Below are 230,686 nucleotides of genomic sequence, written 5' to 3'. Positions count from 1 at the left end.
CCCAAATTTATGAGGATTGCTATGGATCGCCGGGAGTTTTTAAAAAGAGTCGCCGCCCTCGGATTGGCCGCAGGCGTCGGCCAAGTTTTCACCTTTCCCCGGGAACTGCTGGCCATGGCCCCGGAAGGCCGACCGGAGCCGTTGATTGTCAAAACCAGTGGAACCAACTACGCCCACCTGGTAGGAGACGCCATTCAAGCGTTGGGTGGGATGAAAAAATTTGTCAATCCCAATGATATGGTGGTTGTCAAACCGAATATGGCCTGGGATCGGCCGCCGGAAATGGGCGCCAACTCCAACCCCATCGTGGTGCGCAAGGTAGTGGAACTCTGCCTGGAATCCGGCGCCAAGCAGGTAAAAGTTTTAGACAACACCTGTCACGACGCCCGGCGGAGCTATGTCAACAGCGGCATCAAGGCCGCAGTGGAGGACATCAAAGATAGCCGCGCAGTGGTCGAATTTGTAGACCAACGCAAATTTGTCGAAATGGATATCCCCAAGGCTCGATCCCTGAAGCGCTGGTCTTTTTATAAAGATATTCTGCAGGCCGACTGTTTTATCAATATCCCTATCGCCAAACACCATTCCGAGGCCCGCCTCACTATGGCCATGAAGAACATGATGGGCGCCATCGGCGGCTGGCGCGGTCGCATCCACGTCGGCCTGCACCAGAATATCGCCGATATGAATCTCATCCTGAGACCTGATTTGCATATCTTGGACGCCACCCGCATTATGACTCAGGGCGGACCATCAGGCGGCAAGGCGGAATATGTCCAGGTGAAAAACCTCCTCTTTGCCGGGGTTGACCCCGTGGCTATCGACGCCTATGGGACTACCCTCTTTGGTATGGAGCCAAAAGACATCGGCTATATCACCAAAGCTTATGAGCTGGGTCTGGGTGAAATGGACCTCAATGCCATTAAGATGGCGACCGTTTAGATGGAAAGCCAACAATCTCAACCGGCTGCCTCAAAGTGGATTACTTTTTAAGACAGGTTCGCTCCCTGGCGGCGTCGGCCCGTTTCTGTCTGATCTAAGATCATGGAAAATAATACGCAATCCTTTGCTCCCGGGGCCAGCCAACCCGCTCCCTGGCGGGGATGGGTGCTGGCCCGCCGTCTCAGCCAAATCTTCTTCTGGCTGTTCTTCTGTTGGCTCTTTCTCCAGGCAACTTACTCCGGGCAGGAAATTCTCCACTGGCCGGTGGACCTCTTTTTTCGGTTCGACCCCCTGATTCTGGCAGCCCACGTTTTGACCCGCAGTCCTTTGATCCGGGGTCTGCTCTGGTCCCTCCTCCTGGTGGGCTTGACCTTCGTATTGGGACGGTTTTTCTGCGGCTGGATCTGCCCCCTCGGAACCACCCTGGACGGCTGCCGACGACTGCTCTACAGTTCCCGTCCCGACACCGGCTATGCCCTGCGGCTGCGGCGGTTTAAGTATTATTTCCTGTTCTTCCTCCTGGCCGGGGCCTTTTTGTCTGTTAATCTGGTGGGGTTATTCGATCCCCTGTCACTCCTCTACCGGACTCTGGCCTTATTCTTCTACCCGGCACTGGCCTATGGCCTGGAAGGATTCTTTGGTCAACTCTATGACTGGGGTACTCCCTTTACGTGGGTAAGCGAACCGGTCTATCAATTTCTCAAAGATACTATCCTGCCTTTCCGCAGCCAGGTTATGCTGCTTCCCCTCTTCACCTTCGCCTGTTTTGCCGCTATAGTGGCCCTGGAGCGGCTGGACCGGCGTTTCTGGTGCCGGGCGCTCTGTCCTTTAGGCGCCTTGTACGGATTGGCGGCCAGGTTTTCCTGGCTACGGCGGCGGCCGTATAAACTCTGCCCCGACTGCGGCGACTGCCAGATGATTTGCAAAATGGGCGCTATTAGCGGCGATGCGGTTCCTGCACACCAGACGGCCGAGTGTCAGTTGTGTATGTCCTGTCTGGAGCAGTGTCAAAAAGGCCGGGTTGCTTTTAAATTCGGGGGGGGAGTGGCCAGGCCGGCTTTGGATCTGGGACGGCGGCAGGTAGTAACTGCGGTGGCCGCCGGTGTTGTGGCCATGCCCCTGCTACGGCTCAGATCTGCGGCGCCGCAACCGGATGAGTATCTCATCCGGCCTCCGGGCGTCGCCTCCGAGATGGAGTTCCTCTCCCGCTGCATCCGCTGCGGCCAGTGTTTTAAGGTCTGTCCCACTGGCGGTCTGCAACCGCTCTGGTGGGAAGCCGGACTGGAAGGCCTTTATACCTCTCGTTTAGTCCCCAGGTTGGGCTACTGCGAATATGCCTGCCATCTATGCTCCCAGGTCTGCCCCACCGGCGCCATTCCTCTTATGCCCCTCGAAGTCAAGCAGGCAAGTCCGATGGGTACCGCCTTCATCAACCCGGCCCGGTGTATTCCCTATACCGAAGGCCGGGACTGCCTGGTCTGTGAAGAACACTGCCCCACCGCCCCCAAGGCCATTACCTTTCACGAGGGCGAGGTCCAAGACCTGAATGGCAAAAGGATGCCGGTCAAATTGCCGCGGGTCAACCCCGACCAATGTATCGGCTGCGGCATCTGTGAGAACAAATGCCCGGTGGGAGGCGACGCCGCCATCCGGGTGAAACGGTCGCTACGGATGGAGATATAATAGTGGCCCTCCGCAAGTCCCTAACACTGCTTATCTTGTCATGAGACCACATTATCGCATACAAATCACTACAATTCGCCGACCGCCGTTTTGCCTTTGGTTTCATACAATTCGCCAGTTTCTTGATAACTCTCCTGATGCAAACTTAGATCAATCTTTGCCGAAACAATAGAGGAGGGATGAGATGTCTGACGCAACCAATAGACCTGATGATGCCGCGCAAGATAAGCATAGTCCACATCGAGATTGGTGGAATCTGATAAATAAAATTGCCTCCATCGTCTCTATCATCTTCATCCCCGTTTTGACTATCTCTCTCAATACCATATTTCAAGAGCGCGAGCGGGAAGTGAATAAACTGCTAGCCATGGAAAAATTTTTCCCGTATCTCAAACAGGATGCCGACCAGCGCCAGCAACAGGTGGCTATCTATATCATGTATAACTTGGGCTATAAAGACATCGCCGTTCGCATCGCCGCTCTCGACGCCTCCGAGGCCTCCATATCTTCTCTGGAACAGATCATTACCATTGAAGGGGACAAAGAGATCAAAGAGATGGCGCTTAAAATGCTCAATAAACTAAAGGCCGCTCCCCAAGAGCAGATCCAAAAGCGCGCCGAGCTGGCTCTGGCAAAAGTGCAGCAATCCGAGCCATTGAAAACCGGGACTGCTGGCATTGTTATCGGCGCCGATAAGACCCTGGATGAGGCCAGGCATGAGGTCAAACGGGCCAAAATCCAGGGATTCGGTGACGTCGCCATCTATCGACGCCAGGGTATGTACCGCACCGTGTTACGTTATCCCTCCCGCGAAGAGGCCGAAAAGGCCCTGCCAAAAATCCGGGAGATAGTGCGCGATTCATCGTATCTGGTCATTCTTGACAAATGGTGTCCTAATGCAAAGGAAACGGAAAATGGCCTCGTATTTGAGTGCCCTAGTGCCGATTAATAAAATTCTTTAATGATCAGACCATAGGCAGACATATCTTTCAGAGGAAAATGTGTCTGTCCATTTTTCTTGACAAAGGTGGCACCTCTTGATAGTTTGGCGCCATTATGGGCCGGCAAGCCAGAATCGTTTTTCCCCAGATCCCGCACCACATCACTCAGCGGGGCAATTACCTTCAGGATGTCTTCTTTGAAGATGCTGATTGGAGGCAATATCTCACCTGGCTCAGTGAGTATGCTCACAGATATGATTCAGAAGTCTGGGCCTACTGTCTCATGGCCAACCACGTTCATCTCATCGTCTGTCCTCATAGTCAAGAGTCTCTGAGCCGAACCCTGGCAGCAACCCACACCCGCTATTCCCAGTGGATCAACCGAAGGATCAAAAGAGGCGGTCACCTCTGGCAGGGGCGGTTCTCCTCGTGTCCCCTCGATGACGATTACCTGATCCGGGTAACCCGTTACATCGAAATGAACCCGGTGCGGGCCGGATTGGTGGCAAAACCGGTGGATTGGCCCTGGTCTAGCGCCAGGGCGCATGTGCAGGGGGTGCAAGACAGGCTGTTGGCCGGGGCCTCCTGGCCCCCGGAAGATCTGAGCTCCCGCTGGTCGGAAATCCTATCAGAACCTGATGATCCGGAGATTTTGGCGGCTATCAAAAGACATAGCCGCACAGGACGACCTTTGGGAAGCGCTTCATTTATCGCTACCCTGGAACAGACCTCGGGGCTTCACTTGCGTACCCACCCGAGAGGCAGGCCCAAAAAAGATCATTTTTCCATTTGACTCCAATGGTGCAAAAATGCCATAATGGATACCTCACGCGGCCTTGATCGCCCGTGTGTAAATAAATCATCCTATTGACAATCGGCGGCGCATGCCAAGCAATCCTCTCAAATTCCTCTGGGCCGATTGGCGCCAACGTCTGCCTTATCGCCGCTATTATGACCGGTAAGACCGGCCCCGTCGTTTGCGGGCCCAGTTTTTCTGCCTCTTAACGCTCCTCAGTGGAGCGGTTTATCTCGCCTGGCTGGCCCAGCAGGCCTATCAAGTCCATGCCCTGCACACCTACCTGTTCCTTTTCACCGAATTGTCGGCCTATACACTGTTGTTTGCTATGTCCCTGGACGTCTGGCAGCGGCGCTACCATCGTCCGGAAGGCATTGAACCGGACGCCCCCTTTTCGGTGGATGTCTTTGTCACCAGTTGCGGTGAATCGCTAGAAATTATTCAGGCGACACTGGCCGCAATCCAAAAACTGAATTATTCTCACTATACGGTCTATGTTCTGGATGATGCCGGCAAAGATGCCGTATTGGACGTATGTCGTTCTTTTGGATTTCACTATTTATCCCGCCCCCGCCAGGGAATTCCTCAACTTGACGCCAAAAGCGGCAACCTCAATTTCGGCCTGAGTCAGAGCCATGGCGATATTATCCTGGTACAGGATGCCGACCAGATCCCTCATCCGGATATTATCTCCCGCCTGATCGGCTTTTTTCGTCTGCCTCGCGTGGCTTATGTCCAGAGCCGACAGGCATTCCTACTGCCCGACGGCGACCCCTTTTACAACCGTGATGATGTCTTCTATGAGACTATTCAATTAAGCAACGATCAGGTCAATGCCGTAATCTCCTGTGGCTCGGGAGTGCTCTACCGGCGACAGGCCCTGAAAGAGATCGGTGGTTTTACGACCTGGAATCTGGTAGAAGATTTTACCACCTCCTACGAACTCGTCAGCCGGGGTTGGCAGGGTATTTATTTTCCTTACGCCCTGTCGCGCGGTCTGGCTCCGGATACCCTGCAAGGGGTCTACCAGCAGCGTTATCAGTGGTGTCTGGACACTATGCGACTCTTTTTTTGGGACAACCCCTTCCGTAAGTCGGGTTTATCTTTCTTGCAAAGGCTGCACTTCTCCCTCACTATGATGGCCTATATCATCAGCGGCCTGATCCTGCCCATCTTTTTTCTGCTTCCCCTCTACTGCTACTTTACCGGTAAGACCTTTTTAGTGGAACAGGAATGGAATTATCTCTCCCTGCGAGGAATCTACCTCCTCTGTACCATTCTGGCTTTTCGCTACCTATTCTTTAAGAATGACTCCTTGAAGCAGTTCAAGATGCTCTGCGGCCTCTTCCCGGTGTATGCCCTGGGTGTGCTTTCGGCAATGTGGTATCCCCCGGGTCATAAGCCAAGGTATAAAGTCAATCATCTTATTCGATTTAAGCCGCTTCAAAACTTTTTCTATATCCTGCCCCATCTGTCTATTATCACCTTGCACCTGTCACTGCCCTTCCTCTCCCTGGCGCTGGGTTGGGCAGCACCCCGATTGATTGCTGCCAATGCTTTTTTTTCTGCTTTTACGATCTGGGTATTGGGAGAAATGATTATCCTGGCGCTCAGCAGGCCGAAATGGACCGCTCCAAACCTTCCCGACTGACTTGTGATTATGAGGCCTAAATGCGCAAAGTCTGGTTGATCGGCGTCTTCGTTTTTTTAGGGCTAATTTTGTGGCAGTTATGGACAACAGAACCTTATTTTTATTATTCCGCGCATGATTTTTTCCGACAGGCCCAGAAAGCCTTACAGCAGGGGGACAATGTTCAAGCCCTGAACTACGCCCTTAAGGCCCACCAACGTGAACCACAGAACTTGGATTTTATCGGTTTCCTGGCCTGGCGCTACCTGGAGGCCAAACGTCCCGAGGAGGCGCTGCCCAGATTTCGCCAGATCCGCGCCGCCAGGCCATCCGACGCCACTACCCTGCAGGGTGAGGCCCTGGCCCTGCAGCTGCTGGGAAAACGGGCCGAAGCCTTAAGTCTGCTGGCGGCCTATCTCTCAGAGCATCCTCAAGATAGGACTTTCCTGCAGATGGCGGCGGAGTTCACCTCTGCCGAAACCGAAGGCCAAGAACAGGCCCTGGAATATTATAAGCGTCTCTATCATCTCACCCCCGGAGATGAGGTCATCCGCCAACGGTTCCTAGATCTGCTTATCGCCTTAGGCCATTTTGATGCAGCCATACCTCTGCAGGAAAAAGTCGTGGCTGATTTTCCCGACAACTTACAGGCCTTGCACCAGCTTGCCCTCCTGCACGCCTGGCGGCATGATTACGATGCAGCTCTTCCTCTCTATCAGAAGCTCTTGGAATTGGAAGCGGATAATCAGGCACTGCGGCTGGAAGCGGCCAAAAATGCCGAAGCGGCCCATGACCTGGATCAGGCCCTGGCTTATTACCTGCGGCTTTACGCTCAGTCCGGCGGTCGGAAGGAATATGCCCTGACGCTGGCCCGCCTCTGGTCTCAGAAAGGCAATCACGCCGAAGCCGCCGCAGTCCTTTCACCCCTTATGGACCAGCAGCCCGGCCTGGAAGAGCAACGCCGTTATGCCTTGGAACTGCTCCTCTCACAGGACTATGCCGAGGCGCTCAAGGTCTATCGCCAGGTCTGGGAGGCCGGGGATACGCATAAAGAGACAATCGTTAATCTGGCCCGGCTCCTTGCCGCCAAACAATACTTCCAGCCCGCCGCCAGGTTTTGGGACGAGGCCGGACGACGCCAATTGTTAGACCCCGAACTTAGGCGAGAGGCGGCCCTCACTTATTCATACGCCCGGAGGTATGGGGATGCTATTGCGGTGTTACAGCCGGTTGATCGGCGGGATGACAAGATGCTCCTCTTTTTGGGCCAGATGCATTTCTATCAACAGCATTGGACTCAGGCGGCCCACTATTATCAGGTTTATTTGGAACGGCACCCCCGGGACGCCGCCGTTCGCCAGCAGTTAGCCCAGGTACTGTCGTTTGCCCCGGAACACCTGGCCGAGGCGGCGGAGCAGTATGAAAATGCCAGCCAATTAACTTCTAATCCCCGCCTGCGGCTCCAAAAAGCCGCCGTCCTCCTGCAGTTGGCCCAAGACTCGAGCTACTCCGCGGACCCGGCCCAGCGGCGGCGGGCGGCGGCCCACTGGGCCGCGGCTGAAGCTGCACTGCAGCAGGTTTCGGCCGATGGTCTAAGTTCAGAACTCCTGCGGGAACAGGGCCGCCTCTTTCTCTGGCTGGGGGCCTTGGAGCCGGCCCTGGACTGCCTGGAGAGATATCTGCTCCAGGCACCACATGACCGGGTGGCGCAATTGGAAAAAGCCCGCACGCTCATCTATCTGCAGCGAGGGAGCGAAGCCGCCGGAATTCTGCGCCGCCTGCCCCCGGAAAAGAAGGTCCGCGACTCAGGTATGGCGAGCTCCGATCCATGGAAAACCACCTCCTCCAAGTTCACCTCTTCCCCAGACTTGCTCCCTTCAAAGGATGGGGAGAGAGCACCGGAAGAAAATTCTTCCGATCAGGAACGCCAAGCGGAGCACTGGGCAGGACAAGTCTCCGAGGTCAAAAGCGGTTCCCGGATTGAGCCTCTGAACCCGAAAGGTAGACCACCTTTCCGGACAACCCGTCCCAGTGCAGCTTCCGAAACAGCCGGTGCGGCAGAGGCGGGTGTAGACGTTCTAAGTCTATCCCTCGAGGCCGCCCTGGCCGACCGGAACTGGCCCGAAGCCCAGCGCCTGGCTTGGCGCCTCTATCTGACCCAACTCCGCAGCCTATCCCTGCCACCCCGAACCTGGACGGCCGCCCGGCGGCGGCTGCGGGAAGAAGGCAGCGGGCAAAATCTTCCCCCGGAAACCAGAGTGTTGATCGCTCGGGCCCTCTGCCATCATCAGAATCTGGAGCAGGAGCAGGAGGTCATCCGCGTTGCCGTAGATTTATGTGTAGACAACCTGTACAATCGCCGCCATACCTTGCCATCCCAACGGCGCACCTATCAGGCCTCGCTCCTGCTGCTGGAATACCTGTTGCCCCGCCTCAGCCATCTTGACGACCTCCGGACCTTGACGGCCCGCCTGCCCGGCATCCGGAGCCAATCGCCGGAATATATCGCCGCCGTAGGATATTTCAACAGCAGCTTGGGACGCCAGGGCGGCAAACTCCAGTATACCCTGCAGGCCCTCAAAGATCGGCAGGAACGCTACCCCGCTTGCGCCCCCGGCGATCTGATCTTTCTTGGCAGTCTGGCTTCCGAGTTGGGTGACCGGCGCACCGCGGTGCAATATTTCGAAGCGGCCCTTAAGCTGCGGCCCCAGGACCAGCGTCTGGCCACTCTGCGCCTGCAGGCCTTGATGGCGGTGAATGACGCCGGCCGTGTCCTGAAGGCCCTGGAAGACCAGCCCCAGAACCCGGCGACGGCCCTGGAGATGGCCAAAACCTATCTGCAACGGTGCCAGTATGAAGGCACCCTAGCTATTCTGAGCGGCATTGCGCCTAATCATCCGATCTGGCCTCAGGCGCAGCTATTCCGCCTCCAAGCCTACCGAGGGCTGAAGGCCTATCCGGAGGCCCTGGCGGCTATTACCGAACTGGAGGCCAATGGGCAGATGTCTGAAGCCGTGCTCATGGCCAAGGGTCAGGTGCTGGAGGCAATGGATGACCGCCGCGGTGCCGAGACCGCTTACCAGGCGGCCATTGCCCAAGCGGCCGATACTGTGGTCTGCCGGACTGCCCAGGCCCGGCTGGCCCGTTTTCGGGGTGACTGGGCTGGCGCCTACCGACACTTTGCCGCAGCCCTGCAAGAACACCCCCAGGATATTGAATTGCTCAACGAACTGGAGCAGGTCCGGGCGCAGATGCGGCCGACCTTGGGATCACGCCATCTACCCGTTGCCTGGCGCGGTCTCAGGCGTCCGGAGGAAGCCAACCGCCCCTGGCAATTCGGCCGTTATGACCGCGAACCCGGCGTCTTAGGGGGCAGCCGGAGCTATCCCAAGTCCCTCCTGCCGGTGGATTTTCCGTATGCCCTGATTCCGGAAGTATCATGGCTGCCGGGTGATCGAAACCGGCTGCGCGGGGTCGATGTCCGTCTGGGGAGCGGCTTCTGGCTCAGCCGGGTTTTGCCGGTGCACCTGGCCCTGGGCTACCGCTACTGCGAACAGAAAACCAGTGGACCGGGACCGGCCAATCTTAATCTGGGTCTGAACCCGGTCTTGAGTCAGCAGAGCGCCAATCGCACCTCCTGGCAGCGGGCCGAGGCCACCCTGACCCTTGGCCCCCTGATTTTGGGAGACAAAGTAAAGCTGAGCGGTGAACTCAGCGGCCGGGGCTACTGGAAACAATTCCGGCAGAGCGTGACGCAACTCGGCAGGCTCCCCATACCCTTTTGGCCGGTCCTGCGCAGTACGGATATCATAGCGAAAGAAGATCGCTATCGCCTCCTGGGCGGACTGTCCGTGGGACTCGCTCCAGGACCGCAGACCGACCTTGGCCTCGGTTATTCCCGCCGGGACATCTTTGACCAGGACCCGGCCATTTATCCCCGCCTCTACCAACAGGTCACCCGCCTGGACACCCTGCCTCTTGTGACCATGCACCAGGTTGATCTATCATTCAGTCATCAACTGTATCCCGGCCTGTGTTGGCAGGCAAACGCCGGGCAGGCCTTTTTCTCCGACCACAATCAGCGGTTCTCATTGTATCAGGGACTGCGCTGGCAGGCGGTCAATGAATCGCAGATGCACCTGGACCTGACCCCCAGCTACTATCTGGCCCTTTATCGGCGGCCCCACGAGTCGTACTTCAGTCCGCACGTCTACCATGCCCTTGGGGTAAGCCTGGATTTTGATCGCCAGATTTTCCGGCTACCCACTTTAGTCCTCCAGACTACCGGCCAGGTGGTGGACAACGACGGCCGTTGGGGACCGGCCCTGGCTACCCTGGCGGGGCTGGAGGCGGAACCGCTATACAACATGTATGTAGGGCTATACTACTTCTATTTTAAGGAATGGGCGACGAACTACTGGCTCCACCATCTGACTCTTGGCCTCAGGTGGAGATTTTAGGCGCAAGATTATTTTAGTGAATACCTTAACTTGTATCGTTTTCAGCTGTATGACCACCTGTCTCTGCCTGATGGGCTGCGCCGAGGTCACCCGACCCATTCCCACGGCCCCCGAGGTCGAGGCCGTGCAACTGGTGGCGCTCACCCGCCACCCCAATTCCACTTACAGCGAAGAACGGGCCATGCGGGTCTTCCTCAGGTTGTTGCCCACGTTGCCTCAGATTCATGGACGCACCTACCCCTTCCTCGGATTCAACTGGTGGCTTACCGAGGCCGATCATCCCGTGGTGGACAATGTCTGGTACCCTTCTCCGGCCCATGACCGGCCTTTGCGCCGAGACGTCGCCACCCTTGACGACCCCCACGACAGCCGACCGCCGCCGCCGGATGCCGGAGCCGCTTTAAAGCAAGGCGATATCATCCTGGCCGTTAATGGTATGCCCATCCCCACCTGGGTAAAACAGTGGGATCGGCTCTGCCGCTTTCTTCGAGACCAGTTCCGTTATACCCTTTCTGGGGAGGTCCTCGTTGACCTGGTCCTGATGGCCCGCTATGGCCGACAAGAGGCTGAAGGCATCTACCGGGGCGGTCCGGTAACCCTCCTCCTCGACCGTCAGGGAGTCCGCAAACAGGTTACCCTTTACCCGGTGCACCTGCCGGCGGAATACGGCTTCCTGATCGTCGCCGGCCGCAGTGGCAGTGAGGTCAATGCCTTTGCCGCTCCGGGTCGTATCATGATCACCCGCAGATTCCTTAATCTCTGCCGCACGGACGACGAGCTGGCCATTGTTTTGGGGCATGAGCTGGCTCACCACGCCCTCGGCCACCTGGCCCGGCAACAGGGGCAGTATGCTGCGGTGGGGTTTGTCGGCGATGTCCTGGGATTTTTCCTGCGGCTTGTCCCCTGGCCGGTCAAAACCCCGTATCGACCGGTGGATGAGGATATCCGGCGAGTCGTTCAGGGAGCCGCATTCAGCGTTTACAACCGCCAGGACGAACGGGAAGCCGATGCCTACGGCCTCTGGTACGCCTTTCAGGCTGGCTATGACGTAGAACAGGGGATTCTTATCTGGGAACGGGTCTCAGCGGCAGCGCAACGCAACGTCTTCGAGAACACTTATTTCCTGGACTCCCATCCGGCCGCGCCGGAGCGTCTGGCCCGACTCAAAAAAATCGCCCTGCTTTTTAAGGAAGGCAAGGCGGCAGAGGTGTTTCTGCAATAAATCATTTGCTTCTTCCCTCTTCCCTGTTCCCTCTCTTAGCCTTGCCAGGCCTGATTGATCGCTAAGACCTTCTCCACCACATTCAAAGGATCGGTGCCCAATACCCGGATCATCGGCTCCTTGCCCCAGTCGCCGCGGTCATAGATCAGATCCGGGGGCGGCTCATCCGGCCTCAAAACTTGTGCCACCCCCCAGGTTAGGGTTCCCCCTTCCCTGGCCTTAATCTCCGGTGGCTCCTGGCGGCGGTCGAAACTGGCGACCGTAAGATGCAGCAGGGGGGCAAGCCTCTCCACGTCTTCAAAAAAACGGATGTTCATGGCCGCCCGAACGGCTGGAAAAACCTGCTGGGCGGTTAGAATAACTGCAGCTATATGTCTGGAGGCTCCAAAGGCCGAGGGCAGCGGGATAAATACCCCTTTAGAGGTCTTGAGAATACGCCCCGGAAAGGCGGCGACGTCCTGGGGACCTCTCGGGAAGATGGTGGAGTAACCCAGATTACTCTGCACTTCGGGGATCAGGCGATCGACCTCAGCCATCCGCAGGCGATCGGCCGCCCCTGCCAGGGTCTGCAGCACCCGATAGCGATCCCGCTCACGGGCAAAAGGGGCTAAGGTATTAATAGGTCCCTTTCCCTGCCCCAACGGCAGACCATAGCGAATAGCTTCGGCGATTAACTCCCTGGCCTGATTCACTGCCTCCGGCAACGCCTGGCCCTGGGCCAACAACGTGGCCAGGGCGGCAGCCAGGGCGCAGCCGGTACCGTGGGTATGGGGCTGCTGCAGTCTCTCCCCCGGCAGGTAATAGCAATTTCTGCCGTCCCAGAGCACATCCACCGGCGTTCCCGGCAGGTGGCCGCCCTTCACCAGCACGGCGCCCGGCCCCAGGCAGCTAAGCTCCCGGACGGCGCTCTCCATGTCCTCCGGAGAAGCAAGCGGCCGGCCGACAAGAGACCCGGCCTCGATCAGGTTGGGAGTCAACAGGGTGGTGAGGGGCAACAGCTCTTCTTTCAGGACCGCGATCCCGGCTTTGTCCAATAACGGCGACCCGTCGCTGGCGGCCAGCACCGGATCAACAACCACGAGCGGGATCTTAGCCTGGCCCAGTCGTTCGGCGACGGCCCTGACGACCCGGGGATTAGCCAGCATACCTACCTTGACCGCATCAATCTTGATATCGGCCAGAAGGGAATCCAGTTGCGCCGCCACTACCTCCGGAGCCACGGGCTGCACTGCCTGAACGCCCATGGTGTTCTGAACTGTAAGGGCGGTAACCACCGTCAAACCGTAGGCCCCCAGCAGCGTGGCAACCTTCAGGTCCTGTTGGATGCCCGCCCCGGCGCTCGGGTCGGAGCCGGCAATAATTAATATTGTTTTCATCACAATGACTTATATGAGGCCACCTTTTCCGGGCCAGGTTTATCCGGTAAAAGGATTGGCCAGAAGGATGGTCTCTTCCCGGTCGGGACCGACGGAGACGATCTGGATAGGGATACCGGTGAGTTCTTCCACCCGCCGGAGATAACGCCGGGCCTCTTCCGGCAATTCTTCAAAGCGCCGTTTGCCGGTCAGGTCTTCCTGCCAACCGGGAAGTTCTTCATAAACAGGCTGGCATTGTTCCAGGGCCGAAAGGGAAGCTGGGACGTTCTGCAGCCGTTTACCGTTCAGGTCATAGGCCACGCAGATTTTAAGAGGATCCAGACCGGTAAGCACGTCCAGTTTGGTAATGGCAAAGCCAGTGAGGCCGTTGAGGCGGACGGAATCGTTGAGCACCACTGCGTCTAGCCAACCGGTACGGCGTTTGCGGCCGGTGGTGGACCCGAACTCGGCGCCCTGCACCTGCATGTGTTCCCCGTCGGCATCCAATGCCTCGGTGATAAACGGCCCACCGCCCACCCGGGTGGTATAGGCCTTGGAGATTCCCAGAACCCGGTTAAGCTTTCCCGGTCCGATGCCGGCGCCGGTGCAGGCCCCTCCGGCCACCGGATTGGAAGAAGTGACAAAGGGATAGGTGCCATGATCGATGTCTAAATGAGTCCCTTGGGCACCTTCGAAGAGGATATTCTGGCCTTTCCGGATAGCCTCAGCCAATAACAGCGAGACATTGCCCACCAAGGGACGCAGGTGCTCCCCCATCTGCCGATAGCGGTCATATACCTCGGCGGCATCGAGCGGGGCGTCTTCCAAGAATCGTTCCAAGAGAAAATTTTTTTCTTTGAGGTTATGTTCCACTTTGGCCTTAAGGGTTTCGGGATCAATTAGGTCCACCACCCGCACACCGCAGCGGCTGATTTTATCTTCGTAGCAGGGTCCTATACCCCGGCCGGTAGTACCGATCTTACCGGCGCCTTTGGCCCGTTCCCGGGCATGATCCAGACGCTGATGATAGGGCATGATGATGTGGGCCTTTTCACTGAGGACCAGATTGTGGGGACCGACCTCCAACCCTTGGGTCTTGAGGCGGTCGATCTCCATGAGCAACACCTCCGGGTCCACCACCACACCGTTGCCGATAAGACATTTTTTTCCCACATGGAGGATTCCTGAAGGAATGAGGTGAAAAATAAATTTCTGGCCCTGCACCACCAGGGTATGACCGGCGTTGTTACCGCCCTGATAGCGCACCACAATATCCGCATGTTCGGTAAGCAGATCAACGATCTTGCCCTTACCCTCATCCCCCCACTGGGTCCCTACTACCACGACATTGGCCACTGCCGACACCTCCTTTATCCAAACCACCTTTATGTAAAATATTTTAAGGCGGTTGTCAACCAAGGCCATACCCGGCAATCGCATCTTCAGTCACCGCGGCCTCTGGTATGGCCCAACCCGCAGCGCCATCGCCTTGGCCTGCAATCAACTCAAAACTTTTGTAGCTGCTATATATACAATATTATTAGTATTATAGCATTCATACTTGTCATTCTGAGTTGCGGAGACGGCGAAAAATTTGAGGGCATGTCTTCTGTTCGTTTCCGGCCTTGGTGTTACTCGACGAACTGCAGTGCCGAATTCGCTTCCGGGGCTGGCAACTCTCCTGAACCGACATCCGCCAGGGTCTTTTGGCTTGGCAGCAGTCGAAGTCCGACAGAATGATAAGTGGTACTACCTGCGAACGGCCTTTCAGGGGTGTACCGGCAAGGTTCTTCAGGCTGTGGGCGTCAAAATACCCGCGCCTGTGCGCCCCAAGGAAAAGAATGTGGTGCCAAAGGACGCTCGCCCTCATGCAACCACCTGACTTTACTATATTTCACAAAGTTGACTGTAGAACTTCAGTATAAGAGAGAAGGCCGGCTAAAAATAGAGGGCGAATTTGCAGAGAAGACGCCGCGAGGGGAAGAAATCGGTATTGCGGAGGGGATCCAGGGCATAATAGAATCGGCGGTCGAAGAGGTTGTTGACTTCGAGAGACCAGCGGCCGCGTTTGTTGGCCAACCATTTTCCCAAACGCAAGTCCACCAGGGTAAAGAAGCTATCGCTCCGTTGCATCACATCCTGATAGAGTGGCCTAACCTCAACGGCCCCATACCAACCGGTGCGGTGCAGGAAGGAGATACGGGCCAAGCCATAGACCTCGGCAAAGTCATCATACCCCGGATAATTGAAGTTGTTCTTCTTATACACCCCACCCAGCGCCAGACCCCAATAAGGGCTCAGGATGCGATTTACCAGCATCGTTGCCTGGTACTTACGCCAGGTAAACCAGGTGCGATACCCCGATTCGTCATAATTGGGATTATCCTGGCGCAAGGCCTGCAGGCGTAGGGTACTAAAGGTCTTGGCATCCCATTGCGCCTCCCAGGCAAAACCGGCCTGTCGAATTAAGTCACCGCCCTCGGCATCAACATACACCGGGAAACTGGCTACATCTGCCGGCGCCAATAGAGGTTGGAAAAACGTATGGGTATCCAGGTGGCGCTCCAGGGCCAGGCGCAGGGTGTGATTGGAGGTAACTTCGTAATTCAGTCCCAGGCGCCCACTCCACAGCGAATTGGAGAGAGGCTCACTATACCAATAGCGGGAATTTTTGGCAAAATCCTTCGATACCCCCAGTTCCATGATCAGGTTAGGCAGCAGCCGCCAGTAATCGAGCAGATAAAGACTCCAGGTCCGTTCAGGCGGACTCTGATTCAAGATCTCTCCGAACCAGGAATAATAGGCACGGTTGTGGAGGTTACCGGAAAAATAATCAAAGCCGGCTATGAAGGTATGATTGCCCAGAGCAATCTGCTGCTGGACCTGGGCGTTGGAGCAGTTCCAATCGGCCACCACATTATAGTTGTCAGGAGGGGAAGGGTAGAAATCCTCGGTGCGCAGATTTAACTTCTGGTGACTGAAGTAGGTCAGCAGGGTGGCACGAGGGCCGAAGCGATGCACGTAACCTGCTTCGCACAGTGGCCAGCGCCAATGGTAGCGGAAATATTTGGAAGGCTGATAGCCGAAGTCATTGAGATCAAATAGGTCTCCCAGGAGAGTCTCCCGGTGTTGCACAAACCCCAAGAGCGTTGCGTTGATGGTGGGTTCCCATTTGACTGCACCCTCAAGGTTGTAGCCTTTGGAATCGTTATTGCGAATTCGATAGCCCTCGTCTTCGCTGTAAAAGGCGTTGCCAAAAAAGGCCAGACCCGGGCGACCACCGTATACCTGGAAAAGATATTCTTGCAGACTGTTTTTATTATTCCAGCAGCCGCCCCCGGCTTGGAGGGTGGTTCGTATATAGGGCATTTCAAACATGCTGGTATAATCATTGTAATTGAGTTGGATAAAAGCATTCTGGTTGGCCGGGGCCAGCAGTCTGAAGAGCAGCCGTTCGACCTCAGCGGGATAGATTTGGTTTTCAGCCTCGTACGAGGTACCTAAAAACTGATGGGCGGAGCTGTTTAAAGGATCTTTCTTGACTGCGGTGACGGCCTTGCTGTAGCCCCAGTGATTAAGCCCCAATTGGTTATAGGCCCGAGCCAGGTTATAGTTCCGCACCGCCAGGTCGCGGTCCAAGGCCAGGCGGGTGCGGAAGATAGCGGCATTATCGTTGAGGGCGATGGATCGATTGATTTCCTGGATGGCCTCTCCTGGACGGTAGAGGTCGCTCAGGGCAATGCCTTTGTAGAGATGCGGGGTGGGATCGCGGGGGTCTAAAGCGGCGGCGTAATCATAGACCTCCAAGGCCTTATCAAAGGCCCGGACTTGATAGAAGGCCTTGCCTAACTCACTCTGATAGGAAGAGACCCGCGGGTCGAGAAGCGTAGCGGTGAGCATCTCGGTGAGGGCCTGCGGGTTTTTCCGATGGCGGAAATAATAGATGCCCAGACCGAGGTGGGGCTCACCGAATCGGGGGTTGGCGGCGATGGCCTGGTGGAAGAATTGACAGGCCCCGGCATAATCCCGGTAGGCCAGACGGATGAAGCCGGCCAGGGACAGGACCTCTCCCTCCCGTGGGGCCAAGCGCAGGGCTTGGGATACTGTCTGCCAGGCCCGGGCCAGGTGGTCAGCACCCAACCAAAGCCGGGCCAGATAAAGATAACCGTCTACCAGACCTGGATCTAAAGCCAACGCCTTCTCAAAATGCAACCTGGCGGCAGTCTGGTCGAAGAACGAGATCTTTACCAACCCCATGGTCAGGTGAGCTAAAGGGGAACCGGGCGCCTGGGCCAGAGCCTGGCAGGCTTCGGCAAGAGCGGCATCTTTACGATTTTGGACGATATGGATCTGGGCAAGGAGCGATCTTGCCAATACGACAGCCGGGGAAGGCGGTAGGTTGGCTACAGCCGCTAACTCCCTCTGCGCTTCCGACGCTTTACCTACCATCAGGGTGAAATATCCCGACATAACCGCCAGAAACGGCGACGGCGGCAGCCCCCGTCGGCCTTGATCAAACAGTTTATAGGCGCCGACAGGGTCTCCCCGGCGATATCGGGCTAGACTTTGGCCGATGAGACACCTCCAGTCCGGGGAGCTCACCTTCTCGAATAATGCCGCAGCCTCCTGAGGCCGGTGGTTCTGTAGATTGATCCAACCCAGCAGAGTCAAGGCCAGCGGTTGCTCCGGAACCTGCTGCAGGACATGCTCGGCCAACTGCTGCGCTTCGGAGAGCCGGCCCTGATCGTAGGCCGCCCAGGCACTGGTCATGAGCTTTGCCCCCGAAGTCAGATTGTCTTGGAGATCTGATAGAGGTAAATCCCGATAGCTGATCAGACCCGGGTAGTAGAGACACCATTGAACTGCATCGCTGGGCTGCACCAAAAGACGCTTGACCGGCGCCTGGCCGGGAAAGGTGATGCCTTCTTCACCGGGAAGCAGGCAGACCTCTCCCTGGGAATTGGTAAGACAGAGGTTTCCCTGGAGCAGGATAACGGAGGTAGCGCCATTAGGCTGGACCCGCAGATTGAATTCGGTGCCGCGAATAGTGGCGGTGACTGCCGGGGTTTCTAATTCAAAACGGAAATTTTCCTTGTTGTTCCGCAGCCACATCTCACCCTGCAAAACCTGGTAAATGCTGCGGGGGACGCTCTCCAGAGCACTGGGAATGGCATCGATTAAGCGGAGCCGGGGGGAGGAAGCGACTCTTTTGAGAACGAGGATAGTATTTTCATTGAGCTTAATCTGGCTCTCATCTACGCACAAGAGTGAGGCCCGGGACGCCGGTCCGGTCATGACTGCGTCCCCCGAAAAAAGGGGCTCCCCAGGTTGGGCGGCGACCCACTCCCCGGCACCACCACGTCGGATGGCAACCTGTCCTTGAAGGTACACCAGCTTCCCTGCCAATGGCGGCGCCGCCCAAGATTGGCCTGCAGCTCCTCCGATAATTGCCAGGATCACACCCACGATGAGCCTGGCGCCAAAGTTGGTCCCGACCACACCAACCCCCGCAGCATGAAACAATTCGCAGACCGCAGACGCCCAGGATGTCAGGCGCACCATATCCCGGGTTTAAACCTTAATTTATAAGAGGCGCATGCAAAAATTTTTCCTTCTCAAGTTATTTTGATCGTTTTTGCTGAACACCTGGAATTCCGATAAACGCAGCATCACTGCAACAGGCCTATACTAGCTGCTTCTTATTTGGTCTTTTCCGAACTCCCCGAGCTACCGGAATCAGTCTGGGTCTTGGTAGTGATTACAGTTGTACCCGTACTCTCTTCCTTTCCAGTTTCGGTGGTTTTTTGGGGCCTTACCGGTGGTTTGGGAATAATAATCTTACCTATGCCGTTCGTCATGATCTCTTCCTCCCTGTTGCCGCCACCCCCCCCATGATACGAAAAACCTCATTGAGCGGGTGGCGGGAAACATGCTTCAGCGATTAACAATGAATCCACTCCCTACACTCCGCTCCTTTCCTAAGAAAAATCTCTCGAAAAACCTTAAAAACCGTTTCGGTCGTTCTCGATCTCCACAGCGATAAGGTTAAGAGTAAAGGTGGCGAAATCCTGCAACCAAAGACTAATTTGAAAGCTTAGTGGGATAGGAAAAACTTAAACAAATCTCCGAACGAGGAAAAAGAACCTACAACAGCTTGAGACAACCACGAGGTGCGAGAAATGCTGAGCAGGAGAGCGCGGCGTCACGACTCTTAATTGGAAGTTGATATTCTCCCAAGAATCACCTTCCATGGCGCCCTGTAAGATAGTTAGAATTTATTGTATACCTTTAATCCTAAAATACAATAGCCGTGCCAACATTAAATTACAAAAACCTAAAGAAAATTTGCATTTATTCTTTCAAATTTAACGGAATAGAAATTTATTTCAAAACCAAAAGGTCCCATCTCCCGATATCTCTGGTAAACTTGGTCAAACGTTTGACTTCCTGCTTTTGAGGTGACGGCATCAGGTGAAACCTAACAGAATAATCCTCATGGTTACGGTGGTGGTTATCGGCGTTGTCCTGATTAGCCGGATCGGCGGTTCTCAGGAATTCCGTCCGGCTCTACCGGGGTGGATTTTTGTATTCCCACGAGATCACGCCGCCCATCCGGAGTTTAAGACCGAGTGGTGGTACTATACCGGCCATTTAACTTCGGAGCAGGGCGAGCCTTTCAGCTATCAACTGACCTTTTTTCGAGTGGGGCTGCGCCCACCCGATCTCCAGGCCCGCTCCGCCTGGGCGTTGCACACCCTCTATTTCGCCCATCTGGCCCTGACGGATATTCACGGCCGTAGGTTTGTTTATCATGAGAAGGTTGATCGGGGGGCTTTGGGATTATCCGGTGCCGCCGTGCCGCACTACCGGGTGTGGATCGAGACCTGGCAGGCAGAGCTTCAAGGTGAAGAACACCATTTGCAGGCGTCAGCCAAAGATCTGACCCTGAACCTGAGGTTAACTCCCGAAAAACCGCCGGTGATACATGGAGAAAATGGTCTCAGCCGAAAAGCCGCGGGTGAAGGGTATGCCAGCCACTATTACTCACTCACCCGTCTAGCCACCAACGGTCGATTAACGTATCAGGGTCATACCTTCGCAGTAAGCGGTCAAAGTTGGATGGATCACGAATTTTCCTCCAGCCAGTTAGCACCTGATCAGGTAGGTTGGGACTGGTTTTCTCTCCAGCTAAAGGACGGTAATGATCTGATGCTCTATGTTTTGCGGCGGCAGGACGGCTCCCTTGATCCGCATTCCTCCGGAACCCTGATCGATCCACGGGGGAATAGCCGCTTATTAAAGCTGGCGGACTTCCAGATTCAACCTTTGGAATTTTGGCATTCTCCCCGTTCCCGCTGCCGCTATCCCTCCCGATGGCGGATTGTTGTGCCGGGATACGGCTATGAACTCGAAGTGCAACCCACCATTTCCGATCAAGAATTACTTACTTCTCAGAGCACCCGCGTAACGTATTGGGAAGGCAGCGTGCAAGTCCGCGGCAATAAGCAGGGCGAGCCATTAGCAGGATGGGGATACGTCGAACTAACAGGCTACGCCGGATCATTGGGGGGAAAATTTTAGCGTTTTCCTTAACCCACAATGCCTGGCTTAGCCGCAGAGGAAATCCTCTTGTATAAAAACAGTGAGCCGTGAGCCGTGAGCCGTGAGCCGTGAGCAGCAAAAACATTATTGTGAGCAGCCGCCACGATTCTGTTTTCATGCTTCGTTGTGTTCGGCAGAACATGTGCACTTGTATAAAAACAGAATGTATTTGTAGGGTGGGCAATGCCCACTACGCCACTACGCCTTTACGCCTCTACGCCTCTGTTTTCATGCTTCGTTGTGTTCGGCAGAACATGTGAACTTATATGAAAAGATGGTGGTACAGTCTTTCCAGCCGGCACGCTGATGCACAGGCCAGGAGGCCTATGCCACCAATCATTCTCTCATATTTCGTTGTGTTACCCAGAACATGAGGACTAGTTTGAATTGCCGCCAACAATTTCACCCCGGCGGTTAGTCGGCAATGCTGCGACCGGTAGTGTTCTGGCGCAGCCAATTGATGATTTTGGCCCGCAATTCGGCGTTGTAGGAAGCAGGCAGTTGTTCAACGGTGAGGCGAAACTGTTTATTGGCCAACGCCGACCACTCGGGTCTGAGAAAATAGACCTTACCCGAAACCAGAGCAAGTTCGGGATTATCAATTAATTTCATCCGTCCCCAAGCACCCATCAGTTCCATGGAGGCCTCGAGATGGCGGGTTCCCGGTTTTACTTCAGCGACAAAACTGGGGGTGGTATCAAGACATTGTCCCTGATATAGGAGGCGGCCATCCACCGCCTGGATAGAAAGATTGTAGGCATCGGATTCCTGGAACATATAGATCGGTGCCCAGGTAGGACCCTGCGGCAAAGTTGCGGCTGCCTCCGGCAGAACCGCATTGATTAGCTCCGGATCAGCGATCAGCAGAACCGCGACGTCGGGAGGTTGAATTTTTTCCGGAGTTTCCCGGTAAAGGTAGAGCCGTTTAGTGCATAAGCTGCTGCAACCTGACAACCACCCAGAGACAGAAACCAGTACCAGTATAGTCAGCAATACTATGTTGTTACGTCCAAACAAGGGTTGCATCATGTTTCTCCTGAACCGGCCTCAATACCAAAAAACAAAGAGGATGTAGCGGCCCGTAAGCCTGAACCACACCCTCTTTATTATGTATGGATAGATTATTACGTTTAGTTAGGAAGCTGATTTAACATTAATTACATTTTCTTCTTAGCTTTTTTGGCTTTTTTAGCCTTTACTGGCTTCCCGTACTTTACCCTGGCACAGACTTTTTCGGCTGCCGCTTCAGCACGAACAGCAGCGGCTTCGGCACGATTAGCCGCAGCTTGAGCTTTGGCTATCGGAGCTTTGGCATCCTGTGCAGCCGCTTCAGCGTTCACGACCGCCGCTGCGGCCCGATCTGCAGAAGCCTTGGACTGCTCCATGTACATTTTGCACTGATCATAGTACTGTTGGCAGCATCCAGAAGCTCCTACCACCAGGGCAAAGACCGCGAGGAGAGCCAAGGCATAGCCTTTTGTCAATAACGCCTTCCTCATCGATTACCCCCTTCTTGGAGAGGAAGATTTGCCGCTGTCGGCTTGGAATTCCCCCCCCTGTAAACTTTTCGAAAATCGTGCACAGGACCTTACTTCCGCATTTTCTTCATCAAGCAAGCTTCTGCTTTTGCAGCAGCGGCTTCAGCGCGATCGGCGGCGGCTTCAGCTTTATCTGCAGCTGCCTTTGAGTCAGCAGCGGCGGCCTCGGCATTGCGGGCTGCCATTTCAGCTTTAGAAGCCGAAGCTTTAGCCTGGTCGGCGTACATCTTTCCTTCGTCCACATACTTCTTGCAGGTGTCGCAACACCCCGCTCCCATGACGAGGACGAACGCCATGAGAATGGCAAAGGCTAAACCTTTCCGTACCAAAGCTTTCCTCATCTCTATCCCCCCTTTTCAGAGTAATTGTGTTTTGGGAACACATTTATACGTATTAAACAACAAGCCAAATAAAATATCAAGAAAAATTTATTGCTTCAGTGTTTTTTTTTCGAAAAAATCGACTCCTCAGGTCAAAAAAACCTTTCTGTTAGTTTTTAGTTTGACCAATATTTCATTTCGCCCCAGTTTTCTCCGGTCTGAATATCAACTACTAAGGGCGTTCGCAGTTGCGCCACCCCTTCCATGGCACGCCGCAGGCAATCAACGGTGGCGGCCTGTTCCTGGTATGGCGCCTCTAATAAAAGTTCATCGTGAATCTGTAATAACAGTCGGCCTGACAATCCTTCATGCACCAGAGCCGCCTCGACGGCCAGCATTGCCTTCTTGATCAGATCGGCCGCCGAACCCTGCAGAGGGGTGTTGAGGGCGCTGCGCTCCGCCTCTTGCCGGAGATTGCGATTGCTGCTGTGCAGATGAGGAATAGGTCGGCGGCGTCCCAGCAGGGTGGTCACCCAACCTTTCTGCCGGGCGGTATCCAGGGCCTGATCAAAATATCGCTTCACCCCGGTATGTCTGGCAAAATAGCGGTTGATAAAATCTTGGGCCAGGCGTTGGCTGACGTTTAACTGTTTGGCCAGTCCGAAGGCGCTCATGCCATAGATAATGCCGAAGTTGATAACCTTGGCCTGCCGCCGCATCTCCCGGCTCACCAGTTCGGGGTGCAACCCGAAGACTTCGGCCGCAGTCTGACGATGGACATCCTCCCCTTCCTGAAAGGCCTGCAGCAAGACCGGGTCTGCAGAAAAATGCGCCAGTAGCCTGAGTTCTATCTGGGAGTAATCCCCACTGATAAAAATGTATCCCGAAGACGGTAGAAAGGCCTGTCTCAGTTGGGCCCCGAGCTCACCCCGGACCGGGATATTCTGTAGATTGGGATCGCGGCTGGAAAGCCGCCCGGTGGCTGCAACCGACTGCACGAAGGTGGTATGTATCCGACCGCTAGCCGGATGTACCTGTTTGCACAGCCCGTCTACATAAGTAGCCTTAAGTTTACCCAGGGTGCGGTAGGCGATTACCTTGGCCGCTATCGGATGGTAGTCGGCCAGGGCGGTCAGCACCTCGTTGTCGGTGGAATAAGCCGTGCGCCCTTTGGTCTTTTTTTGGGTAGGTAGTTGTAAGCGGTCAAAAAGGATGGCCGCCAGTTGCGGGGGCGATTGAATCAGAAACGGTTCGCCAGCCATCTCGTGGATTTCTTCTTCCAGGGAGGCAAGCTCTTTTTCCACCTCACGGCCGAATCTCTGCAGAAAGTCCAGGTCAACCCGGATGCCGCGGGTTTCCATAGCGGCCAGCACTCGCAAGACCGGTAATTCCAGATCTTCATATAACCTGAGGAGTTTTTCCTGCTGTAGTTGTTGGTGCAATCGGGGCCAAAGACGGAAGGCCGCCTGGCCCCGCCCGGCGGCGTAACCGATGGCCAGCTCCAGGGGCAGATCGGATGCTGCCAGTGGTCTTCCGGCCAGCTCACGCGGGCTTAAGAGATTTAGACCTAAGTCCAGCAGAGCGACATTTTCGATGGTCTGGTCAAAACGCACCGGATTCAAGAGATATGAAGCCAATAAGATATCACTAACGCTGCCAACGAGGGGATGGCCATAGCGCTCCCCCCAGATCATGGCAGTCTTCAGGTCGGGGCTGATTTTGGCGATGCCAGGATCAGACCATAAGGGCTCCAGGATTTCCCAGATATCTTTTTCAGTTAATCGATGCTGAAAAGGCAGGTAAGCGCCTTGGTTCTCCTCCCAGGACAGGCCCAGTCCCTTCAGTTGAGCGAGCATAGGGTGTTGGGAGGTGCTGTGACAAAAAAGCGCCAGCCGGCCAACGGCTCGAATCGACGCCACGGCCTCTAACAGCGCTTCCCGGGTATCTAAAAGGACAAAATCTTCAGTATGGTTATCAAGGCTGATCTCTTTGGCCAGTTTACTGAACTCCAGTTCGGCGAACAACCGCCGCAGGGCGGCTCGGTCCGGAGGACCTGGCTGTAAGCGGTCGGGGTCAAACGCTACCGGAGCTTGGTCCTCCAGGCGCAGCAAGTCTCGGCTCAGGCGGACTTGCTCCTGATAATCCCGCAGACGGTTCTGGAGCTTCTTTTCTTTGACCTCATCCAGGTGGGCAAACAGGTTGTCCAAACTGTGAAAGTGGCCGATGAGTTTCAAAGCCGTCTTCGGGCCGATCCCTGGCGCCCCCGGAATATTGTCGCTGGGATCGCCGGTCAAGGCGCGCAGGTCCACTAGGGCGGCAGGCGGTAGACCGAACTTCTCTTGTATAACCTGAGGCGTGAAATACACGTCTTTCATCGGGTCCCAGATCGTAACGCCTTCCTGCGCCAGCGGCAGGAGGTCTTTATCTCCGGAGATGATCTCCACCCGCAGACCGGCGGCCCGAGCTTGCCTTGCCAGAGCGGCAATAAGGTCGTCGGCCTCATACCCCTCCATCTCTAAAGCCGGCAGGTTCAAGGCGGTAATAATCTGACGGATATAGCCGAGCTGCTTAACCAGGTCCTCCGGCATACCTGGCCGGTGCGCTTTATAGGCAGGATAGCGTCGGTGTCGAAACGTAGGGCCTTTGGCGTCGAAGACCAGCGCCAGATAGCTGGGCTGACGCTCCCGCAGAACCTTGAGAAGCATGTTGGTGACGCCGTAAATAGCATTGGTAGGAAAACCTTGCGACGTTGCCAGACTCCGGATGGCATGGAAGGCCCGGTAGAGATAAGAACTGATGTCAATCAGAAGAATTGTCTTATGCACCTTCTCACCCTGACCCTCACATTGTTCAATGCAAGTCACCATGTTTAAAAATCACCACGAAGTATGAAAACCGCACCGTGGCAGCTGCTCATAATAATGCATTTTCTGCTCGCCGCCCACTGTTTCGGCTGCAGCCCGTGGGCTGCGATGTGCCGCCGTATCTACTAGCGGCGATTTTAGTATAACAGATACCTTTTCCGCTGACAGATAAAGTTATCCAGATCATGTTGCCACCCCCGACGAATCTCGACCGGATCGACGCCGTTTTTTATGGCCGCCAATACATTCTGGGAACCGATCATGCCCAGGTTGCGGTCAAGCTGAAACCGAGCTGGATACAGCCGGTGTAAGGCCGCAGCTAATTCTATCCCTAAAAGTGGGCTGTCCAAGGTATCCCGGTCCGTCAGGCGTAGGCGGATACCTTCACACCGCTGCCCCCGACAGCGGTTGGTTCGGGGAATAAATTCCGTCGGCTCAAAGGCAACTCCGGCAATCTGGCGGCCACCGAGATACCGGGTTAGCCTAGCTCCATTAATCCATGGAGCACCGATAATCTCAAAGGGGGTGTCAGTTCCCCGCCCTACGCTGACATTGGCCGACTCTACCAATGCCACCCCGGGGTAGAGAATGGCCTGGGTTAAGGACCTAAGGTTAGGAGAGGGGTTGACCCAGGGAAGACCTGTCTGGTCATACCACATCTGCCGCCCATAATTGGCCATCGGCACCACGTGCAGCTTGACCCCGAGCTTATTTTCCCGGTTGAAGAGCCGGGCCAGCTCTCCCACCGTCAGGCCATAACGTATCGGCAAGGGATGATAGCCGACAAACGACCTCAAACCGGGTGCCAGCACCGGCCCTTGAACAACAGCCGCCGTGATCGGGTTAGGCCGGTCCAGGATATAAAAGTCGAGATCCAGGGCCGCCGCCGCCTCCATGCAGTAGGCCAGTGTGGTAATATAGGTATAGAAACGGACGCCCACATCCTGGACGTCGTAGACCAGGGCGTCCAATCCTTGGAGCATTCCGGGCGTGGGCCGTTTGACCTCACCGTAGAGGCTACGGACCGGAAGACCGGTGGCCGGGTCCTGGCCGGAAGAGACCTTGGCATCCAGGTCGCCGCCCAGGCCATGCTCCGGGCTGAAGATGACCCGGAGCCTGACGCCGGGGGCCTGATGCAACAGCAGGCGCGTCGGACGTCCGGTACCGTCCACGCCGGTGTGGTTGGTTATCAGTCCGATGGTTTTGCCGACCAGGGGAGCAAATCCTTGCGAGGCCAGAACCTCAATGCCGGTCCGAACCCGGTCTGGAAAGTCGCTCTGTCCCCGACCGGTCATGGTACTAGCGCCTTTGCTCCCATAGCTGGCGGCTGGCCGGCCCAGCCGCAGTGCCGCCGCCACCGCCGCAGCTGCATTGGTCCGCAAGGTTTTCACCTGACCGCGGCCGTTCGGGTGCAGACGGTTGGTAAGAATGATCAAGAAGGTCTTTGAGTCAGGATCGATCCAGATGGAGGTTCCGGTAAATCCGGTGTGTCCAAAGGAGCCGGAAGGAAATGAGGCCGTAAAAGCTCTGCTGAAGGGTGAGCGCATGTCCCAACCCAGACCCCGGCGGGAAGCGTTGCCTGGCACAACCTGGGGGGTGATCATGGCGGCCACTGCCGTCCGGCTCAGCAGGCGCCGGCCCTTATACTCGCCGCCGCTCAGGAGCATTTGAGCGAAGACCGCCAGATCATCGGCAGTAGAGAAGAGTCCGGCATGACCGGCGACCCCGCCCATGCGATAGGCCGTCGGATCATGCACCTCACCCCAGCGCAGGTCGGTAGGAGCGATAAGGGCCGCCTGATCGCGGCGGGGGCGGAAAAAGGTATGGTGCAGACCCAGGGGGCGAAAGATCTTTTGGGTACAATACCCGTCCAGGGATAGACCCGAAACCCGGCGGACAATTTCTCCTAAAACAATGAAGTTGGCATCGCTATAGTGATAAGCCGTCCCGGGATGGTTGACCGGCGTATCAGCAGCAATGGCGGCCAGTGCCCCGTCATAGCCCGACCAGGAGAGGCGTGGATTGACGTCGGCCCGCAGTCCGGAAGTATGGGTCAATAGTTGCCGGATAGTAATCGGTCCCTTGCCCTGAGCTGCAAACTGCGGCCAATAACGCGCCGCCGGGGCATTCAGGTAGAGGCGGCCCTGATCCGCCAATTGCATGATGGCCGTAGTGGTAGCCACCACCTTGGTCAGAGAGGCCAGATCAAAGATGACCCCCGGGGTCATAGGCGTCATGTGGGGAACGAGAGTGCGATGTCCGAAGGCCCGGCGATACGCTACCACCCCCCGGTAGCCCACCAGGATGACGGCCCCCGGAGTCGCACCGGTGGCAATCGCCTGGCGGCCGACGGCGTCCAGATTGTCCAGGCACCGATCCTCTCGTACCAGAAGCCCTGGTAAGGGCTCGACGGCAATCTCGGGGGACGGCGCCTCCACCGGCGGCGTCGGCCGGACGCCGGGCGGAACGGGAGGGGCGCTTTTACACCCGGAACAGCAGACCAGGAGGGCAAAGAAGATAATGGAGCTGATATATGGAAAGATTTTTCGATATATTCTCATGAGCATCACACTGGCCGATTGCTGGAAGGATCAGAACCTTTGCATTGCTAAAATCACCTGCTGTGCTTCAATAATATGCTTTTTATAACCCTCTGTGCAACGGGCAAAGGACGGGACAGGCAATGTCCAGGGGGGTCGGGTTTATGGTTTCCGTTCATCACCAGGGGGTGGTGCAAAATTTATATGGAAACAGTGCTCTTAAAAACGGCGGGCGCGGCCCGCCCTATGAGTAAATTGCCCATAAATTATCGATAATGGGATAGGGCGGCCCATGGCCGCCGCTTTGTTTAACATGGTCGCTGAGAAAAAATTTATATAAAAACAGTGGGCGGAAAAAGCATTATTGTAAGCAGCCGCCACGGTTCTGTTTTTATGCTTCGTTGTGATTTTTAACCAAATAAACTTATTATAATAATTAATCAGACGTTAGAAATGCAAACAATAAGACCCTGATTTTATGAATGTGAGAATTTCTCCAACGGGAAAAATCCTTTGCCGGAACGAGAGATTTTGAATAGACTTGAGGCCATGGCTGGAGTTAATCTAGAATTGACTCGTTACCTCATGGTATATTAAGGAGGATTTTATTTGTATATCCTGTTGACCAACGACGATGGCATCCACGCCCCGGGATTGTGGGCCTTGTATCAGTCCCTACGGCGGGAGCATCGGGTAGAAGTGGTGGCTCCGGAGAGCGAGCAGAGCGCCGTGGGACACGCCATCAGTCTGCTCAACCCTTTGCGGGTCAAGAAAGTCAATAAAAACGGTTCATTTTTCGGCTGGTCGGTTTTAGGCACCCCGGCCGACTGCGTCAAAATTGCCGTGGCCGAGGTGCTGCCGGAGAAACCGGATATAGTAGTCTCCGGCATCAACCTCGGGGCGAACGTGGGCATCAATGTCCTTTATTCCGGTACCGTCTCTGCCGCCACCGAGGCGGCAATTATGGGACTCAGGTCTATGGCGGTATCGTTATGCACCTATAGAGAACCTGATTTTACCGCCGCAGCCAGTTTTGCCGCCCGGCTGGCGCCGCAACTGCCGCATCTCAACCTGCCGACAGGGGTCTGCCTGAACGTTAATATCCCGGATTTACCGGAAAATCAGATCAAGGGGGTACTCCTCACCCGACAGGAAAAAGGGGTGCTGATGGAAAAGTATGAAAGGCGGATCGACCCTCGGGAAAATATTTATTTCTGGCTGGCTGGACTCAACAACCACCGGGAATTAGAACCGGGAACGGATTATTGGGCGGTGCATGAGGGTTACATTTCGCTGACGCCGATACACCATGATTTGACAGATTACGACACCCTGAAGGAATTGAACGGCAACAAATGGCTGGAGGAGCTGATGTAACATTGGGGCAGAGCACGCCTTACCTAAGACCCTCTCAGCCTACCCCCTCTCCCTGCCCCCCTAACTTCTTACCAATTGGCGTCAAAGAGGTAGCTGAATGGTTTGAGCAGCATGGGCGGCTCGGCTTTTACCGGATTGGCCAGGATATCTTCACAGCGAGCCATGTACTGTTTGACCCGGGGCATCTTGAGGTAGTCGGGGTATTCTTGTTCAATAATGGCGAAGCGCTCCAGGGCGGCCTGATAGTGTTTGTTCTTAAAATAAAATTCCCCGACATAGTACTCATGATCAGCCAACTCGTTCAGACACTTGTCCATGTAGTCTTCGGCCTTGGAGATCTTTTCGTACTGCGGATAGCGCTCTTTGAGGCGCCGGTATTCCTGGACGGCCTTGACCGTATATGTCGGGTCGCGGTCAATGGTGGAACGCTGCCGGTAGTAGCACATACCCTGCTGATAGATGACATAGGGGATGATCTGGTTGGTGGGGTGCAGTTTTTCGAATTCTTTGTAGTCCAGCAGGGCCTCGTCATATTTTTTGTTGTAGTATTTGGCATCCGCCACCTTCAGGGAGGCGAGAAGGGCCTCGTCGCTGTAGGGGTAGCGGTCTTTTAGTTTTTCAAAGGCATCCACCGCATCCTCATACTTACCTTTTCTGAGCTTCTTCATCCCTTCCTGAACTAACGTTTCCGGCGGTTGCTCCGGTTTCTTTTTGCTAAACCAACCGCATCCGGCTGTTAGACTGAAGAGCATAGCGGTGATAACGCAGGTGCTAAGAAAAGCATAACGCTGCATAAGTCTACGGATGTTCCTCCAGATATTTTTCGGCGGCAAAGGCGGCTACGGCACCATCGCCCACGGCAGTACTGATCTGCCGCAACAGCTTGACCCGAACGTCCCCGGCGGCGAAGATGCCAGGAATGGATGTCGCCATATCCTCATCGGTGCGGATAAAGCCAAAGGCATCCATATCCAGGAGACCACGCCCCAGCCAGCCGGTAAAGGGTTGAATGCCCACAAAGACAAAGACGCCGGTAACCGGTAGGGTAGATACAGTCCCGGTCTTCACATCCTGCACCTTGATGCCGGTGACGTTTTTATCGCCAAAAATTTCTTGTACTACGGTATTCCAGTGGACTTCGATCTTGTCGTTGGCGAAAACCTTTTCCTGGTAGAGTTTTGCCCCCCGGAACTGGTCCCGCCGGTGAAAGAGGTGTACTTTGGCGGCGAAGCGGGTGAGAAAGACCGCGTCCTGCAGGGCGGTGTCGCCGCCGCCGATCACTGCAATGGTTTCGTCCCGGTAGAGGGCGCCGTCGCAGGTGGCGCAGTAGCCGACGCCTTTGCCCATGTATTCGGCTTCTCCGGGCGCCCCCAGACGCCGAGGTTGGGCGCCGCTGGCGATAATGATGGCGCGACCGACTACCTCCTCCCCGTTTTCCAGCATTACAGTATGGTGGGGATTGCCGGGTTTGAGTCCGGTGACCTCGCCGTTCCGGATCTCAGCCCCAAAGCGCTCGGCCTGTTCCCGCATCTGCTGCGATAGTTCATAGCCGGCGACGCCGTTGGGAAAACCCGGATAATTCTCCACGAATTCCGTAGTCATGACCTGACCGCCGGTGATTAGTTTTTCCACGAGCAGGGTCTTAAAGCGTCCCCGACCGGCATAAAGGCCGGCCGTAAGACCCGCCGGCCCGCCGCCGATAATAATGACGTCGTAATCGTATGCAGACATAAGGTGTATTATTGTCAGAATAGCTTAGAGCATTTTTTTGATAGCGTTGTCGATCTGGGTTTTGGAAACGGCGCCGGTGATCTGATCCACCACAGCCCCGCTCTTAAACAGGATCAGAGTGGGGATGGCTCGAATACCATATTTTACCGGGGTCTTCGAATTCTCATCCACGTTCATTTTCGCGACTTTGACCCGGCCATCATAATCTTTCGCCAGTTCCTCCACGATGGGGGCGATGGCGCGGCAAGGACCGCACCAGGCCGCCCAAAAATCCACCAACGCTGGCATTTCGGACTTGAGAATCTCCTCTTCGAAATTTGTATCAGTGACTTGCAACAAATCTGCCATTGCCCCCCCTCCTTAGAAACCGGATTGCTCTTGGGAATTAAAGATACCTTTCCCGACCGATCAAGAAAGATTTTATTATCTAACCTTGAAATAGCTGGTTTGTCAATGGCTTTTTCCCGATGTAATATTTCAGCTACCCGAGAGAATAGATCAAGGAATAACAGAGTAATGATTAATCACCCCGTGTCCCAGGCCGGTCAAGTGGTAGCAGTTGCATCCACTGGCGGGCGGCCCGTTGCTGCCGACACGCCGGACAGAGGCGCCACAATGATTCAATTTCCGGACACTGCTCGGGAAGAAAGGCCATTTCTTGGGGAACAAAGAACCGACCGCATTGCGGGCAAGGCTGCAGTTCCACCCGGGTATGCCAGGTGTAGAGAATCCGCCAGGGCCCCTTATCCTCCATCCGGATGGCCCCGGTCGGGCAAATCTCGGCGCAAGCCCCACAGCCGATGCAAGCCTCGCTGTGCATCTCAAAAGGGGTGCTAACCCGACGATTACCACCCCGTCCGACAAAACTGATGGCACTGGCGCCAATGGCCTCCTGGCAGACCCGCACGCAGAGGCCACACAGCACACAGAGATCCATATCCCCCTCAGTTCGAGAGACCTGAAAACGGGACTCTTTCACTCCCATAGCAGCAGCCAGATTCTTAATCACTCCCGATTGCGGACAGCGGCCGAGGAGAAGTTCCAGCACCAGCCGCCGGGACCCTACCGCCTCTGGGGTTTCAGTGTTCACTATCATCCCTGCCGCCGCGGGATAGACACAGGCGGCAATCAATTTCGAAGGCGGCGGGCTGGTTAGGGTCACCATGCAAAGCCGACAGGCTCCGTAGGGCGCCAGCCCCTCATGATAACAGAGGGTAGGCAGGGCTACGCCCGCGGCGCGCACGGCCTGCAATACTCGAGTGCCCTCCGGGACGGTTACCGGCCGTCCATTCACAGTCAGATTGATCATCGCCCTTAGATGTTAATCACTCAGCTTCTTAAAGGCCCAAAGCCGCTCGTTTATCCTCGATATGGCTGATCATCAATTGGGCAGCCTGGAAAGGATCCGGTTCCACCGCAAAGGTGGCGCCAATCGCCTCTTTAGCGCCGGTAGTCAGCAATTCGGTCACCGCGGTGCTGCCCAGGACCGGCGGTACGGTGCCCAAGACCGTAAAAATCCCCGATGACACCACATAGGAACCGATGCTCACGGCCTTTTCACTCATCCATTCCGGGGCCGCGCCGGCGACCGGCAGATCACTGATATCCACCCCCAAGGCACTGGCCACCGCGGCGCACACAGTCAGGATGCGGCTGATGTCCACACAGGAACCCATATGCAAAACGGGAGGAATTCCCAAACTCTGGCATACGACCTTAAGTCCGTCCCCGGCCTGGGCCGCAGCCTCCGGCAGCATCAGGCCGACTTTGGCGCAGGCGATAGCATTGCAGCCGGTAGTCACTACCAGAACATTGTTTCTGATGAGTTCTTTAACCAGGTTGACATGGCCGAAATCGTGTTGGACTTTGGGATTGTTGCAGCCCACAACTCCGGCAAGGCCTTTGATGGCTCCCGACTTGATCTGCTCTAAGAGCGGCTCCAGGCTGCCACCCAAGGCCGCCAAGATGGCCTCGGTGCTGAAGCCGACCAGACATTCTACCTTTTCGTCCGGAATCACTACCTGGCCAGGTTTGCGCCAGCGATAATTTTCCACCGCGCCGCGGACGATCTCTTTAGCGATGTCATAAGCCTGATCTTCATGAAATTCGATGTGAATGGCTCCAGGAAACTTGGCTTTGGGAGAGGTGGAAATAAACTTGGTATGGAAACAGCCGGTCAGGTTTCCCAGGGCTGGCATAATACATTGTACATCGACGATAATGGCCTCCACGGCTCCGGTGATCACCGCCAATTCCTGTTGCAGAAAATTACCGGCGATGGGGATCCCGTGCCGCATCAGCACCTCGTTGCCGGTACAGCACAGTCCGACCACGTTGATTCCTTTAGCTCCGAGTTTGGCGGCCAGGGCCAGCAATTCCGCATCCCGGGAGGCGGCGACAATCATCTCCGACAGGGTCGGTTCGTGGCCATGAACAATGATATTCACTTCGTCAGCTTTGAGAACCCCCAGGTTGGCCAGAGAGCGGGTGGGTTTGGGAGTGCCAAACAGCACATCCGAGATCTCGGTGGCTATCATCGAACCACCCCAGCCATCGGCGATGGAGGCCCGCAGACCTTGCAGGATCAGATTAACCGGATCATTGTCCACCCCGATATGGGTACGGTGCATGATTTCAACGATTTCGCGGTCTACGCCGCGCGGATCAATCCCCAATTTTTGCCATAAGTCGACCCGTTTCCGGGGGGCCCGGCGGCTGAATCGAATCGGACCTTCCTGTTTGCCGAATTCGGCATAAACCGCCCCGGCTAAATCCAGGGCAATCTCCTCTTTGCTCCGACCCTCAGTGGAAATATTATATTCCGCGGCCAGGGTCTGAAGTTTTTGCTCGTCTCTGATCTCATAGCCGCCGCCTTTGCCCTCTGCGGTCATGAGCAGGGTATGGGCCAGATCGCGGCCATGATCGGAATGGGCGGCGGCGCCCGCGGCGATCATGCGGATCAGATTACGGGCCACTATGATGTCGGCGGTCGCACCGCAAACCCCTCGCTTGGGTCCGGCATCCTCGAAAGGGCTGATGCGGCACGGTCCCATGTTGCAATTGCGGCAACAAACTCCGAGCTCCCCAAAACCGCATTCCGGCAACATAGCCTCATAACGGTCCCAGGCGGTCTCCAAACCCAGTTCTTGCGCCCGTGCCAGCATCTGGTGCACAGTAGGGTCGATACTTTTTTTCAAGATTTTGTCGCTATATGCCATGTTAATCTTCCTCCTCGGTTTAGCTGCCCAGTTGCGGCTGACTCGCGAGAGACCTTAGAAATTGCCTGGCTGCGGCCTGGCTGGCCCGATCAGCTTCCTGTTGGGGATAGCGCAGGCTAAGGGCTTGGGTGGGACAGGCCGCCACACAGGCCGGGCCACCCAGACGATTGACGCAGAGATCGCACTTGAAGGCAGCCCTTCTCTCCTGCCCGGCGACTGTAGTGGTGGCAACATGGATAGCCCCGAAGGGACAGACCATCATGCATAGGCGACAACCAATACAGCGGGCCTGGTCGACCGCAGTATATGTTTCGGTCCGATAGGTGGCGCCGGTGGGACAGACCCGCACACAGGGAGCATCCTGACATTGGCGGCATTGCACCGGCAGCTTCACCCCATCGACCTGAACCACCCGATTGCGGCGGTGAAGCCGTTCCCGAGCCAGGACTGCCCCGATAATGCTACCGGCCCGGGTATGCGCTGCGGCACAGGCCAGCTCGCAGGTATGGCAACCCATACAGCGCTGGGGATCGACCAACAGAAACGGACCTTCAAATTGCTCCATGATAGAATCCTCCTTGCCTGGCAGCCGGAAAATGGCGCTTCTGGTCGAGGTGCCCTTGACTGCCAGGTCTTACCCGTCACAGGGGGATGGCTGCCGGTATCTCTCGGGAAACTCCAATTCCCCCCAGCCTTAAAGGGAAGGGCGATTGAGAATTTCAAAGATTCCTTTAAATTTATTCGGAGATTAAGATAAGAACCTTAGTGGAGTTTGAGTTGATCTCTGGTCACAGGACTGATCATGCTTCTCCATGATATTTGCTTCCCCCTAGATCCAGGTTTTTTAGGTTAAGGATGAGGCGCAGGATTAGGTCAATTCTCGACCTCAATAGCCTGAGGCTACCATTCGTACTACCATCATATCTTTAACCATCTAAGTCGGGCTGTCAAATAGAAATTTTCCGGGTGACGGGGCAACCCTAGCCGATAAGATTACTATTGCTAAAAATGTCACATATATAAGTTGCAGATGAGTTTAAACAATTTTTTTAATCGTAACATTTCAATTGGTGCCGGATTATTTTCACAGAAACACCCCTTTCGTTCCCAAACCCCAGCCGGGGAACGCTCTTACCAGCTCCTGCAAATAATTGGAGTCCTTGGTCGCCGGACGGTCAAATAGAAAACCGCCCCCTGTCAGGAGAATTATTTTCTGGCGGGATTATTTGCTAAGTTCTTCACATAGCATAGCATATGTTCATAATTAGTTAGGAGTCCATCCGACCCTTATAATAAGCATGGCAAATGGAATATGGAGAAAAAAACAGTTGACAAAACGCATTTTTCCCTTTATAAGAGGGAGGCAATGTGAAAAAAATAGTGAAGGCTCGGACCAGGAAAAAAGCCCTTTTAAGAGGAGTCGATAGCTACAAAATAAAGAATAACAACATACACTGAGGAGGAAGATTATGGCGAAGTACGATCCGGTAAAACAGAAGGACTGGCAGATTGCCGAGATCGCCGAAGCGGAGATGATTCCCTTTGACGAGATGTGCGATAAGCTGGAAATTCCCAAAGAAGAGCGCATTCCCTATGGTCAGAAGATCGGCCGCGTCGACTACATGAAGTGCCTGGAGCGTTTGAAAAGCAAACCTGATGGCAAATACATCGAAGTTACCGCCATTACCCCCACTCCTCTGGGGGAAGGCAAATCCACCACCTCCATGGGTCTCATCGAAGGTCTGGGCAAACGTGGCGTCAATGTCGGCGGCTGCATTCGTCAACCTTCCGGCGGCCCCACTATGAACGTCAAGGGCACTGCGGCCGGCGGCGGCATCTCGCTCCTGATTCCCATGACCGAGTTCTCTCTGGGCCTCACCGGCGACATCAACAACATCATGAACGCCCACAACCTGGCCATGGTTGCCGCCACCTCCCGGTTGCAGCACGAATTTAACTATAGCAATGAACAGTTGGCCAAGCGGAACCTGAAGCGTCTGGACATCAATCCGAAAAACTTCGAAATGGGCTGGATTATGGACTATTGCGCCCAGGCTCTGCGCAATATCACCATCGGCCGGGGCGGCAAGATGGATGGCTTCCTGATGGATTCCAAGTTCGGTATCGCCGTTTCCTCGGAAGTCATGGCCATTCTGTCGGTGTTCACCTCTCTGGCGGACCTCAAAGAACGGCTGAACAACGTCGTGGTCTGCTATGACCGGGCTGGCAACCCCATCACCACCCGGGACCTGGAAGTGGGCAATGCCATGACCGCCTGGATGCTGCCTTCCATCAACCCGACCCTGATGCAGACCGTAGAAAAACAGCCCTGCTTCGTACACGCCGGTCCCTTCGCCAACATCGCCGTCGGCCAGTCCTCTATCGTCGCCGACCAGATCGGTCTGAAGCTGTTTGATTACCATATCACCGAGTCCGGTTTCGGTGCTGACATCGGCTTTGAGAAGTTCTGGAACGTCAAGTGCCGGTTCAGCGGTCTTATCCCCAACGTCTCGGTTCTTACCGCCACCGTCCGGGGTCTGAAGCACCACGGTGTCAAAGCTGGCGCCCTGCCGTGCCCGCCGGGTAAACCCGTTCCCAAAGAGTACTTCGAAGCCTCGAAAGAGACCTTGAAGTGGTTGGAAGAGGGTGTGGAAAATGCCGTGCACCACGTCCGCACCATCAAAAAAGCCGGTATTAACCCGGTGGTGTGCATCAACTCCTTCCATTTCGACTCCGACGAGGAACACGCCGTAATTCGTCGGGCCTGCGAGGCCGAAGGCGCTCGGGTGGCCGTGTCCCGGCATTGGCAGTATGGCGGCGAAGGCGCTCTCGAATTTGCCGATGCAGTCATCGATGCCTGCAAAGACACCCCGAAATTCAAGTTCTTGTATCCCAATGAACTGCCGCTGCGGCAGCGCGTTGAACTGATCGCCAAGGAAGTGTACGGCGCTGATGGCGTGGATTTCGCCCCCGAAGCCGTAGCCAAGGCCAAACGCTTTGAGGCCGATCCCAAGTATAACGATTACGCCACCATGATGGTGAAGACCCACCTGTCTCTCACGCATGATCCTACCGTCAAAGGCACCCCCAAGGGTTGGCGGCTGCCCGTCCGTGACTTCCTCATTTACGGCGGCGCCAAGTTCATCTGCCCGGTCTGCGGTGCAATTTCTCTGATGCCCGGCACCGGTTCCGACCCGGCCTACCGCCGCGTCGACGTCGACGTCAAAACCGGTAAGGTTACCGGCCTGTTCTAAATTCAGCAGCTTCTTCTCCAGGCCCTGCTAAAAGTCTGAGAGAAGGTGTTAAACATCACCTGCGGCTCCCTGGAATTTCCGGGGAGCCGATTTTTCTTTGCCGTAAGACTGAGTCCGGAAATGCTGCTGGTTGATACCTCGGTTAGGACTTCCAGCCCCCCGGTCTATCCCCGCACGCCTGGGAAGAAAGGAAATGATAAGGTACGCTAGTACCCCAAATGCTTAGGGCCGGGAAACCCGGCCCTTTGGCGAACAGACATGTTAATAATAACTATCAACCTAATGTAACCTTCTCCTGAGGCCCATGAGGCACAGGCCGGTACCCAAGAGCAGCAGCGTCGCCGGAGCCGGGATCGGCTGCGGCGGCTCAGGTGAGAAACCGGAGCCCTGAATGAACACGCCACTATCTAAATCAGAGTCGCTGGCATCGGCTATGGCCAAGACGATTTCGTGCTGCCCGGTGCCAAGGCCCAGGGCCTTGGCTACCAGGTTCGTGGTAAAGCCATCGTACTGGATATTATAGGTTCCCGATTCATTATCGATGTAATAGCCGGAGTTGGCACCGTTGTTGATGGTATTGATGGTTACCGGATCGTTCGTCCCCGGGACCAGGGCAACGTTCACCCCGTCCACAAAAAAAGCGAAGACATCATTATATTGAGAGCCTACCCACTCGTTGTATTCTTCCGAGGCAAAGACATACCTGAAATACAGGTCGCCAGAGACGGTTTCAAATTTAAAAGACAGGATAGTAGCGTCATAGGTAGTGTAACCGGACAGATCTGACAGCGGACCATATCCGGGCAGACCATTGTCCCCTGAATAGTTGGTAGCATTGTTAGGCCCGACGGCGCCTACGGCATCGCCGCTGGTCAAGAGCACCCCCTTATCGAAGTCCAGCCCCGAGGCCGCTCCACCGCTGAAGAGTCCGGAAGCATTGGCGGCGCCGGTATACGTGGCGCTGCCCGGCACCAGGGTTATGCCCGCCCCGATGAGATTGGACGCCAATGTCTCGGCGTCACCGGTTGGATTGACCACCAAGGCCTGGGCGCCGCCGACGAAGCCGAAAATTATTAAGAAAAATCCCACCAGTGTTGCTATGGTACATTTTAAGCGCATCTTTTTCCCTCCTTTGCTTTTCGGATGTTATTTCTTTCAAAAAAATCTGCTATCAGGGTTGGCAGACTTTACCATTCACCTCCCCTCGGCAATATTGTGCTTGGTAGGTTCAGACCACAGACTTGACGGTTTCTATCAACCGGAATCTCAACTCTTTTATGCCTATGGGGTGACCTGAGAAGGGCATCTGGCCCCCTCTTTTCTTGTTCATATTTCGGCACACATACCATTAAAAATATTTTTAACTTTTTCCCTATGAAAGAAATGCAAACATTATGCCGTTCATACAACTTATTGATAATAATATTAATACCTTCGCTCGACCGCGGGTACTCTGTTTCAATTGATGAACAATATATGGAATATGATAATATATGTTAATAATATCAATATGTTTAATCTGTTTAGATAATTGGACAAATAGATAATATTTTTTACGCGGGCAATGAAGTAGTATAAGAGGGAAGGGTGGTCGCAGACATTCTGGAAGGGTTAGTGGTATCCAGCCGAAGACGTCGTAGCCCCGAAGGGTCAAACCCAAGAGGAGCACCTCAAAATTGGTAGCGCAGACCTCCAGGTCTGTGTCAAGAGGAGCTTCGGCCCCGGTTAGAAAACCTGTGCTGCTGGCAGGTGATTTCCACGGTTTGCGGGTGATTTACCGGTCATGAAAATCAGTTTGAGATGGTTAGAACCGCTTAACCTCTGTTCCTTGGCGGCGGCAGGGTTATCGGGGGCTGACAGTCAGGTGGAGGACCTTACAATTTCTTATAGGCGAAGACGTATTCCTCTTGGTTAATATCAATGAACAGGTCTGCCCCTCGCGACAGGGCATATGCCAACCAGGAAGGTTTGTCGTCGAAACAACACGTCAGCCGGGGGGAGAAATTTCCGGTTTTTCTATCGAACCAGGCCAGCAGCATTACCTCCGAGGCCAGTTCCCGGGCCTTGGCCTCGGCAACTGCGATCGCCTGATCCCGATCCAGATCTGAGCCTAAAATGATGACGTCAACCGGTTCGGGTAGCATCTCCCGGTTCAGTGGCAGGCATTCTGTCATCTAAGCTGTCTCCATTTCGAGTATTATTTTTTATGGTGTCTCCGGTGAATTTTCTTCTCTCCGATCAGTTACCACGTCGCGGCGCCAGAGCCGTTGCTGGACTGTACGGGCCTGCCTCATGGTACAAGGATCGTAGCCGCAAACTGGACACTCGCTGTCATCGCACGGATCGACGTGAACATGGATTTCTGCCTGGCCCTGATAATGTGCGGCAAAGATCTTCTCCATCTCTTTTACTTCCTGGTAGCTCTCCTGTAAACTAAAATCCCTCGGTAAAATAAGATGAAGATCGGCGTAAATCCGCGTCCCGGCACGCCGGGCCCGCAGTTGATGGATATCGATCCAGACGCTCTTGCGGTGTTGTCTCAGCAGCTTAGTGATTTCATCCAGGAGTTCGGCGTCGGACGCATCCATGAGCCCAGCGAAGGCATGGCGTACCAATTTCCAGCCGGTGAAGATGACGTTGATACCGACCAAGCCGGCGGTAGCGCCGTCGATCCAGAGACGACCGGTAAACCAAACCAAAAAAAGCCCCAGGATTACTCCTCCGGAGGTATAAACATCGGTCAGGACATGCTTGCCATCGGCCATCAGGGTTATGGATTGAGTCCGTTTACCGACATAAACTAAAACCACTCCCAAACTCAGGTTAATCAGGGTGGCCGCTACCGTCAGCCACAAGCCGGACCCGAGGTTTGGCAGGACATCCGGAGTCAAAAGCTGATCGGCGGCTTTAAAGAAGATGCCGATGGCCGCCAGGAAAATCAGCGCCCCTTCGAATCCTACCGAGAGATATTCAATCTTGCCATGTCCGTAAGGGTGAGTCGGATCAGGCGGTTTGGCTGCCAGGACTACAGCCACCAGGGCAAAGGCGCTGGCCGCAACGTTGATGATAGACTCGAGGGCGTCAGAGAGAATTGCCGCCGATTGCGTCAGCCAATAGGCAAAAAACTTGGTGAGCATCAGCAGCGACCCAATCAGAAAGGAAGCGCTGATGGCTATGAGGCGAACTCTCTGGGGGGATTGAGCAAACCGTGACATGGCATTTGCCTAGTGGGATGGGGGAGGGCAGGCCTCGGTATGGGGAAGCCAGGTCGCCAGATCTGGTAGCACTGTTTTAGGCATAACGCTTTGGCTTTTCCTACTCCTCAGGTCAGTGCCCGTCAGAGTCGAAACGAAGCTGGAACAAATGATGCCATCCCTGCCGTTTCCTGCATAGCGGCAAACACCGATCGAGCAACCCGACGACCTTCAGGAATGACGCTTACTGTTTTCATAATCGACTTCCCATTGATCTTTTAATAAAACAGCTTACTTTGTCATCCTGAACGGCGTGAAAAATCCTAAGCCTATAAAACATTAAGTTCTTCCCTACGCTCAGAATGACCATAACGCCATCACAAGAGTTTTGCCAGAGCCTCCAAGGTTATGAATTAAGACGATATAATTCCCTTCATATGTTTTTCTTTTTCTATTATACCAATTTTTACAAGTTTTCATGTCGAAAAATCACAACGAAGCATAAAAACAGTCGATTTTCAGCGGATTGCCTTTACCTTTTACCCCTTACCTCTTACCTGTTTTTATATAAGTTCACATGTTCTGCCGAACACAACGAAGCATAAAAACAGAATCGTGGCGGCTGCTCACAATAATGTTTTTGCTGCTCACGGCTCACGGCTCACGGCTCACTGTTTTTATATAAGTTCACATGTTCTGCCGAACACAACGAAGCATGAAAACAGAATCGTGGCGGCTGCTCACAATAATGTTTTTGCTGCTCACGGCTTACGGCTCACGGCTCACGGCTCACTGTTTTTATACAAGATTAAATCAAACCCGGCGTCCGAGAGAGGTAGGGGAAACCTGCGTCCCTGCCCGGATGCTTCCTTCATGCTCTAAGGTGATTTTTTCACTGAGGACTACTGGTGCCGTCTTTGTTTTTTAGGGCGGCCGCAAAGATCAGGCCACAGGCCGGGGTGAAGTGCAAAAGCAGGCGATCAATCGTTGCCCGCACATAAAGGGGAAATTCCGCCGGCGAGGTGGGGGCCAGGGCATAGCCCAGAGCGACGGCGGCCAGATTGCCAGCGCTCAGGAGCGCCAAAAACAGTGTGGGTGTGCGCCCTATCCCCCAACCCGATAAGACGAAACTTGCACAGATAGTCGGCCAGAGGAGGCCGAAATAAGGAATCCAGATGAGGGCCTTGATCAATTGCCAGGTGCCCTGAAATAGCTGCTGCGGGTAGAAGCCGCCCAGATGATCCACCCCTGCCGTCATACCGTGCCGAGCGATAAACCAGTTCCAGGGGAGAGTAAAAAGCCAGCCTCCCAGTCCCATGAGAGCCAGGCTGAACATTTTCCTGGGCCATTGTGGCGGCCGCAGCCAGAGGAGGGTGAGGCCAGCGGCCAGGAGAATGATCAACATTAGGGGCCAGCCCTCGTATTTGCACCAGGACAGGCCACCGCTCATACAGATAATCAGCCCGAGACCGCCGGCTGGCAATTGATCCTGGAGCCAGAGATAGAGCAGTCCTGCCACCGCCAGATGGTAATAGGTCAGTGCCAGATCGGCGTAGGCAAGAAAGAGGTGCGTTACCAGGGTTGCCCCATTAAGCGCCAAGAAAGCCGTGGCTCCTAAAGCCATCGACCGTCGGACCTCCAAGCGCCGCAGTAAACTATAAAACAACAGAAAAATAGCGCCTCCCCAACACGGGAAAACCGCCCTGACCACATAATCCGAGACGCCGCCGAACCAGTAATAGAGATAGGCCATCAGGAGTGGAACGAGATTAGGATAGTAGTTATGCGCTTCGAACCTGGTCAGCTCTATCTTTTGGCCCAGATAAAAGGCCTTGGCCTTCAGTCCCCAGGTCGACAGGGCATCCCACTCCCACAGCGGATAGAGGGTAGCCCGCAGGAAACCGAAGGCCAGAACGCCGATGAGGAGAAGCAACCCAACCTGTTCAAACCGCGAGAAATTCGCCCCCCGCCCCAACGTCAGGATGTTCTTTCCTAAAACATATAGACCCCGACAATCATCTTGGACCCAGCCCCGGCGCCAGGCGCAATAGACTGCCGGTACCGCCAGTACCAGCCAGGGTCCGGCAATCTTACCGACGGAAAAAGGCACCTGAATGAGGGAGAGCAACAGCATCCACCAGGTGAGACCCAAACATCCCAAGCCAAAGGCCAGGCTGAGGCGTTCCAGGGAATTAAAAAGAGAACGGGGCGGCAGGAGCCATACCAACAGGGTGTAGCCGGCGATCTCCAGAGAGCTGAGTCCGATCACCGTACCTAAAACTAGCCTCATAGTTTCAGTCATAAAAACCGCCGATTAATCTCCGGGCGTCTACGGTAAACGCCGCCGTGGCACCGGACTGCGGCAGAGGTTGGAAAACCGGCTCTTTGGGGTTGGATAAGAACCGCCAGTATGGAGACGGATTGCATTCCCGCAGGATGAGGAAATTGGCCTGTGCCCAGTGCAGCCGCTCATACAGGAAGGAAGGTGTAACGGTGGGTTTGAGGCGTACGAGCCGCCGAGGATAGAGATGATAACGGGCCTGAATATCTATCCCGGCCTCATAGCAGTCAACAAAACCATATGCCCCCTCAGGTGGTATGATTTTTTTCAGTTCCTGGAACCACCGGTAAGAATTGTCCTCCTGCCGAATGGCCTCACCTACCCGACCTGTAGCCAACCGACCCGCTAGATCAGCTACTTCCGGGGCGAAATGCCAGGCCAGCCACCCCAATTGGCCGATCCAGAGCCAGACGATGATGGTAAACAGCGATATCCTTTTCCAGGCCACAGCGCCGGCCACCTCAATCCCAGAATCGGAAACGGATGATATAATATAGGGCCGCAATCCCATCTCGCCAGGTGATCTTTTTACCTTCGCTGTAATCCCGGCCGTCGTAGGAGATGGGCACTTCGTAGACCCGGCAGCGTTTGCGGGCAATCTTGGCCGTCAACTCGGGCTCCACCCCGAATCTTTCCGATCTTATCTTGATATCATTGATAATTTCAGCTTTAAAGACCTTGTAGCAGGTTTCCATATCGGTTAGATTGAGGTTGGTCATCATGTTGGATATAGTCGTTACTACCTTGTTGCCCACATAATGCCAGAAGAACAGGACCCGGTGGGGGGCAGCGCCGATCAGGCGACTGCCGAAGACCACATCCGCCAGTCCCTTTTCTATCGGTGCCAGAAGTTCCGGGTAATCGATCGGGTTATATTCTAGATCTGCATCCTGAATGATGACAATATCTCCCGAAACCTTACTGAAACCGGTGCGCAGAGCCGCCCCCTTGCCCTGGTTGCGGTCATGGTAAAAGGCCCGGATGTTATCGGCCTCCACAGCCAGTTGCTGTAAGATGTCGCGCGACCCGTCGGTGGAGGCATCGTCCACGATAATCAGTTCCTTCTCATAGGGGGTAGCCTGAACCCGGCGGACGATCTCTGCCAATGTTGCTTTTTCATTATAGACCGGAATAACGATGCTTAATTTCATTGTTAAATCAAAACCTTTCATATTCAGTGTTCGTTTCGGGCAACGAGATCCCTGAAACGTTTCATCAACCGGTAAATTTCGATTATCTTACCGTGTCTGTCAAGCGTATTAAGGATTTCCTCTTGACAGCCAGATTTACGCTATGGTAATGACTCATAAGTCCATAAGCGCAGCCTCCCGATGACAAATAGGATCACCCTGCCCGAAACCGATGATGGTCTGAATGTTTGAGGCAGGTATGAAGAGGAGGTATGCCAACGAGGTTGCCTGACTCCTGATCTCTTTATTTCATTCAAGTTTTCATGACTTACAATCACCCGAAAGCATGAAAAAACTATCTTTGGATTTTGCCATGTTCCTGTAATCGGAAACAAACCACCTTGTATAAAAACAGTGAGCCGTGAGCCGTGAGCAGCAAAAAAATTATTGTGAGCAGCCGCCACGATTCTGTTTTTATGCTTCGTTGTGTTCTTGAGAACATGTGGACTTATATAAAAACAGAATGTATTTGTAGGGTGGGCAATGCCCACTACGCCACTACGCCTTTACGCCTCTGTTTTTATGCTTCGTTGTGTTCTTGAGAACATGTGGACTTATATCATACAGCCAATCGGCTAATTACAGTATTTCTGAGATTTTCAGCTTTTTTTCCGTGATTGCAAGGGATTTTCATGAGACGCCTGTTTATCTTTTTTATATTGTGTTGTCTGATAACCGCATCTGCTTCCCTGAGCGCCGATGGCTCTTCAGCCAGCGGCCAACCCTTGACTTTAGGGGAGGCCTTTCAATTGGCCTGGAAGGAAAATGCCAACCTCAAGTTAAGCCGTCTGCAGGAGCTGATTGCCGAACAGGAGCGCGTCCGCGCCCGCTCCGGTTTTTTGCCAAAGATCAAAGCCGACGCCTTCCAACAGAAATATGACATGCAACGGAAATATACCTTTCAGGGCAGCCAACCTTTTTACTTTTTAAATCGGAATTATTGGGAAAGCAATATCGTGGCGGAACAGACGCTGTTTGATTTCAGCGCCACCCCATCGCGGTATAAAAAAGCGGTTTTGGGCAAGGAGGCCGCCCGCCTGGATACCGAGACCACCAGAGACGACATCTTCTTCCTGGTGGCGCAGATGTACTTTCAGGTCCTGCGCACCGAAAAATTAAAGATCATTGCCGAGCAAGAGGTCGTGCAGTTGAGTAATCACCTTAAGATTGCCAAGGACCTCTATGAATTCGGCATCGTGACCCATAACGATGTCTTGCAGGCTGAGGTAGCCCTGGCCGATGCCCGACAGAAACTGATTATTGCTAAGAATGCCATAATTAACACGCAATCATCGCTCAATAAGCTCCTCGGTCTGCCCATTCACAACCCTCTCGTCCTGAAAGAGGAGACAGGCATTACCGTTCCGGGAGTAAATCTGGAGGATGCCACCCAGTTGGCCCTGCAAAATCGCAGTGACCTGAAGGCCGCCGACCGCCGGGTGCAACAGGGGGAAAAGGGCATTACCGAAGCCCGGTCCGGACATTTTCCCCGGTTTTACGCCGCTGCCGGGCAGTATTACCAGCAGAATAAATTCTCTCTCCACGATACCCAATGGTATGCCATTCTGGGCTTGAACTGGAATATTTTCTCCGGTTTTGACACCAAGGCCCAGGTAGCTCAGGCCCAGGAGCGCCTGAATCAGTTAATTGTGCAAAAAAATGATCTTGGCGAGCAGGTAAAACTCGAAGTGCAAAACGCCTATCTGGGGCTCAAGGAGACTGCGGAACGTATTGCTGTCACCAAAGGAGCGGTCAAACAGGGTGAGGAAAATCTGCGTTTAAACGAGGAACGCTACAAAGAACAGGTTGGCACTGCCACCGAAGTCATTGATGCCCAGACTCTGCTTACCCAGACCCGAGTCAATTATAATAACGCCGTCTATGATCACCAGGTGCAAAAGGCCCAGATGCTTCGAGCCCTCGGCAGAATTAACGAACTGCCTCCCCAACCCGGCAATCCAACCCAGGAGCCGAAGTAGCGTCTTATCGCACACGTTATCAGCTCAGAAAATAACCTACTGGCTTTTTGGCCCTTGTCAGGCTGGCGATAAATATTTATATTTAAGGGTGACGATACATTTTAAAACAATATCGGCTTATCATGCATCGGGTGAAGGAGGAAGATTATGCCGACCTACGAGTATCGCTGTGAGAAATGCGGTAAAGCATTCTCCCTCATTATGAGCATCAGAGAACGGGAAACCGCCAAAATCGTCTGTCCTTACTGCGGTGCCGATGACGTCACCCAACTATTAAGCGCGTGCATTACCAAAACCTCCCGGAAAAGTTAGTTCTGCCCCACTTTACCCGCTATTGCGGGCGCCACTGCTCGACCCTCACCCCCTGAGAGTCGATCCTAAGAGTAACCGCCCCTTGGCGGGTAACATATGTGTGTACCCCGGGCATTCCAGAAGACGCCAAACCTGCAGTCGCAGTTTCCGGTCCGGTTGCCACCACGATCTTCGGACGGAGGAGGAGCAGGCCGTCTTGCCAAAAATCGTGGTGCAATTCAGAGCCGGGAAGAATCCAGACATCCGTTCCCACCAACCATGACAAGGGGCATTGCTGCCGCCATTGAGTGGTCAGCGGCGGGGCCACCAGGATGTTGTGTCCCTGGTATGCTAAACGCAGCAATACCGGTCCATTCGGTCGCATCTGGTTGTCCTCTCGAAGCTGACTAGTCTGAACCTGAGCCCCACCAATATCAAGAGTCATAGGTCTTAAAGAGAGGTTTTGCACCTCTCGCCGATCATCTCCCAATCTATTTTTCAGCTTCCAAAAATCCGGGATAAGGGGACGGCCACCCCCATACCAGAATTGTTTCACCTGGAAGTCCTTGGCTACCGCTAACAAGGTGCCAGCGTTCTCTTTGGTCACCGTCAGAGCCGCCAGGCAATCCACTGTCCTGATCTGGCGCCAGTGGAGATAAGAAAGCAGCGCTGCATTAAAGCGGGCCGGATAATCCCGAAAGCCCGGTTCCCCGGCATTAATTACCAGCACTACCGCGCCCGGCAGGGTTGCCGCCACCGCTATTTCCCGGTAAGTGTCCAACGCCGTAATTTCCAGGTGGGGCTTCCTGAGATCTGACAGGCTGGTCCAAATCAAGGAGCCGGTCAGTAGCAAGACTCCCAGGGAGGTCCCGATCCATCGCCAAGGCTGCTGCTTAAGTCCCAACAGACTGATCAACGTCAGGAAATAGGCCGCGGTCTGCCAAGGCGTAGGCGAAGGCAGGGGCAGTACCACTCCGGGCCAGGAGGAGGCCCACTCAATCGCCCTTAGGGTTGTCTCCAGGAAGAACCGTCCCAACCACAGCATCCCCGCAGCGCAAGGAAGCGGTAAAAAAGATGTCAGGAGAGCAATAAAACCGAGCGGTAGGACTACTCCTCCGATCAGAGGAATCGCCAGGAGGTTGATCACGATACCATAGGTTGGCGCCTGATGGAAAGAGGCAACAACAATCGGCAGAGTCGCAAGGGTTGCCGCTACCGAGGTTGACAAAGCCCGTCCACTCCACAAGATGATTTTTTTGATGATAGTTGGCGGCTCCTCTCGGTTCACAATCAACTTCTGCCATGGCCACAGCAACTTGGGGGAGAGATAGATTAGACCCCAGACCGAGAGGAAAGAGAGTTGAAAGGAGAGGGAATAGAACTGTAGCGGCGAGGTCATTAAAATAATGAAGGCGGCCAGGGCCAGGATACTATAAAGGTCACGGTGGCGGTCCAACAACAGTAAAATTAAGAAAGCCACGATCATTAAGGCGGATCGCTGGGTGGCCGCCGACCATCCGGCCAGCCAGGCATAGACTAGCACCGGCGGAATAGAGAATGCCACCGACCACTTGATGGCATTGAGGTGCTGTAAGAGCCAGGCGGAGCGCCGCAGCAGCCAGAAAATCAGGCAGAAGCAGAAACCGCTGATTAACCCGAGGTGCAGTCCGGAAACCGAGATAACGTGGCTGGTGCCGGTGCGGCCCAAGGCCTGCCACAGTGGCCGGCTGATTTCACTCTGGTCTCCCAAGAGCAGAGCTTTATATACCGCCCTGGCGGGTTGTGGCTGCTTATCCAGCAATCCTCGGCAATATGCTTGCGCCGCTTCCCGCCAGGAAACTGACCAGGAAACCGAAGCGCGGCTCGCCAGTCGAACCGGCTGCAGATCATTGCAGAGGCTGGCGCTGGTAAAAATCCCCTGCCGGGCCAAGGCTACCCGCCGGCGGCTGGAGCCGGGGTTTAACAGCTCCTCCACCGGTCGGAGCCTGAGGCGCATGGCCACCCGAGCTCCGGGGACCAAGGCCGGTGCCTCGGTCAGACCCTGTACCAAAATTTTCCCTTCGGCAGGCTGCCAAGCGCCGCCAGCCGACCAGGAAGAAGCCTTCAATTCTAACCGATAACCTTCAATGGCTTTGGCAGGTTGACTTTGCATTATGCCAATAATGGTAAGTGGTACGTTCTGTGGCAGGAAACGGACGTGGCAGGGGGGGTGGGCCGGTTCCAAGGCGGCCTGATAAAACCCCTGTCCCAGGAGCCAGAACAAGGCCAGGCCGATTGTTCCACTGACCGACAGGCGGCGCCAGCAGCAGATGACCAGAAGCAGGATCAGGGCGGCAACTAGAGTGGACGTCCAGACCTTGGGCAGGGTTAGACCAAGCGCCGGAGAGGCGATGCCCGCAGTCAGGGCCAGAGTTAAGGATGCCAGGGGGCGAGACCACAGCACCCCTGGCATCATGATTCGTGGCGGATAGGAATCGTTATCTTTGCAGGAGGTTTGAAATCAGGGCCTGGCTCCGGAGAGGTGTCCGCCTTTTGACTTAATGTCTGGAGACGGTCCCGCATATGTAAGATGACCTCAATACCGGCTAGATTAACACCCAGTTCCTGGCGTAGTTGGACAATCACCCGCAACCGTTCAATCTGGGATATGGTATAATAACGTTCGCTGCCACAACGCATCGATGAGATCAACCCCTCCCGCTCATATAGGCGAATTGCCTGGGGATGCACTCCTAAGGTAGTAGCGACGATCTGGAGTGAATAATAACGTTTTTCAGTCTGAAGCATAGGGCGCTCCGGTTAGTCGGAAGATGTCTCTGATGAGCCTAAGCCAAAATCCTTTAACCAATGTCTATTATCCGGCTTCAGCGGCAAGAGAGTCTTTCAAGGATTGAAAAAGCTCCTTGGCTTTGGGGCTCAGTTGCTTCGGGATGGTCACATGAACCTCCACGTATTGATCCCCGGTCCTGGCCCCACCGGTTCCAACTCCTTTGCCTTTCAGCCGGAATCGCTGCCCGTTTTGGGTGCCGGGCGGGATGGTCAGGGAGACCGTTTTATCCAAGGTCGGGACGGTGATCTTGCCCCCCAGGACGGCGTCAAAAAGGGATAGGGTCGTTTTATAATAGATATCGCGTCCCTGGCGGGTGAATTGCGGATGTGGCCGGACAGAAATGATCAGGAAAAGATCGCCTGCCGGACCGCCGTTGAGTCCGGGATTACCTTTGCCAGCCAGCCGCAGCTTGGTTCCCTGGTCGACGCCGGGAGGTATCTTTACCTCAACGGTCTCGGATCCTAGCACCACCCCCCGTCCCCCGCATCGGCGGCAACTCTGCTGACCCGTCCGGCCGGTACCCTGACAGGCGGCACAGTTGATCAGCATACGAACGTTGTCGACCTTCTTCTCCACTACCCCCCGACCGCCACAGGCCGGGCAGACCTGTCCGGCATATTCATAGCCCGATCCCTTGCATCCGGGGCAGATGATCTGCTTCTCCAGGGTGATAGTTTTGTGGGTGCCCCGGACGGCCTCCAAAAAATCGATCTCGAGTGCATAGGCCAGATCCTCCCCTGGCGTCGGTCCGCCATATGCCGCACCCCCGCCGAAGAAGTCCCGAAAGATGTCGCTGAAATCGCGGCCCGTAAAGGCCTCTTCATAACCGCGGGCGGCCTCTGGAGTAGCATAGTAGGCCGCCGCCCCCATCTGGTCATACTGCGTCCGTTTCTCCGGGTTGGCAAGGATGTCATAGGCGGCGGAAATCTCTTTAAACTTCTTTTCCGCTTCCTTATTGTCCGGATTAACGTCTGGGTGGTACTTACGGGCTAATTTACGGTAGGCTTTTTTGATCTCGGCGTCGCTGGCATCCCGCGCCACCCCTAAGATTTCATAGGCATCCCTTTCAAGCACCGGCAATCTCCAACAGGGAAGATATGAACCAGAACCCTTGGAACAGTTCTAATTCATTATGTAGAGTAGGAAAATTAGAACGTCCTGTCAAGTACGGACTGATTTGAATGCCCTCCTAACGCCATTTCTCCTTGCTGCGCCTAAAGGAAGTTCTCGGGTAAGGGCCAAAGCAGCAGTAGCAAAGCATGACGCCAAACCATGGGTGGAACAATAATTGCAATCTAAGAAGTTGGGAAAAGAGAAAAGTTGAATTCAATATAATTAAGCCTCCCCATTTCCGCAGGTGCGACCGCTCGAAAGGGGGGCACGTGAGGTTGTCAGGTTTACACGTAGAACAGTCACGTTAGAAAGGAAAGGTATGGGTCGTTATTACCTGGACGGAAGGAAAGACGTGAACTTTCCGGACGAGTTCGGTCGGAATCTCTGCAACCCGGGAGAGGCTGAAACGCCAGAGTTTCCCGGATGGCAGCCTGGATCACTGCCGCCTTTTTGCGGTTATGTAACACCGCAGTGGTTCGGTCCTTTTTTGCTTTCCCCGTTTCCTCGAAAGGTACGAGGCCGGTGTTAACAGACGTTCAGGCCCTTATTTCATATTTACCTTTGTTGACCAGGGCTTAGAGTTTCGGTTATACCTGGTATTTGAGACAATACAGCCGCAAGTTGGCTGAACCGGCTGGTCAGGTTCAACCTTTGCAAGGCGGAGCCATGCTTTTCTGCAGAGGTAGAGCATTGATTAGTAAACTTATGGTATTCGCAAATTGAAAAAAATTTTTTTTGGGTGGGATTTGTGCTATAGTTCATATTGCAAGACGGTTTGGCTTCAAAAAGCGGAACCTAATCGGCATTAATCGGGGGGAAAGTTTACCCAGACCGTATTTGGGTTACAATGGCCAGGACTACCGCTCAATCTTGGTTCCGAAGAAGAGTGTCGATTGGCAGGAAATTCGCTTGAGAAGTTGCGAGTTTTGCCGCACGATGCAACCTGTCAAATGACTGGTTGGTATTGATGGGTTAATCTTTGTAAAAATAGGAGAAAAATGAGATGGCTGTAACTTTTCCCAAAATCGGCAACCAGGTGATAGCCAAGGTAATTGGAATGCAAAATGATTGCACCATTGGCATGAAGGTTGGCGACGAATTTGAACTGTCGGTGCACCAATGTGGCAATTTCTGTGGTTACTTTTATCACAACCTGTTTAACTGGGTGACAACATTACAATTTGGTGGGACATTCCCGCTCTTTGAGAACCCCGACATCCAGGTTTGGGACTGTCCGAATGCAAAAAACAGGGTACAGGTTGAATTGAAAAGGATTAAAAGATAATCGTTGTTTTTAGGTACGGGGATCGGCGAGTTAGCTTGCCGATCCTGGCAGATATGGTGTTATTGCTTCATACTTATTATCAAAAGTCCTCAAGTTCTCAGGAACACAACGAAATATGAAAGAATGACTGGTAGCTTAGGTCTCCCAACCTGTGCAACAATCATTTTCCAGCGGCGGGAGGAGGCGCGGGCCACTGACCGCTGTAGTTTCTTAGTAATGCGAAGGGCGGGAGGCGCTTCGCTTTCCCGCCCACATTCTGTTTTTGGGGATTTTGGTTGCCAGGAGGAGACCGGCCTTCGTGCCTGCCCCGAAATAATTGCCCTGAGGCAACCACAGGGGCTTGCCTCTATCTGATATGAACCTGATCAGGGCAATGCAAAGAAACAGCCTTGGAGCTCAGAGAGCCCCAGGGCTTTTTGGTCTCTTCGACAGACGGGTTACCAGCCGAAGGTCAGGAAATCATGGATCGAGTTGGAGGCTACCCGGCCAGCGCCAGCGGCCAGGATGACAGTGGCGGCGCCGGTAACGATGTCGCCGCCAGCCCAGACCCGGGGTTTCATGGTCTTGCCGGTTTTGGGGTCTGCCACGATGTTGCCCCACTTATTCAAAGCCAGACCCGGCGTGCTCTTGGTCAGGAGCGGGTTGGCGCTCGAACCGATAGAGATGACCGCAGTATCGATCTCCACCATAAATTCCGAACCTTTTATTTCAATGGGGCGGCGGCGGCCGGAGGCATCGGGTTCGCCCAGTTCCATGCGCCGACATTCCACCCCGGTGAGAAAGCCGTCATCAGTCCCGGTGAACCGCACCGGTGCGGAGAGCAGCATGAATTCCACCCCTTCCTGTTCGGCGTGGTGGATTTCTTCTTTCCGGGCCGGCAGTTCCTCCCGACCACGACGGTAGATGATATACGACTTTTCGGCGCCCATGCGCAGAGCAGTACGGGCGGAGTCCATGGCCACGTTGCCACCGCCGAAGGTGGCCACTCTCTTCCCCCGAACCAACGGGGTGTCATAGTTGGGAAAGTCGTACGCCTTCATCAGGTTGGAGCGGGTCAGATACTCATTGGAGGAATAGACCCCGATATAGTGCTCCCCGGGTACTTTCAAGAACATCGGCAGCCCGGCGCCGACTCCCAGGAATACCACGTCAAACCGTTCCAGCAGCTCATCCACGGTCTCGGAGCGGCCGATGACGGCATTGACCTCAAAATTGACACCCAGTCTCTCCAGGTATCTGCATTCCGAGGCGACAATGGCCTTGGGAAGCCTAAATTCAGGGATGCCGTAGATCAAAACGCCGCCCGGAGCATGCAGGGCCTCGAAAATAGTGACATCGTGGCCTTTCAGGATCAGGTCACCCGCTACCGTGAGACCGGAGGGGCCGGAGCCGACTACGGCCACCTTTTTACCGGTGGGGGCGGCTTTGGGGGGCAGGACATCCCGGCCATGGTTGCGCTGATAGTCGGCGGCAAATTTCTCCAGGTTGCCGATGGCCACCGGCTGATCCTTCTTGCCCAAGACGCATAGTCCTTCACACTGCACTTCTTGCGGACAGACCCGGCCGCAGACAGCCGGCAGGGCGTTCTTTTCCCAGAGCTTGCGGATGGCGCCTTCAAAATCACCTTCTTTGATACACTTGATAAAGGCCGGGATATCGACCTCAACCGGACAGCCTTGGCGACAGCGGGGGTCCTTGCACTGGATGCAGCGCGACGCCTCTTTCATGGCCTGTTCCGGGGTATAGCCGAGGGGAACCTCATCAAAATTATGCCGCCGTACATCTGCGGGCTGCTCCGGCATCTGTTGCCGGGGGATTTTTTCTTTCTTGGGTGCTTCAGGAGCTTTGGTTTCTTCTGCCATGATTCTATCCTCCAATTAACTGAGCTGGCTGCCGATTAATTTAACTGCCGCAAGAACATTTGTGGGCCGATTTAAACATATCGTACGAAAGTTTTTCTTCCGGCAGATAGGACCGCAGCCGGAGATTGAGCTCATCAAAGTCTACCTGGTGGCCGTCAAATTCGGGGCCGTCCACGCAGGCGAACTTCATCTCACCGCCGACCCTGACCCGGCAGCAGCCGCACATACCGGTGCCATCCACCATAATGGGGTTGAGGCTCACCAGCGTCTTGACATTAAATCCCTTGGTGACATTGCAACAGGCGCGCATCATGGGCACCGGGCCGATACAGACGGCCAAACCGATGTCTTTGTTGTTTTCGAGGACTTCCTTTAGTTTGTCGGTGACGAATCCATGGTGGCCATAGGTTCCGTCATCGGTGCAGATCAAGAGTTCATGGGAAGCGGCCCGCATGCGGTCCTCCATGATGAGCAGATCCTTGGACCGTGACCCGATGACTGCGAAGACGTGGTTGCCGATGTTTTTCAGGCCCCGAGTAATGGGGTGCAGAACGGCAATGCCGGTGCCGCCGCCGACGCATACCACTTTTCCTACTTTCTCCAGATGGGTGGCCGCACCCAACGGACCGATGACGTCCCGGTAGGAATCACCCACCTGCAGCGTCTTAAAGAGCGCCGTGCTCTTGCCCACTACCATATAGATGACATTGATCAGACCCTTCTCAGGGTCGGTGTCCGCCATGGTCAGCGGGATGCGCTCCCCCGTCTCGTTGGCGCGCAGGATGACAAACTGCCCCGGCTTGGCCTTGACGGCGATCTTGGGGGCCTTGATCCAGTTGCTGACAATAGTCCCCTGGGCCAATTCCTGACGTTCCACTATTTCAAACATAGATCCTCTCCTCGATTGATAATTATTACCCTTATCCGATAAGCCTCTGGAGGCCCTAAAACCTAAACCTCCCTTAATATCACTTTTAATCTAGGTTTCTATCACGCTATGAGGAAAAGATGCAAGTGATAATTATCACAAAAACTCCGCCGGAAGAAAATTATTGGTTATCGGAGATCAACGGAGAACCGAAGGCAAATGTGCAGGTCTCCCGAAAAATTCGTATGTCATTTTTCATTAATGAGGGCTATAATCTTTACACCTAAAATGTTACCGGAGGTCAACCGCAAATGATTAAATGGCTAACCATAGTCTTGATGGTAATCTTACTGCCCTTATTTTTCGGAAGTGTTCAAGGATGGTCCCAGACGATGCAAGTCCGCCAGGATATGGGAAAGATGTTTCAGGCTATGGATAAAAACCAGGACGGTAAGGTCACTAAAGAAGAGTACAGGTCCGTCTGGCCAGAGAAATATGCAGGTGAGGAGAATTTTCGGTTTTTTGATAAAAATGGCGACGGGGCCCTGACTCAGGATGAATTCTTGCATCCCTCAGGGACCATGGAACAACCGGGGATGCAAACCCGACCGCAAAGAAACCGCTAACCCCGAGCCCCGACGCCGATCATCGAACCTGCACGGAGGTTCAAACCTATAATCGCTCACACGTGGTCAGTGTGACCAGGTCTCTATAGCCGCAGTGCAGGCAGACAATGATTTCGTGAGTGGTCTTATCAAAGCTGCTGCTGAAATAACTGACCGCGGCGCCGTAGCAGAGCTGCCGCTGGCCACAGCGGGGACATGCGGTGTTAATTTTATGGACGTAGCGCATGGCCAGGTTCTCAATCAGGTCAGCAGCGGTTTTGAGGAATTTTTTTACTTCTACCGGGGAGAGGTTGTGCCGAAATGACTCCATGACGCTATTATACCACCAAAACAACCGGCGGCAAGCATACATAGTCAGTCGGGCATACGTACGTGCCGCCGTCTTTTCCCTTTGCATAAAAACAGCGCTTAAAGACGGCGGGCGCGGCCCGCCCTATGAGTTAATTGCCGAGGCACAGGCCAGGAGGCCTATGCCACCAATTATTCTTTCATGTTTCGTTGTGTTCACCAGAACATGCAAAATTGTATGAAGAAGATCCGACGCTCAGAATTACAACCAGGTATTATCTTTTCACTTTTTCGCAGATGAGTTTGCCATAATCCTGGCAGGCCTTCAACCCCTCCTTGGAGGTCAGCTTATCCTCCAACAGGTTGAAAGAGCCGGCATCTAGGTTCATCTTAAAAACGTAGAAATCGTCGATTACCATTAAATGAGGTGAATTATGGGACGCAGTGCCATACATCCCGGGGAACATCTTGCTGAACAACTTGAAGAGTTGGACATGAGCGCGGCTGAATTGGCGCGCCAGCTTAATGTGCCCACAAACCGCATAACCGAAATCCTGAACGGCCAGCGGGCTGTAACCGGGGACACGGCCTTGCGACTATGGCATTTTTTCGGAACCAGTCCGGAATTCAGGCTGAACCTTCAAAAGCTCTATGAGTTGCGGCTTGCGAAACAAAAATCTGGCGAAATAATTAAGAGTTTACCGACGCTTGCCAAGCCGGTAAAGAAACTAAATGAAGATTTGCAACCGGCCTGAGCATGAAGAGTTTTCTGGCCATCTAAGGAACTTTCAAGGATCATCTTAATTCACCCCCCTGGGAATCATCTTAAATCACCCCTTTTGAGCTCCATCGGGACAATCTGAGAAGTTACCAGGACAATTTTTTTCCTGTTTCCCAAGGTTTTTCAGATTGCCGCAACCACATAAATTTTTCTTCACAGACCCACTTCGGCGGGCCGACAAATTTTTCGATCTGATGAGCTGAGAAACCAGAGGACCGCCTCTCCCTTTACCTGATTATAAACCTTCAACTCTCACCCTCACATAGGCGTTTATCCAGTTCCGGTCAGGCGGTATCGGCTCCAAGCCGTAGTTAACAGAAAAAGTCCGGCCAGCAGGATGACGATAGTCGCTCCGGAAGGGAGATCAATCAGGTAGGAAAATCCCAGCCCCCCCAGGGTAGAGCCGATGGCGGTGCCGGTCGAGACCAGGATCATGCTGCGGATTTGGGTCGTCAAGTTGCGAGCCACCGCTGCCGGAATCACCAATAAGGCCGAGACGAGGACAATCCCTACCAGATAAATGGAGGCAATAATCACCAAGGCCAGCGCCGCCAGAAACAGGTAGCGCAGGGCCTTGACCGGAGCCCCGCACACCCAGGCCATTTCTTCATCAAAACTGATGAAGACCAATTCTTTGAAAAAAAACCAGATAAAAAACAGGACAACTGCAGCCACGCCGGCCACCTGGTGGAGTTGGGTCCTACCGACGGACAGGATATTGCCAAACAGCACGCCGAAGACATCCACGTTATATGTCCGGGAAAGGTGCAGGAACACTACCCCGAGAGCCATCGCGGCGGCGAAGAAAATGCCGATGGCGGTATCCTCCTCGATCTTCCCCCGACTCTGGACCCACTCTATGAGAAAGGCCACTAAAATGGCAAAGATCAAGCCGGTCCAGAAGGGATCTACTTGCAACAGGAAGCCCAGGGCAACGCCGCCGAATGCTGAATGGGAAATGCCGGCACCTACAAAGGCCATGCGCCGCAGGACGATGAAGACCGACAACATCCCGCAGACGAGGCTCACCAACAGCCCGGCCAGCAGGGCATTGTGCATAAACCCCAGGCCCAGGATCTCACTCATCGTGCACCCTTACCACCCGGTGGGGGATCTCCCCATGAAACAGATATTCCACGCTGCAGCCAAAGGTCTGCTCCAGCCCCAGACGCCCGATCGGCGGCGGCTGGTGCACATACACGCGTCGGTTGAGACAGATAATATCACCGACGTGTTCCGAGACGACACCGATATCATGGGACACCATAATTACTGTCAGCTCCATCTGCTCCTGTAGACGGTGAATCAGGTCATAGAGTTCATCCTGGGCGCAGGCATCCAGCGAAATAGTGGGTTCGTCCAAAATCAGCAGGCTCGGCTCAACGCTCAAGGCGCGGGCGATGAACACTCGCTGTTGTTCGCCCCCCGATAGCTCGCCGATGGCAGCATTGGCCCGAGACGCCATGCCCACCTGCTCCAATATTGACAGGGCAATCTCCTTATCGCGGCGGGCCGGCCGCCGGCCCAAACCCAACAGACCATAGCGCCCCATCAACACCACGTCCAGCACAGACACCGGAAAGGTGGGATTGCTTAACGGCCGTTGCGGCAGATACCCCACCAGGTGCTTGCTCCGGCGAAGTCTATCCGGCGTTTCACCGAAAACCAGAACCTTTCCGGTAGTTGGTTTGATCAACCCTAAAATAACCTTGATGAACGTACTCTTGCCGGACCCGTTGGGTCCCAACACCCCTACAAAACTGCCGGTCTTGATCTCCAGGGAAATATCTTCCAGGATGAAACGGTGGTTATACCGCACGCTGAGATCACGGATCTGAATGGCAACCTCGGTCATCGAAGCTCACTCCATGGCCTGGGCCATAGTTTCGAGATTGTATTGCATCAACTTGAGATAATTTTCCCCGTACGGGAGACGCCCCCCGATGGGGTCCAGCATTAAAACCTTGACTCCGGTATCCCTGGCAATCGCCTGGGCCAGGCGCGGACTGAACTGGGGTTCGGAAAAAATAACTCTAATACCGTAGCATTTGATGGCCTGTACGATGCCAGCCAAGGCCCGCGGCGTGGGCTCGCGACCCGGAGCCGCCTCCAGCACACCCACTTCCCGCAGTTGGTAACGGCGGGCAAAATAGGAGAACGAAGGATGAAAACCGATATATTCCTTGATGCGAAATGCGGCCGTACGGGTGGCAATGCGTTCATGCAGGGCCGCCAGCTCTGCTACATAATGATTCAGATTCGCTTCGTAAAAGGTTCGATGAGGTGGGTCAACCTGAGCCAGGATGGCGGCAATACGCCGACAGGTGTCCTGCACCAGGATCGGATCGAGCCAGATATGTGGATTACCGACCTCCGCCGCATGTGAGGTTCTCTGAGAATTGCTCTCCCTAACTCCTTGTTTGGCCTTCCCATAATCCCCGGATTGATGGTGTCCGGTCTCGCCAACCTCAAGACCCGCAAGTTGTTTAGGAACCTCCTGTATGAGCTCAATCCCCTGGGCGGCCTCCACCAGGGCTGGTTTATGGTCACCGAGGGCAGCCAAAAATCTGTCGACCCAGGGTTCCAATCCGGCCCCATTGTACACCAGGACCTTGGCCTGCGCCAGATTTGCCAGGACCCCGGGCGAAGGCTCAAAACTATGCGGGCTGGCCCCGGGCGGAATGAATACCTCCACGTCCACCCGATCCCCGCCGATCTGACGGCAAAAATCGGCTAAAGGCACGATGCTGGCAACCACTCGTACCTTTGCCACCTGGCACAGAACCGGGTTAACTGGCAGAAAACCAAGCGTCAGTAACAAACCTATGCAGCCGAACCATACACCTCGTGGTCTCATGCATCCATACCTCTAGATGGCCCTTCGGCCCGGGTCGTCAAAAAGGGAATCCAGTGTCATTCTGCTTTTATTGCAGCGCCCTGCTTCCGGCAACTCATGCGGCAGCGGTTACTGCCTGTTCCCAACCACCTCTTGCAGTACTTTGCTCAGTTCTATAATGCGATACGGCTTGGTGACAACTCCCTTAAACCCATATTCTCGGAAGTTGGCCATGATCGGATCATCGGCATAGCCGCTGGAAACTATAGCTTTTATGCGGGGATCTAGCCGCAGCAGCTCATTAATGGCACCCTTTCCTCCCATGCCGCCGGGGATGGTTAAGTCCAATATCACCGCATCGAAGGCCGCCCCGGATTGCTGGGCCGCGCCAAACTGTTCAATGGCTTCCTGGCCATCCCGGGCGAACACCGCCTGATATCCGAGATAGTGCAACATCTTGCCTAAAATCTCCCGCACCATTTCCTCGTCATCCATCACCAGAATCCTGCCCTCACCTTTGACCACCTGTCCGTTGCCCTCGGTCGGCTTGACAATCTTTTCGGTTACCGCCGGGAGATAGACCTCAAAAGCAGTTCCGAGGCCCAGCGTCGACTCCACGGCGATATGACCTTTATGGGCCTTAATGATTGAATAGACCGTGGCCAGGCCCAGGCCGCTTCCCATCTGCTTGGTGGTGAAGTAAGGGTCGAAGATGCGGGTGAGATACTCTGTGGGTATACCCATTCCTCGATCTTGAACAGTTATTTTAACATATTTTCCGGGATTGAGAGGCAAGTTGGACCCAATTTCGACTATGATATTTTCTCCCAAAATCTTTACTGCTCCCCCCATGGGCATGGCTTGCACGGCATTGATCACCAGATTTTGAAAGACTTGACCGAGTTGGCCAGCATCTGCGTGTACCATCCAGAGGTTTTCGGGCAGGTCATATTCGCATACCACCTGTGATCCGCGACAGGCAAAAGATGCGGTTTCTCTGATAAGATTGGCCACCGAGAGCAGTTCCATTATCGGAGAGCCGCCTTTGGCAAAGGTAAGGAGTTGATGTGCCAGGGCCTTGGCCTGTAAACAGGCCCTCTCGGCGTCGGTCAACCTTTCGCCTTCGTCCCGTTCAAGTTTGGCCAGGCTGATGTTGCCCAGGATGGCGGTGAGGATATTATTGAAGTCGTGGGCGATGCCGCCCGCCAGAGTGGCCAGGGATTCCAATTTGCTGGAGCGTAACCGATCCTCCTGCGCTCTCCGGCGTTCGGTAATATCGAGATGGGTGCCGCAGGCCCGCATTGGCCTCCCCTCGGCATCCCGTTCAATGACCTTGCCTTTATCGAGTATCCAGACCCAAGATCCGGATTTATGCTGCATACGAAACTCGGCTTCATAAAAAGGGGTCTTCCCCTCCCGGTGGGCGTTCAGCACTTCCATAACCACAGGCAGGTCTTCAGGATGGACCAGTTTCTCCCAGGATTTCACCTGGGGTTCGATCTCCTCCAGCCGATAGCCCAGCATCTCTGCCCAGCGTTCGTTGAACGTCACTGCTTCGGTCTGGCAGTTCCAATCCCAGGTTCCCAAGCCGGCGCCTTCGAGAGCCAATTCCAGACTTTCCCGGGCGACCTGCAGCGCCGCCTCCGCCTGTTTACGTGCGGTGATGTCTTCCATGATTGCCACACCACCTAGCACACTGCCCTCTGAAGAAAGTATCGGCTGGAAAATCGCCCTTACCGTTGTTAGCTTGCCGCCGGTCACCGAAAGATAGTTGTCTTCATAATAGCCCACCTCGCCTCTGAGCGAGGCCGCCGCCGCCTGCCGCATCTTGTCATCGCGCAACTGCCGGATCATATTGAAACCGATGAAATACTCCTTGGAGGCGCCGATAATCTCCTCAAACTTTTGATTACACTCAGTAACGGTGCTCGTTCGATCATAGTGCATAATCCCGATAGGGGCCTTTTCAAAGACCAACCGGAACTTTTCTTCACTCTCCCGCAGCGCCTGTTCGGCCGCCTTGCGGAGCGATATATCCCGGCAGACGCAGAATACCAACTTCTGCCCGCCTATCACGGCCCCGTTGGTACTGATTTCGACGTCCAGCAGGGTGCCGTCTTTGCGTCGGTGACGGGTCTCGAAGTGATCGCCGGACGCATCGACGCACCGGATCTGCTCCAACAACTCCTCCCGGCTCCATTGATCGTCCCAATCCCAGATGTAAAGCTGGCGAACCTCTTCGGGGGAATATCCCAACATCTCGGCATAGCGTCGGTTGGCTTCGTAAACCCGGCCGTTTTGGTCCAGGACGACGATCCCATCCCTGGACTCTTCCACCAGCAGGCGCCGCCGGATGGCTTCCTCCTCCAGGGCCTGCTCGGCCTGCATGCGTTCAGTAATGTCCCGAGAGACCTCTACTACTGCCTGAGGCCGTCCATCCGCATGTCGACCTGCCACACTGGCGGTGCACCAGAAATACCTTGTCCGGTCGTCGATGGTGATTACCGGGGCAGACTGCTCATGTATCCGCCCATCCTGGAAAACCTGAGCTACCACACAGGGTTCACAGGGCTCATCCTGTCGGCGATAGCACTGGTAGCACTTTCGCCCCACCAGGTTGGGTCCGAAGAGGCGTTCGGCCACCGCATTGGCCCAGAGGATATTGTAATTCCGGTCTATCATACTCATGTTATCCGTAACCGACTGGACAATACCAGCCAGTCTCTCTTCACTCTCCCGCAGGGCCTGCTCCGCCTCCTTGCTGGCGGTGATATCATCATAGACTCCCAACACCCCCAAGACCTCGCCGTCAACCGTTGCCAGCGGGACTTTACTGGTTCTCAGCCAGATCTTTTCCCCGGTAGGGGTAGTCTGCGGCTCAATGATATCCTTTTTAGGATGGCGAGTTTCCATGACCTGGCGGTCATCTGCCCGGTAGAGTTCCGCCTGCTCCCGCCAGCCCATCACAAAGTCGTCTTTGCCCAGAAGCTGTTGCGGGTAACTGAAACCGGCATCACGCGCGAACAAGGTATTGCAGCCCAGGTAACGGAGATTTTTATCCTTCCAAAAGACTCTGACAGGCGCCGACTCGATAATCAGATGCAGCATATTGCGGGACTGGGCCAACTGCCCGGTAGTCTCCTGCAATTCACGGTAACTTTTGTGTAATTTTTCCTCTGCCCGCCTGCGCTCCGATTCAGCCAGGTCCAGGGTTGAGCCCAAACTCTGTCCGGCGATGGTCACCAGTCCTCCGGTAATAAGGGCAAAGCACAAGGCCAATAAGACCGTTCCCAAAGCATAGTTATGAAAAACCATGGGCAGAAGATCGTTCAACAGGCCCTGCAACAAAACCGCTCCAACCGTTAAGGGGAGGAAAACCCGCAGTAGCCTGGCCCGGATGGATGATCCCAGCAACAGCCGCAGCGGCCAGACTTCAAGACCGGTTCCGACCATTAATCCGAGACCCAGCAGCAGGAAGGCGCATGACACACTCAAGGGCATGGGGATAATGTCAGTGCCATACAGCAGCGGGGTGCCGAAGAGGTAACTCACGACCCCGGTAAAACCTGCAAAGGCCACCAAGGTACCTAAAAAACCACCCAGGCTCCGGCCGATGTTCTGCTCCTGTCGCCCCCAAATGAGTCGCAGGCTGATCCCTGCCAGAAAAAAGATAAGACCGCTGACCGGAGACATGCGGTTCGTAAACACTTCCCCAAACTTTCGGGTGGCGGGAAACAAAACCTCCTCAAAGCTCAGATCTACCCCGATGAAGAGCTCTAGAAAATTTAACAGGCCATAAACCGCGACCAGCACCGCCCCTAGACCAATCCATGACGGCAACACTTTTAAGGTTCGGAGGAATAACAGGACGCCCAAAAGCAGAAAAGAGACCGCAGTGCTCGGGGCCATGGAAATGTAATCTGGAAAAACGCTGGCCCAAAACTGCACCTCAAAAAACCAGCTCACCAAACCGGAGATGGCAAACCCTACCACTCCGGCACTCCAGATCACTGCCCACCATCCGCAAGAACCCGCTGGCAGGGCGTTTCGAGGAATTCTCATCACGTCCTCCTAAGCCCACGATTAGGTATCGTCCTAGTCGTCGGGACAAACCCCGTGATTGCCCTGTTTTGATTGCTTCGGGGTAGGCGCGGAAGCCTGCTCTTACTGAATCTCTATGACCGCGCCAACCCCGCTCTCAATAAAATCAGGTCCCCACAACTGCCGAAACAATTCTCTGGCTTCTTCCCCGGTGCAGTGGCTGGGAGCAACGCGTTTCACTCCCAATGCCTTCAGTTCCGCCCCAATTCGCCGCAGTTCGCTCGGAGACTCCCCTTTAAGATGAAAACCGCCCATCAGTACGTACACCTCTTCCTTGAGCCACTGCTTGACTCGGCTCACTATCTGGGCGACCCCGGGATGGGCACAGCCGGTAACAATGACCAGACCTTTGGGAGTCTGAATGATCAAACTCTGCTCTATGATCCAGGAACCGAGCTCGCCTGTGGTATAAACATGGTCAAAAACCTTCTGCGGCGCCGCAACTTCCCGGAACTCTCCCCCTAAAGCGGTAATAGACTCTTTCACAGACGCCGGGAACGATGCCGGAAGATAGACAACGACCTTGGGATTCTGCTGCAAAAAGGCCTGGAGACCCCCGATATGATCACCATGGACATGGGAAAGAAAAACGGCATCCACTTTTTGCGGATTAAACCCGATCTTCCTCATATTGCCTAACAGGATATTCCCATCCGCTCCGGTGTCAAAAAGAATTACCTTGGACATTCCCTCAATTATACATGAGAATCCCCAAGCGGTATTGAGTTGTTTGGAGTACTGAACGTTATCAAAGACAACCCTGATGCGCAGAAACGGTGACATGGCTTCCCCCCTCATAGAAGAACTCAGCATGACAACAAGTATTATTAGGACCACACAATATATCTTTCGGATGCGAAATAGCATGTGTAAGTTCTCTACCTGTTAATTTAATCACTGCTCAGGTTTAATAGCAAATAAATTACCAAACGAATAAGGGCCTCTTGCAAAAAGTCTGATTTTGTCATCCTGAACGAGGTGAAGGATCTTAACTTCCAAGAAACGTTAGATTCTTCGCTGCGTTCAGAATGACAAGGAAGCAAAAAAGGGAATTTTGCAGGAGTCTCAAAGAAGAATTGGGTTTCAAGTTCCGTAATACTTCAGTTGCTTGAGGCGAATGCAAGTGGGGCGAATACAAGATTCACCCCTATCGGACGAGCCTGCCGGTGTGGCAGTGTCGTAGGGCGGAAAAGCGGAGCGTATCCCGCTCTCTGGAATGGTCCGACAGCAATTTTCATGGATTGCGGGTGACTTGCAGGTTACGAAAATCAGGACCTTCACTTTTTATCCTTCTGCTTGGCGGAGGTGGTAAAGTTGCCGACATCAATCATACCTCACCTCCACCAGATACAGCCCTGCCGCCGGAGCAGTAGGACCGGCCTGACGACGGTCTCTCGCCGCCAGGAGGCGCTTCAGGTCTCCCGGCGAACGTTTGCCCCACCCCACCTCTACCATGGTTCCTACCAGCGCCCGCACCATACCGCGCAGAAAACCGTTGGCGGTGATCTGAAAGATGCGCCAGCCGCCGGGCTTCTCTTCCCAGGAGGCAGCCATTACTTTCCTTGTCGTTGTTTTCACGGAGCCGCCGCTGGCCTGAAAAGCGGCAAAATCCTGCTCCCCCAAAATATAGCCCGCCGCCTGCCGGAGGAGACCCTGGTCGAGAGGTCTGGCCAGCCACCAGCAATAGTTGCAATGCACCGGCGAGCGCACCGGCCGGTTCAAGATGCGGTATTCATAGGTCTTGGCCGTGGCGGAGTAGCGGGCGTGAAAACCTGCGGGCGCGTCGCAAACCTTTAGGATAGCCAGGTCGCGGGGCAGCAGGCTGTTCAGCCCCTCCCGGAAGGCCGACAGCGGCAGGCTGGAGGTGGTGAGAAAATGGGCTACCTGTCCGAGGGCATGTACCCCGGCATCGGTCCGGCCGGAGCTATGCAGACGGATAACCTGGCCGGTGAGCCGGGCCAGGCAGGTTTCCACTACCTCCTGGATAGTCAGGGCGTTTGCCTGGCGCTGCCAGCCATGATAGGCGGTGCCGTCATATTCCAAGGTCAGACAGATAGTGCGAGTAGGCGAGATGGGGCCGGAGACCGGCGCAGTGACGGATGGCGTTGGGAGGGGGAGGCCTTTCAAGGCAGAAACGGCACTACTTCGAGCCCCTGGGTTTCGGGAAACCCGAGCATCAGGTTCATATTATGGACCGCCTGGCCGGAGGCCCCCCGAGTCAGGTTATCGATGGCCGATACGACGATCAAACGGCCGGTCCGCTGATCCAACCGCCAGGCCAGGTCGCAGTAGTTCGAACCCCGCACTGCTGCAGTGTTGGGCAGAATCTCCGGCGGGCAGAGCCGGATAAACGGCGCACCCCGATAAAACTGCTCAAAAACGGCGGCAATCTCCTGTTCCTCGAGAGGACCCTGCAGGACGGTATAGAGGGTAGCCAAAATTCCCCGGTTCATTGGAACCAGATGGGGGGTGAAGGTAATCTTCAGGGGCAATCCAGCCAGCCGGCCCAATTCCTGTTCCATTTCGGGCGTGTGGCGATGTTCGGCTATCTTATAGGCCCGAAAACCTTCGTTGACCTCACAGTAAAGCGTACTTAAACTAACTCCCCGACCGGCGCCGCTGGCCCCGGATTTACAATCAGCAATAATTCCCTGGGACTCAATCAGACCGGCATGCAAGAGGGGGGCTAACCCCAAAATAACACTGGTGGGGTAACAGCCAGGGTTTCCTACCAACCGCGCCCGCTTGATCTCTTCCCGGTACAATTCCGGCAGGCCATAGACCGCTTCGGCTAAAAGCTCGGGAGCGGTATGCTCCTGATACCACTCTTCATAGACCTTCCGATCCCGAAAACGGAAATCGGCACTCAGGTCCACCACCTTACCGCCGGCCTCTAACAGCGAAGGAATGACCGCCATGGCAGTTTTGTGGGGCAGGGCGACGAAGAACAGGTCCGCCGCACCCGCCAGCCTGTCCGGATCAGGCCAAGAAAACGTCAGGTGGCAGACCCCGGCCAGGGCCGGAAAGGCCAGGCTGACCGGTTTGCCGTTGTATTCCCTGGAGGTGACGGCAGTCAAGTCAACACCAGGATGCCGGACTAACAGACGTATCAACTCCAGGCCGGTATATCCCGACCCCCCTATAATAGCAACTCTAACCATGCGCTTTCCTCTGCCCTGCAGACCTACCCCGAAAATAGTACCCGATCACTGCAAAATGTTCCCCCCGGAAGAAAACCTTTTACCGGGATCGGTTCGGATTCTTTACTCTACTACCAACAATGTCGCCGTCAACCGTATATGCCGAGGCAGTCTCGCCCAAATAAAAAGGCCAGGAACATGATCTTCGCCCCTGGCCGATTATTTACAAATTGGTATGTTCTGGTGATCACAACGAAGCATGAAAACAGAACCGTGGCAGCGGCACGCAATAATGCTTTTTCTGCTCACCGCCCACTGCCCACTGCTTTTATATAAATGCCCCCAAACCTGCCCCATGCCGACTACCAGGCTGGAGAATAAGGAGACCTAACGTTTGGAATACTGATATCTGGCCCGAGCCCCACGCTGACCATACTTCTTCCGCTCTTTGATGCGGGCGTCACGGGTCAAAAAACCGGCTTTCTTCAAAATGGGGCGGAAATCACTGTTCAACAACAGCAAGGCCTTGCTGATTCCGTGCTTGATAGCACCAGCCTGGCCGAACATGCCACCCCCCTGAACATTAACGTAGATGTCGAAATCTCCCCCGGCGTTGACCAACTCCAGGGGCTGGCGGATGATCATCCGGGAAATCTCGACCGGGAAATAATGCTCGAATTCCCGATCATTGACCATAATCTTACCGGTTCCGGGCTTCAGATAAATGCGGGCAATGGCGTTTTTCCGCTTGCCCACGGCGTGAATGCTGTTCGACTGGGCCATATCCTCTCTCATCAATTGGTTTTCAGGGCTAAGATTTCCGGTTTCTGTGCCTGATGGGGATGCTCGCCGCCGGTGTAAATTTTCAATTTTTTCAACAATCGCCTTCCCAGGCTGTTCTTCGGCAACATACCCCGTACCGCCTGCCGCAGGACCTCGGTCGGCTTGGCTTGAAACATCAGGCGGGCGGTAGTGGATTTCAAGCCGCCGATATAGCCGCTGTGACGATAATAAATCTTCTTGTCCAGCTTTTTGCCGGTAAACAAGGCCTGCTCGGCGTTAACAACAATAACGAAATCGCCCGTGTCACAATGTGGGGTAAAAATGGGCTTGGTTTTTCCACGCAGAATCATGGCGATCTGCGTTGCCAATCGACCGATGACCTGATCTTTGGCGTCCACTACATACCACTTTTTATCAATGTCCTTTTCACACGCTACAAAGGTTTTCATAACTATCTCCGAAATATTGAAACAGTTATTTATATCTATATATTTTTAGGTTGTCAATAATTTAAGGTGGAAAATCTCACCTGGAACATAATTCTTCGGAGAGTAATTCATTCGCGGCCGCTACTTCCTCAATAGTCCGACCGCTCAGAACGGACTCTGGCCGGGTCAGGAGAAGATCCTGAGAGGCATCGGCTTCGGCGTCGTTCTTTTTCACCAGCAGCCAGCTTTCATCCCGGCCTTTCTTGAAGCGCGTCAAGGAGTAGGCGCCGCGCAGTTTTTTCCCCTCCAGCCAGACGGTAATATGACCGTGCTCCAATGCCTGGGGCAGTGGAATGGCCTCGCCTTTTTTTTCGGTGAGGTTCCGGTAGGTTCCCAGATCCCAGACCAGGACGGTACCGGCGCCGTAGTGTCCCGGAGGAATAACTCCCTCAAACGTGGCATATTCCAGGGGATGGTCCTCGGTGGGAGCCGCCAGCCGTTTGTCCTGGGGATTGGTGGAGGGACCTTTGGGCACCGCCCAGGATTTGAGGACGCCATCGACTTCTAAGCGGAAATCGTAATGCAGCCGACGCGCGGCGTGTTTTTGAATGACAAAGACGGGCGCCGCTTCTCCCGCATCCAGTGTTCCTCCCATCGGCTCCGCCGTAGCAGCAAAATCCCGTTTCCGGCGGTAGGTGTTAAGGGGATCGTCTTGACTCATTTTACCCTGCTCTGCTGCTGACGCCAGGACCGAGTCAACCGGATTCTCCGGTAATCCGGTTCGCCCCAGCACCTGACACTCAACTATCAAGCATGTGCTTGATGATCAGTTAAAACACGCCGCCAGCCCAACACGTCGATATTATTCTGATGAGGGTGAGCTCCGGTAGTTTGACAGATAGCCTGTGCCTCGACTACCGTCCGTAAAAGCCGGTGATCGTCGCGGTGGCCAGGATTTTGCCTTCCAGGGCTTTTTGAAAAGCGGCCAGAGATGGTTTTCCCGGAAGATCCAACTCCTTGACATTTAAGGCATAGAGAGTCGCGACATACGGATGGTCGCCGGTCCCTTTGGGCGGCTGCGGACCGCCGTAGCCGATCTCGCCGAAGGAATTACGGAGCTCCCGGGCGCCGGTTGGCAGGTTCTTCCTCGAGGCCCCTTCCAACAGCCCCTGAGCCTCACAGGGAATATTGATGATCAGCCAATGAACCCAGTTGTTGGCTACCGGATGTGGATCGATGATACTCAGGGCCAGGGATTTGGCGCCCGGAGGGACCTCACTCCAGCTAAAGGGCAGGGAGATATTCTTTCCACCTGCTCCGGGCATGACGTAGGCAACCGGAATTTTACCTTTATCGGCAAAGGCGGTAGAGGTCAGTTCCATGGCGTCTCCTTCTCTAGGAGTCGTTGAGAGGAATAACAAACACCAGATACCGAGCCAAACAGCGAAGATCTTTATATAAAAACAGTGAGCAGCGGGCAGTGCGCGGTGAGCAGAAAAAGCATTATTGTGAGCCGCCGCCGCGGTTCTGTTTTCATGCTTCGTTGTGATCTCCAGAACATGACAATTTGTATGCATCTGTTTTATCCCCGAATCGGAGATCGGCTTTAAGTTGGCACCCTTCGCCTGGTCTCTGGCCAAAACCCGATCTTTAGGATATATTCATGATACTTTTCATCGATAGAAAAATCAACTCGACAACCCTCCAGGAACTCTTTGGGAATAAAAAATAATTCGCCGCGAGGAAGCTATGACCGGCTGGTTGTTCTATTCTGTTCTGGCACTGATATTTTGGGGATTTTGGGGTATTTTTAATAAGATTGCCTCATCCCATCTCCCCTGTTGGGCCATTTTTTGGGTGGAGCTATTCGTTTACCTGATAGTCGGGGTTTTTATCTGGGGGCTTCTGCGCACTCCAGTTGCCTGGACCCTACCGGGACTGGCGGCGGCCATCGCGGCCGGTTTCAGCGGTGGCCTGGCATTGTTTTTTTTCCTCAAGGCCCTATCTCTGGGACCGGCGACCGTTGTCGTACCCCTGACGTCTTTATATCCCTTGATCACTGTAGTTCTCGGAGCAATCCTCTTGCAGGAAAGCCTTACTCTGCGCCATCTGGCAGGAATCATCCTGGCAGCCGGGGCCGTATGGCTGTTGTCCAAGTAATATTTCCAGATCACCGAAACCGGCGTTGCCAGAAAATATGTGAGAGCGCAGAGTAAGGCGCCTCCGATGCGTTGACTTTTCCCTCTAGCTGCGATAACCTAGGATATGTCAGCAGTTGCCTGAATCGAAGTCAGCGTGTAGACGTGAAGAACGAGTTTTAAAAGCTCAAGGAAGATATCTAAACATCCGGTATGCAAATCCCAAAACCATTGGGCTGGACCCAGACCGCACTCCAGCCGGAATCCTTCCGCTTGCTAAAGTGTATTGCTGCAGAAATATGCTACTCTGCGATTATCCTAAAAAGGCCACCGCGCTGGCCGATGGTCACAGCATAGTTGCTAACGCTCCGATTTTTACAGATATGAGTCTGGTGCATGAAAAAACTTTTTAGGTTTTTCGATCGGGACCGTGAGACCCTGCAAAGCGTAGCGCTCATCAATTTTTTTGAGGATGACCAGGTATCTGCCCAGGTAGAATGGAAGACCGGAAAGAACGGGGTTGAGGAATGGATCAGGCTCATCCTCTTTTACTACGCCCGCATCATGTTTGAACTGGCAGAATTGAACGAAAACCGGGTGGCTCGGGAACTCATGGGTTTTATCTCCCGGATTGCAGCACGTCTGTCCCACGCCTCTGGCAGGATGCAGATTCCCTTGGGAAAACTGCGGTATGAACCTAACCCCACCATACCGAGCCGGCGGGTTTACCAGGCCATGGTATTTGCCAAGAAAAATGGCAGCCACCGGTTGGAACTGAAGAGCGTAATCGGCAAGGAAAAGTTCTATCTGCCGGCCAGTTTTTTGGCCCTGCTGCAATGCGGTATCTTGCACATCAATGATGTTTCTCAGGCACAATTGGCTCACGGTCTGGAGCGCCTGCACCAATACTACCGCTATAAAAGAGATTTCTGGGACAGCGTTTCGGTCACCGAAGGCCCCGCCTTTGCCCTGAGCCATGAGGTTTTGACCGAACCAGACCCAGACTTTAATGCAGTATAATTCTAGCCGGCCGGTTGATCTAACTCCGGCACCGGCGATCTCTCTGCAAATCGCTGTAAGAGCCTGCCTTTGATGGTCTCAAATTCTTCCGGACTGATGACGCCGGAGTCGCGCAGACGCAAAAAACCTTCGATTTCTTGCCGTAGTTTCCCCGGTGAACCCAAGCTCTCTTCAACTGCCACGGCCGCCATCGCCTCCAAGTCGAGGTTGGCAGGTCCCTCCAGCGCCAGAGGCGGAGCTCCCAACTGCAAAGGCGCCGGGTAACGTCCTCCCTGATAACGGAAGCTCAACAGTCCATTCAACAGGGTCACTTCGATATCTTTACCGGACTTAGCTGCTTCCTTAACGATATCACTAACTTCAGAACTCTGTGCCGCCAGCCGGGATTTCAGCTTCTGCCAGCAGCGATAGATTCGCCAGGAAAAAAATCCCGCCAGACCCAGAAAAGCGGCAGTGATCCAGGCACTGAAGCCGATGACGCCGGTAATCCAGACCAGACCGACAATCAGGACGAAGGGAATCGCCAGCAGAAAAAAGAGTAAGCTGTAAAAGGTCATCATATTGCCGAAGGAGGCAATCGGTGGGGCTTCTCCTTGGGTCTTGACCCGTTCGAAAAATCTCTTCATGTTTGATTCCTGGTAACCAAGCTCGTCGGTCCCCTTATCTCGAGCCTCTTTCCGAGGAAGAAGAGCGTCCAAGGACCGGATTCCTGCACACCGCAATGCCAAGCAACACTACCAAGAAAACGACCAGCACTGGAAACATCTCCTGGCTGCATGGCATTCCTGCGGGCAGTTGCATTATTGGTAGAATTTACTTTTTTTTCAAACATCCTGCAAGGTAAATTGCATATCCCGTCATCCCCGGAGCCTGATAACCCCATTCGCTAGTCCTGATTGCACCGGATAGACCTCATCACCGATCATGCAGCACAGCTAAAAAAGCTGCGGATGGCCTTATAGGTCATGTACAAATCGGCCTTGGAGGCTACCTCAAAGGGTGAATGCATCGACAACAGCGCCGGACCTAAATCGACAATGTCCATACCGTAGGCGGCCAAAAATTTGGCAATGGTGCCGCCGCCGCCTTCGTCAATCTTGCCGAGCTCCCCGGTCTGCCAGATGACGCCGCTTTCTCGGAATATGCCGCGCAGCCGATTGAGGTATTCGGCATGAGCGTCATTGGCCTGGTACTTGCCTCCGTGGCCGGTGTATTTGGTCAGACAGACGCCGTAGCCTAAACGGGCGGCATTTCGCTTCTCATAGACTTCCGGCCAATCAGGATCAAAAGCCGCTGCCACATCGGCCGAAATGGCCTGAGATTGCATCAGGGCCTGACGGCGGAGGGCGGTGGATTCTCCCTGCCGAGCCAACAACTGCGCCACGATCTCCTCCAACAGGATGCTCTGGGCCGAAGTGTTGCCGGCACTGCCAATCTCCTCTTTATCAACTAACAGCACCAGACAGGCATGAGACGGGGCGGTCAGGTCTAACGCCGCGGCCACCGCGGCAAAGGCACAGGCCCGATCATCCTGGCCATAGCCACCCAATAGGCTGCGATCCCAACCGATGTCGCGCGCCGGCCCCGCAGGCACCACCTCAAGCTCGGCGCTGAACAGATCCTCTTCGGTAAGCCCATAGCGTTGCGAAAGCAGGTGCAACAGGTGTAATTTGGTTCTTTCTTTTATCTCTTTGTCCCCCAAGGGCAGAGACCCTACCAGTAAGTTCAGCTTCTCGCCGATAAAGGCCTCATCAACTTTTTTATCCATCTGCACCTTGCGGGCCAGGTGCGGCAGCAGATCGCAGACCGTAAAAACCGGATCGTCCGGGTCTTCTCCTAAACGCAGGGTTACGGATTCGCCATTTTCCTTCAGAATGACCCCGTGCAGGGCCAGCGGACGAGCCAGCCATTGGTATTTTTTGACGCCACCATAGTAATGGGTTTTTAAATAAACCAGATCAGTTTCTTCGTACAACGGGTTCTGTTTGAGATCAAGACGCGGCGAATCGATGTGGGCCGCCACAATCCTCAAGCCCTGGCTCACCGGCCGCTCCCCCAAAACAGCCAGAGCGATGGTCTTGCCCCGATAATTGAGGAAAAACTTCGACCCGGCCTGGCCGCTTGCCAATTCGATAAACCCGCGTTCCTGGACCTGGCGCTGCACCTCCAAGACGGCCTCGCGCTCGGTCTTGGCCTGGTTTAAAAACCCCTTATACACCTCGGCATAGGCCATCAGGGCCTGACGCTCCACCTCGTCAACATGGTCCCAAACCAGACGGGGCGTCAAGCTCAGCCGGTCCTGGATCTGCTTAAGCGTATCTTTATCCGGTATCTCCATGAGAAAACTCCTTAGCATCTAAAAATCAAGTCCAAGGTCTTTCGATAAGGTCGTGTCGAAGGTCATGTCCGTAGATATTGAACGAGGGGGTACACTCACCTGACTTTTCAGCGGTTCAATCTAAAGACCTCAGCCTATTAATATACCATAAGACTGTTTCAACTTATTGTCCGAAAAAAATGGTTGTCTAAACTGCGAGACCAGGCGCCGTAGTAATAATGGAGATAAGCCTGTCAGGTCGGAGTCACCACAGCCTTATAATCCATCGCCGGTATGCTGCTTTCTCTTCAATTTCACGACCTTTTGATCTACTTTATCTCGCTAGCGGCAGAAAGCTTAACGTTTACTGTCCCTTATTTCTTAAGCGGAACGGCTGCAGCTACTTTTCTTATTGACATCTTGCCTGGTGCGGTACAATATAACAGAGTTGATGTGGCGGTGTAGCTCAGGTGGTCAGAGCATGCGGCTCATATCCGCAGTGTCCGGGGTTCAAATCCCTGCACCGCCACCAGATCAAAACTATCTACCCGTGAAACTCACCCAAAATCTGGCAGCGTGCCGCGGTTGCCGTGATTGCCGATAACAGCGTGCCGATTCATAGCATAGCGTGCTCGATCCTAAAATAGTTGCCCTGCCCAGTAGTTTTTGCTGAAAGCTGATCGGAGAGTGCTATCCGCCTGCCAGAAAGTGAACGAGGGGCGTCTAGTGAAAAAAAAGTTCTGCCTCATAGCCCTAATGATCGGTAGTTTGGTCGTTCCGGCAGTGGCCCGGGCGCAACAGGAGGTTGCACCGCCATCCGAGATACCGCTTGAACTGCAGGCCACTGTGGGCCAACCTATCCAGAATCATGCGACCCCTGCTCCCAAGGCCCTTCCGCCGGAGCAGGTGAAGCGCCCCAAACCCGTTGCGGCAGCCAAAACTACTGCCCTAAAGACCCCGGTTGCCAAAGCGGCGCCGGTCAAACCCAAGGCGGTGAAAGTTCCGGTCGGCAAAAAAGTTAAGACTATCCAAGTCGCAAAATCTGCTGGCAATAAAATCTCAAAGAGTAAGGCCGCGGCGGCCAATCAGCCGGCAGCGGCCAAAACCCAGAAAAAGAAAGCTAAAAACCTTAAAAAGGCCGGTCAGCAGAAATAACTACGATACGAGGCGGTGAGATTGCCCCCGGCGTCAACCCGAAAGGGGCAGCAGCTCGGCTTTGCAGGTGTGGGTTAATCGGTGGGAGATACCAGGCGGCTCGACCGCGGCCGGAAGGGTAAGATGTTGAAAATAAGTACGGCGCCTCACCCGCAGCAACCGGCATCCGTGCAGGAATGCTGCTTGTGGAACGCTTAACCCGAGACGATGGTACTAGCAGAAGATATACCAGGCTTATCGGTTGCCCACTTCGAGTCTTGCCAGGAATGGAGGTTGATTGCTGCTCTCAAAGTCGGGCCTGACATCAGATCCGCCTGCCTTCCCTCCTTGGAAATACGGCAACCTTACCATCATCCCACGTAATCGCCTCCAGGTGGGCAAGATTCCAGGCCCGACAACTCAATATCGCGCTGTTCACATTATTAAACATCCTTGTTCACAATATTCCCAAATTGCCGCTCATTTTATGATATGTTCAAAAATATGTCAACAAGTATTTTAAATATTTAACGTTGACTTGAAGATATGATCGTCTCAAGTCGGGAATAGTCCTTGACGGCGCTTTCTTGACAAGGTAATCTGAGCCCGCGATGCGTTTTTGTCTTGCAGTACCCACATACTGGACCCATCCTGGGGGAGTGGGGAAGGAGGAGGTCATTTATGATCATCCCACTCCGTTGGATGCTCCTGGCACTTTAGCGCGTTTTTTAGATAGCCTTAGAGACCTTTCCGGGCCGCAGATGCAGGTGGTGATCGTCGCCGCGGCCGTCGCCGAGACTCTGGCGGAGGCGGTAGAGGAACGCCTCTGCAGTATATTAGCCAGCCTTCCTCTGTCTTGCCAGCCTTTGCTGTTTTCCTACTCACATCTCAAAAAACTTCATAGTTTCTGCCGCGGTCGCGGTTGCGGAGATTTCTGCGGCCTCCTTTCCCTCTCCGGCTATGCTTCCATTCGCAATCTGACACTGGTATTGGCCAACCTTTTGACTGCCGAGGTGTTGGTCAGTTTGGATGATGATGAGATGCTAGTCCAATCGGATTATTTGGCCCGGATTGAGGAAGACTACACGATGCTGGCGAAGGATTATGAAAAGTTCGGTTTGGGGGGGCTATACGAAAATCCCGATGGCGGCATTCTGGCGGCCGAGCCAACCGACCCCTGGTCCTTCTGGTGGCCCAAGATACGTTGGATGAATCAGGCCTGGAGCGAGCTGGCGGCACCCGATGCCAACCTGCGGTTGACGCCGTTGGCTTTGGGGGGCAACATGGTTTTAGGAGCTCCACTGTATCGGTATCTGCCCTTTGATCCGGCCGTTGTCCGGGGGGAAGACGTGGATTACGTCATAAATGCCCGCATGTTTCAGGTGCCATTTTTCCTGGACCATAAGCTCCGGGTGCTGCATGACCCTCCCGCCAAACCCCACCCGCGCTGGCTCCGACTACGGCAGGATTTAAACCGGTTCTGGTATACCCGCCAAAAACTCCTCTCGCAGGAATCGCCTCCTAGTATGGCCCTGGTTGCACCGGAAGAACTCATGCCCTATCCGGGCAATTTCTTGACCGAAGATTTGGAGCTACGGGCGTATCGGGCTCATACGGCCCTGGCGCTGGAATACCTGGAGGCGGGTGAGGAAGAAGACGCCCGTCAGACGCTGTTGAACCTGGCAGTCATGCAGACGACCCCGCCCGCCAGGAGTGTCTTTCAGACCTATCTGGACGTTGTCCTCCATTGGCGTCGACTTCAGTCATGGCTGGCCGCGCCCGAGGTCAGGGAAGCGGCCCTGGCCGCCATCTGGGGTCAGGTTTGATCAAACCGATGGTTTTTCTTAATCCGCGGGGGCTTGGTCGGGAACCGTCCTTTCCGCCCCTGGGGCTCCTAAAGGCCGAGGCCTTTGAGTTGGCTGAGGTCATCGCCCTGAAACGGGCCGCATCCGTCCCGATACATGTTGTCTTTCCGGTCAAAGAGGCTCAGGAAGCGGCTAACCTCGAAAAATTATGCGTCCTGCTAGAGCCGTTGCACCCCCTCCTCTTTGACCAGGGCTGGCTGGCCTTGGGGGGGGATGAGCCTGGCGCTCTGCTGGAACTTACCCGCCATCGGCCCTGGCTGAAGCTTTTTCAGGCCCGTCAGTTTCCATCTCCGGATCAACCGCCCCAGATCCGGGGCAAGGGTGCAGTTATGCGCGCCCTGCTCTATCATCTGGTACAATCCGGGGAGGTCACCGATGACCGAACAATAATCCAATTCATTGACGCGGATATCGTCCCATCCTATTTCGGTTCCCACTGGCTGGCGGGACCGGTGGGCGCCATTCTTTGGTTCAAGCAGGTGGAAGCGGCCAAGATTGTCTATTTCCGGCCTCAGGGCGGACGATTGAACGCCTTTCTGAGATCGCTATTGGCCACCATCCCCCATTCGGCCATAAAACCGTTGCAAACCCTGGTGTATCTGCTCTCTGGCGAGATGGCCGGGACTTTGAGGTTCTGGACTGCGGTGCCATTCAAGGCCGGCTACGGCGTTGAGGTCATGATCCTCCTGGCGTTGGCTTTGCGACAGGTGCAGCTCCATCCGGACATTCCCGCCCTGGAGCAGGTGGCGCAGGTTTTTGTCGGTCAGATGGACCACCGCCACGCCCCCCTGGTTTCAAGTGGAAGTCTGCCAGGTCTGGACCAGATGGCCGGTAATGTTTTTCTGACGTTATTTGAGGTCCTCCGGCGAAACGGCCTTCTCTCCTGGTCGCAGACGGTTGCCGGCTCGCCGCACCTGACCATCCCTACAATGGGATCGGGACCGGCCGCCTCACCTGAATGGCTGCAGGTCGCCTTAGGAGAGCATACCTTTCCCCCGCTCGGAGACCTCCCGGAGATCGCTGCGGTTTTGAACCCGACAGGCAATAGGGTTTTCCAACGTGGCCCGCAAAATTGCGGGGATGACTCTTGACCACACCTCTAGCCCACATCGCTCCTCCCTGGATTCCCGTCCCCCCATTGACTTACGGCGGCACCGAACTGATGGTGGACCTGCTGGTTAGAGGCCTGCGAAAACGCGGTCTGGAGGTAGTGGTCTTCTGCTCCGGCGACTCAACCCTGCCAGCCCCGAAAGAGGGCATCTATCCCCTTTCCTTCTGGCCCCCGGATAAGTTTTCCGAAAATCTGCACCTAGCCCATGCCTGGCAGTGGTTGCAGCACCACCCGGTAGCGCTTATCCACTCACATCTGGAAAACGCCGCCGGTTTTTGGCAGGTCTGGGAAAAGGCGCCGCCATTGGTAGTAACGCTACACACACCGGTGACGCCCATGAAACGCGATTATCTCCTCCATTTTCCTGCCGTGCATCTGGTTGCGGTAAGTGAGTCCCAGCGTAGGCGCCTGGAGGGCCACCCGCGCCTGCATCTGATTCCGCACGGCCTTGATCTGGCGGCCTACCCGGAACCACAACCCAAAGAAGAGTACCTCCTCTTTCTGGGTCGCATCTACCCGGAGAAAGGCCTACATACCGCCATCCGGGTGGCCCAAACGGTGAACCTGAGGCTGCTGTGCGCCGGTCCGGTCTTCCCACCCGATCAGCCCTATTTTGAGTCGCAGATCGCTCCCCACCTGGACGGCGACCGGGTGATTTATGTCGGCCCTGCTGATTTTGCCAACAAACTGAGACTACTAGGACGGGCTCAGGCCCTACTGCTCCCCCTGGAGGTTGAGGAAGCCTTTGGTCTGGTGATGTTAGAGGCCATGGCCTGCGGCACGCCTGTAGTGGCCTATGGGCGAGGCGCAGCCCCGGAAGTCGTCCGCCATGGCGAAACCGGCTTCATAGCGGCTGATTTTGCCGAGCTCCTGGAGGGTATACGACTAACGGCGGGGTTGAACCCACATGTCTGCCGTCAGCACGTAGCTGATTGCTTCTCCTCGAATGCCATGGTGGAGGCCTATATGTTACTCTACCGTTCGGTGCTCTAAGGAGTAGCCAGCAGCCTCCGGTTAGTGCTCAAGAGGTTGTAGTTTGCTGATTACCGTCCACTGACCACTGATATTTAACCACCTGCAATGCTCCCGGTTGCGAGTTTACTCTTGATGCCTAGTAGCCGATATTCTAAAATTATCCTGAGACTAGGGATGGTGCGATTTGCCGCCTCGCTTTTGGTGGTGCTTCTGACCAACGTACTGAACCGGGTGTTGATCGTTGAGTATCAGACCCCGGCCACGCTCGTCACCTTTATCTTTGCATTCCAGCATCTGGCCACACCCAGCGGATTAATCGCCGGTTACTTTTCGGACAGATACTATCGGCGCGGCGGCAGGAGGGGTCCTTTCATTATCGGCGGTATGGTGTTGAGTGCGTCGATTATGCCGATCTTTCCCTCCTGGGGGATGTTTTTTGCTAGCCAACCGCAACACCCCTTAAGTTTCTGGCTCGGAGCCGGGCTTTTTGCCCTGTTTGGCGTTGGCCTGACGGTGTCTGCTACTGCGGTCAATGCCCTGCTGGTTGATGAGCTCCCCGAAGCCCAGCGTGGAGCTGGCATGACGTTGGTCTGGCTCCTCACCCTGGCTGGATTTATCATCGGCTCGGCTTTTTTTCACTACCTGCTGCCGGGGAGTCAAATCTATCGATTGAAGGCCATTTTCTGGCTCTTCACCATTCTGGCGCTGGCCATAGTGCTAGGGAGTGTCAGGGGAGTCGAGGTTGAGTCCGCTACTGTATCGCCGCCAACAGAAAGGGGCGCCACTGTCGGGATTGTCCTGCAAGGCCTAAGCCGGAGCAGCCAGGCAGTGCTTTTCTTTGTCTTTTTAGCGGCCACCGTCTTTTTTCTGGCAATACAGACCTTCATCCTGACCCCTTTTGGCGGGGAGGTGCTGCTGCTGCCGGTAGGGGAAACGGCTAAATTTGGTATTTATACCTCCTGGGGGGCAATGTTAGGCATGGGGAGTGCCTATTGGATGCAAAAAAAGTGGCCGCGGTGGAGAAACAAGCTCTTTCTGGTTCTCAGTCTCGGGCTCGGCGGGACGGCATGTATTCTCCTGGCGATAAGTTCCTGGTGGCCCGACAGACCGAAGGTAGAAGCTGCATTATGGCTCTTGGGCCTGTCCAAAGGTTTTTTCAACGCGGGCATCTCTTTTTTGACCATGAGCCTGGCCCACCCGGCCTTTAGCGGCGTCTTCATGGGACTGTGGAATCTGGTCTCGGGGCTGGCCCTGGCGGTAGGAGAGACAACCGGAGGATTCTGCCTGGATCAGGCAATGCGATTTACAGGGGATTTAGGGGCGGCCTATGGCCTGGTTTTCCTCGGAGAGGGTTTAGGAATGCTCGGATGCCTCATCATATTGAAACTCTTGAACCGACAACGCTACTGGCGTCAACTGGCCCCTTGGCTGGGAGCCGCCTCAACGACCAAACCGGTTGTATCGGATAACGCAGGATCAGGTTATAATTGAGGAGCATTCAGAAAAATGGCCGGTTGGGTCCTGTTCACTCTATTAGGAATGGCACTACTGGGCTGCGGTGCTGCTCCTCCTCCCGAGCCGGGCGAAGCCCTGACCTACACCCTGGATGCCCAGACGCAGGAGCTATTGGAACAGCTCAACCAGAGCGATGCCGCCAACAGGAAACCACAATTCGGGCGTCGGGTGGTAGGCCTCTTTATTCCAGGGGCCTTCCTTCCCTTTGAACCGTTTGTTCTCGGGTTGGCCACCGAAAGCCCGGCTCCTACCGTGCTCCTGTTAGATGCCCCTTGGGTTCATCGCTATGCCGGAACTCATTGGCTGTATGAGTTGGAGGAAACAGGAGTTTTTACTGCTAAGAAACTTGTTCCGGTGGTGGCAGAAGCCTTTTCGGTAAAACGGTTTGGGGCTTTCGGCGGGGGCGGCAAAGAATTAATGGCGGCGCCTAATTCCATCAAAGGCAACATTCTCTTTTTCCGCCATGATCTCCTGACGCGTCACGGCAAGTCCCCGCCCCGGAATTGGGATGAGTTGGTTGCCATCTGCCGGGACATCTTGCCGCGGGAGAAATCTCTCAAATACGGTCTGATCTTTCACGCCACAAATTTTATCAATGATTTTTATCCGATCTTTTGGGGATTCGGGGGCAGAGTATATGATGAAGAAGGAAATATCGTCTTCTTCCAGCCAAATATGTTAGCTAAAGCGGAGGCGGCTCTGGCCATGATCTGCAGCATGCAGGGAACTCTGGCGCCGGGACCGGCCGCCTTAAAGGATTTTGAAGCCCCCGAAAGTCTACGGCAGGCCTTTTTACGGGGCGAAGCCCTGTTTATGATTAATTGGAACACGCGTCTGCATGATCTCAAAGAGATGCTGAACCGTCCGGAATGGCGGAGGACGGCAGCTATTGCCAACATGGATCAGATCGGAGTAGCACCGATTCCCTCGCAGACCGGGCAGTCAAAACGATTCTCCAATATCGGCTCCTTCGGCTGGGGGGTAAACCGCTTCGCCATCACCAGGTATGGCATTATGGAGGACGCCAAACAATTCATTAATATGGTGGTCAATGACCGGATTCAGGTACTGGCGGCAGAGAACTCGGGACAGATTCCCTCCCTGCAGACTGCCCTGTCTCAGGTCCGGAACCCGGAAGTGCTACGAGTATTTGATACGATCTTTTCATATCCGGGAGTTGTCCTCCAACCTCGTCCCAAAAGTCGGCGTTTTAATAATACGCTGGAGAAATACCTGCTAACGGCGCTGTCCGGCCGGAGTGCGGCCGACGCCGCCATTAAAGCCGCAGCCCAAGAGTTGAAACAGCATATCTCCCTGGATTGATATGTCCGGTGTCGCGTCCTTTGGCAAAACTATTTTGGCCACCAGACTCTTCTGGCGTCAGGCCCTCACCTTCATTCTGGCCCTCTTCTGTCTGCTCTTCATCTTTTTCCTTTCTTTGCATCTGGCTCTGGACTCCATGTGGGACCAGGCCACTCAGAGCGTCCGGGTGGAGATCGAACGCGAGGCCGACACCATCGCCCGTCTCCTCGTTTTCGAATTTTCCCATCTGAAGGAATTACTTGACGTGCAGCCGCAGCAGCAGAGCCCCCTGGACGAGCACGTCAAACGACTGTTATGGGAAAAAGTTACTTTCAACAAGGCCATTCGCGGCATTGAACTCATCCATGGTCCCTCTGATCCTACCGGGCGGCATATCACCTATTCCTACTACCTGTCGGATATCCAGTCGACCGAATGGGAGCAGGGTCCCCAGAAATCCTTAAAAAGCCTTATGGGAACCGAAGGCGAGTTAATCGAGATCATCAACCGCGAGCAGCGGGTCGATAAAAACCGCCTGGAATCAATCAACCGCGGTCCCAAACCGGAAAGTGAGATGCTGCTGCGGTATTTTCCTTTTTATATTCCCCTGCTAGATCAAGGTGCAGTCTTTTGGGGGGTGGCCAAGGTCGGGATTAACACCGATGCCCTGCGGCGCTTCCTGGTTCTACTCGATGAGGAGGATACCCGCCTGCGGTGGACCCTGGCCTGGATTATGGGAGTGAGCGTCGTTCTCAGTTTAACGATCGGTCTGGCGGGATTCTACTGGCTAAGCCAGAAAACCGCGACTCCTCTGACCGGCTACGGCAAGATCAATGCCGCTCTCCAGGACAGCCAGGGCTCGGACATCAGCTCGGTGCTGACGTATCTGGCCAGACAGAAATCATATGATATTGTCGAGTACGAACAGGTGCAATTTCTCTGTCTGCATCTGGGGCACGTCATCCAGGCGCTGGGCGAAAAGTTGATAGCTTCAGAGCGGCAGGCCAGTCTAGGACGTCTGGCTGGCAGAGTTATGGCCGTCCGGGCTACCGACTGGAGCAGATTATTGCAACCGCTGCCCCTGGTCTGGCAAGAAATAGACCTGCACTCTTTAACGACGCAGATCAACGCCCTGTTGACCGCCATCCTGCCGCCCGGGACTCTTCGCCTCCGGGAAGATCAACCTTTATCAAACATGTTCGGCTGCCCCGGCTATCTTGTTCAGGCCATCTTGTCTCTGGCAGATTTTGCCTTGCAGGAAAAAACGGAGCTGGCGGAGCTGAGCTGGCATACCTGGCCCCTAACGGCCGGGGGATTTGGCTTGGTAGTAGGTTTCGGCGGACGACACTATTCCCAGGAGGAAATCTTTCGCCTTCTCCGTCCGCTGCAGACGCAGACTACTCCTCCTCCCCCTTTAGGTCCCTTCCTGGCAGCGGCAGTGGCGCGGCAGCATGGGGGGCGGTTTGATATTCAACCCGGACCTCAGGGCGGTTTGCAACTACGCCTGGAGGTTCCTGACAGCAGGCCCCCCACCGATGAACTTTCCGAAGCCGGATCTGAATAAGGCGTGGGGCCAATTCCGTTTTCTGGGTGCCTTAGGGGCCGCCGCGATCGGCGGTTTGGCATCCCTGGCCAACATCTTTGGCCTTTTTTATCGGTTGCTGACCCTCGGCCTTGTTGGCATGACAAGATACCGGCTGATACGGCGCGAGTTTGCCCGGCAGATTTATCTCATCGGCGGCCGCGGCTGGCCAATCGTGGCCCTTACCGGCATGCTGCTCGGACTGGCTATTATCGTCTATGCCTCGGCCCAACTGGCGAAAATCGGGGGAGAACAATTTGTCGGCAACTTGTTGGTGATCATTGTCATTCGGGAGTTGGGTCCTGTCCTGACCGCCCTGCTTGTCCTCCTGCGCTCCGGTGCCGCGATGATCGTCGAGATCGGCGGCATGGTGCTGGAACGCGAGATCGAGGCCTTGGAACTGATGGGACTGGAGCCGGAAATTGTCATCGGTGGGCCGCGTTTTTGGGGGTTGGTCATTTCTCTGATTACCTTGTATTTTATCTTTGTGGTGTGCGCCGTCTGGGGCGGTTTTCTGTTCAGTCAGATTTTTGCCGACATGTACTGGGGAGTCTTCTGGCTCTCATTCGTTAACGCCCTGGGATGGCCAGACCTGGTTTTGAACTTTGCCAAGGTCGTATTGTTCGGGATGTTTATCGGCGTGGTAGCGATTTATCACGGTCTGCAGACAGCAGATCATTGGGAAAGCATTGTCGCCCAAACCTCCCGGGGCGCAGTGATCAGCCTCCTCTTTCTGGGCCTCATTAACACCGCTTTAAGTGTTTTGTACAATGTTTAATATCGAGCCGAAAACTGTCGAACTCGACTCAGTAGATTGCACCGATCATACCTTTGTGGTAAGTTGCGGTTTCGATCTGCGGCCGCTGCGGGACTCGTTGCAGACCCTGGGACTCTTGTCGCCGCCGCTCCTGCGCCAGCTCCCCAACGGTTCTAGACAGATTATCTGCGGTTACCAGCGGGTTATGGTACTGGCGGAATTGGGCTGGCCGACTTTCCCGGCGTTGGTCTGGCCGGCCGATACGCCGGATGTCCGGTGCCTCCTGGCCTCCCTGCATGACAACTATCTGGGGCGCGGTTTTAATCCCCTGGAGGCCGCCCGGATGATCGACCGACTGCTGCAGCACTTCGATTCCGACACAGTCTGCCGGATCTATCTGCCGCCGTTGGGTCTGCCGCCTTCCCCTAAGCACTTGGGAAAATATCGTTCACTCCTATCTCTGGAGGCCGCCTACCAGGATCTGGTCGCTCAGCGCCGGTTGGTGGTAGAGGCGGCGGCACTGCTGAGCCAGTGGACCGCCTTGGATCGGGCCGCCTTATTGCCCCTGTTGCATGGCCTCGCGTTCAGTCACAGCAGCCAGCTCGAAATAGTAGAATTTTTGACGACCTTGAGCCGTCGCCACGGCAGTTCACCGGCTTTCTGGCTTGAACACCCCGAACTCCAGAGCCTTCTTCAGGATGCCTCTCTTAGTGCACCGGAGAAGATCAACCGCATAATCCATAGATTCCGCCAATGGTGCTTCCCCCGCGCCAGCCGGGCGCAGCAGCAATTCGATGATCATCTCAAGGCCCTCGGCCTCTATCATCACCCCGAAGTACGCCTGATTCCGCCGCCGGCTTTCGAGAGCTCCTCCTTTCGCCTCGAAGTGCGTTTTCAGAATCAAGCGCAGTTGAGACGGCTGCTGCACCATCTTCAGGAACTATCCCAGCGGCAGGAATTGAAAGCAATACTCAGTTTATGAAGGAGAAAGGTTTTTCTATGCACTCCAATGCCCGGCCAAATCGGCTGCTGTATGAAACCAGCCCGTATCTCCGACAACACGCTTATAATCTGGTGGACTGGCATCCTTGGGGGCCGGAGGCGTTAGAGAAGGCCCACCTCGAGGACCGGCCTATCCTCCTGAGTATCGGCTACTCCACCTGTCATTGGTGTCATGTTATGGCCCATGAATGTTTCGAAGACCCCGAGATTGCCAGGCTGATGAACGAATGGTTTATAAACATCAAGGTCGATCGGGAGGAACGGCCGGATCTTGACGACATCTATATGCATGCCGTGCAGATGATAACCGGGCGGGGTGGCTGGCCCCTAACGGTCTTTTTGACTCCCGAGCTCAAACCCTTTTATGGGGGGACCTATTTTCCGCCGATCGACCGGGGTGGACTGCCGGGATTTCCCCGTCTCCTGCAGGCCTTGCACGACTCCTATAAAAATAAGAAATCGAACATACATAACGTAATTGCGACGTTGGAACAGAATATGCGGATTCTGGCCCTGACGCCGGCTTCCGGCCAGGCGCCTAGCCTGGCGGCGCTAGATCAACTGATTGAGCACAACCTAGCCGACTTTGACGAGGGAAACGGCGGTTTTCGTGGTGCACCCAAGTTCCCGCCGTCCCAGGACTTAGGCTTCTGGGCCTGTCACTACCATCGCACCGGACAGCCCAAGGTTTTACAGAGCCTCTCTCTAACATTGCAGAAAATGGCTCGCGGCGGTCTCTACGACCAGCTACGGGGAGGGTTCCACCGTTACAGCGTCGATGACGTCTGGCTCATCCCGCATTTCGAGAAGATGCTTTATGATAATGCGCAGTTGGCTCGGCGTTATCTGGAGGCCTACCAGATCACTGGCGACGTCTTCCTGGCCCAGGTGGCGCAGCAGACCCTGGATTATGTCCTGGCGGAGATGACCGCACCCGAAGGGGTCTTCTATGCCGCCCAGGATGCGGACAGCGAGGGGGTTGAGGGCAGGTTCTTTGTCTGGACGCCGGAGCAGATTGCTGAGGTGGCGGGTGCTCAGCGGGCGCCTCTGATCTGCGCGGCCTTCGGGGTGACTCAAGAGGGAAATTTCGAGCACGGGGCCAGCGTCCTGCACCGGCCCCAGAACGAAGCTCAGTTGGCGGAGCAGTTTTCTCTCAATATGGATGAGATGCGCCACGTCCTAACAGAGGCACGGCGCCGGTTATGGCAGGGGCGGGAACAGCGGGTGCGGCCACACCGGGATGAGAAAATCATCACGGCCTGGAACGCCCTGATGATTTCGGCCCTGGCATACGGTAGCCAGGTCCTGGATAATCGAACCTACCGCGGGGCCGCAATCACCGCGGCGCAGTTTATCCTGGGCCGGGAGGCCCAAGCAGGGAGACTGCTGAGGATCTGGGCAGCGACGGATAGACAGGGGAGCGCCTTTTTAGACGACTTTGCCTTTTTTATCGCCGCCTTGCTGGATCTTTACGAGACCGACTTTTCTCCGGCCTGGCTCGCGGCCGCCGTGCGATTGAGTAAGGAAGTCGAAACCTCTTTCTACGATCGGGAGGCGGGTGGGTATTTTTCCACGCCGGTGGACCACGAAAAGCTTCTGGTGCGGCCGAAAAATTTCTTTGACCTGGCAATCCCGTCGGGCAACTCGGTCATGGTGCACAATCTCATCCGACTGCACCGATTCACCGACAATCCGGATTACTTCCTGCGTGCCCAAGAAACCCTGACCCGGCTACAGACCTTGATGATGGAAAATCCGCGGGGATTGTCGCATCTGGCCGCGGCTACCGAAGATTTTCTGGCTCCAACCCTCGCCATCACCTTGGTGGGAAACCCCACCGAGCCAGCGCTGGCGGAGATGCTCGCGGTGGTATACCGTCATTATCTGCCTCACCGCCGCCTGGTAGTCAAAGACCCCGAGAGCTGTGAGGCGCTCCTGGAAATTGTCCCTGCGGCCCGGCATTATGATCGGATAGACGGCAGGCCGACCGCTTTTGTCTGCCACGGCCAGACCTGTCAGGCGCCGGTGTTCAGCGCCGGCGGATTGGATAATTTGTTGGCTACCAGGACAAAGGATTAAAGTGGAAAAAGGTGTCTTGATGATAAATTGCACAACAAATCAACGAAAGGTTTTTTTCCGGGTTGATTCCGGACAGCAGAAACAATACCTTTAATGTAAAGGTAGTTAAGGAAATCAACCGATCAAGGAGACGTCCCATGGAAAAATATAAAGAACGTAAATGGAGCGGAGAAAAAGGCAAAAAATTCGGCAAGGTAGATGACCCTTATCTCCCCTGGGGCGGCCGCCAGGCGATAGCCATCTGCACTACCTGCAAAGCAATTTATCAGAATAAACGCTGGTTTTTCGATGAAGAGCTCTACCGGCGGCATTTTCAGGAAGAAACTACCAATCGGGTGACCTGCCCGGGCTGCCAAAAGGTGCAGGACCATTACTACGAAGGCGTCCTGACTCTGGAAGGAGCGTTTCTGGCGGAACATAAAGACGAAATCTTGATGTTGCTGAACCGCGAGGCTGAACGGGTGGCCACGAAGAGCCCCCTGGATCGGGTGATTCAGATAATCCCTGAAGATGGCGATCGGCTGATCGTGGAGACCACCACCGAAAAACTGGCCCAGAGGCTGGGGAAAGCGGTTTACCGAGCTTATAAGGGAGACCTGGATTTCCGTTGGTCCCATATGAATAAGTTTGTCCGCGTCTATTGGTCCAGATAGGGCCGAGGGTCTACATTAAATTCTATAAAGGAGAGAAAGCCTACCCCCTCAAGAGGCGATTTTCATGGATTGCAGGTGGCCGATAGGCAATGGCAATGAGTGAGATACGGCGCTCCATAAACCCAATGTCTGAACCTCCGGTAATCCGTCCGGAGCTTCCCGGCCTTTATCTCCATGTTCCTTTTTGTCAGACAAAATGTCCTTATTGCGATTTCTATTCGATTACCGATGATTCGCTGGTATTCGCCTGGCTGCAGGCCCTCGAAAAGGAGATTGATCTTCTCAACCGTAAACCTGTTTGGCGCCGGAGCAGGGCTGGTACCAACATCCTTCCTGCTGTAGGACCAGGACACGATGCCAGAGCCTTCGGTTGCAGCCAGTTCGATACCTTCTATCTGGGGGGCGGCACTCCGAGTTGTCTCGGTCAAGACGAGATAAGCACGGTCTTCGATCTCATCCGGCAGGGCTTCGTTTTTACTAAGGACGCTGAAATTACTCTCGAGGCCAACCCCGATGATGTGACCGCAGACAGACTCCATCTCTGGGGCAGGTTGGGAGTCAACCGCCTCAGCCTGGGAGTGCAGTCGCTCCTGGATGCCGAGCTGCGTTTTCTGAGTCGGCGGCACGACGCCCTCCAAGCCCGCCAGGCGCTGTCTTTGGCCCGGGAGGCGGGGTTCGAGAACCTCGGGGTTGACCTCATGTATGGCTTGCCAGGCCAGACAAAAGACAACTGGCTGGCAACGCTCGACAGCATCCTGGTCTTTCAGCCCGAACATCTCTCCTGCTATCAGTTGACTATTGAGGAAAATACGCCCTTGGCGGCCAAACGGGCTCAAGGACTCATAAAGCCATTGCCGGAAGAGCAACAAAGGGATTTTTTTCTTCTTACTTCGCAGTATCTGGAAGAACAAGGCTATCTACATTACGAAATCTCCAATTTTGCCCGGAATGAACCCTGTATCTCCCGCCATAACAGCAAATACTGGCGGCATACCCCTTACCTTGGACTCGGCCCGGCGGCCCATTCCTTCGACGGCCGTCTGCGTTTCTGGAATTATCGTTCCGTGGCAGAGTATTGCCAGGCGTTGGCAGCGGGGAAGCCCCCCCTGGATGGCAGGGAGGAGTTAACGGTTGAGCAGCGGCGTCTGGAGGCGATTTACCTGGGACTGAGAACCAAAAATGGCGCCCTGCTAACGTTCTTCACCTCTCTTGAGGCGGAAGAAGCGTTGTCAGGACTCTGTCGGGCAGGTCTGGTGCGGGTGTATCAAGGGCGGGTTCTCCCTACCCGCCAGGGTTTTCTGGTGGCCGACAGCCTGGCCTTGCTTTTAAGTTTTTAATTTGAGCATTATCTGGAGGACGTTATGGCAATCTTCACGTGCGAGAAATGCGGCGCTACCGTTGATACCCGTTGCAAACCCAAAAAATGCCAGAAATGCGGCGAGTCCAACTGCCTGGTCAAAACCTCACCACCGCCTGATAAAAGCAAAAAATAAAGACAGGTCCCTCCCTGGTCCTGTCTGCATACAGAGTCATCATGTTTGAAAATCACGACGAAATATGAAAATAGAACCGTGGTAGCTGCTCACAATCATGCATTTTCGGCTCCCCGCCCACGGCTCACTGTTTTCATACAAAAAGTGATGATTAGATTTGCCATCTCCGCAGGCCAGAGACAATCAATCCACTCAGGCCAAATCCCATCAGCCAGACGGTCCCTGGCAGTGGCGTCGGGACTACCTGGGCCTTCATGACCTGGAACAATTCAGTATTGTCCAGATATGATCCCCGGACCAGATCCAGCTCATCGGCGTAGCCAGCAAACAATTCGGAGCCGGCGCCTTCGGCATAAAGCGGAATGATGCTGTTGGTATGACTGCCGGAATTGAAATAAGCCCCTGGCAGGTTACCGGCACCATTATCTACCACTTCATTGAAGACCCCCGGTGTCGGACCCCAGAGGTATCCGCACTCATGGTCGCCAGTGACAATCAGCAGGTTCTCGTCCCAACCACCGTTCGCCAGTACCCAGTCGACAACCACTTGCACTGAGTCGTTAAAATCGCTCTGCTCCTGGATCAGGCGGCCCAATTGGTTGGCATGGTTGGCCCAATCTACCGCACCGCCCTCAATCATAAGGAAGAAACCGTCAGGATCGTTATCCAGCACATTCAGGGCCCCTTTGGTCATGAGCGCCAGGCTCGGCACCGAATCATTCAGTGGCGTGTCATCGTCGGGATCTAACAGAACATTAGGTCCGGGCGCTGGTTTCCGGGACTGTTGCAGGGTTTCATAGACTTCCGCCACACCGACCACGCGCTCTGGGGTGGCTGACGCACTGGCGAGAGCTTCAAAAGCGGTCTCGGATTCGATCAAGGACCAATTGTTGGTGTGACTGCCGGTTCTCAAGTCATTCCAGGTGTCCTCGCCGCCGACATATTTATAGGAATTAGGGGTAAAGAGATAATTGCCATTGTTGTCATACCGGGGATTACCGGCTCCCATGATGACGTTTAACGGACCAGCCAGCATTTCGTTGGCCAGTTCGGTGAAATTGTTGCGGGAAACGTTATGGGCATACATCCCCGCCGGGGTGGCGTGACTGATTTCCACCGAGGTGACGACGCCGGTGGCCTTCCCCTGTTCGGCGGCATACTCGGTAATTGTCTTTAATTTATTGCCATAGACATCCATATTGAGGACATTATCAAAGATCTTGACGCCCGTGGCCATAGCCGTGGCTGCCGAAGCCGAATCCGTATAGCCGGATTTGACGTAGTTGAAGTCGCTCCAGGCCTTGTTGGTATCATAACCTACCGGGCTGATGGGAGTGCCGGGAGGAAGAAAACCGGTCTTGGGCATCTTGCCCATGGAGTAGGTACTCATGCCATACTGCACGCTGAAGTTCTCAAAAACCGCCGCTGAGCCGTTGTAGTAGTCGGTGGCCTTGACCTGATTGTAGCCCCAACCGTCAGAAATCATTAAAATGACATTTTTAGCCGTCTCCGCCTGGGCCGCGCTGCCGGCCAGCAATAAAATCAGGACTGCCAGGAGAGCGGCAAGACGGGGACTTATCTTTCGTAACTTCATGGTCTTCTCCTTCGATAATCAAATGGTTAAATAATTCATGGCACTTGAAGAAATCAGATTATTCAATACTTCCATGCCTCACCTCCTTTACACAAATTGGTACCCCAATCCGAATATGCCGCCGGGATAGGAGAATGCTCTTCATCCCCGGTTGGTGTTTAACTTAAATCAAATTAATTTGAATAATATTCGATTCTTGAAAGAAGAAAGTGAAATATTAGTTAGGAATATTTAGTATTTGGCTAGTTCATGATATGAGAGGAGAAGTTGCTTGGGGCGAATCTTGTATTCGCCCCAAACAACTGAAGTGCTTCGTGCTGCCGGTAAACCATTTTCATGGTTCGTGGGTGGCCGATAGTATTGGCGGGTATTTAATGAAGACTCTTCCGACACCTACGTCTCAACGATTCGGACGAACTGGCGCGGTCCGTATCCCGGAGGACGCCCGCCGGGCATCCGCCGTTGGATGTCGGTGGGGAGGGTGGAATGAGGTCGGTGGTCTCGTTTACCGGAGTTCAAACGATTCGAGCGTGCCTTCCTGCAGCAGGCACACCCTGTCGCTGAACAACCGGACCAGAGGGAGATCGTGGCTGACAAACAGATAGGAGATGTCGTTTGCTTCTCGGATGTCTTCCAGTAAGCGCATGATGCGTGCCTGAGTGATCGCATCGAGCATGCTGGTGGGTTCATCTAAAATTATGACTTCCGGTTGTAGAACCAGCGCTCGTGCTATGGCCAACCGCTGGAGTTCTCCCCCGCTGAGTTGTGCCGGACGGCGAGACAGGACCGCAGTGTCGAGGCCGACACGACGGAGCTGTAAGGCGATGATCTCTTCCGAAACCGGCAGCCCATGTGTGCGGAGGGGTTCGATCAAGCTGTAACGAAGCGTCCGGAGCGGATCGAACACGGTTTCGGGATGCTGGAAGAGTATCTGCACCCGCCGATGGAATCGCATTCGTTGACTTCCGCGCATACCCCGGACATTCGTTCCTCCGAGCATGAGACATCCCCTATCGGGATTTGACAGACCCGCCAAGATAAGGCAGAGAGTGCTCTTGCCTGAGCCACTGTCTCCCACGATACCGAGGGTTTCACCACGTTCCAGACAGAGATTTATACCTCTCAGCACTTGCCTGACACGGTTCCTGGAAAAGCCCATCCGGAAGGCTTTGGCCAATCCGACGGCTTCAAGAAGCATAAAGCCAGCACCTCACGACGCAACCGTCGCGCAGGAAAAGAGGGGGACGCTCAAGACAACGCCCGGTTGCATGGCGGCATTCCCGCTGAAATGGGCATCCCGTTTTTTGCCGGTCAGCGTTCCGTGGAGTCGGAGCGAGGGCAACCTTCATGCCGCGGGAGGGCAGGGCGGCCAGCAATGCCTGTGAATAAGGGTGCAGAGGATTTGAAAAGAAATGTTTCCGAGAGGCTTCTTCTACGACCGTCGAACCGGTCATCACTGCTATACGGTCGGCGAACCGTTCTGCAAACCATAAATCATGCGTCACCATCAGAATCGCCTCGTCCCGGAACTCCGTGAGGACATTCAAAAGCTCGTTCTTCGCCTTGTAATCCAGTCCTTTGGTCGGTTCGTCGACCAACAACAGGTCTGCTTCACGAGCAAGCGCCATGGCCAACAAGGCGCGTTGTTTCATGCCGCCACTGTATCGGTGAGGATAATCGAGCCTCCTAAGATCGACCTCCCGGATACCCATCCGGTGCAGAAAGTCATTTGCCTTTGCATACGCGGAAGACCTGCTCGTCCGGCAGTTTGAGCATATCGATTCGGCCACCTGAAAGCCGATACTGAGAACGGGGTTTAGGGCGTTGCCGGCAGTCTGAGGTACGTAAGCCAATCTATACCTTCTCAGTTCGCGCATCTGCTTGTTTGTAAGCTGCAGGAGGTTCCGACCCCGAAAAAGAATTTCCCCCGAAACCCGGGCGTCTCCCGGCAGCAACCGGAGCAATGTTGTAAGCAGCAGGCTCTTGCCGCTGCCGGTCTCGCCGATCAGTGCAACCTTTTCTTGCTCTCTGACGCAAAAGTCCACGTGATCCAGCACACACCGGTGCATGTCGTTCGATTCGGGAAACTCCACCGTCAGACTCCTAACGGAAAGAATCACATTTTGAGTGTCCGTCTGGTTGCAGATCAGGGACGCAGTGAGCTCAGAGCAAGGGGTTGAATCCCGGCCGTATCTTATCCTTACCCGGAAAGCGCCCGAGCGCGGCACGGCAGGTTCGAAAGCCAACCCCGAAAGCGTGAAGGCGAGCACCGTCAGAGAGATACAAAACACCGGCGGCAGGTACAACCAGTAAAATCCGTTCACCACTGCTCCATGTGAAAAGGCATTATAAAGCATTGTTCCCCAACTGCTTCGGATGGGATCGCCCAGTCCCAGGAAGCTCAGACCGGCCTCGGCCAACATGGCGCCGGATACCGCCAGACATCCCCTAGCCAGAACCAGCTGACGGACATGGGGCAGGACATGCCGGAGCATTATGTGAAAATGGGACACTCCCAAAGCCCGGGTGGCAACGATGAAGGGCATTCCTCTCACTTGCATCACGGACGCACGCACGACCCGTGCCGTACCGGCCCAGCTGAGCACGGCAATAGTCGGTGCAATACTTCGGAAGCCGGGTTTCAAATATGAAGTAACGACGATCATGAGCGGCAAGCCCGGAATCAGCAAGAAAACGTCGCAGAGCACTATCGATACGGCGTCGGTTCGACCGCGAAAATAACCCGATGCGATGCCGACTACGGCACCGAACAGTGTCGCAGGAACAGCTGCTGCCAATCCTACAGCAAGAGAAAACTTCCCACTTTCAAAGAGCAGAATCAACACGTCGCGCCCCAATTCGTCGACACCCAAAGGGTGACTGAAATTCGGAGGCAGGAAGGGCCTTCCTCTCGTATTGAAAAAGATCGGTCCAAGCACGGGACCCGACAGAACGGAAAGTATCACGGATAGAAGGACTACATGACCGAACGTGAAAATGCCGTGTCTACCCATGACTCATTCCATCCCGCACTCTGGGGTCGATAAACGTACAGGCTAGGTCGGCTAATGCATTCGCCGCAATAACTCCGATAGTAAGAAAGAGCAGGCAGCCCGACAACAGGGGATAATCACGCGAAACCACAGCGTCGTATATCAACGTACCCATGCCTTGCCAAGAGAAAACCGTCTCCACCAGCAGCACACCTCCGACCATATGCCCGCATTCCAAAGCCACTGTCGTTATCAACGTGGGCAATACGTTCGGCACGATATGCCGGAAAAGTACTCTGCGTCCCGTAAGCCCCAGGGCAATTGCTGTCAAGACGTAGTTTTCTCCCGCACTTTGCCGCACGACACTCCGCATGACGATATAAGGCGTCGCCGATCCATGCAAGACAAGGGCGGCAATGGGAAGGACTGTGTGTCGAATCAGGTCTCCGATCCGTGTGGCTCCCTCGCTGCCTTCTCCCGCCATTCCGCTCAGCGGAAATAAACCGGCATGGAACGACAGGATCAGCACGAGAATCAAACCCATGCAATATCCCGGCATCGCTTGTAAGAAGAGGAATGTTGCAGTCAGCAGCCGGTCCGTCTTCGAGTTCGTCTCCCACCCCGCCAGAGCCCCCAACGATCCGCCCAACACTGTCGACAGAATCACCGCCGGAACAAGGAGAATCAGCGTCCATTTCATTCGAAACAGGATCACTTCCAACACCGGTTTGCCGTAATACGGGGTGTGACCGAGATCTCCCCGCAACAGTCGCCCCATATGTTTTGCATATTGCACATGAATCGGTCGATCCAGCCCATATTCCGCTCCGGCCGCTTTTAAGGCTTCGGGATCGAGAGAAAGCAAGGAATAGTAATTCCTCGTCCCGAGCAGGCCCACCAGCGGATCGCCTGGCATCATCCGTATGAGAATGAAATGAAGGGTGACAACGGTGATCACCGCCATTGTGTATTTAAGGATGCGGGCAGTCGCGTGCGCGTACATCACGGCTCGGAACTTTGTGAATTTCTCAACCGGATGCCTGACCATGTCTGGGAATTGACGACCCCACCGCTCATCACTGTCCAACCCTCGAACCGATCGGATCGGCAAGGATAGTAAACTTGCCCATGATACAGGGCGAAAGCGGGTAGTTGAGAGGCGTAGTATTCCTGCAACGCCCAAGCCGCCTGACGCATTTGTTCGTCGTCTTTGGCCCTGTAAAAGGCTTCGGTGAGAGCAAGCAACCGAGCATCCCGGCAGGTTCCCATGTTGCCGGGGGAGTCCGCAAGCACTAACGTTCCGCAGCCTGCAATCACATCCAGCGGCAAAAGTCGTCCCACGCAGATGTCGTAATCCCTGAGACCGAAAAGTTTGCTATCTGCTACGGTGAAATCGTAAACGACAGGTGTGGCCTCGATCCCGATTCCCCTCAGATGCCGGGCGACCAGTTTCGCAGTCTGAACGAGATGCGGATACCGTGATCCCCCCTGCACCAGCAGATCCAAGCGCAAAGGTTTTCCGTCCGGCGTTGTGCGCACGCCTTCGGTGGATCGGACCAAGCCCGTTTGATCGAGAAGACCGGCGGCTCGGACGAGGTTCTGTTCGAGCTGCTGCTGCCTCTGTTTGAAATAGCGATAGGCAGGAGGCATAAAGCCACGAACGGGCGGTTGCCCCCGGTTCTCCGCAACCACCCGCAGAATTTCCTCGTAGTTCACGGCGCAAGCCACGGCCTCGCGAAATCTGAGATCATTCATCGGAAACTTGCGATGATTGAAAAACAGGACTGCAGGAACTCCCATATCCGGTGTGGAAAGCAACTCAACGGGCGACCCCTCTATCGCTCTGAGTCGTGACAAGGGAAACGGACTATAGTACTCCATCAGGCCGTCGATGTCCCCTTTGATCATCGAAAGCAAAAGGGAATCGAAGGATTTGAACTGGCGCCAGATCAGCCGTTCCGCTGCGGGCTGTCCCCCGAAATAGTGCGGATTTGCGGTGAGCGTCAGCGACTGGGCCGCAGGGTCGTAGTGCTCGAACCGATAGGGACCGCAGCCGACCAATGCATTCGCTCCCGAATACTCTCGCGGACGGACAACATCTCTCCATACGTGTTCGGGCAGGATGACGGTGCTGGTCGGGAGCCACGATTGCAGCAGGAAAAAACCCACATCTTTCATAAGATGAACGGTGAAGGTATGCGTATCCCATACAGTGACGCGCTCCAGGTATTGTGCCCACTGCGACCATCGCTCATGCTTTTTATAGAATTCGAGAGTGAACGCTGCATCCATGGCGGTGACCGGTAGATCGTCATGCCATCGCACGCCGTGTTTCAAGTGGAACGTAAGGGCTTTGCCGCCTTCCGAAATCTCCCAGCTTTCGGCCAGCATCGGTACGATACGGTAATCGGGCGCGTATTCAACCAGTTTGGAATGGATCAGGGACGCCGGGATATTCACGAAAAGTCCTTCGTCCCAGGGATTGAGAAGTTTCACTTCGGATCTGAAGCTTCCCATCCGCAACGTGCGCAACTCACCGGAATCGGCCGCCGTATCGCCGCAACCGGTCGCGACAAGTGCTGAAGCGATCAGCACAATCCATAACCGCTTCAGTGAATGAGATGCCGGAATTCGCATCCGTTTCTCCACATGAAAATTTTGGGACAGGAAGAGTGAAACGCCGCGGAGCGCAGGCGGAAGGAAACCCTTCCCGAAACTTTGGGTAAGGTTATCCTTCCGCCTTTCCCTCGCAACGTTTCCCCTCGCCCATGTTCAGAAACTGAGTTTCAATCCGCCCGTGAAGTTGATTCCCGGCTCGGGCCGGTAGAAATCATAAGCAGGCCACGTACAATACCGTTCATCCAACAGGTTGTTCGCTTTGAGGAAAATTTCCAAATTCTTCATCGGGTTATACATTAGGAGGAGGTTGATGATCTGATAGGTTTTTGGTTCTCGGCGGTCATAGTTCGAGTTCATCCACTGCCTGCCGTTCGTAATGTATTCGATGCGCCCTCTGATTCCGAAACCGGAATCGTAGTCTGCGCCTAAACTGAAATCCCACGGGTCTACACCTACGATCCCTTTGCCTTCGACATCTTTGGGGTTTTCCCATTCGGCCCAGTTGTAACCGAAGGTTGCCCATAGGGTGAGGGGCTTGATCACGTTGGCCGACAGCTCGACCTCCACGCCAGGCACGTTCTGATCTCCGGTGAAAAGATATTTTTGCGAGGCGGTCTCTCTGACATTCACGTCCTTAAGCTGGGTATAGTAGCCGCTGATCATGTAGTTCAGTCGCCCTCCCAGAAAATGTCCCTTGGAGCCGATTTCATAGTTGATCGATGTGGTGACTCCGTCCTCGTTTGCGTATTGAGGGTCGGGGGTCCGGGTTCCTTTGGATGCCTGAACGAAAAAGCTGATGTTTTCCGTAGCCTGCCAGGTTACTCCCCCTTTGGGAGAAACAGGATTCGACTCCACTTTGAAATTGTCCGAAAACTCACTGTCAACATCGTATCTGATGTGATCGTAGCGTAGTCCCACGTAAGCCCGCACGGACGGCACAATATCCATTTGCATCTTGAAATAGCTGGCAACCTGAATGTAATCGCCGTCGAATCCCAGAGTTTTGTTTACTCTGTTCCGGTGGCCGTCGGTCCGCCACTGATCCGTATCGTAGAAATCCTTTCGGAAATCGAAGCCGACAATGGCCTGAAAATACCGTCCCCAGATTTCGGTATCGTAATCCAGGTGAGAACGGTAACCGAAGTCGTTGCGTTTTTGGTACTGTTCACGTTGTTGGGAACCGGTCCACACAAGATGCGTGTCTTCCCACCACGTGCCCTGCCAATACCTGGCCCATGCCAGATTGGTCCACTTCCATTGCGGTGAAATGATCCAGACATTGTTCAAGGCGAATCGCGCCTCGTCCTTGGTGCGTCCGTCCGAATCATTGGGAGCCAGTTTCCATGCTCCCCCATCCCAATATACCTTGCCGAAGCCGGTCGGGACCTTGGCATCGTAAGAGAAGGCTGTCAGAGACAGGGTCGTATGGTTTGCATTGAGATCGCCATAGGTGATGTTGGAATTGGCGTTCACGAAATAATCGATATCGGTGTTATCGGCGAAGCCGTCCTGACGTTTGAATTCTATTGATGTAAAGTGTTTAAAGTTACTGAGGAATTCATTACTCAGACTGGCTTGCCCACGAGCGTATCCATAACTGCCACCCTCTGCTGTGATGGAAGACTTCTTGCTGTACTTCTTGGTGTAGAATTTGATCACAGCTGCCGTATTGAAATCTCCCGCATCGATGTCGAACGGTCCCTTGATGACTTCAACATAATCGATCATCTCGGGAGTAATGCTGTTCAAGTCGGCCTGTCCGGCAAAAATAGGGCCTGCTCCGCCGGGTTCGTTTAAAGGAACATCATCGAGAAACACGGCAAAGTGATTGGCGCCGGCATGAAGCATTTGTCCCCGTATCGCCACGCGGGCTTGACCGATTCCGCCACCCGTATATTTCATCAAAGTGATGCCGCTGATATGATATAAAATATCCCATGCATCCTTGAGGTTCATTTTTTCAATATCCTGACTGGTGAAAATCTTTATCATCGCCGGTTCTTTTTCCTTTTCCTCCTTGAATTTCAAACTCTCGGTGGTAATAATGACTTGTTCCAATTTGTGTTCAACAGCGAACACGGAATCGGATATCATACAAATAGTCCATACTATTAACATTAACAAACAGCGAAGTGCCATTACTCCCTCCTCCGTAATGTATACTGGAAATTGGCAACCCTGAATTTGGGCAGTGCGAATACCGCCAACCGAAAGCCCCCGTAAGCAGTCTGATGGGTTGGCGCCGCTGGCTACCTCTTTCCGCTTTGAAAAGTACGCCTTGTTGCCTCTTTCGCTCCCCTTTGCTCACCCCCTTTCCCTTGCATCGAAACCGATTTCGATTCCGTGCATTAAGGTCCGCCTTGCTTTCCGTTGTTCCGCCGTGGCTGAGCGTTGTCGTTCACGGTGAGGTCCGCCCAGAGGAGGAAGTGGAAAGAGATACCGGGGACGGTCCATCCTTGTTCGCTCTCCCGCATGTTTTCGGTCAGGAGCGATCTTAATTGGGCGTGCTCTTCTTCCGATTCGAGGTTCAATGCCTCTGCCCAACGATCATGAAGCTTGCCCACATCGGGATAGCTCCAGGACGGGGTGCTGAAGATGCGGACCAGGGGGTAGACGGACTCGGTGCCGAGCATTCCCAGCAGAAGGTGGAGGCTGTCGGTGTCCGGTCCACGATCGATTTGCTTCAGACGCTGTCTGAATTCCGGATCATGGGGGCGCGGTCGTGGGGTCATCGGGTTGATCAGACACAAGGCCCGATTCGCTGATTGAATCATTCGGGACAATGCTTCATGCAGGTCGTAAAAAGCGAGCAGGCAGTTCGCCGCCAGTACGAGGTCATAACGTTTGCCGGAAAAACTTCGGGGCCAGGAACCTTCGATAATTTCAACGTTGGAGAGATTTTCGAGTTTCAAATTGTGTCGCAATACTCCGAGCATTCCGGGCGAGGGATCGATCACGGTGACTCTGGGCACTCTCTTCGCCAGAGGTATCGTGAACACACCGGTTCCGGCGCCAATCTCCAAGACCGAACGGATCGATTCATGCGTCTGTGTGCGCCTCAGAAGATCATCGACCATAGCCAGAACGTGAGGAGACGAAGAAGCTTTTGCATGATAGGTTGGAGCATTCCTGACTCTTCTTTGTTCCATGGTGTTCTCGGACAGATAGTGATACGGGGTTGCTTCGACGCATTCGATCCACAGGGATCGATAGAGAGCGATGGCGTCGTTTTCGTTCATAACGACTTCTCCAATTGTTGCAGTTCATTCTGCTCCGGTTGAGGATTCATGAAAATTGCACCCGCCAGTGCCGCTATCAATAGGGCAAGTCCCACCCAAACGATGAGCGAATCCGGTCGGTAATGACTACAGAGCGCTCCGGCAGCCAACATGCCGAACGGGATAGTCGCGTGCGTTCCCATTCCGTACATGGCGAACACACGCCCGCGCATATGTGGGGGGGTTATGCGCTGAATGAGGGTGGAAATAAGCACACCGGCAGTGCCGATGCAAAAGCCCATGAGCGCAAATGAAAGCATCGAAAGATAAAGGTTGCCACACAGACCGAGGACGACAACGGACGAACCGGAAAGCATATAGGCCCGCGTGATCCAACGGTAATCTCGGAATCGCTCCCTGTGCGACGCTATGAATAGGAAAGCGCTCATCGTTCCCGCGCCCCACCCGGAAAAAATGACGGCAAAGCCTTCTTTGCCGGCACCCAGGATTTCGGCGGAATAGATCGGTATTAGAACCATCAGGGATGGAATACACAAATTGACCGCAGCCACCATCGCAACGATATAAAGAAGCACAGACCCCCCCCTGACCAAAAAGACGAGTCCTATCCATGTTTCGGACCAAATCCGCTTATCCGTCTCGGATTTTCGGTCTGCGCGGGGAATGCGCGTTAGGCCGACACAGACGCCGGACATCAGAAAGGTCGCTGAATCGAAATAAAGAACCTGGTGTGCTCCGAATACCGACATGAGGTAAGCGGCCAACGCCGGGCCCACGAGTTGTCCGGTCTGCACGGAACCCGCCAAGAGTGAATTGGCAGCAGGAAGGTCTTTGTTGGGCACGATCAGGGGAACACCCGAGTTGATTCCGATGCTGAAAAGTTCTGCGAACAAAGCCTTGGCCACTACCAGCAGGTACACCAGCCAAAGTGTGAGAACGCCGAGTCGGTCCAGCAGGGGAATCATCGCAACACATAAGGCGCATGCAATGTCGCAGATGATCATGACGGTTTTTCGGTCAGCACGGTCCAGATAAGCCCCCAGAAACGGCCCCAGAAGTATCAAAGGTCCCACCTGACAGATTCCGACCAGGCTCATCTTCAGAGGCGACCCCGTCGATTCGTAAACCACCCACATGACCGCCACCCAATTGACACCGTTGCCGATTCTCGAAGCGACCTGTCCGAACAGAAGGGTGCCGAAATCCCTGTGGAGAACGAGCTTCAGACCCGATGATTCTTTCTGTGTCATCCGAATATCCGCCCCCGGGTGGAAAGCATCAGTCTCTTCAAACGTACAGCGGGCTTTCCGTTCCGCGGGCTTCGAGGACTCGCCAGCACATGGGGTCCTCCGAATAGATATCGCCGTTGAACAGAAACGCGAAAATTCTGCAACCACCGCAACGTGCGTTGAACTTGCAGGCACCGCACGTTCCTGAAACGGCGCTCCGGGGAAACTCTCGGAACCAGTTGAAGACAGGAGATTTCTCTATTATTTCACGGATACTCTGAAAACGGATATTGCCTCCGTGGAAGGCGTATTGATCGCACGGCGATACCGTTCCGTTCGGCAGGATGACACAGGATTCCCCATTCATGGCGGCGCAGAAAGCCGATCTCTCGTCTTTGCTGAAACCCATCCGTCTCTCGTGACCGTCGAAGAATCCGCATGCATCGCCATCAACTGTAATTCGGTCGTAGTATTTTGAACGAAGCTCGCCAAGGGTGTCGTGGAGCTTTTTTTTCAGTTCCAGACCCAGCAATAGCTCCGGGGCATAGCTCATTCCGCGCCCCGTCGGAGTGAATTCGCTCACAAACAGGGTATTTACTCCCGTGTCCGCAAGCAGCAGCGCCAACTCTTCCAATTCGTCGATAGATCTTTTGCTGGCGGTTGTTCGGATTTCCACCGGGATGTCTTCAGCACTCAGTTTGCGGACCGTTTCCAGAGTGTGAGCAAAATGTTCCCTTCCTCGTATGTAGTCGTTCGTCTCCCGCATTCCTTCCAGGGGAATGTGCATCTGGCTTATGGTAAAAGACTTCAGTCGTTTTATGTCTTCATCCCTGAGCAGCATTGTATTGGTCTCAATAAATAAACAGAAATCAAGTGCTTCCGCCAAATCCATTATTTTCCATACATCCGGCCTGATAAAAGGTTCGCCCCCGGCTATGACGAGTTGGAACACTCCCATTTTGTAAAGATCCCGAAACAAAACGTCATACTCGTTGAGGGTCAGTTCATTTGGGGTGGGAGTTCCGGCGTTAGTAAAGCAATGTTTACATCTCAGATTACAAGCATTCGTGATACTGATATGGACTGTCTCCATGATTCCTGTCTTCCTTTCCTCCACCCGGTCTAAACGACCAAAGAGTTAGGCTCGTTCTCCGCACATGCCCAGTAACAAAGCGGATCTCCGGTATAGATATCGCCTCTGAACATGAATGAAAACAAGCGACACCCGTCACACTTGTTCCTGAAGCAGCAGACTGCGCAGTGGCCTGTCAGCCGATTCCTGTCGAAATCTCTGAATGATTTGATGACGGGGGAGTTTGCAAGAATGTGTGCAAGCGGCTGCAAACGAACGTTGCCGCAATAAAAGGGAAATATTTCACAAACATTCACACAACCGTCCGGCAGGATGGCCAAATTGCGATATTTGACACCCCCCCATGGGGATGATCCGTTGCCCGCAAGATAGTTGTGGATTCCGGCCGCTTGGATGTCCATAGAAGGACCGAATTCCGACCGTATCCGAGCGATGATATTGGCGAACTCGCCCTTTGCATGAGTGTCCAGAAGCAGTTCATGCGCGAATTGCCCGCCTCTTCCCAGGGGGACGAACTCACGGATGGTCACTGAAGATATGCCGAGGAGCACCAACACGCTCACCAGGGAGTACAAATCGTTCAGCGACTTTTTCGTCGCGGTGATCCGTGCCCGCACCGGGATATCGTTTTTGGTCAGTTGTTCGATAACGGACAGGGAACATTTGAAATTCCCGTCGCCGCGAATCGTGTCGTTGACATTTTCCAACCCTTCGAAAGGTATTTGCACGTATACAATGCTGAAATTCTTCAGCCGCCGTATCCTTTCCTCGTCGAGCAATGTGCCGTTGGTTTCAATCACCATCGCGAAATCCATAGCTTCGGCGTCTTCCATTACCTCAAAGAAATCGTTTCGGCAAAAGGGTTCCCCACCCGTAAACAGGACCTGAAAGACCCCAAGTTCTCTTAGTTCCCTCAGTACCTTACGGATTTCATCCATTGTCATCTCGTATCCGGCCACACCGGAATCCGCAAAACAATGCAGACAGTTCAGATTGCATTGATTCGTTATGATGAAGTGTACGGATTGCAGTTGAAACGCCACCGTCATCTCCTCTTGAATTCAGACGCGCTTAAGAATCCCGGTGTCCACCAGTGCTTCCAGCACTTCGGTAACATCTTTTTCCGCATGCTCAATGAGGATACCGTAACGCTCCGCATATAAGGCACTGATGTTTTGGGTCTCATTTCCATCAATAAGGGTCCATACATACCGAGCAGTCTCATTCAATTCCGTGATGATTCCCTTCTTGTATTCGTAAATGAACATGTTGGTGCCGTCATCACGGATTTTGAAATCTTTTCTGTTATCTATGGCGTACCGAAATAATGAATCCGTCATCATGATATAAATCCTTTGAGGATTTCTATGGATATATCCATCTGATTGCTCTGCGCATTCATTTAGTTCACTACCGGGGGAGCGTAATCATTCAATTAGTGGCCACACGCGCTGCCGTGAGCTGGACGAGCCATATATCTTTTAATAGACGGTTTTACATACGGCATGTCCATCCACCTCCTTTACAGAAAAATTGTATTCATTCTATAAGAGGAATAATACGATGCATTAATCCCCCGGTAGTGCATGTTTATCGGATATGACTGTTCCTTGGCCAAGTTTTTCACGGGCAGCGCTCACAAGGGGGTATATCGGATTTTCCCCGTAAAAATCGCCGCAATGGATGACGGCCAAGGCCCGACAGCCGCCTCCGCACGGTTCTTTCATCTCACATGTCGCACAGATTCCTTTGAGGTCTCTCGGATCGAACTTTCGGAAAGTATGAAAAACGGGAGCATTGCTCCATGCTTCCTCAATCTTCAGTTCTCGCACGTTGCCCGCCGAAAACAGATCGAAGTCACATGGTGACAAGGCGCCATTGGGCTTGATGAACAAAAGGTGTCGCCCACAGGAGCACTGCCGTATTTGTTTGTTTCTCATCTCCTCGTAAAGAGGGCTGTTCAAGTAGCCCAGAGGATTGGAATATATTTTCATCTTCGATTCGGCTGATCCAGAACAGCTTCAATCTCATCCGAAGAGAGCTCGTCGTTCATCCGGGAACTCGAATGTCTGAAACAATGTTTGCATGACAGATTGCATTGATTTGTCACTTCAAGGGTTACATTGACGGGAAGAAACAACATGGGCAACCTCTTCCACAATTGATCCGAACTAACGGATCTCTCCCCTTTCGGATTCCGGCGATAATCATCCATTGATCAACATGCCGAAAGCAGCAGTTTGCAAAGACAAGACGGGACAAATGGACAAAAATCAGATGGCGGACCTTGAGCGGACTTGACATCAGGACCTCTATCGGATACAAAAACAAAGAGCTTACACCTTTGAACAGGCGGGGCTCTTTGGAAGGCAGCCGATTCCGTTGGCCGCGGGGAGGCTGCTTTCCATCTCTAACCTAATACGAATGCTCCAATAAATGGTGAGACCGAGTTATTCCTGCTTTGTTCCTCCGTTTTCAAAAAATCGCGAATAAAAAAGGCCACGAAGATCTTCGGAATAATCCGAGAAGAGACCTTCGCGGCCCCAGTTTCCAGCCTTCCCCAAAAATCACCTTCACCCTAACGCTTTCATAGCATACCATTGGGAACAGTACGGGTGAAGTGAGTAAAAAATTGCTTTTTGCAGGCTACTGTATAGCATTGGCATCGGATGATGTCAAGATCTAATTTTGATAATCTAAAATTCCCCTAGCAAAAGGCAAAATGACAACGCAACATTCCTCTAGTAAAGCCTGTTAAAAAGAATCTCCAGAAATAAGGTTCAAAATTGAGCGGCGTGTTTTTTAAAGCAAATTTTGGCAACTCAACGAGTTGGCATCAATCTTTTGATATGAAAAAACCCAGACTTAAATTTTTCATGGCTTATTTTATCAGGTTATCAAAGCCCAAGAATATAGGTTTCCACCAAGAGGTCATGCCAGCTCTTTTGAATGCTTTATTTTGATTGGTTTGGCGTATTAGGCCGCCAACTGCAATTGCTTGGGTCGATGCTCCTTTTCTGACGATTGGTGGTGCCTGGCAATTTCCATGAGTACGGTGGCCAATTGCGCAAAAGTTACGGCAGCCATCACACTCTGCTGCGATTTCAGACGTAAGCGTTCTAAGCCAGCGACATGCTTGAACAGATTGTACGATCTTTCCATATTCTTGCGAAGCTTACAGATTTTGTCGACTTCCTCTAACATATCCGGAAGTTGGCCAAATTGTCCGGAATCAAAAGGTATTTCTCGGCATTGGGGGCAAAGCGGAGCCCGAAAACATTCGTTAGTCTGGGCGTCACAGCCAAACTCGTGCCCGGTGTCGGTGGTTCCCAGATAACGCATGGGGGTTTCACAATATTCGTCCATAAAGACGTGACGCCGATCAGGGTCTACATGCTCTGGGGTCTTGACCTTCTGGCTGGGAACTGATTTATTTCTCTTTTTCCGTCGCTTGCCGCAATCGGCATCGAGTTCATTGTAAATACGGACCTTCTTCTGACCCACGGTGAGCGTTGCTAAGGGCACCGGACAGCACGAACTGGCCAGATCAGTAGAATCAACCCCGCAAATCTGGAATGGATACGGTAGGTTGATCTCTTTAACCAAAAGGTGGGTGATGTAAACCATCAGATTGACCAAGTGGGTTATGGTCAAAGTGCTCCGGAATTGACTCAATTGACTGTGATGCACCATAATTTTCCTGTGCAGGGGGAGATGTAAAAAGGCGCGAACGGATTTGTTTTCTAACCGGTTGACGTGCAAATCGCAATACTTCCGATAGCTCAGGTCAGCATACCGTAAGGCTTTCAAGAGTTCTGCCCGGAATAAGTGAGCCGGGGAGATTTGCCGCATCGACGGCGTATAACCCAGGCATGCCAGGAGGTCGTTGAGTATCCGGTCATCCAGCAGGCTGTCAATCAGGCGGAGTTCCCGATCATTGAGATATCGTTGGGAATACTGCTTGGTAAAGGGCAAGAAGCCACGAGTACGATTTTCGATAAATTTGCCCATCTCCGACAATAGGATAATACCTGCCGGGGGAACCGGCGTGTTGGTTAACTCATGGAGCGACACAGGCATGGCTTGACTTGGCTGGTAATTTTCCATGACATCGCGCAACGCTTCTTCAACCAAGGCTTTCTTCTGTTTCTTGGTAAGGCGTCGCCAGTAAGGAAATTTGATCTTGAGTTGCTTAATCACGATCCGCTTGATATCTTTTTCTTGCATGGAAAGCTCCTGGTATTTATTAAGATCGACCATCTCAATTATACCAGCTTTCCATGCATAACTCTATAATATAATTAATTATATTGTATTTTTCTTAACAGGCTTTACGAGTCTGTTCTAAAATTCAAAACGCAGGCCGGCGCTGACGACATGAGGGGTGTAGTCTCCCCGGCCTACTTCGGCGTTGTAATTGACCTGCAGGGTGAGGTTCTTCTTCAAGCCCACCGCCAGACCGGCCCCCAGCACGGCGAAATCCCGAGAGGGAGAATTGGTCCGGAAGAGGAAGGTATTGCCGGTCTGGGCCAGGCGGGAGTTTAATCCCCGACTGTCATTGGCAAATTCATGTTGATAGAAGGCATAGACCTGGGGAAGCACCACGGCCTTCTTGGTCTTGATGGTGCGGGACAGCCGCATCCCCACCCCGGTCTGAAGCGAATCGGCACTTTGGGAGTCAACGCTTAGATTCAAAGCCCCGGCGCCCGTTTCGGTGAAGCCGTCCACCCAGGCCTGGGAGTAGTATAACGAGGCCGCCGGCGTCATGGTGGCAAACGGCAGTTTGACATCATAGCCGGTTTCGAGAGAAACATTAAGCTGGTTGCCATTGACTGAACTGGTAGCCCGCCGGTTAATGCCGCCGAAGACAAAATCCCGGTTCATACTATAAAGGTTGAGGGTGTAGCCGACATACCCCTGAGCGTAAAATGAACCAGGGGTAAAGGCCCCGTAGGCATAGAAGGGGATGCTGTTGATGTCGGCGTCGCCGCCGGAACCCTTATACGTTGCCCCGGTATGGTAATAGCCCGTTCCCAGGCCCAGGACCAGATCTTCCCGGAACCGGTAGTCGATCCCGGTAGTGAAGCCGAAGATGGAAAAATCATAGCCGATCTGGTCAGTGGTGGTGTCCTGTTTCCCAAAGGAGGAGACAAAATCGGTGAAGAAGCCCCAATTGCCGCTGGATCCGGGCTGCATCCGGGAGCTGCTCATCAGCCCGCTGAGGTCAGCGCTGTTATAGGCCAGCATTAGTCCGGCCAGATTGTTGTATGACAGGTTAAAGGAGCCCGGACGTCCTCCAGCCAGGGTGGGCGAGCCCCCCTGCCGCCAGCGTTGGTAGCTCAGGCGATTGGCTATCGACTGCCCCTGCATCATGGAGCCGGCCAGGCTTAGTGCTGGCAGGGTGCTGGCCTTGTCCGGGGTGATCTGCTGGTAGGCGCTGCCCACGGCATTGTCAGGCAGTTCCGCCAAGTTGGTCAACACGACCCCCAGGTCGCCGGTAGCAGTGTCGGCAATCTGATTGAGCATATTCCCCACATTTAATTGGTTGGGCGTCAGGTGAAAGGCCGGGTCGGCAAAGTTGCGATTCCCGGCAATCAGGTCGATGCTGGTCTGGTTATACCGCACTCTCCAAGTGAGGATTGAATCAATGTCGCTGAAAGTCCCGAACACCCCGCCGGAAGCGTTGACTATTCCCGGAAATACCTGATTCCAGCTCGGGGTGTAGCCTCCCAGCAATACCGGTGTCAGGGTACCATCGACAGTAGCCGTACCAGGGTTGCCAGTAACGTTGATCTGATCATAGCTGGTGGCCGAAGCTATCTCCGTGATATAGGTACCGGCGGCGGTCTGAGTGAAACTGCCAACGATATTCAAGACACCGGGCGAGTTACCGGGACTGACATTACCCTGGTTGGTGACATTACCGGTAATTGTCCCGTAGCCGCTGATTAAGTTAAGGTTATTTAGATCGCCATAGAAATTGCCACCTTGCAGGTTTAAGGTATTGTAACTAAAATCTCCTCCATTCCAGTGGAAACTGCCTCCGGTATATAGGTTTAGGGTTCCGGCGTTATACGTTCCGCCACCTAGGGTACAGGTTCCTGCAAAGATAGAAATAGTATTGCTTGTCCCATCAAACAGACCCGCGAGCTGGTTGAAAACGCCACCGTTCTGGATTACCAGGGCATTACCCGGTCTGACGGTGCCGTTATTGAGATTGAAAATACCTTCGGTGATCAAGGTGGTGTTGCTGAGACCGTCGAGGATGCCACCGTTTTGGGTAAATGAACCGCCGGGAGCTATACGCATGATGCCGCCGGGTCTCAAGGTGCCGTTGTCGGAGAGGGTGCACGTTCCTTCGGTAAGAAAGATAGTGTTGCTAGTGCCGTCGACAATGCCGTCGGTTTGGGAGAAGCTGCCGCCGGGTGCAATGCTGCACGCATTGGTAGGTATCAAGGTGCCTCCGGTCTGATTGAGCGTCCCGCCCGCATTGACATTGATTGCCGGTGCTGTAAGCGTGCCTCCCTGAAGATTATAAGTCCCGGTGCTGCCCGCGGTAGCAGCCAGGGTCAGAGCGTTGCTTATGGTGTGACTGCCGCCGGTCTGATCAAAGGTTCCGACCCCGGCGTTGCCGATAATGCTGTCGGTCGTGTTCAGACTGCCGCCGGTTTGGTTAAAAATTGCCCCTTGATCCACCGTCAGACCCTGGCCGTTGAAGGTAAGGCTGCGGTTGTCAGCCAGGGTAATAGCGTTGCTGGAGTGGTGGGCTAGGCCATCGGCCGCAATAAAGTCGGCATTGAAGGTGACAGTCCCCGCCCCATAGTTCAGCAGACGGCCGCTAAATAAACCGCCGTCGTAGATATAGGCGCTCTGGTTTACCAGGTTGCCCTGCACCTCCCCGCCTTGATGATAGAAGGTGGTATAAGCGAGATTGCCGCCGGTCTGGTTAAAGAGCCCCCCGGCGTTCAGGAAGATGTTGGCTGCGGTCAGGTCTCCACCGGTCAGATTATAGGTCCCCTGACTGCCGGGATTCGCCGCCAGGGTTAGATCCCCGGTCAGGGTATGGATCCCGCCCGACTGGCTGAAAATGCCGGTTCCGTTGATACCCACGTGGGTGTGCTGCCCGAAGAGATTACCATTTTCAAGTAGGTAGGTGCCGATGCCGGTATTTTCATGACCGATATGAATACAACAATTTACCTGGTGGGTGCCGCCCGTCTGGCGGAAGGTGCCGGTACCCTCATAGCCCACAAAGAGGTCTCCCACTGTCAGGTTTCCACCCTGCAGGAGATATTGCCCATTCCCCCCGGCGCTGCGGCCGACCCCTAAATGTTCGGCTACCGTGGTGTCACCGCCATACTGGTTATAGAAACCGACGCCATCCCCTACAAAAAGAGCGCCGGTCGTGAAAGTGGAGCCGGCATACTGATTGAAAGTGCCGGTGCCGGGGTTGCCAACCTCGAATGAATCAGTGACATTCAGGATACCGTTCTGATTCAAATTATAGATGCCAGTGCCGGTGGTATCACTGCCTACATAGCCGCTGCCGGTAATGGTGTGGGTTGCGGCCCCGTGGTTGAAGACGCCGGTCCCCTGATTGCCTACGAAGAGATAGCCGGTGGTCAGTTGCCCGCCATCAAGGTTGTACTCTCCCTGACCGGCTTGTCCCCGACCTATGCCCAGGTGGTTATTTACCGTAACCGTGGTATTGATTCCTGATTGAGTAAAGATGCCGGTGCCGTTGTCCCCCACAAACATATCGCCGTAGATAACCGGATCGGGATTGGGCGGCACGTAGGCGTTGAGCACCTCCAGGGTGCCTCCGGTTATCTGATATTCACCCAGGCTCCCGGCATAAACACCAAGGTTCATGGACCCGTAAACCTGGAGGGTACCGCCGGTCTGCGAAAAAGCTGCTTCGCCGGTCTCGCCGATATCCAGGAATCCACCGGTTGAGGTAGCCGGCACCCCGGTAATGATCAGGTTGCCGTTTTGAAGCTCGTACACGCCATAGCTGGTATCAACGATAGCGGCCAGACCCATCCCCAGGGTGATGGTATGGGTGCCCCCAATCTGTTGGAAGGCCCCGGGCCCGTTTATGCCCACCATGGTATAAGCGGTGTTAAGCTGGCCATTTTCCAGGCTATAAGCGCCGGCGCCGCCAAGCTCTTGCCCCAAGACCAGGGCATTGCCGACGGTGTGGACGGTATCGGCGCCCGTCTGTTGGAAGCCGCCAATGCCAGCGTATCCCAGGTAGGTGTTGAGGGTCGAAAGCGTGCCGCCTTCCAGGCTGTAAATGCCATCACTAAATAACTCCCGGCCCAGGCTTAGATCATTGGTGACGTTATGGCTGCCGCCCGTCTGGTTGAAAATGCCGGAGCCGAAATTCCCCACAATTGTATTATTGGTCTGCAAGATGCCATTTTCGAGATTATAAGTCCCGATGCTGTATTCCGCGGCCCCCAGGATGAGGGTTGTCGGATTGGCTACCGTGTGCGTTCCGCCGCTCTGATTAAAGGTGCCTTCACCGGTGTTGCCAATGATGGTATCGGTGGAGGTGAGGGTGCCACCGGTTTGATTAAAGACGGCGCCTTGATCCACCTCCAGCCCCAGGCCGTTGCAGGTAACATTAAGAACACCGTCCAAAGTCACAGGTACGGCGCCCAGGTGCGCCATGCCATTTCCTGCGGTAAAATCGGCGGCGAAATTGACGGTGCCAAAGTTCAGCAAACGGCCGGAAAAAGTCCCCCCGGTATAGTTATAGGCGCCGCGGTTCTCCAGATCGCCCAGGACATCGCCGCCCTGGTGGTTGAAGGTGGTATAATTCAGGGTGCCGCCGGTCTGATTGAAGGTTCCTCCCGGATTCAGGTTGATGGTCTCAGCGGTCAGAATTCCCGTTTCGGACAGGTTAAAGACGCCGGTACCGGGAGTAGCGGGGCCAACCACTGCCAGATCAAGAGTCCCGACCTGGAGTTGACCGCCACTCAGGTTGTAGGTTCCGATACCGCCTGTTTCGACCCCTATCTGAAGCGTCCCCCCGGTTAGGTCAACCGTGCCGCCATATTGATTGAAGACTCCGGAGCCGGCTACCCCCAAAAACATCGTGCCAATCGCACCGGGTGCCGGAGAAAAGGAGACCGTGCCGCTGGTCAGTTCAAAAGTTCCGATATCGCCGGCGTTTCTGCCGATTCCCAGATAATTACTGATGGTCACGGTGGAACTGCCCGATTGATTGAAGGTCCCGGTACCGCCATCCCCGACATTGATATTGTGGGCGATAAGGTTGCCGCCGCTCAGGTCATATATGCCGTTTACCAGGTTGAGACTATTATTAAAGGTGGCGTTTGAGGTCTCCCCTGATTGGTTAAAGAGGCCAACTCCGGCCGTCCCCACAAAAAGATCTTGAGCGGTAACGCTGCCGCCCTCCAGATTGTAGACGCCATTGCCAGTCGGCCGGTCACCCAGATTGATATAGTTGGCAATTGTGAGGGTTCCAGCCGTCTGAGTGAACATACCGGTACCTTGATACCCGAGATAGAGACTATCGTGGACGGTCAAGGTGCCGCCGTGCAGGTAGTATTGCCCCTGACTGTTGGTTTCCCGACCCACTTCGATATTGCCGAAGACGGTGGTGTCACCGCCATGCTGATTAAATATACTGACTCCAGCCTGGCTGTTGACTCCCAAGATTCCAAAGGCGGCGCCGGAACCGATCGTCAGGGTTGTATCGCTGCTCTGATTAAATTCGCCCACTCCATTCAGGCCGACATCCAGGTTGGTAGCCGCCAGACTGCCGCTGCCCAGATTAAAGATGGCATTGCCTGTAGCTGTTTCGGCCATGGAAATGAAGCCGTTAACGGTGAGGGTACCGCCATTCTTATTGAAGGTACCGGTGCCGCCATAGCCCACATAAAGGTTTGAGGTAGTGAAGGTACCGTTGTTTAAATTATATTCACCGGTACTGCCCGCCTCCCGACCTACCCCCAGATGGTCAATAATAACGACGTCCCCGCCGTTTTGGTGAAAGACACCCCCGCCATTATATCCGACAAAGAGTAGTTGCGAGTTAACCGTGCCGCCTTCCAGGTTATATGTGCCGTTGCTGCCTGCCTGGTAACCCAGGTTCAATTCGTTGGCCACGGTGTGGGCGCCGCCATTTTGGTAAAAATCGCCGGTACCGAAATTCCCCACATACGTATTGGCGGTATCTAGAACGCCGCCAGTCATAGTATAAGTTCCATTACTGCCGACAGGATTACCTATATCTAGGGTCCCCGCCACGGTTAGGGTTCCATCCCTCTGTTCGACTTGACCCTGTACCTTGTCCCCCACAATGACTTCATTTGCCCGCAGTTGCCCAGCCAGACCGGCCTGCTCCAGCAGGAGGGTCATACTCCCCGCAGGTCCGGAGTTGATATAGACCCCGCCCAGAAGGGGGGCTTCGGCAAATATATTATAGTAATTCGCCACCTTCGTACTGTCGTCGCCCACATAGAGTAAAGCGCTGTCCCCTGCATTGGGAGGACCCGGAGGGGTGCTGGGAGACCAATGAGCCGCATTGCCCCAATCCTGGGTGCCGGGACCGCCGATCCAGGAATAACTCACTTGAGCCCAACCGACAGACGGTAGACACCCTAAGAAAACACAGGTGGCCAGCAGGATACTCGGCAACCATTGCCGCCTAACCTTCTCTCTTGAAACCATTGCCTCCCCCTCCCTTTTTCTCAGGTGAGATGCTAATGCATCCCGTCCCGCTTTGACCCCGTAAAGAGTTAATTAAACCTGACGTAATACTCCAGCTATCTGAGAGAATAGATCAAAGAAAGCTGCGCCGTGCCCACCCTCCAGCACCGACAGGCCCATACCTGGCAGATATCTCTTTCCATCAAACAGCTTCCTGCTGGCATAGGCTTTCAGTCTTTAAAAGAGTTTCTTGCCAGATAATCCCCGAGGGATGGGTTCAGACCTAATCGCCGGCACGTTGGGAGCACCCGTAAGCGCCTACCCTAAGGCCTGAGCCACCGATTTTTTACTAAAACTAAGGTAACGTATTCAAAGAACGAGGGTTTCTATCGTGTCTAGAAGTTATTCTGCATGTAGACTATGCTAAAAAGAATTCTGTTGTCAACAGAAATATAGTCTTAGATGGCTTGGTCGACAATTCTTTAAATATCGGTTAGGGTAAAAGAAACTTTCCCTTTCATCGGCTCTTGTTTGATTTCCGATTTAAATCATTATATAATCGCATCCATTGGCCACACGGTAAAATAGCAATACGTAGTTGGAAATATCAGGATAATAAGCCGCTTTGGAGAGAAGAGAGATGTGGACGTTGATTCCTCAGCTTTTCTACGACTTTCTGGCACGTATTGTTCCTGGCGCCATCCTACTTTTAGGTTTGGTACTGGTAATTTTCGGACCTTCGGACACGGCAACATTTCTCACTACGAATCAGGCCGTAAGCCTCTTTTCCCCTTATCATTTACTCCTTGTCATCCTGATCTCATACTTCACCGGGTTGATTGCCGGCCGATTATTTGAGGTTTCTATCGGCTTGATGAATGCCAAAAGGTATGATCTGCTTGAAGAGAGATGTCGAGAAGAATGTCTTGCCGAACATAATAAGTTATTATGCCTACTAAATTATCCTCCTTTAACAATCAATCCCGCCGACCTCCCTCGCGACTTTGTGATTCGAGATCACCTGAGAATAATCCTGCCCACCCAAGTCCCCAGACTCTTAAAAATCCGGGCTGAGCGTCGGCTGTGCCAGGTTCTGATGGTAGGCTTTATTCTCTTATTTATTATGAATCTCTTCTACTACTCTAATTCTCCATCGGAGAGGCGACTTTTAGCGGTTTTTTTTGCCCTAGCATTTTGGGTCTGTTGGATCAATGAACAGCGATTGCATAGGTATCTCTTGACGGGAACGCTGTCGTTATGGTTGATGCAAACCTCGCCCGGGCAGAGTCCATTACCAAAGTCCGATGAGAAGCATTGAATGTTTTGCGAAGGGCTGAGTGATGAATACTATTGAACATTTGCTCAACAATCATAAAAAGGACATTCTTCGCTTAGTTGTAGTACGCGAAGAGGGAGAGGCCTACAAAGGCGTTTTGTGTACAGAAATGGGCGATTTTTATCACTTGGTTGATGAAAGAGAAAAAATCTTGGCTGAAATCGACCACTGGATTGATGCCCTGAGCCAGGGGGAGCCACTGAAAAATGTATCTCAGGGTTTGTACGAGATGCGGCTGGAAGGGAAGACAGCCCTGGCTCGAACTCTCCGCCTGTTATTATATTTCAAGGCCCTTTTTTCAAAAGTGCATGACGGGAAGAATGAAAAGTATCTAGAAGATAAACTTAAAGGATCGGCTCAATATATTGTCGAAGGTTGTGCCGATCTAGCAAAAGCCCTCGATAAACTAACTGAAATTCATCTTGATCTGGAAGGTGAACCTCACGTTAAGGTTTCTATGGGATTGTTGTTGGTCATGTCTTTGGCCCTGTCCCAGATTGAATTTTTCCGCCCGGTTTTCTGGGAAGCCTATAGCGCCGCCCGCGCTCGGGAAGAACTCGACAGCCGCCTGCCTAACATACCAAAATCTGTGGTAGACCTGGTGACCCTTTTTATCCGCTATCAATCGTCTCCGGGGCAATATGCCCGGTTTACCGGAGATGTCAGTTTCACAGATCAATGCCGAAAATATGAAGATAGTTTTGAGTTAGGTAAAAATTCAATATTAAATACTCTCAACCTCATCGGCGTAGTCCACGAGGCCAGGAATCACATGCTCCCAGGGAATGATAAAACCTGGGTCATTAATAATTTGCCGGTAAACGCCGATGTGGATCGGAAATGGGGGGAAGCAACCTGTTTCCTTCTGAGCAGAGATGATATAAAAAAATATTCTTTGGCCTCGCTCTTTAAAATCTACCGAAATAAAGATCATTTGGAAGATGATTTGAGGCTGAGGCATTCACATTTGCGGGGCGATTTGATTGCAGTAATTATCGGGAGGTCTGAATTTAATCTTATCCGACACGCTAAAGCGATTTTCAGTGCCGAGGAAATCTATGAAATAAAAGACTATCCAGGTCCAGACAAACCCTCTATAAAAAGACCAACATATACCTGGGGATTTACTACAGCTTTTAATATAAAACCGGACGACCTAAATAGATTTAAAGATACAGTAGAGAAAATAACAGAAGAAGAAGAAATAAAAAAAGAATCTCGCTATCATAGCATTTCATTTACCTTTGGACGGGATCAAGCCAAAGACTTAAGGGATTTTATCCCAAAATATATTGAAAAGGTAAGAAATGAATCTGATTTTCCTAAATTTTTCGATTTCAGAAAAATTGACGTGCCAAATTGTTTTGATGCCGCAGCTAACAAAGAATTGGTTATTGAGGTTCGTCTGAGGGATGTCATTGCCGCTGAACTTCTATTATTCAATGATTGTAAGGAAGATGACGGACAGCAGAATCCTCTCCCAGAAGAGTCGGCGGCGTCTTTATTCTGTCATCTCTTCAGGCGAGCCAAGGAAGATTTTCAATTAGAAAAGCTGGCACTGCATAAAGGCCAGAAATTTTACTTTCCATTTCCGCTCCTGCGTAGACTTCTCAATACGGTATATCGTTTGCGACCGGAAACTTGTTTGTGCCTCCCTATAACTTATAAGGGTGTAGACGATAGTTTGAGTCAAGAGATTATCTCTATTCCTAAAGATCTCTGCCCAAAATGTAACGAAGACGAAATAAGTTTAATCTCTCATTACGTTCACGCCATGGTATTGAATCAAGGCGTCTCCAGGGGGTTCCTTGGTTGTGAGCTCGGTCTGGGAGAATTGGATGGGAATATTAATGGAAGATGCCGAAATGGACATGATTTAATGACTCCTGAGGCATGGAAAGAGCGGATTAATGAGGCCTGCCAAGAAAATTGCTATGCCTTGTTAGAAGAAAAATACCTCCGGGACTATTATAGCGCCCATACAAATGTTCAACCGTTGCCATTCCTGCGGCCGTCGCCTTTAACCCCTCCCGGAATCGCCGCTACTTCCAAAGAACTTAAGACTTACTTCGAACCGAGAAATGAAGAACCATATTCCCTCGGGATTGATATCGGCGGAACAAATATCAAAATCCATTTTTATACATTTGATTTTATTCATGCCGACGGTCGGTCCGCCTTCAAGGAAGAGAGTGAATCCTTTCGGTTATCCACGGCCATGCCGGTTTCTAATGCGAAAAAAGAGCCTATTGGAGAATGGCTTCGTTCACTCATCGATCAGATGGTTCTTTTTCTTGAAAATAGCGAATTTCTCAAGAGCCACCAACAGAAATCATCCGATAAAAAACCGAGGAAACTCCTTGGAATAGGTATCTCCTGGCCTGGACCGGTGCGTTATAATCTCGTTGCCGGCACGAGTGGTATCCTCAGAAATTTTCCTCCTTTAACCGGTAAGATCGTCGAAAATCAAATCCAGGATATCATGAATCTTGAGGTAGCCGGTAATTTCCAAAAAATATGGCGGGAAAAATGTAGTTCGAAAGGAGATGTTTTCAGATGGCTTGCCGATGTAACCTCAGTAAGACTTATCAACGACGGTGATGCCGATGGCATGGGCGCCGTGGATTATTTCCAAAAAGATCCGGAATTGCAGAAAAATTCAAAAGGAGAAGAAGATAAAAACCAAAAACTGGTGGTTATTAAGATCGGCACTGGCACTGCGGGAGCGGTATTTACCGGTGGTCGAATAGAACCCGGATTGAATGAATGGGGAAAAATCCTCCTGGATATTCATGCTCCGGCCGCGGCTTCTGTTGGTCAGGATTTCCCCCAGGGGGTGGCAAACCCATACCTGTCACAAAACACCATGGCAAATCTTATCACAAAGTATATGCATGAGATCGGCCGATTTTTCCAGGTCGAAAAGCTTAATCCCAAAGAACTTGACCTGATTTTGACTTTAAGTCAGCAAATACCCGATCCCAACAGTAGATGCGGTTTTGATAATTTCACTCGAGAGTTGCGCCAAGAATGTGGCTTAAGGGATCTAGCGGCCCTACCAAACCTTGAATTCGACGCAGAACTTATACGATGGGTTAGGAAACAGACTGAGTCAGAGAGCGTATTAAAAGGTCGGTTTTTTGCTCCGATTGGAAAGTATTATCGCGCCCAAGACAAGAAGGGCATGGAAAGACTTGATGAAGAAATTGAGAAACGTGGAACCTGGCGGATAGCCACGCTTCTAGATCTGCCGGATAATGCAGATGATCCGACAAAATTTGAGAAGCTGAAAGGAGCGGGAAAATTTGTAGAGTCCTTGGCAGAGAAGTTCGGTTATTATTTGGGAGACTTAATCGCATTGTTATACGACCTGTATCAGATGAACGAAGTTGTGCTAGGCGGGGGCATTCTGAGTGGAAAAATTGGCGATCAGGCAATTAAGATCGCCAGAGAGAGAGTCCTGCTCTATGGAATAGGAAACCTCAAGATTGAGAAACCGAATCCGCCAGCAGGAGGAAAAATATTTAACTTAGGCACACTCGGCGCCGCCGTCCATGCTGCCACCGGATTTCTCCAGGACCTTAAGGAACAGGGTTTAATCAAATTGGAACAGGTTCTTATGAGACTGGGCCCAAATGGTACCGCGACCATTGGTTCTAATGAGATTTCTTTCGAACCGAACGGAAAGAATACTATCGAACTATTAGAATATGCCTTGACTCCAAAAGATGTCGAAAATTATTTTAAAAAATATGCTGCTGATCTGGGTTATTATCGATCCGGCCCGGCCAAATACACCCGCTGGTCGATGCAGGTGGTTCGCCGCCGAAAATAGCCTTTTTAAGAAAAAGCCGAAAGGCTATTGCAAAACCGGTTTTTTCTGTCATCCCGAGGAAATCGAAGTTCCTCAAATCCTCAGAATCATAGACTCTTCTAAGTGTTGAGGCTGGGATGTCAGGACTACCCTTCCCGCTTTCTATCTCAATGAGAGAATGATCTTGCCTGATTTCTTGGCGAAAGTGTCGAAACGGAAAAAGAGCATTGACAATTTAGCAATAATTTATTATATTGACAAATATTTGACTTATTGTCATAACCAATCATTGATACTTTGTTCTCAAAATAATCAATAAACTGCTAACTAATTGCCGAATGAGAACTGCTCTAGCGTCCCCTGGTAGGTTCAGGAAATTAACTCCCGGGATTGCATTCTCCTGGCATCAATATTGCTGAAAGCATCCTGATGAAGCTAGAACTGGAAATTGGCGCCGCTAGCCAAAACGGCCGCCGAGCTGAAGTAATCATTAAGTCAGAGGAATTAGCCGTAGTGCATTTAAAGCTTGCCTATCCGGAGCAACGCAACCGGACTGGCCTCTATATGCGGCGGCATCCAGCCTATCCGGGAGAGTTAAACCCTAAAAATGGGTCCACCCTTGGGCCGAATAACCCGTTAAAAGCCCAGGGGGAACCGCCAAAACTGCCGATTCCGCTGCACCTGCAGGCAATGCACAACGCCGGTCTCCTCCCCGATTGGCAGGGACTGGAAAATTTTAACGGCGAGACCTTTCAACAAGAGCCGTACATGCTCGCTGTCCCTATCAGCGATACGGTGGCCAACCTTTTGCGGCCCTGCTTCCATCGGGACGGCCTTCGCACCTACGACGATCTGAAGTCAGTTACCGCATCTGCCATTCGGCTGCAGCGCCTCTTTTTTTTGCAGGGTGAACCCCTAGACCGAAAGACGTATTGGTGTATCTGTTATTTCAGCGCCCAGACTTCTGAGCCTTCATGCCGCTTGGAATTCCGCTGGCTACGCTTTGATGCCTCCCAAGACCTGGTTTTTGATGCCGGCAACGGGGATAATCTCATGGACCGGGGTCTGGTCTGGGCTGCGGCCTTAGTCCCACTGGTGGAAGACTCAAGACCATTATCCGCCGTAAAGATTGCCCGATATGATTATGACCTGCGCCAGGTGGTGGGCCGAGGCGAGGATGAGGCAATTGAATATGTCTATGAGGGCTGGCCTGACCAATGGGATGAACGAGTCGCCCGGCTTATTTCGCAACATGAGGCCGGCAATCGCCCTTTTGCCACCTTTTACCATAGCATTCTAGCCCTGGATCAGGATAATCAGATTATCCTGTGGCAGACGGAAGGGACATTGCCGGACCTGGCTCGGAAGTTGGCCGCTAAAGGGATAAAAACCGCGGGACTGCTGGATTCCGGAGGTAGTTGCGCTCTCTATGATGTCTGGTTGGGGAGCTACCTGAATCATTATTGGTATTTTCGAGAACCTCGCGGCGGCATCCTGGTATTCCAACTGAAAGCTCAGCAGCGTCTTCCCAAAGATGGCCGCGGTTGGCTGAAACGCCGCTTAGATTATGTTTCGAAGGGAGAGAATTTGTGAAATTGGCCATGATTGGAGTCGGCTACGTCGGTCTGGTCACCGGCGCCTGTTTTGCACAGACGGGCCATGAGGTAATCTGCATGGACATCGATTCCAAAAAGATCGAAGGTTTGCGTAAAAATGAAATTGAAATTCCCATTTATGAACCCGGTCTGAAAGACTATGTCAAACTCAACGTTGCGGCCGGCCGGCTCTCTTTTACCACCGACCTGAACCAGGCGGTTTCCCAGAGCCAGGTTATTTTCATCTGCGTGGGCACGCCCAGCCGGGAGGACGGTTCGGCGGACCTGCGGTATGTCTATGAAGTGGCTCGAAGCGTTGGCCAAACCATGCAGGAATACAAAATTGTGGTCGACAAATCCACCGTTCCCGTCGGCACCGCCGCCCGGGTGCGCCAGCTCATTGCCAAGGAGTTGGCCCGACGCGGGACAAACCTGACTTTTGACGTGGTCTCTAACCCCGAATTTCTCCGGGAAGGCTCGGCCATTGACGATTTCATGCGGCCGGACCGCATCGTTGTGGGAGTCGAAAGTCCTGAAGCCGAGCGTATCATGCAAGAGCTCTACAAACCATGGACCGATGGAAAATTTGAGCTCTTTGTCATGGAAGTCCCTTCCGCCGAAATGACCAAATATGCCGCCAACTCCTTCCTGGCCACCAAAATTTCGTTCATTAATGAGATCGCCAATCTGTGCGCCCTTACCGGGGCCAATATAAAAAGCGTCCAGAAAGGTATGGGCTCTGACAAGAGAATCGGCCCCCACTTCCTCTATCCCGGCTTAGGCTACGGCGGCTCCTGTTTCCCGAAAGACGTCAAGGCACTGGTTTACATCGCCCAGACGTTGGCCTACAACTTTAAGATTCTGGAAGCCACCGAAATAGTAAACCAGGCCCAGCGACACCGGTTTATTTTAGAGATAACCCGATACTTCCAGAATAATCTGGAAGGCAAAAAACTGGCCCTCTGGGGTCTGGCCTTTAAACCGGAAACCGATGACATCCGGGAAGCCCCGTCCTTAACCATCATCGAGCGTCTGTTAGAGATGGGGGCGGAACTTTCGGTTCATGACCCGGAAGCCATGAAAGAAGTTCAATTTTACTTCCGGAAGCATGCGAACCGCGACCGAATCACTTATGCAGACCTCCCGGAGGCGGCGCTGCCCAAAGCTGAAGCCTTGATTATCAACACGGAATGGGAGGTATACAAAAATGCGGAGCTGAACCTGATAAAATCCCGGATGAAAAACCCGGTGGTTTTTGACGGCCGTAATATTTACGATCCGGCCAAAATGCGGGAAATGGGGTTTACTTACTTTTTCGTCGGTTGAATTCGAAGGTTACCGTGGACTTTTATGCATACCGATAGAGACCTTCCATGCCCATTGAACTCGACAATTATCTAAAGAACACCTGGGCTGTCCGCAAACAGGTGCAAGATCAGTTGAAACTCACCATCCTGGCGGCCGGTTTGGGAAGGCGGATGGATCCGATTTCGACACATCATCTCCCCAAGCCCATGTTTCCCTTGGGAGGTACCGTGCCCATGGCGGAGATCTGGGTCAGACGCGCCGTCGAGGCCGGTATTACTAATGTCTCCATGAACTTATGCGTTCTGCAAGAAACCATCAGATCACATTTCAAAGACGGTCTGCTGTTCGGCGCCGATATCAACTACATAGAAGAGGACCGGCCCAGCGGTACCTTGGGAGGGGTGTGCAAACAGGCACTCGGGACCGAGGCCAAACAGACTCTGGCCGATGAGATAATGGGCTCCACGGCGGCATTTTCCGGAACCACTGTCATCGCTCCCAGTGGTGATATCGTCACCAATTTTGGGGTTGAACTCCTTGAGCAGATGTATGAAATTCACAAGCGCCAGGGCGCCGCTTTCACCATGTTATTGGCGCCGATTCCCTGGAAGCGACGCAAAGAATTCGGCACCGTCATACTCGGCAAATCTGAGCGTTCCCGCGGGCCGCTATCAGAATCCGGCCCCATCATCGACTTTATTGAAAAAGATCCAGACTCTCCCAGCAACCTCAATAATGCCTCCGTCTATTTCATTGAAATGGAATTATTGGAGAAACTCGATCCTTTTCGTACTGCTGCGGACCCCAACGTCCGGGAACCGTTTTATGATTTTGGCAAGCATGTTTTTCCAGCCATGTTAGGAAAACTTGCCTACTTTAAGCCGCCGAAAGATTATCTGCTGTGGGGTATCCGCTATGATGGCTTATGGTATGATGTTGGTCGCAAGCGGGATTACCTGTCTATCAACAAATCAGTGCTGGATAACAAAATCCATCTTGACCTGCCATACCAGAAATTGCCCTGGGGTTATCTGGGCAGCGGCACCGTCATCAATTTTGCTGAAGTGACCATAATTCCTCCGGTCATTATCGGCAATGAATGTATTATTGAACGTGGCGCCAAACTTGGACCTTATGCGATCATTGGTGATGGCTGGACTATCGAAAAGGATGTGTGCATCAGCAATTCCGTCCTCTGGAAGCGGTATGCCTATTTTACTAAACAGGGCGAAAAGATCTCGGTTCGGGAACGGAAGTTGGTGGATAGGCATGAAGTCCGCCAGGGATCGGTAATCGATGAGTGCATCATCGTTGGTGGAACAATCACCCCGGGACTGTACGATTCCAAGGCGGACAGGTTATTTGAAAAAACGGTCGATGTCTTAGAGAACGGCGAACTCCAATTGGTCTCCATCGACTGGGTCCCGGCGGGTCCTCGTTTGTAGCCCCTGTTACGGCGGCGCGCAGAAATGTTACCGAAAGCGGTTTTCTGACCGCAGGGGATTACATCTCCTCAAGAGGAATGATCTCCATACCGATTTTATCAGTTTATGATCAAGCCTATAGTTCTTGCAGTGCGCCTCACTTGTCTTATCGCCACCTAATAACCTGAGGTTCTCATGAAATTAGCCGTCATCGGGGCAGGATACATAGGTCTAATAACGGCCTCCTGTTTTGCCGAAATGGGGAACGAAGTCATCTGCGTTGATTTCGATGAAAAGAAGATCGACAACCTGGATCACTACCGCCTTTCAGTCTATGAACCAGGTCTGGAGGATCTGATCCGCCGTAATTGCAAGGGCAATCGATTGTTTTTTAGCACCAATCTCTCAAAAGCTGTAGAGGATAGCCTCATCTGTTACCTAACCCTGAGTCCGATATACAGAGAAGGTGAACTATCTGATATTACCTATTACCTCGCCGTTGCCCAGGATATCAGCCGCCATCTGAACGGCTATAAAGTCATCGTCAATAAGTCCAATGTTCCTGTTGGCACGGCGGCCCGGCTGCAAAAAACCATTGCTCAGGAGTTGGCGGTCCGGGGAGTGGAGTACGAATTTGACGTTGTGGTAGATCCGGAGTTTGTTAAACAGGGGACTGCCATCGAAGATTTCATGAAGCCGGACCGCATCGTCATCGGCTGCGATAATGAACGGGTAGCCGAACTGATGAAGGAGTTGTATGCCCCTTTCGTCCGGACCAACCGCCCGATCATCATCATGGACCTTGTTTCAGCAGAGTTGATTAAATACTCTGCAAACGCCTTTCTGGCCACCAAGATTTCTTTTATGAATGAATTAGCTAACATCTGCGCTATCACCGGCGCCGACATCAATCTCATCCGCCTGGGACTCGGCTCTGACTCCCGGATCGGCAATCTCTTTCTGTTTCCTGGACTAGGCTATGGCGGCCTGCGGTTTTCCCAAGGCGTCCGGGAGTTGATCCAGACGGCCAAAACAATAGGCTATACCCCTAGGCTGCTCGAGGCTACTGAGGCCATTAATCAGAACCAGCGCCGACTGTTTATCGATATGATCAGCGCTTATTTTCATGATGATCTCCGAGGACGGGTATTCGGTGTTTGGGGCCTGTCCTTTAAGCCCTGGACGGATGACATCCGGGAGGCACCGGCCTTGACCGTCATCAACGCCCTGATGGAGAAAGGGGCGCGGTTTAAGGCCTATGATCCGCAGGCCCAGAAAGCGGCCCAGGAATTTTTCGGAGTGTCAAATACGGCTATAAGCTATGCCGCCGATATGTACGAAGCCGTGGACGACGCGGCAGCCCTGATCATTAACACCGATTGGACTATGTTTCGTACCCCTGATTTTAACCGCCTCAAGTCGCGCCTCAGAACAGCGGTTATCTTTGATGGACGCAACCTCTATAACTGTCAGAAGCTTACCCAACTTGGCTTTGAATACTTTTATATAGGCAAAAAACAAAGAACCGCCTGAGTCGATTGTCACCTTAGGCTTATAATTGTAAATTAATTGAGTCTCTTGAGGCTCCTGCATAACTGATTTTCTATTTCGTTTCCAAGCCGGAGCCGGGGAACCAGGAAAGATTATTTACTTCGTTTAGATTGCCAAAAACAGGTATCTTGCCCAAACCTCCCCGGAAAATATTTTTAAGGCGCGTGCCTTGGCGTTCTCCCTTACTATCCTGTCCTGGACAATTTAAAGAACTCTGGCCAGATGCCGATGAAATAACTTGAAAGTGAGTATTTTAAGATGAGGGATGAAGCTACGACCCAGGACCGGATGCTCGACGAATTAAACCGGCTGCGTCAAGAAGTAACCCGTTTGCGGGCCGCTTCGGAGGCCGCCGTCCCGCCGCGTGAGACAAGCTACTTACTCCTATTGAAAAATCTGCCGAATGTTTTCTTCAAGGGCTATATGGACTGGTCGGTAGACTTCATCGACAACAAGATCGAGGTCTTGACCGGTTACCCCAAAGCAGAATTTGATTCCCGCAGGATAAAATGGCTCGATATTGTGGTGCCCGAAGATCTGGACCGGATTCAAAAAGAGTTGATAACGGCCTTAAAGACAGACAAGGCTTATATTCGGGAATACCGAATCCGGCACCGGAGCGGCAAGGTTTTATGGATTCAGGAGTCCAGCCAGATCATGTGCCACTCCCAAAGCGGCTTCGAGTTTGTTTACGGCGCCTTCCTCGATATCACCGAACGGAAGGAGGCCGAAGAGGCGGTACGGGAATCAAAGCGGCAATTTCAGGATATCATCGATTTCCTGCCGGATGCAACCCTGGTCATTGACCGGGAAGGGAAGGTTATCGCCTGGAACCGCGCCATCGAGGCCATGACCGGAGTCCAGGCCCAAGATATCCTGGGCAAGGGAAACTACGAATACGCCCTGCCTTTTTATGGGGAGCGTCGGCCCATTCTCATCGATTTTGTCTTTGCCAAGGAAGAGGAGTTCCGATCCCGTTATGCCCAGGTGAGCCGGCGGGGCGAGATTCTCTGTGGCGAGACCTACGTGCCGCAACTAAAGGCCGGTGGGGCTTATCTTATCGCCACCGCCGGGGGTCTCTACGACTCCTCGGACCACCTGACGGGCGCTATCGAGATCATCCGGGACAACACCGAGCGCAAACATATGGAGGAGGCGCTGTACCGGCAGAAGGAATATCTGGCGGCACTGAATGAAACTACGCTAGGCCTTATCAATCGCCTGAACTTGCACGATCTGTTGCAGACCCTCATCTGCCGCGCCGGCCAGTTGCTGGGCACTCCCCACGGCTTCATTCACTTAGTAAATCCTGAAAGAATGATCCTGGAGTGCCGGGTGGGAATGGGAATCTTCGAGAAATTGATCGGGGCCTGCCTGAAGCTCGGACAGGGTCTGTCAGGCCAGGTCTGGCAAACCGGCCAATCCCTGCTCATCGAAAATTACCAGGACTGGGGAGGACGGGCCGATACCCCGGGATTGGATTACCAGTCCATCAGGATGATTATGGGGATCCCACTAAAATCCGGCTCTCAGGTCACCGGGGTCCTGGGTCTGGCCTGCCACCGGGAAACGGACCAGACCTTTAGTGATGAGGAAAAGGCCCTGTTGGAGAGGTTTGGAGAATTGGCCTCCCTGGCCTTGGACAACGCCAAACTCTATGCCGAGGCCAGCGAGGCCCGCACAGCCGCCGAAGCCGCCAACGAGGCCAAGAGTACCTTTCTGGCCACCATGAGCCATGAAATCCGCACTCCCATGAACGGCGTTATCGGCATGACCAATCTGCTGCTTGATACCCCCCTCAATGAGGAACAGCGGGAATTCTGCGAGACCATTCGCGGCAGCGGCGAAGCCCTGCTTACCATTATCAACGACATCCTCGACTTTTCCAAGATCGAAGCCGGTAAAATGGAACTGGAACACCAGCCTTTCGATCTGCGGGAATGCCTGGAAAGCGCCCTGGACCTGATAGTCACGCCGGCGCAACAGAAAGGACTGGAACTCGTTTACCATGTGGATAAACAGGTGCCTGCCACGATAGCTGGCGACGTCACGCGTCTGCGGCAGATTCTGCTCAACCTGCTCAACAACGCCGTTAAATTCACCGAACAGGGGGAAATCTCTCTGACGGTGAGGGGAGAAGACGGTCCTGACGCTGCGGCTCTCCCTCCCGGTAGTATGCTGTTGCGGTTTTCTGTGGCCGATAGCGGCATCGGCATTCCCCCCGACCGCCTGAACCGCATGTTCCAGTCTTTCAGCCAGATAGATGCTTCCACTACCCGAAAGTATGGCGGTACCGGCCTGGGACTGGCTATCAGCAAACGTCTCAGTGAAATGATGGGCGGCCGTTTGTGGGTGGAAAGCAAAGGCGTGCCGGGGAAAGGATCAACCTTCCATCTGCTGATACGTACTGAACCGGTGGCTATGCCGGTAATTACCCGCCACGAACTGCTCCACCGGCAACCCCAGTTGGCTGGGAAGCGTCTGTTGGCGGTAGACGACAACGACACCAATCGTCGTATCCTCGTCCTCCAAAGCCAATCCTGGGGCATGCTGGTGCGGGATAGCCGCAGCCCCCAGGAGGCCCTCGGGTGGATCAAACGCGGCGATCCCTTTGATCTGGCGATTCTGGACATGCAGATGCCTGACATGAATGGGTTGATGCTGGGTCGAGAGATTCGCGCCCATCGCCCCAACCTGCCGTTGGTATTATACTCCTCCCTGGGCTGTCGGGAAGTGGGACCAGACGCCGCCCTTTTCGCCTTTCAACTTACCAAGCCCATAAAACCTTCACAACTATACGACGCCCTGTTGACTATTTTCTCGGCTCAACCCGCGGCGACGCGTAAGCATGACGAAGCGGTCAAGAGTCAGATTGATCCCGATCTGGCAACCCGCCTGCCGCTCAAGATCCTATTGGCCGAAGACAACGCCGTCAACCAGAAGGTAGCCCTGCGACTCCTGGCGCGGCTCGGCTACCGGGCCGACGTAGTGGCCAACGGGTTGGAAGCCCTGGAGGCGGTCCGGCGCCAATCCTATGACGTGGTGCTGATGGACGTGCAGATGCCGGAGATGGATGGATTGGAGGCCTCGCGGCGTATTAAGCTGGGTGAAGCCGGGCGCGCCGCCCCCCGAATCATCGCCTTGACCGCTGACGCCATGCAAGGCGATCGGGAAAAATGCCTGGCGGCCGGCATGGACGACTATCTCACTAAACCGATTAAGGTGGAAGCTTTGGTGGATGCTTTGACCCGAACCCAGCCCCAGCCTGCCCCAGAGGATCAGGAAGCGGTGATCGATCCCAAAATATTTGCCGATTTTCGGGACAGCCTGGGCGCCGATTTTATCGGCGAGGTGCTGGCGGTATTCAAAGAAGACGCCCCCGAATTGCTGCGGAACCTGCGTCAAGCCCTGGCCGACAACGATGCTGAACTCTTTCGCCGCGCGGCTCACAGTCTAAAATCCAATAGCGCCTCCTTCGGGGCCGTAACCCTGGCCGAATTGGCTCGGGAACTCGAAATAATCGGCAAGGAAGGCCGCCTGGACGGGGCGGAAGACTCCGTGGCCCAGGCTGCAATCGAATACGATCGGGTTCAGCAGGCTCTGGAAAAGTTGATCCAGATATGAAACAACACGCTAAACCGCAGCACGGGCCTAAAAACTCCGGCTATATCCTGGTAGTGGATGATAACCGGATGAACCGCCTGATGCTGGCGCGGGGTTTGGAAAAACAGGGCCACCAAGCAGCCTTTGCCGAAAATGGCCGCCAAGCCCTGGCAATGTTAGCCGAACAGGATTTCGATCTGATCCTGCTGGACATCGAAATGCCCGAGATGAACGGCTATCAGGTACTGGATCATCTGGCGGCTAATGTCCGCTGGCGCGATCTGCCGGTTATCATGATCTCGGCGGTGGATGAGATCGACAGCGTCGTCCGCTGCATCGAATTAGGCGCCGAAGACTATCTCACCAAACCCTTCAATCCTGTCCTGCTGAAGGCCCGGGTAGACGCCAGCCTGGAGAAAAAACGGCTGCGGGACGAACAACGGGCCTTGTTCTGCAAGTTCACCAGCGACGAAGTGGCCGAAGAACTGCTTAATTCAGGCTTTTCGCTCGGCGGCCGGCTGGTCGAGGCCACGGTGCTTTTCAGCGACATCCGCTCCTTCACTACTATTGCCGAATCCAAAACGCCGCAAGAGACCATCGAGCTGCTTAATGACTATTTTTCTCTGATGTTCGAAGCCATTGCCAACGAAGGGGGCGTCGTCAACCAGATGATCGGCGACGGCCTGATGTGTATCTTCGGGGCGCCTCTGCCCCTTATCGACCATCATCAACGGGCAGTGCGAGCCGCCCGGCAGATGATTGAACTTATCCGCCGCTTCAATCAAGAACAGGCCAGGTTGAATCGGGTGCAGATCCGCATCGGCATCGGCATCGCCTCTGGGGCGGTCGTGGCCGGCTGCGTCGGCACCCAACATCGGGCCACCTATACCTGCATCGGCGATACGGTCAATCTTGCCGCCCGCCTGGAGACTCACACCAAGACAGTGGGACAGCCCATCTTGATCGAGGAAAACACGTATCTGGGCCTGAACGGCAAAATCGAAGTTGCGCCGCAGGGTGAAGTGCAGCTAAAAGGCAAGACCAGGGCTGTCAAGGTCTTCTCGGTCCCGGTGGCAGACGATCGAACCTGAAAACGACGGTCTTTTACGGTTGGTCAGCATCTTCGGCGAACAGAGGGTGGTTAAGGCGGATTTTCTGAGGCTGAATCCGGCAGACCACAAAGTAATCTTCGTAGGCAAATAACGTAATGTTAGACTGAGGCTCGGCCTCACCTTCCGAAGAGTCGCTGCTCCGGGCGCCCTCCGGCAAGCAATATTCGGCCTATTTTTAGCGCCCGCTAATGGCCGCGATCTCTGGCTGAAGACGGCCGCAGGTTGGAGCCATGTAAAAAATAGCACCCCCCAGTCATCTACCTGCGCATTTCCGTATACTTAAATTAACTCTTGTGGTATAAGATATTATCTCATCATAAATACAGACTAACTTGATCCTCCTCATCAGAGGGCGCTTTGCAGTTAGTGATCAATACTCCCGGTTCTTTCATCACCCAAAAAGACGCCTGTTTTCGCCTGAAACTGCAGGACAGGGTGATGGATGTCTCTCCCCTGAAAGTGGAAAGCATCGTTATTACCAATCAAGCGATGATTTCCTCTCAAGCCATTGTCCTGGCGCTGGAACACAATATCGATATCATTTTTCTGGACGGCTACGGCGACCCCGTGGGCCGGGTCTGGTTTAGCAAAATGGGCAGTACCGCCCTGATCCGACGGCGGCAGTTAGAGGCTATGCCTAACGCCCTAGGGCTTTCACTGGTTCTGGATATGGTCCGGCAGAAGTTGACCAATCAGATTACCTTCTTAAAAAAATTAATGTACGCCCGCCCTGGCCAGGAAGATAATTTTCTCGGTCCCCTTAAAGAAATCGAAAACTGTAAGTCTGATCTGAACCCCAAGGACCAGAATCTGGAAGCGGTGCGTCAGCGTCTCTTGGGTATGGAAGGAACGGCCGCCCGACACTATTTCCAGTGCCTTTCCGGGGTGTTGCCCCAAAAATATCGCTTTCCGGGGCGATCCCGCCGCCCGGCCCTGGACCCATTCAACGCCTGTCTCAACTATTGCTATGGCATGCTCTACCCCATGGTGGAAAAGGCCTGCATCCTGGCAGGACTGGATCCCTTTGTGGGTTTTCTGCACACCGACAACTACAATAAAAAATCCCTGGTCTTTGATCTCATCGAGCCTTTCCGCCTGTTTGCCGAACAGACCGCGGTCTATCTGTTTACCGGCAAGAAGATCAAAGATGCCTATTTCGACTTTCAGGATACCGCCGTATCGTTAAACCAGGAAGGCAAGCCGGTGGTGGTGGCTGCCATGCAGCAGCACCTGGATGAGAGCGTCCGTTACCGGCGGCGCAACGTCAAGCGGCGCTATCTTATCCAGCACGAAGCCCATCGATTGGCCAATATACTCTTGGCCGAAACCGGGGAGCCGCGCCCGGATTGGCTGGAGATAAGAGAGATTTAGGGAAAAGGGAAGAGGGAAGAGGGAAAGCGTCATTATGTAAGTGTGAGGCATGCCTCGCCCACTGGCGGCGGCCTTGAGGGAAAGATGCCGGTGTTGGTCTGGATCCTTTACGATATCAGTGACGATAAAATCCGCAGCCGGGTTTCCAAGGCCTGTAAACAATACGGTCTGGAACGGGTCCAGAAGAGCGCCTTTTTAGGAAAGCTGGAAGCGTCTCGCTTCGATGAACTGGCGGTGAAATGCCAAAGTCTAATTGATGAAGACATTGACAGCGTTTATCTCTTCCCTTTCTGCCAGGAGGATTTCAGGAAGATCAAGGTCCTGGGCCAGGGTTTTGACCCGAAATTGGTGAATGAGGAGTTGTTGGCGAGGTTTTTCTAAAGTTATTATTTGTAGGGGCGAGGCTTGCCTCGCCCGTGATGGGAGGATATGAGCAATGAGCCAACATGCGGGCCGCAGTCCCGGAAGGGATTTAGAACAACACTTCCTTGATATTTGTGGGTTCGCACCGACGCCTGAACAACAAGAGATTTTTAATTTTCTTTCTGCTGGGGATTTTTCACTGAATCCTTTACTGGTCAGGCTGCCGTGTGGATACGGAAAAACAGAAGCTGTAATTGCTCCATATCTGGCGCAAGTTCTACACAATCAATGGTTATTAGCCCCGAGGCTGATTTATGTTCTCCCTACCAGGGCCTTATGTAATCAGATCAGAGATAGAATTCAGAGTTACGCAAATAATATCGAACAAAAATTTGGCAAAAAGATTGTAGTCGGTATCGAACACGGGGTCAGTTCTCTTGATCCCCTTTTTTTTGCGGATATTTGTGTGACCACATTTGATCAATTTTTATATGGGTATGCCCGGGCCAAACGAGTGGGAAGGCATTTTGATTTACCCGCCGGGAGCATTGCCAATTCCATAGTTGTCTTTGATGAGGCGCATTTATATTCCCCATATACCCATTCGCTCATGAGGGCCTTGTTGGAGATTTTGACAATTAGTAGAATACCAACGATTTTGATGACCGCAACTATGCCAAAATCTTTGGAGGCTGGTCTGCTAAAAAATGAAAATATTAGAGATTATGAACGGATTGAATTTAGAGGGAAATGGCCAAATCATATGGGTCACCGAACCGTAAAGTGGCACCAGGAAGAATGGGGTTTCCTTGAAGAGGAGAAGATTTCTTCGGGCCTAAACAAGGTCCTTAACGATAATCAAGGAAAGCGAATTTTAATAGTCGCTAACCGAGTTGATGTAGCGCAGCGGGTGGTGACAGCTTTAAAAGACAGGCGTGACCTCCTCACTCTCATACATTCGCGTTTTACGGTAAGTGATCGCGAAAAAAAAGAAAGAGAGGTCTGCCGGTTTTTTGGCAAGGATAAGAATGAGCAAAAACCAGGTATTATAGTATCTACGCAGGTTTGTGAGGTGGGACTGGATATAAGCTGCGATATTTTGATCACGGAATGTGCGGCTGCGGATGCCCTGGTGCAGCGTATAGGTCGGGTTGCAAGATGGGGCGGTGAGGGGATTGTTTATATAGTAAAGCCACTGGGGCGGGAAGAACTAATCGGGGAAGACTGGAGTATAGCCTATCCTTATGTGGATAAAAAGAATGAAGATGAAAGCGAATTCGCCGGTAGAAAAAAGGGAGAATTTGCTGGCATCGCCTGGGAATATTTGAAAAACGCACCGTCGAATCTGTTTATAGACTGGACGGCCACCGCCGAATTTTGCAATAGGATGGAGTATCACACTGACGATGTGGAAGCACGCAATGCCTTGGGTCAATTGTTTGAGGCGACGCTGTTTGCAGACGAATTGGCCTGGAATCTTTCGGCCAGGGGAGAAATGTATTGTTCTCTGTCGGTAGTAAATGAAGAAGTATTGCTGAAAAATGAGAAAATAATCGATGAGCAAATAGACCGAAAGGCAAAAAAAGGTAAGAAAACAAAGATTGAAAAACAGATTGATTTTGAGAAATTGCGGGGTACTTTGGTTAATATATCGTATCGATACTTGGCATGGATCAAACCAGAAAACCTAAGAAAGTACGATTTTACGGAAGGAAAGATCGGGGAGAAAATTGAAAAGGGGCGGCTGCAGCCTTTTCAAACGTATGTTATTGATCGAAATGATTATTATGATTCGAATATCGGTTTGAGGTTGGTAAAGAAAGAAGAGAGAGAAGAACCTGATAAGAGCGAGGAAGCGGCATCATGTTTGATCTTTTGAATTACAGTGCCCCCGGGGAAATTTATGAAGATCACGTAAAATTCTGCCTGAAGGCCTGGGCTGGTTTTAAAGAAAGGATGATCCCGACGCTGGCTCGCCTCTTTGATACGCAGATCCATGAAGTCAAGGCAACGGTAGAGATGATGATAGTTTGCCACGATGTGGGTAAGTTATCGGCCAGGTGGCAGGATTATATCAAATCACCGAAAGAAAAACGAAGTAAAGGACCGCCGCATGCAACATTGGGGGCGCCGTATGTACTTTATTTTAATGAGAGAAGCAAACATGATCTCTATTATGCCGGGGCTTTGGCAATTTTGATGCACCATACGGATAGCGGTCTGGCGCAAGGCAACCTGGAGCATCCGGCGGAAGATGCCATCAACCGTAGGCTGGTGGAGTACGGTACGGAAAGGATTCGCTGGGCGGCAGGGGCCGAAGAATCCTTTAGAAGATCAGTGGGATTTTCGAGTTTAACCGAAAAGCTTCCAGAGTTAACGGAGGCGATTACACTTGGATCATTAGAAAATATGGCGAAGGATCTGCGCCAATGGGCCCGCTGCCCCAGGGAAATTGACAGACATCGGCGTCGCCTGCAAGCGCTGGCATTGCACCATATATTGAAGGTTTGCGATTGGCGGGCGGCGAGTCAAAGACCGCAGCAAGAACCGGATGAGGATGAAGAGGGTGAGAAAATTGAGAAAAAGTGCAAGCAATCTCTTCTCAGCGTTTTTCTGGACGGGGGCCTGCTGCCATGAATCCCAATAATACTTTTTATACACCGGGCACCGGTCTGCCCGATTTTGAGATGCGGATTGCCCTGGGCCTGTGCGCGGCGGCATTGAATGCGGTGGAGCCGGAAAAGATCAGGCTGGTGGAATTGTATGACCGGTATTGTGTGGAAATCGATGACGATGGGGATGTTACAGCCAAGGTGATGAAGGCTTTGGGGTGGCTTTGTCAGAATAAAATTTCGGACCAATCTTTATTGCTAAGAATACCTGGATTTCGTCCGTTGCATCTTGAAAACCAATCAGTTGGAATCGCTAAATTTGGCAAGAAAATAGCGAATAAAAACAGTAAACCAAAAAATATATTTACAGAGAAAAACGAAATACGAAAGGGAGCGCATGCCTCTGCCTGCGGTCATAATTATTCAAGGAATGATAAAATAACAGGTGCGTTAGTATCTTTTTGCCCACAATTAGGACAGCCACCAAAAAGGGATAATGTAACTCACCAAATTACCTTACCATTATGCCCATTTTGTGTGGTATCAAGCTTAGCAGGAACATTTTTTTTTCAAATTGATGTGGCCATTAATACCTCTGATCGTTCAAAAAAGGAGAGGTTCTTTTTTCTCCCCCATTTTGCAGGAATAATTAAGGGCGGAGAGATGGCCCAATATATCGCCACTGCTAAACATATTTCCAGGAAGATAGAAGATATCCCAGCTCCGGCGGCATTATTAGCGCTTCTATCGTTATATCCGCATCTAATTGAAATTTTAAGAGATAAGGTTGATTCATTCTTTGTGGGGAGATTGGATAGTAGTGGCAATGCACCACGCTATGAATATCAGGTAGAAAAATCAGACCCAAAAGAAATAACTTTTCTTAAAAATGCCTACAACCGCGCCTTAGTTCAAGCCTTACTTCAAGAACGCATTTTTTCCCAGGATAGGAGCAAGCTATTGGGATTGTTGGCCAGGGCTTTTAGGAATATTGATGAAAAATCAGCATTAGATTTTGCACGAACGTATGTCGGGGTTAGGGAAGGAAAAGCTCTGCTCTCACGGAAAACAACCGATTCATTCGCACAGGAGATTTTCAACATGGATAAGTCACTTCTGGAAGGAGAGAATTTTGACGTTATTAAGAAAATTGCTGATATGCTGCAATATTTTGTCCGGGAAAGAAATTTTGGCTACGTTGATAATCTTCGCAAGGCCAGAGATGCGGATGAATTTGCCAAGCTCTTATTAGACGCCCAAAGAGAAGCACAGAGTTCGGTGCTTGACCCCAAGAAACAATATAAACCATATTTGCCTGGGCAAAATACAGTACAGCAGATGCTGCAACTGGTGAATAATGAAAAACAATTTCGATCCGTTCAAACACTCGTGGCGCTTTTGGCATTTACTTATTACAAGAAGGAGGATTAAAGATGGCAGGATATCTCGCGGTGGCGGCAAAACTGGTATTGAACGTGCATGACCTCAATAATGAGGGGAGCGTCGGTCAGGCCTTGGATATTCGGCAGATTAGAATGGTGGATGAGAATGGCAACCCCTTAGAGGAAATGCCGGCGGTGAGCGGGCGGATGATGAAACACTGGCATCTGGAACATATGCGGCGAAAGGCACTAGGATCATCAAACGTTAAACTTTGCAGTGTCTGTGAATCCGGCCAGCCGGATAGGCAAACACAGGCGACAGACGAGCTGCAAGCTATCGAAGAATGCCTTGTTTGCGATGTGCATGGTTTTCTTTCTACCAAAAAAATGACCAATGCCCCGCGACGGAGCTCATGCGCTTCGTTTTCGTGGTTGCTCCCTGCGTTAGGAACAAGACCGGAAAGCAAACAGGTTATTCACTCCCGAGTGGCATCTGGAACCGAAGCTTCCAGCAGCACAGGAGAAACATCTCAGATGATTTTTTACAAAACTTATGCATCAGGAGTGTTTGCTTTTGTTGCAGGTATTGATCTGAATCGCATCGGCTCGACTATAGATAACCGAAAAGTTAATGGTGATATCAAAACCCGTCGCCGAGTTGCAATTCAAGCGTTGCTTCCCATTGTTTTAGGGGCGTTCGGGGCCTCACAATCGCATGCCTTGCCGCACGCCAAGTGCCTGGGATTGTTGGCGGCCTTATCAACCACGGAGAAGCCTGTTCCCAATCTGATCAGCCCCATATACTCAACGGGATTCGAAGAATCCATTGCATTACTTGAGACAATGGGGAATGGTGTGGATTGGTGGAGCTATGGGGATGGTTTAAAGAATGCCAAGAAGACGGTGCAGGAGGTCTTTCAGGAAATATTGGCTAAGATTTAGGAGATAGCGATGATTGCCCTTGAGTTTCGGCTGAAGCTCTCGTCGATGTATTCCATCCGAGTGCCCTATAGCTATCAATGCGCCAGGACATATCCCCTCCCCGCCCCATCAACTATTAAGGGATTATGTGCCAATGCCTTATGGCAAAAAGAGGGGGAAAATCCTGTAAAGCTGTTAAAAGATATTCAAAACAAGGCCTTAGGGGCGACAGCAAGGGCTGAACATCCTATCGCAGTATCTTCCTGTACTGTCCGAGTCATTCCGATGGACGCCAGGTTGAGGCAGTATGCCTTCACGCCATATATCGATTGTCTGATTGCATTTAAAGATGGGGAGGAAGAGCTCGGTAAAAAAATTGCTGAATCTTTGAAAGTTGCTCCTATCTATCTGGGGGATAGCGAATCACTGGCATGTGTGCTGCCCGAATCAGTAGAATTAGTTCCTGAACATAACATTAAGAAAGTTTTCGAAGGGGATGATATTCCTTTAAATTCACTGGTCCGATTCGATCTTATAAAAAACTTCAGAGAAAATAATAAAGGGGTAGTGCTTTATATGCAGGAAGACCCTGTCGCGGTTGACGCGGTTCTGGAAAGATATTTGGCCCCCTTATGCGCCAGAGGAGATGCTTATTATCCCTTGGAAGAGCGTTCATATTGTTCCTCAGGAAATGGTTTTTTTATCAGGGGGAGAAGAATTGCGGCACTTTTTCCGGAACCGCCTGAAAATGACGTCAAGGGGAAGAAAATAAAGAATTTCAAGCGGAAGAAGACATGAACAGGGGACTAAAAAGAATCGAATATATCCCAACTATTGAAATATCTATCAAGACTTCCAGGCCGTTAACTTTTGAGCAGGGCCGTGGATTACGAGGATGCATTGCCAATATATTAAGGGGAAATGTCTTAGTTCATAATCACAACGATAGCGGGCTGATTTATTCTTACCCTAGAATTCAATATAAAGTTATAGATGGTGAGGCAAAAATTATCGGATTAGCGGAAGGAGCGGAATTATTAAAAGAAATGCCAAGTATTGGAATCTTATCGTTAGGTAAACAAGAGATGCTGGTAGATAAGATTGAGCTTCAGGAAAGAATAGAGATTATTGGCATAAGCCATTCAGTCGAAAAGTATCATTTCCTTACGCCTTGGCTGGCTTTAAACGAAAAAAATTATCAGCAATATTTAAGATGTGGAAATAATTACAAAAGAAAACAGCTTTTAGAAAAAGTGATTATTGGCAACATCATTTCCATGGCCAAAGGATTGAATTTTACAGTTCCAGGGCCCTTATATGGAAAACTTGAAAATTATCAAGAAATTGAGACATCCTTGAAAGGGATGCCTATGCTGGGATTCTACTCGATATTTTCAGTCAACTTTCAAATTCCCGAATACTGGGGCATTGGAAAATCTGTTTCCAGAGGATTTGGCACAATAAGCAAGGTAAAATGACCCAAAGGTTAAAGAATTGCCAAGAACCGAGTCAGAGTTGGAAAACATAGCGGAATTAAACTTTGATGAGGCAGGGTATTCCATAACTACCTCAGATATCCTGGAATATCTTTTTTGCCCGCGATTTATTTATTTCCAAAATTATCTTGCCATCTCCCAACACGAAGAAAAGCGCTTCAAAGTCCAAACCGGCCGGACCGTACACGAGGACAAGGCACGCCTTAATCCTAATTATTTGCGAAAAAAGCTCGGGGTGGTGGAAAGAAAAAAATCAGTCTACCTCAGCTCCACACGGGGCATGCGTGGAATAGTGGATGAAATTCTGTTCCTCCAAGATGGGTCCGCAGCGCCGTTGGATTATAAATACGCCGAATATAAGGAACGAACCTTTAAAAACCACCGTTTTCAACTAACTTTTTATGGACTGCTTATCAGGGATAACTATTCTGTCCCGGTAAATAAAGGCTATATTGTCTATACCCGGAGCCGCAATAAGCTGATCGAAGTGGGAATCACCGAATCCATGTATAATGAGTTGCAGGATATTATCGCTGTATTGACGTCTATAGTTGTTCAAGGGAAATATCCCCCGCCCACGAAGGCAAAAGCCAGATGCCTGGATTGTTGCTACCGAAATATTTGTGAAAAGGTGATCTGATCAAAAATCCATCGTGATAATATATGGATAACTTAACTCTGGTACATCAATAATACCTTTTAAGGCAATCTCTTTTGAGGTTTGAGCTGCAAATATCTGCTTACGAGAAATTTTATAACATGTTGTTTTGGCTTTGGAACCGGCAGAAAGCGGCTTTTGGCGATACATCCACTAAAACAAGGATTGAAACTCAAGGTGTCGTCGGCGGCGTTGAATACCCCAACAGCCTTTTGGCGATACATCCACTAAAACAAGGATTGAAACATAAGTGGGAGGGGAATGACAAATGTAATAAAAAAAACTTTTGGCGATACATCCACTAAAACAAGGATTGAAACAGTATTTCCATCGTTTGTCAAACCATTCCTGGTTTTCTTTTGGCGATACATCCACTAAAACAAGGATTGAAACTCCGACTATCACCTTCTTTGAGGCGGATAATGACGCCTTTTGGCGATACATCCACTAAAACAAGGATTGAAACAATTACGGAGATAATCCTCCCGCCGGAGATATTCCACTTTTGGCGATACATCCACTAAAACAAGGATTGAAACAATTGTGTCAGCTTGCCCAGGTAGAGGTAGTCGCCACTTTTGGCGATACATCCACTAAAACAAGGATTGAAACCTCAAAGAAACTGCGGCGGCTTTCGCAGGCGATGACTTTTGGCGATACATCCACTAAAACAAGGATTGAAACAACGCCTGGAGGAAATCTTCGCCTGGGACCGACCGGCTTTTGGCGATACATCCACTAAAACAAGGATTGAAACTCAAGGTGTCGTCGGCGGCGTTGAATACCCCAACAGCTTTTGGCGATACATCCACTAAAACAAGGATTGAAACTCCGACTATCACCTTCTTTGAGGCGGATAATGACGCCTTTTGGCGATACATCCACTAAAACAAGGATTGAAACTATCAAACTTCAGGCCGCTTGTTTTTAAGCCGCAGGCTTTTGGCGATACATCCACTAAAACAAGGATTGAAACTTCGGTCGAGGACGCCATCTCCGCCAAGCGTAAACTTTTGGCGATACATCCACTAAAACAAGGATTGAAACATACCAAATCTCCGTCAGGGGCCATTGCGGCTGCCAACTTTTGGCGATACATCCACTAAAACAAGGATTGAAACTCCTTCAGCCTTATCTCTCTGGGGAATACGAAAAGACTTTTGGCGATACATCCACTAAAACAAGGATTGAAACTGTTGGCGACGAACCCATAGAAGAGACCTGGAAGGGCTTTTGGCGATACATCCACTAAAACAAGGATTGAAACATCAATGGCTGCCGGAGGTTGAGCATATACCTTCGGCTTTTGGCGATACATCCACTAAAACAAGGATTGAAACAAGATTATCCAAGCGTCGCCGGAAAAAACTTTCGTCTTTTGGCGATACATCCACTAAAACAAGGATTGAAACTCTACGGCTATTAATAAGAAAACTTCCCCTAAATCCCTTTTGGCGATACATCCACTAAAACAAGGATTGAAACCTTATAGGGATGACGAACCGGGCTGCGGCGTCTATCTTTTGGCGATACATCCACTAAAACAAGGATTGAAACTGAAGGCGGGCCCGGAGACCGCCAGGGCCGCCCAGCTTTTGGCGATACATCCACTAAAACAAGGATTGAAACTTGCTTACCGACTTGGGGGATAACTCTGGCGGAAGCTTTTGGCGATACATCCACTAAAACAAGGATTGAAACTTTGACTATGGGGGCCGCACAACATCTGCAGTTGATCTTTTGGCGATACATCCACTAAAACAAGGATTGAAACGTTAATAAGTTCCCATGGATAGGGCAGAAACCCTGGCTTTTGGCGATACATCCACTAAAACAAGGATTGAAACAACAAATTATAAAAGGAGGCTCACAAGCCTAAAAACTTTTGGCGATACATCCACTAAAACAAGGATTGAAACCCGAGTTCCACGAAGTGGTGCGAAACTTCCAGACGCCTTTTGGCGATACATCCACTAAAACAAGGATTGAAACTACGGATTACACGAACCTTGAGATTCAAATGGTCCATCTTTTGGCGATACATCCACTAAAACAAGGATTGAAACACAAAGTTATACAGTTCTAAGCTTTTCACGTTCTTCCCTTTTGGCGATACATCCACTAAAACAAGGATTGAAACTCCCAGGGGGGGGAGAAAGGCCCATACCAGCCCGCCTTTTGGCGATACATCCACTAAAACAAGGATTGAAACCTCTTTATACTCCAATATCGGCAACCGGCCTTTCCCTTTTGGCGATACATCCACTAAAACAAGGATTGAAACGCCCCGAGCTAAAAATCAACAGGAGAAAAATTATGAACTTTTGGCGATACATCCACTAAAACAAGGATTGAAACATCTTCATGAATCCGTATTAGGAATCTTAGATCAACTTTTGGCGATACATCCACTAAAACAAGGATTGAAACTTCCCTGAGTTGATTCTAATGCTCCTTCCGATACAGCTTTTGGCGATACATCCACTAAAACAAGGATTGAAACCTTTTTCCCAGGCTATACCCAATGCCTGAGCCAGCCTTTTGGCGATACATCCACTAAAACAAGGATTGAAACTTTGGATGACCCCAACCGCATCATCCAATTTCACTCGCTTTTGGCGATACATCCACTAAAACAAGGATTGAAACTTATTGCTGAAATATATCCTGATGCTTCAGCCACACTCTTTTGGCGATACATCCACTAAAACAAGGATTGAAACCTTGACATCCTCTCCGCCCTAAAGGACGGAGATTCCTCTTTTGGCGATACATCCACTAAAACAAGGATTGAAACCCGTAAATTGGCCAGGGCGCTGCCAACTCCAATACCCTTTTGGCGATACATCCACTAAAACAAGGATTGAAACATCTGCCGGGCTAGAGCCGGGGACACTGCTGTCAAGCTTTTGGCGATACATCCACTAAAACAAGGATTGAAACTGACGGTAGCATGGGGCACCGTCTCCCTGATTTCCCCTTTTGGCGATACATCCACTAAAACAAGGATTGAAACTGATAGCCAGGGTTGGCATCCACGACTGGACCCAGCTTTTGGCGATACATCCACTAAAACAAGGATTGAAACATCTGCCGGGCTAGAGCCGGGGACACTGCTGTCAAGCTTTTGGCGATACATCCACTAAAACAAGGATTGAAACACCGCTTCACCCGGTTTAGGGCGAAGAATTTCCCCACTTTTGGCGATACATCCACTAAAACAAGGATTGAAACTTATGCTGGAGGAGAACAGTTCCCCCTGCCTGGGGAACTTTTGGCGATACATCCACTAAAACAAGGATTGAAACTCTTCCAGAGCCGCAAGCCAGTGCAATTAACCCGCACTTTTGGCGATACATCCACTAAAACAAGGATTGAAACCATATGCTCCTCGTTGGCTGATCTCAACTGGGAATTCTTTTGGCGATACATCCACTAAAACAAGGATTGAAACCAAGCAAGCCATTACCCATGCCATGACGCTTCTGGCTTTTGGCGATACATCCACTAAAACAAGGATTGAAACGCCGCGATAGAAGTGAGAAGGAGCATGGACCAGACTCTTTTGGCGATACATCCACTAAAACAAGGATTGAAACTAGATGTCCCTGTCTCCGGAAAAACTGTATCCAAGCTTTTGGCGATACATCCACTAAAACAAGGATTGAAACATAAAGAGGTCAAGGCCATCGAGGGCCGATCCTTGACTTTTGGCGATACATCCACTAAAACAAGGATTGAAACTTCTTCGTGTCCGGCGGACTAGTCTGCCAATGGAACTTTTGGCGATACATCCACTAAAACAAGGATTGAAACTGAATTCCTCATCAAATTTCTGACATGAATAGCAATCTTTTGGCGATACATCCAATAAAACAAGGATTGAAACTAATTTGGCAGTTGAGGAGGATGAGTCCTATTTGGCCTTTTGGCGATACATCCACTAAAACAAGGATTGAAACTTGGATAGGTTCCCTTCTTGCTAACCACGATCCCAGCCTTTTGGCGATACATCCACTAAAACAAGGATTGAAACTCCGTGATGCGCAATATGCACATCATGCGATAGTGGCTTTTGGCGATACATCCACTAAAACAAGGATTGAAACATTTTTCATTTCCATGGCCCTTGCCTGCTTGCGGCCTTTTGGCGATACATCCACTAAAACAAGGATTGAAACACGCGATTCTTGACGTTCCATGGCCGTAATCCATAGCTTTTGGCGATACATCCACTAAAACAAGGATTGAAACATTTATCAGGCTCGTCCATATGAATGGAAATTGCCTTTTGGCGATACATCCACTAAAACAAGGATTGAAACATGCAAGAATGGCCAAGCATCGCAAGAGCCAGAAAACTTTTGGCGATACATCCACTAAAACAAGGATTGAAACGAATCACGCCCAGTGGCCTGGAGTGGGGCATTCATGCTTTTGGCGATACATCCACTAAAACAAGGATTGAAACTCAATACGGGGTCGTTCCCTGGCCCGGAATCTAGGGCTTTTGGCGATACATCCACTAAAACAAGGATTGAAACAAATACTGAGGGACAATCTAATTGAAATAGGAATCGACTTTTGGCGATACATCCACTAAAACAAGGATTGAAACTCGAGTGAAGCATATACCCCCTCGCCCCAAACCTTTCTTTTGGCGATACATCCACTAAAACAAGGATTGAAACTATGTAACATATCCCCGGCCTGTCTGAAAGCTTCCTTCTTTTGGCGATACATCCACTAAAACAAGGATTGAAACTTTCATCTACCGGATCAGTGGCAGGGGAACTCAGGACTTTTGGCGATACATCCACTAAAACAAGGATTGAAACAGAGCTATGCCAGTGCCCCTGGCGCAGAGGCCGTGGTCTTTTGGCGATACATCCACTAAAACAAGGATTGAAACTCGAGTTGCGTTCCCTCACTGACTATGTTGGTAGAAGGACTTTTGGCGATACATCCACTAAAACAAGGATTGAAACTTATTGTGACTCCAGTAATCCCGAGGTTATAAGCCACTTTTGGCGATACATCCACTAAAACAAGGATTGAAACTTGATGGGCAAGGCAAGGGAAAAGATCGGAAGCGGGCTTTTGGCGATACATCCACTAAAACAAGGATTGAAACCAAGCAAGCCATTACCCATGCCATGACGCTTCTGGCTTTTGGCGATACATCCACTAAAACAAGGATTGAAACATCCCACCGACCGGGCGGTATTCAACCATGGCCTGCTTTTGGCGATACATCCACTAAAACAAGGATTGAAACTTTATATGGGATTTGATCCGGCTGTAATGGCCGCCACTTTTGGCGATACATCCACTAAAACAAGGATTGAAACTTTATATGGGATTTGATCCGGCTGTAATGGCCGCCACTTTTGGCGATACATCCACTAAAACAAGGATTGAAACTACGCGCTATAAACTCCGCCGACCGCAGCCAACATGCTTTTGGCGATACATCCACTAAAACAAGGATTGAAACATAGAGAGGTCAAGGCCATCGAGGGCCGATCCTTGCTTTTGGCGATACATCCACTAAAACAAGGATTGAAACACGATTAGGCCTTCGACCATGCCCTTAAGGCTGGAGACTTTTGGCGATACATCCACTAAAACAAGGATTGAAACATTACTATAAAGTTAGGTATTGATAACTCTCACGACTTTTGGCGATACATCCACTAAAACAAGGATTGAAACCCTCCTTCAGGTCCGCAGGGACCTATTCCAAATTCTTTTGGCGATACATCCACTAAAACAAGGATTGAAACGCCCTTGGACTCCCGATATCCCAGCAGATTAGCCCTCTTTTGGCGATACATCCACTAAAACAAGGATTGAAACCCATATTGACCGTTCAAACTCCTCCTTGACAAATTGACTTTTGGCGATACATCCACTAAAACAAGGATTGAAACTTCAAAATAGAAAAATCCCCCGTCTCATGAATTAAGACTTTTGGCGATACATCCACTAAAACAAGGATTGAAACACATAATTGGTTCTATAATTACAACCTGGGACTGGACTTTTGGCGATACATCCACTAAAACAAGGATTGAAACATATAATCGACCAGCGACACCCCTTCCGGCTGCACGCCTTTTGGCGATACATCCACTAAAACAAGGATTGAAACTAAATTTACCTTCAAACAACTGCCATTCGCATGCTGACTTTTGGCGATACATCCACTAAAACAAGGATTGAAACTATGTCAGGCCGAGGCCGTGCCCGGCGTCCACCCGCCTTTTAGCGATACATCCACTAAAACAAGGATTGAAACACCTGGGACCTGATCATGCCGTGCGAGCACGAGCAGGCTTTTAGCGATACATCCACTAAAACAAGGATTGAAACTTTATCGACTTGTGATAGCACGAGCCTGATAGAGTTCTTTTAGCGATACATCCACTAAAACAAGGATTGAAACAATTTGTTGTATGATCGATAACGTGAATCGGTTAGACTTTTAGCGATACATCCACTAAAACAAGGATTGAAACTCTTATTCCTCCACATCACCCAAGAACTTGGCTCTTCTTTTAGCGATACATCCACTAAAACAAGGATTGAAACTGGCCAAAGCAACACCAGGCTGGACCCAGCAGGGGCTTTTAGCGATACATCCACTAAAACAAGGATTGAAACAATGAAAATCCATAAAATTGAAGATTGTCAACAAAAATTGACCCCTTTGGTCATCGAAAATTGACCCCCCTGGTTAGCGGAAAAGTTGCTGTTAACGAGGGCCAGCCTTGGCCGGGGTAGACTTATTGGTGCCATGAGGGGCGGATTCGGCCTGCCCCGCAAACGCTTGGTGCCGGCCGGCCGAATCCGCTTTGGCCGGCCGGCGGCTGGCTTCTCCCAGCCGAACTTTTTCCGGTTCATGCGGCCTCTGGTAAAAGCTTCTGTTTCATGCGAAAACTATTCCCGTTAATCACAAAAATATGGGAGTGGTGCACCAGAGGGTCAATGATGGCAGCAGCGATTACCTGGTCGGTAAAAATCGGTCCCCAATCTTCGAAGCCGTAATTACTGGTCAAAATCATGGCCCCCTTCTCATAGCGAATCGATACTAATTGAAAAAGGAGATTGGCCTGTTCCGGGGTGATGGGCAGATAGCCTAGTTCGTCCAGAATCACCAGGTCCAGTCGGGAGAGGTTCAACAGCACCTGGCCCAGCCGGCCGGTTTTGTGAGCCACACTGAGATCAGTCAACAGATCTTGGGTACGGATAAATAAGACCCGATACTTGGCCATGCAGGCTTTAACGCCAAAGGCAATGGCCAGATGGGTCTTGCCGACGCCTGGAGGCCCCAGGAAAAGCAGGTTTTCTTTTTTCTCCAGAAAGTCCAGGGAAGCAAGCCGGATGATCTCTTTTTCGTTGAGCTGCGGCTGAAAGGAGAAATCAAACTCTTCCAGGGTTTTCAAGGAGGGGAAACGAGCCTTGTGAATCTTGGCATTGATAGAGCGGTCCAGTTTGCTCATGGCCTCCATTTCCACTAGCCGGGCCAAGTAGTTTTCGTAAGAAAGTTTTTCCTGGGCGGCCTTGTGGGCTTCCTCCTGGTAGTGGGCCAAGATTTTGGTTAATGACAGGCTCTTGAGCTGCAGGTCCAGTCGGGGGATCATCGGGCGCCTCCTCCGTAACTGGCTCTATAGAGTGAAAGCGGTCTTTTGGCCACGGCTGGCAAACAGGCTGTCCGGCACGAAGTCGGGAGCACCGGCTGCTGCAGTTTTTCCGGCAGCAGGCCCTGGACCGATCTGACCGACGGCGTACCCAACTCCAGGGCCGTCTGCAAGGCAGCGGCGACGGCCTGGTGGTCATAGACAGAGAGCAGGTCCAGGATTTTATTCAAATGGTAGGAGGCGTTGAGGGTATATGACTGTTCCGCCAAGCGGATAAAGTCTGGCGCCAAAGCTGGAAAAGTCTCCTGAAAAACCACCTTGACCTGCAAGCGCCGCTGTTCTTTCCGGTCCAGAAATTCCTTGGCCAGATCGGCGTGTTCAGGATGCGGCAAGGTTACCTGATGTTCACGAAGCAGTTCATACCGAGCCAGGGGTTTCAAGTCAGCATCCAGGATATCCAGCCAGCGCCCCAGCACCCGTTCGATCCAGACTTTTTTCCCGGCCATGGCCAAAGACACCGGGTAGCGGTTGCTGTCCGCGTGTACGTAGCCATCCCAGGAGACTTTCCGGGATTCTTTTTGAAATGACAGGGGAATATCGGACTGTAAGGGCTTGAGGTTTTCTTGTGGCCAGAGTTGTACTGGCGCCAGTCCGGTGGTGCTATGGGTCCGGGCATTATACTGTTCCATAAACCGGGCCAAGCGCTCTCCCAGGTGGTCGAGATGCTCCACTTCCAAACCCCGCAGGAAATGCTCCTGGAGATAAAAGAATGGATTTTCCACCTTGCCCTTGGTCCGGGCCCGATATGGTTGGCAGGGGTCCGGCTTAAGGCCATAGGTCCCCAAGAAAGCCAGGAAATCATCCTGATAGCGGATGACGCCCTGACGGTCGTGCGACAGGACCAACTGCTTGGGATTGTCGATGACGATTTCTGCCGGCACTCCCTGGAAAAAGACCAGGGCCTGAGTTAACACCCGAATAATGCTGGGAGTACTGATATCCAAAGAAAAGGTCACAAACTTATAGCGACTGTATGACAGGATCGCCTGGTGGAAGTAAATCTTCAGTGGCCGGCCGGCTACCGGCACCTGCCATTCTTTCCAGTCGTATTGCATCTGTTGACCCGGGGAAGTCTCGAAATGGATCGTGGTTCTGTCTCGGACATCATCTTGAAACTGCCGGAGATAGCGATACACGCTGGTCAAGGACCCGGTATAGCCCAACTCGGATAGTTCCTGAAAGATGCGGGTACCGATAAATTGTTTGCCAATCATCTCTTTAATCTGAGGGGCAAAGGGGTCTAACATCTTCTCCGATGCCGCTCTCTGATACGCTGGTGGCGCTTGGCGGTTCCAGTGGCGCTTCACCGTGTTCTTGGAAATCCCCAATTGCCGGGCTATGGCTTTTTTCCCATGCCCCTGACGCTTTAAAACTTGAATGGCCTGCCATTCTTCCATAGAAATCACCCTCCTCACCTCCGACGCCATAAGCTGGCATCGGTTTATCTCTGAGGGGGTCAATTTTCAACGGCGATTGGGGGTCAGTTTTCAGTGTAGATCTTCACTGGAGATGATCGACATTAATGAGGAAGAACAAATCGGTAAGGAAGAAGAGAGCTCCCCGGTTGTAATTCCAAAGATTGACGATATCAAGATAATTCAGCGAAAAATTAAAACACTTATAAGTAGAATGCTTAAAAATTTTGAAATTAGTGAGGATAATGCACCAATATATAGACCGGTAGAAAAACTCTTAGCAATTCTTGCTGTAATGCGGGAAGTCAGGGCACAGGATTATAGCCCGCTTTATTCATGATATTTTGAAAAAGATAGCTAACTCATTTTAATGCCATAGATTAACAGGCTTACCTGAAATACAGACTGTTTTTTTTGCACAGGCTGGAAAGCCTGTGCCACCGGGTATATGGGATTTTGATGAATTATCCGGGATAGATTTCCTCAATTAGCTAGAGGCCAGAGCTTGGTGCCTTTGGAATGTAGAAAGCAACTTTTGGATGGATCAATGACAGCATTATTTGGCCGCAAACAGAGGCTCTTTGTGTCATTTACTGAAGCCGTGGGTAATGATCCGGAAGAGGATGTTTCCCGCCTTCTCGGTCTGTTGTGGTGGTTGGCCTATGATAGTGGATTAGATGTGCGCGAATTACGAAATTTCCCTGCGAATAATCCTGAAGAAAGGCGGGAACGGTTATTGAACCTATCTCTGCTATTTGAAATTGCAATTGCCTCTGGTAAAGATAACGAAGTATTTATTGAAGCCGAAAGTAGTATTTGGAGAACTACTTCGGAGCCAATGAGGGCTTTTGTGTCCAACTGGATTGGTTATCATAGGGAATGGTCGAAAGCAGTTTTCGAACTTTATGACTCTAGAAATTCTTGGAAGCCTAATACAACAGCTAAGATCGGCGGTATTGGGATAGCCACAAAAGAAAAATTTCCGAAATTACGTGTTATTCTTGATCATGACGAAAAATTAATTCATTTTGTAGAGTTGGGGGAAGCAAATAAAAAAGTATCATTCCTACCTAATTTTGTAAACGTTGCAGATATGCCAATAATTATAGATAGTCGATCCACGATGATATAATTTTCTGGTTTACTGTCTTTTATGAGCCCCCCCCAAAACTTGATCTACAAGTTATGTTAACGGAGCGGATCTGTGGAAGGCAGGAGATGAACAGGAAGTAGGTTTTTCGCAGATCGGATATCGCGAAAAGTAGGTGCGGCATTAACGGTTATGTTTTCGCACCAGAAAAATAAAAAAGATAACTTAGATAAATATTACATATGAATGATTTAATTTTTCCCTACATTTCCAATATACCACCTAAATACTTTCAAAAAATACACGGAAACGGTAATTTAAGCTTGACTATTATGCCGCATAGGGGTATCATCCTTCCCAGATAAAGAGGAATTATCCCTCTCAGGGATTGTCCTGCACCCAAATTCTTGGGAAAAAGATTTCTGGGAAAAGGATGGACCAAATATGGATATCGTTATTCCCACTCTTCCAAAGTTACTAAGACTCATCTTCTACAGTCATTATATGGTCAAAGGGTTTAACCCTTTGAAATTACATAAGCCGATGGCGAATTTTGAAAATATGCGGTGCCAATATAATATTTTTATAGTCCATTATTATCTTGACATATAAGGCTATTAATGGCATTATGGCGGTGACTTTGAGGAGGATCGCCGCATGTTTGTCAGGATAAAAGGCAAAGAGCCCAACCGTTATCTGCAGATCGTTGAAAATCATCGCGAGGGTAAACGTACCGTGCAGCGCGTCCTGGCCACCTTGGGGCGGGTCGATCAACTGACCGCCCATGGTGAAGTAGATATTCTGCTGAAATCCTTGAGTCGGTTTGCCACTCAGGTCCAAGTGATTGAGGGCTATCGTCAAGGCAGCCTGGAAGCCGGGACCATGCAGCTGATCGGTCCAGACTTGGTGTTCGGTCGGTTGTGGCGCCAACTGGGTTTGGACCAGATATTGAGCCGTCGGCTGCAAGATCGGCATTTCGAATTCTCGGTAGAGCGGGCGATTTATCTGACTGTTTTGCATCGGCTCTTCGAGTCTGGCTCCGATCGAGCCGCGGATAAGTGGGGGCGTGATGTGCAGGTCCCTGGCTCTGACAACCTGGGATTACATCACCTCTATCGGGCTATGCGGTGGTTGGGCAATCACAAGGACGATGTGGAGGAATCCCTCTTTCATCACCGCCGGGACCTGTTCACCGAACTGTCTTTGGCCTTTTTTGATACCACCAGTATCTACTTTGAGGGTCATGGTGGTGAGAGCCTGGGCAAATTCGGCTTTTCCAAGGACCATCGACCGGATCGTCGGCAGATGATCGTCGGCGCCGTCCTGACCGGAGAAGGTCAACCGGTCTGTTGCGAATTGTGGCCCGGTAACCTCTCGGACGCCAAGGCCTTGTTGCCCGTGGTGGATCGCCTGCGGCGTCGATTCGACCTCCAGCAGGTCTGTTGGGTAGCAGATCGGGGCATGATCAGCCAGACGACCATGCAGGAACTGCAAGACCGCGGGCTCCAGTACATCTTGGGCGGCCGCTTGCGGCGTCAGCGGGAGATTAGAGAGCAGGTCCTGGGACGTCCTGGTCGCTATCAGCAGGTAGCTGATAATCTTAAGGTAAAAGAGGTCTGGGTAGAGTCCCGGCGCTACATCATCTGTCTGAATCCTCTGGAAGCGGCTAAAGATGCGGCCGATCGTCAGGCCATCCTCAAGACCCTAGCAGAAAGGCTCAAACAGGGGGCCAAAGGTATCATCGGCAACCGGGGTTATCGTCGGTTTCTGAAAATCGAGAAGGGCGCTGTCCACCTCGATCCTGCCAGAATCGAGGCAGAAGCTCGTTTTGACGGCAAATACGTGCTCTGCACGAATACTACCCTGCCAGCTGCAGAAGTTGCCCGGCAATATAAACGGCTGTATCTGGTAGAGAGGTTTTTCCGAGCCACCAAATCCCTGTTGGACACGCGGCCGGTCTTTCACCAGTGGGATGCGACGATTCGGGGGCATGTCTTCTGTTCGTTTCTGGCCTTGGTGTTACTCGACGAACTGCAGCGCCGACTCCGGTCACGTGGCTGGGAACTCTCCTGGTCCGACATCCGCCAGGATCTTCTGGCCCTGGCAGAAGTCGAGGTACGACAGGAGGACCAGTTGTACTTCTTGCGTACTGCCCTTCAAGGGTGTGCCGGCAAGGTCCTTCAGGCTGTGGGCGTCAAAATACCTGCGCCAGTTCGTCCCAAAGAAAATAGTGTGGTGCCAAAGGACACTCGCGCCCATATAACCAATTGAATTAACTATATTTCACAAAGTTGACTGTAGAACTTGAGTCTAAAAAACTTTTCCCTGGTGGATAAGCAAATGGGCCTGGCAGTGTTTATTGATGGCAAGATAGCCGGTGTCGAATTTTTAGGGCAACATGACAAATTCCAGCTCCTCTATCACAAATTGGTATCAAGTTATGTCATGGATGCCCTGGAGAATAATGTTGAGGCCTCCAAAGAACAAACTACTCGTTCCTTTAATGCGTTAATTGAATTTCTGGCAAATGCGGCTAAATCCCCTATGGACAGGAGAAAGTCTGTGTCTGTGGGATGGGATATTCGCCTTGAATCAGAGAATGTCGTTGGGGCAGGGTTGGAGTTCGAAAACCAGATTTTGCAGTTAAGCCTTTTTCAGAAAGATATTGGTCAAAAGACTGGTAATAATGAGAGGCCTATGCGCCGGGCTTCCGGGAGACGCCATAACCTGGTGAGATAATGAGTCAGGGGTAAAAAAGATTATGTGGAGTCAAAGCCGAACCGATTCTTCTGGTTATATGGGTCTGACGACATTTTTGCTGCTGGCAATTATCTTTGGGATATTTCCTACTGCCGTAGCCGAAGACGTAGATATTTATGACGACAATTACCGGCTCCAGTATCGAATCCGGGGCGACAAAGTCTATGACCGTGATTACCGTCAGCAATATCGGATTGACGGCAACAAAATTTATGACCGGGATTATAAACTGCGGTATCGGGTTGATGATGGGAAAGTTTATGACCGTGATTACAGATTAAAATACCGGACTGATGGCAATAAAGTGTATGATGGGAATTATCGATTGAGGTATCGGTTGGAGAAGAAGCAGTGAACTGCCCCAGGTTAGCGATTACAGGTTAGCCGTTGAGACAAGGTGAAAGAGAAACTATCTATCGGGATCGCTAATCACATATGCCGAAAAGATAGCTGGCCTACCATGATAAAGAGCATGTAAAAAGGCTTGGCCCGGTTAAAACTAGAATACTCAAGGGGGATCTAACCGAAAAATTTAATCTCCTTGACAAAATGACCGGTTCTCGGGTGAAATGAAATTGGCGGGAACTGGCACTGTTATTGTTTATCACCTCCTGGCTTTCTGTCGATACACTGACTATACCCCAATCCGGATTTTCTCTTGGACAACAGCACTCTTTCTTTATCGCAACTTGAATCACACCTCTGGGAAGCCGCCAATATTTTGCGCGGGCCGGTGGACGCCGCCGACTTCAAGACGTACGTGTTTCCTTTGCTGTTCTTTAAGCGCCTTAGCGACGTGTACGATGAAGAGTATCAGGAGGCCTTGAAAGAGGCTGGTGGCGATGAGGAATACGCCCGCTTCCCCCAGAACTACCGCTTTCAGATCCCAGAAGACTGCCACTGGCGGGATGTGCGGGCCGTTGCCACCAATGTTGGCCAGGCCCTCCAGACAGCCATGCGCTGCATCGAAACTGCCAACCCGGAGACGCTCTACGGTATTTTTGGAGACGCCCAGTGGACCAACAAAGACCGCCTCTCTGACGCCTTGCTGCGTGACCTTATCGAGCACTTCTCCAAGATACCTTTGGGCAATGCTGTCGCCCAGGCTGATATTCTCGGTCAATCGTATGAATATCTCATCAAGAAGTTCGCCGATCTGACCAATAAAAAGGCGGGTGAGTTCTACACACCGCGCGCGGTCGTGCGACTCATGGTAAACATCCTGGACCCTCAGGAGGGCGAATCCATTTATGATCCCGCTTGCGGCACCGGAGGGATGCTCCTGGAGGCCATTCATCACGTTCGCGAGCACCATGGTGACGTCCGCACCCTCTGGGGCCGGTTGTTCGGCCAGGAAAAGAACCTGACCACCTCGGCCATTGCCCGCATGAACCTTATCCTCCACGGCGCCGCCGATTTCAAAATCATACGGGCCGACACCTTGCGTCAGCCAGCCTTTTTTTCCGGCGACAACCTCGCCACCTATGACTGCGTTATAGCCAATCCGCCCTTTTCGCTTGAAAAATGGGGAGAGGAAGTTTGGACCAGCGACCCTTTCGGAAGAAATTTTGCTGGTATGCCCCCGGCCAAGAGCGGTGATTTCGCCTGGGTGCAACACATGATAAAATCCATGGCCCCAAAGACCGGGCGCATGGCGGTGGTGCTGCCTCATGGGGTGCTGTTTCGCATGGGCGCTGAGGGCAAGATACGCCAGAAGCTTTTGAATATGGACCTGCTGGAAGCCGTCATCGGCCTCGGACCCAACCTCTTCTATGGTACCGGGCTTGCTGCCTGCATCCTCATTTTTCGCCTGAGGAAGCCGCCGGAACACCGCAATAAAGTGCTTATCATTGATGCTTCCCAAGAGTTTAAGAAGGGGCGTGCCCAGAATGAATTGCTCCCGGACCATGTGGCGCACATCTATACATGGTATCGGGATTACGCCGATGTTGAGGGGATTGCCAGGGTGGTTACCCTGGAGGAGATCGCCACCAACGACTATATCCTCAACATCCCTCGCTACGTGGAACCAAGAGTTGAACAGGAAGTCCTTTCCATCGAAGAGACCCTGCAGCGGCTGCGACAAAGCGCCGAAGCGGCATTCGCGGCCGAAGAGAAGCTCATCGGCCTCTTGAAAAGGGAAGGCCTGCTCATCTGAGTGGGCAAAATTACTGAACATTGCACCCTGTGCCGATCAGGGCACAGAGAAAAGAATTAAGGCCGGAAATACTCAGACATAAAGGTTATACTAACCATGAAAGACGCCCAAAAACCTGACCATGTCAGCCTCAACACGCTCATCTTAAGGCTGAAAGAGGGACGATTTGTCATTCCAGACTTCCAACGGGAGTTCGAATGGAAGCCGTGGGACATTCGGGACCTGATGCGGTCCATCTTTCTTGACTACTATATTGGTAGTCTGCTCCTTTGGAGAGGTAAGAAGGAAAACTTCGACGCCCTTTCTTGTGAAGCGATCTATGGCTTTAATGGAGATGGACGACCAGAATCCATCGTCCTTGATGGCCAGCAACGCCTTACGGCAATATATTATGCTTTCCTCGCTCCCGCTATCAACCTTCCCAGCCGGTCAAATCAAGCCATCTATACCATAAACATTGAAAAATTCATGGCCGAGATATACGACGAAGCTTTTGGCTATGATTGGCTCACGCAACGGTGGAAGAAAATTCTCGGCAACCCCGAGGAACAATTTGAGAATCATATTTTCCCATTATCTGTTGTCGGTTCAGGTGGTTGGGACCTGCCGAACTGGGTCCAGGGCTACGAGCAATTTTGGCGGAAAAAGGCCGCAGATGCTGAATCATCGGGAGACTCCGCCAAGTTCGATATTGCTAATCAAAACGTCGAAAATGCCAGGATGTTTGGCAATCACCTCAAGGGCATTACTGAACAATACCAAATATCTTATATTGAGTTAGATCAAGACCTTGAGATAGACAAGGTCTGCGATATTTTCACGCAGATCAATAGCCGGGGCGTTCGCCTGGACATTTTTGACCTCGTTAACGCCTTGCTGAAACCCAAGGGTCTTAAGCTCAAACAAATGTGGCGCGACGCCGCCCCCCGTTTGGAGTTCGTTGATACCGAAAGAATGAACGTCTATATCCTCCAGGTCATGTCGATCCTGCGCCAAGGTTATTGTTCGCCTAAATACCTCTACTTCCTCTTGCCGGGCCAGGAAAAACAGGTGCGCAACCCAGACGGCAGTCGCTACAAAGAGGTCTTGATTGCTGACATCGCCGAATTTGAAAAGGCTTGGAACAAGGCAGTGTCAGCCCTGGAATCAGCCATTAAGGTATTGCAACATCCCCAGGAGTTTGGCGCCATCAAATCGGACTACCTGCCCTACGTGTCAATCCTCCCGGCCTTCGCCGCCTTGCAAGCTCACGTTAACGTGCTACCGGCGGCGCGCCAGCTTGACGCGCAGCGCAAGATTCGACATTGGTATTGGGCCTCTGTTTTCAATAACCGCTATTCCGGCGCAGTGGAATCCACCACTGCCCGCGATTTCATCGACCTCAAAGCCTGGATCGATGAGGATGCTTTAGAGCCATCTTTTGTCTTTGAGTTTGCCAATACATTTCGCAACCTGGACCTGCGCAAGGAAACCAAGCGCGGCACTTCAGTTTATAATGGCATATTCAATCTCTTAGTCCTCCAGGGGGCGCGAGATTGGATGAAAGGGACTGTCCCTTTGCATAATAATCTCGATGACCATCACATTGTTCCAGCATCCTGGGGTGCAGAACACGTGAAGGGGGGTCTTATTCACACAATCCTCAACCGGACGCCGATGACGGCCGAAACCAACCGGCTTGTCATCCGTGGACGTCTGCCCAACGCCTATCTGCCAGAATTGATCAGAGAAAGTGGTGAGGCGACGGTTCGGGCCATTTTGGAATCGCATTTTATTTCTCCGGCAGCATTTGACATTCTCCTGCGCGAACCGTTCACCCCTGAAGATTTCGAGGCCTTCATTACCGATCGCCAGCGGACGATAATTGATGCCATTGAAAACCTGCTCATCAAAGAACGTTTAGACCTGACGCCACAGCTTAGAGAACTTGACGCCGCCATTGAGCAGGTGGAACTGCCGTTGCGGCAAGTCATAGAAGGGGCAAGCACTGGCGACTTATCATCAATTCCGCCTCACGTGCTCCAAAAAGTTGATGTCCGTCTCTCCCGCGCCCTCAAGAAGAATGCCGCCCTCAATGGCGAACATTACCAGACCCTGGCCGGGAAGCTGGAGTATTTCGGCTTGCGCGAGCTGCAAGACACCATTACCAGCAAAGCCCTCTGGCCAAACTTCGAAACTATCTTTGCCAACAAAGAGACCCTCATTAAGAAATTCGATCAACTGGCGGAACTGCGCAACGGTATTCGCCACAGTCGCAGCGTAGACGAGATCACTCGGAAAGAAGGTGAAGCGGCGATCCTCTGGTTCAACCAGGTTTTGAAAAAATGAGCCGTATCACCCAACAGCAGCTTGAATCCTATCTCTGGGGGGCGGCGACGCTCCTGCGGGGGACCATCGATGCCGGGGATTACAAGCAGTTCATCTTCCCGCTGCTCTTTTACAAGCGCCTCTGTGACGTTTTTGACGAGGAAACCCAGGTGGCGCTGACAGAATCCGGCGGTGATACCGAATTTGCCGCCTACCCGGAGAACCACCGTTTTCAAATTCCCCCTGAGGCCCACTGGCAAGAAATGCGGCAGGTAGCCAAAGACGTCGGTCGGACCCTGCACAATGCCCTGAGAAGCATCGAGACCGCCAACCCTGACAAGCTCTACGGCATCTTCGGGGACGCCCAGTGGACCAATAAGGACCGTCTTCCTGACGCCATGTTGCGGGACCTCATTGAACACTTCGCCACCCTGAACCTCTCCCTGGCCAACCTGCCGGAAGACGAGCTGGGGCAGGGCTACGAATACCTCATCAAGAAGTTTGCCGACGACTCCGGCCACACGGCCGCGGAGTTCTACACCAACCGCACCCTGGTCCACCTCATGACCGAGATGCTGGCGCCCCAGCCGGGGGAATCGGTCTACGACCCCACCTGCGGTTCCGGAGGGATGCTGCTCTCTTGTATCGCCCACCTGAGGCGGCAAGGGCAGGAGTGGCGCAACGTCCGCCTCTACGGGCAGGAACGCAACCTGATGACCTCCGCCATCGCCCGGATGAACTGCTTTCTCCATGGCGTCGAGGATTTTCATATTGTCCGGGGCGACACCCTGGCCCACCCTCGGTTCGTGGAGGGCGACCGCCTGCAGCGCTTTGACGTGGTCCTGGCCAATCCGCCCTATTCCATCAAGCAGTGGAACCGAAAAGCCTTTGCCGCCGATCCCTGGGGCCGCAACCTCTTCGGCACCCCGCCCCAGGGCCGGGCCGATTACGCCTTCTGGCAGCACATCCTTTGTAGTCTGTCACCTCAGACTGGCCGTTGTGCCATCCTTTTCCCCCATGGTGTCCTCTTCCGGCAGGAAGAAGCAGAGATGCGCCGGAAGATCATCGAGGCCGACCTCATTGAGTGCGTCCTGGGTCTGGGGCCGAACCTCTTCTACAACTCCCCCATGGAGGCCTGCGTCGTCGTCTGCCGCATGGCCAAGCCCAGGGAGCGCCGGGGCAAAATTCTCCTTATCAACGCAGTGAACGAAGTCACTCGCGAGCGCGCCCAGAGCTTTCTCACCGACACGCACATCCAGCACATCTTACATGCCTACCAGACGTTCCAGGACGAACCTGGCTTCACCGGGGTGGCTTCACTGGAGGAAATCCGGGCCAGGGACGGCAACCTGAGTATTCTACTGTATGTTTCCTCGCCGGAAGCCAACAACCAAATCCAGGTTTCGGCAAATGGTTCCTTACAGGAATCGCTTGCTGCCTGGCTATCTTCGGCCCGAGAGGCTCGAAGTTCTTTGGCAGGAGTTTTAGGAGCGAACCCGATTATAGAAAGTGAAGGGTTGGCAGCCAAACCGGCCAGTTCTTTGCCAACCTGGCTAAAGCGGGAGGAATGGCAGCGCCTGCCTTTTGGGGCTTTTGCGGAAAGCATTAACGAACGGGTGGAACCGAGTGACGCAGGTGACGAAATTTATGTCGGGCTGGAGCACCTCGACCCGCAAGACCTGCACATCCGCCGCTGGGGCAAGGGGAGCGACGTCATTGGCACCAAGCTCAGGTTTCGCAAGGGAGACCTTATTTTTGGCCGCAGGCGCGCGTACCAGCGCAAACTTGCTATAGCTCAGTTTGACGGCATCTGCTCAGCGCACGCCATGGTTGTGCGGGCTAAGCCCGAAGTCGTGCTGCCCGAGTTCCTGCCCTTCCTGATGGTGAGCGACCGCTTTATGAATAGGGCGGTGGAGATTTCCGTGGGCTCGCTTTCGCCTACAATTAACTGGAAAACCCTGAAACTTGAAAAGTTCCCCTTGCCGTCGATCGACCAGCAGCGGCGGATTGCGGAAATTCTTTGGGAGGCCGACAAGGTTTTCGGTAAGTATTTTTCAGTAACTAAAGCTTTAGCGAAAATTGAGAATGCACTGGTTGATATTATGGTCAGATCTGCAGCGGCCAATTTCGAGTCAAAACCCTTAAGGGAGCTTATCATAGGTAAGCCCCAATATGGGGCTAACGCACCGGCAGCTAATTATCGCGATGGAATGCCACGCTACGTCAGAATTACGGATATTGAAACCAAGGGGCGCTTGACCAAACAAGACATTGTGGCCGTTTTATTGGATGAGTCAAGCCAAAAGAAATATGAACTCGCCGACGGAGATCTTCTCATAGCACGGACCGGTAATACGGTAGGTAAAAGTTACTTGTATTCTGAGTCAGACGGGCGGTGTGTATATGCTGGCTACTTAGTGCGGTTTCGTCCAAATCGCGAAATAGTTCTTCCTGAATATCTATTTCGAGTGACTCAATCCTCATATTATCGTAATTGGCTGGAGAATAACATACGAGTTGGGGCGCAGCCAAATGTCAACGGGACCGAATACGGGTCGTTATTAATTCCCTTGCCTCCGCTTTCATTTCAGAGTGAGAGACTCTCAGATATTAAGGAACTCTCTTCCGGCGATCAGGGTTACGAAGAGCTTATATCAGCAATTCGATTTCTGGCAACCTCATTCCTTAACGATATTTTTTGCGAATAGGTCTATCTATGTTTAACGAATCCTCCACCGTCGAACAGATGATCCTGGATGCTGTTAAGGGTCCGTCCAGTCTTACAGAGGAATTACCGCCGGGTTGGGGAAAATCTTTGGGTGGGGCCTTGCGGCCGTTGCAATGGACCTATCTACCCGCCACTAACCTCCCCCGTCAGAGCAGTGACGTCATGGTAGAGTCCTGGGTGAAAGAGGCCCTCATCAGGCTCAACCCCGAAATCGCCGCCCAGCCCGACCGGGCCAACGAGGTCATCTATAACCTGCGGGCCTGTATTCTCTCCGTGCAGGCCGACGGTCTGGTGCGGGCCAACGAGAATTTTATGGCCTGGCTCCGAGGCGAGAAGACCATGCCCTTTGGCGAGCATGGCGAGCATGTTGCCATCCGCCTGGTGGACCTGGACCAGCCGGGCAACAACCGGTTCACCGTCACCAACCAATGGGTCTACCAGGCCGGGCCGGTGGAAAAGCGCTTCGACTTGGTATTCCTGGCGAATGGCCTGCCCCTGGTTATCGGCGAGGCCAAGACCCCCACCCGCGCCGCGGTCACCTGGTTCGACGGCGCCTTCCAGATCAACCAGATTTACGAAAAAGAAGTCCCAGCCATGTTCGTGCCCAACGTCTTTTCCTTTGCCACCCTTACCGAGGTGCCCATCACCCAGGCCCTTATCAGGATGGGTATGGCTCCAGGTCCTTCCCTGGCCTTGCTGCTGGCCGGCCCGGCCCTGTCGCTGCCCAATATGATCGTCATCGGCCGGGTCATGGGCTGGAAGAAAACAGCAGTTTTTTGTTCTATAATTGTTATCATCTCTACACTCGCCGGCCTGTTTTACGGCAACGTGGTGGGCTAAGGCGTTGGAGGCGGGGCGCTGGTCGGAACCGGAGACCGCCGAAGGTATTTTAATTGGAGGCATGCGTATGAAAAAAGTGCAAGTTTTGGGCCCCGGCTGTCCTAAATGTGTTGAACTTACCAAGCGCGCCCAGGAGGCCGCCCAGGCCGCCGGCGGCGATTTTGAGGTGGAGAAGGTCACCGATCTCAAAGAGATCATGTCCTTTGGCGTCTTTATGACGCCGGCCCTGGTGGTGGACGGCGAGGTCAAGGTCATCGGTAAGGTCCCCAGCGTCGAGGAAATCAAGAAGATGATTGCCTGAGGTCTGGCAACCTCTCCAGGGGCCAAACCAAATACAATTGTTTTCCTCATCTCCTGCAAACCTGAATATGAGAAGAGGCAGGTAAAAAAGGAGGCTCTTGTTATGGAACAGATGGCAAAACCGAATGTCTTGATCCTGTGCACCGGCAACACGGCCCGCAGCCAGATGGCCGAAGCTTTTTTGAAAAAATATGCCGGAGAGTCCCTGGAGGTTTTCAGCGCCGGCTATCATCCCCGGGAAATCAACCCTCTCACCCTCAAGGTGATGGCCGAGAAAGGCTTGGATTTAAGCGGCCACCAATCCAAAGGGGTGCGGGATTTCCTGGGGAAAATGGAGTTCCGGTATCTCATCATCGTCTGTGAGGTGGCTGAGCAAACCTGCCCGAAAAACTTCCCAGGAGTAAGATTTAGGGTATTCTGGCCCTTTGATGACCCGGCCGCAGCCACAGGCAGCGAAGAAGAAAAACTGGCGAAATTCCGCCAGGTGCGGGATCAGATCGATCGGCGCATTCAAGACTGGCTGCACGATCTGCCGCGTTTTGATTCTCATTGGCAAACCTGTGAGTTAAAAATCACGACGCCATAGGCCAACAGTGAGGGGTGCCATGAAGAAGGTACTGTTTTTATGCACGGAAAATTCCTGCCGCAGCCAGATGGCCGAGGGTCTGGTCAACTACGACCTTGCGGGAGAGGTGCAGGCCTTTTCCGCCGGAGTGCGGCCCAGCCGGGTGAATCCCCGGGCCATCCAGGCCATGGCCGAGATCGGCATCGATATTAGCGGGCAGCGCTCGAAATCCATGGATGAGTTTAACGAGGATCACTTCGACCTGGCCATCACCCTCTGCGATCAGGCCCAACGGGAATGCCCCATGTTTCTCAATGCTATCCGCCTGATTCACCTGGGTTTCCCCGATCCGGCCCAGGCCACCGGCACGGAAGCGGAGATTATGGCAGAGTTCCGCAAGGTGCGGGATGATATCCGCCGACAGCTGGGCGCTTTCCTCCGGGAGGAATTGCTTGCTGGCCCAAAAGTGAAAATCGCCGGATAAAATAAGGTAACTTATGGTTCAGAAAATGCCGCCCCCGCCTTGTGGCTGTGGGCATTCGTCTTTATCCAACTGCTGCCCTGGCTGCCATTCTGGAACTGTTGGAGATGACTCGCTTTGCTTCTCGAAACATCCGGAAGGTCAAGACGTATCCATTCCTCATGCCAAGAAACGTTGGGTCATCTGGTTCCTGACGTTTTTTGGCATTTATTCTGCTTCTTCGGTGTGCCCTTTCTGCGGCGCGGCCGGCTGTCCGGTGGGTGCTGGCGGTGCCGCCTTAGTTGGCGTCTTTTTTGCGTCCCTGATGCACTATGGCAGAAAAATCCGGGAAATTTGGCAACGGGCTGTTACCACGGCAAAGAGATAGTTTCAGGAAGATTCCTCATGCTGTTAGAAAAAGTTATAACCTATGAAATCTTCCGACCCAAGATGGATTCCAGCAAGGAGGTGCTGCACAGCATCGCCACCCTGGCCGACGACATCTCCCCCGCCTTCCCATATATTAACACGGAGTTGGGCGGCTGGGATTACGATCAGAGAAACCAGGTGCTGCTCCTCAAATTGTCGGCTGGCAAATGGATTACCCTGCACGCCCAAAAAATCGCTATCCGGGGCGCCCGGGATATTGAGGAGTCCCGGGCCCTCCTGGAGTGGATCAAGGGGCAGATCAACGACATTTATGACCGCCGGGACCTGATCACGCCCCGCTACACCGGTCAGGCGGGCCTCAAGGTCATTAACATTTTGAAGCTCCTGCCCATGACCAACTGTAAACTCTGCGGCTATGCCACCTGTATGGCCTATGCCACGGCCTTGCGGGAAGGGGAAATTACGCTTCCGGATTGCCTGCCCTTAATGGAAGAAAGATATCGGGAAAAACGGGAAAACCTTCAGGCCTACCTGGAAAGCTTTGGCTGGCGGGCCCTGGATGCAACTTGAGTGAGGTGGAAAACTTTTTAACAGGAAAAGGGCCAATGCTGGCCGGCAGTCTTGCGGCAACGTGCCGAGGGGCTTCAAGGCCTGCCTGAACAGGAGGACGCGGTGGGAAAAAAGACCAAAGGGAAAGGCGCCCGAAGTGCCTTATCCGTCATTATCCTGTCACTTACACTTTTTTGGGTTTTTCACCTGACGTCGCCTGATCGTGGCCAAACGACACCCCCCGGCGCTTCCTCGGCGGGGCAGGTGACGGCGCCGGCCGTGGCCGCCGCTGTTCCGAAGAAACCGGAAAGTCCCGCCGGCGTCTGCCCGCCTTTTAAACTCCGGGACGAGCAGGGCCAGATCATCGATCCGGTCCACGGGATCAACGACAAGGTTCCGTATTCCCCCCGGCAGACCTGCGGCGCCTGTCATAATTATCAACTCATTACGGAAGGCTTCCATTTCACCCAGGGCAAGGGGGAAGCCCTGCCCAAGGAATACGGCGAGCGCTACAACTGGGTCCTCTTCCCGGGCAACTACGGCGGCAACTGGTGTTCCCCGGCCCCCCTCTATCGGCAACTGGCCCCCAAAAAGAATACCAACCCCCGCATGATCGACATGACCTCCTTTGATTTTGTTACCGCCAGCTGCGGCGCCTGCCATCCCGGCGGCGGCCCCCTGGAATACGACCGGGACGGCCAACGCTACGACGCCCGCATGCGTGATCCCGCTACCGGGTTCAGCCCCGGCGGCGACAACGGCCTGGACGGCGATTATTTCAAGGCCCGCTGGTCGGATACCGGGATCATCGAAGCCGATTGTCTGCTCTGCCACATGCCGGAATATAATTACAAAAAACGCAACGATCAGCTTGCTGATCTTAATTTCAAGTGGGCCGCCACCGTGGGGGCCAACTTCGGCACGGTCATAGGCAAAGTCGCGGCCGGACAACAACCCGAAGTTGCCTACAACCGGGAGGCCTTTGACGCTGACGGCAATGTCAAACTTCATCTGGCCCCGGAACCGCGCAATGAGGCCTGCCTCAACTGCCACGCCAAACCGGGCTGGAAAAAACGCGGCGCGGCTTTTTCTCCCCGCACGGATGTCCATCTCAAGGCGGGAATGCGCTGCGTGGATTGCCACCCGGCCGGCAGCAAGGCCACGGACCCCCGGATTCGCGGCAAAGAGGTGCATCAGATCGGCAAGGGGGACGAGCCGGCTTTGTTCGTCCGCAATGATCTTGACAACACCGTCCGCCAGTGCGCCGACTGCCATATCAGCGGCTACCTGAACGCCCCCATCGCCAAACATGAGGGTCTGCCTTCGTTGCACCTCGAGAAGATATCATGCCAGGCCTGCCATATCCCTCACCGGATGGTGAAATCCGCCCAGGTCCAGGTGAGCGACGTCTTTAACACTGGCCCCCTTATCTCTCCGCCGCCCAAACGCATCTGGACCTTTTACGATCCCTTCCTGAAGTACTGGAACCACTACGGTGAACTGGCCAGGTTCACCTTCAAGGACCAGCCCACCGACCCTTTCCGTCCGGTCCTGACCTGGTACAAGGGCAAGATCTACCCGGTGAATCGAGTGCACAGCGCCTGGCCCGGCTTCATCGAGGAGGGAAAACCCGGCCTCAACCAGGCCTTTATGAAAGACACCTTCCTGATGTGGCAGCAGCACCGCCAAAATCCGGCGCTCTACCCGGAATTGGCCCTTATTCGGGATGATAATGGCGATAATGTCCCGGAAGTCAACCGCTCCGAAGAGATCGACGCCTTTCTCAAATCGGTCAAGTCCTACCTCACCGACACCAAGTTCGATCTAACCGGCAAGACCCTGGTGTGGGTCAATAATGACCGGGCCTATACCTCGGGAACCCAGTGGCGGACGCTCCCCAAATCTGATTTCGAGGCCTCCCCGTACGCCTCCGTCTATAAATATAGCCACGGCGTGGCCCCTGCCCGGGCCGCCCTGGGCGCCAAAGGCTGCGCCGACTGCCACAGTAAAGAGGCCCCCTGGTTTACCGCCCGGATACTGACCTACCCCTTTGGCGAGGACGGCAAACCCGTTACCATGAGTCAGGCGGACCACCTGAAATATCAGACCGTTCCAAGTGATGCCGAACCCTGGACCTACTGGACCGGGATCTTTTTTATCTCCCTTACCATTATCGTTATGGTGGGACTGGTCGGCCACATGCTGCTGGATGCCTGGAGGTATTACCAGGGCAACGGCAAGGGAGGCGACCGTGACTAAGAGGGATGCGGCAGTAGAGGTCCAGCGCTTTGATCTCTACTTTCGCCTGCAGCATTTCTTGCTGTTTATCAGCGTCATCATCCTGGTGATCACCGCCATCCCCATGTGGGGCCTGCGCTATCCCTTTTCCCCCTTCCCGGCCGGCGTCATAGATGGTTTCGGCGGTATTGAGAGGGTGCGCACGGTGCATATTGCCGCCGGTTTCCTGCTGCTCTTCGCTTTTGGCTACCACATCCTTTATATACTGATTCATCCTGCCGGCCGCCGGGACTTTCTGCTCATGTTGCCCCGGAAAAAGGATTTCCGCGATTTTTATCAAAATATTCTGTACTTCCTGGGCAAAACCGATACGCCCCCGAGTTTCGGCCGCTTTGCCTATTTCGAAAAATTCGACTATTGGGCCGTGTTTTGGGGAAGCATCATCATGATCGGGACAGGGTTCATCATGCTGTATCCGGCCCAGGTGGCGGTCTGGCTGCCCCCCGGGGCGGCAACCGCTGTATCCGGGGCCGCCCGGGAGGCTCACTACCACGAAGCCATACTGGCGGCGCTGGCGCTGTTTATCTGGCATATGTATCACGTCCACCTCCGCCCCGGAAAATTTCCCGGCAGCCTGGTCTGGTGGCACGGGAAGATTACCAGAGAGGAACAGGAAAGAGAGCATCCGCTGGAAAGGGAGGAATTGCTTTCTTTGAAAACCAGGAGATAAGGTTTAGAGAAGGTGCGGCTTCATAAAATGAGGCTAGACCATGAACTCTATAGCCATTCTTTAAGATGCACTCATTTCTTTTACTCATTCATCTCAAAGCCGGGTCCTGCCAAACACCTGCCGACGACGATCATCCCCCACCATTTTTCCTGTTCCGGGGTGATCTTGGCCAGAATAGTATCCAACGTGCCTTTCACCACTTTTTCTTTGTCGGGATAGCCGGCATAATACACGATCGCCACAGGCAGGTCGCCCGGATTGTACTTCTTTAAGGTATTCAGCAGGTTGTCGATTTCTTTCAGACCCATATAAAAGACCAGCGTGCCATTGTATTTGGACAGGTTCCTGGCCAGGTCATCCGGGTCCGTTTTTCCGAGAAAACTACGGGCTGCCGTTTGGAGCACAAAGCGCGCCTTGGCCCCGGTGCTGGCCCGCTTCAGCGCGGCCATGGAGGCGGTGATCGCTCCCAGGCCGGGAATAATTTCCACGGCGTCGTCGTCCAGTCCTTTCATGAGCCAGAAGGTCCGGCTATAGACGGTGGGATCGCCCCCCGTGAGCAGGGCAATGTTCTGTCCCTGGCTCAAACGGACCTTCATCTGCTTGATAAATTCATCCCTCTGTTTTTCTTTCTCAGCCAGCAACTCCCGCCGTTCCTCCGGTTTGAGATTTTTCTTCTCGGGGTTGACCCATAATTCTTTCCAGGGGTCAAAGACCTCCTTGCCCTGCAGATATGTTTGGAAGGGCACCGCCAACTCCGGGTGGCACAGAACCAGATCGGCTTTTTTTATGGTTTCCAGGGCCTTTAAGGTAGTGTGCTCCGGACCGGCCGGTCCTAATCCCACCAGGAAAAATTTCCCCGCCGGTGGCGGCGCAGCCATACCGGGGCAGGCCATAAACGTTAGCAAGAGAAAAATAAGGCCAAGCAGAGAAAATTTCAGCTTCATAAAGAATCCTTACGTGGTTGTATCCGGTTTCTTTTTGGCCTGGGCAAGCATCGCGCCTTGCCTGACTTTTTTCCCTTGCCACCAAAACATCAGGCTGGCTGCCATCAGGAATACAGCAACCCCGAAAAAGGCCCTGGAAGTCAGGTCTTTTGAACCGGACGGCGGTTGGGGCAGCGGGCCCGTCGGTTCGGCCAGGCTGTTTTCGTCCACCTTCACTGTCATACTCAGACGGTGTCCCATTTCGTCGTCTGCCACGAAGCGCCATTCCCCTGGGAGATCTGGCACGAAAGCGAACTTGCCGTTGTGGTCGGCGCGGCCGGTTTGGAAAGGTTTCTCGGATGCCGGGGAAGTAATCGTGACTTTGGCGTAGCTCATGGGTTCGTCACCAACATATTTGGCTACAACCACCAGGCCCCCTTTTTCAATCGAGCCTTCTACCCCGTGGGGAAGCGCCGGCTGCGGCAGCAAGAAAAGCATGCCCAGGAAGGCCGCTAATTCCCAACAACGTGCTTGAACCACAATATATTTCTCCTTTTATGGTATGAATGCCGATCTTTCTCAAACATATCATTTTTTCTGAAAAGTCAAAAAGGTGGTATAGAGCACATAGTCGATATCGGCTCTGTTCGGGGCCGGCGTCCGATGGCTGGCAAAAATCGCCTGATACCCTGGTTCCGGCAGTTTGACTCGAACCACGCCTTGGCTATCAGTTTCCAACCAATCTTTCACCTTCCCCACCCTGACCCGGCAACCGGTCAGGGGCGCCCCCTGGAAAAAAAACTGCACCGGCAACTCCTCTTCCGGTGCTAAGGTGAGGGGATCCTTTAACGGCACCGCCTCAAATTTCAGCCCCACCGGTTTGGTCAAAGCTTCGCCGAAAGCAAAGATGGTCTTGCCGATCTGCGTGGAAAAAAAGGCCTCCTCAACCTTGAGACCCTTGTCTATGGCCTCCTGCTTGGTGAGAAACTCTTTCCCGGTTGGCGTATTGACGCGATAGCCCCACTCGGCCAATACCGTAACCATGGCCGGGGCGCTCTTGGTCTGGAGACGCACTGTGTCGGCTCCGTCAAGCCGTTGCCCGGTCAGAAGTTTTCCCGTTGTATCGAAGGCTTTGATTTCCTTGATGCTGGTGGGCGCGTAAGGATACAGTTTGTCAGGCAAAAGGCCTCGGGCGATGAGATACGCATTGTCTTGCCGTTCCACCCACAGGTAATGAGCCTGAGTGACCGAGGTCAGCATGATACTGATAATAAGAAAGAGAATGAATCTTTTCACAGTTGTTCTCCCGGATACGCACAATCAAAAATACAACGTCAACTTCCCCATGGCCAGGAAGCCGGGTACGATGGTAGTGCCATCCGTCGCCATAAATAACGGATATTTTCGGTTAAAAATGTTTTCCAGGTCCAACGTTAGTTCCACCTTATCGAAAAATCGGCGGGAAATTGAGGCATCCATGGTAAAATAGCCGCCATTTTTAAAGGTGTTTTCATTGTCATAATAGATGTTGATGTAATAACTTCCCTGCAAAAGAACATTGACATACTGAGGATTTTTATACCACACGCCAAAATGAAATTTATGCAAGGGGTCCGTTGGTAGATATTTCCCCTCCAACTCAGGATCATTGTCATCTTTGGCAATTTTTGAAATATTATAGGTATAATTGCTGAACAATGATAGATCTTTCCTGACGTCCCACTTCAACTCCACTTCAAGGCCGTGGATATCAACCTTGGAAATATTTTCGAGTTTATATTCCGAAAAGGTTTTCTTCTTTTTTATGTAGGAGTTCAGCAGTCGATCCCCGATATAGTCCGAGGCCCAGGACTGATAAAACGTCACCCTGCCCCACAGTTGGTCGGTAAAGAATCGCTCGGCGCCCACATCATACGAGGTAATCTTTTCCGGTTGCAGGAAGGGATTGGCAAACCGGAAGAACGTCCCTCCACCCCTAACCTGAATTTTATAGAGTTCGAAAAGGCTGGGAGCCCGAAACCCGGTGCCGGCCGTGACCTTCAGGGCTGTTTTCTCATCAGGATGGTAGGTCACCCCACCCTTGGGAGAAAAATTATCCCACTGACTGGTGGGATACGAATTGTCATACGCTGCGCGGCCACCGTCAGGAAGGCTATCCCAGTTCCGGCCCTGGGAGGATTCTATCCAGTCATAGCGCGCCCCCATATTGACGATCAATTTATGGTTGAAGAAAGAGAAATCAGCATTGATAAACGGGGACAGGAAGAGTTGCTCACCTTGGGCGCCGCCATCCCGGATAACCTTCATATAGTCTTCATCGTATTTCCACCAGATTTTTTTAATCGCTGCCCCAGCAGTGATAGTGGCCCAGTTTGACGGGAATAGGTTCGTTTGCAGATCAAGTCCCCAGACTGACGGCCCGGGGAATATCTCCTTGCGATTGAGAGAGCTGTAGTTATCGCCGGTGGCATCTTGAAAGGCTGTCTTGTTCGCTTGATTCAGATAGGTGACCCCTTTAAAAACCACCGTGTCCCATTTGTGCTCATACGCCAGGATAAATTGGTTCAACCCTAAGGTATTATGGAAATTTGGCCGCCCCTGGCCCTGATTATGGATATAAAAAATTTGGGTGTACCTTAGATGTGACTGGGGGCTGAAATCATAGGTCGCCTTGCCGAAAATCTTGCCCACCTGGCTGTAGCGTTTGATAGTGTAGGGCTGGATGGGGGAATCCATAAAAAAACCATGGCTTTTGTCGTAGCCGCCGGTCAGGAGGACCCCGGCATCACCGAATTTTTGGGAATGAAAGATATCTCCGCCAAAGGTATTGCCGTTGCCGGCCTTGCCGGTGACGTTGCTCTCCCGGGGTTCCTGGGGGTTTCTGGTAATGACATTAATGACCCCCCCCAGGCCCTCGGAACCGTACAGGGCCGACATGGGACCGCGCACAATTTCAATGCGCTCAATGGCCTTTTTCGGAATATACCCGAAGGCCACCCAGGCAATGGAGTTATTAAAATTATCGTTTTGGGGAACGCCATCCACCAGAAATAAAACCCGGTTGGACCCCACGCCCCGCATCTTTAGGGGACTGGCAATGCCGTTGGTGTGCAGCGCAAAGTGACGAAAATTATACACACCCGCCGCCTGGCGCACGATATCCTCCACATTTTCAAACGGCGAGGCCTTGATCTGCTCCCTGGTGATGACCGTAACACTCTGGGGGGTGTCAAAGACCCGCATTTCGGTGCGGCTGGCAGTCACCGCAATTTCGTCAACCATCTGGACAGTTTCCTGACTCTGCGCCTGACCCGCTTCCTCTCCCTGGAGCGCTGGCGGTGATGCCTCCAGCTCCTGGGCCTGTGCCAGGATTGGCAACCATACCATGACCAGCATCATTAGACTAATGAAGATGCTAATGACATAGACCTGTTTTTTCATCACGACCTTCCTCCCCTTTCAGCCAAAGCGCTGTCGCTGTCTTATTGTGATTCCATTCACATGTCAGCCCAAAAAAAACCACGAAGTCTCCACCTTTAGGTGGATAAGCCTTCGTGGCTGATGTTTTTCAGAATTATTTGGTCAGGAACCCAAAATTGCTCTAAGTCATTTTATAGTTCCTGTCATTTCCAGACGTTTTGGCCTTGGCAGAGTTCATCTCTCCCATACGCCACATCATTATAAAGCAAAATACGAAAAGCTGTCAAATAAATTATTCTCTCGCTCCTGGGCCATCCAGATGATGGCCGCAATAGGAATACCGCGCCGGCCCGCGTCTCTGTCACATCTTGCTCTTAGCGCGCTTCCAGGCGCATTCCCGCCAGAAACCTTCGATACACTTTTGGCGTTGGGCCCCCGGCGCCGCTAGCCTTACAGACCCGAAAAGCCTGGCTGTCTTGCTCAATCCAGATGTTATAGAAAGCCTGCTTTGGGCTGCCCGTGGCGATCAGGCAGGCGGATTTCAGCAAAGCCGGACTAATTTTAGCCATTATCTCCTTCCTTAAATTCCCCCAGGCGCAAGACTTGGATACGGGCCAAGTCGTCTTGCAGGTCACAGATCAAACGAATTCCTCCCAGCCGATAACTCCATAAAGTCCCCATAGGGCCACTGAGGGCCTTCCCCATATCCCGGGGATTCTCCTGTTTTGCCAGATCGTCGCCAAATGCAAGCACATTCCTGGCTTTTTGCAGGTCCAGCTCCCACAGCTGCTTTCTGGCAGTCCGGGAATACTCAATCTTCCAGGCCAAGGTCCTTCCTCACTTCATCAGCGGCATGGGCAGTTTCTTTTTTCTTTCGCAGGCGCTCAAGGACATCGGCGGCCAGATAATAGCTCTCCAGCTCGTCGATCTGGGCGTAGAGCGCCTCCAGAATATAATATGTCTTGGTGCGGCCGGTCTGGCGCGCCAAAAAATCCAGTCGGTTATTGAGATCATCTGGCAGCCGCACCGATACCGACATTATTTCTTCCTACCTTATTATATATAGTTTGACAGTAAACACTGTCTTTAATAGAATATATGTACTACAATTAACATGCAAGCTGTTTTTGTTGACGGCTTCGGCTGATTAGAGGTAAGCTGGGTGATCACTCTGACTATCAATAACAGGATCGCTGTTTCTCTGAGTGAACTGCCGCCCCCGGTGGTGGAGCAGCTCCAGGAACGGCTGACTTTCCCCAACCCCGTTTGGCAGGAAAACGAAAAGCGGGGCTATTCCAACTGGAAAGTGCCGGAGACTCTGCGCTTATATCGCTTGAACGGGGGCCGTCTGTTTATGCCCCGGGGTTTTATCGGCCAGGCGCTCGGGCTACTGCAGGAAGCAGGCTTGACTTGGATTATCAAAGACCAGCGGCGGCTTTTACCGGAAGTCGAGCTTCAGTTCACCGGTGAACTGAAAGATTTTCAATGCGACGCCGCGGATACCATCTATTTTCGGGACTTCGGAACCCTGGCGGCTCCGACCGGAGCCGGCAAGACGGTCATTGCCCTGGCCATAATTGCTGCCCGCCGGCAACCGACCCTTATCGTCGTTCATTCAAAGGAACTGCTGCACCAATGGCGTGAGCGCATCGAAACCTTCCTGGAAATACCAGCGGCGGCTATCGGCGTCATTGGCGACGGCCAGCGGACTGTTGGCAAGAAAATTACCGTGGCCCTGGTGCAGACATTATACAAATGCGCCTCCGAAGTGGTGCCGCGTATCGGTTTCCTGGTGGTCGATGAGTGCCACCGCTGTCCCAGCCGGACGTTCACCGAAGCGGTGACGGCTTTTGACTCGGCCTATATGCTGGGCCTGAGCGCCACCCCCTGGCGGCGGGACGGTCTTTCCCGGCTGATCTACTGGCACTTGGGTAGCAAGGTGTATGAGATTGACCGGGGAGCCTTGATTGAAGATGGCCATATCCTGGCAGCGGAGGTGATATTCCGGAAAACCGCTTACGAGCCGATAAGTGACCCGTCGGAGGAATACTCCCGGATGTTGTCTGAGCTAACCGCAGACCCTGAGCGCAACGCCCTGATCGTCCGGGATGTAGTACAGGAAGCCGACGGCGAAGGAGTATGCCTGGTGTTATCCGATCGGAAGGCACATTGCGAAACCCTGGCAGGGATGCTGGCGCACTCGGGCCTGCCGGTATCGGTGCTGACCGGCGATCTGAGCATGAAGAAACGCCAGGAGATTATCGGGGCCGTGAATGGCGGCCATGTCAAGGTGCTGCTGGCTACCGGCCAGCTCATCGGTGAGGGCTTTGACTGCGCCGGGTTATCCACCCTGTTTCTGGCGACACCTATCCGGTTCAGCGGCCGGCTGCTGCAATATTTAGGCAGGGTGCTGCGACCGGCTCCGGGAAAAGACAAGGCTAAGGTGTATGATTACCTGGATGTCAAAGTTGGCGTGCTGGTAAATGCAGCCCGAAACCGGGCCCGAATCTACCAACAATCATAATCTACATATTAAGGGTACAGACATGACGAAAGCGGATTTGATTTCAGCAATGGCGGCCCAGGCGAACCTGACCAAGGCCGAAACGGAAAAAACCTTAAATGCCCTGATCACAGTTATGACCTCCAGTTTGCAGACCGATGGCAAGCTATCCATACCGGGGCTGGGCGTATTTTCGGTAAATGAACGAGCGGAGCGGACCGGCCGCAATCCCAGGACTGGCGAGCCGATGCAGATTGCCGCCAGCAAAATGGTAAAGTTCAAACCGGGCAAGGCGTTAAAGGAGGCGGTGCGGTAGGAGCGAGGCCAAAGGGTTGATTGGGGATGATACCTGGGGAGAAATTGTGTGATCCTTGATATGTTCAACGTGTTATATATAATAAGGAAATACTCATTAAATATTGCGATAATTCTCAGAATGGTATAGTATGATTATCAGTTAACTGATTAATTCAATAGGGATGAGGGAAAATTGGAATCGAAGTCTAACACCATGCTCATTGATGCCTTGACCGCCCGCACTCGCTTTGGTGAGATTATGGAAAAGGCGGAAAAAGAGCAGGCCCGTTTTATAGTAAGCCGCCGAGGCAAAGCCAAAGTGGTAATCATGAGCGTAGAGGAATACCTGAGAAGTGTCGTTAAAACCCCGGATGTTTTGATAAAGCTTCAAAGTGACGCCCAAAAAGCGGGAATGGATAAAATTAGTGATGCGGAAATCGAGGCCGAAATTCAAGCTCATCGCAAAGCCCAACTGAGAAAAAAATAACTCCGCCTTCATGCTCAAGGTAGTCCTGGATACAAATATAATCATTTCCGCCGCTCACAATCCGGTCGGCAAACCCGCTCTCGTGCTTGCCATCGCTTTGAGCGAGGAACCTGCTCTTGTTACCCTGTATCTCAGCCAAGATGTCTGGCAGGAATACAAGGAGGTGATCGATAGAGACAAATTCAAATACTTCAATAAAACCCATGTGAAAACGCTTTTGTCACAGATTAAAAATCGCGCCAAGTTCGTTAAGCCTGCCTTCAAGGTGAGCGCCATAAGAACTGATCCAGCGGATAATCGGATTTTAGAGTGTGCCATAGCTGCTGAAGCCGATTATTTGGTCACTGGGAATATAAAACATTTTTCTTTCAAGAAGTTTCACCATACCCGAATCGTCTCTCCCCAAGAATTTTTAATCATCATTGGGGAGAATTTCTTGGCTTGACTAAGCCTATCGTCGGCAGGGTAGTGTGCGAATTTTCTGCCCTGTTCTTTTTCGGATGCTTGAAGATTACATCGAAAACTGCGCACCCCCCCCAATCGCCGTTGAAATTTGACCCCATCAAATATATATACCGAAGCCGCGGTATGATCTGCTATTTCTTGGCCAGTATGAACGGAGAAGAATTTAATCAGAAAAAACAGGAATAACGGACGCTCTTCTGGATCGAAATGGCTACCCAGTCCGGAGAAAGCCGAGCACATGGGAGAAAGAAGGGAGGCCTACCGGGATTGAGATGATCCCGGGGATGGCATAATAACCAAGTTTGCTTGGATAGCTGAAAGCAGTTTTTAGAGTTGCTTTATTTTCTTGGTATTCCTGTTAATCCATAAACAACATTTTCAAAAAATCAGTCGGTGTTACAATAATTATGCCGTGGTAATTATTAAGGCTAAGCAGATGCTTATCACCCGAAACGATTTAATCCGCCATAGACCTTCCATGGCGCAAATCAGGTATTTGTCGTCTTTGGGGTCGTCTTTAACCGCTTTGAGATTAAGCAAGCCCGGTGTAATCAGGGCGGGCTTGGCGATTTCTGACAGGAATTCGTTAATTTCTCTGGCCGTAAGCTTAAGCCGCCGCTTGATTTTGGGATACAGAAAAACGGCCCTAATTTCTTGTAAGATATCCTGCGAAGTTACAAGGTTTATCCTGCCCTGCCTGGCCAAGTCGATGATTTTGTCCGGATTTGATCCTGGCGCCAATGCGGAGCTTACAAAGACATTGGCGTCGATAACGGCTTTGATCATCTTTTTTTAGTTTTGGGTTTCTCTATAGATTGAACCGCTTTTTCTATAAGATCATAAAGCTCTTCTTCGCTCAAGCTCTTGAACTTATTCCCGGCCTTGGCCTGCATTTTGGCAATCGCTTCGGAAAAGGCTTGTAACGCTCCTCCCCGGTCGATCACTTCTTTGGGCTTGAAAAAGATGCCGTCTTCCCTGATCTCATATTCCATCAGGTCTCCTTCTTTCAGGCCGAATTTGTCTCTGAAGACTTTCGGGAATGTAACCTGGCCGCCCCGGATAATTTTTATCAAAGGCATGGCTATCTATCTCCTTGCAAATATGCTTTCCGGCTTTGTGAAAACCTGCATATTTTACATTTTATGTGATTCTGTATTTTTGTCAAATCATACCTTAAAAAGCTCATCTATCACCAGATGCAGGCGAATGAAGCGAGGTATCTGGTCGTCCTCAAAATGACAACTGCGTCTTTTACGGCCTCACGAACTTCTTCCAGGGTTTCGCCTTGGGTATAGATGGAATGCCCCAGGGCTTTGGCCTCATAGCCGCCCTCAGCAGCTTCTTCCACAACAAAAAAAATTTCTAAACTCATGAGTTGCCCCATTATTATCTGCCTATCCAAAGAAGTTCCACATCTATCTTGGTGGCCGCAACCTGGAGTTCAGGGTCGCCGGTGACTAAACATGCCCCTAATTCCTGAGCCAATCCCAACCCGAAAGTATCCGCATAGGATAGACCGCCTCCGGCTTTAATTCTGGCCGCGGCTTTGACTCTGGGCCACGTTGCTTCTGCTATGGTGAGCTTATCTTCCTGCCTGACGCCCTGCACAAAAGCCGCTGCAGCCTCTTCGCCTCGCCTTTGCAGCACAATATAGTAGGCTTCTCCTAAATTAACCGCGCTCAAGTAAAGTTCGGCCTTTTCATCCAGTATAATATCGGCTACCGTCTGGGCCCCGAGCTCATCCTCCGCGAGGGCGAGGAGGGCACAACTGTCGAGAACATATCTCATCGCGTTTCCTCCTCTCGCTCTCTATCGGCAGCGCGTTCCTGAAGCAAATGGTCAGTGAGCTTTTCATCTCCCTCCGTCCCTTTGAGAATTCCCCGGAGGGCAAGCAATGGATGCCGGGGCAAGGGGCGTAAGAGGATCGCACCATCGGCAACTTCTTCAACCATCAAGCGATCACCCTTTTGTAATCCAAATTTCTTCCTTATGGAGGACGGCAAACATATCTGACCTTTTTCTGAAATTATAATTTTTTTCATTATTATACCTTTATTAAATATCTACAGCATAATATGTATTATATATATTAATTGTAGTAGAAATTTTAAAATCATACAAGCATATTTTTGACGGACATTACTCTCCCCGTATAGAAATAAATTCTATAAAAACGATCATTAATCATAGAGAAATATATTGACGAAATAGCTTGTCTTTTGTATATATATAAAATATATTTTAAGTGCTTTTTTGATGTTTTTATCAATTTGACGTCAATTGGCTCGGAAAACCCAACCAGGAGCAAAAAAAATAACCGGGCAGCGAGTCACCGGCGACCGAAACAAGGAAATATGGCAATGGCAAAAAACGTGAACATCGAAATAAAGGGTTCCACATTAGTTATCACCTGCAATCTGGATGAGGACCATGGTCCCAGCAAAAGCGGCAAGACCACCATTATCGCCTCGACTGAAGGCAACATGCCCATTCCGGGGCATGAGGGGATCAAGTTGGGCTTGAACCTCTACAAAAACCGGAAATGAAACATAAGACAAAATAATGTCCGGATATCCAAAAGTCATCGGCTACCTGCGGGTCAGCACCCAGGACCAGGACCTGGAGAAGAACAAGGCCGAGATCCTTGCCTTCGCCAACGAACGGAAGCTAGGGCCGGTGGAGTGGCTGGAAGAAAAAGTCAGCGGGGTCAAGACCTGGCGCAAGCGGGAGATCGCCCAAGTTGTGGAGTCGCTGCGGGACGGTGACTGGTTGATTGTCCCGGAGCTGTCCCGCCTGGGACGGTCCACACTCGACATCCTGGACATTCTGGCCGAACTCCGAAAAAAAGGGGTCAATGTTTATGCCGTCAAAGGGGACTGGACGTTAAACGGCACCATCGAAAGCAAAGTGTTCCTCACCATGATGGCCTTGTTCAGCGAGATCGAGCGGGATCTTATCTCGGCCCGTACCAAAGAAGCTTTGAAGGCCCGGCAGGCCGCCGGGTTAAAGTTAGGCCGTCCCAAGGGGCCCGGCAAAAGCAGACTGGACCCATACCGGCTGGAGATCGAGGCGCTGCTGAAAAACGGCTCGCGTCTGAACTTTATCGCCGCCCGCTATAATGTGACAGTTCCTACATTAATAAATTGGATAAAGAAGAATAATATTGATAAGACCTCGAAGCCGTGAGGCGTACAATGGAGCCGAATCATTCCGCCCTGAAAACTGCTTTTCTGGTGGCTTTTGACAGCCCAAAACAGGCTTTTTATGTTCTCTGGATTGAAGCCGGCGGCGAGTCTTTCCGCGTCTGCAAGGTCAGCGGCGCTAAGGGCCGGATCTGGCACCGCCAGGCTTGGGAATTCGACTCCCTGTCGGCCGCTGAAGCCTTGTTTGAAAAGCGGCTGCGGGAGAAAACCAGGCCGGATCGCCGCTCTAACCGGAAATATCAGTTGCAGTGTGTTTTGCCGGTTTGATTTGGCCTAAGTTAAGTCCTATGATTTTCGGCTAGTCGTGCATATGTTGGGGTTGCCCCAGATACGATTGCTTTTCAGGAATGATCTACCCAGAGACGCGGCCCTCACAACCTGATTAACACTCATCTTTGCTGACTGCGTCTGGGATATGGCGGACTCGTGGCCAGATCTGGCCTGGATTCGGATCCTCACAATCCTTGGGGTAAGTGAAACCCGACAAATCTTCTTTAAGAAATGACAGGCCGTATGCCACATTCAGACGGCGCATCCACCTTCTTTTCGTGTTTTCGTTTCGGCCATCAAAGGTTAGATCGTGAGGAATAGGCAATCCAACCACAGGAGGATTTATTGGCTCTCGGAACAGGCTGTGAGAAAAAGGTCCTCTCACCACACACCTTTCATAAGGATGTTCGCAATGCCCGCCACCGCCAAAAATTACTTTGATCTCACGAATATTATCTTGATTAATCATTTTGCGCTTGGCTTGGGCAAGGGTTTTAATAGTGCCTTTTTTCAAATCCTCTCCAATGATATTTTTTGCTTGGCGGATCGCTTGATCTTCTGATCCTTCCTCTCTCTTCTGGCAGATTGCTTCAAGGTGGCAGGGGTCAAGATTTCCTCTTAACTCTGCGGCAAGGAAATCAATCCTACCTGCTCCCAATGGCAGCACATGACCACAGAGGAAATTGAGATGTTCTGTATTATCTGACCGATGATAAAAGATAAACGTACTCTGGTCCACTGTTCCTGCACCTGTATCAGAAAACAAATAAATATCTGGGATGGCAACTCGGGAGCGGATAAAGCCCTGCACGTTGGCGCTAACTTCGGGATAAATGTGACAAGCTTTCCTGATGGCGGGAGATTGGCTCTGTTGGTTATTTTTTCGAATCAGGATCAGCTCTTCTAATTCTATAGAAGGGTATTTTTCTTTGAGTTCATCAGCCAGGCTTAGAGCTTCGCACACAAGGTCACGGAAAAAATCAGCAACTTTTTTCTCCTGAGCCTCAGCGACCGGAACCGCTGTATTTACCGCCAAGTAATCCTCAGGGTGATCGCCGAAGCCTTGCAGTCTCTTGCGGATATCCTCTTTAACCATACCCAAGGTGATGGCAAAGAGATAGACTGCGCAAGACTCGATAAAACCTCGCAAATCGGTAAGATTTGATTCCTGCACGGCACGTTGGTAAGGCCATAAAATAGGATCTTGCTCTCGCCCCAGGGCTATGGCCACCATTGCTTGCTTTAAGTGGTACAAGCCTTTTTCTGGATAATGGATGTTCTGGTCTTGCACATGTTGCAAGATATCGTTGTTACATACCAATAGACTCGGGATGAGAAAGGGGAAATCATCGTTATTGAAGCTTGGTGGGATATAAATCCAGGCTCTGTCCTTTGTAATGTCCCGACAGGTGCACTTGGAAAAAGCAGTGCCAAAATCAAAACCTATTTGGACAATATGTGCATCTCGTCTTTGGGGGGCTTCGCTGAGGTGAAGATTGTCAACAAAAATTGACCCCTTTGGTCATCGAAAATTGACCCCCCTGGTTAGCGGAAAAGTTGCTGTTAACGAGGGCCAGCCTTGGCCGGGGTAGACTTATTGGTGCCATGAGGGGCGGATTCGGCCTGCCCCGCAAACGCTTGGTGCCGGCCGGCCGAATCCGCTTTGGCCGGCCGGCGGCTGGCTTCTCCCAACCGAACTTTTTCCGGTTCATGCGGCCTCTGGTAAAAGCTTCTGTTTCATGCGAAAACTATTCCCGTTAATCACAAAAATATGGGAGTGGTGCACCAGACGGTCAATGATGGCAGCAGCGATTACCTGGTCGGTAAAAATCGGTCCCCAATCTTCGAAGCCGTAATTACTGGTCAAAATCATGGCCCCCTTCTCATAGCGAATCGATACTAATTGAAAAAGGAGATTGGCCTGTTCCGGGGTGATGGGCAGATAGCCCAGTTCGTCCAGAATCACCAGGTCCAGTCGGGAGAGGTTCAACAGCACCTGGCCCAGCCGGCCGGTTTTGTGAGCCACACTGAGATCAGTCAACAGATCTTGGGTACGGATAAATAAGACCCGATACTTGGCCATGCAGGCTTTAACGCCAAAGGCAATGGCCAGATGGGTCTTGCCGACGCCTGGAGGCCCCAGGAAAAGCAGGTTTTCTTTTTTCTCCAGAAAGTCCAGGGAAGCAAGCCGGATGATCTCTTTTTCGTTGAGCTGCGGCTGAAAGGAGAAATCAAACTCTTCCAGGGTTTTCAAGGAGGGGAAACGAGCCTTGTGAATCTTGGCATTGATAGAGCGGTCCAGTTTGCTCATGGCCTCCATTTCCACTAGCCGGGCCAAGTAGTTTTCGTAAGAAAGTTTTTCCTGGGCGGCCTTGTGGGCTTCCTCCTGGTAGTGGGCCAAGATTTTGGTTAGTGACAGGCTCTTGAGCTGCAGGTCCAGTCGGGGGATCATCGGGCGCCTCCTCCGTAACTGGCTCTATAGAGTGAAAGCGGTCTTTTGGCCACGGCTGGCAAACAGGCTGTCCGGCACGAAGTCGGGAGCACCGGCTGCTGCAGTTTTTCCGGCAGCAGGCCCTGGACCGATCTGACCGACGGCGTACCCAACTCCAGGGCCGTCTGCAAGGCAGCGGCGACGGCCTGGTGGTCATAGACAGAGAGCAGGTCCAGGATTTTATTCAAATGGTAGGAGGCGTTGAGGGTATATGACTGTTCCGCCAAGCGGATAAAGTCTGGCGCCAAAGCTGGAAAAGTCTCCTGAAAAACCACCTTGACCTGCAAGCGCCGCTGTTCTTTCCGGTCCAGAAATTCCTTGGCCAGATCGGCGTGTTCAGGATGCGGCAAGGTTACCTGATGTTCACGAAGCAGTTCATACCGAGCCAGGGGTTTCAAGTCAGCATCCAGGATATCCAGCCAGCGCCCCAGCACCCGTTCGATCCAGACTTTTTTCCCGGCCATGGCCAAAGACACCGGGTAGCGGTTGCTGTCCGCGTGTACGTAGCCATCCCAGGAGACTTTCCGGGATTCTTTTTGAAATGACAGGGGAATATCGGACTGTAAGGGCTTGAGGTTTTCTTGTGGCCAGAGTTGTACTGGCGCCAGTCCGGTGGTGCTATGGGTCCGGGCATTATACTGTTCCATAAACCGGGCCAAGCGCTCTCCCAGGTGGTCGAGATGCTCCACTTCCAAACCCCGCAGGAAATGCTCCTGGAGATAAAAGAATGGATTTTCCACCTTGCCCTTGGTCCGGGCCCGATATGGTTGGCAGGGGTCCGGCTTAAGGCCATAGGTCCCCAAGAAAGCCAGGAAATCATCCTGATAGCGGATGACGCCCTGACGGTCGTGCGACAGGACCAACTGCTTGGGATTGTCGATGACGATTTCTGCCGGCACTCCCTGGAAAAAGACCAGGGCCTGAGTTAACACCCGAATAATGCTGGGAGTACTGATATCCAAAGAAAAGGTCACAAACTTATAGCGACTGTATGACAGGATCGCCTGGTGGAAGTAAATCTTCAGTGGCCGGCCGGCTACCGGCACCTGCCATTCTTTCCAGTCGTATTGCATCTGTTGACCCGGGGAAGTCTCGAAATGGATCGTGGTTCTGTCTCGGACATCATCTTGAAACTGCCGGAGATAGCGATACACGCTGGTCAAGGACCCGGTATAGCCCAACTCGGATAGTTCCTGAAAGATGCGGGTACCGATAAATTGTTTGCCAATCATCTCTTTAATCTGAGGGGCAAAGGGGTCTAACATCTTCTCCGATGCCGCTCTCTGATACGCTGGTGGCGCTTGGCGGTTCCAGTGGCGCTTCACCGTGTTCTTGGAAATCCCCAATTGCCGGGCTATGGCTTTTTTCCCATGCCCCTGACGCTTTAAAACTTGAATGGCCTGCCATTCTTCCATAGAAATCACCCTCCTCACCTCCGACGCCATAAGCTGGCATCGGTTTATCTCTGAGGGGGTCAATTTTCAACGGCGATTGGGGGTCAGTTTTCAGTGTAGATCTTCACAATTACCAAATCTTAGCTTAAATCGGAGTAGCTTTCTTATGGCGCGTTAACCTCACCCTCTGGTTGAATCGATGCAAGCTGTTTGTCAAGTTTCTTCAGCAAGTCCTGCCATCTTCGTTGAATCTCCTGCTCAAGGAAGTCGTATCTTTGCAAGCGTTCTGGTTTTGAGAACCAATCATCGGTCCAGTGTTTGATGTCATTCTTGTAACCCGGGCCTCTCCCCCACCGCCGGGTACACTGATTCCAGTACGCAAAGTCAGATTTTAGCTGATCTAAGAAATAAGTTTCGCCGAGAGTCTGAATATCCTTATAAAATTGATTTAGCCCCTCTTCGATCTGCCTTTGAAAATGGCTGAGAAAGCCATGAACCTGCTCGGATTCGGGATAGCTCAATTCTGTTTCGATCAGCCCTTTCAAGACTGTTGCTTGATCGCTTATCCTCGTAACTACTTCTCGGCGTGCGCCGAATCCGAGACAATGCCAATAATCGAAATTGTACCAATTTCCGTATCTATTGACAGACGCATGCAAACTGGCAGCGTAACGCAAATCTTCCATCTCCTCCATCAATGCAGAGCTGGGTGTTTTCCCGCCTTGGTTTACAGACTGGTTATTTGAAAACCACAAACGTAGTGGACGAATTGCTGCATCGAAAACGGCTTTTGCTTCTGCATTAGCCTTGTTCTCAATCAATCCATTAACGGTGGAAATCAGTGTCTTAACTTGGTCAATTTGTCGCTCTCTAATACGAGCAATTATTTCCAAAAGTGCATTCCTGATGATGTTGCGATCAGCACTACTTTTCACATTGAGAAACTCTACCTGAAGGTTACCTGTTCTCACGTGGCGAAGGGTCGTCATAACCTGCTCCCTGCGAATTTCTCTTCCCTCCTCGGCATCTCCACTAATATTGTCTCGGACGTCAGATTCTTCACCGTCCAACGGTAACACCAGGAGCATTCCTTTGCGTAAGACTGACTCACGCAATCCCCCTTCTGCAGAACGCTCAAGTAGAGCCAACATTGCAGCATCCGGAGCGTCCTTAAAACTTGAGCAAAAAACAGCAATAGTTCTCTCATCGTCTAGATAAGCCTGAACATCACGCCGAGGTGCGGACGGCTCATCAATGCCTCGGGTATCGATAAGTCTGATGTCAAAAGCCTCAGAGTTTAGAATGGGAGATGGTATAGTGACTTCAATGCGGCGAGGTAATGAGAATTCTACATTTTTCCCATCGTTTATATCTGCAAAATTATGAGCGACCCAGTCTAAGCCTGAAATTGTAGACTCGCGAGGCATTGAGATCGAAGTTTGGTTGCGCCTCGGGAGGTCTAATTTTGACATAATATGGACTTGAAGGTCTTCTTTTGTATTGTATTGCGCGACTAGATTCAGGGCAGGGTCTTCCCTCTTGATGATTTTGCCATCTTCATTTCTTAGGGTCCTTTTGGTCAAACCGCTCATATTCCGAAGGGCTCGTTCAACCTCGGCACTCACACCCGCACCTTCTGCGTTTTCGCCAGTGCCACTGGCCCGATCGGAACGAATTATCTGTTCAGAAAAATCTGCAACATACTGGCGGATATCTTCCACTGAGCATGGATCGACGATAATGCTGTAATCACTGCCATTGCGAACATGAACTTCACAGATTGTTGTCCGTCCTGACCCGGTTGGGAGTACCATCTGATGCTTTAGGTCTTTACCTGCGGATTTCTCCAAATCTGAAAGGGCACATATGGAGGTCGTTTTCCCAACACCTGGACTTCCGAAAAAAGCAATTTGATGCTGAGTTGACATAAGAAATTGGGCTGACTGCTCCAGTGCAGCATTGCAAGATTTTACCTGTTGTAGAAATACATTTTTAAGCTCAGGGTCACTTTCGAGATCCTCCAGCCTCTGAAGTGCTTGCTCTGCTTCCCAAAGGGTTTCTCGGTTGATGTGATTGAAACCTGGACTCCCAAGAATCCGCCAGTCTTGACTGAGGTAATCGTTAAAATCATTTGCTTTTGGAGTACCGATTGCTTTCGCAATCTCTTGGGCATCTTCCTCTGTCATTGCAATTTCGCCAGATTCCAGACGTGAGATCCTGCTTGCGGTGAAGGGCAAGCGCTTAGCAAGTTCCGCTTGAGAGATACCAGCCTCTTCTCTGAGAGAGGAAAGAGCTTTCCGTATAGATGTCATTTCCATATCAACAAACTCCTTTCTGTATTATTTGCAAATTAATAAATTTATTATCTGCAAATATTGCGATATTGTCAATATTATAAATGCATTTATTGATAATTTGCGCCCAAGATATGGAGATGGGCCCTCAATCATCATGCGTGCCGAATAATCGTCTAATATCTATATCTGATATCTGATGGGAAACTTTTGGGAAACTTTGCTAAAAGTGGTCAAGGGGTTGGCAACATTTTGTCGTCAACCCCTTGAAATTATTGGTGCCCCCGGCCCGACTCGAACGGGCGGCACACGGATTAGGAATCCGTTGCTCTGTCCACCTGAGCTACGGGGGCGGTATGGTTACTGAGCCGCCAAGGCTGTCTGACCGTTTCCGGTTGCCAACTATTGGCATGTGATACAATTCAGCCGGCAGTCTATCTTTAAATCTTCCGAGAAAGCCGATCCGCTGTCAATGGGAAAAATGCTGGACTTTTAAAAAATATTGGGGAAAAATAGCCCTAGCCGTAAGGAAGAGAGGGGAAAATAGCATGAAGCGCATTTTGGTGACCGGCGGCGCCGGTTTTATCGGCTCACATCTCGTGGAATACTTACTGGCGCAAGGGCATGAGGTGCTGTCTCTAGATAATTACTTCACCGGTTCCAAAGACAACCTGATGCATTTGCGAGACCACCCCCGGTTGGAGATTATCCGCCACGATGTGGTAAACCCATTCATGGCGGAAGTGGAGCAGATTTACAACCTGGCCTGCCCGGCCTCGCCGGTGCATTATCAATATAACCCGGTGAAAACTATCAAAACCAATGTCATGGGCGCCCTGAATATGCTGGGGCTGGCTAAAAGGGTGAAAGCCCGCATTCTGCAAGCTTCAACTTCCGAGGTCTATGGCGACCCGACGGTGCATCCCCAGGTTGAGGAATACTGGGGCAATGTCAATTGTATCGGCATCCGCAGTTGTTACGATGAGGGTAAACGCGCCGCGGAAGCCTTAATGATGGACTATCACCGCCAGAATGGTGTGGAGGTGCGCATCGCCCGGATTTTTAATACCTACGGTCCCCGGATGGCCATTCACGACGGTCGGGTAATCAGCAATTTTATTGTCCAGGCCCTTACCGGTGAGGACATCACCGTGTATGGGCAGGGACATCAGACACGGTCCTTTTGTTATATTTCCGACCTCGTGGAAGGGCTGGTCAGACTCATGAACACCGAGGTCTTCGAGGGACCGGTGAATTTGGGAAATCCGGAGGAATATACTATTTTAGAGATGGCCCAGAAAACTCTGCAATTCACCGGTAGTTCGGCAAAGCTGGTTTTTAAACCCATTCCCCATGATGATCCGCAGAAGCGCTGTCCGGAGATCAGTAAGGCCAAAAGGCTTTTGGATTGGCAGCCCGTTGTCCCACTTGCCACCGGCCTCAAGGAGACGATAGGCTATTTTAAAGAAAAATTGCGCCAGTTGGGTCAGCCCCTGGTGGTTTAGGCTCACGAAGGTTGCATTCTGGGTCTTCGTCTGCTGCTGGTTGGCGGGATGCAGTGCTGAAAAAGGGCCTCCCCAGGAAGGGGAGGTCTTCCAGGTGGTGGACGGCGACACCATTAGACTAACGGGTGGCTTCACTGTGCGCTATCTGGGCATCGATACGCCGGAATTGACCAGTTCAAGGTCTTTCGAGAAAGGACTTGCCCAGGCAGCCAAACAGGCTAATAGCGAGTTGACCCGGGGCCGGAAACTGCGTCTGGAATACGACGAGGAGCGTTACGACCAATACAACCGTTTGTTGGCCTATGTCTTCCTCCCTGATGGGCAGATGCTCAATGAAGAGCTTGTCCGCCAGGGATTGGCCCGGGTCCTCGTCGTCTTCCCTAATATCCGCTATCAAGCTCTTCTTATACTTGCCCAACAACAGGCCATCACCGCCCGCCGGGGCTGGTGGCGGGAGCTACCTCAGGCTCAAGAACCTTTCTACGTCGCCAACACCAGGACCCGGCGTTTTCACCGGCCGGCCTGCCCGGGAGGGAAAAAAATCGCTCAGCCCAACCGCCTCATCCTCAAAACACCTCTCGAAGCATACTGGCAGGGCTTCAGTCCCTGCCGGCGGTGCCAACCATAGATACGGGGATCAGGGATCAGGGAATAGGGATCAGGGATTAACGTCAGGGGCATTGTTGTTAATGTAGGATTGCTTATTCTGTTCGAGACGATTAGATTTTACAGGTGCCGTGAATGGAGCTGCAGGTGTTGAAATAGAGTTGTTCGATCCAGTCTTCTCGACGCAGATAAGGCAGCGGCGTGGTACCGCAGACCGGACAGGCATTTCGTTTGGCCAGACGACGCAGCAGAAGATGCATGGTGGTGATAAAAGCGGCATGGCTCCAGGTGAGCGGTGATACTGACAGCGGTGCTCCGGTAAAGGGGTGGAATTGTTCGGGGAGAACCCCTGAGGGCAGAGCCCGGTCTGCTACCAGAAACAAGATCTCCATCGCCCGATTCAAGTCTTCATCGGTCTCGCCTTTCTGAATGAAATAATCAGCCAACCACAGAGTGCAGATAATCCAAGGGTTTCCCGGTGTTTCAAGGCCGATTCGGTGGTAGTAATCATCTTCATAGCGGGCCATACCGGAAGCGGGGCCCCTTACCCAAAGTTTCTCCCTGAGGGTCTCCATAGTAGCGGTGATGCGAGGGTCATCGGGGGAATACATGCCAAAGGCGAAGAGACCCCAAAGGCTGGCATCGCAGACCGGATCGACTTTGAGAACACCATCAATGGTTCGATACAGCAGACGACAGAAGCGGTTAAGCTCGGGACGCCAGAGATGGCTGGAAGCGGCGTCTCTGATCTCAGCCGCGACCGTGCGGTATCTCTGGGCATGAGAATCTTCTCCGAAGACGGTGCAAAAAAGAGAGGCGGCGGTCAGGCCGCCAAAGACAGCCCCGACAGTGAAGCCGGAGATTCCCCGGCGTTCTTCCCACAGATCATAGGAAGGAGCTGGCAGACCGGTTTCCGGATCCCGAAATTGGCTCATGAAATTGGCCGCCCGTTTGATGAGAGGGCGGTAAAGCGGTTTGATAAATTCGATGTCCCGGTAGAGCACAAAATGGTGCCACAAGGCCCAGATCACCAAGGCAGTAGAGTCCTCCTGAATAGGAAGCTGGTTCTGGCCGTCAAGATACCAGGGGTGCCAGGATGAGGCCAAGGCGCCGTCAGGGTTATATTTATGGAGCAGATAGCCGGCCGGATCGATGAGTTTGGCGACAAAGGCAAAGAACTGGGCGGCAATTTGAGGGTAGCCGGTAAGATCGAGGGCGTGGGCCGCCAAGGCGCCGTCTCGAGGCCAGATGTAGGCGTAAGTATCGCGGTTGAACTGAATGACGTCTGAGTCCGTAGCAGCCACAATGCCACCCTGCCAATCGATTTGAGTGGTCAGAATCAGCAGACTACGCCGGTACAGGTCTGCCAACCTGTCCGGTACGAGATCAAGGGGCGGCGTTTCTTTGCGTACCCATAAACGCCAATAATCGGCGGTGCGGGTGAGCAGGTGCTGGGGTTGCTTGGAACGCACGAGAGAGTCCAATCGCCTGACTTCGTCCCAGGTCTGGGCCGCGGTCAGCCAGAAACAGGCCTGGCCTGAAGCCAGCCCAGGAACCGCAATTGTCACACTGATAACAGAGTCTATGGAACCCTGGGCGATAGGATTTCCGGAGAGGATACCGTCTTCGGCGTCCCGGAAAGTACCTTCTTTGCCATCGACCCCCTTCTGGCCGACAGCATACTGAGCCAGCCCGCCATAGCCAACCGCCAGGCCATTCGCCAAAAAATAGCGGTTACCCTTATAGTGTACGACGCCACCGGTTTCGGGATCAAAAGCGGCGGTGTCGCCGACGTCGTTGCCAGAGATGTTGAGGTCTAAATGAAAAAAGAGGCGGCAGTGACGCTCGGCGGGTGAGAGATTCTCTATGGTTATCTCTTTGACATAGATGTTTTCATGGAAATCGACGGCATCCCGGCAGTGAAGGATGAGTTGGAGTTCGGGATGATGCAGCCTAACTTGGGTAACCAGGGTATCGGGGTCGTAGAGCAGCTCAATATCCCATCCCGGACCGATCCAGAAAAAGCGGCCATCCACCCAGATTCCAAAGCGGGAGGTATCGCTGCCCAGATGATTTTCCTGACCGACGTGCGGAAAGTAAAGATCCCGCAGGTTGTAATGCAGGTCAAAATTGAGGAGGAGTCTGCCGTTGCCGACGGGAAGGTCACGGGGCATGGGGGCGCCTTTCAACAGAAGAGGCAAGGGTAGCGACAACCTGGCCACCGGGACCGGTGTGCAATGCCTGGGCGGCGCTCCCCAGGCGGCAGGCAATTTCCAGATACCCGTGGCTGCCTTCGAGGGCCAGCAGGGTTCCTGACGGCACCTCATGATAGGTTCGAACCAGATGGGGTATAGGATGGCCGTTGACTGTCAGGCCGATGGGCTGTCCTTGGCGCCAAATCTGCAGGTCGGCGAAAAGAATATTGCTGATGAGATTGCCAAACCGGTCGCCATAAATGATTTCCCCAAGCAACCGGCGTTCCTCCAGACGCGGGGCAGGAAGGTTCAACGCTACCGGATCGGTTAGGGACGGACCGAGGGCGGTTAAAGGCGTTCCCAGGGAAATATAGGCCGCCGTCGGCGCCATGATGTCCCGACCATGGAATGTAGCCGAGACTTTGGGCAGAAAAAACTCCGCCTTTTCCAGACTGACGATGGCCGCCGCGGACTCTCCGGAAAATATCAGAGAAAAAAGACCGTTGTCGGGACCGACAAAGTAGTGGTCCCGACAAAAGATGGCCAAGGCGCGCCGATCCGAGCCGACCCCCGGATCAACCACTGCCAGATGGATGGCGCCTGGAGGAAAAAACTGCCAGGCAGACCTCAACAGGAAGGCGCCGGCCGCGATGTCGTGGGGCGGGACGTTATGAGTCAGGTCCACCAACCTGACATTTGGGTTGATTCCCAGGATTACCCCTTTCATGACGCCGACATACACGTCTTGCAGCCCGAAATCGGTCAACAGGGTGATGATGGGTGGACAGAGACGGCCGGTCGCCATGAATTAATGTGTTGTGACAGCCAGATGTTTAGAGACTTCGTCGCGGATACGCTCCACCGGCACCGATCCGGCAAACCGACCCTGACCGTTGATATACACCAGCGGGGTGGGATAGGCAAGGGAACACAAGAGGGCCGTCTGCGGTAATCGGGAACCCCGGGGGTCTTTGAGGACATTGATATATTCCACCGACACCTGGCCTGGAAAGGCCTTTTCCAGGGTCAGGGCCATGGCTTGGGTTTGCAGATCATAGCCGATCTTGCTCAGACAATCGTCATGCATGTGATGATGATCGTGCCCTGGGCCATGCTCGCGGCCATGATCATGATCGCCGCAACCGCAGCCACAACCGCAGCCGGTGGCAGCAACTGCGGTCGGGGCATCGTAGACAATAATTTCGACCTTTGGTTTAGAAGACATATTGCTTAACCTCACAATAATTTTGCCTCATGTTTGGCGATGAAACCAAGCAGGAGAAATTTTTCAACCCCGGAGGAAAAAATCAACCGGACTATTCCAATCCGGGATGCTGCTAATTGAGGTTAAGTTAATTCTTCCCGTCAAGTTATGCCACTGGTGGCGGCGAAATTTTTTGTAAAAGCATTGTTGGGCTGGCAGTGCCCAATCTATCTTTACCTCATTCTCAAAGTTTCAGGCCCGTTGGGAAGGCAAGCCGGGGTTGGGGCGGTGTCCTAAATAAGTCCCCACAGCATCCTCGTGCCGACTAAAGCCAGCAGGATAGCGAAGACCCGCTTGAGTTTATCGACGGGGAGGCTGTGGGCCAGGCGGACGCCCAGGGGAGCGGTGAGAACACTGGCAGCGACGATGCCCACCAAGGCCGGAAGATAGACATAACCCCAGGAATAATCGGGTAGACCCGCAACCTGCCAGCCGTTGACAATGTAGCCGATGGTCCCGGCAATGGCGATGGGGAAACCGATAGCCGCAGAGGTGCCGATAGCCTCGTGAACCGTTAGGTTGCACCAGAGCATAAAAGGTACTGACAGGGTGCCGCCGCCAATGCCCACCAGAGCCGAGACAACACCGATGCCATTGCCCACGGCAAACATGCCCAGCCGCCCGGGGAGGGTGCGGGAGGGTTTGGGTTTGCGATCGGCGATCAGTTGATAGGCCATATAATAGAGGAAGACCACGAAGACGCCCTTGAGATACGCCGTAGAGAGACGAGAAGCCAGGCAGGCGCCCAAAAATGTCCCCAAAACGATGCCCAGGGCAATGCGCCGCACCACCAGCCAATGCACGGCACCGCGTCGGTGGTGGGCAGAGAAACTGGAGACCGAAGTGAAGATGATGCTGGCCATGGAGGTCGCCAAGGCCAGGTGCATGATATATTCATTGGGAACACCTTGCCAGGTGAGAGTGAAGACCAGCATAGGGACAATGACCAGACCCCCGCCAATACCTAACAAACCTGCCAAAATACCGGCTACGGCCCCGAAGCCGACATACATCAGGAGAATCAAGACCATCTGCTTGTCCTTGACAAATTTATTCAATTAAGGTGAACAACAAAAATCAGCTCTGACAGCATAGCAGTTAATCAAGATTGGCGAAAGAGTGGCAGATACTTTTTAGGAGAACCAGGAAAGTAGCTTCTGCCGAACTCTTCCGAAAAATTGAGCGTGTGTTTTTAGTTGCATGGGGAAGGAAAAAAATTTAGCATAAGCACATTTCATCGTTATTATTTTACTCTTTCAGGAGAAAATCTAGTTTCTGGTTGTCGGTCAAAAATATAATTCCTGGACAGGTGAGAAGGCCTGTTCCACCCGTAAACCGCTTTCATGGTTTACGGGCGATTTATGGATCAGGGAAATTTGTTATAAAAAAGGAGCACGGAGGTTATAGATGGCACGGAAGAAAATTACTATTGTCGGGGCCGGTAATGTGGGCGCCACCGCGGCGCATTGGGCAGCGGCCAAGGAGCTGGGCGATATAGTCCTAGTGGATATTGTCGAAGGCATGCCCCAGGGCAAGTCCCTGGACCTGATGCAGGCTCGGCCTATTTACGGTTTTAATGTTACTATAGTCGGAACCAACGGCTATGAGGAGACTGCCGGCTCGGATGTGGTCATCGTTACTTCCGGTCTGGCCCGCAAGCCGGGCATGAGCCGGGAAGACCTGCTTAATAAGAATACCGAGATCGTGGCCGGGGTGACTAAAGCGGTAGCGGCTAAAAGCCCTAATGCTATTTTGATCAATGTCGCCAATCCCTTGGACGCCATGTGCTACGTCATGAAAAAAGTCAGCGGCTTTCCGAGGGAGCGGGTCATGGGTATGGCCGGCATTCTGGATACTGCCCGGTTCCGCTGTTTCCTGGCCATGGAATTAAATGTAGCGGTGGAGGAAATCCAGTCCATGGTGTTGGGCGGCCACGGGGACGATATGGTGCCTATTCTGAGCGCCACGACAGTTTCAGGTATGCCCATTACCCAGTTTATTAAAGACAAAGCCCGGTTGGACGCCATGGTGGAACGTACCCGCAAAGGGGGCGGCGAGATCGTTGGGCTGCTGAAAACCGGTTCGGCCTTTTATGCCCCATCGGCGGCCGCAGTACAGATGGCCGAGGCCATCCTGAAGGATCAGAAACGGGTGGCGCCGGTATCGGTCTATATGGAAGGTGAGTATGGGCTCAAGGATATCTTCTTCGGTGTGCCGGTTATCTTGGGGGCCGGTGGTGTTGAGAAGATCATCGAACTGCCCTTGAACGCCGAAGAGCAGGCTCTGCTGGAAAAAAGCGCTGCCGCGGTAACCAAGACCAGGGACGAGTTGCCCAGGTTATAGTTTCTAGTTTCCCGGTCGCTAATTTAATGAGAGGGATAGCGGGCGTCAGGAAAATCCTGGCGCCCAGGATAAGTTAGGGAAACCAGGTTATCCACTCTGCTAAAAAATTTTAAGTGGGATAGGGTGAGTAATAGTGAATCAGCTTGACAGTCAGGGGAATTTGCTATATTAAGTGAAGAACAGGTTCCTTCGGGATGAAAAGGGAAGACGGTGCGAATCCGTCGCGGTCCCGCCGCTGTAACCGGGGACAAAGTCGGCATAAAGCCACTGGCCAGATAGAAGCCGGGAAGGCGCCGACAAGAGGTTGATCCGGGAGCCAGAAGACCTGCCTGTATTGTATCAGCAGAGTTGCTCGCCGTGGCAGCGGGGCTCTGGTATTGGGGACCAAGAAAACAGGGTGCAATCCTCAATTCTCCAAAGGGAGGGTTGAGGTTTTTTTTCTCTCAGGCCTCCTCCTTTCTCCTTCATTATGGCGTTCTGTCGGTCAGGATTGGCGCATCCTGGCCGACAGTTTTTTTGGAGAAGAAAGGCAATAAACGGACAAGGAGGCGTTCGGGTTCCATACATACCTTCTTCACATAGGAACATAAAAGCGACTTATTCTGATGCACTTGCTTTACGGCAATTATTGTTTATGTTATGAGCTATGGCAAAGCAGTCGGCCAGATCAACAATATAGGATCATATGTTCATAATAAGGGTCACCGGATCAACTTAAAATGCCATTATTCACTTGCGGTAGCTGAGGAAAAATAATAAAAAAGGGAGTGGAACATGGAATTCGAACCCAAGATCATCGCTTTCTGCTGTAGTTATTGAGCGTATTCTGCTGCGGACCTGGCAGGTTCGATGAGACTGCAATATCCAACGCATATTCATATTGTCAAAGTCCCCTGCACCGGGCGGGTGGACCTGATTCACCTGCTGGTGGCTTTTGAGCAGGGAGCCGACGGCGTCTTTGTAGCCGGCTGTTTAGAGGGCGAGTGCCACTATGTGCACGGCAATATCTTTGCCCGTAAGCGAGTCGGCCGGGCCAAGGAGATTCTTGAGAAGATCGGTATCGGCCGGGACCGCGTGGAAATGTATAATCTATCTGCCGGCCAGGGGACCAGATGGGCCGAAATCTGCCGTGAATTTGACGAACGGATCAAGAAGTTGGGTCCCAGTCCGATCCGTCTGGCTCATGAAAAGAAAGCCGCATAATTTTTTTAGGAGGCCGTCTGATGATCAAGGCAACACCGAAACCGCTGGAGGAGATCATCGATTATGTCAAAGACTTTTCTAATATTCTGATTGTAGGCTGTGACGGCTGTGTTACCGTCTGCGAAGCGGGAGGGATGAAAGAGGCCAAGATTCTCGGCTCGGCTCTGCGACTTTACTATACTCAGGCGGGCAAGGATCATGAAGTGATTGAGACTACGGTGACCAGACAGTGCGATAAAGAGTATCTGGCCGGAATAAAAGACCTAGTCGAAAATGCCGACGCCGTCATTTCTCTCGCCTGCGGCTGCGGCATCCAGTATTTGACTGAGATGTATTATCACAAGATTGTTTTTCCAGGGGTTAACACCCACTTTATGGGCATCAATGCTGAGCGGGGGCGGTATGAAGAACGCTGTGCCGGCTGTGGCCAATGCATCCTGGCGAGTACAGGCGGCATCTGTCCCATTGCCCGCTGTTCCAAACGGATGCTCAACGGACCGTGCGGCGGCTCCGATAACGGGAAATGTGAGGTCAACAAGGATATACCCTGCGCCTGGCATCTCATCTATGAAAGGCTGGAGATTCTGGGCCAATTAAACCGGCTGGAAGAACCGGTTTCTGCCAAGGATTGGCGGACCAGCCGGGACGGCGGCCCGAGGGTGATTATTCGTGATGATCTCCGAAAAGACTAACATTGGCATCAACGAGCCCGCTCTCGAGGCCAAACGGTGAACCGAGCGGCATCGAACGGCGGTTTTAGTGATGAGTGCAGACAAGGATGAAGGAATGAGCGTCAAGACACCAAGCACTTTAGAAAAAATCCTGGCTTCCGGGCAGCAGGCGGTCACTTCGGAAATAGGTCCTCCCCGAAGCACCGATGGGGCCGAGATCGAACATAAGGCGAATCTGATTAAAGATTATGTGGATGCGATCAATGTAACCGATAACCAGACCTCAGTAGTGAGGTTATGCAGCCTGGCCGCCTGTATCAGGCTGAAACAGATGGGGTTGGAACCGGTGATGCAGATGACTACCCGGGACCGCAACCGCATCGCCATACAGAGCGACATCCTGGGTGCGGCTTCTTTCGGTATCAACAATATCCTCTGTCTCACGGGCGACCATCAGATTTTCGGCGACCACGCGGCTTCGGCCAACGTCTTTGATCTGGACTCTGTTCAATTGCTGGAGACCGTCAGGCTGATGCGGGATGAGGGCAAGCTGATGAGCGGTTTTGACCTGCCCTCGCGTCCCAATATGTTTGTGGGCGCTGCCGAAAACCCCTTTGCCGGGCCCAATGTACTTGTCCGGGCCATGCGGCTCGCCAAAAAGATTAAGGCCGGGGCGGAGTTCATTCAGACCCAGTGCATTTATAATATTCCCAAGTTCAAAGAATGGCTAAAGATCGCAGTTGACAAAGGTCTGACCCAAAAAGTGCACATTTTGGCTGGCATTACTCCTTTTAAGAGTCTGGGGATGGCGCGTTATATGAAATCCAGGGTGCCGGGGATGGATGTACCCGATAACCTTATTGAGCGGCTGAAAGGCGTTCCCAAGGAAAAGCAGGCGGAAGAAGGGATCAGGCTGGCCATCGAAATGATGCAGGAACTGAAAGGGTTGAACGGCGTCAAGGGTTTCCACATAATGGCCATTGAATGGGAAGAAAAAGTGCCCGAACTGGTTAAGGGCGCCGGTTTGTACCCACGGCCGACAGCTTAATTTACTCAGTAATCCCATCAGATGCAAAAGGCGGGATGCACTTCGCTTTCTCGCCCTACTGCAGTCCTACAGTCCAAAAAACCGACCGCTGCAACCCATGGCAATCACTTCCCCTCCTGAGACTGCTTCTGGTCTTGGACCACCGGCCGGGAGAGGCGGTCCAGGTCCTGTTTGAGGTCATCCAAGGATTTGGCGGGAACAAGAGCAGTTTGGGTTTCCTGTCCTTGTGAAAAACTCACCCGTATCAGATCCTTTTCAGGCTTAAGTTCTTCCAAGCGGAATAAAGGTTTGCCCTCTGCTCCGACAAGCGTCAGGGTGAAGACCGGGGGTGAGGGTTTGGCCTGGCGAGAGGTTAACAGTCGATCATATTCGATCTCCTTCAGTCTCCACAAGGCCAGGCCGAATTTGACGGTGGTCTGCTGGTGGGGGGGACTGTCAGGCAATTGGATTTTCCAGGCGTCCTGTTCCCGGGTAGCGGTGGCCGGTTTATCCGGCGGTCCCCAGGCTATTTTCTGGACCTCGTCATCCTTGCCGGCCCAGAGGCGTCGGTCTTGGAGGGCCTCGTAAGAGGCGGGAAATTTTTCCGCCAGTGATTTGTCCACCAGGAAGATAGTGGACGAGTCTTGTTTCTGGGCGTAGAAACGCTCACCCTGTTTGCCGCCTAACAGCAGGGTTTCCTCCCGATCCGGGCCGACCAGGGTGAGGTGGATGGCTGACCTTGGCGACAGGCCATATTTCTTCGGATCATCGGCTTTCTCAGCGACAAATTCCGCCGCTTGAGCCAACGACAGACTTCGGAGGAAAGAATCGATCCGGTCGGCCCGTAGTCTGGTCTGGGGTTGGCCTGACGGGATCCACTCCGAGGGACCTTTTTTCTGCAATACCAATTTCTGTCTGCCATTGATCAGTCTGATTTCATGAACCGCATCAGGTTTTAAAGAAAAGATAGTCTTCCGGCGCAAAGCGGTGAGGGTTCGATCCAGGGCCTCCTTATCGGCGGCATTGATCAACAACAATTTAGGGTCTTGGTCTTTTTGGGCATAATAGCTGCAGTTACCGGGAACCTTGATGCCGAATCGAAGTTGGTGCTTTTGGTCCCCAACCCGAAATTCGACTATCAGAATCGGTTTCTCCAGTCCGAAATCTTTCAGGTTTTCAGCCGACGTAGGTTCAAACTGGCGCTGCATTTTTAATTCTGCCAACGTGTCAAGCATGGAGTTGACAATGGGGTCATCGGCTTTGGCGACAATAGGTTTGACGAGGCGCCACTGTCTTGCCGGAGGGGACACCGTTGTATCGGATTTCTTGCCCTCGGCGGCGGGTTTTTCGGTGGCGGGAATGGGTTGCAGAATGATCTCCCCCTTGTCGCTTCTCAAGGCCAGGCTGCCGATGTCTGCGGTTTTGACGTCAAAGATTTTTTTGGCGGCCTGTTCCTGGACTTCCCGACGGGATTGATAAAATTCCGATAAAAAGTAGCCGCCAGCCGCCAGCAGGAGGACCATGAGGTACCATAAAACTTTTCTGCCGCTCATCGCCGACTCCTTCTTCTGACATAGGCATTGACCCCGGCGATAATAACGGCCAGAGGTATGAGGACCAGGCAGACCAGGAACAGGGACCAGCCCTGGTATCCGGTCAGGATCAGCGGTTTGGCTTTCTTTTCCTCACTGCGGATGGCGATCTGGGTTTCTTCGCCGGCAAGAAAATTAACTGTATTGAGAAAGAGATCGCCATTCCCGGACAGGTTGAAATAACGGCTGTCGGCGAAGTCCGTGTTGCCGATGACGATGAGATAGGCGATTTTTTCGAGGGCCGGGTTGGGAGTGTCGGGTTTTTCGGCTGCTGTTCCAGGTTTTTCAGATTCGGGCTTTCCGCCCGGGGCCTTCGCACTCAAGCGTTTTTCGACCAAAGCGGCCAAGGTAAAGGGCCCCTTGCGATCGGTCTGTTGATTAAATTCGGCTTTCCCACTCTTCAGCCGCTCCTGCCCGGCAATCGCCCAACTGGTGCTGGTGGTATTGGCCAAGGGAAAGAGATGCACGCCTTGCGGAGGCTCCTTAGCTAGATATAGGGGCCGGGCCAACGGGAAAATCGTCACCACGTTGCTGAAATCCTGGGTGATGCGGTGGTTGCCATATTGAATTACCAGGGGCATGGTGATGCTGGCCCCGAGGGCGCGGCTGACTTGATTGTCATCCAGGATCAGACGGTTATCCAGTTCAAGGCCGTAGCCGGTAAGGAATTCCTCAAGTCCGGCGTCTTTATAGGGTTCCAAGAGAACCAGGACCCGGCCCCCCCGCTGCAGGTAATTTTCTATAGCTTTTATCTCGCTGGCAAACAGAGGCCTTACCGGTCCCGCCAGGATCAAGACCGAGGCATCGGTTGGGACCTGGCTCTGGGTCAAGAGGTTTAGGTCCTGGACCTCTATACCTTCGTTGGTCAGGGATTGGCGGGCCACGTGAAAATTTCCGCGCTCCGATTCTTTCAGCCCGCGCTCACCATGCCCGGTAAGGAAATAGACTTTTTTACTCTGCGGGTGTAACAGCTTGCGGATGGCGTTGGTCAAGTTTTCTTCCGTCGCGGCGTTGGCCAACTGCCGACGCCCTTGATACTCTAACAGGACGTTGCCGGGTTGGCGATAGCCGGCCTGCTGGGCCTCTAAAGGTTGGCGCTCGGGATCGACGATCCTGACCGAGAGCTGGCGGTTCTGATACTGATAGCTATCCAGCACCTCTTTAGCTGCCTGGCGGTCCGACTGCCCCTCAGGAAGGAAGGCCGTGAGTTTGAGGGGTTCTTTTACCTCTGCCAGCTTATTCTTGGTAATAATGGACAGAGATTGACTTTTATCGGCAGTCAGGTCCAATCGCCAGGGATAGCGTTCCGCCAGGAGGGCCAAGAAGACCAAAATGGCCAGTACAATGAGCACAGCCGCGGCGGAGCCGGAGCCATAAAGCAATTTCTTTCGGGAACTGGGATCTGGCTTGATATTCATCTTTAGCCTCTCCAAGCCCTTGATTCGAGCTGACGTTTTGTCAAGAACAGGAAAAAAAAGATTATACTGAGATAATAGATAACATCGCGGCTGTCGAGGACGCCTCGGGCAAAGGCATCAAAATGGCCCATCATTGAAATATGCCTGAAGAAACCCTGATAGGCCGGAGGACCCAACTCCTCATACCAGCCGATGATCCAGAACAGCAGCAGCAGACTAAAAGCAATCACAGCGGCGATGATCTGATTTTCGGTCAGAGTGGAGCAGAACATCCCCAAGGCCAAAAAAGCCCCGCCTAACAATAGCAGACCCAGGTAGCCGACAACCACAGCGCCCCAATCCAATGCCATGATAGCGGCAAAGGCCCCGCTATACAGTACAGTTACCGCCAACAGGAGGGCATACAAGACCAGGGCCGCCAGAAATTTTCCAAAAATAACTCCCCAATCGGTCAGCGGCAGGGTAAAGAGCAGTTCTATCGTGCCGGAGCGCTTTTCTTCGGCAAACAGCCGCATGGTGAACAACGGGGCAATAAATAACAAAATCACCGCCAAGTTGCCGAAGAAAGGGCGGTGCACCATCTGCTGCGGCGACAGCATCGAGGCCAGATAGGGGTTCTGACCGGCCTGAAAGCTTAAGACGGTATAGTAGGCAATGTTGGAATAGAAAAAATACCCTGCCAACACCAGGAAAAAGAAGCCGGTAAGATAAAAAATCGGGGTAGCGAAATAAATCGTTAATTCTTTACGCCAGACGGCGAGGCAACCACTCATAGGCGTTTCCAGTTTCCAGTTTGAGTTGTGAATAAGGAATAATGTCACTGTCCTAAAAAGTTGTGGGTAACGCTGAGCTCTCTCGGGAGAGGGCGGCAGATCAGTCAGTAGGTTTTTCTTCGGTCACCAGGTTCATAAAGACGTCCTCGAGGGTAAATTCCTGGGTCTTCAGTTCCAGGAGATCCCAACCGTGCTGGACAACGCAGCGGGCCAGTTCCGGGCGCACTTCGTAATCCAGGTCCGCCTCCAGGGAAAAAGAGCCGTCGGCTTCGGAGAGGACCGTTTTCACACCCCGTACGGCCTTGAGGGCGGCCTCTACCTCTGAGGTTGGTCCTTTGACGGACAGGTGCAAACGGGCGTCCCGACCCAACTGATTGGTCAGGTTGGCCGGGGTATCGCTGGCCACAATCTGTCCCCGGTTGATGATGATGACCCGCTGACAGAGTTGACTGACTTCGGGTAGGATATGACTGCTGAGAATGACCGTATGTTCCCCGGCCAACTGGCGGATCAGCTCTCTGATTTCTACAATCTGAGCCGGATCCAAGCCAATGGTAGGTTCATCCAGAATCAACAGCGGCGGGCGGCCCAGCAAGGCCTGGGCCAATCCTACGCGCTGCCGGAAGCCTTTGGAAAGAACAGCGATAAGTGTCTGCTTCACTTCCTCGAGGGAACAATCGCTGACAGCCCGGTCCACCTCCAACCGCCGCTGAGAGCGGTCCAGACCCTTGGCCTGGGCAACAAAATCCAAAAACTGGGCGACAGTCAGGTCCGGATAGAGCGGAACGTTCTCGGGCAGATAACCGAGGCAATGCCTGGCAGCCAAGGATTGGCTGATGCAATCATAGCCTTTCACCGACGCAGTGCCGGACGTGGGTGGCATGTAGCCGGCCAAGATTTTTAGAGTAGTAGTTTTCCCGGCGGCGTTCGGTCCTAGAAAACCGACGATCTCGCCATCCGCCACCTCAAAATTGAGCTGCTGGATGGCTGCAATTGAGCCATAATACTTGGTCAAATCTCTAACTGCAATCATAGTCGTTTAATTTGGGGATTGGGTTGATTCAAGGCTTGAAAGAAAGTAAATTAACTGATTAATATCATAACTCCGAGTTTTTGATTTCGAGATATCAATGGAAAATATTATATTATAGCACTGTCGATTAGATACAGATACCATTATCTTTTCTAAAAATCGAAACTCTAGCTTTTTATCATAACGTCTTTTTTCCTGCAACCCTAACCCTGCGTCCTCTACGTCTCAGATGTGAAAGAAAAAATTACCACCCTTTATCATATTCTTTATCAGGCCTATGGTCCCCAAGGTTGGTGGCCGGGAGACAGCCCCCTGGAGGTGGCGGTGGGGGCTATTCTGACCCAGAACACAAACTGGAAGAATGTTGCTACTGCCATTGCCCGGTTAAAACAGGCTGGTTTGCTGAATGCCGAGGCCCTGTTTGAACTGCCGCAGGAAGAGTTGGTGGAGCATATCCGGCCAGCGGGGTATTACAACATCAAGGCCAGACGGTTAAAGAGCTTCCTGGCCTTTTTGTTTTCGGCCTACGGCGGTTCCCTTGAGGAAATGGCGGCAGCAGAATTGGAAGAAGTACGCCAACAGTTGCTTGCCGTCAAGGGCATCGGGCCGGAAACCGCGGACAGCATCCTGTTATATGCCTTGGAAAAACCAATCTTCGTGGTGGACGCGTATACATTTCGCATCCTGTCACGCCACAACCTGATCAGCGATCCGAGTTCCTATGACCAGTTGCAGTCTATCTTTCTTCAGGCCCTGCCCCCGGATACCGCCTTATATAAAGAATACCACGCCTTACTGGTGCAAACCGGCAAGGACTGCTGCCGACCTCGCCCCCGTTGCGAGGCCTGTCCGGTTCAAGGGTTTCACGGTTGTCCCTGATAATGATAAAAAGTCATCCCTGAAAATCGTCGGGCAAGAAGACAACCTCGCGCTTCAGGTGAACATTGTGTAGCTTCCAGACGGCTTCCTGGATGTCGGCAACCAAGGTTTTCACCTGAATGGCGGTGGCCCGGCCACGGTTGATGATAAAATTGGCATGATGGGTAGAAACCTGGGCATCGCCGATGGTTTTGCCTTTGAATCCGGCCCGGTCGATGAGCCAGCCCGCCGGAGGACCCTGGGGCGGATTTTTAAAGACGCTGCCGCAAGTTAATTTTTCCGGCGGAAACTTGGCCTGGCGCTGTTGGATGATCCGGCGCAGGTTGGCCTGCAATTCCTTTGGTGGGGCTTGCGCTTGGAGGTGAAACTCCACTTCAACTACCAGCCACCGTGGAAAATTCAATAGATGCGACTGCCGGTAGCCTAACCCGAGTTCGCCTGCAGTTAAGGTTTTAAGCTCTAATTCCGGTGTTAAGACGGTTACACTCTTTAAGATGTCGGAAATTTCCCGGCCGGCGCCGATCCCGGCGTTGAGTCGTACGGCTCCGCCTACCGTGCCCGGAATGCCGATGAGAAATTCAAAACCCGTCCAGCCCCGTCGGGCCATTGTGGCCGCAAGACGGGGCAGATAGACTCCGGCCCCAACCATTACCGTATTCTGGCCGAACTTTAGCCATTGCAGCGATCCGGCCAGATGCAGCGTCAAGCCGGGCAGACCTGCGTCATCAATGAGCAGGTTGGACCCACGCCCCAGAAAAAATACTGGCCAGCCCTCACCCCGGGCTGCGGCTAGCATCTCTGCTGCTTCCTCAATGGAATGGGGCGTTAGCAGTCGCTCTGCCGCTCCGCCGATGCGCCAGGTAGTAAAAGGCGCCAGGAGAATGTGGTGAGCGGCCGGGAGGAGAATTTTTCTCAGTCGGGATGGGAGATCGGTTCGCAATTCCAAGACCTGAGGTTTCGATTGCACGTGTGGAAAACTATATACTCACTATAAGGTACAAAGGTCGTGTCCGTAAAGCAAGTTTTTATTTATTAAAGGGGAATTGCCTACGGCGGCGTCGATCAGGCCGCAAGGTTTCTCGGGTTGGCAGTGCGGCTAGACTTGCGATAGATGATAATCCTTGGTAGCATAATACCGAATTCGCTTAGGAGAATGGGGCCATCAATCAGAAAATAAGTTTCGGGTTCCGAATTGAACAGATGGGGCCAGCAAATCGTTGCGGACTTATTTTGATGGTTTGTGGGTGACTTAGAGATCATGAAAACGAGTAAGAGAAAGACTTTTGACAGGTGGGGAGGGTATTTCTCCGGTTATCTTTTGCCTGCCGTTCTGGTGGTAGGCTTGATCGTCGGAGCTGTCTGGATGGCTCGCACCTGGTTCGAAGGGACGCCGCCGGAAATCCAACTCCGTCCCGAGGGCAGTATGGTGGGGGCCTCTCAGGAATTCACCCTGGCAGTAGCCGATGCCGAAAGCGGTTTAAGTCGGATAAAAGTCCAGTTTCGACAGGGGAGTACTGAAAAAGAAGTCGTTTTCCAGAGCTTTCCTGGGAGGCGTTGGGGCAGAGGTGGTGACGAGCGGAAGGTGGAACTTCCTCTGATCCTGGAACCTAAGGCTTGGGGATGCCAAGACGGCCCGGCGGAGTTGATTATTCAAGCAAGGGACTATTCCTGGCGGGGTTGGTTCAAAGGCAATACGGCCAGCCTGACCCGCAAGCTTACTATCGACCTAACGCCCCTGCGCCTGACGTTTATCTCTATCAATGAGTTCATCAATCAGGGTGGGACCGGGTTGGTGGTGTATCAGATCAACAAACCGGCGGCCGCGAGCGGCGTTCGGGTGAACGGGGAACTTTTCCCGGGATTTCCTGCGCCTGGTGGCGATGCCGGACGTCGATTGGCTTTTTTCGCCGTCCCCTACCTGCTGCCCCAGCCCCTGACGTTGGAACTGATAGCGGCGGATCAGGGAGGGGCCGAGGTAAAAAACCGGGTTCACTATCGCCTCAAATCCAAACGCTGGCGCGCCGACCGGATTAATCTGTCTGACGCCTTCCTGAATCGGAAGATGCCAGAGTTTCAGGAGGTTGATCAGGAATTAAAGAATATTCAGAATCCCCTGGAGGTGTTCCTGCGTATCAACAGAGATGAACGGGAAAAAAATAACCGTCTGATCCAGGAAATCTGTAAGCAGAGCCAACCGGAGCGATTGTGGCAAGGAGCCTTTGTCCGGCTGCCCAATAGCAAGCCTATGGCTGCCTTTGCAGATCATCGCAGCTACATCTATCAAGGCCGGGAAATTGATCGACAGGTGCATCTGGGCCAGGACCTGGCATCATTGGAAAAAGCGCTCATTCCAGCGGCCAACCATGGTTTGGTAATATTCACCGGTCCTCTAGGAATCTATGGGCAGTCGGTGGTCTTGGATCATGGATGGGGCTTATGCAGCCTCTATAGCCACTTAAGTGAGATCAGAGTTGAAAAAGGGCAGAGGGTCAATAAGGGCGAAGTCTTGGGGCGTACCGGAGCCACCGGTATGGCTGGGGGCGACCACCTGCACTTCTCTGTCATGATACAGGGCAAATTCGTCAATCCGCTTGAATGGTGGGACCTGCATTGGATTAAGGATCAGGTGGAGCGTCAGTTGGCAGGGATCGAACCAGCCGTTGCGGCTACCGCTCAAACGGCGCCCCCCAAAGCGGCCAGAACCAAACCGAGGACAGCCAAGAAGAGGAACCGGTGAGGGTTTTGAACTTGTGGTTTCCGCCACCAGGTGGTTGACTTGAAGGGAATACTATATTCTAATCCGAATTAATCCAGAAAATCCACCAGAGCGTTTGCTGCGCCGGGTGGTGCAGGTGCTTACCGCAGGGGGTATCATTGCCTACCCCACGGATACCTGCTATGGAATCGGCTGCGATCTGTTTAATAAAAAGGCGATTGAAAAGATCTATCAATTTAAAAAACGCCCCTTGACCAAGCCGTTCAGTTTTATCTGTGCTGATCTGAAACATATCAGCGAATATGCCAAGGTGTCGAACTTTGCCTATAAGACTATGCGCCGCCTCCTCCCCGGACCGTACACCTTTATCTTGGAGGGCTCGCGTTTGGTGCCCAAGATCATGCTGACCCGCCGCAAAACCGCCGGCCTCAGGGTTCCGGACAACGCCATCTGTCTGGGTCTAGTGAAGCTGCTAGGTCACCCCATCATCAGCACCAGCGCCAGCCGGGAGGACGGCTCGGTTATGAGCGATCCTTATGATATCGCTGAATACTATAAGCCGCCCCTGGACCTGGTGATCGACGGTGGCGTCATAGCCCCGGCGCCTTCCAGCGTCATTTCGCTCATCGGCGATGTACCTGAAGTTATAAGGGAAGGTAAGGGAGAGGTGAGTGATTTTATCTAATGCCAGGGGCGTAGAGATAGGCGGGGACCGGATTGGATTCGGCCTGCCAGCGAGCGAGGATTTCCTCCGGATCATCACCGAACAGCAGGCCAAAGAGCGATAGTTTTTCCTTGGGCGGATAGACGGCCTCAACCTTTCCTTTGATGCCGCCCAAACGGCCGGCCAAATCGATGGCGTCCGGCAGATTGCCCAGAGCATCCACTAGACCGAGATTTTTGCCTTCTTCACCGGTAAAGATGCGACCGTCACCCACCTCTCGCACTTTATGGACCAGCATCCGCCGGCCATGGGCTACATCTCGGATAAACTGCTCATGCACGTTGTCTAGCAGACCCTGGATATATTCCTTCTCTACCGGAGTCATCGGCCGCAAGGGAGAACCGACATCTTTATATTTACCGGCTTTTAGATTAAACAGCTCAAGGCCTATTTTGCTCAGGAGCTGTTCAACGTTGGTGAAATTCATAATCACCCCGATGCTGCCGGTCAGTGTGCCGGGGTTGGCCATGATGATATCAGCACCGGAAACGATGTAGTATCCTCCCGAAGCAGCAACAGTTCCGAGGGAGGCCACCACCTTCTTTTTTTCCCGGGTCCTTATCACTTCCTCCAGGATTTCCTGCGACGGACCGACCGCTCCGCCGGGAGAATTGACCCGAACTACGATGGCCCTGATTCTGTTGTTTTCTCTGAATTTCTTAAGGTGATTGAGGGTGGTTTTGGCATCGCGGATGAGGCCGCTTACTTCCACCACCCCGACTCTGTCGCCTTTGGCCAGCGGTAGGCTATCACCCGCCAATGGCAAGACTAAGAGGGCGACGCCGATGAAAAAGAGGATAACGGCGCCGAGCAGTAGGAATACTGATATGAGGGAGCGCTTGGCCATACTTCTGATATTGATAAGCTATTCTTTTTCTTCGGTTTCTTCCAGACGGCGCAATTCGCTTTCCTCCAGCCGCTCCTGCAACAGTTCGCCCAAGGGTGTTGTGGCCTCCTGTCGCGAATGGAGATAGTCCCGATAGACCGTATGTTCCTGGTCAACTTCAAGCTTCCGGATGCTTAATCCAATCTTGCGGTCTTTAGGGGAAACATTGATCACTTTGGCGGTGACCATATCGCCGACTTCGACTTGGGCCGCCTTGTTTTTATCCCGGCTCAATTCCGAGACGTGAATCAGCCCCTCGATTCCTTCCTCCAGTTCGATGAAGACGCCAAAATCGGTCTTGTTGGTGACCAATCCGGAAACTGATTTACCTACCGGATAGCGCTGATCAATGGTTTTCCACGGATCTTCCGCCAATTGCTTAATCCCCAGGGAAAAGCGCTCATTTTCCTTGTCAATCTTGAGCACTTTGGCCCGCACTTCTTGGCCTTTTTTAAATATTTCAGAAGGGTGTTTAATCCTCCTGGTCCAGGAGATGTCAGAGATATGCACCAATCCATCGATGCCCTCGTCAATGCCGATAAATATCCCGAAGTCGGTAATATTTTTGATTTTTCCTTCGATAATAGTACCTTCCGGGTACTTCTCGCCGATGATATCCCATGGATTGGGTTCCACGTGTTTCATGCTCAGAGATATCCGCTTTTTCTGCGGGTCGATATCCAGAACTTCGGATTCAACGATATCATTGACGCTGACAATCTTGGAGGGATGACGGACTTTCTTCGTCCAGGACATTTCTGAAACATGAATGAGACCCTCTACTCCGGGTTCAAGTTCGACAAAGGCACCGTAATCGGTCAGGCTGACCACTTTACCCCACACCCGCGCCCCGATGGGATATTTCTCGGTGGCCATAAGCCAAGGGTCTTCAGTCAATTGTTTCATTCCGAGGGAGACTTTTTCATTTTCCCGGTCGAAATTTAAGATCTTGACCTCGATGGGGTCGCCTACGTGAAAGACCTCGGAGGGATGGCCGATGCGTCCCCAGGACATGTCAGTAACATGCAACAGACCGTCGATGCCACCCAGATCAACGAAGACGCCGTAGTCAGTGATATTCTTTACCACCCCGTTGACAACTTTGCCTCCTTCTAACATGGCTAGCGTGGCCGACTTCTGCTCGGCCCGCTCCTTCTCCATGATGATCCGACGAGACAGGACAACGTTGCGACGTTTCTTGTTGTACTTCAAAATCTTAAATTTGAAGGTCTGGCCGATGAGGCTGTCGATATTGCGCACCGGTTGGAGATCGACCTGCGAGCCGGGCAAAAAAGCGCTCATGCCGCCCAAGTCTACCGATAGGCCGCCCTTTACCTTGGCAGTGATAGTGCCTTCAATCTCTCCATCTTCTTGGTAGGCGGAGCTGATCTCTTCCCAGATCTTGATTTTTGATGCCTTTTCTTTGGACAGTAGGATGATATCTTCTTCATCGTCCCGTCTCTCCAGCAGCACATCGACCTGGTCACCCACAATAGCCGTATTCTCGCCGTTGGGTCCGATAAATTCGTGTATTGGGATATGTCCCTCGCACTTGTAGCCGATATCGACGATAACATAATCTTTATCGACGGCGACAATTCGACCGCTCACCACTTCACCTTCTTGATATTGCTTCAGGCTCTCTTCGTACAGGTCAGGCAATTGATCAAAACCGCTGGCGCTGTCCTTGCCCTCTTCTAATTCAATAACTTCCTGATCGAAGCCCGCTGCGGTTTCACGCTGTTCTTCTTCCGCCGCTGGGGTTGTTTGGACAGCGTTAGACGCCGTCTGTTCTTCAGTTAAGTTAACATTATTATCCGAATTCATTCCCACCCCCTGAACCTATATTTTTCAACCCGTAAAGGTTTTTTCTCTCTGATGCTCAGATAATCTTCTTTTCGCGGGGTGTCCTTACCCCTTACCCCTAACCTGTTTTTATACAAGGCTGAATGAGGTGAAGGCAGATATCTTCCACCCTTTTTAGATCATAAGCCGTGCTATCAATGTAGTGGGCTCCGGGCGGCATGGATAAAGGGTCTTCCACCCGTTCCCGATCACGCCGGTCTCTTTGGGCTATATCTTCCAGGATCGCATTTTCCCTTAATGTATTGCCCTGGTTCTGAAGCTCTAACCACCGGCGATGGGCCCTGACTTCCAAAGAGGCATCCAGAAATATCTTCACCTCGGCCTCGGGGAAGACCTTGGTCCCCATATCACGCCCCTCGGCAATAACCCCTCCTGACCCAGCTATCTGCCGCAGCCGGTCATGCACCCATTGCCGTACCGGCCGCAACGTGGCAACCTGAGAAGCGATCCGACTTACTTCCGGATCTCTGATGCCAGCGGTAATATCTTGGCCCGCAACAAATAGTCTGAAACCCTCGTTCTTAGAAACGACCTGAAGCTGAAAGGTTGCCAGAAAATCTTCAAGCCCTTGCGAGTTCCTTAAAAACTGCGGCTGGCGGACCGCCATCAGAGCTACAGCCCGATAAAAAGCGCCGCTCTCCAAATAGAGCAGGTCCAATCGACCGGCCAGCCTTTTAGCTATACTGCTCTTACCGGCGCCAGCAGGGCCATCAATAGTGACAATGACTCGCCGGGGCTGGTCAGGCGGCAAACCCTAAAACCTTTTTGAAAGCCTGCATAAACCGCTGGTTCTCTTCCGGCAGCCCGGCATTGATCCGGATGAATTCCGGTAGCTGATAGCTGGTCATAGCCCTGATAATCACCCCTAGCCGCAGCATCTGTTCGTAAACCTCGCGGCTGTCGCGACCGAGGTGAATGAGCAGAAAATTGGCCTGAGAAGGAAGGTAGCGGATGCCTAGGCGGTCGAACTCCTCATAAAAATAGGCCAGACCGGCTTTGACTAATTGCCGGGTGCGGGCCAGAAATTCACTATCGTCCAGCGCCGCCACGGCAGCGGCCTGAGCTAAAGAATTAACGTTGAAGGGAGAGCGCAGGCGATCCAGGTAAACGATCAGGCGGCTGGGCCCATAACCGTAGCCGATACGCAATCCAGCCAATCCATAGGCCTTGGAAAAAGTGCGCAATCCGATGAGAGGCCGATCTTCCCGAAGATATTCCAATCCCGTGGGAACTTCCGGATCATCGACAAAATCAATATAGGCCTCATCTACCACCACAATCACCTGGGTTGGCAGGGCGGCGAGGAAGTCCTCCCATTCAGCCCGATGCACCACCGTGCCGGTAGGATTGTTCGGATTATTGACGATTATTATCCTGGTACGACTGGTGACCGCCTGTGCCATAGCCGCAAGGTCAAGGCGGAAATCCTTGAGCGGGACTGGGCGGAAGACGCCGCCAGCCCCTTGAGTCAGCAGGCCATACATGAGAAAAGACGGAGCGGCACTGATAACTTCCTCGCCCGGACGTAAAAAGGCCCGCATGATAAATTCGAGGATTTCATCTGAGCCGTTGCCGCAAATGAGCTGTTCCGGCAGTACCCCGAGATGGCGACTCAACCGTTGCCTGAGATAATAAACGTTGGCGTCCGGATAACGGTGCAGCCTGCCGATATGGTCGGTTAATGCCCGTATCGCTAGAGGAGATGGACCGAGAGGATTTTCATTGGAAGCCAACTTGATGGAATCAGTTATACCTAGTTCTCTTTCTAATTCCTCAAGCGGTTTGCCAGGCGGGTATGCCGCCAAGGTCGCAATGTAGTCAGGCACCAAAGTTTCAAACATAGTTTTAAAGAGATGACTGAGGGGGCCAGCCGTTTCGCCAACGGATCCCGTCCCATGAACCGCAAGAACTGAATGACTGAGGGTGGGTGCTTCCTTTTAAGGGTGGGGGAAAGTAGCTTAGCGATTTCTCTAATTATATTATTAAAAGCTCGATCGGTTAACCAAGAGATTGGCGCTGTGTTGGCATTCGCAGTTTTTGATGCCAGCATAACCCTTAAAAAAGCACAAACGACTCATTCCCTTTTGGGCGTTGCCCCATGTAGTGAAAATATGAGTATGTATAAACCAGACGCCTTAAAAAATCAACAGGTTTTTCATTATTGTTCCGTCCGGCGCCACCTTATATAAAAACAGTGAGCAGTGAGCCGTGAGCCGTGAGCAGCAAAAACATTATTGTGAGCAGCCGCCACGATTCTGTTTTCATGCTTCGTTGTGTTCGGCAGAACATGAGCACTTATATAAAAACAGGTTATAGGTAAGGGGTAAGAGGTAAGAGGTAATGACTCCTGGCAATCCGCTGGAAGTCGACTGTTTTCATGCTTCGTTGTGTTCTTGAGAACATGTGCACTTATATAAAAACAGTGAGCGGTGAGCAGTGGGCGGTGAGCGGTAAGCAGAAAAAAAAATTATTGTGAGCAGCCACCACGATTCTGTTTTCATGCTCGGTTGTGTTTCTCAGAACATGATGACTTTTGGCAGTCGGTATAAATATAATGAAAAGTTCGTTAGTGGTCAGTTTCTATCTTTTCCCTGGTGATTGTGAGCTTTGCGCTTGACTCTTCCAGATGAGGTATTGACGATACCAAAAAATTTTATATAATTCAAATTTTATCTTTTTGCAAGGACCTAAACTTTATGGCAGAACTGGCCCCTTGGCGGGCGCTTTATTATAATCCGGCAAAGATTTCGGATCTGGCTCAAGTCGTCACTCCTCCTTATGACGTTATCACCCCGGAACAGCAGGCCTTCTTTTATGATCGACATCCTTACAATGTCATCCGTCTGATCCTGCCGCGTCCCGAGGTTGGTGGGGCCGGGCCTGATTCACAGTATCTTCAGGCGGCGGCGGATTTTTCCGCCTGGCGTCAGAACCAGATCTTGATCAGGGATGGAGAGCCTTCTCTCTTTTTTTGGGAAACTGACTTTACCCTGGAAGGGAGAACGCATACCCGGCGGGCTGTTGTAGGACTGCTTCGCCTTGAATCTTTTGAGAGCGGTGTTGTTCGCCCTCATGAAAAGACCTTCTCGGCTGCCAAAACCGATCGATTCAAGCTGATGCAGCAGGTGCGGGCTCACCTCTCGACGGTGTTTGCCCTCTATCCCGATAAAGAGGACAGAGTGCTGGCCGGCCTGAAGCAAGGACTTACCGAGGCCCCCATGTTTGCCTTCGAAGACTATGAAGGTTCTCAGCAGCGTTTGTATCGTGTCGCTGATCCCCATGCCATCCGGGCCGCCTGTGACGCCATGGCGAATCTCCCTATTTTCATTGCCGATGGCCACCACCGATATGAAACCTCCCTGGCCTATCAGACCTGGCTCAAAAAGCAATTTCCACAGGCGCCGCCACGGGCCAGTTTCAATTATGTCCTCATGTACTTAAGCAACATGATGGATCCGGACCTGGTTATCCGGTCAGCCCACCGCCTGATTGCCACAGACCGGGTGCCGCACTTTGACGAAGAAAGTTTGCTGGCCCAATTGCCGAAGTACTTCGAGGTGACCTCCCTGGCTCTGGACCAGAAACCTCTGTCCGCCAACACGGCTGGGTTGGGGGAAGCCCTGCGCCAGGCCGGTCGGCTCGGCACGGGTTTCGCAATGGTAACTCCATCTAGGAGGGCATTTATCCTGCAGCTCAAGCCCGGCGTCATGAACAGCCCTTTGACGGCGCACATGTCCCCGGCTCTCGCCAAACTGGATGTCGTAGCCTTGAACTTCCTCATTTTTGAGAAACTGATGCACCTGAGTTCTCAAATACAAGATGACAAAGAAACCTTCAGTTACGCCAGCACGGTGGCCGGAGCGTTGGCAGCGGTAGAGCAGAGCCCGGTGAAGTTGGCTTTCCTGCTTAATCCTACCCGGATTGAGCACGTTCAGGAAGTAGCCAGCGCCGGTTTGATTATGCCGCGCAAATCCACGTATTTTTATCCCAAGGTGCCGGTGGGACTGGTAATGCATCCCATCGATCCTAATGAGGAAGTCGGCCTCTGATTGCCAGACCCGATGAACCGATCCAGCCGGATGAAACTCTGGAGCCTTTCGGGCAGGGGCGGTTATGGGTTATCCAGAAAAAACAGGGATATCGATTTTCGCTGGATGCAGTGCTGCTATCCGGCTTGACTGATCTGCGTGAACCAGAGAAGGTCGTAGACTTGGGTGCTGGCTGCGGCATTCTTGCTCTGTTGCTGGCCTGCCGGTTCCCAAACTCTTCTTTCGTGGGAGTAGAGTTACAGCCCAGTTTAGCCGCCCTGGCCGTTCGCAATGTCCGGTTAAACGGCTTCGAGGGGCGCATCGAGATTGTCCAAAGCGATATGCAATCCCTCCTCCAACTCTACCCGCCGAGTTCCTTTGAGGTGGTAGTGAGCAACCCTCCCTATCGGCCGTTGGCCAGTGGTCGCCTTAACCCCGCCGCCGAAAGAGCTATTGCCCGGCATGAACTTCAGGGCTCCTTAGAGTTGACGGCTCGAATTAGCCAGCATCTGCTGGGGTACGGAGGGCGCCTCTATCTCATCTACCCAGCCAGGCGACTGGTACACCTCTGTAGGGGGTTGCGGTTGCACCGATTGGAGCCGAAAAAAATGCGCCTGATTCATTCACTGCCGGGGGAGGAAGCCAGTCTGGTCTGGATAGAGGCCCGCAAAGGCGGTCGGGAGGATCTGAAGGTGTTGCCGCCTCTGGTGATTTACCGGGGGCCGGGGCACTATTCGCCTGAAATGGAGAAGATCTTTGCCTATTGGTCCCGATTCGCCGAAAACTGCCCTTACGCTTGCAAGTACTAAACATTATATATTACAATGCTAGCCAAAGAGAGGGGCTGCAATTTTCCTCACAAGACAACAAGAGAAAAAGTTGCAGATGAGGATCTCTTACCATTACTGACGGGGAGTGAGCCATGTTGCACCACGAGGCAGATCATCGAGCTAACCATTCCCAACCGAATCAGACCACTAAGAAAAAGGAGCGCATCTTAGTTGTTGATCAAGATGCCCTAACGTGCGATTTCCTTGCCAATATCATCAAACTCCTCGGCTGCGAGTTTGAAATAATCAATAGTGCCGACGAAGCCCTGGAGATATTGGAGAAAACCGCCTTTGATCTTTTGATTGCCGATTTTCACCTGCCGAACAGTAAGCAGCTTTTGGAAACCAGCCTGCAAAAGCACCCCCAACTTCAGACCATATGTATGATCCAACATCGGCAGATCTTCTTTGAGGCTTTACGTCTGCCGGGAGCGGCCTTTGTCCCGAAGCCCTTTAACTTTGACGATATCGTCCAAAAGATTCATCAGGCTATACATCATAAGAATCTGCAGCAGATTGAGAACGATTTCCGCCGCCTGCGCCAGGAGTTCTTCCGGCTCTAGAGCAGCCTTATGGCATCAGGGACTGTCTTGGTTATTATGAGCTCTTTTTTTCAGGTGAACGCCACAATTGATGGGATTCTAGACGTGCCAAATTTTTCAGACGGCCTGCAATATTTCAACCTGCTCGAATCGGCGGCACTGGCCAGATAAGGTATCATTCGGTAACATGCCCATCGCAGCCGCCATAGTTCCTCCTAGCCTATGATTGCCAAGGTTAAAAGCGGCTCGCTACGCGGGGTGGATGGTTTTCTGGTGGAAGTCGAAGTGGACATTGCCTTTGGCATGCCAGCTTTTACCACCGTGGGTCTGGCGGAAATAGCCGTCAAAGAGAGCAAGGACCGGGTTAAAGCGGCCATTAAGAATTCCGGCTACCAATTTCCTAGCACCCGGGTGACCATTAATCTGGCACCGGCGGACGTACGCAAAGAGGGCACCGGTTTCGATCTGCCCATTGCCCTGGGTCTGCTTGCGGCTCAAGGTTTGGCGCCCCAAGAAAACCTGGATCGATACCTGCTCTACGGCGAGGTTTCCTTAGACGGACGCCTGAAAGCCACCCGCGGCGTGCTGCCGGTGGCCTTGGCCTGCCGACAGGCGGGGTTGCAGGGATTGATCATCCCTAAGGACAATGCCCGCGAAGCTGCGGTAGTCAAAGATCTGACAGTGTATCCGGCGGAAACCCTGCCGGAGGTGGTGGAATTTTTACAGGGTAGATTAGACCTGATCCCCGAACCGCCGCCACAGGTGGAATTAGCGGCCCCGGATGGCCAGGAAGTTGACTTTGCCGAAGTCAAGGGCCAGGAACAGGTGAAACGGGCCATGGTGATTGCCGCGGCCGGGGGACACAACGTGTTGATGATGGGTCCGCCAGGTTCGGGTAAAACTATGCTGGCCCGCCGGCTGCCGACGATCCTGCCTCCGCTCACCTTTGAGGAGGCCCTGGAGACCTCGAAGATATATAGCATTGTAGGGCTGCTGCCGCCCGGGCGGGCGCTCTTGACCAACCGGCCCTTTCGTCCCCCGCATCACACGGTCTCCGATGCCGGCCTTATCGGCGGGGGGCGCATCCCTCGCCCCGGAGAAGTCTCCCTGGCTCACAATGGCGTGCTCTTTTTGGATGAACTGCCGGAATTCAAACGTCAGGTGTTAGAGGTACTGCGCCAGCCATTGGAAGAAGGCTATGTCACGATCTCTCGAGCCAGCAGTTCTCTCACCTATCCGGCCCGCTTTATGTTGGTGGCAGCCATGAATCCCTGCCCCTGTGGTTTTCTGGGTGATGCCAAACGCCCCTGCCGCTGCACACCCAATCAGATCCGAGCCTATCAGACCCGCATCTCCGGTCCCCTCCTGGACCGCATTGACATTCAGGTCCTGGTGCCGGCCGTTCCCTTTCAAGATCTTGCTGCCGGATCTGAGGGGGAAAGTTCGATTGTCTTGCAGCAGCGCGTCCTGGCTGCCCGCTCCCGGCAGACTTGCCGTTTTAGCGGCAGCCGGGTTCACTGCAATGCCCAGATGCCTGTGCGCCTGGTCAAACAATACTGCACCCTGAAACCCGAACCTCGCCGACTCCTGGAGCGGGCCATGGAACGTTTGGGATTATCGGCCCGGGCCTACAACCGCATCCTCAAGATCTCCCGGACTATTGCCGACTTGGAAGGGGAGGCGGAGATTCAAACCCCGCACCTGGCCGAAGCGATTCAGTACCGGAGCCTGGATAGGTCATTTACCGCCTGAAATTTTATATCCTGCAGCCAAGAGAACTCCAGCCGGAGGTTGAAGCCTTGCCTGCCATATCATAATGGCGCGGGTTATTGCAGGTCGGCTACCAGGACGACGAATACCCCGTCGCCGTAGCCCGCGCGCGCCGGCTCCAGTGTAGTGATTAGCGGTATGTCCTGAAAAATGGTCTGGCGGATTTTGGGGTCTGAATAGCCGAGTTCACCCAGCCATCTTAGAACTTGAGAAACCCTCAGGAACCTCGCCTGCCGGAAAAACCGGCTCTGGGCCTGGTGCGCCTGATATAACCGGCCTAAAGGGCTGTCGGGATCAATCATGCCGATGATCAGACGCCCCTGGGGTTTCAGGACTCGCGTGGCCTCACGCAGGGCCAGCGGTGGATCTTGCAGGAAACACAAGACCGTGATCATCAGGACCACATCAAAGGATCCCGGAGCCAGTGGCAGGGCCTCGGCATACCCCTGGATGACCTCGATACCCCGCTTCCCGGCGATCTCGGCCATGGCCCGGGCCGGCTCGACTCCTATTTCAATTCCTAAGGGCTCGGCAAAACGTCCGGTCCCAACGCCGACTTCCAAAGCCCGGCCGTTAAGAGGCAGGAAGGATTTGACTGCGGCCAGCTCTGAATGGTAGACCGACTCATGCTGGACAAACCAGTCGTCGTATTCCTGGGCATATCGGTCAAAGGCATTCATTCTAGTACGGACCTAAACCGCCAAGGTTTCTAAAAAAGTCGCCAGGCTCGCCGGGTCTTCGACGTTGTGGAAATGAAAAGGTTCATCCTTAGGGATGATCTTGCGTACCAGGCCTTTAAGCACGTTTTTGGGACCTACTTCCACCCACCGCTCCACCCCGCCGCCTCGCATGTGGTCTATACTCTGGGTCCATTTAACCGAAGAGGTCAACTGTCGGCACATGCAATCCCGAATGACGGCCGGATTACTCACGGGCTGGCCGGTGACATTGAGCAGCACCGGAATGCTCGGCGCCTGAAAGGTAAGGGTTGTCAGCAAAGCGGTAAAATCCGCCGTTGCTCCTTCCATGAGTGGAGAGTGCCAGGCGCCGGATACAGCCAGTGGGATGGCGCGGACCCCGGCCTTTTTGGCCATAGCCATGGCTTCGGCGATCTCCTCTTTTGCACCGGAGACTACTAATTGTTCCGGAGCGTTATAATTGGCCAGGGCAAAGCGCCCGCCTAACGTCAAGGGGGTCAGCAGCTCTACGGCCTGGACAATGGGCAGGCCAACGATGGCGGCCATGGCCCCCGGATATTTTTCGGCCTCCCGATGCATCAACTGGCCGCGTCGTTGTACCGCCTTTAAAGTGTCGGCCTCGGAGAGCACCCCGGCGGCATAGAGGGCGCTGTATTCCCCCAGACTGTGTCCGGCGACAAAGTCGGGTTGCACCCCTGCCCGCTTAAGTGCCCGGTAAAGGGCCATATTCAACATGGTAACAGCCGGCTGCAGATTAACGGTCTGGGTCAATTCTTCCATCGGGCCCTCAAAACACAGTTTTCTCAGCGGCAGGCCGGTAATCTCCTCGGCTTGGGCAAATAATTTTTGGGCTTCGATATCACTTTCATATAGGGTCTTTCCCATTCCCACATATTGGGATCCCTGGCCGGGAAATACCATGGCAATCTTTTTGGACATAATCACCTCATAGATTAGAATATGCTTCTGCCTCTCAAGCGTCTGTCTTGTTGCCCCTCACCCTGAACCCTCTCAATTGAGGCTAACCACTACCCACTGCTCCCCGTCCTTGGGCTCTAATGCAATAGCCCTGTGTCCCGACGTTCTCGCATCGCCTCTGCTACTGCGTCCTGTTCTGCCGAGGATATCTGTTCCCGGGGCAGTATCCGGTCGATGATCTCTTCCATACGGGTAAGCAGGGGCCGGAGTGTCCCGCCGTCCAGGGCGGAGATGGCTACGCCATTATGTCGGCGGCATTGCCATTGAGCTATTTCGGGCGCTATCAGGTCTATTTTATTAAAGACCTTTAAGACCGGTTTATCGCTTAACTCCAGGGAGGCGAGAATTGTGTCGACGGTCTCCATCTGTTCTTCAAAGCGTGGGTTGCTGAGATCGATGACGTGCAGGAGGAGATCGGCGTCCTCGAGTTCCTCCAATGTGGCCTTGAATGCTTCGAGGAGGTCTTTGGGCAGGTCACGGATAAAACCGACAGTATCGGTGATGATGACTTCACGTTCTTTCGGAAAGCGCAGACGCCGGCTGGTGGGGTCCAGAGTGGCGAAAAGGCGATCCTCCGCCAGTACCTCGGCTCTGGTGAGGGTGTTGAGCAGAGTGGACTTGCCGGCGTTCGTATAACCGACGATGGAAATAATGGGGAGACCCTGGCGCTGCCGGGGACCCCGCCGCACCCGTCGCTCGTCCCGCACCTGGTCCAGTTCCTGGGCGAGTCGATGCAGGCGCTCCCGCACCCGACGGCGGTCGATCTCCAGCTTGGTCTCGCCAGGCCCCCGGCCGCCGATGCCGCCGGTCAAACGCGAAAGGGCATCGTCCCGTTTCCCCAGGCGGGGCAGCAGATATTTTAGTTGGGCCATTTCTACCTGCAACTTGCCCTCGCGACTCCGGGCCCGTTGGGCAAAGATATCCAAAATAAGCTGGGTTCGGTCAATGACCTTGAGTTCAGTGAAATCTGTAATCGACCGAACCTGGGAGGGGTTGAGATCGGCGTCAAAGATGAGCAGCTCGGCGTCCATTTGCAGGGCGCGGATCACCAATTCCATAAGTTTACCCCGGCCCATAAGGAAACGGGGGTCAATGCGCTGGCGCTGTTGCAGGATGACCTCCACCACGTTCAACCCTGCCGTCCTGGCCAACTCCCGCAGTTCCAACAGAGAATCTTCTGCTGTCTGTCTAGGTCTGGTGGTGACGCCGATGAGTATGGCCCGTTCCCGCCGGTCATGTTCGGTGCCGCTATGACCGGCCCTGGCCAATTCTTCCTCCAAAGAGCGGACAAACGCGGCAAAATCCATGTCCAGATGGGCTACGTGGTCTATGGTGATAAACCCCCAGTCCCGCCCTTCAAGCCGTTGCGGCAGCAGATAGGCCCCATGCAGGTGGCCGGGGAGGCCTGACGGCAAGGTTTCCAGAGCGGCGATACAGTCCAGGCGCAGCAGGGCTAGATCCATGAGGTCGTCCTGATTTAAAGGTTCGGCATTGAGGTGGGTGTGAATTAACCGCAGACCCTTCAGCCGCCATCCGGTCTGCCGCTCTCGCTTTAAGGGAGGGATCACCAGACCTTTACGGTCGCCGACGATCACCATGGCCACTGTCCCCTGGCGGTCCACCAGAATGCCAACCTGCCGCTTGATATCACCGGTAATTTCGGTAAGTTGTCGGGCTAATTCAGGTGTAATCAGGCTGGTCGGGGGGATTTTACGCCGGTAAAGTCTTTCCAGATGCCTGAGTTGCTGGGGCTTGAGACCGGCAAGATTTCCTTGAACCCGATCGATAACAGACTCCTTCTCTTTTCTTTAGATATTACTAGATTAGCATTTAGATAACCCTGCTGTCAATCGGGCCGTACCATTGTTGTCCCTTGCAACCGCTCTGCAGACGGATTATAATACGAAAGTGGTTAAGAGATTCGAGCTCCGAGCAGAGATTGAGATAATAATATTTTTATCTATTGGATAACACACGAAATGAATTTTCTGAAGGTATAATCTCGAAACCGGGAACTCGAAATTAATCATCATGATGTAGCGGTCACCCGCAAACCATGAAAATCGGTGTCGGAACTTTTTAGAAGGCGGGAGGTGCTTCGCTTTCCAGCCCTGCGACACTGCAGCACCGACAGGCCCATTTGCAGGGGCGAGTCTTATACTTGCCCCAAACAACTGAAGTATTACCTATTTTGCAAAAGGCTCAAGAGAAAAAACTAAAATAACAACCATGGATGATACCAATACGAAATTTCCTGATCAGAAAGAATTGGAAAAGGAACTCAGCGAGTACTTAGCCAAAAAATATGGCGACCGTGTTAAGATCATTTCTCCGTTTATCATGCCGAAACCGGTCGTTGAGGAGGGTCCTGCCAAAGTGCGCCATGCAGGCGGCACCGGCAAGATCAATTTTAACCTTAAACCCGAAGAGTTAGAGGACTATCTCAACGAATATGTCGTTAAGCAGGAGACGGCCAAGAGTATCTTAGCCACCAAAATCTGTACGCATTTTAACCGTATCCGCTATCTACAGGATCAGGGGCGGGTTCCCGATCCCGGCATCGGTTCGATTAAAAATAACATTATCTTGATCGGTCCTACCGGTGTCGGCAAGACCTATCTGGTAAAACTTATCGCCAAAAAGCTCGGCGTTCCGTTTGTCAAAGGCGATGCCACTAAATTCAGCGAAACCGGCTATGTCGGGGGCGATGTGGAGGACCTGGTCCGGGACCTGGTTTACGAGGCTGATGATGATCTGGAATTGGCCCAATTCGGCATCATCTATATCGATGAGATCGATAAGATTGCCGCCAGTGGCAATCTCATCGGGCCGGATGTCTCACGCAGCGGGGTGCAGCGCGCCCTCCTGAAACCTATGGAGGAGACCGAAGTTGATCTTAAGACCCCGCATGACCCTATCTCGCAGATTCAGGCGATCGAACACTATCGCCGGACTGGGAAACGGGAAAAGCGCACCCTCAACACCCGCAATATCCTGTTCATCGTTTCTGGGGCCTTCAACGGCTTAGAGAAATTCATTAAGGATCGGTTGGCCAAACAGGAGATCGGTTTTCACGGCCGACCCCGTTCCAAGAAGCGGGACCGGGAATTCTGGCGCCAGGTCAATGCCGAAGATCTCATCAAATACGGTTTTGAATCGGAATTCGTCGGTCGCCTGCCGGTAATCGCCGTCTTGGAAGAACTGACCGCCGACGATCTCTACGAAATCCTCAAGAATCCCAACAACCCCATCATTATCAGCAAGAAACGCGATTTCCGGGCGTATGGCATTGATATCAAGTTCGAGGATCGGGCCCTACACCTCTTGGCCGAAAAGGCCGCCCAGGAGCGCACCGGTGCCCGGGGGTTGGTCAGCGTTATCGAAAAGTCTTTGATTCAATTTGAGAAGTGCCTGCCTTCCAGCGAGATCAAAGAGTTTTTGGTCACTCCGGAAGTAGTGGCCCATCCCGAAGAGCAGTTGCAGCTTCTGTTGGCCGGGCCTCCCAAGTCTGATCTGATGGACCGTTTTAAGGCCGCGGCCGATCAGGAATTGGCGCTTTTAAAGGCATCGGTCTGGCGGCGGGAGCACGAACTCCTCCGGCGTTTTCACATGCCCCTCACCGACTACCGGGTGGAGTTAATGGTGGATCAATATCTCCGCTGGGACTGCGATCTTCTGACCGCCTTCGACCAGATCAGCCGGCTCTATCAGCAGGTACGAAGGTTCGAAGGAAAATTTGCCCAGGAACATCGGATTCACCTTACTTTTGTCGAAGAGGCCGTCGATGAGATCATGCGCCGGGCCCTGGCCGGTGGAACTACTGCCCGGGTGATTTGCGAAGGTTTCGTCAAAGATTTGGAGTATGCCCTGAAATTGGTCAGAGACCGCACCGCCCAGGACTCTTTTCTGCTATCGTTGGCAGACCTGTTAGATCTGGACGGTTTTCTCAACCGGCTGTTTCAGGAATCCCTGCATCAGCCTATTTTAGCCGCCGGGACTCCGCGCACGGAGGGTTGAGAGCGGTAAAGGTTATGGCGGGTACCGCCCGCCATTTCTTGATTTATTTTTTCAGAAAGCTGAAGCATTACGGAATTTGAAACTCGGAACTCGAAACTCGAAAATCACATCTCATGATCGGTATTTCTAAACTTTATTGCGGTGCCGTGGAGGCCGCCGATGTCTTGCGCTATGGTCGCCATTCCGGCGCTTTGCCTTCGCATCTGCTCCAGTTCTCGGCTGATAAAAGACCGGTGGTGGTTTGGAACGTCACCCGCCGTTGTAACCTAAAGTGCGTCCACTGCTATGCCCAGGCCACTGCCGGCGTGGCCGAAGATGAACTCTCACTTGCCGAGGGTCTGGCCCTGCTGGATGATCTTAAAGCTTTTGGGGTACCTGTGGTCCTCTTCTCTGGGGGGGAACCGCTGATGCATCCGGACCTGCTGACCCTGGTGGAACATGCCGTCGCCGCTGGCATGCGTGCCGTGATTTCCACCAACGGCGTTCTCATTGATCGGGAGGTGGCCGGGAGATTAAAGCAGTGCGGTTTATCATATGTGGGTATCAGTCTGGATGGCGCCCCGGCCACCCATGATCGTTTCCGCGGCCAGGCCGGGGCCTTTGACGCGGCCCTGGCTGGTGTGCGCCACTGTCAGGAAGCTGGCATCAAGGTAGGCCTGCGCTTCACCATCAACCGGCACAACTACCGGGAGATCCCGGCGATCTTCGATCTCATCGACACGCTTGAGATTCCGCGGGTCTGTTTCTATCACCTGGTTTACTCCGGCCGGGGCAGCCGCCTGAAGGAGGCAGCCCTTTCTCATGAGGAAACCAGGGGGGTAGTAGACCTCATCATTGACCGGACCGCCGATCTCTTCGCTCGAGGAATACCCAAAGAGGTCCTCACCGTTGACAACCATGCCGACGGACCCTATATCTACCTGCGCCTCAAACGGGAAAATAACCCTCGAGCCGAAGAAGTCTTAAAACTGCTGCAGATGAACGAAGGGAACAGCTCCGGTCGGGGAATCGGCTGCGTCAGTTGGGATGGCCGGGTACACGCTGATCAATTCTGGCGGCATTATTCTTTTGGCAATATCCGGGAGCGGCCCTTTAGCCAGATCTGGACCGATCTGAGCAACCCCCTCATGGCAAAGCTCAAGGATAAAAAACGCTTTGTGACCGGACGCTGCGCCGCCTGCCGCTGGCTGGACGTCTGCGCCGGTAACTTCCGGGTCCGGGCCGAGGCCCTCACCGGAGATCTATGGGCTCCGGATCCCGATTGCTATCTCACTGACGCCGAAATCGCCTGATGCCGTCAGTACACTTCGGTTTAAATCTTGATTAATTCATACCTCCTCGAACCCAGCGCCAGTTTTTCCGCGTAATCCAGTTGAATTTCCCAGTCGATCTTGGGATAGACGCTGCGGAACTTGTCGCTGCCGGCCGTCAAGTCCTTCAGGCAGGAGCCAGGCAGGCCGGGGCTGCTGTTCACTAAGTCGGCGCAGGCCTGATCCAGAGCGACAATATCTCTGGAAGCAAGAATACCTAAATCACCGACAATGGGCAGGTCGTTATGGCCGTAGCAGTCGCAGGCCGGTGATACCTGGGTAACGAAGTTGACAAAGATTACCCGGTCCTGTTTGCCTTTCAAAACTCCGTAAGTGTATTCCACCATCTTTTTCAAAAACACCGGGATGGATTCATTCCATTGGATTTCGATATTGCCGTAAGGGCAGACCAGGATACATTCAGCGCAGCCGACGCATTTGGCCGGATCAATGACGGCCTTGTCCGCTTCCAGGCGAATGGCCTCCTGGGCACAGTGGGCCACACAATCGCCGCAACCGGTACATTTTTTTTCATTTACCTTGGGGGCGATGTTGGAATGCTGCGCCAGTTTGCCACGGCGGGAGGCACAGCCCATACCGACGTTCTTGATGGCCCCGCCAAATCCTGAAAGCTCGTGCAGTTTGAAATGGGCCAAGCTGACCAATGCTTCAGCCTCGACAATCGCCTCCCCGATAAAAACCGACTGAAAAAGTTCCTGGTTGATTTCCACTTCCGCTTCGGCCGTCCCCCTCAGGCCATCGGCGATTACCAGCGGGGCGTTGACTACGGCGTAAGCGAAGCCGTTCTGAATAGCGGTGGTCAGATGGTCTACGGCATCAGCCCGGGTCCCGACATAGACCGTGTTGGCATCGGTGATAAAGGGTCGGCCGCCGTATTCCCAGAGCTTATCCACCACCTGGCGCACGTAAATGGGTCGGATGAACGAGGTGTTGCCCTTTTCGCCGAAGTGCAGTTTAATGCCGATAAGCGGCCGCTTCTTCTTGCGCTGGACGATGCCTTTCAGATCTGCGGCCTCCAATAAGCGGCCGAACTTTTTGAAATTGGTGTCTTTAGTAGTAACCCGCAAATCAAAGCAAAAAACCTGGCTGGCCATGAATACTCCTAAAAAAAATCTTTAAACGAATTATCACCTATTTGGTCACGTAGTTGATTCAATCAGCTCAATAAGATTGACTTGCACAAATGGCGAATTGTAGATAATAATGCATGATCGTGAAATTGCTTTTAACATATTGTTATAACAGGAAGTTTGTTGCTGAAAACTGTATGTTTACGGATTTAGCCACTTCTCTTTTGAACAGTATCTAACCAGATATATAATCTAACCATTCTTTGGTTAAAGAGATATTCCCCGGTTGTCTCTCCCTTGCGAATAACTTTTAATTTCTGCATCCTTGTCAAGAAGTTGGTCAATTTCCTCTGTTCTGCATCAGTCAAGTCTGAAGCTACTTCTTTTCTATTAAAACTCATTGAGAGAGGCACAATTCCAGCAATTTTCTTCAGAATAGATTGATAATCTTTGCTTCTCAAGGCCTTGTAAACCTGTTGGTCAACATATTTTCTGCCAACTTCCTCGGCTGCCATAAATACCGCCTTAAATGCATCATCCGTATCAATCTTATTATCTTTATCGATCCAAAAAGCCGAATCGCCGATAAGATGCATTATCTTAGGGAAACCTGCGGACCAGTGGGTCATCGTCTGCAATGCTTCATCATCTACCTCTATATGGACCGACTCGAAAGCTTTTTTATAAAAATCCTTCGTTTCCACTTCATCCATGGCTGGAATTTCAATCACATCAAAATAACGTTCTATGGGTTGATGTTTTTGAATCATTTCCCGACGGCGTTCCTCAACGCCGCACAGCATTAATAACAGAGGTATAGGTTTTCTGGAAACTGCATTGGTGTCTAATAATCCTTTAATAAAATGCGTAAATTGAGGGTCTGCCGCGAGGCCGTTATTCTCATCCAATATTAAAAAAAGTCCCTTAATGTCTGTCTCGCCCAGATGCTCTCTTAACTCCGCCAGAAATCCCAACATGCCGAAAGGTGTAGCAAAGTTCGGTGCATCTTTTCGCAATGCCTCAAGATTAATAGTAAATCCAAAGAGGGTCTGTTTGCCGAGGTATTTTGCCAACCAGTTTTTAATCTTTTCAATCCGCTGTGGTTCGAATATACCGGAGCGTAACGTCGCTTCCAGAATGCTCGTCACCATTTCCTCAAGATTTCTGGCCCCGCCTAGTGAAGAATAAATACCGTAAATGTTATGGTCTTTTTCTGCCAACCACTGAGTAAAACTGGCGATAGAACTCTTTCCGATCCCGTATTCACCTTGAATATAGAAGGCGACGGGTTTCCCTGCCGTCACTTGGCCAACTCCTCGGGTCATGATTCTTTCAATCAGCGGTTCTCTGCCGACAAATAACTCAACTGGAACAGGTTGACCAGGATAAAAGGGGCTTTTGCCTTTTAAATTTTCTGTCACGGCAATTTTTCCTTCTTAATGTGACTATTTTCCATATCTAAACCGAGCCAGAAGCTTTGATTATATTCATAACATAAAAATTTATTCTTTCAGCTTATAAATAATCTCTCCACCCACCATAGTCAGCACTGGCTTGCCGGTGAGCTGCCACCCATGAAAGGGGCAGTTGCGGCTCTTGGATTTGAACTGCTGGACGTCGACGGTCCAGGCATGATTCAGATCAATGACAGTTATATCAGCCGGTTTCCCCACCTGCAAGGTGCCGCCCGGTACTCTAAGGATACGGGCCGGATTGGCGCTCAGCTTGGCGACCATCTGGGACAGGGTGAGAACGCCCTCCCACACCAGGTTGAGACTGAGGCCCAGCGCCGTTTCCAGGCCGATGATGCCATTGGCGGCCTGGTCGAACTCTACTTCCTTTTCCAGGCTGCTGTGGGGCGCGTGGTCAGTGGCGATACAATCCAGGGTGCCGTCAGCCAATCCTTTTTTGATCGCTGCGACGTCGGCGGCGGTTCTCAGCGGGGGACTCATCTTGGCGTTCGTGTTAAATCCTCGCACCGCCTCGTCGGTGAGGCTGAAATAGTGCGGCGCCGTCTCTGCCGTGACTTGGGTACCGGCGGCCTTGGCTTGGCGGATGATCTCCACCGATCCGGCAGTACTGACGTGGGCAATATGCAGCCTGGCGCCGGTGAGACGGGCCAGAGCGACGTCCCGAAAGATCGCCGTTTCTTCAGCGGCTGCCGGGATGCCCCTTAGTCCCATCTGCAAAGAGACGATTCCTTCGTGCATGACGCCGTTGCCGGTAAGGGCCAGATCTTCGCTGTGGGAGATGATCGGCAGATCAAAGGTGTGGGCATATTCCAAGGCCCGGCGCATAAGTTGGGAGTTGCTCACCGGCCTGCCGTCATCTGAGAGGGCAACTGCCCCGGCCGCCTTTAATTCCCCATATTCGGCCAACACCTCTCCTCGGGAGCCCTGCGAGATCGCAGCCACCGGATAGACTCGGGGACCCTTTGCCTGTGCGGCTTTTTCCAGAATGAAGCGGGTGACGGTCGCCGAATCGTTTACCGGTATGGTGTTGGGCATACAGGCTACGGCAGTGAATCCTCCCGCCGCCGCTGCCTGGCCGCCGGTGGCGATAGTCTCTTTATATTCCTGGCCCGGTTCCCTCAGATGGGTATGCATGTCGATGAGACCGGGGCAGACCACGAAATCCGCGGCCTCAATTACCCGGTGTCCTGCCTCGGCCACCGAGCCGGGCGCCACCAATGCCATTAGGCGCCCGTCTTCGATCAGAATATCTCTCGCAGCCTCCAGAGCTTGTGCCGGATCGATTACCAGTCCGCCTCTAAGCAGCAGTCCCACTTTGCTCACCTCCACTCAACAGATATAAGACCGCCATGCGCACCGCCACCCCGTTGGTGACCTGCTGTAGAATCGCAGACTGGATGCCATCTGCAACCTCCGGTGAAATTTCCACCCCCCGGTTTAAGGGTCCCGGATGCATCACCAGGGCATCGGGTTTGGCCAAGGCCAAGTGTTTCTGATTCAGCCCAAAAACCCGGGAGTATTCACGCAATGTCGAAAAAAACATCTGCCCTTGCCGTTCCAACTGCAGTCGCAGCATCATAATCACATCTGCCTGGCGCACCGCCTCGGTCAGAGAATAGGTGACCTCTACCCCTAATGCCTCCAAGTACGGCGGCAGCATGGTCTGTGGTCCGGCGACCACAACCTGGGAGCCCATGGTGTGAAAGCCGTGGATATTGGACCGGGCCACCCGCGAATGGGCGATATCCCCAATAATAGCTACCCGCAGGCCATCCAACCGGCCCTTGGCCTCCCAGACGGTCAGCATATCCAGCAGCCCCTGAGTGGGATGTTCGTGCAGGCCATCCCCGGCGTTAACGACGCTGCTTTTCAACCGGCCGGCCAATAGATGGGGTGCACCGCTGCAGGCGTGCCGGATAACAATAATATCCGGGTGCATGGCCTCCAAATTATTAGCTGTGTCGATCAGGGTCTCCCCCTTGACCACGCTGCTGGCCGCAATCGAGAGATTCACGGTATCGGCGCTCAACCGCTTGGCGGCAATCTCAAAGGAAGTTCGGGTGCGGGTGCTGGGTTCATAGAACAGCGTAATGACCGTCTTGCCCCGCAGGGTTGGTACTTTTTTGATGCTCCGGGTCGAAATCTCTTTGAAAGAGGCCGCAGTCGTTAAAATATGCTGGATCTCCTCCCGGCTGAGCCCTGCCAGTCCTAAAAGATCTTTGCGCCTGAACAACATTGTTCTTGTTTTGCTGGTTTGCACTGAGTCCTCTCAACAGCAAAAAAAAACCTCCTTTGATTCAAAGGAGGGCTATCTCAACACATTATTCCTGTCATTCGCCTGGCGATCATCTTCATCCGATTCCTGTTCTCTTAACGCGCTATACTTCATACCACTAATGCATTTTTTATTCAAGCAGAAAAAAGGGGCAGACCCTCTTTGCTTCGTGAATAGTTGCCTTCCCCCCTTCGGTCAACTTGACAAGCTTGCCGGTTGGCATTAGATTATACATAAATGTAGAAATATCTTATCATTAACGCGAGGGAGGTTGCTACTGATGGATATTATGGAATGGAAACCCTTCCGGGAAGTCTCAAAGCTGCGCCGGGAAATGGACCGTCTGTGGGATGATTATTTCGGCAGTGGCCGTCGCGCCTTCAAACCCCTGGAGGCTGAGTGGGTCCCGTCGGTGGACGTTTCCGAAACCGCTGATAAGATCGTGGTCAAGGCCGAAATTCCCGGCATAGATGCCAAGGACATTGATATCTCCCTGTCCGGCGATATGCTTACCATTAAGGGGGAAAAAAAGTCTGAGCGGGAGGAAAAAGAAGAAAACTATCACCTGGTGGAGCGTAACTATGGCTCTTTTAGTCGCACCATGCGACTGCCGGTAAGTGTGGAAGCTGACAAAATCGAAGCTGCTTACAAGCAGGGTGTTCTTACCGTTACCTGTCCGAAGAAAGAAGAAGTCAAGGCCAAGGCCATCGAGATAAAAGCTGAGTAATCCCGCGCTGAAAAGATTATTGCCAGAGCCGGAGCTAAACCCTCCGGCTTTCTTTATGGGTAGGAGACAAAAATATTGATTTATGGCGTCGGGTCTGACATGCTACAGCCGATATCGTATTGGGAAGGTGCCAGAATATCATGGATAGCTCCCAACCGGCGGTTGGCGGCAGGCTGATTGCCTTCGAAGGTGTAGACGGCGTTGGCAAGACCACTCAAGCCCACCTCTTGGCCCAGGCTCTCTCCCGGCTCGGCCTGTCGGTGATTCTTACCCGGGAACCGACGACCGGCCCCTGGGGGCAGCAGATTCGGCAGATACTCTTGCACGGCCGGCAGGGTCTCACCCCTAAGGCCGAGTTGGAGCTCTTCATCGCCGATCGTCGGGAACATGTTGCCCAGGTCATTCGGCCAGCCCTTGTAGCCGGGAAGATCGTTATTACTGATAGATACTATTTCTCCTCCATGGCCTATCAGGGAGCTCTGGGACTTGATCCTGATCGGATTCAGAAGTGCCACGAGACCTTCGCTCCCCGGCCGGACCTGGCTATCATCCTGACGTTACCTCTATCCGAGATTACCGCTCGGCTCCAGCAACGCTCCGGGCAGAAGCGCAGCAGCTTTGAAAATCTCGCCTATTTGACCAAAGTCGCGCAGATCTTCTCACGTCTGCGCGCCCCTTATCTTCAGCACCTTGATGGCCAGGGCACTATCGCTGCAGTGCACGCCCGGATTTTGACCCTGGTGCAGCCATTGCTCAAACCGTCCAGGAAACAATCTGCGCCAGTCAGCGGTTAATGTCCATTAACAGCAGGAACTCGGCAAGTTACTTTTTAGATATGCAAGATTTGCCCCTACGGTTCGGCCTGTTGGTGCAGTAAGGTGGGCACTGCCCACCATTCCTTGATCTATTCCCTCAGATACCTGAAGTATTAGATTGCCACATCACTCCTGTTGAATGCTGAGCCTTTAATACTCATAACAGGTTGTAATAGTTAGCAATATTGGCATTCCTAACTGCCTCTCTCTTCATCCCCGTCTATCTGCCGCTATACATAAATGTAACCACCATTTTTCAGAACTTACATCTGTGTAATTAAGTATTTTATAACTTATTAATATATTTGAATATTAATATGGCATCCTCTTTGCTTTAATAAATACACAAAGCAATAATAGATATTTATTAATCTATGGGAGGAAGCGAAGATGAATTCAGGAGATACGGCCTTTGTGTTATTCTCCGCTGCTTTGGTCTTGTTCATGACTCCAGGTCTGGCTCTGTTTTACGGCGGCATGGCGAGGTCAAAGAACGTTCTTAACACGCTCATGCAAAACTTCATCATGATCGCCTTGGTGGGCGTCCAGTGGGCCCTAGTGGGTTACAGTCTGGCCTTCGGGCCGGATGCGGGTGGCGGCATCATCGGCAATCTGAGTTATATAGGTCTGCAGGGGGTCGGAGCCGAACCATTCAAGACCTATTCTGAAACCATTCCCCATCAGGCCTTCATGATCTTCCAGGCTATGTTCGCCATCATCACGCCGGCGTTGATCATCGGCTCCTGGGTGGAGCGGTTCAAGTTCAGCACTTTTCTGGTCTTCAGTCTTCTCTGGGCTACCCTGGTGTACGATCCGGTGGCGCACTGGGTCTGGGGCGACAATGGCTGGCTTAAGGGGCTGGGCGCCCTGGACTTCGCTGGTGGAACCGTGGTGCATATCAATGCCGGTATTGCAGCCTTGGCGGCGGCGTTGATCATCGGTAAGCGCAAAGGCTACGGTGTTGAGGCGTTTATTCCCCACAACCTGCCCATGACGGTATTAGGCGCCGGCATCCTCTGGTTCGGCTGGTTCGGCTTCAATGCCGGCAGTGCCCTGGCCGCAAACGGCCTAGCGGCAATTGCCTTTGTGAATACCAACTTTGCTACTTGTGCCGCAGCCTTGGGCTGGATGGTCACGGAGTGGATTATCCGGGGCAAACCCACTATGCTCGGTGTTGCCTCGGGCGCTGTGGCTGGATTGGTAGCCATTACCCCCGCCGCCGGGTTTGTCGGACCGATGTCCAGTATTATCATTGGCGCTCTGGCCGGCATGTTCTGCTATCTGGCGGTCCTGGTCAAGCCCAAGCTCGGCTATGATGATGCCCTCGACGTGGTAGGCGTGCATATGGTAGGCGGTCTCTGGGGCGCCTTGGCTACCGGGCTCTTTGCCAGCAAAGCGGTTAACGAAGCCGGAGCCGACGGTCTGTTTTTCGGCAACCCGGGCCAGTTTGGTATTCAGTTGCTGGCCGTGGTCGTCACTCTGGTCTATTCCTTTGTTATCAGCTTCATCCTCTTCAAAGTCCTTGATGCCACCATGGGCCTGCGGGTTGAAGCAGATGAAGAAGTCGCCGGGTTGGATATCTCCGAACATCAGGAATCTGGCTACAGCTTATAATCAATGAGGAGGATTGTACCATGAAGAAGATAGAAGCTGTCATTCAGCCCTTCAAGTTGGAGCCCGTCAAGGAGGCTTTGCATAAGCTGAGCATCCAGGGGATGACGGTCACTGAGGTCAAGGGTTTTGGACGTCAAAAAGGCATCCGCGAAGTTTACCGGGGTATGGAATATCAAGTTGATTTTCTGCCAAAAGTAAAAATTGAGGTGGTACTTCCGGATGATAAGGTAGAAATTATCACTAAAGCTATCATAGAACAGGCCCGTACCGGCCGCATCGGCGATGGCAAAATTTTTGTCTATCCGGTAAGTGAAGTCATCCGCATCCGTACCGGCGAGACCGGCGACGCTGCCGTATAGTATCGATTTCTGGTTTCCGGAAAGAGGGGGAAAGCGTTCAGCCGTCAGCCTGATAAAGCATAGCATTATGATCGGGATTTATGGAATTTCTATCCTATGCAAAAGCTTGCATTTGACTTGTTGGAGCCGCTGATAGCTGAACGCCTCTAAGCAGGAAATTGAGAGGAGAAGACAATGATAGTAAGACGAATTGGGAATACCGGCCTGGCATCCGCCGTTTTGGTGATTTTACTGCTATTTTCTCTGAACTTGTCCCCGGTTGCGGCTCAGACCGAAAATCCGAATACCGAAACGACTACTGCGGCGGCGCAGCCAGCAGAAGATCGGCCTTCCGTCAGCCTGGGGGTAGATTTTTTGAGCCAGTATATCTGGCGCGGTATGGCTCTGAGCCGCTCCAGCGCCGTCATACAGCCCTCAATAACGGTGGCCTATAAGGGTTTTTCGGTTAATTTCTGGGGCAACTGGGATACGTCGGAGAACGCTCCTTTTGCCGTCACTCCCAGGACAGGCTCGAAGTGGAACGAAACCGACTTTACTGTGGGCTATAGCCGCGACCTTTACAATGGTGAACGCCTCAAGGCCCTTACCCTGAATCTGGGTTTTATCTATTACGCCCTTGATGGAGTAATTTCTCCCCAGGGGGACTCCTGTGAGTTTTATACCGGCCTTTCGGCCGACGTCAATTGGTTTAAGCTTGCCGCCACCTATAACCGGGAATTCATGCATTATCCCGGCAACTGGCTGACGGTGGGGGTCAACCGGGTTTTTGACCTGCCCTTCCTGAAGTCGAATTTAGATATCGGCAATAGTTATATTTTTTTATTTTCCGATGATGCGGCGGCGTATCCGAATCCCAATAACCCCGAAAAGGCGTTTTCCGGCCCGCTGGTTGGCCAACTCTACGCTACCTGGAATATTCCGGTGCATAAGTGGGTCACGGTTTCACCCAAGGTCGGTTTTTGGTATGCCCTGGGCGGGGATTCCACCCCCCTCCTCAACGCCTTTTCCTGGGATACCCAGCACAATCACGTTTATGGTGGTATCAACGTCACCGTGGCTTTCTAACCGGATGGTATTTTAGTCGGAAGGGTATTCCCCAGCTCAAAAATTTTGGAAAACCGGTTCCCGAGCTCCTGCTTGGGAACCGAACTTGTCTCTCAAGCTCCACCGGTTACTGTGTTGACAAACCCACCCGCCGATCGGCGTTACTCCGAAATAACATTTGTCGCACCGCTTACCAATCCCAACTCCAGGGCCTTGATGAGATCGGTGAGCAGGGCGTTGATCGGCGTCGCCACCTGCAGTGTAATGCCGAGCCTGACGATCTGGCCGTTGATGGCGTCAATTTCCGTCTGCCTTTTGGCCAGGACGTCTTGCAACATGGAAGAGCGATTGTTGGCAGTGGCCTGGCAAACCTGGCGCATCCGGGACAGGGGCTCAGGCGAGGGTTTGACACCGGAGGCCAGGGCTGTCTGCCAGGCTTCCTGGACCGCTGCAGAGGCTACCCGCCAGGCCTCGGGGGCGATCAGAAGTTGACCGTTGCGCAAACGGGTGAGGGCCGTGACCGAATTAATGCCAACATTGATGAGAAGCTTGTCCCAAACTGCCGCCATGATATCCGCGGTTTCCCGACAATCCAGGCCGGCGCCGCGGAAAACCTCCACTATGAGCCTCAATGTCTCGTCCGTTACCAGGGCTCCGGGAGGGCGACCGATAAGCACCGGACCTTGGCCGGCGTGGCGGATGCGGCCGATTTCCAGCAAGGTAACTCCCAGCGTAGTGACTCCTGCTAGGAGTCGTTCGGGACCGACGACCGCGGCCATGGTTTCCAGGTTGCCGATGCCGTTCTGCAGGGTTAAGGCAACCCCGCCGTCAGCCATCAGGAGCGGCAGTTGCGCAGCGGCGGCCTCGGTTTGGTGCGCTTTGACCGTTACCAGGGTCAGATCGCAGGGACCGATAGCGTGGGCTTCGTACACTACGTTCAGATAATAGTCCCGGTCTTCACCATCAAGAGTGATCAACCGAAGAGCGTGCTGCTTGAGGTGGGCGGTGCGCTCCGGTCGGTAATCCAGCAGCCAGACCTCCTGGCCGGATTCCTGGAGCCGGGCGGCGAAAAACAGACCCATAGCGCCGGGACCAATGATGGCAATTTTCATGGTCGGTGCTCCTTTGACAATGGTTGGGCAACTAGTAGTTCGGCAGCCAGGAGTCCTATCCGACAGAGAAGTTCCTCCGCTTCGGTTGCCTGCTGGGGGTCGATAATGACATTGCGACAGCGGTCGGCAAATACTGCCGTCACACCCCCCGCCCGCATGGGGTATTGGCAGACCTGAGCCAGGGTAAGATATACGGCCATCTCCATTTCCAGGTTCAAGACTCCCTGGACCTGTAGATTTGCAAGCAGAGAGGAATCGAATCCGGTGAACCCCGGAGCGGCGCGTCCCTGGCCGTGATAGAAATCTGCCGTGGTGCAGGTCAAACCGCAATGGGAGGAAACCCCCATTTGCCGTGCCGCCTGGATTAATGCCTGGGTGATATCCGGATCGGCCACCGCTTCAATCTCCGGAGGGGCGTACAAATGGGTAACGAATTCCTGCCGCAGGGCCCTGTGGCTGATAACGAATTCACCCACCTGGATGTGAGACTGCAGGCTGCCACAACTGCCCAGGCGTATAAAGGTGGCCTGCGGCTGACATTGCAGGGCCTCAACAATGGCAATAACCGTGCTGGAGGCGCCGATGCCGGTGGACATCCCGGTAATCGGTATGTTCCTGTAGGTTCCCGTAACTGTGAGAAATTCCCTATTCTCACGTTCAAATGAAATCGTATCAAAAAGAGCGGACAACCGGCGAATGCGCTGCCGGGAGCCCGAGGTTAAGATAAAAGGAGCAATATCACCCGGTTCAGTATGCAGATGATAGGCTGACCCAGCTCGAGAAGTAACGTCTGGCGACATCCCACTCCCTCCTGGAGAATAAAATTGAGTCCGATGTTCGGCTGTTAGCAACAGGTTTTCGAATGGAGCAATATGGCAAAGGTAAGATAAAAATAAAGTTTCCGGTTTCGGATTTTCATTTTCAATTGTTAGTCAGAAGATGAGTTCTGCCTAGGCGGGGAAATCATATCGTTTTGCCATGCAACGGCTGGTGTACCGGAAGATCGGTAGCGCAGACCTCCAGGTCTGCGTTCTAAGGGATCCCTGATGAGTCTTCTTCATCCGGAAAGTCCTTTATTTTTGGGGTCATCTCTGTAGGGACGTAGTAACCCCCTCGCTACAAACGAGAAAATTGTGCCTTTATTCTGTTGATAAAACTGCACAATGAGATTTCTTATCTTGGTTGCGGCTTAGGGCCGCGCGGCAACACCGGCAAATGATTTTCATGGCTTGCGGGTGACCGATAGGAAATTACAATTACTATTATAACATACTTCCTACTTTTATCAATAGCAGAATCCTTCGAAGGAGGAGCTTCTTCCAAAAGCTCTGTTTTTGCCTGTTAGACGCTGTGAAGGATCTCAACCTTGGAAAAACATGGGATTCTTTCCTGCCCTCAGATTGATTAGTAGAAGGAAGATGATTTTTGCCATGGCCTCAGAGGGAGAGCAATCATTGCAGATGGGCGTAACAGTTTGTCCCCCACAGCAGCAAACTCGCGGTATCAATTTCGAGTTGAGGCCTTGGGTTGGGGTAGGGTCGATTGACGCCAGCGCCGCGAGGTTTGCAGACGCTCTTCTAAATACTGCAGTTCCGCCGCAAAACCGGCTGAAACCTTAAGATCTCGTTCGACACATTCCAAGGAGTGGATAATGGTGGAATGAGTCCGTCGGAAGGATCGCGCCAAGTCCTTGAGTTGTTTCTGCAGATAGTGGTGTGAGAGATAAATCGCCAGATTCCTGGCTTTGACAATTTTCTTCTTACGAGACTTACCGAGGAGCTCCTCCTGGCTCACCTGATACACCTGCCCGGTTAGTTTCTGAATATCCTCTATCCTAAGAGCTTGGGAGGCGGCTTGAAAATCACGGAGGACTTCATTGGCCAAGTCCAGATTGATGTCAGTTTTTAGCGTGGCTGCCTTAAGGAGCAGATTATCTAGAGCGCTTACCATCTGACGGACATCTTGGGTTAGATAGGTGGCTAAATGCTCCTTAACTTCGCGCGGCACCTGGACCTGACGATCCTGCGCCTTTCGGGTTAGGATAGATACCCGCGTGGAGAAATCCGGGGGGTCTATGGGGGTGATGACGCCGCCGGTGAAACGGGAAAGCAACTCCTGCTTGAGATGAGGAATTTCCATGGGCAAATACGGGCTGGTGAAGACCAGCTTCTTATTCAGGTCCGCCAGACAATCCAGAGTATAACATAACTCGGCTTGAATCTTCTCTTTGCCGCTAAGGAAATGAACCCCCTCCAACAATAAGGTATCGCATTGCCGCCGGAATTTGTCCTTAAACTGCGCCATCGCCCCCTGCCGCAAAGCCGCCACCATTTCGTTGGCGAAATCTTCGGCGGTTAAATAGAAGACCTGATGATGACGGTAGTTCGTTTGAATATAGTTGCCCACGGCCTGGGAGAGATGGCTCTTGCCCAGCCCTGGCTGAGCCGTTAGAAAGAGGGTCCTGCCATAAAAGGCATCATTGCCAGCCAGGGCTCGAGAGGCCTGAAAGGCGAAGCGATTGGAGGCGCCGACGACAAATTGTTCGAAGGTAAAGGCCTTGTTGAGGAGACGTCCGGAGCTTGGGGGGCGGCTGATCTCTGGGAGACAGCTCTGAAGGCGATGGGAATGGTCCTCTTTATTCTTAGCGGGGGTCTTGAGAAGGCGCAACTTGATTTGGGTTGTTCCGCCAGTCAAGAGGCGATATTCCCGCTCAAGGTCGGATAGATAATGGTTGCGCACCCAATGCAGGAAGAAAGGGTTGGGGCAATCCAGAAAAAACTCTCCGGCGTTTCCGAAAGACGCCTGTAATGGTTCAATCCACAACTGGTAAGCTGAGGAGGCCAGCCTGCCTTTGAAAATATGCTTTACTTCCTCCCAATAACTCTCCATGGCCTCTCCTGACCTGAATACATCTTCTATATCGATAGAAAAGCGCTCTTCCCTGAGCCGTGTGACCGGATCAGCGTTTGAAGCCG

The 230,686-nt window shown here is 52.7% G+C and carries 185 protein-coding genes, 2 tRNA genes, 1 pseudogene, 1 CRISPR repeat array and 1 riboswitch; of the genes and pseudogenes, 92 read left to right on the top strand and 96 right to left on the bottom strand.

All coding sequences use genetic code 11. The features are described from left to right. Positions 1 to 21 precede the first annotated feature (21 nt). The 7 genes from DESAC_RS00930 (at position 22) to DESAC_RS00900 (ending at position 11,674) form a co-directional block, all read left to right on the top strand. Entirely contained in the window at positions 22 to 942 is a 921-nt protein-coding gene (locus DESAC_RS00930) for a DUF362 domain-containing protein (RefSeq protein ID WP_013705198.1), read from the top strand. 102 nt (positions 943 to 1,044) lie between these two features. Then, positions 1,045 to 2,625 carry a 4Fe-4S binding protein gene (locus tag DESAC_RS00925; protein WP_013705197.1) on the top strand — a complete coding sequence of 527 codons (1,581 nt, stop codon included), beginning with the start codon at positions 1,045 to 1,047 and terminating at the stop codon, positions 2,623 to 2,625. Between the two features lie 184 nt (positions 2,626 to 2,809). Further along, the gene (locus tag DESAC_RS00920; RefSeq protein ID WP_013705196.1) at positions 2,810 to 3,574 is read left to right on the top strand and encodes an SPOR domain-containing protein; all 765 of its coding nucleotides are present in this window, start codon (positions 2,810 to 2,812) and stop codon (positions 3,572 to 3,574) included. A gap of 107 nt (positions 3,575 to 3,681) precedes the next feature. Continuing rightward, complete coding sequence (locus tag DESAC_RS00915; RefSeq protein WP_013705195.1) at positions 3,682 to 4,359, top strand: transposase; 678 nt, start codon at positions 3,682 to 3,684, stop codon at positions 4,357 to 4,359. A 184-nt stretch (positions 4,360 to 4,543) separates the two neighbouring features. Next, complete coding sequence (locus DESAC_RS00910; protein WP_013705194.1) at positions 4,544 to 6,013, top strand: glycosyltransferase family 2 protein; 1,470 nt, start codon at positions 4,544 to 4,546, stop codon at positions 6,011 to 6,013. A gap of 20 nt (positions 6,014 to 6,033) precedes the next feature. Next, entirely contained in the window at positions 6,034 to 10,452 is a 4,419-nt protein-coding gene (locus tag DESAC_RS00905) for a tetratricopeptide repeat protein (RefSeq protein WP_013705193.1), read from the top strand. Between the two features lie 16 nt (positions 10,453 to 10,468). Next, positions 10,469 to 11,674, top strand: a complete 1,206-nt coding sequence (locus tag DESAC_RS00900; RefSeq protein WP_169311480.1) for a M48 family metalloprotease — start codon at positions 10,469 to 10,471, stop codon at positions 11,672 to 11,674. Between the two features lie 35 nt (positions 11,675 to 11,709). On the opposite strand, the gene thiD is transcribed toward DESAC_RS00900, so the two are convergent. Together thiD and DESAC_RS00890 are read right to left on the bottom strand one after the other, a co-directional pair. Then, positions 11,710 to 13,050: a bifunctional hydroxymethylpyrimidine kinase/phosphomethylpyrimidine kinase gene (gene thiD / locus DESAC_RS00895; protein ID WP_013705191.1), complete on the bottom strand. Its 1,341-nt coding sequence runs from the start codon at positions 13,048 to 13,050 to the stop codon at positions 11,710 to 11,712. Positions 13,051 to 13,089: 39 nt separating this feature from the next. Continuing rightward, the gene (locus DESAC_RS00890; RefSeq protein WP_013705190.1) at positions 13,090 to 14,385 is read right to left on the bottom strand and encodes an adenylosuccinate synthase; all 1,296 of its coding nucleotides are present in this window, start codon (positions 14,383 to 14,385) and stop codon (positions 13,090 to 13,092) included. A gap of 242 nt (positions 14,386 to 14,627) precedes the next feature. Here DESAC_RS00890 and DESAC_RS15960 point away from each other — a divergent pair. Next, a pseudogene (locus DESAC_RS15960) lies at positions 14,628 to 14,911 on the top strand (IS1634 family transposase); the annotation flags it as partial. A 56-nt stretch (positions 14,912 to 14,967) separates the two neighbouring features. Here DESAC_RS15960 and DESAC_RS00885 read toward each other — a convergent pair. Both DESAC_RS00885 and DESAC_RS16435 read right to left on the bottom strand, forming a co-directional pair. Further along, positions 14,968 to 18,591, bottom strand: a complete 3,624-nt coding sequence (locus DESAC_RS00885) for a tetratricopeptide repeat protein (RefSeq protein ID WP_013705189.1) — start codon at positions 18,589 to 18,591, stop codon at positions 14,968 to 14,970. A 137-nt stretch (positions 18,592 to 18,728) separates the two neighbouring features. Then, positions 18,729 to 18,887, bottom strand: a complete 159-nt coding sequence (locus tag DESAC_RS16435; protein ID WP_013705188.1) for a hypothetical protein — start codon at positions 18,885 to 18,887, stop codon at positions 18,729 to 18,731. Positions 18,888 to 19,500: 613 nt separating this feature from the next. On the opposite strand from DESAC_RS16435, the gene DESAC_RS00880 reads away from it, so the two are divergent. After that, positions 19,501 to 20,610, top strand: a complete 1,110-nt coding sequence (locus DESAC_RS00880) for a lipocalin-like domain-containing protein (protein ID WP_013705187.1) — start codon at positions 19,501 to 19,503, stop codon at positions 20,608 to 20,610. A 435-nt stretch (positions 20,611 to 21,045) separates the two neighbouring features. On the opposite strand, the gene DESAC_RS00875 is transcribed toward DESAC_RS00880, so the two are convergent. From DESAC_RS00875 to DESAC_RS00855, 5 genes are all read right to left on the bottom strand, one after another. After that, entirely contained in the window at positions 21,046 to 21,657 is a 612-nt protein-coding gene (locus DESAC_RS00875; protein WP_013705186.1) for a hypothetical protein, read from the bottom strand. Between the two features lie 131 nt (positions 21,658 to 21,788). Continuing rightward, complete coding sequence (locus DESAC_RS00870) at positions 21,789 to 22,130, bottom strand: hypothetical protein (protein WP_013705185.1); 342 nt, start codon at positions 22,128 to 22,130, stop codon at positions 21,789 to 21,791. Between the two features lie 89 nt (positions 22,131 to 22,219). After that, positions 22,220 to 22,510, bottom strand: a complete 291-nt coding sequence (locus tag DESAC_RS00865; protein WP_013705184.1) for a hypothetical protein — start codon at positions 22,508 to 22,510, stop codon at positions 22,220 to 22,222. A 155-nt stretch (positions 22,511 to 22,665) separates the two neighbouring features. Further along, complete coding sequence (gene polA, locus DESAC_RS00860) at positions 22,666 to 25,356, bottom strand: DNA polymerase I (RefSeq protein WP_013705183.1); 2,691 nt, start codon at positions 25,354 to 25,356, stop codon at positions 22,666 to 22,668. Between the two features lie 134 nt (positions 25,357 to 25,490). Beyond that, positions 25,491 to 27,914 carry an exo-beta-N-acetylmuramidase NamZ domain-containing protein gene (locus DESAC_RS00855; protein WP_169311478.1) on the bottom strand — a complete coding sequence of 808 codons (2,424 nt, stop codon included), beginning with the start codon at positions 27,912 to 27,914 and terminating at the stop codon, positions 25,491 to 25,493. Positions 27,915 to 28,502: 588 nt separating this feature from the next. On the opposite strand from DESAC_RS00855, the gene surE reads away from it, so the two are divergent. Beyond that, entirely contained in the window at positions 28,503 to 29,270 is a 768-nt protein-coding gene (surE, locus tag DESAC_RS00850) for a 5'/3'-nucleotidase SurE (RefSeq protein ID WP_013705181.1), read from the top strand. Between the two features lie 68 nt (positions 29,271 to 29,338). On the opposite strand, the gene DESAC_RS00845 is transcribed toward surE, so the two are convergent. The 6 genes from DESAC_RS00845 to DESAC_RS00820 form a co-directional block, all read right to left on the bottom strand. Continuing rightward, a complete protein-coding gene (locus tag DESAC_RS00845) occupies positions 29,339 to 30,064 on the bottom strand; it encodes an outer membrane protein assembly factor BamD (protein WP_013705180.1) in 726 nt (241 codons plus the stop codon). Between the two features lie 4 nt (positions 30,065 to 30,068). Then, positions 30,069 to 31,001, bottom strand: coding sequence for a thioredoxin-disulfide reductase (gene trxB, locus DESAC_RS00840; RefSeq protein WP_013705179.1), 933 nt, complete (start codon positions 30,999 to 31,001; stop codon positions 30,069 to 30,071). A 24-nt stretch (positions 31,002 to 31,025) separates the two neighbouring features. Continuing rightward, positions 31,026 to 31,349, bottom strand: coding sequence for a thioredoxin (gene trxA, locus DESAC_RS00835; protein ID WP_013705178.1), 324 nt, complete (start codon positions 31,347 to 31,349; stop codon positions 31,026 to 31,028). 172 nt (positions 31,350 to 31,521) lie between these two features. After that, the gene (locus DESAC_RS00830) at positions 31,522 to 32,310 is read right to left on the bottom strand and encodes a 2Fe-2S iron-sulfur cluster-binding protein (RefSeq protein ID WP_013705177.1); all 789 of its coding nucleotides are present in this window, start codon (positions 32,308 to 32,310) and stop codon (positions 31,522 to 31,524) included. A 28-nt stretch (positions 32,311 to 32,338) separates the two neighbouring features. Then, complete coding sequence (cooS, locus tag DESAC_RS00825) at positions 32,339 to 34,219, bottom strand: anaerobic carbon-monoxide dehydrogenase catalytic subunit (RefSeq protein WP_013705176.1); 1,881 nt, start codon at positions 34,217 to 34,219, stop codon at positions 32,339 to 32,341. A 19-nt stretch (positions 34,220 to 34,238) separates the two neighbouring features. Further along, entirely contained in the window at positions 34,239 to 34,784 is a 546-nt protein-coding gene (locus tag DESAC_RS00820) for a 4Fe-4S dicluster domain-containing protein (protein ID WP_013705175.1), read from the bottom strand. Between the two features lie 904 nt (positions 34,785 to 35,688). Here DESAC_RS00820 and DESAC_RS00815 point away from each other — a divergent pair. Then, on the top strand, positions 35,689 to 37,473 hold the full coding sequence (locus DESAC_RS00815) for a formate--tetrahydrofolate ligase (RefSeq protein ID WP_013705174.1): 1,785 nt from the start codon (positions 35,689 to 35,691) through the stop codon (positions 37,471 to 37,473). A gap of 279 nt (positions 37,474 to 37,752) precedes the next feature. Here DESAC_RS00815 and DESAC_RS00810 read toward each other — a convergent pair whose 3' ends face one another. From DESAC_RS00810 to DESAC_RS00785, 6 genes are all read right to left on the bottom strand, one after another. Then, complete coding sequence (locus DESAC_RS00810; protein WP_013705173.1) at positions 37,753 to 38,592, bottom strand: choice-of-anchor L family PEP-CTERM protein; 840 nt, start codon at positions 38,590 to 38,592, stop codon at positions 37,753 to 37,755. Between the two features lie 755 nt (positions 38,593 to 39,347). Continuing rightward, a complete protein-coding gene (locus DESAC_RS00805; protein ID WP_013705172.1) occupies positions 39,348 to 39,647 on the bottom strand; it encodes an AF1514 family protein in 300 nt (99 codons plus the stop codon). 30 nt (positions 39,648 to 39,677) lie between these two features. Beyond that, positions 39,678 to 40,688, bottom strand: coding sequence for a cation diffusion facilitator family transporter (locus tag DESAC_RS00800; RefSeq protein ID WP_013705171.1), 1,011 nt, complete (start codon positions 40,686 to 40,688; stop codon positions 39,678 to 39,680). Positions 40,689 to 41,559: 871 nt separating this feature from the next. Then, complete coding sequence (locus DESAC_RS00795) at positions 41,560 to 42,969, bottom strand: glycosyltransferase family protein (protein ID WP_013705170.1); 1,410 nt, start codon at positions 42,967 to 42,969, stop codon at positions 41,560 to 41,562. Next, the gene (locus tag DESAC_RS00790; RefSeq protein ID WP_148231154.1) at positions 42,962 to 43,456 is read right to left on the bottom strand and encodes a hypothetical protein; all 495 of its coding nucleotides are present in this window, start codon (positions 43,454 to 43,456) and stop codon (positions 42,962 to 42,964) included. Before DESAC_RS00790 ends, DESAC_RS00795 begins: the two co-directional genes overlap by 8 nt. A gap of 13 nt (positions 43,457 to 43,469) precedes the next feature. Beyond that, positions 43,470 to 44,159 (bottom strand): glycosyltransferase family 2 protein, encoded by a 690-nt coding sequence (locus DESAC_RS00785; protein ID WP_041283717.1) that lies wholly within the window; start codon positions 44,157 to 44,159, stop codon positions 43,470 to 43,472. 671 nt (positions 44,160 to 44,830) lie between these two features. Between DESAC_RS00785 and DESAC_RS00780 the strand changes: the two genes are divergently transcribed. Both DESAC_RS00780 and DESAC_RS15585 read left to right on the top strand, forming a co-directional pair. Further along, positions 44,831 to 46,177 carry a TolC family protein gene (locus tag DESAC_RS00780; RefSeq protein WP_013705167.1) on the top strand — a complete coding sequence of 449 codons (1,347 nt, stop codon included), beginning with the start codon at positions 44,831 to 44,833 and terminating at the stop codon, positions 46,175 to 46,177. A 147-nt stretch (positions 46,178 to 46,324) separates the two neighbouring features. Continuing rightward, on the top strand, positions 46,325 to 46,489 hold the full coding sequence (locus DESAC_RS15585; RefSeq protein WP_013705166.1) for an FmdB family zinc ribbon protein: 165 nt from the start codon (positions 46,325 to 46,327) through the stop codon (positions 46,487 to 46,489). Between the two features lie 19 nt (positions 46,490 to 46,508). On the opposite strand, the gene DESAC_RS00770 is transcribed toward DESAC_RS15585, so the two are convergent. From DESAC_RS00770 to dnaJ, 3 genes are all read right to left on the bottom strand, one after another. Further along, positions 46,509 to 48,911: a ComEC/Rec2 family competence protein gene (locus DESAC_RS00770; RefSeq protein WP_169311477.1), complete on the bottom strand. Its 2,403-nt coding sequence runs from the start codon at positions 48,909 to 48,911 to the stop codon at positions 46,509 to 46,511. 8 nt (positions 48,912 to 48,919) lie between these two features. Continuing rightward, entirely contained in the window at positions 48,920 to 49,255 is a 336-nt protein-coding gene (locus DESAC_RS00765) for a MerR family transcriptional regulator (protein WP_013705164.1), read from the bottom strand. A gap of 67 nt (positions 49,256 to 49,322) precedes the next feature. Further along, positions 49,323 to 50,372: a molecular chaperone DnaJ gene (gene dnaJ, locus DESAC_RS00760; RefSeq protein WP_013705163.1), complete on the bottom strand. Its 1,050-nt coding sequence runs from the start codon at positions 50,370 to 50,372 to the stop codon at positions 49,323 to 49,325. Positions 50,373 to 51,414: 1,042 nt separating this feature from the next. Here dnaJ and DESAC_RS00755 point away from each other — a divergent pair. Further along, positions 51,415 to 51,696: a TIGR04076 family protein gene (locus tag DESAC_RS00755; protein WP_013705162.1), complete on the top strand. Its 282-nt coding sequence runs from the start codon at positions 51,415 to 51,417 to the stop codon at positions 51,694 to 51,696. 437 nt (positions 51,697 to 52,133) lie between these two features. Here DESAC_RS00755 and gltA read toward each other — a convergent pair whose 3' ends face one another. Both gltA and DESAC_RS00745 read right to left on the bottom strand, forming a co-directional pair. Next, positions 52,134 to 53,558, bottom strand: a complete 1,425-nt coding sequence (gltA, locus tag DESAC_RS00750; protein ID WP_013705161.1) for an NADPH-dependent glutamate synthase — start codon at positions 53,556 to 53,558, stop codon at positions 52,134 to 52,136. 40 nt (positions 53,559 to 53,598) lie between these two features. Next, positions 53,599 to 54,447 (bottom strand): sulfide/dihydroorotate dehydrogenase-like FAD/NAD-binding protein, encoded by an 849-nt coding sequence (locus tag DESAC_RS00745; protein WP_013705160.1) that lies wholly within the window; start codon positions 54,445 to 54,447, stop codon positions 53,599 to 53,601. 290 nt (positions 54,448 to 54,737) lie between these two features. Between DESAC_RS00745 and DESAC_RS00740 the strand changes: the two genes are divergently transcribed. Then, on the top strand, positions 54,738 to 55,052 hold the full coding sequence (locus DESAC_RS00740; protein WP_013705158.1) for an EF-hand domain-containing protein: 315 nt from the start codon (positions 54,738 to 54,740) through the stop codon (positions 55,050 to 55,052). Positions 55,053 to 55,098: 46 nt separating this feature from the next. On the opposite strand, the gene DESAC_RS00735 is transcribed toward DESAC_RS00740, so the two are convergent. Continuing rightward, positions 55,099 to 55,449 carry a hypothetical protein gene (locus tag DESAC_RS00735; RefSeq protein WP_013705157.1) on the bottom strand — a complete coding sequence of 117 codons (351 nt, stop codon included), beginning with the start codon at positions 55,447 to 55,449 and terminating at the stop codon, positions 55,099 to 55,101. A 325-nt stretch (positions 55,450 to 55,774) separates the two neighbouring features. Between DESAC_RS00735 and DESAC_RS00730 the strand changes: the two genes are divergently transcribed. Further along, positions 55,775 to 56,095, top strand: a complete 321-nt coding sequence (locus tag DESAC_RS00730) for a HigA family addiction module antitoxin (protein ID WP_013705155.1) — start codon at positions 55,775 to 55,777, stop codon at positions 56,093 to 56,095. 296 nt (positions 56,096 to 56,391) lie between these two features. On the opposite strand, the gene DESAC_RS00725 is transcribed toward DESAC_RS00730, so the two are convergent. The 11 genes from DESAC_RS00725 to DESAC_RS00675 all read right to left on the bottom strand — a co-directional run bounded on the left by DESAC_RS00725 (position 56,392) and on the right by DESAC_RS00675 (position 68,791). Continuing rightward, on the bottom strand, positions 56,392 to 57,207 hold the full coding sequence (locus DESAC_RS00725) for a metal ABC transporter permease (protein ID WP_013705154.1): 816 nt from the start codon (positions 57,205 to 57,207) through the stop codon (positions 56,392 to 56,394). Beyond that, the gene (locus DESAC_RS00720) at positions 57,200 to 57,976 is read right to left on the bottom strand and encodes a metal ABC transporter ATP-binding protein (RefSeq protein WP_013705153.1); all 777 of its coding nucleotides are present in this window, start codon (positions 57,974 to 57,976) and stop codon (positions 57,200 to 57,202) included. Before DESAC_RS00720 ends, DESAC_RS00725 begins: the two co-directional genes overlap by 8 nt. 6 nt (positions 57,977 to 57,982) lie before the next feature. Further along, positions 57,983 to 58,894: a metal ABC transporter substrate-binding protein gene (locus DESAC_RS00715; RefSeq protein WP_169311476.1), complete on the bottom strand. Its 912-nt coding sequence runs from the start codon at positions 58,892 to 58,894 to the stop codon at positions 57,983 to 57,985. A gap of 192 nt (positions 58,895 to 59,086) precedes the next feature. Beyond that, on the bottom strand, positions 59,087 to 63,019 hold the full coding sequence (locus tag DESAC_RS14860) for a PAS domain-containing hybrid sensor histidine kinase/response regulator (protein WP_013705151.1): 3,933 nt from the start codon (positions 63,017 to 63,019) through the stop codon (positions 59,087 to 59,089). A 102-nt stretch (positions 63,020 to 63,121) separates the two neighbouring features. Then, complete coding sequence (locus DESAC_RS00705; protein WP_041283712.1) at positions 63,122 to 63,841, bottom strand: MBL fold metallo-hydrolase; 720 nt, start codon at positions 63,839 to 63,841, stop codon at positions 63,122 to 63,124. A 540-nt stretch (positions 63,842 to 64,381) separates the two neighbouring features. After that, complete coding sequence (gene truA / locus DESAC_RS00700) at positions 64,382 to 65,185, bottom strand: tRNA pseudouridine(38-40) synthase TruA (RefSeq protein ID WP_013705149.1); 804 nt, start codon at positions 65,183 to 65,185, stop codon at positions 64,382 to 64,384. Next, the gene (argC, locus tag DESAC_RS00695) at positions 65,182 to 66,219 is read right to left on the bottom strand and encodes an N-acetyl-gamma-glutamyl-phosphate reductase (protein ID WP_013705148.1); all 1,038 of its coding nucleotides are present in this window, start codon (positions 66,217 to 66,219) and stop codon (positions 65,182 to 65,184) included. The genes truA and argC overlap by 4 nt, the downstream gene beginning before the upstream one ends. A 366-nt stretch (positions 66,220 to 66,585) precedes the next feature. After that, positions 66,586 to 66,981: a 30S ribosomal protein S9 gene (gene rpsI, locus DESAC_RS00690; RefSeq protein WP_013705147.1), complete on the bottom strand. Its 396-nt coding sequence runs from the start codon at positions 66,979 to 66,981 to the stop codon at positions 66,586 to 66,588. 11 nt (positions 66,982 to 66,992) lie between these two features. Next, on the bottom strand, positions 66,993 to 67,430 hold the full coding sequence (gene rplM, locus DESAC_RS00685) for a 50S ribosomal protein L13 (protein WP_013705146.1): 438 nt from the start codon (positions 67,428 to 67,430) through the stop codon (positions 66,993 to 66,995). Between the two features lie 76 nt (positions 67,431 to 67,506). Further along, positions 67,507 to 68,130 carry a DNA polymerase ligase N-terminal domain-containing protein gene (locus DESAC_RS00680; RefSeq protein WP_013705145.1) on the bottom strand — a complete coding sequence of 208 codons (624 nt, stop codon included), beginning with the start codon at positions 68,128 to 68,130 and terminating at the stop codon, positions 67,507 to 67,509. A gap of 193 nt (positions 68,131 to 68,323) precedes the next feature. Next, positions 68,324 to 68,791: a YbhB/YbcL family Raf kinase inhibitor-like protein gene (locus DESAC_RS00675; RefSeq protein ID WP_013705144.1), complete on the bottom strand. Its 468-nt coding sequence runs from the start codon at positions 68,789 to 68,791 to the stop codon at positions 68,324 to 68,326. A 367-nt stretch (positions 68,792 to 69,158) separates the two neighbouring features. On the opposite strand from DESAC_RS00675, the gene DESAC_RS00670 reads away from it, so the two are divergent. Next, positions 69,159 to 69,569, top strand: a complete 411-nt coding sequence (locus DESAC_RS00670; RefSeq protein WP_013705143.1) for an EamA family transporter — start codon at positions 69,159 to 69,161, stop codon at positions 69,567 to 69,569. Between the two features lie 374 nt (positions 69,570 to 69,943). Then, positions 69,944 to 70,567, top strand: coding sequence for a hypothetical protein (locus DESAC_RS00665; protein WP_013705142.1), 624 nt, complete (start codon positions 69,944 to 69,946; stop codon positions 70,565 to 70,567). 2 nt (positions 70,568 to 70,569) lie between these two features. Here the strand turns inward: DESAC_RS00665 and DESAC_RS00660 are convergent, their stop codons facing one another. Further along, positions 70,570 to 71,193, bottom strand: a complete 624-nt coding sequence (locus tag DESAC_RS00660; RefSeq protein ID WP_013705141.1) for an SHOCT domain-containing protein — start codon at positions 71,191 to 71,193, stop codon at positions 70,570 to 70,572. 296 nt (positions 71,194 to 71,489) lie between these two features. Then, positions 71,490 to 72,905 (bottom strand): aminopeptidase, encoded by a 1,416-nt coding sequence (locus DESAC_RS00655; protein ID WP_013705140.1) that lies wholly within the window; start codon positions 72,903 to 72,905, stop codon positions 71,490 to 71,492. A 434-nt stretch (positions 72,906 to 73,339) separates the two neighbouring features. On the opposite strand from DESAC_RS00655, the gene DESAC_RS00650 reads away from it, so the two are divergent. The 14 genes from DESAC_RS00650 (at position 73,340) to DESAC_RS15580 (ending at position 88,352) form a co-directional block, all read left to right on the top strand. Next, positions 73,340 to 73,416, top strand: a tRNA-Met gene (locus tag DESAC_RS00650). Positions 73,417 to 73,610: 194 nt separating this feature from the next. Further along, positions 73,611 to 74,039: a hypothetical protein gene (locus DESAC_RS00645; protein ID WP_013705139.1), complete on the top strand. Its 429-nt coding sequence runs from the start codon at positions 73,611 to 73,613 to the stop codon at positions 74,037 to 74,039. 590 nt (positions 74,040 to 74,629) lie between these two features. Next, entirely contained in the window at positions 74,630 to 75,844 is a 1,215-nt protein-coding gene (locus DESAC_RS00640) for a hypothetical protein (RefSeq protein WP_013705138.1), read from the top strand. After that, the gene (locus DESAC_RS00635) at positions 75,841 to 76,974 is read left to right on the top strand and encodes a glycosyltransferase family protein (protein WP_013705137.1); all 1,134 of its coding nucleotides are present in this window, start codon (positions 75,841 to 75,843) and stop codon (positions 76,972 to 76,974) included. Before DESAC_RS00640 ends, DESAC_RS00635 begins: the two co-directional genes overlap by 4 nt. Further along, positions 76,971 to 77,987 carry a glycosyltransferase family 4 protein gene (locus tag DESAC_RS00630; protein ID WP_013705136.1) on the top strand — a complete coding sequence of 339 codons (1,017 nt, stop codon included), beginning with the start codon at positions 76,971 to 76,973 and terminating at the stop codon, positions 77,985 to 77,987. The genes DESAC_RS00635 and DESAC_RS00630 overlap by 4 nt, the downstream gene beginning before the upstream one ends. Positions 77,988 to 78,143: 156 nt before the next feature. Next, positions 78,144 to 79,460 carry an MFS transporter gene (locus tag DESAC_RS00625; protein ID WP_013705135.1) on the top strand — a complete coding sequence of 439 codons (1,317 nt, stop codon included), beginning with the start codon at positions 78,144 to 78,146 and terminating at the stop codon, positions 79,458 to 79,460. Positions 79,461 to 79,475: 15 nt separating this feature from the next. Continuing rightward, positions 79,476 to 80,807: an extracellular solute-binding protein gene (locus DESAC_RS00620; RefSeq protein WP_013705134.1), complete on the top strand. Its 1,332-nt coding sequence runs from the start codon at positions 79,476 to 79,478 to the stop codon at positions 80,805 to 80,807. Position 80,808: 1 nt separating this feature from the next. Beyond that, positions 80,809 to 82,350: a hypothetical protein gene (locus DESAC_RS00615; protein WP_013705133.1), complete on the top strand. Its 1,542-nt coding sequence runs from the start codon at positions 80,809 to 80,811 to the stop codon at positions 82,348 to 82,350. Beyond that, positions 82,322 to 83,146, top strand: coding sequence for an MlaE family ABC transporter permease (locus DESAC_RS00610; RefSeq protein WP_013705132.1), 825 nt, complete (start codon positions 82,322 to 82,324; stop codon positions 83,144 to 83,146). The genes DESAC_RS00615 and DESAC_RS00610 overlap by 29 nt, the downstream gene beginning before the upstream one ends. Further along, positions 83,139 to 84,107, top strand: a complete 969-nt coding sequence (locus DESAC_RS00605; protein WP_013705131.1) for a ParB/RepB/Spo0J family partition protein — start codon at positions 83,139 to 83,141, stop codon at positions 84,105 to 84,107. Before DESAC_RS00610 ends, DESAC_RS00605 begins: the two co-directional genes overlap by 8 nt. 17 nt (positions 84,108 to 84,124) lie before the next feature. Beyond that, positions 84,125 to 86,206 carry a thioredoxin domain-containing protein gene (locus tag DESAC_RS00600; RefSeq protein WP_013705130.1) on the top strand — a complete coding sequence of 694 codons (2,082 nt, stop codon included), beginning with the start codon at positions 84,125 to 84,127 and terminating at the stop codon, positions 86,204 to 86,206. A 137-nt stretch (positions 86,207 to 86,343) separates the two neighbouring features. Further along, on the top strand, positions 86,344 to 86,859 hold the full coding sequence (locus DESAC_RS00595; RefSeq protein WP_013705129.1) for a BCAM0308 family protein: 516 nt from the start codon (positions 86,344 to 86,346) through the stop codon (positions 86,857 to 86,859). A gap of 95 nt (positions 86,860 to 86,954) precedes the next feature. Continuing rightward, the gene (hemW, locus tag DESAC_RS00590) at positions 86,955 to 88,196 is read left to right on the top strand and encodes a radical SAM family heme chaperone HemW (protein ID WP_237671368.1); all 1,242 of its coding nucleotides are present in this window, start codon (positions 86,955 to 86,957) and stop codon (positions 88,194 to 88,196) included. Between the two features lie 24 nt (positions 88,197 to 88,220). Further along, positions 88,221 to 88,352: an RCKP-type rubredoxin-like domain-containing protein gene (locus DESAC_RS15580; protein WP_013705127.1), complete on the top strand. Its 132-nt coding sequence runs from the start codon at positions 88,221 to 88,223 to the stop codon at positions 88,350 to 88,352. A 151-nt stretch (positions 88,353 to 88,503) separates the two neighbouring features. Here DESAC_RS15580 and DESAC_RS00585 read toward each other — a convergent pair whose 3' ends face one another. The 14 genes from DESAC_RS00585 to DESAC_RS00520 form a co-directional block, all read right to left on the bottom strand. Beyond that, complete coding sequence (locus DESAC_RS00585; RefSeq protein WP_013705126.1) at positions 88,504 to 89,946, bottom strand: alkaline phosphatase; 1,443 nt, start codon at positions 89,944 to 89,946, stop codon at positions 88,504 to 88,506. Between the two features lie 505 nt (positions 89,947 to 90,451). After that, positions 90,452 to 91,144: an ABC transporter ATP-binding protein gene (locus tag DESAC_RS00580; protein ID WP_013705125.1), complete on the bottom strand. Its 693-nt coding sequence runs from the start codon at positions 91,142 to 91,144 to the stop codon at positions 90,452 to 90,454. Then, entirely contained in the window at positions 91,134 to 92,804 is a 1,671-nt protein-coding gene (locus tag DESAC_RS15575) for a dipeptide/oligopeptide/nickel ABC transporter permease/ATP-binding protein (protein WP_169311475.1), read from the bottom strand. Before DESAC_RS15575 ends, DESAC_RS00580 begins: the two co-directional genes overlap by 11 nt. A 148-nt stretch (positions 92,805 to 92,952) precedes the next feature. Then, on the bottom strand, positions 92,953 to 93,942 hold the full coding sequence (locus DESAC_RS00570) for an ABC transporter permease (RefSeq protein WP_013705123.1): 990 nt from the start codon (positions 93,940 to 93,942) through the stop codon (positions 92,953 to 92,955). Further along, entirely contained in the window at positions 93,942 to 95,576 is a 1,635-nt protein-coding gene (locus tag DESAC_RS00565) for an ABC transporter substrate-binding protein (RefSeq protein WP_013705122.1), read from the bottom strand. The genes DESAC_RS00570 and DESAC_RS00565 overlap by 1 nt, the downstream gene beginning before the upstream one ends. Positions 95,577 to 95,711: 135 nt before the next feature. Next, entirely contained in the window at positions 95,712 to 97,616 is a 1,905-nt protein-coding gene (locus DESAC_RS00560) for a TonB-dependent receptor (RefSeq protein WP_169311474.1), read from the bottom strand. A 290-nt stretch (positions 97,617 to 97,906) separates the two neighbouring features. Beyond that, complete coding sequence (locus DESAC_RS14855; RefSeq protein WP_013705120.1) at positions 97,907 to 98,797, bottom strand: class I SAM-dependent methyltransferase; 891 nt, start codon at positions 98,795 to 98,797, stop codon at positions 97,907 to 97,909. Beyond that, complete coding sequence (locus DESAC_RS00550) at positions 98,794 to 100,047, bottom strand: MFS transporter (protein WP_013705119.1); 1,254 nt, start codon at positions 100,045 to 100,047, stop codon at positions 98,794 to 98,796. The genes DESAC_RS14855 and DESAC_RS00550 overlap by 4 nt, the downstream gene beginning before the upstream one ends. A 37-nt stretch (positions 100,048 to 100,084) precedes the next feature. Continuing rightward, positions 100,085 to 101,119, bottom strand: coding sequence for a radical SAM/SPASM domain-containing protein (locus DESAC_RS00545; RefSeq protein ID WP_013705118.1), 1,035 nt, complete (start codon positions 101,117 to 101,119; stop codon positions 100,085 to 100,087). Positions 101,120 to 101,148: 29 nt separating this feature from the next. Next, the gene (locus DESAC_RS00540; protein ID WP_013705117.1) at positions 101,149 to 102,162 is read right to left on the bottom strand and encodes a radical SAM/SPASM domain-containing protein; all 1,014 of its coding nucleotides are present in this window, start codon (positions 102,160 to 102,162) and stop codon (positions 101,149 to 101,151) included. Between the two features lie 18 nt (positions 102,163 to 102,180). Continuing rightward, positions 102,181 to 102,462, bottom strand: a complete 282-nt coding sequence (locus DESAC_RS00535; RefSeq protein ID WP_013705116.1) for a PqqD family protein — start codon at positions 102,460 to 102,462, stop codon at positions 102,181 to 102,183. Between the two features lie 225 nt (positions 102,463 to 102,687). Beyond that, the gene (locus DESAC_RS16890; protein ID WP_373419366.1) at positions 102,688 to 103,059 is read right to left on the bottom strand and encodes an SPASM domain-containing protein; all 372 of its coding nucleotides are present in this window, start codon (positions 103,057 to 103,059) and stop codon (positions 102,688 to 102,690) included. Between the two features lie 1,036 nt (positions 103,060 to 104,095). Further along, positions 104,096 to 105,346, bottom strand: a complete 1,251-nt coding sequence (locus DESAC_RS00525) for a hypothetical protein (protein WP_013705115.1) — start codon at positions 105,344 to 105,346, stop codon at positions 104,096 to 104,098. 117 nt (positions 105,347 to 105,463) lie between these two features. After that, on the bottom strand, positions 105,464 to 111,823 hold the full coding sequence (locus DESAC_RS00520) for an autotransporter domain-containing protein (RefSeq protein ID WP_013705114.1): 6,360 nt from the start codon (positions 111,821 to 111,823) through the stop codon (positions 105,464 to 105,466). Positions 111,824 to 112,442: 619 nt separating this feature from the next. Here DESAC_RS00520 and DESAC_RS00515 point away from each other — a divergent pair. The 18 genes from DESAC_RS00515 to cas4 all read left to right on the top strand — a co-directional run bounded on the left by DESAC_RS00515 (position 112,443) and on the right by cas4 (position 136,330). Continuing rightward, on the top strand, positions 112,443 to 113,120 hold the full coding sequence (locus DESAC_RS00515) for a hypothetical protein (protein ID WP_013705113.1): 678 nt from the start codon (positions 112,443 to 112,445) through the stop codon (positions 113,118 to 113,120). 22 nt (positions 113,121 to 113,142) lie between these two features. Next, positions 113,143 to 116,973 (top strand): ROK family protein, encoded by a 3,831-nt coding sequence (locus tag DESAC_RS00510; RefSeq protein ID WP_013705112.1) that lies wholly within the window; start codon positions 113,143 to 113,145, stop codon positions 116,971 to 116,973. Positions 116,974 to 117,381: 408 nt separating this feature from the next. Further along, on the top strand, positions 117,382 to 118,545 hold the full coding sequence (locus tag DESAC_RS00505; RefSeq protein WP_013705111.1) for a hypothetical protein: 1,164 nt from the start codon (positions 117,382 to 117,384) through the stop codon (positions 118,543 to 118,545). Beyond that, positions 118,542 to 119,873, top strand: coding sequence for a UDP-glucose dehydrogenase family protein (locus DESAC_RS00500; RefSeq protein ID WP_013705110.1), 1,332 nt, complete (start codon positions 118,542 to 118,544; stop codon positions 119,871 to 119,873). Before DESAC_RS00505 ends, DESAC_RS00500 begins: the two co-directional genes overlap by 4 nt. 47 nt (positions 119,874 to 119,920) lie before the next feature. After that, positions 119,921 to 121,300, top strand: coding sequence for a nucleotidyltransferase family protein (locus DESAC_RS00495; RefSeq protein WP_013705109.1), 1,380 nt, complete (start codon positions 119,921 to 119,923; stop codon positions 121,298 to 121,300). Positions 121,301 to 121,474: 174 nt separating this feature from the next. Beyond that, positions 121,475 to 122,812 (top strand): UDP-glucose dehydrogenase family protein, encoded by a 1,338-nt coding sequence (locus DESAC_RS00490; RefSeq protein ID WP_013705108.1) that lies wholly within the window; start codon positions 121,475 to 121,477, stop codon positions 122,810 to 122,812. 276 nt (positions 122,813 to 123,088) lie between these two features. After that, positions 123,089 to 126,454: a response regulator gene (locus DESAC_RS00485; RefSeq protein ID WP_013705107.1), complete on the top strand. Its 3,366-nt coding sequence runs from the start codon at positions 123,089 to 123,091 to the stop codon at positions 126,452 to 126,454. Beyond that, a complete protein-coding gene (locus DESAC_RS00480) occupies positions 126,451 to 127,524 on the top strand; it encodes an adenylate/guanylate cyclase domain-containing protein (RefSeq protein WP_013705106.1) in 1,074 nt (357 codons plus the stop codon). The genes DESAC_RS00485 and DESAC_RS00480 overlap by 4 nt, the downstream gene beginning before the upstream one ends. A 19-nt stretch (positions 127,525 to 127,543) precedes the next feature. Continuing rightward, positions 127,544 to 127,636, top strand: a complete 93-nt coding sequence (locus DESAC_RS16540; protein ID WP_237671367.1) for a hypothetical protein — start codon at positions 127,544 to 127,546, stop codon at positions 127,634 to 127,636. A gap of 275 nt (positions 127,637 to 127,911) precedes the next feature. Further along, positions 127,912 to 128,916, top strand: a complete 1,005-nt coding sequence (gene cas1, locus DESAC_RS00475; RefSeq protein ID WP_237671375.1) for a CRISPR-associated endonuclease Cas1 — start codon at positions 127,912 to 127,914, stop codon at positions 128,914 to 128,916. A gap of 90 nt (positions 128,917 to 129,006) precedes the next feature. Further along, the gene (cas2, locus tag DESAC_RS00470) at positions 129,007 to 129,297 is read left to right on the top strand and encodes a CRISPR-associated endonuclease Cas2 (RefSeq protein ID WP_174261962.1); all 291 of its coding nucleotides are present in this window, start codon (positions 129,007 to 129,009) and stop codon (positions 129,295 to 129,297) included. 55 nt (positions 129,298 to 129,352) lie between these two features. Then, positions 129,353 to 131,158, top strand: coding sequence for a CRISPR-associated helicase Cas3' (cas3, locus tag DESAC_RS00465; RefSeq protein WP_013705103.1), 1,806 nt, complete (start codon positions 129,353 to 129,355; stop codon positions 131,156 to 131,158). Continuing rightward, positions 131,143 to 131,916, top strand: coding sequence for a CRISPR-associated endonuclease Cas3'' (locus tag DESAC_RS00460; RefSeq protein WP_013705102.1), 774 nt, complete (start codon positions 131,143 to 131,145; stop codon positions 131,914 to 131,916). The genes cas3 and DESAC_RS00460 overlap by 16 nt, the downstream gene beginning before the upstream one ends. Then, a complete protein-coding gene (locus DESAC_RS00455; protein WP_013705101.1) occupies positions 131,913 to 133,322 on the top strand; it encodes a hypothetical protein in 1,410 nt (469 codons plus the stop codon). The genes DESAC_RS00460 and DESAC_RS00455 overlap by 4 nt, the downstream gene beginning before the upstream one ends. Before the next feature lie 2 nt (positions 133,323 to 133,324). Further along, positions 133,325 to 134,215: a DevR family CRISPR-associated autoregulator gene (locus DESAC_RS00450; protein WP_013705100.1), complete on the top strand. Its 891-nt coding sequence runs from the start codon at positions 133,325 to 133,327 to the stop codon at positions 134,213 to 134,215. 9 nt (positions 134,216 to 134,224) lie between these two features. Beyond that, a complete protein-coding gene (cas5, locus tag DESAC_RS00445; RefSeq protein WP_013705099.1) occupies positions 134,225 to 134,992 on the top strand; it encodes a CRISPR-associated protein Cas5 in 768 nt (255 codons plus the stop codon). Beyond that, the gene (locus DESAC_RS00440; protein WP_013705098.1) at positions 134,989 to 135,672 is read left to right on the top strand and encodes a CRISPR-associated endonuclease Cas6; all 684 of its coding nucleotides are present in this window, start codon (positions 134,989 to 134,991) and stop codon (positions 135,670 to 135,672) included. The genes cas5 and DESAC_RS00440 overlap by 4 nt, the downstream gene beginning before the upstream one ends. 16 nt (positions 135,673 to 135,688) lie before the next feature. Then, positions 135,689 to 136,330, top strand: coding sequence for a CRISPR-associated protein Cas4 (cas4, locus tag DESAC_RS00435; protein ID WP_218915698.1), 642 nt, complete (start codon positions 135,689 to 135,691; stop codon positions 136,328 to 136,330). A 153-nt stretch (positions 136,331 to 136,483) separates the two neighbouring features. Then, a CRISPR array of direct repeats spans positions 136,484 to 143,014; the repeat unit is 37 nt; unit sequence CTTTTGGCGATACATCCACTAAAACAAGGATTGAAAC. Positions 143,015 to 143,250: 236 nt separating this feature from the next. On the opposite strand, the gene istB (DESAC_RS00425) is transcribed toward cas4, so the two are convergent. Continuing rightward, a complete protein-coding gene (gene istB, locus DESAC_RS00425; RefSeq protein WP_013705096.1) occupies positions 143,251 to 143,994 on the bottom strand; it encodes an IS21-like element helper ATPase IstB in 744 nt (247 codons plus the stop codon). Beyond that, on the bottom strand, positions 143,991 to 145,448 hold the full coding sequence (istA, locus tag DESAC_RS00420) for an IS21 family transposase (protein WP_013705059.1): 1,458 nt from the start codon (positions 145,446 to 145,448) through the stop codon (positions 143,991 to 143,993). The genes istB (DESAC_RS00425) and istA (DESAC_RS00420) overlap by 4 nt, the downstream gene beginning before the upstream one ends. Positions 145,449 to 145,560: 112 nt before the next feature. Here istA (DESAC_RS00420) and DESAC_RS00415 point away from each other — a divergent pair, with 112 nt between their 5' ends. The 15 genes from DESAC_RS00415 to DESAC_RS00345 all read left to right on the top strand — a co-directional run bounded on the left by DESAC_RS00415 (position 145,561) and on the right by DESAC_RS00345 (position 162,581). Further along, positions 145,561 to 145,806, top strand: coding sequence for a hypothetical protein (locus DESAC_RS00415; RefSeq protein WP_041283706.1), 246 nt, complete (start codon positions 145,561 to 145,563; stop codon positions 145,804 to 145,806). A 165-nt stretch (positions 145,807 to 145,971) separates the two neighbouring features. Next, positions 145,972 to 146,598, top strand: coding sequence for a hypothetical protein (locus DESAC_RS00410; protein WP_148231151.1), 627 nt, complete (start codon positions 145,972 to 145,974; stop codon positions 146,596 to 146,598). A 615-nt stretch (positions 146,599 to 147,213) separates the two neighbouring features. After that, a complete protein-coding gene (locus tag DESAC_RS00405; protein WP_013705093.1) occupies positions 147,214 to 148,827 on the top strand; it encodes an IS1634 family transposase in 1,614 nt (537 codons plus the stop codon). A 33-nt stretch (positions 148,828 to 148,860) separates the two neighbouring features. Then, entirely contained in the window at positions 148,861 to 149,295 is a 435-nt protein-coding gene (locus tag DESAC_RS00400; protein ID WP_308726336.1) for an ARPP-1 family domain-containing protein, read from the top strand. Positions 149,296 to 149,317: 22 nt separating this feature from the next. Beyond that, positions 149,318 to 149,671 (top strand): hypothetical protein, encoded by a 354-nt coding sequence (locus DESAC_RS00395; RefSeq protein ID WP_041283703.1) that lies wholly within the window; start codon positions 149,318 to 149,320, stop codon positions 149,669 to 149,671. Positions 149,672 to 149,974: 303 nt separating this feature from the next. Further along, the gene (locus DESAC_RS00390; RefSeq protein ID WP_013705091.1) at positions 149,975 to 151,474 is read left to right on the top strand and encodes a type I restriction-modification system subunit M; all 1,500 of its coding nucleotides are present in this window, start codon (positions 149,975 to 149,977) and stop codon (positions 151,472 to 151,474) included. Positions 151,475 to 151,570: 96 nt separating this feature from the next. Further along, complete coding sequence (locus DESAC_RS00385) at positions 151,571 to 153,802, top strand: GmrSD restriction endonuclease domain-containing protein (RefSeq protein ID WP_013705090.1); 2,232 nt, start codon at positions 151,571 to 151,573, stop codon at positions 153,800 to 153,802. Then, on the top strand, positions 153,799 to 156,489 hold the full coding sequence (locus DESAC_RS16420; protein WP_013705089.1) for an N-6 DNA methylase: 2,691 nt from the start codon (positions 153,799 to 153,801) through the stop codon (positions 156,487 to 156,489). The genes DESAC_RS00385 and DESAC_RS16420 overlap by 4 nt, the downstream gene beginning before the upstream one ends. 8 nt (positions 156,490 to 156,497) lie before the next feature. Next, positions 156,498 to 157,349, top strand: a complete 852-nt coding sequence (locus tag DESAC_RS00375; RefSeq protein WP_013705088.1) for a type I restriction endonuclease — start codon at positions 156,498 to 156,500, stop codon at positions 157,347 to 157,349. A gap of 67 nt (positions 157,350 to 157,416) precedes the next feature. Then, positions 157,417 to 157,650 carry a thioredoxin family protein gene (locus tag DESAC_RS00370; protein WP_013705087.1) on the top strand — a complete coding sequence of 78 codons (234 nt, stop codon included), beginning with the start codon at positions 157,417 to 157,419 and terminating at the stop codon, positions 157,648 to 157,650. A gap of 111 nt (positions 157,651 to 157,761) precedes the next feature. Further along, entirely contained in the window at positions 157,762 to 158,235 is a 474-nt protein-coding gene (locus tag DESAC_RS00365) for an arsenate reductase ArsC (RefSeq protein ID WP_052301976.1), read from the top strand. 19 nt (positions 158,236 to 158,254) lie between these two features. Beyond that, positions 158,255 to 158,698, top strand: a complete 444-nt coding sequence (locus tag DESAC_RS00360; RefSeq protein WP_013705085.1) for an arsenate reductase ArsC — start codon at positions 158,255 to 158,257, stop codon at positions 158,696 to 158,698. A 381-nt stretch (positions 158,699 to 159,079) separates the two neighbouring features. Beyond that, positions 159,080 to 159,634: a (Fe-S)-binding protein gene (locus DESAC_RS00355; protein WP_013705084.1), complete on the top strand. Its 555-nt coding sequence runs from the start codon at positions 159,080 to 159,082 to the stop codon at positions 159,632 to 159,634. Positions 159,635 to 159,736: 102 nt separating this feature from the next. Then, positions 159,737 to 161,872 (top strand): multiheme c-type cytochrome, encoded by a 2,136-nt coding sequence (locus tag DESAC_RS15955; protein ID WP_013705083.1) that lies wholly within the window; start codon positions 159,737 to 159,739, stop codon positions 161,870 to 161,872. Beyond that, positions 161,865 to 162,581, top strand: a complete 717-nt coding sequence (locus DESAC_RS00345; protein WP_013705082.1) for a formate dehydrogenase subunit gamma — start codon at positions 161,865 to 161,867, stop codon at positions 162,579 to 162,581. Before DESAC_RS15955 ends, DESAC_RS00345 begins: the two co-directional genes overlap by 8 nt. A gap of 80 nt (positions 162,582 to 162,661) precedes the next feature. On the opposite strand, the gene DESAC_RS00340 is transcribed toward DESAC_RS00345, so the two are convergent. The 7 genes from DESAC_RS00340 to relB all read right to left on the bottom strand — a co-directional run bounded on the left by DESAC_RS00340 (position 162,662) and on the right by relB (position 167,963). Continuing rightward, the gene (locus DESAC_RS00340) at positions 162,662 to 163,525 is read right to left on the bottom strand and encodes an SAM-dependent methyltransferase (RefSeq protein WP_013705081.1); all 864 of its coding nucleotides are present in this window, start codon (positions 163,523 to 163,525) and stop codon (positions 162,662 to 162,664) included. 9 nt (positions 163,526 to 163,534) lie between these two features. Further along, positions 163,535 to 164,044, bottom strand: coding sequence for a hypothetical protein (locus DESAC_RS14850; protein WP_013705080.1), 510 nt, complete (start codon positions 164,042 to 164,044; stop codon positions 163,535 to 163,537). A 48-nt stretch (positions 164,045 to 164,092) separates the two neighbouring features. Then, positions 164,093 to 164,800, bottom strand: a complete 708-nt coding sequence (locus tag DESAC_RS00330; RefSeq protein ID WP_013705079.1) for a DUF4198 domain-containing protein — start codon at positions 164,798 to 164,800, stop codon at positions 164,093 to 164,095. 24 nt (positions 164,801 to 164,824) lie between these two features. Continuing rightward, positions 164,825 to 166,945 (bottom strand): TonB-dependent receptor plug domain-containing protein, encoded by a 2,121-nt coding sequence (locus DESAC_RS00325; protein ID WP_013705078.1) that lies wholly within the window; start codon positions 166,943 to 166,945, stop codon positions 164,825 to 164,827. Between the two features lie 353 nt (positions 166,946 to 167,298). Beyond that, the gene (locus DESAC_RS00320) at positions 167,299 to 167,493 is read right to left on the bottom strand and encodes a hypothetical protein (RefSeq protein WP_013705077.1); all 195 of its coding nucleotides are present in this window, start codon (positions 167,491 to 167,493) and stop codon (positions 167,299 to 167,301) included. After that, on the bottom strand, positions 167,486 to 167,752 hold the full coding sequence (locus tag DESAC_RS00315; RefSeq protein ID WP_013705076.1) for a type II toxin-antitoxin system RelE family toxin: 267 nt from the start codon (positions 167,750 to 167,752) through the stop codon (positions 167,486 to 167,488). The genes DESAC_RS00320 and DESAC_RS00315 overlap by 8 nt, the downstream gene beginning before the upstream one ends. Continuing rightward, entirely contained in the window at positions 167,736 to 167,963 is a 228-nt protein-coding gene (relB, locus tag DESAC_RS00310) for a type II toxin-antitoxin system RelB family antitoxin (protein ID WP_013705075.1), read from the bottom strand. The genes DESAC_RS00315 and relB overlap by 17 nt, the downstream gene beginning before the upstream one ends. Before the next feature lie 123 nt (positions 167,964 to 168,086). Between relB and DESAC_RS00305 the strand changes: the two genes are divergently transcribed. The 4 genes from DESAC_RS00305 (at position 168,087) to DESAC_RS00290 (ending at position 170,656) form a co-directional block, all read left to right on the top strand. After that, on the top strand, positions 168,087 to 169,448 hold the full coding sequence (locus tag DESAC_RS00305) for a DEAD/DEAH box helicase (protein WP_013705074.1): 1,362 nt from the start codon (positions 168,087 to 168,089) through the stop codon (positions 169,446 to 169,448). After that, positions 169,408 to 169,743: an HU family DNA-binding protein gene (locus tag DESAC_RS00300; protein ID WP_258164921.1), complete on the top strand. Its 336-nt coding sequence runs from the start codon at positions 169,408 to 169,410 to the stop codon at positions 169,741 to 169,743. The genes DESAC_RS00305 and DESAC_RS00300 overlap by 41 nt, the downstream gene beginning before the upstream one ends. 174 nt (positions 169,744 to 169,917) lie before the next feature. Then, positions 169,918 to 170,211: a type II toxin-antitoxin system Phd/YefM family antitoxin gene (locus tag DESAC_RS00295; RefSeq protein ID WP_013705072.1), complete on the top strand. Its 294-nt coding sequence runs from the start codon at positions 169,918 to 169,920 to the stop codon at positions 170,209 to 170,211. A gap of 10 nt (positions 170,212 to 170,221) precedes the next feature. Then, positions 170,222 to 170,656, top strand: a complete 435-nt coding sequence (locus DESAC_RS00290; protein WP_013705071.1) for a putative toxin-antitoxin system toxin component, PIN family — start codon at positions 170,222 to 170,224, stop codon at positions 170,654 to 170,656. A 425-nt stretch (positions 170,657 to 171,081) separates the two neighbouring features. On the opposite strand, the gene DESAC_RS00280 is transcribed toward DESAC_RS00290, so the two are convergent. The 5 genes from DESAC_RS00280 to DESAC_RS00260 form a co-directional block, all read right to left on the bottom strand. After that, complete coding sequence (locus DESAC_RS00280; RefSeq protein WP_013705070.1) at positions 171,082 to 171,462, bottom strand: putative toxin-antitoxin system toxin component, PIN family; 381 nt, start codon at positions 171,460 to 171,462, stop codon at positions 171,082 to 171,084. Continuing rightward, the gene (locus DESAC_RS00275; protein WP_013705069.1) at positions 171,459 to 171,755 is read right to left on the bottom strand and encodes an AbrB/MazE/SpoVT family DNA-binding domain-containing protein; all 297 of its coding nucleotides are present in this window, start codon (positions 171,753 to 171,755) and stop codon (positions 171,459 to 171,461) included. The genes DESAC_RS00280 and DESAC_RS00275 overlap by 4 nt, the downstream gene beginning before the upstream one ends. 110 nt (positions 171,756 to 171,865) lie before the next feature. Continuing rightward, positions 171,866 to 172,048, bottom strand: a complete 183-nt coding sequence (locus DESAC_RS00270; protein ID WP_218915697.1) for a hypothetical protein — start codon at positions 172,046 to 172,048, stop codon at positions 171,866 to 171,868. 14 nt (positions 172,049 to 172,062) lie between these two features. Then, positions 172,063 to 172,464, bottom strand: a complete 402-nt coding sequence (locus DESAC_RS00265) for a type II toxin-antitoxin system VapC family toxin (RefSeq protein ID WP_013705067.1) — start codon at positions 172,462 to 172,464, stop codon at positions 172,063 to 172,065. After that, a complete protein-coding gene (locus tag DESAC_RS00260; RefSeq protein ID WP_013705066.1) occupies positions 172,461 to 172,718 on the bottom strand; it encodes an AbrB/MazE/SpoVT family DNA-binding domain-containing protein in 258 nt (85 codons plus the stop codon). Before DESAC_RS00260 ends, DESAC_RS00265 begins: the two co-directional genes overlap by 4 nt. Positions 172,719 to 173,036: 318 nt before the next feature. Here DESAC_RS00260 and DESAC_RS00255 point away from each other — a divergent pair, with 318 nt between their 5' ends. The 3 genes from DESAC_RS00255 to DESAC_RS00245 are packed head-to-tail and all read left to right on the top strand — an operon-like array spanning position 173,037 to position 174,146. Next, entirely contained in the window at positions 173,037 to 173,222 is a 186-nt protein-coding gene (locus DESAC_RS00255) for a hypothetical protein (protein WP_013705065.1), read from the top strand. A 16-nt stretch (positions 173,223 to 173,238) separates the two neighbouring features. Next, positions 173,239 to 173,862, top strand: a complete 624-nt coding sequence (locus DESAC_RS00250; RefSeq protein ID WP_013705064.1) for a recombinase family protein — start codon at positions 173,239 to 173,241, stop codon at positions 173,860 to 173,862. Between the two features lie 8 nt (positions 173,863 to 173,870). Continuing rightward, positions 173,871 to 174,146, top strand: coding sequence for a hypothetical protein (locus DESAC_RS00245; protein ID WP_013705063.1), 276 nt, complete (start codon positions 173,871 to 173,873; stop codon positions 174,144 to 174,146). 115 nt (positions 174,147 to 174,261) lie between these two features. Here DESAC_RS00245 and DESAC_RS00240 read toward each other — a convergent pair whose 3' ends face one another. The 5 genes from DESAC_RS00240 to DESAC_RS00220 all read right to left on the bottom strand — a co-directional run bounded on the left by DESAC_RS00240 (position 174,262) and on the right by DESAC_RS00220 (position 180,681). Continuing rightward, positions 174,262 to 175,440 carry a hypothetical protein gene (locus tag DESAC_RS00240; protein WP_148231150.1) on the bottom strand — a complete coding sequence of 393 codons (1,179 nt, stop codon included), beginning with the start codon at positions 175,438 to 175,440 and terminating at the stop codon, positions 174,262 to 174,264. 417 nt (positions 175,441 to 175,857) lie between these two features. Next, the gene (gene istB / locus DESAC_RS00235; RefSeq protein ID WP_013705060.1) at positions 175,858 to 176,601 is read right to left on the bottom strand and encodes an IS21-like element helper ATPase IstB; all 744 of its coding nucleotides are present in this window, start codon (positions 176,599 to 176,601) and stop codon (positions 175,858 to 175,860) included. Beyond that, positions 176,598 to 178,055, bottom strand: a complete 1,458-nt coding sequence (gene istA, locus DESAC_RS00230) for an IS21 family transposase (protein WP_013705059.1) — start codon at positions 178,053 to 178,055, stop codon at positions 176,598 to 176,600. Before istA (DESAC_RS00230) ends, istB (DESAC_RS00235) begins: the two co-directional genes overlap by 4 nt. A 143-nt stretch (positions 178,056 to 178,198) precedes the next feature. After that, positions 178,199 to 180,352: a helix-turn-helix domain-containing protein gene (locus DESAC_RS00225; RefSeq protein WP_013705058.1), complete on the bottom strand. Its 2,154-nt coding sequence runs from the start codon at positions 180,350 to 180,352 to the stop codon at positions 178,199 to 178,201. Between the two features lie 252 nt (positions 180,353 to 180,604). Beyond that, positions 180,605 to 180,681 (bottom strand) — tRNA-Arg (locus tag DESAC_RS00220). Between the two features lie 195 nt (positions 180,682 to 180,876). Between DESAC_RS00220 and DESAC_RS00215 the strand changes: the two genes are divergently transcribed. Both DESAC_RS00215 and DESAC_RS00210 read left to right on the top strand, forming a co-directional pair. Then, on the top strand, positions 180,877 to 181,833 hold the full coding sequence (locus DESAC_RS00215; RefSeq protein ID WP_013705057.1) for a UDP-glucuronic acid decarboxylase family protein: 957 nt from the start codon (positions 180,877 to 180,879) through the stop codon (positions 181,831 to 181,833). Between the two features lie 40 nt (positions 181,834 to 181,873). Further along, entirely contained in the window at positions 181,874 to 182,461 is a 588-nt protein-coding gene (locus DESAC_RS00210; protein WP_052301858.1) for a thermonuclease family protein, read from the top strand. Between the two features lie 91 nt (positions 182,462 to 182,552). Here the strand turns inward: DESAC_RS00210 and DESAC_RS00205 are convergent, their stop codons facing one another. From DESAC_RS00205 to DESAC_RS00190, 4 genes are all read right to left on the bottom strand, one after another. Further along, on the bottom strand, positions 182,553 to 184,613 hold the full coding sequence (locus DESAC_RS00205; protein ID WP_013705055.1) for a glycoside hydrolase family 15 protein: 2,061 nt from the start codon (positions 184,611 to 184,613) through the stop codon (positions 182,553 to 182,555). After that, positions 184,603 to 185,439 (bottom strand): SAM hydrolase/SAM-dependent halogenase family protein, encoded by an 837-nt coding sequence (locus tag DESAC_RS00200; RefSeq protein ID WP_013705054.1) that lies wholly within the window; start codon positions 185,437 to 185,439, stop codon positions 184,603 to 184,605. Before DESAC_RS00200 ends, DESAC_RS00205 begins: the two co-directional genes overlap by 11 nt. A 3-nt stretch (positions 185,440 to 185,442) precedes the next feature. Next, positions 185,443 to 185,859: a hypothetical protein gene (locus DESAC_RS00195; RefSeq protein ID WP_013705053.1), complete on the bottom strand. Its 417-nt coding sequence runs from the start codon at positions 185,857 to 185,859 to the stop codon at positions 185,443 to 185,445. A gap of 272 nt (positions 185,860 to 186,131) precedes the next feature. After that, positions 186,132 to 186,929, bottom strand: coding sequence for a sulfite exporter TauE/SafE family protein (locus DESAC_RS00190; RefSeq protein ID WP_013705052.1), 798 nt, complete (start codon positions 186,927 to 186,929; stop codon positions 186,132 to 186,134). Between the two features lie 376 nt (positions 186,930 to 187,305). Between DESAC_RS00190 and mdh the strand changes: the two genes are divergently transcribed. From mdh to DESAC_RS00170, 4 genes are all read left to right on the top strand, one after another. Beyond that, on the top strand, positions 187,306 to 188,241 hold the full coding sequence (gene mdh, locus DESAC_RS00185) for a malate dehydrogenase (protein ID WP_013705051.1): 936 nt from the start codon (positions 187,306 to 187,308) through the stop codon (positions 188,239 to 188,241). Positions 188,242 to 188,405: 164 nt separating this feature from the next. Then, a riboswitch (cobalamin riboswitch) is annotated at positions 188,406 to 188,588 on the top strand. 427 nt (positions 188,589 to 189,015) lie between these two features. After that, positions 189,016 to 189,444, top strand: coding sequence for a hydrogenase iron-sulfur subunit (locus DESAC_RS00180; protein ID WP_148231148.1), 429 nt, complete (start codon positions 189,016 to 189,018; stop codon positions 189,442 to 189,444). 20 nt (positions 189,445 to 189,464) lie between these two features. Further along, positions 189,465 to 190,136: a methylenetetrahydrofolate reductase C-terminal domain-containing protein gene (locus DESAC_RS00175; protein ID WP_013705049.1), complete on the top strand. Its 672-nt coding sequence runs from the start codon at positions 189,465 to 189,467 to the stop codon at positions 190,134 to 190,136. 94 nt (positions 190,137 to 190,230) lie between these two features. After that, on the top strand, positions 190,231 to 191,163 hold the full coding sequence (locus tag DESAC_RS00170; protein ID WP_013705048.1) for a methylenetetrahydrofolate reductase: 933 nt from the start codon (positions 190,231 to 190,233) through the stop codon (positions 191,161 to 191,163). A 104-nt stretch (positions 191,164 to 191,267) separates the two neighbouring features. Here DESAC_RS00170 and DESAC_RS00165 read toward each other — a convergent pair whose 3' ends face one another. The 4 genes from DESAC_RS00165 to DESAC_RS00150 form a co-directional block, all read right to left on the bottom strand. Beyond that, complete coding sequence (locus DESAC_RS00165; protein ID WP_013705047.1) at positions 191,268 to 192,695, bottom strand: DUF4340 domain-containing protein; 1,428 nt, start codon at positions 192,693 to 192,695, stop codon at positions 191,268 to 191,270. Beyond that, positions 192,692 to 194,152, bottom strand: a complete 1,461-nt coding sequence (locus DESAC_RS00160) for a GldG family protein (RefSeq protein WP_013705046.1) — start codon at positions 194,150 to 194,152, stop codon at positions 192,692 to 192,694. Before DESAC_RS00160 ends, DESAC_RS00165 begins: the two co-directional genes overlap by 4 nt. Before the next feature lie 2 nt (positions 194,153 to 194,154). Further along, positions 194,155 to 194,925 carry an ABC transporter permease subunit gene (locus DESAC_RS00155; RefSeq protein WP_013705045.1) on the bottom strand — a complete coding sequence of 257 codons (771 nt, stop codon included), beginning with the start codon at positions 194,923 to 194,925 and terminating at the stop codon, positions 194,155 to 194,157. Between the two features lie 100 nt (positions 194,926 to 195,025). After that, the gene (locus tag DESAC_RS00150) at positions 195,026 to 195,958 is read right to left on the bottom strand and encodes an ABC transporter ATP-binding protein (protein WP_013705044.1); all 933 of its coding nucleotides are present in this window, start codon (positions 195,956 to 195,958) and stop codon (positions 195,026 to 195,028) included. A gap of 231 nt (positions 195,959 to 196,189) precedes the next feature. On the opposite strand from DESAC_RS00150, the gene DESAC_RS00145 reads away from it, so the two are divergent. Next, positions 196,190 to 196,837: an endonuclease III domain-containing protein gene (locus DESAC_RS00145; RefSeq protein ID WP_013705043.1), complete on the top strand. Its 648-nt coding sequence runs from the start codon at positions 196,190 to 196,192 to the stop codon at positions 196,835 to 196,837. A gap of 13 nt (positions 196,838 to 196,850) precedes the next feature. Here DESAC_RS00145 and murB read toward each other — a convergent pair whose 3' ends face one another. Continuing rightward, complete coding sequence (gene murB / locus DESAC_RS00140) at positions 196,851 to 197,804, bottom strand: UDP-N-acetylmuramate dehydrogenase (protein ID WP_013705042.1); 954 nt, start codon at positions 197,802 to 197,804, stop codon at positions 196,851 to 196,853. Between the two features lie 291 nt (positions 197,805 to 198,095). On the opposite strand from murB, the gene DESAC_RS00135 reads away from it, so the two are divergent. Further along, on the top strand, positions 198,096 to 199,574 hold the full coding sequence (locus DESAC_RS00135) for a M23 family metallopeptidase (protein ID WP_083800148.1): 1,479 nt from the start codon (positions 198,096 to 198,098) through the stop codon (positions 199,572 to 199,574). A 55-nt stretch (positions 199,575 to 199,629) separates the two neighbouring features. Further along, a complete protein-coding gene (locus DESAC_RS00130) occupies positions 199,630 to 200,238 on the top strand; it encodes an L-threonylcarbamoyladenylate synthase (RefSeq protein WP_013705040.1) in 609 nt (202 codons plus the stop codon). Here DESAC_RS00130 and sppA read toward each other — a convergent pair. The 4 genes from sppA to hisC form a co-directional block, all read right to left on the bottom strand. Further along, a complete protein-coding gene (gene sppA / locus DESAC_RS00125; protein WP_013705039.1) occupies positions 200,231 to 201,124 on the bottom strand; it encodes a signal peptide peptidase SppA in 894 nt (297 codons plus the stop codon). The two genes, DESAC_RS00130 and sppA, sit on opposite strands and share 8 nt — an antisense overlap. 18 nt (positions 201,125 to 201,142) lie before the next feature. Next, positions 201,143 to 202,990 (bottom strand): 30S ribosomal protein S1, encoded by a 1,848-nt coding sequence (locus DESAC_RS00120; RefSeq protein ID WP_013705038.1) that lies wholly within the window; start codon positions 202,988 to 202,990, stop codon positions 201,143 to 201,145. Between the two features lie 97 nt (positions 202,991 to 203,087). Next, complete coding sequence (gene cmk / locus DESAC_RS00115; RefSeq protein ID WP_013705037.1) at positions 203,088 to 203,780, bottom strand: (d)CMP kinase; 693 nt, start codon at positions 203,778 to 203,780, stop codon at positions 203,088 to 203,090. After that, positions 203,770 to 204,855 (bottom strand): histidinol-phosphate transaminase, encoded by a 1,086-nt coding sequence (gene hisC, locus DESAC_RS00110; RefSeq protein WP_218915696.1) that lies wholly within the window; start codon positions 204,853 to 204,855, stop codon positions 203,770 to 203,772. The genes cmk and hisC overlap by 11 nt, the downstream gene beginning before the upstream one ends. Positions 204,856 to 205,725: 870 nt before the next feature. Between hisC and DESAC_RS00105 the strand changes: the two genes are divergently transcribed. The 4 genes from DESAC_RS00105 to DESAC_RS00090 all read left to right on the top strand — a co-directional run bounded on the left by DESAC_RS00105 (position 205,726) and on the right by DESAC_RS00090 (position 210,181). After that, positions 205,726 to 207,078, top strand: a complete 1,353-nt coding sequence (locus DESAC_RS00105) for a DUF1015 domain-containing protein (RefSeq protein ID WP_013705035.1) — start codon at positions 205,726 to 205,728, stop codon at positions 207,076 to 207,078. A 110-nt stretch (positions 207,079 to 207,188) separates the two neighbouring features. Beyond that, positions 207,189 to 207,866 (top strand): tRNA1(Val) (adenine(37)-N6)-methyltransferase, encoded by a 678-nt coding sequence (locus DESAC_RS00100; protein WP_052301855.1) that lies wholly within the window; start codon positions 207,189 to 207,191, stop codon positions 207,864 to 207,866. 113 nt (positions 207,867 to 207,979) lie between these two features. Continuing rightward, a complete protein-coding gene (locus tag DESAC_RS00095) occupies positions 207,980 to 208,450 on the top strand; it encodes a response regulator (RefSeq protein ID WP_013705033.1) in 471 nt (156 codons plus the stop codon). A gap of 201 nt (positions 208,451 to 208,651) precedes the next feature. Next, complete coding sequence (locus DESAC_RS00090; protein ID WP_013705032.1) at positions 208,652 to 210,181, top strand: YifB family Mg chelatase-like AAA ATPase; 1,530 nt, start codon at positions 208,652 to 208,654, stop codon at positions 210,179 to 210,181. Between the two features lie 74 nt (positions 210,182 to 210,255). On the opposite strand, the gene DESAC_RS00085 is transcribed toward DESAC_RS00090, so the two are convergent. The 3 genes from DESAC_RS00085 to hflX all read right to left on the bottom strand — a co-directional run bounded on the left by DESAC_RS00085 (position 210,256) and on the right by hflX (position 213,662). Beyond that, positions 210,256 to 210,879, bottom strand: a complete 624-nt coding sequence (locus tag DESAC_RS00085) for a class I SAM-dependent methyltransferase (protein ID WP_013705031.1) — start codon at positions 210,877 to 210,879, stop codon at positions 210,256 to 210,258. Between the two features lie 12 nt (positions 210,880 to 210,891). Beyond that, positions 210,892 to 211,836 (bottom strand): ACP S-malonyltransferase, encoded by a 945-nt coding sequence (gene fabD, locus DESAC_RS00080; protein WP_013705030.1) that lies wholly within the window; start codon positions 211,834 to 211,836, stop codon positions 210,892 to 210,894. Positions 211,837 to 211,952: 116 nt separating this feature from the next. Continuing rightward, the gene (hflX, locus tag DESAC_RS00075) at positions 211,953 to 213,662 is read right to left on the bottom strand and encodes a GTPase HflX (RefSeq protein WP_013705029.1); all 1,710 of its coding nucleotides are present in this window, start codon (positions 213,660 to 213,662) and stop codon (positions 211,953 to 211,955) included. 442 nt (positions 213,663 to 214,104) lie between these two features. On the opposite strand from hflX, the gene DESAC_RS00070 reads away from it, so the two are divergent. Beyond that, on the top strand, positions 214,105 to 215,892 hold the full coding sequence (locus DESAC_RS00070) for an AAA family ATPase (protein ID WP_013705028.1): 1,788 nt from the start codon (positions 214,105 to 214,107) through the stop codon (positions 215,890 to 215,892). 113 nt (positions 215,893 to 216,005) lie between these two features. Further along, positions 216,006 to 217,184, top strand: a complete 1,179-nt coding sequence (gene ahbC, locus DESAC_RS00065; RefSeq protein ID WP_013705027.1) for a 12,18-didecarboxysiroheme deacetylase — start codon at positions 216,006 to 216,008, stop codon at positions 217,182 to 217,184. 20 nt (positions 217,185 to 217,204) lie between these two features. On the opposite strand, the gene DESAC_RS00060 is transcribed toward ahbC, so the two are convergent. From DESAC_RS00060 to DESAC_RS00045, 4 genes are all read right to left on the bottom strand, one after another. Continuing rightward, positions 217,205 to 218,317: a DUF362 domain-containing protein gene (locus DESAC_RS00060; RefSeq protein WP_013705026.1), complete on the bottom strand. Its 1,113-nt coding sequence runs from the start codon at positions 218,315 to 218,317 to the stop codon at positions 217,205 to 217,207. Positions 218,318 to 218,502: 185 nt separating this feature from the next. Continuing rightward, positions 218,503 to 219,714: an ATP-binding protein gene (locus DESAC_RS00055; RefSeq protein WP_013705025.1), complete on the bottom strand. Its 1,212-nt coding sequence runs from the start codon at positions 219,712 to 219,714 to the stop codon at positions 218,503 to 218,505. Between the two features lie 81 nt (positions 219,715 to 219,795). Then, positions 219,796 to 221,079 carry a dihydroorotase gene (locus DESAC_RS00050; RefSeq protein ID WP_013705024.1) on the bottom strand — a complete coding sequence of 428 codons (1,284 nt, stop codon included), beginning with the start codon at positions 221,077 to 221,079 and terminating at the stop codon, positions 219,796 to 219,798. Then, positions 221,063 to 222,001, bottom strand: a complete 939-nt coding sequence (locus tag DESAC_RS00045) for an aspartate carbamoyltransferase catalytic subunit (protein ID WP_041283699.1) — start codon at positions 221,999 to 222,001, stop codon at positions 221,063 to 221,065. Before DESAC_RS00045 ends, DESAC_RS00050 begins: the two co-directional genes overlap by 17 nt. Positions 222,002 to 222,320: 319 nt before the next feature. Here DESAC_RS00045 and DESAC_RS00040 point away from each other — a divergent pair, with 319 nt between their 5' ends. The 5 genes from DESAC_RS00040 (at position 222,321) to DESAC_RS00020 (ending at position 226,620) form a co-directional block, all read left to right on the top strand. Then, the gene (locus DESAC_RS00040; protein ID WP_013705022.1) at positions 222,321 to 222,767 is read left to right on the top strand and encodes an Hsp20/alpha crystallin family protein; all 447 of its coding nucleotides are present in this window, start codon (positions 222,321 to 222,323) and stop codon (positions 222,765 to 222,767) included. Between the two features lie 140 nt (positions 222,768 to 222,907). Beyond that, a complete protein-coding gene (tmk, locus tag DESAC_RS00035) occupies positions 222,908 to 223,561 on the top strand; it encodes a dTMP kinase (RefSeq protein ID WP_013705021.1) in 654 nt (217 codons plus the stop codon). A 411-nt stretch (positions 223,562 to 223,972) separates the two neighbouring features. Further along, positions 223,973 to 225,196, top strand: a complete 1,224-nt coding sequence (locus DESAC_RS00030) for an ammonium transporter (protein ID WP_013705020.1) — start codon at positions 223,973 to 223,975, stop codon at positions 225,194 to 225,196. Between the two features lie 20 nt (positions 225,197 to 225,216). After that, on the top strand, positions 225,217 to 225,555 hold the full coding sequence (locus DESAC_RS00025) for a P-II family nitrogen regulator (protein WP_013705019.1): 339 nt from the start codon (positions 225,217 to 225,219) through the stop codon (positions 225,553 to 225,555). Between the two features lie 174 nt (positions 225,556 to 225,729). Next, on the top strand, positions 225,730 to 226,620 hold the full coding sequence (locus DESAC_RS00020; RefSeq protein ID WP_013705018.1) for a TorF family putative porin: 891 nt from the start codon (positions 225,730 to 225,732) through the stop codon (positions 226,618 to 226,620). Between the two features lie 140 nt (positions 226,621 to 226,760). Here the strand turns inward: DESAC_RS00020 and DESAC_RS00015 are convergent, their stop codons facing one another. The 3 genes from DESAC_RS00015 to dnaA all read right to left on the bottom strand — a co-directional run bounded on the left by DESAC_RS00015 (position 226,761) and on the right by dnaA (position 230,600). Further along, entirely contained in the window at positions 226,761 to 227,711 is a 951-nt protein-coding gene (locus DESAC_RS00015) for a ketopantoate reductase family protein (RefSeq protein ID WP_013705017.1), read from the bottom strand. After that, positions 227,708 to 228,511: a nucleoside phosphorylase gene (locus tag DESAC_RS00010; protein WP_013705016.1), complete on the bottom strand. Its 804-nt coding sequence runs from the start codon at positions 228,509 to 228,511 to the stop codon at positions 227,708 to 227,710. The genes DESAC_RS00015 and DESAC_RS00010 overlap by 4 nt, the downstream gene beginning before the upstream one ends. 703 nt (positions 228,512 to 229,214) lie before the next feature. Further along, entirely contained in the window at positions 229,215 to 230,600 is a 1,386-nt protein-coding gene (gene dnaA, locus DESAC_RS00005) for a chromosomal replication initiator protein DnaA (RefSeq protein WP_013705015.1), read from the bottom strand. Positions 230,601 to 230,686 lie beyond the last annotated feature (86 nt).

The sequence above is a fragment of the Desulfobacca acetoxidans DSM 11109 genome (assembly GCF_000195295.1).
Classification (GTDB): Bacteria; Desulfobacterota; Desulfobaccia; order Desulfobaccales; family Desulfobaccaceae; genus Desulfobacca; species Desulfobacca acetoxidans.
The sequence above is the reverse complement of the archived record's forward strand: the minus strand, read 5'-3'. Positions and strand labels throughout refer to the sequence as shown.

What these genes read in the sequence shown, in the direction of transcription:
- DESAC_RS00290 (WP_013705071.1), top strand. Translation starts at nt 170,222, where the DNA reads ATGCTCAAGGTAGTCCTGGATACAAATATAATCATTTCCGCCGCTCAC.
- cooS (WP_013705176.1), bottom strand. Translation starts at nt 34,219, where the DNA reads ATGGCATATAGCGACAAAATCTTGAAAAAAAGTATCGACCCTACTGTG.
- DESAC_RS00205 (WP_013705055.1), bottom strand. Translation starts at nt 184,613, where the DNA reads ATGCCCCGTGACCTTCCCGTCGGCAACGGCAGACTCCTCCTCAATTTT.
- DESAC_RS00660 (WP_013705141.1), bottom strand. Translation starts at nt 71,193, where the DNA reads ATGAAGAGATTTTTCGAACGGGTCAAGACCCAAGGAGAAGCCCCACCG.
- gltA (WP_013705161.1), bottom strand. Translation starts at nt 53,558, where the DNA reads ATGGCAGAAGAAACCAAAGCTCCTGAAGCACCCAAGAAAGAAAAAATC.
- DESAC_RS00255 (WP_013705065.1), top strand. Translation starts at nt 173,037, where the DNA reads ATGGCAAAAAACGTGAACATCGAAATAAAGGGTTCCACATTAGTTATC.
- DESAC_RS00485 (WP_013705107.1), top strand. Translation starts at nt 123,089, where the DNA reads ATGAGGGATGAAGCTACGACCCAGGACCGGATGCTCGACGAATTAAAC.
- DESAC_RS00595 (WP_013705129.1), top strand. Translation starts at nt 86,344, where the DNA reads ATGGAAAAATATAAAGAACGTAAATGGAGCGGAGAAAAAGGCAAAAAA.
- DESAC_RS00360 (WP_013705085.1), top strand. Translation starts at nt 158,255, where the DNA reads ATGAAGAAGGTACTGTTTTTATGCACGGAAAATTCCTGCCGCAGCCAG.
- DESAC_RS00570 (WP_013705123.1), bottom strand. Translation starts at nt 93,942, where the DNA reads ATGTACGCGCACGCGACTGCCCGCATCCTTAAATACACAATGGCGGTG.
- rpsI (WP_013705147.1), bottom strand. Translation starts at nt 66,981, where the DNA reads ATGGCCCAGTCGAACAGCATTCACGCCGTGGGCAAGCGGAAAAACGCC.
- DESAC_RS00260 (WP_013705066.1), bottom strand. Translation starts at nt 172,718, where the DNA reads ATGAAAAAAATTATAATTTCAGAAAAAGGTCAGATATGTTTGCCGTCC.
- DESAC_RS00905 (WP_013705193.1), top strand. Translation starts at nt 6,034, where the DNA reads ATGCGCAAAGTCTGGTTGATCGGCGTCTTCGTTTTTTTAGGGCTAATT.
- DESAC_RS00745 (WP_013705160.1), bottom strand. Translation starts at nt 54,447, where the DNA reads ATGTTTGAAATAGTGGAACGTCAGGAATTGGCCCAGGGGACTATTGTC.
- DESAC_RS00105 (WP_013705035.1), top strand. Translation starts at nt 205,726, where the DNA reads ATGGCAGAACTGGCCCCTTGGCGGGCGCTTTATTATAATCCGGCAAAG.
- DESAC_RS00090 (WP_013705032.1), top strand. Translation starts at nt 208,652, where the DNA reads ATGATTGCCAAGGTTAAAAGCGGCTCGCTACGCGGGGTGGATGGTTTT.
- DESAC_RS00680 (WP_013705145.1), bottom strand. Translation starts at nt 68,130, where the DNA reads ATGAGTCAAGACGATCCCCTTAACACCTACCGCCGGAAACGGGATTTT.
- DESAC_RS00370 (WP_013705087.1), top strand. Translation starts at nt 157,417, where the DNA reads ATGAAAAAAGTGCAAGTTTTGGGCCCCGGCTGTCCTAAATGTGTTGAA.
- DESAC_RS14855 (WP_013705120.1), bottom strand. Translation starts at nt 98,797, where the DNA reads ATGAACGAAAACGACGCCATCGCTCTCTATCGATCCCTGTGGATCGAA.
- DESAC_RS00925 (WP_013705197.1), top strand. Translation starts at nt 1,045, where the DNA reads ATGGAAAATAATACGCAATCCTTTGCTCCCGGGGCCAGCCAACCCGCT.
- cas3 (WP_013705103.1), top strand. Translation starts at nt 129,353, where the DNA reads ATGAGCCAACATGCGGGCCGCAGTCCCGGAAGGGATTTAGAACAACAC.
- DESAC_RS00010 (WP_013705016.1), bottom strand. Translation starts at nt 228,511, where the DNA reads ATGTCGCCAGACGTTACTTCTCGAGCTGGGTCAGCCTATCATCTGCAT.
- DESAC_RS00225 (WP_013705058.1), bottom strand. Translation starts at nt 180,352, where the DNA reads ATGGAAATGACATCTATACGGAAAGCTCTTTCCTCTCTCAGAGAAGAG.
- DESAC_RS00480 (WP_013705106.1), top strand. Translation starts at nt 126,451, where the DNA reads ATGAAACAACACGCTAAACCGCAGCACGGGCCTAAAAACTCCGGCTAT.
- DESAC_RS00300 (WP_258164921.1), top strand. Translation starts at nt 169,408, where the DNA reads ATGCAGCCCGAAACCGGGCCCGAATCTACCAACAATCATAATCTACAT.
- DESAC_RS00160 (WP_013705046.1), bottom strand. Translation starts at nt 194,152, where the DNA reads ATGAATATCAAGCCAGATCCCAGTTCCCGAAAGAAATTGCTTTATGGC.
- DESAC_RS00920 (WP_013705196.1), top strand. Translation starts at nt 2,810, where the DNA reads ATGTCTGACGCAACCAATAGACCTGATGATGCCGCGCAAGATAAGCAT.
- DESAC_RS00810 (WP_013705173.1), bottom strand. Translation starts at nt 38,592, where the DNA reads ATGCGCTTAAAATGTACCATAGCAACACTGGTGGGATTTTTCTTAATA.
- DESAC_RS00040 (WP_013705022.1), top strand. Translation starts at nt 222,321, where the DNA reads ATGGATATTATGGAATGGAAACCCTTCCGGGAAGTCTCAAAGCTGCGC.
- istA (WP_013705059.1), bottom strand. Translation starts at nt 145,448, where the DNA reads ATGGAAGAATGGCAGGCCATTCAAGTTTTAAAGCGTCAGGGGCATGGG.
- DESAC_RS00150 (WP_013705044.1), bottom strand. Translation starts at nt 195,958, where the DNA reads ATGATTGCAGTTAGAGATTTGACCAAGTATTATGGCTCAATTGCAGCC.
- DESAC_RS00095 (WP_013705033.1), top strand. Translation starts at nt 207,980, where the DNA reads ATGTTGCACCACGAGGCAGATCATCGAGCTAACCATTCCCAACCGAAT.
- DESAC_RS00620 (WP_013705134.1), top strand. Translation starts at nt 79,476, where the DNA reads ATGGCCGGTTGGGTCCTGTTCACTCTATTAGGAATGGCACTACTGGGC.
- thiD (WP_013705191.1), bottom strand. Translation starts at nt 13,050, where the DNA reads ATGAAAACAATATTAATTATTGCCGGCTCCGACCCGAGCGCCGGGGCG.
- DESAC_RS00885 (WP_013705189.1), bottom strand. Translation starts at nt 18,591, where the DNA reads ATGGTGCGCCTGACATCCTGGGCGTCTGCGGTCTGCGAATTGTTTCAT.
- DESAC_RS00585 (WP_013705126.1), bottom strand. Translation starts at nt 89,946, where the DNA reads ATGAAGTTACGAAAGATAAGTCCCCGTCTTGCCGCTCTCCTGGCAGTC.
- DESAC_RS00015 (WP_013705017.1), bottom strand. Translation starts at nt 227,711, where the DNA reads ATGAAAATTGCCATCATTGGTCCCGGCGCTATGGGTCTGTTTTTCGCC.
- DESAC_RS00855 (WP_169311478.1), bottom strand. Translation starts at nt 27,914, where the DNA reads ATGAGAATATATCGAAAAATCTTTCCATATATCAGCTCCATTATCTTC.
- DESAC_RS00155 (WP_013705045.1), bottom strand. Translation starts at nt 194,925, where the DNA reads ATGAGTGGTTGCCTCGCCGTCTGGCGTAAAGAATTAACGATTTATTTC.
- DESAC_RS00165 (WP_013705047.1), bottom strand. Translation starts at nt 192,695, where the DNA reads ATGAGCGGCAGAAAAGTTTTATGGTACCTCATGGTCCTCCTGCTGGCG.
- DESAC_RS00605 (WP_013705131.1), top strand. Translation starts at nt 83,139, where the DNA reads ATGTTTAATATCGAGCCGAAAACTGTCGAACTCGACTCAGTAGATTGC.
- DESAC_RS00655 (WP_013705140.1), bottom strand. Translation starts at nt 72,905, where the DNA reads ATGGAGATACCGGATAAAGATACGCTTAAGCAGATCCAGGACCGGCTG.
- DESAC_RS00245 (WP_013705063.1), top strand. Translation starts at nt 173,871, where the DNA reads ATGGAGCCGAATCATTCCGCCCTGAAAACTGCTTTTCTGGTGGCTTTT.
- DESAC_RS00640 (WP_013705138.1), top strand. Translation starts at nt 74,630, where the DNA reads ATGCGTTTTTGTCTTGCAGTACCCACATACTGGACCCATCCTGGGGGA.
- DESAC_RS00440 (WP_013705098.1), top strand. Translation starts at nt 134,989, where the DNA reads ATGAACAGGGGACTAAAAAGAATCGAATATATCCCAACTATTGAAATA.
- DESAC_RS00785 (WP_041283717.1), bottom strand. Translation starts at nt 44,159, where the DNA reads ATGAAATTAAGCATCGTTATTCCGGTCTATAATGAAAAAGCAACATTG.
- DESAC_RS00415 (WP_041283706.1), top strand. Translation starts at nt 145,561, where the DNA reads ATGATCGACATTAATGAGGAAGAACAAATCGGTAAGGAAGAAGAGAGC.
- DESAC_RS00405 (WP_013705093.1), top strand. Translation starts at nt 147,214, where the DNA reads ATGTTTGTCAGGATAAAAGGCAAAGAGCCCAACCGTTATCTGCAGATC.
- DESAC_RS00170 (WP_013705048.1), top strand. Translation starts at nt 190,231, where the DNA reads ATGAGCGTCAAGACACCAAGCACTTTAGAAAAAATCCTGGCTTCCGGG.
- relB (WP_013705075.1), bottom strand. Translation starts at nt 167,963, where the DNA reads ATGTCGGTATCGGTGCGGCTGCCAGATGATCTCAATAACCGACTGGAT.
- trxB (WP_013705179.1), bottom strand. Translation starts at nt 31,001, where the DNA reads ATGTCTGCATACGATTACGACGTCATTATTATCGGCGGCGGGCCGGCG.
- DESAC_RS00670 (WP_013705143.1), top strand. Translation starts at nt 69,159, where the DNA reads ATGACCGGCTGGTTGTTCTATTCTGTTCTGGCACTGATATTTTGGGGA.
- DESAC_RS00365 (WP_052301976.1), top strand. Translation starts at nt 157,762, where the DNA reads ATGGCAAAACCGAATGTCTTGATCCTGTGCACCGGCAACACGGCCCGC.
- DESAC_RS00045 (WP_041283699.1), bottom strand. Translation starts at nt 222,001, where the DNA reads ATGTTGTTCAGGCGCAAAGATCTTTTAGGACTGGCAGGGCTCAGCCGG.
- DESAC_RS16420 (WP_013705089.1), top strand. Translation starts at nt 153,799, where the DNA reads ATGAGCCGTATCACCCAACAGCAGCTTGAATCCTATCTCTGGGGGGCG.
- DESAC_RS00215 (WP_013705057.1), top strand. Translation starts at nt 180,877, where the DNA reads ATGAAGCGCATTTTGGTGACCGGCGGCGCCGGTTTTATCGGCTCACAT.
- DESAC_RS00135 (WP_083800148.1), top strand. Translation starts at nt 198,096, where the DNA reads ATGAAAACGAGTAAGAGAAAGACTTTTGACAGGTGGGGAGGGTATTTC.
- DESAC_RS00265 (WP_013705067.1), bottom strand. Translation starts at nt 172,464, where the DNA reads ATGAGATATGTTCTCGACAGTTGTGCCCTCCTCGCCCTCGCGGAGGAT.
- ahbC (WP_013705027.1), top strand. Translation starts at nt 216,006, where the DNA reads ATGATCGGTATTTCTAAACTTTATTGCGGTGCCGTGGAGGCCGCCGAT.
- DESAC_RS00490 (WP_013705108.1), top strand. Translation starts at nt 121,475, where the DNA reads ATGAAATTAGCCGTCATCGGGGCAGGATACATAGGTCTAATAACGGCC.
- DESAC_RS15580 (WP_013705127.1), top strand. Translation starts at nt 88,221, where the DNA reads ATGGCAATCTTCACGTGCGAGAAATGCGGCGCTACCGTTGATACCCGT.
- argC (WP_013705148.1), bottom strand. Translation starts at nt 66,219, where the DNA reads ATGGTTAGAGTTGCTATTATAGGGGGGTCGGGATATACCGGCCTGGAG.
- mdh (WP_013705051.1), top strand. Translation starts at nt 187,306, where the DNA reads ATGGCACGGAAGAAAATTACTATTGTCGGGGCCGGTAATGTGGGCGCC.
- istB (WP_013705096.1), bottom strand. Translation starts at nt 143,994, where the DNA reads ATGATCCCCCGACTGGACCTGCAGCTCAAGAGCCTGTCATTAACCAAA.
- sppA (WP_013705039.1), bottom strand. Translation starts at nt 201,124, where the DNA reads ATGGCCAAGCGCTCCCTCATATCAGTATTCCTACTGCTCGGCGCCGTT.
- DESAC_RS00520 (WP_013705114.1), bottom strand. Translation starts at nt 111,823, where the DNA reads ATGGTTTCAAGAGAGAAGGTTAGGCGGCAATGGTTGCCGAGTATCCTG.
- DESAC_RS00705 (WP_041283712.1), bottom strand. Translation starts at nt 63,841, where the DNA reads ATGTCACCGTTTCTGCGCATCAGGGTTGTCTTTGATAACGTTCAGTAC.
- DESAC_RS00275 (WP_013705069.1), bottom strand. Translation starts at nt 171,755, where the DNA reads ATGCCTTTGATAAAAATTATCCGGGGCGGCCAGGTTACATTCCCGAAA.
- DESAC_RS00725 (WP_013705154.1), bottom strand. Translation starts at nt 57,207, where the DNA reads ATGAGTGAGATCCTGGGCCTGGGGTTTATGCACAATGCCCTGCTGGCC.
- DESAC_RS00030 (WP_013705020.1), top strand. Translation starts at nt 223,973, where the DNA reads ATGAATTCAGGAGATACGGCCTTTGTGTTATTCTCCGCTGCTTTGGTC.
- DESAC_RS00665 (WP_013705142.1), top strand. Translation starts at nt 69,944, where the DNA reads ATGAAAAAACTTTTTAGGTTTTTCGATCGGGACCGTGAGACCCTGCAA.
- DESAC_RS14860 (WP_013705151.1), bottom strand. Translation starts at nt 63,019, where the DNA reads ATGAGAATTCCTCGAAACGCCCTGCCAGCGGGTTCTTGCGGATGGTGG.
- DESAC_RS00720 (WP_013705153.1), bottom strand. Translation starts at nt 57,976, where the DNA reads ATGACCGAGGTTGCCATTCAGATCCGTGATCTCAGCGTGCGGTATAAC.
- DESAC_RS00755 (WP_013705162.1), top strand. Translation starts at nt 51,415, where the DNA reads ATGGCTGTAACTTTTCCCAAAATCGGCAACCAGGTGATAGCCAAGGTA.
- DESAC_RS00510 (WP_013705112.1), top strand. Translation starts at nt 113,143, where the DNA reads ATGAATACTATTGAACATTTGCTCAACAATCATAAAAAGGACATTCTT.
- tmk (WP_013705021.1), top strand. Translation starts at nt 222,908, where the DNA reads ATGGATAGCTCCCAACCGGCGGTTGGCGGCAGGCTGATTGCCTTCGAA.
- DESAC_RS00805 (WP_013705172.1), bottom strand. Translation starts at nt 39,647, where the DNA reads ATGACAGAATGCCTGCCACTGAACCGGGAGATGCTACCCGAACCGGTT.
- DESAC_RS00385 (WP_013705090.1), top strand. Translation starts at nt 151,571, where the DNA reads ATGAAAGACGCCCAAAAACCTGACCATGTCAGCCTCAACACGCTCATC.
- DESAC_RS00535 (WP_013705116.1), bottom strand. Translation starts at nt 102,462, where the DNA reads ATGATGACGGATTCATTATTTCGGTACGCCATAGATAACAGAAAAGAT.
- DESAC_RS00175 (WP_013705049.1), top strand. Translation starts at nt 189,465, where the DNA reads ATGATCAAGGCAACACCGAAACCGCTGGAGGAGATCATCGATTATGTC.
- DESAC_RS00830 (WP_013705177.1), bottom strand. Translation starts at nt 32,310, where the DNA reads ATGATCAATCTGACTGTGAATGGACGGCCGGTAACCGTCCCGGAGGGC.
- DESAC_RS00505 (WP_013705111.1), top strand. Translation starts at nt 117,382, where the DNA reads ATGAAGCTAGAACTGGAAATTGGCGCCGCTAGCCAAAACGGCCGCCGA.
- DESAC_RS00735 (WP_013705157.1), bottom strand. Translation starts at nt 55,449, where the DNA reads ATGCAAAGGGAAAAGACGGCGGCACGTACGTATGCCCGACTGACTATG.
- DESAC_RS00615 (WP_013705133.1), top strand. Translation starts at nt 80,809, where the DNA reads ATGTCCGGTGTCGCGTCCTTTGGCAAAACTATTTTGGCCACCAGACTC.
- rplM (WP_013705146.1), bottom strand. Translation starts at nt 67,430, where the DNA reads ATGAAAACCTTTGTAGCGTGTGAAAAGGACATTGATAAAAAGTGGTAT.
- DESAC_RS00375 (WP_013705088.1), top strand. Translation starts at nt 156,498, where the DNA reads ATGTTTAACGAATCCTCCACCGTCGAACAGATGATCCTGGATGCTGTT.
- istB (WP_013705060.1), bottom strand. Translation starts at nt 176,601, where the DNA reads ATGATCCCCCGACTGGACCTGCAGCTCAAGAGCCTGTCACTAACCAAA.
- DESAC_RS00495 (WP_013705109.1), top strand. Translation starts at nt 119,921, where the DNA reads ATGCCCATTGAACTCGACAATTATCTAAAGAACACCTGGGCTGTCCGC.
- DESAC_RS00600 (WP_013705130.1), top strand. Translation starts at nt 84,125, where the DNA reads ATGCACTCCAATGCCCGGCCAAATCGGCTGCTGTATGAAACCAGCCCG.
- DESAC_RS00340 (WP_013705081.1), bottom strand. Translation starts at nt 163,525, where the DNA reads ATGAAGCTGAAATTTTCTCTGCTTGGCCTTATTTTTCTCTTGCTAACG.
- DESAC_RS00580 (WP_013705125.1), bottom strand. Translation starts at nt 91,144, where the DNA reads ATGCTTCTTGAAGCCGTCGGATTGGCCAAAGCCTTCCGGATGGGCTTT.
- DESAC_RS15585 (WP_013705166.1), top strand. Translation starts at nt 46,325, where the DNA reads ATGCCGACCTACGAGTATCGCTGTGAGAAATGCGGTAAAGCATTCTCC.
- dnaA (WP_013705015.1), bottom strand. Translation starts at nt 230,600, where the DNA reads ATGGAGAGTTATTGGGAGGAAGTAAAGCATATTTTCAAAGGCAGGCTG.
- DESAC_RS00270 (WP_218915697.1), bottom strand. Translation starts at nt 172,048, where the DNA reads ATGAGTTTAGAAATTTTTTTTGTTGTGGAAGAAGCTGCTGAGGGCGGC.
- DESAC_RS00320 (WP_013705077.1), bottom strand. Translation starts at nt 167,493, where the DNA reads ATGGCTAAAATTAGTCCGGCTTTGCTGAAATCCGCCTGCCTGATCGCC.
- istA (WP_013705059.1), bottom strand. Translation starts at nt 178,055, where the DNA reads ATGGAAGAATGGCAGGCCATTCAAGTTTTAAAGCGTCAGGGGCATGGG.
- DESAC_RS00395 (WP_041283703.1), top strand. Translation starts at nt 149,318, where the DNA reads ATGTGGAGTCAAAGCCGAACCGATTCTTCTGGTTATATGGGTCTGACG.
- DESAC_RS00515 (WP_013705113.1), top strand. Translation starts at nt 112,443, where the DNA reads ATGTGGACGTTGATTCCTCAGCTTTTCTACGACTTTCTGGCACGTATT.
- DESAC_RS00200 (WP_013705054.1), bottom strand. Translation starts at nt 185,439, where the DNA reads ATGGCGACCGGCCGTCTCTGTCCACCCATCATCACCCTGTTGACCGAT.
- fabD (WP_013705030.1), bottom strand. Translation starts at nt 211,836, where the DNA reads ATGTCCAAAAAGATTGCCATGGTATTTCCCGGCCAGGGATCCCAATAT.
- DESAC_RS00870 (WP_013705185.1), bottom strand. Translation starts at nt 22,130, where the DNA reads ATGAGGAAGGCGTTATTGACAAAAGGCTATGCCTTGGCTCTCCTCGCG.
- DESAC_RS00675 (WP_013705144.1), bottom strand. Translation starts at nt 68,791, where the DNA reads ATGGAACTGACCTCTACCGCCTTTGCCGATAAAGGTAAAATTCCGGTT.
- DESAC_RS16435 (WP_013705188.1), bottom strand. Translation starts at nt 18,887, where the DNA reads ATGACGAACGGCATAGGTAAGATTATTATTCCCAAACCACCGGTAAGG.
- DESAC_RS00070 (WP_013705028.1), top strand. Translation starts at nt 214,105, where the DNA reads ATGGATGATACCAATACGAAATTTCCTGATCAGAAAGAATTGGAAAAG.
- DESAC_RS00780 (WP_013705167.1), top strand. Translation starts at nt 44,831, where the DNA reads ATGAGACGCCTGTTTATCTTTTTTATATTGTGTTGTCTGATAACCGCA.
- DESAC_RS00545 (WP_013705118.1), bottom strand. Translation starts at nt 101,119, where the DNA reads ATGGAGACAGTCCATATCAGTATCACGAATGCTTGTAATCTGAGATGT.
- DESAC_RS00250 (WP_013705064.1), top strand. Translation starts at nt 173,239, where the DNA reads ATGTCCGGATATCCAAAAGTCATCGGCTACCTGCGGGTCAGCACCCAG.
- DESAC_RS00085 (WP_013705031.1), bottom strand. Translation starts at nt 210,879, where the DNA reads ATGAATGCCTTTGACCGATATGCCCAGGAATACGACGACTGGTTTGTC.
- DESAC_RS00765 (WP_013705164.1), bottom strand. Translation starts at nt 49,255, where the DNA reads ATGCTTCAGACTGAAAAACGTTATTATTCACTCCAGATCGTCGCTACT.
- DESAC_RS00550 (WP_013705119.1), bottom strand. Translation starts at nt 100,047, where the DNA reads ATGACACAGAAAGAATCATCGGGTCTGAAGCTCGTTCTCCACAGGGAT.
- DESAC_RS00060 (WP_013705026.1), bottom strand. Translation starts at nt 218,317, where the DNA reads ATGGCCAGCCAGGTTTTTTGCTTTGATTTGCGGGTTACTACTAAAGAC.
- DESAC_RS16890 (WP_373419366.1), bottom strand. Translation starts at nt 103,059, where the DNA reads ATGAGAAACAAACAAATACGGCAGTGCTCCTGTGGGCGACACCTTTTG.
- DESAC_RS00930 (WP_013705198.1), top strand. Translation starts at nt 22, where the DNA reads ATGGATCGCCGGGAGTTTTTAAAAAGAGTCGCCGCCCTCGGATTGGCC.
- DESAC_RS00325 (WP_013705078.1), bottom strand. Translation starts at nt 166,945, where the DNA reads ATGAAAAAACAGGTCTATGTCATTAGCATCTTCATTAGTCTAATGATG.
- DESAC_RS00565 (WP_013705122.1), bottom strand. Translation starts at nt 95,576, where the DNA reads ATGCGAATTCCGGCATCTCATTCACTGAAGCGGTTATGGATTGTGCTG.
- DESAC_RS00195 (WP_013705053.1), bottom strand. Translation starts at nt 185,859, where the DNA reads ATGTCTTCTAAACCAAAGGTCGAAATTATTGTCTACGATGCCCCGACC.
- DESAC_RS00625 (WP_013705135.1), top strand. Translation starts at nt 78,144, where the DNA reads ATGGTGCGATTTGCCGCCTCGCTTTTGGTGGTGCTTCTGACCAACGTA.
- DESAC_RS00740 (WP_013705158.1), top strand. Translation starts at nt 54,738, where the DNA reads ATGATTAAATGGCTAACCATAGTCTTGATGGTAATCTTACTGCCCTTA.
- DESAC_RS00020 (WP_013705018.1), top strand. Translation starts at nt 225,730, where the DNA reads ATGATAGTAAGACGAATTGGGAATACCGGCCTGGCATCCGCCGTTTTG.
- DESAC_RS00355 (WP_013705084.1), top strand. Translation starts at nt 159,080, where the DNA reads ATGCTGTTAGAAAAAGTTATAACCTATGAAATCTTCCGACCCAAGATG.
- DESAC_RS00460 (WP_013705102.1), top strand. Translation starts at nt 131,143, where the DNA reads ATGTTTGATCTTTTGAATTACAGTGCCCCCGGGGAAATTTATGAAGAT.
- DESAC_RS00730 (WP_013705155.1), top strand. Translation starts at nt 55,775, where the DNA reads ATGGGACGCAGTGCCATACATCCCGGGGAACATCTTGCTGAACAACTT.
- cas5 (WP_013705099.1), top strand. Translation starts at nt 134,225, where the DNA reads ATGATTGCCCTTGAGTTTCGGCTGAAGCTCTCGTCGATGTATTCCATC.
- DESAC_RS00610 (WP_013705132.1), top strand. Translation starts at nt 82,322, where the DNA reads ATGAACTTTCCGAAGCCGGATCTGAATAAGGCGTGGGGCCAATTCCGT.
- DESAC_RS00915 (WP_013705195.1), top strand. Translation starts at nt 3,682, where the DNA reads ATGGGCCGGCAAGCCAGAATCGTTTTTCCCCAGATCCCGCACCACATC.
- hemW (WP_237671368.1), top strand. Translation starts at nt 86,955, where the DNA reads ATGAGTGAGATACGGCGCTCCATAAACCCAATGTCTGAACCTCCGGTA.
- trxA (WP_013705178.1), bottom strand. Translation starts at nt 31,349, where the DNA reads ATGGCAGATTTGTTGCAAGTCACTGATACAAATTTCGAAGAGGAGATT.
- DESAC_RS00280 (WP_013705070.1), bottom strand. Translation starts at nt 171,462, where the DNA reads ATGATCAAAGCCGTTATCGACGCCAATGTCTTTGTAAGCTCCGCATTG.
- DESAC_RS00865 (WP_013705184.1), bottom strand. Translation starts at nt 22,510, where the DNA reads ATGAGGAAAGCTTTGGTACGGAAAGGTTTAGCCTTTGCCATTCTCATG.
- DESAC_RS00875 (WP_013705186.1), bottom strand. Translation starts at nt 21,657, where the DNA reads ATGCAACCCTTGTTTGGACGTAACAACATAGTATTGCTGACTATACTG.
- DESAC_RS00120 (WP_013705038.1), bottom strand. Translation starts at nt 202,990, where the DNA reads ATGAATTCGGATAATAATGTTAACTTAACTGAAGAACAGACGGCGTCT.
- DESAC_RS00845 (WP_013705180.1), bottom strand. Translation starts at nt 30,064, where the DNA reads ATGCAGCGTTATGCTTTTCTTAGCACCTGCGTTATCACCGCTATGCTC.
- DESAC_RS00795 (WP_013705170.1), bottom strand. Translation starts at nt 42,969, where the DNA reads ATGACTGAAACTATGAGGCTAGTTTTAGGTACGGTGATCGGACTCAGC.
- DESAC_RS00025 (WP_013705019.1), top strand. Translation starts at nt 225,217, where the DNA reads ATGAAGAAGATAGAAGCTGTCATTCAGCCCTTCAAGTTGGAGCCCGTC.
- DESAC_RS00455 (WP_013705101.1), top strand. Translation starts at nt 131,913, where the DNA reads ATGAATCCCAATAATACTTTTTATACACCGGGCACCGGTCTGCCCGAT.
- DESAC_RS00800 (WP_013705171.1), bottom strand. Translation starts at nt 40,688, where the DNA reads ATGTCACGGTTTGCTCAATCCCCCCAGAGAGTTCGCCTCATAGCCATC.
- polA (WP_013705183.1), bottom strand. Translation starts at nt 25,356, where the DNA reads ATGGTGACTTGCATTGAACAATGTGAGGGTCAGGGTGAGAAGGTGCAT.
- DESAC_RS00815 (WP_013705174.1), top strand. Translation starts at nt 35,689, where the DNA reads ATGGCGAAGTACGATCCGGTAAAACAGAAGGACTGGCAGATTGCCGAG.
- DESAC_RS00190 (WP_013705052.1), bottom strand. Translation starts at nt 186,929, where the DNA reads ATGGTCTTGATTCTCCTGATGTATGTCGGCTTCGGGGCCGTAGCCGGT.
- DESAC_RS00525 (WP_013705115.1), bottom strand. Translation starts at nt 105,346, where the DNA reads ATGCAAGAAAAAGATATCAAGCGGATCGTGATTAAGCAACTCAAGATC.
- DESAC_RS00820 (WP_013705175.1), bottom strand. Translation starts at nt 34,784, where the DNA reads ATGGAGCAATTTGAAGGTCCGTTTCTGTTGGTCGATCCCCAGCGCTGT.
- DESAC_RS00450 (WP_013705100.1), top strand. Translation starts at nt 133,325, where the DNA reads ATGGCAGGATATCTCGCGGTGGCGGCAAAACTGGTATTGAACGTGCAT.